This window comes from Herbaspirillum sp. Her3 (assembly GCF_057961275.1).
Genome location: NZ_CM176328.1, coordinates 1651659 through 1875701, shown reverse-complemented (window position 1 = coordinate 1875701; position 224043 = coordinate 1651659). Strand labels below are relative to the sequence as shown.

Here is a 224043-nt window from a genome sequence, read left to right as displayed (position 1 = left end):
GTCAGGCTGCCGGCCACTTGCGGCAGGCGGTCCTCGCGCAGGCGCCGGCTGGCGAAGCGCAACAGGTCGCGGAACTGCTCACGGGTGAGACCACGCATACGGGACAAGGAAATACGCAAAGAAGACATCCGTTCGACTTCAATCGGGACCGCGCACCACAGCAAGCGCGGCCCCACCGGGGTTGGAGATGGCCAGCACGGCTCCGCCTGCGGCCAGACGCCAGGGATGGCGATGTGTGTCGATTATCGCCGAAGCGGGCGGCAAAATCCCGCAAATGGGCATACCGGGCACAAAGTTTCTGCATCCTCTTGGTGCAGATGAAGAAAAAGCCGGTGCACACCGCCTTTTCCTTCTCTCTGGGCACAAAAAAACGGAAATATAATAAGTCACATGACAACCACCACACCTTCCGTGAACGCTGCTGCCAACGCCACCATTCTGGTGCTCTACTATTCGCGCCATGGCGCCACCCGCAAGCTGGCCGAGCTGATCGCCCAGGGCGTGGAAAGCGTGCCCGGCTGCGACGCCCGCCTGCGCACCGTGCCGGCCGTCTCGACCGTCACCGAGGCGGTGGAGCCGGACGTGCCCAGCTCCGGCGCGCCCTACGTGGAAGCCAGCGATCTCGCGCAGTGTGACGGCCTGGCCCTGGGCTCGCCCACGCGCTTTGGCAACATGGCCGCGGCCATGAAGTATTTCTGGGACGGCACCTCGCCGCAATGGCTCTCCGGCGCCCTGGCGGGCAAACCGGCCTGCGTCTTCACCTCCACCGGCAGCCTGCATGGCGGCCAGGAATCGACGCTCTTGAGCATGATGCTGCCCTTGCTGCATCACGGCATGCTCATCGTCGGCCTGCCCTATTCGCATCCCGAACTGATGAACACCTCCAGCGGCGGCACGCCTTATGGCGCCAGCCACTGGGCGGGCGTCAACGGCAACCAGCCGCTGTCGGACGACTCGCGTTCCCTGGCCATCGCGCTGGGCAAACGGCTGGCAGAAAACGCCATCAAATTACGGAGACCATCATGAACAGCCGTGCGCGCTACTTCCACCTCGGAGCCAGCTCCAGCCTGGTCGCCCTGATCCTGCTCTGCCTGGCGTGGGAACTGGTGCTGGCGCCGCTGCGTCCGGGCGGCTCCTGGATGGTGCTCAAGGTGCTGCCGCTGCTGCTGCCGCTGCGCGGGGTGTTGAAGCGCGATGTATATACACTGCAATGGTCCTCCATGCTGATCCTGGTGTACCTGGCCGAAGGCCTGGTGCGCGCCACCAGCGACAGCGCCCATGCCTCGGTGGTGCTGGCCTGGGTGGAAGTAGCCTTGACGACGCTGTATTTCGTCTGCGCGCTGGCCTACCTGCATCCGTTCAAGAAGGCCGCCAAGGAGATCGCCCGCCAGGCGATCCAGAAGGCCTCCCAGTAAATCCTCTCCCCGACTATGGCGCACCACACCCCGCGCGGTGCGCCCCGTTTCCATGACCGAATTCCTAGCCGCCTGCCGCGCCGCCATCGGCGCCGCCCATGTCCTCACCGATGCCAGCGACACCGCCGGCTACCTGACCGACCAGCGCGGCCGCTATACCGGACGTGCCCTGGCCGTATTACGCCCGGCCGATGCCGCCGAGGTGGCAACACTGGTCCGGCTATGCGCCCGCCACGCCGTACCGCTGGTGCCGCAAGGCGGCAATACCGGCCTGGTGCTGGGCAGCGTACCCGACCAGCAGGGCAATGCCGTGGTGCTGTCGCTGCGCCGCCTGAACCGCATCCGCGCGGTCGATCCGCTGAACAATACGATGACGGCGGAAGCCGGCTGCGTGCTGCAGCACCTGCAGGAGCAGGCGGCAGCGGTGGAGCGCCTGTTCCCGCTGTCGCTGGCGGCCGAGGGCAGTTGCACCATCGGCGGCAATCTCTCCACCAATGCGGGCGGCACCGGCGTGCTGCGCTATGGCAATACCCGCGAACTGTGCCTGGGGCTGGAAGTGGTGACCGCGCAAGGCGAGGTCATGAGCAGCCTCAAGGGCTTGCGCAAGGACAACACCGGCTACGACCTGCGCGACCTCTTCATCGGCGCCGAAGGCACGCTGGGCATCATCACCGCCGCCGTGGTCAAGCTGTTCCCGCAGCCGCGCGCGCAACTGACCGCCCTGGTGGCGCTGCACACGCCAGCCCAGGCGCTGCAACTGCTGCAGAGGGCACAGGCACGCTGCGGTTCGGCGCTCACCGGTTTCGAGCTGATGTCGCACTTCTGCCTGCAACTGGTCTGCAAGCACTTCCCCGACCAGCGCCTGCCCTTTGCCCGGGCGCATGCGCAATACGTGCTGCTGGAAGTGTCGGACAGCGAATCGGAAGACCACGCCCGCGCCCTCTTCGAAACCCTGATCGGCGATGCCCTGGAGCAAGGCCTGGCGGAGGATGCGGTGATCGCCGCCTCGCTGGCCCAATCCAAGGCCCTGTGGCGCCTGCGCGAGAGCATCTCGATGGCGCAGGCGCACGAAGGCAAGAACATCAAGCACGACATCTCGGTGCCGATCTCGCGCATCGCCGAGTTCATGGACGTGACCGATGCCCTGGTGCAACAGGCCGCGCCGGGCTGCCGCATGGTCAGCTTCGGCCACCTGGGCGATGGCAACCTGCACTACAACGTCTCGCCGCCCGTGGGCGTGGCCGATGCCGACTTCCTGGCGCGCCAGGCCGACATCAACGGCGTGGTGCATGACAGCGTGGACCGCTTTGGCGGCTCGATCTCGGCCGAGCACGGGCTGGGGGCATTGAAGCGGGAGGAAATCCTGCGCTACAAGTCGCCGGTGGAACTGCGCCTGATGCGCGCCATCAAGCAGGCGCTGGATCCGCAGCAACTGATGAATCCGGGCAAGGTGCTGTAAGACCGGGCGGGCGCGCAAACAAAAAGGGACGGACGCCAATACGAGCCGTCCGCCCCAACCTCCCCCTCAGGAGCCTGCCTGAAACGCTGTCCTGCCTTTGCGTTTCCCTATGTAGTGATCTTTGCATCAAGCGAGCCCGGGCAATCCGAGGAATAGCAGGCGATGCCACGGCCAATTTGTGGATTCAGTCCATCTCCTTGTGCCACGCGACGTCACATGGATACTTCCAGGTGAACAAGCGCAGGCCAAAGCCGCTCAATAGGGAGAAGATGCCAATGAAATGGCAACTTTATGGGACGCCGGCTATCTGTTCACACAACAGCGCTTCCCGCCCGCGCACCACAGAACAAGCTGGAAAACGACAACAAGGAAACCATGCCGAGCCTACGCCCCACCCGTCTCTCACGCCGTCTCACCCTGGCCCTGTGCGCCCTGGCCATCCCACTGTGGATGGTCACCCCGGCCCACGCCGGTATTTCGATGGTGCAACCGCCCAAGCGCATCGATGCCAGCAAACCGCTGGAACTGACCCTGCTGGTGGCCGAGGATGAACAGGCCGAGCGCACCTATCAATTGCCCGCCACCCTGCTGGTGGCGGCGTCGGCCGACATGATCCCGCCGCAACAGATCGCCCTGCAGCGCGTCGATGGCGACGACAGCCTGACGCTGAAGCAAGGCCAATTCCGCAAGGTGCGCTACCGGGGCGAGTTGCCCGAGCGCCTGCGCGGCATGGTGCGCATCGAACCCATCGGCATCGATGCCTCGCCGGTGCTGGTGGCGGTGGTGCGTCCGGATGCCTCGCTGGGGCCCTTGCCGGAGTCGCCCGACCTGATCAATACGCCCCTGGCCGACTCGCGCAGCAAGGTGGCTCCGGTGGCGCCGTCGGCCACCGTGTTCACGCCCGGCGCCAATGCATCGCCCGTCGACAGTGCACCGGCGGCCGAAGACATCCTCTCCAACAATCGCCGGCTGTCCTTCAATGAGCCGATGTATTTCACGGTGGGGCACAACAATGGCGATACCAATGCGCGCTTCCAGCTCAGCTTCAAGTTCCGCCTGTTCGTGCCGGATGACCCGCGCTCGCGCGGCCTGCTGGACAATCTTTACCTGGGCTACACGCAGTTTTCGCTGTGGGACTTGTCGGCACCCTCGGCGCCCTTCCGCGATACCAGCTATCGCCCCAGCCTGTATTACTACCTGCCCGACGTGGGCATCCAGAACAGCGTCTTGAGCCGGGTCGGCATCGCCACGGGCCTGGAGCACGAATCCAATGGCCGCGACGGCACGGCCTCGCGCAGCATCAATACGGTTTTCATCGAGCCGAGCTTCAACTTCGGCAATCTCAACGACTATCACTTCAAGGTCGCGCCCAAGGTCTATGCCTATCTCGGCCCCACGCGCGACAATCCGGACATCGCCGACTACCGCGGCCACCTGGACCTGAAGCTGGCCTATGGCAAACCCGATGGCATGGAAGTGGCGACCCTGCTGCGCAAGGGCAAGCTGGGTGGCAAGTACAGCGCCGAGACCCAGCTCACCTACCCGCTCTCGCGCCTGCTGCCGGGCACGGCGGGTTACCTGATGGCCAGCTACTTCTATGGCTATGGCGAAAGCCTGCTGACCTACAACCAGAAGGATCACCCGCAACTGCGCATCGGCTACGCGCTGTGGCGATGAGTCCGCTGGCCGGCGCATGAAACGGAACGGGGATGCCATGCATCCCCGTTTCTTGTTGCGCCGCTGATGGACGATGGGCTCAGGCCACCGGTGTGCGCATGGTCACGAATTCCTCGGCGGAGGTCGGATGGATGCCGATGGTGGTATCGAACTGCGCCTTGGTAGCACCGCATTGCAGCGCCACCGCAAAGCCCTGGATCACCTCGCCGGCATCGCCGCCGACCATGTGCACGCCGAGCACCCGGTCGGTCTTCGAATCGACCACAAGCTTCATGAAGGTGCGTTCGGTATTGCGCGAGAGGGTGTTCTTGAGCGGCTTGAAGTCCGTTCTGAATATTTTTACTTCACCATGCTCGCGGCGCGCCTGATCTTCGGACAGCCCCACGGTGCCGACATTGGGATGACTGAACACTGCTGTCGGAATATTGCGATAGGACATGCTGCGCTCGCCCTGGCCGAACAGGCGCGACACCACCACCATCGCCTCGGCCAGCGCCACGGGCGTGAGCGCCACGCGGTCGATCACGTCGCCCACGGCCAGGATCGAGGGCACGCTGCTCTCGAAGTTTTCATTGACCACCACGGCACCGTTTTCCTTCAGGGCCACACCGGCCTTCTCCAGCCCCAGCCCGCGCGTATTGGGCGTGCGTCCGGTGGCGAAGAGCACGCATTCGGCGGCCAGCGTTTCGCCATTGGTCAGGCGCACCTGCTTGACACTTTCTTCCCCGGCATGGGGCGCCTCGATGGCATCGATGCTGGCATTGAAGACCAGGCGGATGCCCTTCTTGGCCATTTCATCGGCCAGGTGCATGCCCAGGTCGGCATCCATGTTGCGCAGCAGGCGCTCGCGGCGATAGACCAGCGTCACCTCGCTGCCCAGGCCGTTGAGGATGGACGCCAGTTCCACCGCAATGTAGCCGCCACCCAGCACCACCGCGCGTTTCGGCAGGCCCTTGAGGTGGAAGAAATCGTCCGAAGTGATGCCCAGCTCGCTGCCCGGAATCCGCGGCTTGTCGGGATGGCCGCCCGTGGCCACCAGGATGTGGCGGGCGGTGAAACGCTGGCCGTCGACGTTGACGGTATGGGCATCCTCCACCGTCGCAAAGCCGCGATGCAGGCTGACGTTGGCGCCATCAAGCAAGCGCTGGTAGATGTCGTTGAGGTGGGCGATCTCGCGGTCCTTGTTGGCGATCAGGGCCGACCAGTCGAAGCTCGGCTGGCCGGGCAAGGTCCAGCCATACCCTGCGGCATCGGCGAAATCCTCATGGAAATGGGCGCTGTAGGACATCAGCTTCTTGGGAATGCAGCCGACGTTGACACAGGTGCCGCCGAGATCGCCCTTCTCCGCCAGCCCGACGCGGGCACCGGCCTGGCCGGCGAAGCGCGCCGCGCGCACGCCACCGGAACCGCCGCCGATGGTGAAGAGGTCGTAATCGTATTGGCTCATGGTTTCTCCAGAGAGTGGCCGCAGCCCCCTGGCTACGCCCTTTGTTGGTCTTTGCGTTATGCGGGCGGAAGGCCGCTTTGCAAGTCCGCATTGCGCTTGCCATCCAGCGCCCGCATCACCAGCAGCACCGGCGCCAGCCCCACCAGCACGATGGACAAGGCCGGCAGCGCCGCCTCGCCCAGGCGCTCGTCGCGCGCCAGGTTGTGCGCGATCACGGCCAGGGTATCGGTATCGAAGGGACGCAGCAGCAAGGTGGCCGGCAATTCCTTGACCACATCGACGAAGACCATCAGCGCGGCCACCGCCAGCGAACGCCACAACAGCGGCATGTGCAGGCGCCAGGCGATCACCGCACGCGAACTGCCCAGGGTACGTGCCGCTTCATCGAGGCTGGCCGGAATGCGCGTGTAGCCGGACTCCACCGACTGCACCGCAACCGCCGTGAAGCGTACCAGATACGCATAGATCACGCCCAGCGAGCTGGCCGTCAGCAGCACGCCCAGACCTGCGGCCGGCCACATGGCCTGCAGCCAGGCCACCGGCAGCAGGATGCCCACCGCGATGACCGACCCGGGAATGGCATAGCCCATGCCGGCCAGCCGCGCGGTCAGGCGCAGCATCGCACCCTGCAGGCGCGGCAGGTGGGTGGCGCGCAGCGCGAAGCACAGGCCCAGCGCCAGCACGATGGCCGCTCCCGCCGCCATGCCGCCGAAGCGGAAACTGTTCCACACCCATCCGGCATAGCGAACCAGATCGAAGGCCGGCATCGTCCCGTCCGCGCTGCCCCACTGCCCCGCCCACAGCTGCAACAGGATCGCCACCGGCAGCACGAATCCCAGCACCACCGGCAAACCGCACACCACCCACGCTGCCAGCGTCTGCATGCGCGACAGCTGCGGCAGGCGCGCCTCGGCCCCCTCGCTGCCGCGCGCTCCACGGCCGGCGGCGAAGCGCATGCGGCCCTGCTCGCGCCGCTCCAGCCACAGCAGCACTGCCACGAAGAGCAGCAGCAGCGAGGCATACTGGGCGGCCGCGAGGCGGTCATCCAGCACCACCCAGGCCTTGTAGATGCCGGTAGTGAAGGTAGTCAGCCCGAAGTAGGCCGAGACACCGTAATCGGCCAGCGTCTCCATCAGCGCCAGTGCCGCTCCGGCCGCCAGCGCCGGGCGCGCCAGCGGCAAGGCTACGCGCCGGATGCGTTCGGACAGGGGCGTGCCCAGCATGCGCGCCGCTTCCATCAGGTGCATGCCGCGCTCGCTGAGTGCATTGCGCGCCAGCAGATAAGCGTAGGGATAGAGCGTGAAGACGAACATGCACACCGCCCCCGGCAAGCCGCGCACGTCCATGCGCCAGCCCGGGAACCAGCCGCGCAGCGTGCTCTGCACCGCGCCCGCGTATTGCAGGAAATCGGTATAGGCATAGGCCGACACGTAGGCCGGCATGGCCATCGGCAACAGCAAGGCCCAGGACAGCCAGCGCCGCCCGCGAAACTCGAACAGGCTCACCGTCACCGCCGCCGCGCCGCCGACGATGACCACGCCCAGCGGCACCATCAGCGCCAGCCAGCCCGAGGTGGCCAGGTAGCCGGGCAGCACGGTCTGCATCTGCTGGCGCAGAATGTCGAGGCCGGCCGCATCCAGCCCGAACCAGGCAGCGAGGATACCGAAGAGCGGCAAGGCGATCAGGACAGCGAGCAAACCGATGATGTGCATAAGGAGAAGCGGCCAGAAAAAGAATTGCCAGGGGAAGTCGGCGGTCCATGCGCTACACTGCGCACTCCGAGACAAACGCGAATTGTAACCATTTCACCGAGCCTGCCCATGTTTCTGGAAGTCGATCACGTCAGCATCCGTTATCCCCGCACTGCCCACCCTGCCGTCGAGGCTGTCTCGCTGCGCCTGCAGCCGGGCGAGCTGGGCGCGCTGATCGGCCCGTCCGGCAGCGGCAAGACCAGCCTGTTGCGCGCCGTGGCCGGGCTGGAGCCGGCGCAGTCGGGCCGCATCCGGTTGGATGGGCAATTGCTGGAAGGCGATGGCGTGCGCGTACCGGCCGAGGAGCGGCGCATCGGGATGGTGTTCCAGGATTTCGCGCTGTTTCCGCATCTGGATGTGGCGGCCAATATCGGCTTTGGTTTGCGCGGCATGGCGCGTGCGCAGCGTGACGAGATCGTGGCGCAGATGCTGGCCCTGGTCGGTTTGCCCGAAGCCGCATCCAAGTTTCCGCACCAGATGTCCGGGGGCCAGCAGCAGCGCATTGCGCTGGCGCGCGCACTGGCACCGCAACCGCGCCTGCTGTTGCTGGATGAACCGTTTTCCAGTCTCGACGTGGAATTGCGCGAACGCCTGGCGCACGACGTGCGTGACATCCTCAAGCGCACCGACACCACGGCCTTGATGGTGACGCACGACCAGATGGAAGCCTTTGCCGTGGCCGATGTCGTGGGCGTGATGCGGCAAGGCCGGCTGGAGCAATGGGATACGCCTTACGCGCTTTATCACCGCCCGGCCACGCGCTTCGCGGCCGATTTCATCGGGCATGGGGTGTTGCTGCGGGGTGAGGTGCAGGTCGCTGCGAGCGCCGGGCCGCAAGGGGAAATCGAAGTCCGCACTGCAGCCGGCCTGTTGCGCGGGTTGCCGCTGGAGGGCGCAGTCAATGCGGGGGTGACGCAGGTCGATGTGCTGCTACGCGCTGACGACGTGATGCACGACGACGCCTCGCCATTGCAGGCACGCGTGCTACGCAAGTCGTTCCGGGGCGCGGAATTCCTCTACACCCTGGCGCTGGAGAACGGCCAGCAACTGCTTTCGCTGGTGCCCTCGCATCACGATCATGCAGTGGGGGAATGGATAGGGATCAGGCTGGAGGTGACGCATCTGGTGACGTTTCCGAGCATGGAATCGTCATTGGCGGCAGCGCCCTCCGCGACAGTGGCAACCACCCCGGCGGTGGCAGGCAGCACCGCCTGATCCACCCCGGCCGCCCTCCCCAGCGCATCCACCACCAGCCAGTCCAAGGCGCGACGCGTCAGCCGCGCGCCTTCGACAGGACCATCAGCCAACGGCGGAACAACAGGATTTCCACGTGGCCGGGCTCGATACCGGCGCTGCACTCGATCACCGGATTGACCCGGTAACGGCGCACGTAAGTATCACGGCAAATGAAGATTTCGCGGCGCCCAAGACGGATGGCCAGCGAAGACGGGGTGGACGATGCAACAGCGAAGCGAGCGTCGGAAGCAAGATCAAAGTGGGTCATGGCAGCGATTCCTCTTCTTGTCGATAGGAGGCTTCACTTTAGCACAGTACTGTATGAATACACAGTATTTTTTGTACAGTACTGTGCACACCATGGCGAGCATACAACAACCCGGTCGCCCTGCCCGCCGCCGCGTGGCGTTCAGGCCACACCGGCCGCCAGGCGGGCGCGGACGAAGCCGATATGTTCCCGCAGCACGTAGAACTGGTCGGCAAAGGCCAGCGGCATCTTCATGCGGTTCACCGCGATCTCGATCTCGTCCAGGCGCCTGAGCATCTCGGCCTGCTCTTCCGGCGAGTCGCGCGAGAGTCCGCGTTCCAGCGCGATCAGCTCGCCATACCAGCGATAGATGCGCGACCGCACGCGCCAGCCATACAGCATCGGCACCAGCCTGATCCCCGGAATCAACAACAGGATCACCGGCAGCACGATCACCACTGCACGATCCAGCAGGCTCGCCATCCAGAACGGCAAGGTGCGGTAGAAGAAGGTCTTGCCGGACTTGTAGTAGCGCGCCGCATCGTCGCTGATCGGATATTCGTGCTCCAGGGGCGCCGGGAATTCACCGGCCTTCTGCATCACGTTGGCCTTGCCGTGCACCTCGCGAGCCGCAGCGATCAAGAGGTCGGAGAGTGCCGGATGCAGGTCGTCCCGGGCCACCAGTTCCGCCGTGGGTGCGATCAGTTGCGTATCGCGCGCCGGCAGGTTGCGCGCCAGGTCGAACACGCCCATGGGCATCTTCAGGGTATTGAGATAGCGGAAGCGCCGCACGTAGGCTTCAGCCTGCGAAAAATCCAGCAGCCGGATGCCGGGCGCGCGCAGCAGCTTGCCCATGGTCGCCACCGACACCGAATCCCCCATCAGGAAGGCCGCATCGATCTTGCCGCTGGTCAGTTCCTGCGCGGCTTCGTCGCCGCCGATGTTCAACAGCTGGGTACTGCCGCCCGGCTCCACGCCATTGGCTTTCAAGAGGGTCGCGGCCAATACGCTGGAACCGCTGCCCTGCCCGCCGATGGCAATGCGCTTGCCGGCCAGTTCCGACAATTGCCGCAGCGGCGGCGCCGGGCGGCCATCCTCGCGCGGCGGCTCGACCCGGTAATACACCGAGACCGGCACGTAGGAAATGCTGCCCAGCGACACCAGCGGTTCCAGCGCCTCGGCCGGCACGGCACTGGCCAGACCACCCTGCACGAAACCGACGTCGACGTCCTGGTCAGGATCGGCCAGGCGCTTGAGGTTGTCCAGCGAGCCACCGGTCTCGACGATATCGAGGCGGATGCCATCGCGCGCCAGCAGCGTCTTGTAGCGCTCGGCCACGCGCCAGAAATTGCTGTCCTTCGGGCCGGCGGCAATGGTGATGGAGGATGGCGGCGCAGGCCGAATCAGCCAGATCACCAGCCACGCGCCGATCAGGATCAGCAGGATGATGGGACCGAAGCTGATGGCCAGATCGCGCCAGGAGATGGCCACGAAACGCGCCCGGATGCGGGTGGCCGAGGGCGCGTAGGCGGAAAGTTTCTTGTCTTTGAGCATGCGCGCTATTCTAGCCGCGCACGCCGCCTTTGCCGCAATCCGCGTGTAACGCGATGTGACTCAGTAGGTCTTGTAGGGCAGGAACTTGCCCGACAGCATCACATTGACGCGATCACCATTCGGGTCGGCCTGGCGCTGGATATCCATCTTGAAATCGATGGCGCTCATGATGCCGTCGCCGAATTCCTCGTGGATCAGTTCCTTGATGGTGCTGCCATAGACATTGACGATCTCGTACCAGCGATAGATCAGCGGATCGGTCGGCACCGAGGTCGGCAGCGAACCCTTGTAGGGCACGATCTGCAGCCACAGGGTCTCTTCATCGGTGAGTTCAAACATCTCCTGGGCCACGGCCGCCTGCTTGGCGGTCAGGGTCATCTGGCCCAGCATGGCAGCGGTGGTCCACTCCTTGCTCTGGCCGATGCGCTCGGCGATCTGGGCCCAGGTCATCTTCTTGCTGACCTTGTTGATAAGGATTTTCTGGGTAACTTGGTTGCGGTCCATGCGCGCTCTCCTTGGGTGGACGAAAAAGAATATCGACGACACTTTGCAGTCCCTGCCATCGATCCTGACGAAACTCTGCTGCACAATGACGATACAAACTGACGAAATGACCAATCCACACGCCCACCATCAGGCCGCCGCCTGCTCCAGCCCCGGCATGACGATACGGGTTGGCAGGCGCGCCGCGCCAGTGGCGTGCGCGGCCTGGATCTGGCGCGAGCGGTGCACCAGGAAATCGACCAGGTGGTTGCGGATGCGATAGAACTGCGGATCGTGGTGCATGCCTTCGCGGGTGCGGTTCTTGGGCAACGTATTGATGACCACCTCGGCGATGCAGGCCTGCGGCCCGTTGGACATGAGGAAGATCTTGTCGGCCAGCAGGATCGCTTCATCCACGTCGTGGGTGATCATGAAGACGGTCTGGTGCGTGGCCGCGCATATCTTCAGCAGCTCGTCCTGCACCACGCCGCGCGTCAAGGCATCGAGCGCGCCGAAGGGTTCATCCATCAGCAGCATCTTGGGCTCGATGGAAAAGGCGCGCGCAATCCCCACGCGCTGCTTCATGCCGCCCGAGAGCTCGGAGGGCTTCTTGTGCTCGACACCCTTCAGTCCCACCATGTCGATGAAGCGCCGCGCATGCTCCTCGGCCTTGGCGCGCGGCCAGTCGGGCCAGCGCGAACGCACCGCGAACACCACATTGCCCAGCACGCTGAACCACGGCATGAGCGCATGGCTCTGGAACACCACGCCGCGGTCCAGGCTCGGTCCCTTGACCTCGCGCCGGTCCATGATGACCACGCCCTCACTGGCCGCTTCCAGCCCGGCCAGCACGTTGAGGATGGTGGTCTTGCCGCAGCCCGAGTGGCCGATCACGCAGACGAATTCGCCGCGGTCGATGCCGAAGGACACCTGCTCGAACACCGGCGGGCCATCCGCCGCATATCGCTTGGCCAGGCCCTGCACGCTCAGGAAATTGTGGTCCATGCTCCTGCTCCCTTCATTCGACATAGGTGACCAGCTTCTGCAGCCGCGCAAAGATCAGGTCGAGCACCATGCCAGTCACGCCGATGACCAGGATGGCAAAGATCACGCTGGTCAGCGACAGGTTGTTCCACTCGTTCCAGACGTAGTAGCCGATGCCGGTACCACCGACCAGCATCTCGGCCGCCACGATCACCAGCCAGGCGATGCCCATGGAAATACGCATGCCGGTGAGGATGGTCGGCGCCGCTGCCGGCAGGATCACCAGGAAAGCGCGCCGCAGCGGCGCCACCTCCAGCGTCTTGGCCACGTTCAACCAGTCTCGCCGCACCGAGGCCACGCCGAAAGCGGTGTTCATCAGCATCGGCCAGACCGAACAGATGAAGATCACGAACACGCCCGACACCGAGGAATCCTTGATGGTGTAGAGCGCCAGCGGCATCCACGCCAGCGGCGAGATGGGCTTGAGGATCTGGATGAAGGGATTGAGCGCGCGCTGCATCAGCGGCGACATCCCCAGCAAGAATCCCAGCGGCACCGCCACCACGGCCGCAATCGCAAACCCCAGTCCGACCCGTCCCAGCGAATAGGCCAGCTGGATGCCGATGCCCTTGTCGTTGGGACCGTTGTCGTAGAAGGGATTGGCCAATTCCTTGCGCATCGTCTCTCCCATCTGCGCCAGGCCCGGGAAGCCATCGCGCTTGGCGGCACCGCTGCCCTTGCCCATCAGTTTGGCGTACTCATCCTGGGCCGCGCTGGCTGCACTCTCCCTGGGCAGCGTGGCCAGGTGCCACACCATCAGCAGTGCCGCCAGCAGCAGCAGAGAAATCAGCGCGGCGCGCCAGCCGAGATGCGGCGAGGGCATCATGCGCTCCTCTTGATGGCAAAGCTGTTCACGTAGGCATCGGCCTTGCTGGCATCGAACTCCTTGCCCATGATGGAATACTTGCGATAGGCACCTTCCGGCACCGGCTGGCCCAGTTCCTTCATGTGCTTCTTGGCCTCGGTCAGCAGCAGCACCTTTTCGGTGATGGCCTTGTAGTCGACGTCGCCCTTGATGTAGCCCCAGCGCTTCATCTGCGTGAGGATCCACACCCCCATCGAATCCCAGGGTACCGGATCGAAATCGGCGCGGCCCGGCACGTTCTTGACGTTGCCCAGGCCATCGGCGAAGCGGCCGGTGAGCACTTGCTCCACCACCGTCTCCGGCTGGTTCAGGTAGGCCGGTGGCGAGATCACCTTGGCCACCAGCGAGCGGTTGGCCGGATCGCGTGCCATCGCCGCCGCCGTCAGTACGGCGCGGAAGAGCGCGGCAAACGTGTTCGGATTCTGCTGGATGAATTCTTCCGAGGCGCCAAAGGCGCAGCAGGGATGACCGTCCCAGATTTCCTTGGAGAGGATATGGATGAAGCCCACCTCGTCATACACCGCGCGCTGGTTGAACGGGTCCGGACCGAGGAAGCCATCGATGTTGCCCGCCCGCAGATTGGCCACCATCTCCGGTGGCGGCGTGACGCGGATCTGCACGTCGCGGTCCGGGTCCAGGCCGTGCTCGGCCAGGTAGTAGCGCAGCAGGAAATTGTGCATCGAATACTCGAAGGGGACGGCGAACTTGAAGCCCTTCCATTGTTTGGGATCGCGCTTGTCCTTGTGCCTGGTATGCAGCGTGATGGCCTGGCCGTTGATGTTCTGGATGGTGGCCACGCGCATCTGCGTGGCGTTGCTGCCCACGCCCATGGACATGGCCATCGGCATGGGCGAGAGGAAGTGCGAGGCGTCGTGTTCCTTGTTGATCATCTTGTCGCGGATCAGGGCCCAGCCGGCCGTCTTGTTCAGCGACACGTTCAGGCCCTGCTTGCGATAGAAGCCCAGCGGATCGGCCATGATCAGCGGCGCCGCACAGGTGATGGCGATGAAGCCAATTTTGAGATCCTTCTTTTCCGGCGCGCCATTCTTCTCCTGCGCCATGGCCTGCAGCGAGCCCAGCGGCAGCACGCTGGCGATGGCCGCGCGCGCCGCATTCTTGCCCACCGCGCGCAGGAAATCACGGCGCTCGGCCACGCGCGGAAAGAGCGAACGCATCAGGGCTTCTTCCACCACGTCATTGGTCAGCGCTTCCACGTCCTGGCCGCGTTGCAGGCGCTGCTGCTCTGCCAGGCGATCGGCCTCATGTTGCTGCTGGCTGCCGTGGCGGCCGCAGGAGCAGCCCTGCCCGGCGCGCTCGGCGTCATAGGTGTGGAACAGATTGGTCTCTGGTGCGTCCGGCATGATTCCCCCGTCTGGTGAGTGTGAGGTGAGTTGCTGCGTTCACCTCCCGCACCTGCAAGGGATTGGCCAGCCCGCTACAGAACGTCATGGGCTCACGACATCTTGTAGTGCTGGCACTACAAATATGGCCTATTGTCCCGCCAGAATGACGAAAACACGCATCAGAATGACGTCAGGCAATCAGACCGGCAGCAACTGGTGCCGCACGGCATACATGGCAATGCCCACGTCATTGGACGCGCCGGTCTTCTCCAGGATGCGGCTGCGGTAGGTGCTCACCGTATTGGGGCTCAGCTCCAGCTGGTCGGCGATTTCCTTGACGCTGCGCCCGGCAGCGATGAGCTGGAACACCTGATACTCGCGGTGCGACAGGCTCTCATGCGCGGCCCGCTGCGGCGCCGTGGCACGCCGGGCCAGGCCCGAGGCCAGCGTCTCGGCCATCTGCGCGCTCACGTACAGGCCACCGCTGGCGGCCTTGCGGATGGCCTCCACCAGTTGCTCGGGATCGGCGCTCTTGTTGAGATAGCCGGCTGCGCCCAGCTTGTAGCAGCGCGCCGCATAGTGTTTCTCGGGATAGGTGGACAGCATCAGCACCGGCAGGCGCGGCATCTCCTGCTTGATCTGGCGCAGCACGTCCAGCCCGTCCTGCTGCGGGATGGCGATGTCCAGCAGCACCAGGTCGATGGCCTCGACGCGGGCACGATGCAGCACGTCGGGCCCGTTGGCGCATTCGGCGGCGACCTCGATATCGGGCGTGTCGGCCAGGATCTGCTTCAAGCCCTCGCGCACGATGCGATGGTCATCGCACAGCAGGATGCGGATGTTGTCGCCGGCCGCGCTCATGTCAGCGTCCGTCCGGTGTGATGGGGCAAGCGCAGGCAGACCAGCGTCCCCGGCCTGCCATCGGCTGGTGCAAGGCGCGCACCAGCAATGCTCAATGCGCCACCGAAGTGCAAGGCACGTTCGCGCATGCCCATCACGCCATAGGAAGTGGCCGCTTCCAGCGCGGCGCGGGATGTGCCCACGCCATCGTCTTCCACTTCCATGCGCAGCTCGGCCGGGGTCAGGTGGACGGCAATACGCACCTGCGTGGCCTGGGCGTGGCGCGCCACGTTGGAAAGCATTTCCTGGAAGATGCGAAACGCCGCCGTGGCCTTGGCGCCGTCCGGTACGAAAGCTTCCGGTGCGATATCGAACTCGACCTCGCAGGGTAGTTCGGTGGCTTCCGAGAATTCCTGCACCTGCCATTCGAGCGCGGCGATGAGGCCCTGGTGATCGAGAATGCTGGGACGCAGGTCGGTGATGATGCGCCCCACGTTGTCCACCGCCGTCTCGATCAGGCGGCTCATGGCCTCGCATTTGCGCGCCACCGGATCGAGGTGGGCCACGCGCTTGGCCATCCAGTTCACGTCCAGCTTGAGCGCCACCAGGAGGCTGCCCAGTTCATCGTGGATCTCGCGGGCGATACGGGTACGTTCATCCTCGCGCACCGAATGTGCATGCGCCGACAATTGCCGCACCTGGCGCAGCGCCGCCGACAGCTCGCGGGTGCGCTCGGCCACTCGCACTTCCAGTTCGGCCTTGGCGCGCTGCAACTGTTCCTCGGCCTGGCGCCGCTTGGAGATATCGCTGAAGGCAATCACCGCCCCGCGCACCTGGCCCGCATCGACGATCTGGTAAGAGGAATACTCGGTGGCAAAACAGCTGCCATCGGCGCGCCAGAACACTTCCTGGTCGACCCGGCAGGACTCGCCCTTGCGGAAGGCTTTCAGGATGGGGCAGTCGGCCTCGGCGTAATGGCCGCCATCCTCATGGCTGTGATGCACCAGCTCGTGCATGTTGCGGCCCAGAACTTCGGCGGGTGCATAGCCCAGCATCGCAGCACCGGCGCGGTTGATGAAGGTGCAACGCCCCGCCAGATCGATGCCGTAGATGCCTTCGCCGGTGGAGTCCAGCAGCAGCGCCAGCTTGTCGCGCAGCAAGCCGCCCGGCGGAGCCAGGGCAGCAGAAGCCAGGACGGGGAGGAAGGAATCGGTCTGCATGACCTTGCTGCCGCAAGAGCCATGCCAGAAAAGTCAATCGTGGACGGATTCGTCCTGGCTGCGCCCGGCACTGCGATAGGCATCGCGCACGCGCAGCAGGTGGTGGCGCATGGCTTCGGACGCCTTCTGCGGATCGCGCGCCTTGAGTGCGGCGAGGATATCGCGGTGATCCTGCAGGCTGCGTTCCAGCGTGGAGGGAATGCGCGAGGTGATGGAGCGGCTCTTCTTGCCCAGCATGTAGAGGCTGCCGGCGATGCTTTGCAGGAAGGGATTGTCGCAGGCCTCGATGATGGCCTCGTGGAATTCCACGTCGGCCGCCGAAAACGCCGCCGGATCCGACAGCAGCCGCGCCTCGTCCTCGACGTTGCGGGCCAGGCGCGCCAGTTCGGCGTCTTCCATGTGGGTCGCGGCCAGCGCGGCCACGCCGGTCTCGATGATGAGGCGGGCATCGAACAGGGCTTCCAGCGTGCCGGGATTGAGATCGATGATCATCTCCAGCGGCTCCAGCAGTTCGCGCGTTTCCAGCGAACTGACGAAGGTGCCCTCACCCTGGCGGATACGCAGCAGGCCCAGGAGCGCCAGTCCGCGAATGGCCTCGCGCACCGCAGGACGGCCCACCCCCAGCATGGCCGCGAGCTCGCGCTCGGGCGGCAGTTGCTGGTCAGGTTTCAACAAGCCGCTGCGGATCATGGTCAGCAGCCGCTGGGCAACCTGTTCGGAAATGGATTTCTGGACGATGGGGTCGAAGGACATGCTCTCTGGATACCTGCCTGTAGGGGTGAATCGCTGCCGTATCGGCATCGCCGCTCTGGCCCGCCAGCCCGGCATCTGCGGGCAGTGAAGGGTCAGACCAATGGGGGGTGAGGATAGGTATCGGGGAGGATTGTGTCAAGCGGCGGGAATTTTGGTGCGGTGCGCAAGAAATAGCTTGCAGCCTGTACTCTGATCCACATGAACAGGCCCTGGCATCTGGTAGGCTACGACACGCATCCCGCCAAGCCGCCAACCTCTTCGCCAAGCACTCATGAACCTGCGATTCGTCGAAGCCTTCCACTGGGCCGCCTCGCTCAAGAGCATCACCCGCGCCGCCGAAAAGCTCCACATCACGCAATCCACCATGTCCAGCCGCATCGCCTCGCTGGAGGAAGAGCTGGGCGTGGTGCTGCTGGACCGCCGCGAAAAACAGTTCCGCCTCACCGTGGCCGGCCAGCGCTTCCAGCGCCTGGCCGTCAAACTGCTCGACATGCAGCGCCAGATCCGCCAGGAACTGGGCGGCAACCCTGCAGGCCCGCTGGCGCTGCGCATCGGCAGCATCGAATCGGTGGTGCACAGCTGGCTGCCCGCCTGGCTGCAGGAAATCCGCAGCCGCTATCCCGACTTCGCTCTGGAACTCACCGTCGAAACTTCGCCGGTGCTGACCGAACAGATCCGGCGCGGTGCCCAGGACCTGGTCTTCACCTCCACGGTCGGCAGCGACACCGCCGTGCGCTCGCGCCTGATGACGCCGATGGAGATGGTCTTCGTCGGCCACCGCGAACGCTTCGGCACGCGTTCCCACACGCTGGAAGAACTGGCCGCCCACGATCTCATCACCTTCCAGCGCGGCTCGCAGCCGCACCAGGGATTGCTGCAACTGTGCCAGGAATGGGGCGTGGTCAATCCACGCGTGCACGCCATCTCTTCCATCTCCGCCATGGTGCAGCTGGTGGAAGGCGGCTTCGGTGTCGCCACCCTGCCGCGCGCCTCGGTGCGCCAACTCACGCGCCGCCTGCCGCTGCGCATCCTGCGCTGCGAGGCCACCCTCCCCGCCTTGCAGATCCATGCCAGCTACCGCGAAGACCCCAGTTCCAGCCTGGCCGAGCTGGTGCTCGATTCGGCGCTGGACCATGCACGGCGCACACAAGCAAAAAGCCATGCCGCACAAAAATGAACCCTTGGCACGAAAATCGCTATAGTGATTTTTCCACTGTCCTCATCGAATAAATCGATAACAAAAGATATAAATTTTTTGTTGGACGCCCTCCCGGCACGCTCCTAACATCGGCTCCATTCCATCAGGAGACCGCCATGCCAGAGACAGCCGCTGCCTTGTCCGATACGCCCTGCCATCCCGCCGCCGCGCCTGCGCTGTCAGCTGCCTCGACTGCGCTGGAAGTGCGCCTGGCCGCCCGCAGCGGCGCCTTCACGGGCCACACCAGCGGCGTAGCCAGCGCCCACGTGCAGGTCAACCTGGCGATTCTGCCAGCGGCACTGGCGCAAGATTTTCTCGCCTTCTGCGAACGCAATCCCGTGCCCTGTCCCTTGCTGGCCGTTTCCGAACCCGGTTCCCCGGCCCTGCCCGCGCTGGGTCTCGATCTGGACGTGCGCAGCGACGTACCGCGCTACCACCTCTGGCGACATGGCCAGCGCGTGGCCGAGGTGAATGACCTGCGCGCCGTGTGGCGCGATGATCTGGTTACCTTTGCGCTGGGCTGTTCCTTCTCCTTCGAGCATGCCCTGCTGGCGGCCGGCATTGCGCTGCGCCACGTCAGCGAAGGCCGCAACGTGGCCATGTACCGTACCAACATTGCGACTCAGCCCGTGGGCGTGTTCCAGGGGCCGACGGTGGTCTCGATGCGCCCGCTCAAGGCCGCCGACGCCATCCGCGCCATCCAGATCACCGCCCGCACGCCGCAGGTGCATGGTGCACCGATCCACATCGGCGACCCGGCCCTGATCGGTATCAGCGATATCGGCCAGCCCGACTATGGCGAAGCCGTGGACATCCGCGCCGATGAACTGCCGGTGTTCTGGGCCTGCGGTGTCACGCCCCAGGCCGCCATCGTCGCCGCCCGGCCCGAATTCTGCATCACCCATGCGCCCGGCTACATGCTGGTGACCGACAAGCTCAACAGCGAATTGCTGCTCGACGCGCAGACGTAGAGCAGTACGACCTACCGTTTTCCGTCACCGGCCGCGCTCTACGCTGGCCGTGTGATGCCGCACGTCAGTGATTTACATACATTACGGGGATCATCATGTGGCTGCAAGAAACAACGTCATCCGAGCGACGTACGCTCACGGCGACCTTCACCGGCTATGCGGTGGATGGTTTTGATTACATGATCTATACCTTCCTCATCCCCACGCTGCTGGCCGCGTGGAGCATGAGCAAGGCCGAAGCCGGCTACATCGCCACCGGCGCCCTGCTGACCTCGGCCATCGGCGGCTGGGCGGCCGGCGTGCTGGCCGACCGCTATGGCCGGGTGCGGGTACTGCAATGGACGGTGCTGTGGTTTGCGCTGTTCACTTTCCTCTCGGGCTTCACCACTTCCTTCGGCGAGCTGTTCTTTACCCGCGCCATGCAGGGCTTCGGCATGGGCGGCGAATGGGCGGTCGGCTCGGTGCTGATCGCCGAGACCATCTCGGCACGCCATCGCGGCAAGGCATCAGGCCTGGTGCAGAGCAGCTGGGCGGTGGGCTGGGCGGCTTCCGCGCTGGCCTTCTGGGGCGTCTATGCCGTGCTGCCACCGGAGACGGCGTGGAAAATCCTGTTCTGGATCGGCGTACTGCCGGCCCTGCTGACGCTCTACATCCGCCGCGCCATCAGCGAGCCCGAGGTGTATCTGGCGACCCGGGCACGGTTGCGCGAAAGCGGCCAGCGCGGCAATTTCCTGCGCATCTTCCATCCCGACCTGTTGCGCACCACGCTGCTGGCGAGCCTGCTGGCCACTGGCATGCAAGGCGCGTATTACTCGGTGACCACCTGGCTGCCGACCTTCCTGAAGACCGAGCGCCATCTGTCGGTGCTGGGCACCAGTACTTACCTGCTGGTGCTGATCGGCGGTTCCTTCTGTGGCTATCTGACTTCGGCCTGGCTCTCCGATACCATCGGCCGACGCCGCTGCTTCATGCTGTTTGCGGCGATGGGCATCGTGCTGGTACTGAGCTATACGCAGCTCATCGTCACCGATGCCTGGATGCTGGCGCTGGGCTTTGTGCTGGGGTTCTTCCTCTCCGGGATCTTCTCGGGGATGGGGGCTTACCTGTCGGAACTCTTCCCCAGCGACGTCCGCGGCTCGGGCCAGGGCTTCTGCTACAACTTCGGCCGCGCCGTCGGGGCGATCTGCCCGGCGCTGGTGGGCTATCTCAGCAACAGCTTGCCGCTGGGGCAGACCATCGGCTGGATTGCGGCGGGGTGTTATGGGCTGGTGATCGTGGCTTGCCTGATCTTGCCGGAGACGCGCGGCAAGGAGCTGGAGGCAGCAGCGGTAGCGGCAGCTTCGTGATTGAGCGGTAGCGATCCACGTCCCATTTCAGTCGGGGTGCGGACGTGGATCGCGTCAATGGCTTACTCCAGTTCTCTCATCTTCTGATGCAGCACCTCGACACGCTGCAAGTGACCATTGCCTCTTTCGCGCAATCGTTCCGCCACCAGCGAGCAGATCAGGTTGACCATCGCAGAAACGGCCACCACGCTGTCAAACAGCATCATGCCATCGGTGTGGCAGCGGATCACCCAGTCAGCGCGCCGGGCTGGCTTTCCGGCGATCACGTCGGACACGTACAGCGTCTTCACGCCTGCCTCCGATAGCGCTTCCATCGCCAGCGAGACGGCCGGCACCCGGCGCCGCAAGCCGATCACGATCGCCATGTCCCGTTCCCCCAGGTCGCCCAGGTATTCGGCCAGGGTATCGCCAGGCGCCGGCAGCACCAGTACGTTGCTGCGTACCTGGATCAACTCGCGCCGGATCATCTGGGCAATCGTATGGCTGTGGCGATAGCCGATGATCGCCACCCGATGCGCATGGGCAATGCTGTTGACCGCTTCGCTGAGCACCTGCTGATCCAGCGAACGATAGGTACTGGCAAGATTGGTTACCTCATGGTTCAAGTGGGCCTCGATGGACGCGCCCAACCCGCTCCCCGCATCCTTTCCCTCCCTTTTCTGCAGATACAGAGGCGAGCCGCCCACCAGCGCGGCGCGCGCACTTTCCCGTGCATCATCGTAGGACGCATAGCCGAGTTTCTGGAAAAAACGCGTCGCCGTCGCCTTGGACACCTGCGCGCTTTCCGCAAGTTCGGTCGCCGTCTGCATGGCCAACTGGCCCGGTGCGCTGAGGATGATGTCAGCCAGGCGCAAGTCGATTTCCGATAGCTGGTCGTAGAGTTCGGCGATGCGGCTTTCGATGGAGGCGGAAGCCTTGCTTTTCTTGGTCGGATGGATGGCCATGTTCGTGCTGCGGACCTGTTCTTGGATGAAACGCAATGGTGCAAGAATCATTCCCGCGCGGTGCAGTTCCCCGGTTTTGTGCAGCGGCGCGCTGGAATGGAACGAAGGGCATTGTACGCCGCAGCAGCACTGCTGAAACAAATATTTCATGAAACACCTATGTGAATTCATTGTTTCAGCCCCTCCCCATCAAGAAACAATAGTTTCTCAAATACGTGGCATGAAACATGCATTACACGATCTGTCTTGCCCCTTTCATCGTTCACCAACCTTCCGGAGTCCGCCATGCTCGCTCAACGATTCTCCCGTTTCCTGCTTTGCACCCTGTTGTTCTGCAGCGCCGCCGCACATGCCGATACCCTCGATGACATCAAGAGCCGCGGCAAGATGATCGTCGCGATCGATCCGACCTTCGCGCCCTACGAGTACACCGATGCTTCCAACGCCATCGTCGGCTACGATCCGGCCATCCTGGCAGCGGTGGCCAAGAGCCTGGGCGTGAAGATCGAGTACCAGCGCATGGCCTTCAGCGGCATCATCCCGGGCCTGCTGTCGGGCTCCTTCGACATGGAAGGCTCGGCGCTGAACGTGACCGCCGAACGCGCCAAGCGCATCGCCTATGTGGTACCAACCGGCAAGACCGTCAACGGTGCACTGGTGCGCGGCGACTACACCAAAATCCCGTCAAAGCCGACGCCCGAATCGCTGGCCGGCCTGACCGGTGCGGTCAAGACGGGCAGCGCCCCGGAGGGCATCCTCAAGCAGTTCAACGAGACCCTCAAATCAAAGGGCCTGGCGCCGATCACCCTGCTCAGCGTCGACAGCGTGGACCAGACCGTCGCCGCGCTGATGACCCGCCGCGCCGACTTCGTTTTTGACGACCTGACCGTACTGGCCGATGTCATCAAGCAGAACCCCGGCAAGATGAAGATGACCGGCGAACTGGGCCCCGTGCAGTGGATTGCGTTGGCCACCCGTCCGGAAGACGTCCGCCTGAACAAGGCCGTCAGCGACCAGATCATCGCCATGAAGAAGAGCGGCGAACTGGCCAAGCTGCAGCAGCAATACCTGGGCGTGACCTTCGCCACACCGGATGCCGACTTCATCCCTGCCAAATGAGATAGATGCGTATGTGCAAGCCCACCCATCAACTGACCGTGCAAGCCGGTCATGGCCGGACCTTCGAGGTGAAGGCCGGCCAGTTCCTGACGATCATCGACGTCGAAGGCCAGCAGGCGGCTGACTTCGTGGCCGTCATGGCCGGCGACAAGAGCGAGAAGCTGTCGCCGACCCATACCCGCCGCAAGCTCGGGTCAATCTTCTTCGACGTCGGCGACCACTTGTATTCCTCGCTGGATCGCCCACTGCTGCGCGTGGTGGCCGACACGGTCGGCGTACATGATGCCAACGTCCCGGCCTGCGACGACACTCGCTTTACCGTCGACTTCAACGTCGCCGGCCATCGCAATTGCCTGGACAACATGCATGAGGGGCTGGCCTTGCACGGCCTGTCGAAATTCGACGTGCCCGAGCCGTTCAACCTGTTCCAGAACGGGCCGGTCACGGCCGACCGCCGCATGCAGGTCACCGACCCCACCAGCAAGCCGGGCGATTACATCACCTTCGAGGTATTGGAGGATCTGGTGTGCGCAGTTTCCTCCTGTCCGCAGGACATCATTCCCGGCAACGGCCTGCGCGTGACCGACATCGCCATTTCCATTCACGATACCGAGCCGCACCAGCGTGCGGCGGCATCCACCGACTGACCGTCATGTTGCTGCTCAAAGAGACTCCCGCCCGTTCCTCCCTGCCACCGCAACGCCTCGGCGTGGCGCCCGGCGAAAGCCGCGCCATCGACGTCAAGGCCGGCCAGATCCTGCGTATCGAAGCCAAGGATGCCGGTGCTACCGCCATGCTGTTCGCTTTTGACCGCGCCCGTCCTGATATCTTCATGTCGGTGCATCACACGCGCGTGTTCAGCAATTCCTATGTGTTGCAGGCCGGCATGCGTATCGTGAGCAACCAGCGCCGCGCGCTCATGGTACTGGGCAAGGACAGCATCGGCACGCACGACCTGCTGATGCCAGCCTCGACCACCGCCTGGCTGGCCGCCAACGGCTATCCCGGCCAGACCGGCTGTGTCGAGTCGGTCACGGCAGTGCTGCGCGAGCAAGGCCTGGCGCCGCCCAAGCTACCCGACCCGATCAACCTGTTCATGCACGTCGATCTGGATCAGAGCGGGCGCATCACCGCCTTGCCGAACCGCACCCGCGCGGGCGACTTCATCGCCTGCCGCGTAGTGGCCGACATGGTATTCGTGATCTCTGCCTGCTGTACCGGCATTCCCGGCAACGACACGCCGGGCGCACTGGAAGTGGCAGTGGCCGAAGAGCTTGACGACCTGTGACCGAGGGAGACCCCGTATGTGGCTGAGCCCCCAGGTGATCCAGAGCCTTCCCGCACTGACCGAGGGCTGGATGATGACCGTCGCGCTCACCGTACTGGGCGCCATTGGCAGCCTGGTGTGGGGCCACCTCGCCCTGGCAATGCAAATGGCACCGCTGGCCCCCCTACGCTGGCTGGCACGCCTGTACATCAGCTTCATGCGCGGCACGCCTGCGCTGGTGCAGCTGTTCCTGGTGTTCTTCTCGCTGCCGCTGCTGGGATTGGGCGGGCGCCCCCTGCTGGCGGCGGCTCTGACGCTGGGCCTCAACAGCGGCGCCTACACCGCCGAAATCCTGCGCGGCAACCTGCGCGTCGTCACACCTGGGCAGATCGAGGCGGCCACCGCTCTGGGCATGGCGCCGTGGCGCATCGCCACCCGCATCGTGATGCCGCAGGTGCTCAAGTCCAGCACGGCGGCGCTCGTCAACGAATTCACGATTCTTCTCAAGACCACGCCGCTGGCCTCGGTTGTTGCGGTAACAGAACTGACCTATGCAGGGCAGATGGTCATTGCGCGTACCTATACCTCTTCCCAGGTCATGCTGATGGTCAGCATAGGCTATCTGGCCGTGGTACTGCCGGTGCTGGCCCTGGGCAAGCGTCTGGCCAGGGCGCCGGGCACCGTCAGGGGAGAACGCTGACATGGCCTTCCAACCCGGCATCCTGGCCGAACATGCGCCGGCCTTGCTCGACGGACTGCTCGGCACGCTCTGGCTGTGCGTATGCAGTGCCATGCTGGCAGGATTTCTTGGCGTGGCGCTGGTAGCCGGGCGCCGCGTCGCCTCGCGTACGCTGGCCATGCTGATCGACGCCTATATCGCCGTTACGCTGGCGCTGCCCTTGCTGGTGCTGCTCTATGTGAGCTTCTACGTCCTGCCGGATGCCGGCCTGCTGCTACCGGCACCGGTGGTGGGAGTGCTGACGCTGGCGATCTACTACGCGCCCTATATCGCGCAGGTTATCCGTGCGGCTATCGACGCCGTGCCCAAAGGCAGTGTGGAAGCTGCCGTGGCCATCGGCATGTCACCGCTTGCCATCGCACGCAGGATCGTCGCGCCCCAGGCGCTGCCCTTGCTGCTGCCGACCATGACCGGACTGATGATCGGCCTGTTCAAGGATTGCGCATTGCTGTCGGTGATCTCGGTGCATGAGTTCATGTTTGCGGCCAAGAGCGTGGTCTCCGAGACCTACGCCCCACTGGAAGTCTACGGCATGGTGGCGCTGGTCTACTGGGCTGCCACTGCCTTGCTGCACGCCCTCACACGCCGCTGGGAACAGCGTATCGCCGTGGTCCACGGCCACTCCTCAACTCGTTAATCCGCCATGAACCCAGCAGAATCCGATCCGGGCCCGCCCCCTGTCCATGCACTGCGCGCACGCGGCATCGTCAAGTCCTTCGGCGCCCAGCGCATCCTCGATGATGTCGACCTTGATGTCGAACGTGGCAAGGTCGTCTGCATCCTCGGCCCTTCGGGCTCAGGGAAGTCGACGCTGTTGCGCTGCCTGAACTGGCTGGCGCCGCCTGATGCCGGCGAGGTCTGGATGGGCGATGAACGCATCGGCCTCAGGGAAGGATCGCAAGGCCAGCCGATACCGCGTCGCGGAGGTGACATCCGTGCGCAGCGCAGCCGTATCGGTATGGTGTTCCAGAGCTTCAACCTGTGGCCGCACCTGAGCGTCATCGACAACGTGATGGAAGGCCTGATTTCGGTCAAGGGCATGCCGCGCCTGCAAGCCAGCGAGCTGGCCGCCGAGGCGCTGCGCATGGTCGGACTGGCCGGCAAGCACATGGCCTTTCCCGCCGCGCTGTCCGGCGGCCAGCAGCAGCGCGTGGGCATTGCACGGGTTCTGGCCATGGCACCGGAGGTGATCCTGTTCGATGAGCCGACCTCGGCGCTCGATCCCGAGCTGGTCGGCGAAGTGCTGGCCGTGATGCGCGGCCTGGCGGCGGCGCAGACCACCATGATCGTCGTCACGCACGAAATCGCGTTCGCGCGCGAGGTGGCTGACCTGGTGGTGTTCATGGACGGCGGCAAGATCATTGAAATGGGACCGCCGTCCCAGGTGATCGACCACCCTTCGTCGGCGCGTTTGCGCCAGTTCCTTCAACGCTTCAATCTACCTTCTACTACCTCATGACGCTCTCTCTCATCGTCCCCGCCGGCCATGGCAAAGCCGTTCGCCTCAAGGCCGGACAAGCCGTGCGCGTAATCAATACCCACGGTACCCAGGTGGTCGACTGCTGGGCATGGAATGCCTATGATCTGGCCGAGTACATGTGCATGGAAACCACGCGCGTATGGAACCAGCGCCTGAACCCCATCGTCGGCGACAGCTTCGTGACCAACCAGCGCCACCCCATCCTCACCGTGGTGGAAGACGCCACGCCTGGCGTGCACGACACCTTCATGGCCGCCTGCGACCGCCGGCGCTATGAGTTGCTGGGGGTAAAGCATTACCACCGCAATTGCTGCGACAACATGTTTGAAGGCATGTTCGAGCTGGGCGTGACACCGCCCCGGCCCAACTTGGCCTCGTTCAACATCTTCATGAACATCCGTGTCCAGCCGGACGGCATCACGCTCAAGACGCTGCCCACGGTCACCAAACCTGGCGACTACATCACGCTGCGTGCCGAGATGGATTGCTTTGTCGCGTTCTCGGCCTGTCCCCAGGACATCGTGAAGATCCAGGGGCAAGACGACAATACGCCTAAGCCGGTCGAGATCCTGGTCCTGGAGCAATTCCATTCCGACCTGCCGGGAACCCACACCTGGGTGCCGCAGCCTTGACCATCCCAAGCTCAGGCGCCCCCGCAAGAACCGGTTCAGGCAGGGTCCCCACGAACCACACGCTCAAGACTGCGCGCCCCCCGGCGCAACAGGCTTGAGCATGGCCCGCATCGCCCGCGTTGCCAGCAACTTCTTGTAGGCCGCGGCAGGCATCGCATCGATCATCAGGCGACCGCTGACATCGGCCTTGATGTACTCCACGGCCAGCAGCGCGATGACGGGATTGGTGGTCAGTGTCGCCTGATCGGCCGTCACATCACCGAACTCCGCAACTACGGCAGTGGCATCGTCGGCCACCACCACGGCCAGGCGGCGGCCGGAAAGGCGCAGCCTGGCGCTGGCTCCGCATTCGGCCAGGTCATAGGTGTGGGGACCGCGCAGCGTCTTGTTTCCATAGATGGCAACGTGCGTGTCCACTCCGCGTGCGCTGGCCGCTTCCAGCAGCGGCCCCAGTTCGTCAAGCTCCTCGTCCCAGATCCCCGCAAACACACTGCGTTGCGCACTGGAAATCGAACGCGCAAAAGCCTGCACAATCGCTTTCCTGCCGCTGAGCGACCAGACCAGTCCGGCTTCCTCTTCCACCGGAAGCTGGTCCAGGGCCGACGCCGCCGCCTCAAGGTCGGCGTCGAAACGGGAGCGCAGTTCGGCCAGCAGGGCCGCATGCGGCACGGCGCTGTAACGCACGGGCTCGGACCGGTTGACCAGTACCGCGCCACGCGTCTCCAACCGGGCCAGGGTTTCGTACACCTTTGACGGCGGCATCGATGCCCTGCGGCTCACTTCGGCCCCCGTCAATGCGGCCTGGCCCACCAGGGCGGTGTAGGCCTGCGCCTCGTACTGGGTAAAACCCAGTCGCGTCATGGAAGCGATCAATTCATTTTCTGCGGTCATGCGGGGCTCAATTTTCTGTACGGAGGGATTGACTAACTACTTCAGTAGTATACGATTCAACTAACTACTACTCAAGTAGTTATAACCTCAATGAAAGGATAAAGCACATGCGCCAACTTATCAGCACCGGCTCACCCTGGGAGTCCAAGGTCGGTTACTCGCGGGCGGTGGTCGTGAACGATACGATCTTCATTTCCGGCACGGCCGGACAGGGCCCGGATGCCTACACACAGACTCGGGACGCGCTCGCCACCCTGGAGAAAGTGCTCACCGACAATGGTTTCCAGTTATCCGATGTGGCGCAGAGCCGGCTGGTGGTTGCGGACTTTGCGCACTGGCAGGACGCAGCCCGTGCGCACGGCGAGGTCTATGGCGATATCCGGCCGGCGTTTTCGCTGGTGCATGCATTGCCGTTCGTCGATGAAGCGATTCTGGTAGAGGTGGAAGCCATCGCCGTCCGAGCCGGGAAATGAAAGCGAGGAGCGCACAGCACGGCCGGCTGACCGGCCGTGCGCTCGCCATGCTCTCGGTCGCAGCGGGAAGTGCCATTGCCAACAATTACGCGATGCAACCGGCGCTCTCGGCCATCGCCGCTGATTTTGGGGTGACAGTAGCGCCCATGACCGCAGTGATATCCGGTGCCATCATCGGATATCTGATCGGCCTGGTGCTGCTGGTCCCCCTGGTGGACAGGCTGAGTCCCCGCGCCTTGATCCCGGGACAAATCTTTGTCCTTGCCTGTTCGCTGGCACTGGCTGCCTGGGCAGCAAGCCCGCAAGTACTCATCGGATGTTTCGTTCTGATCGGCGCGGCCACCACGGTTGCCGCGCAAACCAGCGCCATCGTCGGCAAACTTGCCGATGCGCGACGCCGCGCCCTGAGCATGGCGACGATCTCCGCCGGCATCTCTGCAGGGATACTGCTGAGCCGGTTCGTGGGCGGGCTGCTGACGCAATGGTGTGGATGGCGGGGAGCGCTGCTGGTATTGGCCGCCTTGACCGCCGTCTGCGGGCTCTGCGTTCTGCCGCTGCTGCCAACGCAGCGTCCGTCAGCGCAGACAGGATACTTTTCGACCTTGTGCGCCCTGCCCTCCCTGGTACGGCAATCGAAGGAGCTGCGCCTTCGCATTTGCGCCGGGATGCTGTGGTTCTTTTCCTTCAACCTGGTCTGGGTCGGTCTTGCCGTGCGTCTGGCGGCCCCGCCCTACCAACTGGATGCCGCCAGCATCGGGCTGTACAGCCTGGCCGGACTGATGGGCCTTGCCATGACGCGTATTGCCGGAGGACTGGCTGACCGCTTCGGCAATCGCCGCGTGATCGTCTGGGGTCTGGTTTGCGCCACTCTGGCGGCGGCTGCCCTTTCGCTCGCGCTGGATCATGCACCCGCCACCCTGGTTGCGCTGGCGCTGTTCGATGCGGGCTGTTTCACCGCGCAAGTGGCCAATCAGGCTGGCGTCGTCGCTATCGATCCGGCGCGGGCCGGTGTGCTGAACTCGGCATACCTGTTCTTCTATTACGGGGCTGGCGCCATGGGGACGGCGTTGGCCGGAACCATCGCGATGGGCAGCGGTTGGGGGATGATCTGCTTGTTGGCGGCGACTGCGGCTGCGGCGGCGGCAATCGTCAGTGCGTTTGCGATGACTTCTTCTGCTCGGTAAATTGCGGCGCATCTTGCGTACTGCCTGAAGATGACCCGAGTGCCGACAGACATCGCGCGGCGGGGAGCGCCGCGCGGAACATCATCAACTGCTCAGCTGGCAGATGCGCCGATACTGTCCAGTGCTGCTATCGCTTCGTCCGACAACTTCAAGGCGGCGGCCGCGATGTTCTGCTGCAGATGACCAAGCGAAGAGGTACCTGGAATCAGCAGAATATTGGGAGAACGTTGTAACAGCCAAGCCAGCGCCGTTTGCAATGGAGTGGCCCCGCAGTCGGCAGCCACCTGCTCAAGCGTCTTCGATTGCAGGGGAGAAAAACCGCCGAGCGGAAAGAACGGCACGTAGGCAATCCCTTCTTTCGACAGCTGCTCCACCAGCGCATCGTCGCCCCGGTGAGCAAGGTTGTACTGGTTTTGTACGCAGACGATATCGGTCATCGTCCGTGCCTGGGCGATCTGTCTGGCCGTCGCGTTGCTCAGGCCGATATGCCGCACGAGACCCTTTTGCTGCAACTCCGCCAGTACGCTCAGAGGTTCTTCCAGATCCCCCTCCGCCGGTCCGGCCACATCAAACATCAGGCGCAGGTTCACCACATCCAGTACCTCCAGGCCCAGATTGCGCAAATTGTCGTGCACGGCCGATTCCAGTTCGGTGGCAGACATGGCCTTCTGCCATGAGGCATCGTCCCCACGACGGGCGCCAATCTTGGTCACGATCACCAGCTCGTCGCGATAAGGATGCAGCGCCTCGCGAATGATCTGGTTGGTGATGTGCGGACCGTAGAAATCGCTGGTGTCGATGTGGTTGACGCCCATCTCCACTGCCGAGCGCAGCACCGCGATGGCCTGTTGCCGATCCTTGGGAGGACCAAATACATGGGGACCCGCCAGTTGCATGGCGCCATACCCCATGCGCGTGACGTCGAGATCGCCGAGCAGGTAGCGGCCGGCTTGTTGAGCTTGGTTCATTCTTTTCTCCCTGGTTGCGGACATGCGTAACTTGAGTGCAGTGTAGGAGCTCGAACCTTGTGCGACAATCCCGCACAATAAGACAGCATGTGCCAAATTCCGGACAATCCAATTGCAATGGCTGATTTACAAGACATTGGCGCCTTCATGGCCGTCGCCACGCACGGCGGCTTTCGCGGTGCCGCACGTATCACCGGTACCAGCGCCTCTCAACTGAGCGAGGCTGTACGCCGGCTGGAGTCGCGTCTCGGCGTGCGACTGCTCAATCGCACCACACGCAGTGTGGCGACAACCGATGCTGGACAACGCTTGCTGGAACACCTGACACCGGCCCTGAGCGCCGTTGAATCGGCGCTGGATGTGGTCAACGGCTTTCGTGACCGTCCCGCTGGACGCCTGCGACTGAATGTTCCATTGGCGGCCTCCAAATTGGTATTGCCGCGCATCGTTCCGCAATTCCTCGCCGAGTATCCCGAAATCTGCCTGGAGGTCATCGTGGAAGATCGATTCGTGGACTTGCTGCAGTCAGGCTGTGACGCCGGCATCCGCTATGAAGAGAGCATGGACCAGGACATGGTGGCGATCCCTATCGGTCCGCGGCGTCAGCGCATGGCGCTGGCGGCGTCACCCGGCTATCTCGCACAACACGGCAGGCCAAGGCACCCGAACGATCTGCGCGGGCATATTTGCCTGCGTGGACGCTTTTCCAGTGGCGCCATGCCGCCCTGGTACTTCACGCACAGAGGAAAATCATTGACGGTGGAAACCAACGGGCCGCTGATCGTCAATCTTGGCGCCGCTGCTGACCTGGCAGTTGATTCGGCGGTCGCGGGCGCGGGAGTCATTTACCTGTTCGAGGAGTGGCTGCAGCCTTATATCGACCGCGGTGAACTGGAGCCATTGTTGAAGCCCTGGTGGCCCAGCTTCACCGGCCCGTTGCTGTACTATCCTGGTCGCCGTTACCTGCCGGCGCCATTGCGCGCCTTCGTGGACTTCGCCAAGTCCATGCGCTGGTAGCCAATCAAAGTTGTGTGCAAACCTGGCTGCTTGCATGCAGCAAGGTCAACTCCTTTTATGTTGAAGGTTCATATGTTGCGCGAACATGACCATGATCCGGAAGATTGCCGGGCACTCAGCGAGGTGCTTTCTCGAATCGGTGACAGATGGACGATCCTGGTCATAGGCATCCTGGCGGGAGGTCCCCAGCGTTTCAATGAGATGCGACGGTCCATAGAAGGCATCACGCAGAGAATGCTGACATTGACATTGCGAGGGCTGGAGCGGGACGGACTGGTTGTTCGCAGACAAACAAAAACTTTGCCGCCAACCGCCGAGTATGTATTGAGCGATCGCGGAACGACCTTGCTGGAGCCTCTGATCCTGCTCGCCCGGTGGGGACGCGAGCACCGTGAGGGAATTGTTCAATCGCGCATTGCCTTCGATCTTGCAAAGAACGCGGAAAGCGAGGCTCAGGAGAAAACCAGAATTCATCGTCTCTCAGGTCGCGTCCGCTGATCAGGATGATGGGCATCTGAGCGGTATCATCGCTGTGCCTTCTTGTGCATTTTCCAGCGATCTCTAGAATCGGCCTTGCTCAATGTGGCTTTGCGATCACCTCAACGCATCGGCCGTGTTTTCTTTCGCAAGTGGTACAAACCAGGGACGTCAATTTTATGGAAGTGCGAACCGTTGCAGTTCAGGCTCAAGCCCGCAAACGCAATCTTGTTTGGGGGCTCTGGACAGCCCAGGCCTTTATCGCGATCGCTTTTTGTCTCGGTGGAATAATGAAGCTCGCCATGCCCATACCTCAATTGGCTGGCATGTGGCCCTGGACCGGAGACCTGGCGCCTTCCATGGTCAGGTTATTGGGTGTGATCGACTTGCTCGGCGGTCTGGGCATCCTGTTGCCGTCATTGACCAGAATCAAGCCAGGCTTGACGGTACTGGCTGCAGTGGGCTGCATCGCCTTGCAACTATGCGCCATCCTTTTCCACTCATCCCGTGCGGAATTTTCCGTACTGCCCGTCAATGTTGTGCTGATAGCGGGCACCCTGTTTATCTTATGGGGCCGTTGGAAGAAGATTCCGATAAGTGAACGCGCTGCGTAATCAGAATCTTCCAGGTCGCCTGAGACGCCCTTCGGTTCATCACGATCAGAGCGCGAGCGTAGTCTCTTCGATTTGGGTGAACCGTCCATCTTCACTGCGATGCGCAAACACATACACCTCCTGACGCATCTGTCCGCCATCTCGTTTTAACAGGTCAATGATATGCCGCTCTGCATAACGGCTGCCGTCCGAGAGTTCGTCGAGCACCGTGACCCTGAGCTGATCCACCAATGCTTTAAGGGACGCGACAGCGGCAAGAAAACCCGCATGATCAATCCAGGTTCCGTTGACGCGTTGACGGAACGATGGGGTGAAATGCAGCGCCATTGCCTGCTCGGTGGTGAGCGCGGTGTTATTGAACAAATCCTCGATGGCTTCTTTGAGTGAGCTCATTGACCTCATCCCTGCTCGATGACGGACAGAACGATCTTCCCTCGGATGTGGCCCTGCGCTGCCCGCTCATGCGCCTTGTTCGCGTCTTGCAAAGCAAACGCGCTGTCAATGGCCACGCGGATTACACCACTGTCGAGCAGGCTCGCCAGCTGTTCGAGTTGTGCACCGCTTGAGCGAACTTGTGTGGTCGAGACGATGACACCCAGTCTTTCGGCTTCTTCCGCGCCGGAAAAACCCAGCGGGAATATCGGGAACAGCGCACCGCCGCGCTTGAGGGTCGGCAAGAACCGCCCCGAGGCGGGCCCGCCTACGGCGTCGATGACGAGATCGACGTCACGCAGCACTTGCTCAGCGGCCGTCTTCGTGTAATCGATGAACTCATCTGCGCCCAGGCTGCGCAGGAATGCCTCGTGCCCGCCCGATCCGATCGCAATGACGCGGGCGCCCTTCCATTTCGCCAGCTGCAGCGCGAAATGCCCCACGCCGCCAGCCGCGCCATTGACAACCACGGTCTTGTTCTCCAGCGGCACCGGTTCATGCCTGTGCGGCTGGAGCGGGTTCTGCACATTGTGCCCCTGTTCAATCATGAACTGCCATGCGGTAAGCAGCGACATCGGGGCGGCAGCAGCCTGTGCATGGGTGATGCTCTTGGGCTTGCGCGCGAGTTCAGTCGCGGGAACGCTGACGTATTGCGCATACGCCCGGCTGCCCCCGGCCAGACCGGTTGGGAATCTGACCATTGAGTAAACTTCGTCGCCGACAGCGAAGTTCTTGACGTCATCGGCCACCGCCTCGACTACGCCCGAGATATCGGTGCCAAGGATCACCGGGAAGCTGACCTCGGGCTGCCATTCTGGCGGCAGCATCTTGTAGCCGTCCCGCAAATACCAGTCCGGTGGATTGAGCCCAACCGCGTGCACGCGGACCAACACCTCCCCGGCTTGCAATTCGGGGACAGGGGCATCTTCATAACGCAGGACGTCGGGGCCGCCGAACACGTACTGCTGAACGGCTTTCATCGTTGCTGGCAACATGGCTTTCTCCTTTGGGGAAAATCGGTTATCTTGAACGGAACGGTGTTCCGATTATATGGAGCACCGCTCCGAATATACGGAGCACCGATCCGATTGTCAAGGAGCCGTATGCGCGCGGACGCAAAAAAGAACTATGACCACCTGCTCAATGTTGCCAGGACCGTATTTGCCGAAGAGGGAAATGAAGCTTCATTAAGGGATATCGCGCGTAGGGCCGAGGTGGGGCTGGGCACCCTCTATCGCCATTTCCCGACTCGTGAAGCTTTGCTGGAAGCACTGCTGCGCTCAAGTTTTGAGTCCCTGGCAGCCAGGGCGGATGAGCTGCAGGCAGCCGACGATTCCGCCGCCGCGCTGATGGAATGGCTACAGGAAATCATTGCATTTACGCACGAGCATCGCGGTGTCATCGCACCGATGGTGAGCGCCATTGAAGATCATGAGTCGGCGTTGCACGCATCGTGCGTCACCTTGCGCGCCGCAGGCGCGGCGCTCCTGCGGCGCGCACAGGCAGATGGCAAAGCGCGCGCTGACCTTGACGGGGCGGAGTTGTTCGATCTGATCGCTGCGCTGGCATGGCTTCGGGAGCAGCCTTCGCATGCGTCACGGGCAGATCGGATCTTTGGCATTATTTCGGAGGCAGTGCTTGGTCACGCGAAAAAAGTTACGCGTAGTTAAGCTGGTGTGGCCAGGGATGACCGTTTGGCAGTCAGGCATTGGCCTGACTGAAGGTGGCCAAGGACCAGAATCATTATTCGGACTTTGAATCAAAGTGTGTGCGTGCCTCTGATATGGCGAGCCTATTGGTTTCGGCCCACTCGACCAGCGACATTACTGGCCCCAACAGCGTCATTCCTAGTGCTGTGAGTTCGGGGCGTGTCCGATTTTTTGTGTAAACGGGATTTCGTTTAATTCATAGAGATACGTTCACCGAACTGGATAGTAAACCGAGTCAGTGCAGCTTTCCAATCTCGGATGGGCAGCGTCCACTTTTTACTGATGTTGCGCAGGGCCAGGAAGAAGAGTTTAATCAGCGCCTCATCGCTGGGGAACGAGCCCCGGTTCTTAGTCAGCTTGCGCAAACTCATGTTGACCGACTCGATGGCATTGGTCGTATAGATGACCTTTCGAATCTCTGGTGGGAAGTCGAAGAACGGAATCAGACGGGGCCAGTTGCGCCGCCAGGATTGGCCGATAGGCAGATACTCTGCATCCCATTTCTCTTCGAATTCACCGAGTCGGAGTTCGGCTTCTTCGGCGGTTGCCGACTGGTAAATCAATCGTAGGTCAGCCGCCACCTCCGGACGTCGTTTCCATGAGACGTAATTCAAGCTGTGCCGGACCATGTGGACGATACACAGCTGCACCGTGGTCTTCGGGAACACAGCTTCGATGGCATCCGGGAAGCCCTTCAAGCCGTCAACGCAAGCGATGAAGATATCTTGCACGCCGCGATTACGCAGCTCAGTGACAACCTGCAGCCAGAACTTGGCGCCTTCCGTTTGCGCTAGCCACAGTCCCAACACCTCCTTCTCACCGTCCATGGTGATGCCGATGGCTAGGTAGACGGCTTTTACTCGCACCGTTCCTTCACGCACTTTGACATGGATACAGTCGAGATAAACGATGGGATAAATTGGATTCAATGGCCTAGCTTGCCAGGCTTTGACTTCATCGACAACGGCGTCAGTGACCGATGAAATCAGGCTGGGTGACACCTCGGTTCCATACATCTCTTCCAGGTGCGCCTGAATCTCTCTTACTGTCATGCCACGGGCATACAGCGAAATAATCTTGTCGTCGAAGCCGGCCCAGCGCGTCTGATGCTTGGTTACCAGCTTCGGTTCGAAGCTGCCATGACGGTCTCGAGGAACTTCAATTGGCAACTCGCCGAATTCGCCCTTTAGCGTCTTGCGACTCTTGCCGTTTCGGGTGTTGCCCGACTCATTGGCTACGCTCCCGTGCTTCTCATGGCCCAGGTGCTCGCTCAGCTCGGCTTCCAGGGCTCGTTCCACCACCAGCTTGGTGAGATGCTTCAACAGGCCTTCTTCACCTATTAAATCTTCGGGATTCTTGTAATTGGCTAGCAATCCAGCCAGTAATTCTTCGGGTACGTCGTGTTTCTTTTTACTCATTGTGGCTCCGGACAAGGCGACAGTTTCCTGCCAATAGTCCGTTTACACAAAATTATGTACAGGCCCCCCTGATGTGGTAATGACAAGCGGAAAAACACACCACCCTATCGTTAAATTATCTAATAATTCTGAAGACCGAGTTCCTGGTACAGCCTTTGAGGTTACTGATGAGGAGCTTGCCAATGCAGACAAATATGAAGTTGCTGACTACAAACGTATAGCTGCTCCCTTGGCTTCAGGTAGAACCGCGTGGGTTTATATTGATGCACGGTGATCTGTGTTCAAGCAAAGTGGTTGCGCGACCTTCTGCACCTGGAGTGATCTTCAGATAATAAGACGCTCAGTCTTTTCAGCTAATTCTGAAGGGTAGATAACGGACAAATCCCGCCCCCACGCCCATCAACTCCGCCGGATGATTCGCCGTATGCATAACCCGATTCCACATCGGCTACCCCTTATTTCTTTGAGTTGAGATTTCCGGTATCGGCCAGCAGCTGAAACAACTGAGAACCTGCACTACATGGAGCACTGCAGAAAAGAACTGGAAAGCCGGCCATATTCAGGATATTTCCCGGAGATCCAGGCAACTCCGTGGGGAAGCCGAGACATGTCGCTTCTCGCCCCATTTGGGAATCGGATCGTCTTCACTACTGACGCACAGAGCAATTGACGACCGCTACCGGCCCGTCTTTCCAAGGCCGGCGGAATTTGTACGGCCCCTGAAGGGGCGACTGACTGCGCCGCTATCCACCGTTCCATAGAACGCCAGATCGTGGCATTTTCTGGACGGAATCAACAAGCTCCGCAATCGGTCACCAGCGCCGCCGCATGCTCCCAACGGCAACCACCCTGCCCTGTCTGCCACGAGGGCGCGGCCAGTCTGGCGCTGCTGCTTGTGTACCCGGCCCCGTCAGGGCTCCTTGTACGCCACCAGATCGATTTCGACAAGCGCGCCGCCGGCAAGACCGGTCACGCCCACGGTCGTGCGGCTAGGCAATCCCGCCTTGACGTATTCCACATAGGTGGCGTTGAACTTGTCGTAATCATCCATGTTCGTGAGGAATGCCCTGGCCGAGACGACATCCGCAAAGGACATCCCTGCGTGCGCCAGCACCATCGCCAGGTTGTCCATGACGCGACGGCTTTGCGTGACGATCTCGGCGTCGACATACTGTCCCGTTTCAGGGTCGATCGGCATCTGGCCGGTCACGAAAAGGAAATTGCCGGCGCGGCAGGCATGCGAGAAAGGGGCATCCCAGAACGAGCCGGGTGCCATGATGCGTTCGATCATTGTTGCTCCAGGTGAGTGATGAATGGCAAAGCGCACACGCAGTGACAACACGCTGTCGCCGGCCACCGGACGACACCGTGACCAGCTTGTGCGCATGTTCAAATGCATGCAAACATTAGCAATGGACGTGCCATACAAAACACCAGCCGGAAAGCCGCCAATGACTGCCATCCGTTAAACATCAATATCATCTCCCACTGCGGAGCGGTCTATTTCGGGCCGCACTTTGCACAACGCAGAAGAATTGTCTGCGCTTGTATCCATACAATCTGCACTTTAAGAATGCGGTCATGACACTGAAACTGGAATGGGCAAAAAGCATCGCATCTGCTGTCGGGCCTCGCTATCTCGCCATCGCCGATGCCATTGAACGGGCGATCGACTCGGGCACACTGGCCGCCGGGGATCAATTGCCGCCGCAGCGTACCCTGTGCACGGCACTGGAGGTCGACCTCAGTACCGTGACGCGCGCCTACGCCGAGGTAAAGCGCCGAGGGCTGACGCTTGCAGAGGTAGGCCGTGGCACCTTCGTCCGGCGACGCAGGCACGATGCTCCAATATCGCTCTGGCAGCAGTGGCCGGAAGACGGCTTCATCGATTTGTCCCACAACTTTCCTCGGTCGGCGCCCGACAATCCGATGGCCACTCTCTTGGCCGGGCATCTGGCCGAGGCCGCCAGCAACATTGAGCTGCAGGGGCTGCAGGCGGATTGCGGGCATATCACGCATCGCACTGCCATGGCGGATTGGCTGCAGCAGTCTGGAATTGAGGCCAGCGCGCCAGAGATCATCATCACCGCCGGCGCGCAGCACGGCGTATTGCTCGCAATCCAGTCGGTGCTAAATGGCGACGACGTTCTCCTGTGCGAGAACACCACCTTCTACGGCGCCTTATCTGCCGCCAAGTTTCTTGGCAAACGGGTCCATGGCGTCGACATGGATGAAGAAGGCTTGCTGCCAGCGGCACTGGAGCGTGCACTTCAGGCTACGGGTGCGCGCACCCTGTATTGCAACCCTACCCTGCACAATCCGACCACGGCCATCATGTCCGACGAGCGCAGGCGGCATATCGTGAGTATTTGCCGCCGCCACGATGCAACGATCATCGAGGATGACGTCTACGGATTCCTGCTCACGCCGCGCGTAACGACCCTCTGCGAACTGGCTCCCGAGCGAACGGTATACGTTTCCGGTTTCTCCAAGATCCTCGGTCCCGGCGCACGTGTCGGCGTGATCCGCGCACCCGGCCAGCTTGTCTTCAGAATCGGTACGGGACTGCGTGCTACCAGCTTGATGGCGCCGGGCCCGATGGTCGAAGCCGTCTGTCGGCTGATCGTGAATGGCGACATCGCATTGATGGCGTCAGCCCGCCGGGAGCAAATTGCCGAGCGCCAGGCGTGGGCGGCTGAAGTGCTACGGCCAGGCACCTATATGACCAAGCCTGTCGCCTTTCATGTCTGGCTTGGGATCGGCTCGTGGGGAAGTGAGGCATTCGCAGCAGTGGCGCGAAAGCGTAACGTCGCAGTTGCGCCTGGGGCCTTGTTCTCGGCAAACGGACCGGGCAATGCCGGAGCAGCCATACGTCTGTGTATCTCCGCGTCACACGACAAGGAGCAACTCCAGCAGGCAATCAAGGTAGTGATGGCGCTCATCAAAGAGGGGCCCTACGCAGCTCGCTCAATTGTCTGAAGATAATGGAGGCGCATGACGAGCCATTACTGAGCTTCCCACACGAACTTTTTTCACCTGTTCCCGTCACAGCTCTTTTTCCCATCAGAACATGCTCCCTTGAAAAATGATCTAAATTATTTATTTTTATCAGGGAGATTCGCATGTTTATCCGCGACCCTGTACCGAAGAGGAGCGTGACATGATTTCCGCGACCGAGGTCATCCTCAGACTGATCGTCTCAGCAGTGCTCGGCAGCTTGATTGGTATCGAGCGCGAGCGTCTTTCCTGGGCAGCAGGATTACGTACCCACATGCTGGTCAGTGTAGGCTCTACATTGATCATGCTGGTCTCTGCTTATGGTTTTTCACAAATTCTGCAGTCGGATAAGGTAGTGCTGGATCCGTCCCGCATGGCAGCCCAAGTGGTGTCCGGCATTGGCTTCCTCGGCGCGGGCTCCATTCTTCTGCGCGGCGAGATTATTCGGGGTCTCACTACCGCTGCCAGCCTCTGGACGGTCGCTGCGATCGGACTGGCCGTAGGCGGCGGCATGTACGCTGCCGCCGTTGCCGGAACGATGATCGTGCTCATCATCCTGGCAGGGATGAAGCCGTTGGAGCGGCGCTTTTTCGCCGACAAGCAAAAGAGAGGGGTCAAATTCCTGGTGCAGGCCGATACCTTCAATATGAATCATCTTCCTGTGTTGCTCGGGAAATCTGCCGCTTGCGTCAGCAAATTTGTGGTCACGCGTGACCAAGATAAAAGATACGATGAAGTCTTCATTGTCTTCAGCCGCTTGTCCGAAAGAGAATTTCAGAAAGTCATGCAGACCTTCATGCAACTCGAAGGCGTGAAGTCATTCGATCACACGGAAGTGTAGAACCCATTTCATCAATAGGCGTGAGTGCGAGCTAGTCCCGTTTGGGATGAAGTGCAAGGCGCGAATTTGGGTCAAGACTGGACGTCTTGACCCAAATTCGTAACGCAGCAATTCGCCCAAACGGGCCGCGCCCTTTCTGGGCAGAACGCATCTCACGCCTATTGATGAAATGGGTTCTAGTGACCACAGGCCTGGATCGTCAATGCCTGACGTCCCCATCCCGAACCAGCCTGATCCCTACCAGGGTATAGCGCGTAGTGGTGGTATTCCAGTTACGGAACGCGCAACGTGCATACAATGACCAGGTATGCCACGATCCGCCGCGCCGCACCTTGACGTCACCGGCGGCAGGCCCGTGCGGATCGGCCAGCGGCGAACGTGCGTAAGTGTCTTGGCCGTACCAGTCTGCGGTCCATTCCCAGGCATTTCCTACCATGTCATACAGTCCGAATCCATTCGGAGGAAAACTGCCGACGGGGGAGGTAAAGGCAAATCCATCATGGCTCTTGAGCGCATGACCGGCAAAACGCGGCCAGTAGGGTGCAGCGTCGGCATCGAATGTGTTGGCGATGAGGCTCAAGCCCTCCGGATCATCGCCATTGGGATAGCGGGTCGTGCTGCCTGCACGGCAAGCGTATTCCCACTCTGCTTCAGTGGGCAGACGGTAGTGCGCCTTCTCCTTCTCGCTGAGCCATGCTGCCAGGGCTTGCGCATCATTCCAGGTGACGTTGAGCACCGGATGATTCCCGGTCTGGGGAAAGCCGGGATTTTTCCAGCTGTATTGCGGATTGCGGCCTTCGAATGCGTCTTTACGCTCAGTTTTCTCAGGATCATAGTTCGGGTTGTAGCCATAGCCGCCGGTCTGATCCCGAATGGATTCAGGGATATAGCCGGACTCGGCCAGGAATTCGGAAAACTGGTCAACGGTGACCAGATACTTCCCCAGATAGAACGGATGGGTAATCAGCACCTTGTGCTGCGGCCGCTCATCATCGAGATCGCGCAAGCGCCGCTCTTCATAATCTGGATAGGCCTTTTGCAGCGACGCGAGCGATTCATCCGTTCCCATCAGGAATTCTCCCGCAGGGATCAGCACCATCTGCATTCCAATTGAATTTTCAATCGTCCTGGGCAGTGGCGTTTTTTCCTCGGCATGCGAAGAGATGAATGTCATGCAAAGCATTATCGCCAGCAAAGCAATGGATCGGTGTTTCAAATCATCCCCCTTATATCGGCTGCGGTCGTGCTTCTGAAATTCCGGCACGCTGTTGAAATCGTCGCGGCTTGTGCCAGCTCCCCGTGGATGGCGCACTTACGAAGGCCTCTTATGGAGCCACAACGTGCAAAAGCGACGCGAACGCGTACAGTCCAAAACCGATCAGAATCACGCCGGATAGTCGCGACACCCATGTCGCGAAGCTTTCCGGCAAGCGCTGCCGCATCATCGCCACGCCACCGCTCAGGACAAACCACCAAAGAATCGATCCCGAAAAGACCCCGACCACCACAAACGTTGCATTGACCGGGCCGGCGGCTTCAGCCAATCCGAGACCTGCAAACATCGCCGCGAAGGAAAGAATGGTCGCCGGGTTGCTGATCGTCAGAAGAAAAGTTGCCGCAACTGTTCCGAGCAAATCCCGTGTACCGAGCTGCGCCGCCGCGCGCCGCGGCCCTGGCGTCAGGTTTTTCCAGCCGAGCCACAGCATGAACAGTCCACCAATCAGCTTGAGAGGTACGTCGATCATAGCCAATGCTGCGGCAAAAGCCGAAAAGCCCATCGCTGCCAGTCCCGCATAGAAAGCATCCGCAGCCGCCGTTCCCAGCCCGCCAGCGACGCCCGCCCAAAAACCACGTTCGAGCGTACGGGTAATGCACAAGGCGCCGATCGGACCCAGCGGCGCCGCTACTGCCAGACCGAGAAGCAGGCCTTTTCCCAATAACGGAATCTCCATCAGACCATTCCTTCCTTCAAGATAAAGGGACCGTCCACGACAGATGACAAGGCGATGATCGTCTCGGAGCGGGAGAGGAAACCATGCTTTTTCATGTCGGCCAGAAAGTCCTCAATCCCGGCCAGTGACCGTGTATGGATTTTGATGAGATAAGACCATGGGCCGGTGACGTGGTGACACTCCGCGATAGAAACCTGTGCCGCCGCGTAACTGCGGAACACAGCCTCATCGGCTTGAGGCGCAAGGGCAATCCAGACAAACGCAAGAATCGGCAAATCCAGCAAATGCGGATCTGCGTCGACAGTGGTGCGGCGGATCGCACCGCTGGCGGTTAGGCGGCGAATGCGTTCGTTGACGGCCGATACCGACAGTCCTACTGCGCTACCAATATCTGACAAGGAGCGCCGAGCGTCCTGCGCCAGAAAACAAATTATTTTGCGGTCTATATCATCCATAACCGCATTATTTATCTATTTTCAAATTTTTTTCAATAAAAATTAATGATCCCGCAAATATTTCGTGAAAAAAGCCAGCACGCGATTGTTGAAATCACGATGAAATGCCTCACGGTCGAACCCGGGCTGGTCGCCGCAGATAACCGGTTTCGATTCCCGTAACGCAGCAGAGCATGGAAGCACGAAACCAAAGTGCGTGGCGTTTTCCACCAGATGCCAATCCGGTGCAATACGCAAGTTGCGCCGCACTGCCGCTACGCTTGCCGGAGTGACGCCATCACCACCGTACGCGGAGCTCCACAGCTGAATCGGAATGCTCACGTTCTTCAGAGCCTCAGCATCAAAAACCACGCTGAGCGGGTCTGCGATGACTGCCGCCTGGATGCGACCGTCATGAGTGATCGGAGCATCAAGGAGCTCCTGCAATCTCTGCCTGGCCTGCCTGCATGCAGGGCCCTCCGCCCCCGACACGCATGACGAGAACGACGACAGTGGCAGCCGGCGGAAATCGGGCTTGGCGCCTGCCAGCACCAGGCCCGTGTAACCGCCCCTTGAAAATCCGTAGAAGCCGACCTTCGCAGGTGCCAGCGACTGGTGCCCGTCCCATTTGCCAAGCATGTAGTCGATCAAGCGCTTGATATCGAAAGTCCGTGTCGCCAGCGCCACGATCTTGTCATTCGCGCTGCCACGGATCTGGTAGTTGTCATCGGAATGGTTGATGGAGGCGACGACAAAGCCCGCGTCAGCCAATGTTTCTGCGGTATCGCGTTGATCAAATAGAGAACCGGCATAGCCATGGGATATGACGACTAACGGCAATTGAGATCCGGAGACTGCGCAATTTTTGACGCCACTGATGAAGATCGGTCCAATCGAGATCTTTTCTGCGGAAACATCGCACGGTGTCCACACGGCGCCACGCAGTGCAGGCCCATCATTGTCCGCAGGCACTTCGATGAATTGGAAACCTGCTGCATATCCTGCCGTGGTGTAAAGACAAAATGCAGTCAGCGAGAAAATTCGCCGCAAGGCCATTTGATATCCAGGCAATGAACGGAGCCGTTTCATTTTGAAGCTCTGCTTACCGAGAGATACGACGAAAAAAATATCTATTCGGCGACATGGCAAACAGCTTCCACACGATTTCCCGATGGATCAATCAAAAATGCCGCGTAGTAGTGTGGATGGTAGTTTTTTCGCAAACCGGGTTCCCCATCCGACATACCGCCAGCAGCCAGGCCGGCAGCAAAAAACGCATCCACCTGTCGGCGGGATCGCGCTTTAAAACACCAGTGCCGCCTGTTCTCGCCGACTTTTTCAGCGCCCAGATAGACGGCAAGACAGGTGGAGGCTGTATCTGCAGCAGAGCAGCGCGATCCATAACCCAAGGCTGTCGGTCGGTCATAAACCTTTACCGCACCTAAAGCATCCATGATGGCGTCGTAAAACGGTCGGGCAGTTTGAAAGTCATGTACGTCGATTGACACATGGTCCAGGAGTTGCATCGCGAGTCTCCACTTAATTCAGGTTTAAAAACGAACGTTTCTGGCCGGTTTCAGACGCCGCTTGGCTCCAATCCCCAGCCAAGTCCCCAACCGATATCCTGTTCAGTTTCGGCGGGCATGTCTTCCAGGTGCTCGGCTGCGCCCTTTGTTGCCCTGATCGCGGGGATTAACCATTGCTCGCTTGTAGCTTCCTTCAGTCCATCGCCACGCAGGACCGCTGCCAGAAAATGGCCATACACAGTTTGGTCGTTGACAGGCTCACCTGTCTCATTGTCCCTGACGCCGACTGCAGTCATCGTCAACCCACCGTCGCGGATCGAGGCCATCGATGCGCCAGGTACAGCGGCGGGTGAGATTAAAGAATGTAGTGGGGCTGTCGCGTCATTTTCTTTCATTCGGACTAGTTTATGGCGGACTTGGGCGCTGTTTCTGACTTTCATCGTCGCCAGAACATCCATTTGGATTTTTTTACCGGAGCAACGAGTGGCACCTCCTTCGCCACCTCCCTCGACGACAAACGCAAAGGCCATTTCACTGCGCTATTGGCACCGCCCACGAGTTCGTAGGATTCGCACTCACTCACGAGGCGATCTTCCGACAAGCCCACAAGATTGTTCATGTCACTGCTCATCACGAACGTCCTGGTCTGCGTGGCAAGCTCCAGATCCTCAATAGCTCTGCGCAAGAGATCTTCCAATTCTCCGTCATCGCCCATTCCATCAAGCTCTTCAGTCCTGACGAGGATGTACTGGAAAGGTTCGGCCTCCAGCCGCGCAATCCATTCCAGATACAAGGCGTGACGCTCAGCTCCCAGGGCGGAGCGCATCATCTCGGAGCGACGCTTCAATTGATCGATACCCACCGTTCTCAAGCACGAGAGATAGGCATAGGGCCTGTAGCTCTCATCGTCATACAGGAAATGTCGGTTCCCTTCGTCAAAATCTTCGTCGATCGCATCGTCATCGCCGGAGTCGGAAACGTAGTTCTCGCTGCCGGGGACAATCTTGATGTCGCTACTGATGAAAAGGCAGAGCCAAAAAAGAGGAATGCGGGTATTCGCCTCGTATTCGATACCTGACACACTGAAGAACCGGTCCCACTCCTGCTCGGACGGCATCGCTGCGAAATCTGTGCAGCAGAGATAAACGCGGCAAGACATTGATTTCCTTTATTTAGTCAGGCTGGTCAGAAATACCACGTTGGCCCGAGCCGTGCACTCCGCGGGAGTTGTCGGCCAATCATTGCACTACGTCGCCATGACGTGGGGGTTGCGTTCTCATGGTACAGGTCTGCAAGATAGCCACAAATCTCATCCCCGGCAACATGCTGGCAGGGAAAATCCGCCGGTCGGCGCTTTCCGCCGTTCTCAAGGTAACAAGCTTGTCAGGCATCGCACCCGTACAGACGATGGATGAATGAATTGCTTGAATATGGAAACGAATTGATCCAAAATATAAGAATGACGCAATCAACAGAAAAAAACAGCCGGGGCCGTCCCCGGGAATTCGACTATGAAGAGGTCGTGGACCGGGCTATCACCCTGTTTCGCCAGCGCGGCTTCGGCGCCACGTCGGTGGCCGATCTGGTCGATGCTACCGCCTTGACTCGGGGCAGTCTGTACAAGGCATTCAAGGACAAGAAATCCATCTATATTGCTGCTTTCGAGCGCTACACCGCGCGCGGGCACGAGCGGATTCAAGCCATCGTGCGTGGCGAAGGGACCGGGCGCGAACGCGTAGAGCGTTTGTTGGCCTATTACCTCGAACAGTCGTCGGGCGAGCCCGGGAGGCTAGGTTGCCTGGTCGTCGCCACGGGTCTGGAGGCAAGCGTGCTGGAGCCCGATATTGCGCTGTTGTTTCGGCAGGCACTCAAACGGCTGGAGCGCACCCTGTCCGAGTTGATCGAAGCCGGGATCAAGGACCGGTCGATCCCGGAGCATTTGCATGCCAAGGCTGCTGCAAAATCTCTTCTCTGTTTCATGCAGGGCATGCGTGTTCTCGGCAAGAGCGATGATCAGCGTGCGCAGCTCAATAAAGCGATCGTCGAGATGGGCATGAAGATGCTGAAATAACCACACCCTCTTTTCCTGGACGACAGATGTCGTCTTTTTTTCCCTATATTGGAACCGATATGACCATAAATTATTCAACTGAAAACAAGCGTGCCAGCACAGGCCTGCGCGATGATGAGCTTGTATTGCGCCACCAATTGATCGATGTCGACGGCGTTCGCCTCCATTACGTGGAAGCGGGCTCCGGCGCGCCTGTCCTGCTGATCCCTGGATGGCCGCAAAGCTGGTATGCGTGGCGGGATGTCATTCCTGGTCTTGTCCGGGCCGGGCGGCGGGTGATTGCCATTGATCCGCGCGGCATGGGCGACTCTGCGCATCCCGCCCATGGATTTGATCCGGGAGTGGTCGCGGCGGAGATTCACCGTTTCGCGCAACTGCTGGGTCTGGATAAGGGCGCTGGACTGGATGTGGCAGGTCACGACATCGGCGCCTGGATCGCTTATGCCTACGCGGCGGACTGGCCTGGCGACATCAGGAGCCTCTCGCTGCTTGACGCCGCATTGCCTGGCATTTCAGCGTTACCGACGGGGGATATTCCATCTGACGACGTTAACAAGCGCACCTGGCATTTCAGCTTCAACCGCATTCCGGATCTACCCGAGATACTGGTGCGAGGGCATGAGCGGGAATATCTCACCTGGCTGTTCACTCAAAAAGCCGCCCGCCCTTGGGTATTCACGCCGGAGGTGATTGATGAATACGTGCGGACCTATACCCAGCCCGGTGGGACGCGCACGGCTTTTGCCTATTATCGGGAATCGTTCTCTCGCGCAGCACTGGATGCCAACAAGCTGCGGGCAACCCGCATGCTGGAGATGCCTGTCATGACCATCGGTGGCAAATCCGGGGTGGCATCTGGCCTGTTCAACACGTTGAAAGATATCGCCGGCAATGTGCGCGGGCACGTCCTGGAAGACTGCGGACATTTCCTCATGGAGGAATGTCCGGAGGAAGTGGCCGGGCATCTGGCCGATTTCATTGCGAGCGTAGAGGCCTAAGGAGAAGCGCGTGCCTGATTTCCCCCCCATCTCGACCCGGCACTGCGGGCCGAGATATCGGACAATTGGAATCGGCGCTGGGATCAATGGCTTCGTGCGCTCCTTCGCTGTCTTTTCCTGCGAATACAATCCTGGAAATTTGGGCCCACGCGGCCGGGATCCGTGCGAAAACAGTTCAATGGAACTGGCCGTACCACTCGTCGCCCAATGTCGGGATATATGGCCAGTCGGTCTTCCGTGGCAGCTCACGCTGGGCAGCTGCCGCCTGTTCTTCAGTAAGGAAGAAAGCACCCAGATCGTTGCCATTATTGATCGCGTATAGTTTTACGCCACTGTCTACGAGCTGCCGGTTGACGATCAGGAAAAAGAAGTAAGTAGCCCTGCCCCAACTCTCGCTCTCTGTGTCAGGTTCTTCTGCAGAATAAATGAGATATTCCTGCCCGCCGCATTCCACTTTGTAGCTCGGAACTTCGTTATCCACGATCTGGGTCAGCGGTGCAGGATCAGCAATGTACTTGAGCAGCTCGGGCATCAGTTTCTGATAAGCGTAGGCCATCCCCTGTTCTGCGAGGTCTTCCGCGTCAAGAGGGATCCACTCATCATAGTCGAGCGATTGAACAGGACTTCCCGCAATCTCCGCATTCGACTTCAAGCGTGCGAACAGTTTTGAAAAAAATAAACGCATGGAGTTCTCCTGTTGAGGCCGGCGTTATCCAGGAACCCGAGTATGGAAAAGAAATTCGAATTTCTCGGAACGGACCAAGCATGCTGTATGAAATACGCTCCTGTTTTTTCAGCAGTGGAGCAGCCCGCAATTCATTTTCCTGCCAGGTGAACGCTACTCAGGAATTACATATCCGCGTTTCAAGAGGGTCTTCAACAGCCATCTGTTCCCATAAAACCCACAAGCAAATGGATAGGACAACGACATCGCGATGGATAAAAGAGCAGAGGGAAGATTATCTTGCGAGAGTGCGTGATCCATAAAAAAATTGAGTGCTTGGGCCACCACGATCAAGATAAGAAAATGCAACCAAAGACGCTTGACGATCGCCCAAAGCGGGCCAAGGAAAAACGCTGGCCAGCTAAAACCAACCTTGACTTGGGCGACTTTGCCAGAGGGGTGTATAAGCGTAAGCGTTTTTTTCATCTTTTAATTTTAGAACCCATTTCATCAATAGGCGTGAGTGCGAGCGGGTCCCGTTTGGGATGAAGTGCAAGGCGCGCCACCCGATCAGTATTGAATATCAAGGCAACCCAATTGAATCCGTGACGCACCTTCCGACCGGGAAGCGCTGGATGAATAAAGAGTGAGCTCGTCTTTATCAGTGTGATCGTTTATCGTTCGGCGAGTGACCATCCCCATTCGATGAATCAAGTTCTTGGGGAACGAGCTCCCTTATATGACAAAAATCACGACGTTGAAATGACCGAAGTGGCAACTTCCTTATATTTCCGAAACAGGTGGCCCCGTGCCGGAGTTCGCGCAAATGGCCGATGATTGCCATCATGTTTCGGACGCAACACGCCAATTCACATGCTCTGGTAATGCTTGCTGCAACAGAAACGCCTGGAAAACGTCGGCCCCCAGCGTGCTAAAACATGACGTGGGCACATCTCAACCAATGTGACCAGGCCCTAAGGCTTTTTTGCCCCCTGGTTATCCAGCTGCAGGCGCAGTTTGACCAAGGCATTGGCCGTGGGAATGAAGAAATTCATCCCGGCGATGCCCTTGGCACCCAGTCCAGCTACGGTGATGCCGACCACCTGGCCCGACTTGTCCAGCAGCGGACCACCGCTGTTACCGGGCAGGACTGCCACGTCGCTCTGGAGGAACTCCTGCTCACCGAGCACGCGCACGCCGCTCAGGATGCCGCGCGTGAGCGTGGTATTGAAGGCATCGCCCAGCGGCGAACCCAGTGCGTAGACGTCTTCGCCCACCGCCGGCTCGTCCAGACGCAAAGGCATCGGTCGCACGCCGGGCGGCTCAGTCTTGAGCAGGGCCACGTCGCGGCCGGCATTGACCCGTTGTACATCGGCGATCAGTTCACGCCCGGTGGGCATGCGCACCTTGACCACCTTGGCATCGCCCACTACATGCTGATTGGTCAGCAGCCAGCCCGAGGTGCCGATATAGAAACCGGTACCCGAGCGGCCATCGGCGAGCACCGTCACCACCGCAGAACGGAGGTCCGTGATGGACTTGGAGATCTCGCCGCCCTGCTGCTGGGCTACCACGTTATCGATATGGACGGTCGCGCCCGACGGCATGCTGGCCGATGGCGAAGGCGAGATCACCTGGTTGGCGGCGGCAGCCGCAGCGTCGTAGGGCGTCTGGATGGCCAGTGCGAAATTGGGATCAGCCAGCAGATTGCGTATCGCCACCGAGAACGCCTCCAGCGGAATCTGCGAAAACGCGCCTTCGACGGGCTTGTCATGCATGCGGGCGACGCCCTCGGTGCTGCCCTTGTAAATGACCTTTTTCTGGTCCGGGGCAAACACCTGCCACTCCAGCTTGACGTAGGCATCACCGGTCCACGATGTATTGCTCTTGCCGCACAGGTTGGTCAGGACCTGGTTGACTACCAGGCCGACCTGCAGATTGGTATCCACCGGTTTGGGCGCGTCCGCAGCCGTGTCGTCCGGCTTTTCCTGGAACAGCGGCTTGCTCTTGGGCTGAGGTGTGGGATAGCCATGCTTCTGCAACTCCGAACGGAAGCGCGCGAACATGGCCTGACCCGGCAACAGGAATTCGGAAGTTTTGTTGTTCCACTGGATATCGCTCTTGCGGGAACAGAACAGGCCCGACTGCAACTCGCCAATGACCGTCCCCCCCGCCTCGAAATTGCGTTGTTGCTTGGCCAGGTAGGCCGCGCGGCCATTGCCTCCCTCCGGGAACGTCAGCGCGGTCTTGACTTCGACCTGGGGTATTACCGATTCCGCCGCGACCACGGCCGACGGCATGGTGACCGATAGCGCAGCGACCATCATCACCGGCAGACAAAGCAGATTCAGAACCTGGCGAACGCCCCTGACGCGTTCCGGGCAGCAATATTTATAGAATTTCTTATTCATGGTTTAACGGATGGATGGATGACAGGCCAGCCGCGCTGAACCAACAGCGCCGTGGCCGACTCGGACGGTGCGGCCTGCCCGCACGAACCGTGCCTCTGCCTGCATCGGACCGGGGCCATGAGCGATGTGCCGCTCGCCGCTGCAGCAGATGGGAAAAGATTCTCTCATGTCTGCGCGGCAATCGCTGTCAGAATTGCGTCAGGTTCGGCGCTGCGCAGTGCAGGATGTTGGAGCATGCCTGCCCGTCTCACTCTTGTTCGCAAGGATATGTTGCCGCCCCTCTTTTATGCTTGGTCCGCTACTGGCCGAGAACCGCCATCCAAAATTGAGTCGTTTAGTTCTTAAAGGCGATTGATCAGAACCTTGGACACCTCCGCCCTGCGTTACGGAATATTGGCCCGAAGCGGTCATGCGCCACTGTCATCGCGAACATGCTGTGCGGGAGCACTTGATCCTCTGCCCGCCAGTTCTGCAGTTCGGTAAGTTCTCGGCGATGCTCCCGTGATGCGCTTGAACGCATTACTGAAAGCGCTCTCTGAGGTATAACCCAACGACAGCGCCACTGTCGCAACCGACGAATTTCCTTCGCGCAATGCGCGTTGCGCCAGATGCATGCGCCACTCGCTCAAGTAAGCAAGCGGTGCCACACCGGCAGCTATCTTGAAGCGCGAGGCGAATGTCGTGCGCGACATGGCGCAAGCTTGAGCAAGCTCTTCCAAATGCCAGGGGCGGCTCGGGTCGCCGTGCATCAGACGCAATGCCGGTGCAAGACGAGGTTCAGCCAGGGCGCGCAGCCAGCCGGTCGGCATCGGACCGGCATCATTCAAGTGTGCGCGCAGGATATGGATGAACAGCAGTTGCGCCAACTGCGCCGAGGCCAGCTGGCGGCCCGGCAAGCTGGCCCCTCGTTCTTCCATTAACTGGCCCAGCAACCAACGAAAACTGGCTGCTTGCGGCGTTGTCGCAGGCACGTGTATCCACGGCGGCAAGACGTCGCGCAGCAGCCTGCCGCTCACCGGATCAAGCAAGACGTGTCCGCCAATATGCTCAAAGTCTTGTCCATTCCCGATGACTGCCGTCCCTGTGCCTGATCCAGAGAACAACGCCATCGCGTCGACCGCCTGCACGCCCGCTGCGCTGGACAATGTGAAGGCCCGCGGCGCTGCAAGCAGCCCGACGTCGCCGGTGTCGAAGCGTACAAGTTCGGGCTCGCCGTCGATTTGGACCCAGCAACTGCCCTTCACCACAGCAAAGAATTTGATTTTTTCTGGTGCAGGAAAGCGGATGGCCCATGCTCCGCCAGCGGTGAAGCCGCCTGTTGCGATTGATTCGGCGCGCGTGAATTTGAGAATGTCGGAGAAGGGGTCGATCTGCATTTCCGAACTATCGCGCAAGTAATCGGTATTTTCAAGTATTCATAATACGACCATCCAGCCTTATCTTCTCCTTACTTTGCCGCTGGCCACTGGGGCCGGCAAGTAATTCGGGAAATGACATGAGCGATACATTGGTACTGGTGACGGGCGGAACGGGATTTATTGCGCAGCACTGCATGATTGCGCTGCTGCAGGCGGGCTATCGGGTACGAACAACAGTGCGTGACCTCGCTCGGGAGGAGCAAGTACGCAGCTACCTGAAGACCGGCGGCGTCGATGCACAGGATCGTTTGTCCTTCGTAGCCGCCGATCTCACTGCAGACCGAGGATGGAGCGAGGCCGTCGCAGGCTGCAATTACGTGATGCATGGCGCTTCGCCTACGCCATCCGGAGACCAAGTGACGGAGGAAGACTGGATCAGACCGGCGGTCGATGGCAATTTGCGCGTACTGCGCGCCGCGCGCGATGCGGGCGTCAAACGTGTGGTGCTGACTTCGGCCTTCGGTGCCATCGGGGTCGGACATCCACCGATGATGCGGCCCTTCAATGAAACCGACTGGAGCGATCTCAACAATGAATCGGTCGCGCCTTATCAGAAGTCGAAAACGCTCTCCGAACGCGCGGCTTGGGATTTCATTGCTGCGGAGGGACGCGGCATGGAGCTGACGGCAATTAATCCGGTAGCTGTCCTCGGCCCGGTACTCGGGGAAGATTTCTCCCACTCCATTCACCTCGTCAAATTCATGCTGGAGGGCCAGCCAGCCTGCTTGAAAATCAATTCCGGTTTCGTCGACGTACGCGATGTGGCGGACCTGCATATGCGGGCAATGACGAGTCCTGTCGCGGCCGGTGAACGTTTTCTGGCAATCGCCGGGGAGAGCATGTGGATGAGCGAACTAGCGAACGTCTTGCGACGGCATCTCGGCGACGCGGCCAGTAAGGTACCCACCAGGGTGATGCCCAATTGGGTGGCACGTCTGATCAGCAATCAACATCCTGCGGTGCGAGCCGCGCTGCCGTTGTTGGGGCTCAAGATGAATGCGACGGGTGAGAAGGCGCAGCGCCTGCTAGGATGGTCTCCCCGCTCGCGGGAGGACGCCATCATCGCGACCGCGGAGAGTCTCATTCGATTGGGATTGCTGCAACGCTAAAAGCGTTGGCGGCAGGCCCTGGACGGTGGATTGCCCAGAAGCAATCGATGCCATGAGCGCACGGGCATGCAACCAAGCGCTCCGGGCTACCTGAGCGGATGCAGCATACGGTTGCTGAGCGTGTGCAAACTGGCCGCCCAAGCCTTGCTCAATGAGATGTGCGGCGAACTGGAGACCTGTAACGAAGCGTCGCGCATCTCATCTAAATCTGGAGCGGTAACGACCAGGGCTTTCGCCCACCATGCGTTTGAAAGCGATGCCAAAGGAGGTCTCGGATTCGTAGCCAACGGCGCGTCCGATGCGCGCCAGCGTTTCGTCGTTTGACTTCAAGGCATGTCGCGCCACCGTCATACGCCAGCGCGCCAAGTAGGCAAGCGGCGGAAGGCCGACCTGGTTGCGGAAACGTTCAGCGAAGCTGGTACGCGACATCGCGGCCGCCGCCGCCAGCTCGGCGATGGTCCAAGGGCGCGCAATGTCGCTGTGCATCAAGGCTAGTGCCCGTCCCATCCTGGCGTCCGCGAGCGTCCCCAGCCAACCCGGGCACGCTCCACTGGCCAAGTGAGCGCGCAAGATCTGAATCAACACCATCGCAGCAAGTTGCGCGGCAAGCGCCGTCCCGCCGGGCTGCGCCTCCCGGGTCTCCAGTTGGATCAGTGTCAGTAGGGGGCGCAAAGCTTGCGCCTGCGGTGCTGCGGCGCGTACCACGATCAACGGCGGCAACAATTGCAGTAGCCAACCGCCCAGTTCCTCGTCCAGTGTGAAGCGCCCGCCGGCACCGACGGTGTTGAAGTCACCCTCGCCGTAGCGGACGACTCCATCGGCGCCCAGGCCTTCAGTCATGACGCGTGCGCCATCGGCAAGCTGCGCATTAGGATCGCTTGCGACGCGGTAAGGACGTCCATCGCTCAGCAAATAGAAATCGCCGGCGGCCAGCTCGATCCAGGCCCCGCCCTGTTCCGTCCATAGCCAGCGAGCGCCCTCGATCACGCCGCCGAACTTAATGTGACGGTAGGCCGGAAACGCCAGCGCCCAAGTACCTGTGCCTTTCAAGCATGCCGACAACATGCCCTCGACATTGAGAATGCGCAATATATCGGAGAGAGGGTCCATCAGAACCGTACGATCGAATAGGAAAAATGAACGAACAATTATGGATCGTCAGCAGTGACTCGGCAACAATGAATCCATCCACACACGCGGGGCGAAGCCATGATCCATACACATCCGCATATTCGATTGAGAACACGATGAATACACCGCAACAACCGCTTCATACTGGATTTGGCCAGCACAGTACTGTCTCGGACATCATAGGCGATACCGACCTGTCCAATAAAGTCGCGATCGTCACCGGTGGTGCATCGGGCATCGGCCTGGTGACCGCGCGCACGCTCGCTCACGCAGGCGCGACGGTGATTGTCGGCGCGCGCGATCCGGAAGCCGCGCGCAATGCGCTTGAGGGGAGCAGCCGCATCGAGACCGGGCATATCGAGCTGCTGAATCCGACCTCAATCGACGCCTTTGCCAGCGCGTTCTTATCGAGTGGCCGCCCGCTGCATTTCTTGATAAACAACGCCGGCATCATGGCCGCGCCACTGATGCGCGATGCACGAGGCTACGAATCGCATCTTTCAGCCAACCATCTAGGCCACTTCCAGTTGACCTCCCGCCTGTGGCCAGCCTTGCGCCGTGCGGACGGGGCACGCGTAGTGACGCTCTCGTCGGGTGCTCACCGTCAAGCGGCCTTCGACTTCGACGATCCCAATTTCGAGCAACACGCCTACGACAAATGGCAAGCCTACGCTCAGTCGAAAACTGCAAATGTCCTGTTCACCGTTGCGCTCGACCGCAGGGGCGAGGCAGAACACATCCGGGCCTTCGCAGTGCATCCGGGGCGCATCGAGAGCCGTTTGCAGCGCTTTATCGCCCTTGAGGAACTACAAGCCCGCGGCTTACGCGACGAGAAAGGCGAGATTCCAGACGCGCAGCGCAGCCTCTACAAGACACCGGAACAGGGTGCCTCTACCACCGTCTGGTGTGCGACAAGCCCAATCCTTTCCGGCCTTGGCGGTGTGTACTGTGAAAACTGCGACATCGCATACGCAGTGCCGGCGGATCACAAGACGCTCGATGGAGTGCTGCCGTGGGCGATCGACGCGCAGGCCGCCGAGCGCCTCTGGGAACTCAGTGTGCAATTGACAGGCATCGGCGCTTAGCTCGTCGTTAGAAGACGAGGTGCGAGGGTCTTCCCCTCTCATTACGATGGGAGGATGGCGGAGTCGGCGTTTGATAGGTGTTCCGTTCTTGGTCGATTGCGGACCTTATAGATTCTGCTCAAGAAATACCTCAATCTGAGGTTCTATCAAACGATGGATAGCGGCACGGTCGGTCCTCTCCGGGTCCGTGCAGATTTCGCCGTCTGCGGAGAGACGGGCCGGCGTGCACACATCAGTAAAGACGAAGTGTCCACCCGGTATGGAAACCAACGCGGGAGACCGGGGCAATTCTTTCATGAGGCCGGCGGCATTGGCCTCGGCAGGTAGCTGACTCTGGATGGGCCGGAATAACAAAGTGGGCTGATTCACACTGGCGAGCCCGCTACGGGTGAATAGCGCGGCAAACGGATCCAGCAGCACCAGCGCCTTGATCTGCGCGAGCCGAGGCAAGGAGTGGCCGGGACCATTGGACGCTTGCCTGTGCGGGGCCTCGCTTCCACCTGGCGCGTGATGGCAAGACATCGCATCGCTCGGATTGGCAGCACAATATGTCTCATAGTGGAGGATGTCCGGCATCGCTCCGGCCAGTTCCAGAGCGACTGCGCCGCCCAGCGAAAAACCTATCATGCCCAATCGTTCGGCATCCAGATGAGGCTGAAAGCGCGCATCTTCCCGCACCGTTTGCCACGCAGACACGACCTGTTGGGCTCTCATCGCCAAGGGTGCTTTCCCGTGAAACGGCGCAATCACAATGAAGCCATGCCTGGCCAATGACGCAGATAATTCGAGAAGGATAAGCGGTGTCCCTCCGGTGGGTCCGCCTCCATGGGAAAGCAAAACCACGGGAAATCTCCCCCCGGCCACTTCGGCGTTACGGCTTGCCGGGATCATGAACGGACCCGCCTGCCAGGGAACTTCCGCGGTTTCAGTCGGATACCAGACCAACATGTCGGAAGAGTTAGATTCTGAAGTGACGGAAATGCGCGCCACGCCGGCATTCATCGCCGCTGAACCAGCCAATGCCGATGTAGTGAAAATGAGTGCCACGATGAACAAGTAGAGTTTCATTGCCTTGGCTTTCGAAGCAGCCTGCGCTGCGTTGAGAGAATGGAGACATCCGTAATTGCTGCACAGGGTCTTGATCGCCTATGGTTCGCATTGGCCAACAGCCGCTGTCAGTTGCTCTGATCGTCAGTAGTGAAGACGATGCGATTACCAAATGGATCCAGAATCGACATATCTCGGCTTCCCCACGGAGTTGCCTGCACCTGCGGGGAATATCCGGCATAGGGACGGCCTTTCAGCTCACGGTACAGCTCGTCTACATTCTCTACCGGAATACGCAAAGCGGATCCCGGGCAGGCGTCGCCATGATGTTCCGAGAGATGCAGGATGCAGCTCTCCCGGGAAATCTGCAGATACAGTGGCAAATGCCTCTCAAAACGATGTTGCCAGTCGATGGTGAAGTTTAGCCACTCGACGTAAAAAGCCACCGCCTTGGCTTCATCGAAAATCCTGAGTATTGGTATCGGAGAATGAATTCTGTTGGTCATGTCTTCAATGGATTGAGAGCCTGGGCCTGTTCATATTTAATCTGCGAGTGCAGATTAAATGTGAACAGGGTCTAAAGTTTGCGTACACAGGCAATGCAGGAAATTCTCATCCTGCCCCCAATTGGTCAGCACGCCAACTCCGGCAAGATTTTACGCAAGCACTGCGCATCCAGCCCATGCATGGCCGATGCCCGCATCCCGCCATGCCCCTCGGAAAACCTGGCCACCATCTGATAGCCCAGAGAATAGCCCAGCCAGCGCGGCAAGCTCCCCGTCCCGAAAAACCACAGGCCGTGATCATAGTCACTGCGGCCCCACGACTGCCCGGCCAGCGCGAGGTGCTCCGCCATGCCGGTGATATCGAGGGTCTCCCACGGCTCCGGATCCCCGCCCAGCAACTCCTGCGCAAAATGACCCGCCATGCCTTCCGACACCAGCGCCTCGCCCAGCGTGGCCCCATATCCGGGACCATCCCAGCGAGCCGCATGATGCAGCTCGTGCGCGAACATGCGCTGCAGGGAATCGTTCTGGTTGAGCAATAGCAGCGGATGGTCGGGATCGACGATCAGCTCAATGAGCCCCGGCCTGGATGCATGGCCCAGCAGGCCCTTTTCCGGCACCACCTCCTTGCCGGCCTGGATGACCACATCCAGAGGAAGCAGTGGCAGCAGCGCCGAGGCCCTTGCATGCGTCTGCAGAAGGGCATCGCTGATCCATGCGCGCAGAGGCGTGAGCCTGGCGCGGGCATCGAGAAAATGAAGAGTGATCGTCATGGAGATGTCAGGAAGTGGGACCGCTACGATAGAAAGCTAACCGGCTTGCACCTCATCATCCCACAAGGATGCCCGTGCAACCACCGTCCCGGCCGCAAGAAGCGCGCCCGGCGCAATCACGGAATTGGCGCCCAGGCGGCAACCATCGCCCACCAGCGCCCCGAACTTGTCGACACCGGTACTGACCAACGTCCCGTCAATGTGCACCAGCACGGCCTTGTCGCTGCGTTCATTGCGGTGATTGCAGAGGATGCTGCCGGCTTCCAGATTGACGTCCGCGCCAATCATGGAATCCCCGACAAAATTGAAATGCGCCAGGCGCGATGACGCAAAGACAAACGAAGATTTCAGCTCGCAGCCCGGCCCGATACTGCATCGCGTATCGACCCAGCAGCCGCCGCGCAAGTAGGCATGGGCGCCGATGAAGACCCCGGCGCCGATGATCAGCGGGCCCTTGAGCGTGACGCCCTGCTCGATCACGGCCGTGTGATGAATGGCGACATCGGCCTCGATCCTGAACTGTGCAGGATCAAGCTCGGTCAGCATCTGCCTGACGATGGACTCGCTCTGGCCGGTCAGCTGCCAGGGGGCGAGACCGGCCCACCTGGCCAGTGGGCTGTCCTGAATGGATGAGATGAAACGGGAAAGGCGCGGAGTCGGCATGGTGGATCAGGCAGCACAGGGATCCCCGAAAAATAAAGCCAATGCGTCCTTTCCACAAGGGGAGCCATCACCATCATGGCAGTCCCCCGTTCTCGCGGTCACCAAGCCCGCGCAGTGGGCCGCCGCTGTCAGGCCCGCTGTTGCTGCTCCGCCACCGTCGCACGCCGCGTATTGCGCGCCAGCAGCAAGGTCACCACGGCCGATACCGCCAGCGTGGCCGCCACCACATACAGCCCGGCCGCATAGCCGCCGGTGCGGTTCTTCAGCCAGCCGATGGCGAACGGGCCGACGAAGCCGCCCAGGTTGCCCAGCGAATTGATCATCGCAATGCCGGCCGCCGCGCCCGCGCCGGAAAGGAAGGTGCTGGGCATGGCCCACAGCGGTGCCTTGGCCGAGCTGATGCCGACGTTGACCACCACCAGCGAAAGCACCACGAAGAGCGCCGTGACCGCATTGCCGGCCAGCACGAAGCCGATGCAGGCCACCACACAGGGAATGACCACGTGCCAGGTGCGCTCGCCGCTGCGGTCCGAATGGCGCGCCCACCAGACCATGGCCACGACCGCCACCACGCTGGGCACGCCGGTCAGCAAGCCGGTCTGGAAAGGCGTGAAACCGAATTCGCGGATCATCAGCGGCGCCCACAGCCCCAGCGTGTAGAGCCCGGCCGAAGTACCGAAGTAGATCAGCGCCAGGGCCAGCACGCGCATGTCCTTGAGGGCTGACCAGGCGCTGGCGGTGTGGCCGTGGCCACCCTTCTTGGCATCGGCCTCGGCCTTCAGGCGTGCCACCAGCCAGGTACGCTCGTCATCGGCCAGCCAGTGCGCCTGTTCCGGCTTGTCGGTCATGTATTTCAGCACCACCACGCCCAGGATCACGGCCGGCGCCGCTTCGATGATGTAGAGCATCTGCCAGTCCGACAGGCCGAACATCGACGGCAATTGCATGATTGCGCCCGACAGCGGCGAACCCAGCGCCACCGAGATGGGGGCGGCCGCCATGAACCAGGCCGCCGCCACCGCACGCTGGCGGGTCGGGAACCACAGCGAGAGGTAGAGGATGATGCCAGGGAAGAACCCGGCCTCGGCCACGCCCAGCAGGAAGCGCAGGAGGTAGAAGCTGTGGGGGCCGGTGACAAAGGCCGAGGCCGCCGAGATCAGGCCCCAGGTCACCATCACCCGCGCAATCCAGAGGCGCGCGCCGACCCGGTGCAGGATCAGGTTGGATGGGACTTCAAAGAGAAAATAGCCGATGAAGAACAAGCCCCCGCCCAGCCCGAAGGCGGTGGGCGAGAGGCCCAGTTCCTTGTTCATCGTGATGGCCGCAAAGCCGACGTTGACGCGATCCAGAAAACTGATGAAATACAGCAGCATCACGAAAGGAATGATGCGCCACATGAGCTTGCGCGAGACACGCGCTTCGATGTCCTGGTCCTGTTTCATGGTCTCCTCCTGCCGGACGATTGCCGGTCATGGAATGGGCGCACGCAATGCAGCCCTGATGAATGACGGCCGCTCCCCTTGTTCTATAAATTTTTGGGGATGAAGCCGGACACCGGAGCGAGTCCACTCACCCCGGACACTGAAAACGATTTATATCGTTTATATCGGTTGATGCAGCATCAAGCCGCCTGCTGCACCCGCGCCGCCCGGGCAACGAAACCGCACACGGCCTCGGTCACCTGTACGGTGGTAGCCTTGCCGCCAAGGTCGCCGGTATGCAGCGCCGGATCGGCAGTGACGGCTTCGATGGCCTGCATCACCTGGGCCGCCGCAGCGTGTTCGCCCAGGTGTTCCAGCAGCATCACCACCGACCAGAAGGTGCCGACCGGATTGGCCAGGCCCTTGCCCATGATGTCGAAGGCCGAACCGTGGATGGGTTCGAACATGGACGGATAGCGGCGCTCGGGATCGATGTTGCCGGTCGGTGCAATACCGAGGCTGCCGGCCAGCGCGGCGGCGAGGTCGGAGAGGATGTCGGCATGCAGGTTGGTGGCCACGATGGTGTCCAGCGTGGCGGGACGGTTGACCATGCGCGCGGTGGCGGCATCGACCAGTTCCTTGTCCCACTTCACGTCGGGGAATTCTTTCGAAATCTGTACCGCAATCTCGTCCCACATCACCATCGCATGGCGCTGGGCATTGCTCTTGGTGACCACGGTGAGCAGCTTGCGCGGGCGCGACTGGGCCAGCTTGAAGGCAAAGCGCATGATGCGCTCGACCCCGGCGCGGGTCATCATCGAGACATCGGTGGCGGCTTCAATCGGATGCCCTTGATGCACGCGGCCACCGACACCGGCGTATTCGCCTTCGGAGTTCTCGCGCACGATGACCCAGTTCAGGTCTTCGGCACGGCAGCGCTTGAGCGGGGCATCGATGCCCGGCAGGATGCGCGTGGGGCGCACGTTGGCATACTGGTCGAAGCCCTGGCAGATCTTCAGGCGCAAGCCCCACAGGGTGACGTGATCGGGGATGTGCGGGTCGCCGGCCGAGCCGAACAGGATGGCATCCTTGTCGCGCAGGGCGTCGAGGCCATCGGCGGGCATCATCACGCCGTGCTGGCGGTAGTAGTCGCCGCCCCAGTCGAAGTCCTCGAATTCGAAGGCCAGGTCGGCGCGGGCAGCAGCCAGGGCTTGCAGCAGCTGGCGGCCGGCAGGAATGACTTCCTTGCCGATGCCGTCGCCGGGGATGGTTGCGATGCGATAGGTGTTCATGTCTCCAGCCTTTCTTGATGAGATGCGGTGTTGGGTCTGGCAAAAGGACGGCAGGGCCGCCTTTTTGCATGCAGACTACTTTACCCATACTGCAAGGACAGGAACCGGTGCTAGACTTAAAGCATTCTTAACCTGGACTCAACAATCTGCAGTCCTTCTTCAATGAGGTCTTCATGCAGGACACCGTTCTCCCCGCCGACCTGCGTTTCTTTTCCGTGCTGGCCACGGCGGGCAGCCTGTCGGCGGCGGCGCGCGAGCTGGGACTGACCACGGCGGCGGTCAGCAAGCACCTCACGCAGATGGAAGCGCGTGCCGGCGTGCCGCTGGTCAACCGCACCACGCGCCGCATGATGTTGACGCCCGAGGGCGAGCTCTATCTGGAACACGCCCGCCGCATCCTCGACCAGATCGACGAATTGTCCGAACTGCTGGGCAGTTCCAAGCGCCGCCCGGAAGGGCTGCTGCGGGTCAATGCCACGCTGGGTTTCGGGCGCAGCCACGTGGCGCCGGTGATCTCCAAGTTCGTCACGCGCCATCCGCAGGTGTCGGTGCAGTTGCAGTTGTCCGTGATGCCGCCGCCCCTGACCGAGGAGAGCTTCGATGTCTGCATCCGCTTCGGCGAGCCGCCCGATACCAGGGTGGTAGCGCGCCGACTGGCCTCCAACGCGCGCCTGCTGTGCGCCTCCCCGGCCTACCTGAAGCGGCGCGGCATCCCGCAGACACCACATGACCTGGGCAAGCACAATTGCGTGGGCATCCGCCAGGGGGACGAGGCTTATGGGGTGTGGAAACTGTCCTCGGGCAGCGGCGCCTCGCGCAAGACGGAGACTGTCAAGATACGCGGCAACCTCACCACCAATGACGGCGAGATCGCGGTGAAGTGGGCCCTGGACGGGCATGGCATCCTCATGCGCGCCGAATGGGATATCCGCAGCTATCTTGAAGACGGCCGGCTGGTGCAGGTGCTGCCGGGCTGGCAGACGCCCAATGCGGATATCTTTGCGGTGTACTCGCAGCGCCATCAACTGTCCACACGGGTGCGCAGCTTCGTGGATTTCATCGCGCGTGAACTGGCGGGGACGTCGCCCAAATCTCGTATTACGGTGTTGGGTACGCGGGGCACGGGGGCGTCACAGAAGAAAACGGAAAAATCCTAAGCTAAGCCAACGGTGAGATAGGAACCCGGCGTTAAAGCATAGGAATGGACACAGAGGTTCCGAGTCACGTCCTTGAATGACTGCCGCTCATTCTGCTTCTGCATCCTGGCGCACGGCGGGCAGTTGCTTGAGCAACTCCGGCAGTGCCGTCTGCACGGTATCCCATACCACATCGAGATTAATGTCAAAGTAACCGTGGGCAATGCGATTGCGCATGCCACGCATACTGCGCCACGGCACTTGAGCATGTATTCGAACGAACTCGGCATAACCATCCATCACCTTCGTGGAGGCTTCGCCGATGATGATGAGGCTCATGATGACGGCTTGCCGGGTTCGCTTGTCGGCAACGAAATCCGCTTTGGACAAGCCTTCCACGAAGCCACAGGCATCGGTAGCGGCCTGCTGCATATGGTCAAGGTAGTCGGTCAAGCGGTTATCGCTCATATCGGTCGCGCCTCTGCAAGCACCTGGTCCCGGAACTTCGGCGGCAGATCGCCAGGGGTAAGCAGATCGACGTGCAGACCAAGCAAGGATTCCAACTCGTCTTGCAGGCCGCCAAGGTCGAATAGCGTCGCGCCAGGCAGCGCATCGACCAGCAGATCGATGTCGCTTCCCTCTTGGTCGGTGCCGTGTAGTACCGACCCGAAGACGCGTGGGTTCGCCGTGCGGAAGCGGCTTACCGCTTCGCGCACTGCGCTTCGCTTCATGTCAAGCACAACAGACGGTCGCATGGGGCATCCTTTCTTATCGGAATTCGTTGAGATGATATGCAATCAAGAATAGTGCCTCAAGAACTATTTCCACTATTTCCGAGAATCGAAATGTCCTGATTTTCAGTGCCGGACCTGTTGCGTTGACGGACGTTCCCCATCTTCCATCCGCCCCCGCGCCCGCGTTAAGATAGCCGCCAGCTCCCCACCACCCGCCCAGCCGCCTTTTCCATGACGTCCAGCCAAGCGCCCGCCGATCTCGCTCCCCGCCCTACCGGCAAGCTGACCGATACGGTCTACGCCAGCCTGCGCGAGGACATCTACGCCTTCCGCCTGCTGCCCGGCGACCGCTTCGCCGAGAACGACGTGGCCGAGCGCCTGCAAGTCTCGCGCACGCCGGTGCGCGAGGCGCTGATGCGCTTGCAGAGCGAGGGCCTGGTGCGCGGCCACTTCCGCAATGGCTGGGAAGTGGTGCCGATCGACCTGGCGCGCTTCGCCTCCCTCTATGAATTGCGCGAGATGCTGGAGCTGCACGCGGTACGCAAGCTCTGCTCGCCACGCATCGCCGCCCCCGTGCGCCAGCAACTGGTGGCCGAGCAAGGCGCGATCTGGCAATGCGCCCCCAGCGACCGCCTGCCCGACGGGCTGGCCGTGGCGGCCCTGGACGAAGCCTTCCACTGCGCGCTGGTGCAGGCGGCCGGCAATCCCGAGGCCGATACCGTCTACCGCCAGTTGGCCAACCAGCTGCGCATCATGCGGCGGCTGGATTTTGCCTATGGCGACTGCATCGACGACACCTATGCCGAGCACCGCGCCATCCTGGACGCCATCGCCCGCAGCGACGGCGAACTGGCCGGCGAGCTCATCGCCCGCCACATCGAAGGCAGCCATGCCGTGGTCGAACGGATGACCATCGCCCGCCTGGAACAGGTGCGCGCCGGGTCGGTGCAGGCTGCACCGGCACAAGGCAGCAGCTCGCCGTCGGCACCGGCCCGGCGCAAGCGATTTGGCTGAAAAAGTGAAGGTTTGCGCGTCATTTGCGGGTCGCAGGCCGTTTTTTTCCCTCCCGAAGAAGAATTGAACCGATTTTCCGGGTGCCGGATTTGCCGCAAGGCAAATGGCACGAAAGCTGCTTTTGTGGGCGCAGGATTTATGCATACATAAATTCAGGCAAGCGGCACCTTGCCCGATCCGGCAGGGCTGGCCTTCCACCATGGCTTTCTGTACAGGAGAAACGCATGACCACCCTCACCCAAACCGCCCCCGCGAGCGCGCAGGGCTTGCTGCACAACCGCTGGTTCCAGCTGTGCATCGGCCTGATCTGCATGATGGCCATCTCCAGCCCGCAATACGTCTGGACGCTCTTCACCAAGCCGCTCACGGCCAAGCTGGGCGTGCCGCTGTCGCAACTGCAGATCACCTTCTCGATGCTGATCGTGCTGCAGACCTTCTTCTCGCCCTTCCAGGGCAGTCTGATCGAGCGCTTCGGCGCGCGCCGCCTGATCGCCATCGGCACCTTCATGTCGGGCCTGTCGTGGATCCTGGCCGCACAGGTCTCCAGCATCGGCCTGTTCTATCTGGCCTATGGGCTGGTGGGCGGGCTGGGTACCGGCATCGTCTACGTCGGCGTGGTCGGCCAGATGGTGCGCTGGTTCCCGGACCGCCGTGGCTTTGCGGTGGGGATGGTGGCCGCCGGCTATGGCATGGGCGCGATCCTGACCACCTTCCCGATCTCGGCGTCGCTGGCCAGCGCCGGGCTGGAAACCACGCTCTGGCAATTCGGGCTGGTGTTTGCGGTGATCGGCGTGCTGGCGTCCCAGGCGCTGCGCTCGCCCGGCGCCGGGCATGCGGCCGCCATGCCGGCCCCGGCCATTGCCGCCAGCAAGCTCGACCTGGCACCGCGCCAGATGCTGCGCACGCCGCTGTTCTGGCTGATGTTCGTGATGATGACCATGATGTCCACCTCTGGCCTGATGGTAACTTCGCAGATGGCCACCTTCGCGCGTGACTTCGGCGTGGCCAACGTGATGGTGTTCGGCCTGGCGGCGCTGCCGCTGGCGCTGACCATCGACCGCCTCACCAATGGACTCACACGGCCCTTCTTCGGCTGGGTCTCGGACCGCTATGGCCGCGAGAACACCATGTTCTTCGCCTTCGCGCTGGAAGGCGTGGCCATGGCGCTGTGGCTGGCCACGCGCGACAATGCGGTGCTGTTCGTGCTGCTGTCGGGGGTCGTCTTCTTCGGTTGGGGCGAGATCTTCTCGCTCTTCCCCTCGACGCTCACGGACACCTTCGGCACCCGCAACGCCACCGCCAACTATGGCTGGCTCTACATCTCGCAAGGCATCGGCTCGATCTTCGGCGGCCCGCTGGCGGCGATGATGCACGAGAAGACCGGCAGCTGGCATCCGGTCTTCGGCACCGCCATCACGCTGGACATCCTCACCGCCTGTCTGGCGCTGATGGTGTTGAAGCCGTGGCGGGCAAGCTATCTGGCCAAGGCCGGCAACTAAGTCTGCTGCTACCTTCCCTCTCCGATGCCGGCCTCGCGCCGGCATCGCCGTTTTGACGCCCCGCCTTCGCAGCACCTGCAGGCTTGTACAGTGCTTGCAGGGTGCTTGTGCCGTATACTTGCAAGCTTGTTGCAACCCTTTGCAAGCCACCTGCAACTCGCCGCAGTCCTGCGGGTCTGACCCACCCGCGCCCCGTCACAAGAACATCAACTGCTGCCTCATGGAAATCGTCTTCACCGTTTTGATCCTGCTGCTCGCCGTGGCCGTCTCCGGCGTGGTGGCGCGGCTGGCGCCCTTCAAGCTGCCGCTGCCCCTGTTCCAGATCGCCCTGGGCGCGGTACTGGCCATGCCCATGTTCGGCCTGCGCATCAGTTTCGATCCGGAACTGTTCCTGCTGCTGTTCATCCCGCCGCTGCTCTTTACCGATGGCTGGCGCATGCCCAAGCGCGAGTTCTTCCGCCTGGCGCGGCCCATCCTGGCGCTGGCGCTGGGCCTGGTGTTGTTCACGGTGGTGGGGATGGGTTACTTCATCCACTGGATGATCCCGGTGATCTCGCTGCCGTCGGCCTTCGCGCTGGCGGCCGTGCTCTCGCCTACCGATGCGGTGGCGGTCTCGTCCATCGTCGGCAAGGGCCGCCTGCCCGCCTCGATGCAGCACGTGCTGGAAGGCGAGGCGCTGATGAACGATGCCTCCGGCCTGGTGGCCTTCAAGTTCGCCCTGGCGGCGATCATCACCGGCACCTTCTCGCTGCTGGACGCCAGCATTTCCTTCGTGCTGATCGCCGCCGGCGGCATTGCCGTGGGGCTGATCGTGGCCTGGGGCTTCGGGCTGATCCGGCGCAAGATCATCGAATGGTCCGGCGACGAGCCGGGCATCCAGGTGGTGCTGCTGATGCTGATCCCGTTCACGGCCTACATCTTCGCGGAACACTTTGGGCTGTCCGGCATCCTGGCGGCGGTGGCGGCGGGCATGCTGATGCCCTATCTGGAAACGGCCGGCGGCGAATCGGCGGCGACCCGGCTGCAGGGGCGCGGCATCATGATCATGCTGGAATTCATCTTCAACGGCATGTCCTTCCTGCTGCTGGGCCTGCAACTGCCAGGCATCATCGGCCTGGCCCACCTGGATGCGCAGATGGCCGGCAACGTGCCGGTGTGGCATCTGTTCGTCTACATCCTGGCCATCACGGTGGCGCTGATCGTGCTGCGCTTCGTATGGGTGTGGATCAACCTGCGCATGCGCCGTTTCGCTTCGGCGGTGCGCGGCCAGAGCGGGCGCAACCGCAAGTTCGACCTGCGCCTCATCACCATCACCGCGCTCTCCGGGGTGCGTGGCGCCATCACGCTGGCCGGAGTGATGTCGATCCCGCTCATGCTGCGCGAACATACGCCCTTCCCGGCGCGCGACCTGCTGATCTTCCTGGCCACCGGGGTGATTCTCTGCTCGCTGCTGTTCGGCAGCTTCCTGCTGCCGTGGCTGTTGAAGGACCTGCAGCTCGATGCCGAGGTCAAGCGCCGCCGCGCGGAAGAAATGATGGCGCGCCTGCGCCTGTCGGAAGCGGCCGTGCGTACCATCGAGGAAGCCCAGGAACGCATCGGCGTGAACCTGGATGAAAACGACCTGGCACTCTTGATGGAAGTCAGCGGCAGCCTGCTGGCCACCTATCGCATGCGCATGAATGCCGAGAGCGATTCCGAGGAAACCCAGCGCGCCGCCAACCGCTTCAAGCAGTTCGAGCGTGAACTGCGGCTGGAGGCGATCCGCGCCGAGCGCCTGGAAGTGCACTACCTGCGCGCCGAGCAGCGCATCAATGACGAGACCTTCCTGATGCTGATCACCCAGATCGACATGGCCGAGACCTGGCTGCTCGGTTCATTGAATGCGTCAGGGCATCACCACTGACATACCGCCGGGGCAGCAACGACAAAGCCCGCAAGGCCTGACCAGCAGGCGTTGCGGGCTTTGTTGAATGCAGGTTAAGAATCCGGTATCGGCCAGATCAGGCGGCCGACAGGCACGTGATCAGGCCACCGAATTGACCGTGGTGCCGATGATCTCGCCGGTGGAATTGCGCGAGGCCTGCTCACGGCGATTACGTTCCTCACGCGAAGCCTCGGCGCGGGTTTCGTCGGCCTGGATTTCTTCCAGGCGGCGCTGTTCGGCCTTCAGGGCCGCCGCCGCTTCTTCGGCGCGGCGCACGGCCACCGGATCGTTGGCCTTGCCGGTGGTCGGTGCATTGCCGTTGGGGTCGGAGACGACGCCGTTGACGGCGGAGGCGATGTCCATGGCCATGATGGGCTCCCTTTGAAACGAAGGCTGAGAAATGAATGCTGGAGGCAACAGGATGTGCCTTCCAGTGGTGCGAATGCCGACTATGTTACGCCCATTGCCGCGCTCTGCCACAGGGAAATCCCATAAAACGGCGCTTTTTTTGCGCCGCCGATACAGAGCGGCTTGCCCGGCTGGCAAGAAATCCCGAGGTGCCGATATTGTCCTGGCAACTTCCCTTGTCGTACCGTCAAAAACCTCAGTGGCAATCCGGTACGTTCTGGTCGAGGTAGACCTCGAAGGCGACGTTGTTGCCCCACTTTTTGACGGCATTGGCCCAGAACGCATCGTTCCATCTCGCTGCTGCCTGACGCGCGGCGGCCAGGTCGGCGGGGTCGTTGCCGCGCACTTGCAGCACCAGCGCCTGGCGGCTGACCGGGGCCAGTTGCGCGGAGAACTTCTTCCACTCGGGCAGCTTCAGCAGCGCCTTCATGAGCGTGTCGTCATGCACGGCAGCGTCGCACTGGCCGGTACGTACCGCCAGCAGCGAATCGGCCGGGGCCGGCATCACTTTTTCGATGGCGCCGTAGCGGGCGCTGAGGGTACCGACATAGGGCGAACCGGTGGAGACGCAGACGGTGCGGCCCTTCAGATCATCCCAGCTGCGAATGGTGGTGTCGGTACGCATGATGGCCATGCCGCCGGCGCTGTAGCCGGTGCCGATAACCGTAGCGTCGACTTGGCCCGGGTCCACCCGCGTGAGCACCAGGTCCGGCCGCACGCCCTTGAGCGCGGCACGGTCAGGCGTGTTGGGCTGGAGCTCGGCCTTGCGCTTCCATTGCGCGGCGAGATCCTCGGCCAGTACGGTGGCGATGTTTTCGGGGGTGCGGAATTTCATGCCGCCCTTGTAGGGTGGCGGCACGTGGTCCAGCCCGATGCGCAAGGCCTCGCTGCGGCGCGCGTCGTCGAGCACGCCGGCCTGCGCTGTCGCCATCGGCAGGCAGACCGCGAGGAGCAGGATGAACCGGTGCAGGGCGCGCATGGGATCGCTCCGCTCAGACGTACTGATATTTCAGCAGGCGATGCTTGAGGTTTTCCAGGATCACCTGGTCGATCAGCGCAGCCAGGATGGCGATGGTCAGGATGTTGGCCATCACGCCGATCATGTCGGCGGTCTCGCCCGAATAGGCCAGCGTGCGTCCCAGACCCTTGCCGAAACCGACCAGCATCTCGGCCGAGATCAGCGCACGCCAGGCATTGCCGAAGGCCAGCTGGGCACCGGTGATGAGCTCCGGCATCACGGCCGGCAGATAGACCCGGCGCAGCATGGACAGGCGCGAAGCCCCCATCACGCGGGCCGCAGAGACGTGGACCTGTTGCACGCTCTCGGTGGCATTCATCACCGACAGCGCAGCCGGGAAGAAGGCGGCGATGGCCACCACCACCACGATGGGCAGGTTGCCGAAGCCCATCAGGATCAGGAACAGCGGCACCCAGGCAATCGAGGGAATCGATTGCAGGATCACGATGGCCGACTTCAGCACTTCACGGAAGAAGAACAGCACCGCACCGACCAGCCCGAAGCCGATGCCCAGCACCAGCGCCGAGCCATAGCCCAGGCCAAGGCGATAGAGACTGCCAAAGAGCGCGGCGCGGAAATTGCCGGACTGCACCTCTTCCAGCAGGCGCGCAGCCACTGCGGGTACGCCCGGCATCAGGAAGGAGGGCAGCGACCAGGCCGCGATCTGCCACATCAGGAGAATGAAGAGGATGGCCAGCACCATGGCCAGCTTCTTGCGGAGTCCGGTAACGCGACGCTGAGAGCTCATAAGGACAGGAGGACAGGAAAGACAATGGCCGGACAGGATCCGGCCAGATTAAAAAAAATGAGAACTACTTCGACATCACATCCCAAACCGTTCGGGCTGAGTAGGCCCGAGAGGGCCGTATCGAAGACGCTCCGGCGGTTACAGCTTGCGCGCGTTCTGCCACGACAGGTCGGTGATGGAGTTCACGTCGAAGGGCTTGCCGTCGCGGGTCTTGAGCGAACCCTGCGATTGCAGAATATCGGCGATCTCCTGCATGCGGTCCTGGTCCTTCTTGCTGATCTTGGGCGTGAAGGTCTGGCTCTTGATGGCGTCGCGGATCACGTCTTCGCGCAGCATCTCGCCATGCTTCAGGGTCTTCAGGGTCGGTTCGGCGATGAAGTAGCCGGCGATCAGTTTGGAAGCCTCGGCCGGCTTCTTCTGCAGCAGGGTGATGGCGTCACGCTGGGCGTCGAGCGACTTCCAGACGGCATCGCGCTTTTTCTTCAGGGTCTCGCCGGAGGTGATGACCACCATGCAGGGGAAGGGCCAGACTTCGCCGATTTCATAGATCTGCTTGACCGGTGCGATCAGTTGCGCGATACGCGCCTGCGGCTCGAACAGGAAGGCCGCATCGACCCGCTTGCCCACCAGCGACTGCACCGCCACCTGCGGCGAGACGCCCATCACGTTGACGTCATCGGGCTTGATGCCGGCATCGCGCAGCACCACCCCCTTGAGCACGGTGTCGGCGGTGCTGCCTTCGGCTTGCGAGGCCAGGGTCTTGCCCTTGAGATCGGCCACCTTGTTGATGCCGGAGTCCTCGCGCGCCACCAGGGCGTGATAGCCCAGCTGCGCGCCGCCCACCACTTTCAGGTCGGCGCCCTTGGAGGCCCAGGCCACGGCATTGGAGAAGCCGAACACGCCGCTGTCGAGCTGGCCGCCGACGATGGCCTTGACCAGATCGGTGCCGGACTTGAATTCGATCAGTTCCACATCCAGGCCATATTTCTTGTAGAGGCCGGCTTCATAGGCGGCCATGGCTTGCGCATCGTCCATGACGCGCAGGTAGCCGATCTTGAATTTTTCCAGAGCCAGCGCGTTGCCGGACAAAGCCAGGGCGGCGGCGGCGATGGCCGGTGCCAGAATGCGTGCGAGTTTCATACTGCAACCCCTTCCAGGTTTTTGGCAAATTCGTCCTGCTCGGCGTGGATGCCCAGCAGGCAGAGGATCTCGCGGCGGATGGCCGCAAATTCGGACAGGTCGTGCGTCTTTTCGTGATGCACGAGATTGAATTCCTTCAGGACCTTGGCCGGGCGCGGGCTGAACACGAAGATGCGGTCGGCCAGGAACAGCGCCTCATCCACGTCGTGCGTCACCAGCACCACGGTCGGGCCCTGCTGGCGGATCAGCTCGCGCAGGGCATCCTGCAAGGTCATGCGGGTGAGCGCGTCGAGCGCACCGAAAGGCTCGTCCAGCAGCAGCGCCTTGGGCTGCGAGATGAAGGCGCGCGCCAGGGCGGCGCGCTGGCGCATGCCGCCCGAGACCTGGTGCGGATAATAATTTTCGAAACCCTTGAGTTTGACGTTCTCCAGCCAGACGCGGGCCTGGTCGGCAGCCTTCTTCTTGTCGATGTTCTGGAATTCCAGTGCCAGCGCCACGTTCTGCTGCAGGGTGAGCCAGGGATAGAGGGCATTTTCCTGGAACATCAGGGTGCGCTCGGGATGCGGGCCGCGGATGGCCTGTCCATCGCCCGCGACCGTGCCGCTGCTGGGCTTTTCCAGGCCGGCGGCCATATGCAGCAGGGTGGACTTGCCGCAGCCGGAGGGACCGACCAGCGCGACCAGCTCACCGGAGGCGATCTCGCGGGTGAATTCCTCGATCACGTGCAGGTCGCCGAAACGCTTGGCGACGTTGTTGAAAGATAGCTTCATGTGGTCCGCGGAGGGCCGCGCGCAAGGGATGGTGGAGCGGGGAAGGCGTGACATGGCCCTCCCCTTTTGGTCAGGCATGCACTGTACTGATGCCGGCTATGCAAAACAACTACTTAAAAATCGTATGCTTATTCGTATTTCGAATAAGAAACGTGCATAAAACGCATAAAGGCGTCAGTCCCGCGTCAGCCTCCACTCGGCCAGCAGGCTCTGCACGTCGGGATAGCGCAGCCGCACGCCCAGCTCGTGCTTGATACGGCCATTGTGCAGGCGGCGCGATTCCGACATGAAGGACAACATCATCGGCGAGACGTTGCGTTCCAGCTCGGCGCGCGGCAGGCGGGGCGGGCGCGCCAGGCCGGCAGCATCGGCCACGGCGTCGAAGTAGTCGCCCATCTTGAGTTGGGTATCGTCCACGGCGTGGTAGACGCGATTGGGCGCACCCAGGCGCATCGCGGCCAGGCAGATGCGGGCCAGGTCATCGGCATGGATGTGGTTGGTATGCACGTCCTCCCCGGCCACCAGGGCCGGCAGGCCCTTGTGCAGGCGCTCCAGCGGCAGGCGGTCGGCCGCATAGATGCCGGGCACGCGCAGGATGGAGAGCTTGCCGTGACGGCGCCGCGCCCAGGCCCGCAGCATCGTTTCGGCATCGCCCCGGCGCACTGCGCGGGCGTTCTGCGGGTTCACGCGGCGGGTTTCATCGAAGCTTGCGCCAGCGCAATCGCCGTAGACGCCGGTCGTGCTGATATAAACCAGGCGCGCGCCCTCGGGTAAAATGGCGGCCAAATTGCGGGACCGGCGGTCGATGCGGCCCTCGGACTGCGGCGGCGCCAGATGCACGATGGTCGGCGCCAGGCGCGCCAGACGGCCCAGCGTCAGGGGAGCGTCGAGGTCGGCGACGATGGGAATGGCGCCGGCAGCGCGCAGTTCGGCGCGGCGCTCGGGGTTGCTGGTCACGGCCAGCACGCGGTAGTGCGGCAGCAGCAGCGGCACCAGCCGCAGGCCGACGTCGCCGCAGCCCAGAATCAGTACGCGAGGCAGGCCCAGTTTTTTCACGGTATTCAATCCAAATTTATCCAGAAGCAGAATTGTATGAGTTTCCAAGTCACAGTCCAGCCTAGCGGTCGCCAGTTCACCTGCGACGCCGACGAATCCATCCTCACCGCCGCCATCCGCGCCGGTGTCGGCCTGCCCTACGGCTGCAAGAACGGCGCCTGCAGCTCCTGCAAGGGCAAGCTGGTGTCCGGCCAGGTCGAGCACGGCCCGCACCAGGAACGCGCCCTCTCGGCGCACGAGCAGCAGCTGGGCTATGCCCTGTTCTGCGTGGCCAAGCCGCAGAGCGACGTCACCATCGAGGCGCGCGAAGTGGCCGGCGTGGGCGAGATCCCGGTGCGCAAGCTGCCGGTGCGCGTGGCCAAGCTGGAGAAGGTGGCCGATGACGTCATCATCCTGTCGCTGCAGTTGCCGGCCAATGACCGCCTGCAGTACAAGGCCGGCCAGTACGTGGAATTCCTCCTGCGCGACGGCAAGCGCCGCAGCTACAGCATGGCCAACGCCCCGCACAAGGATGAGCACATGAGCCTGCACATCCGCCATCTGCCGGGCGGCCTGTTCACCGACCAGGTGTTCACCACCCTGAAGGAACGCGACATCCTGCGCATCGAAGGCCCGCTGGGTACCTTCTTCCTGCGCGAGGACTCCGACAAGCCCATCATCCTGCTGGCTTCCGGCACCGGCTTTGCGCCCATCAAGGCCATCGTCGAACAGCTGGAACACGCGGGCTCCACGCGTCCGGTCACCCTGTACTGGGGCGGCCGCCGCCCGCAGGATCTTTACATGAACGCGCTGTGCCAGCAGTGGGAACAGGACCTGCCCAACTTCAAGTACGTGCCGGTGGTCTCCAACGCCCAGGCCGAGGACAACTGGAGCGGCCGCACCGGCTTCGTCCACCGCGCCGTGATGGAAGACTTCCCCGACCTGTCGGGCCACCAGGTCTACGCCTGTGGCGCGCCCATCGTGGTGGAATCGGCACAACGCGATTTCAGCGCCCAGTGCGGCCTGCCGGAAGACGAGTTCTATGCCGATTCCTTCACTTCCGAAGCCGACCTGGCCAAGCCGGTCTCGGACAGCCCGGCCGCCTGAACGTGCGGTTGCGCGCAGCGCCGGTGTCATGCCGGCGTCACGCGCATTTGCGAAGATGCCGCGCAAGCCTGATGCCGCGCGGCCCGGCGAGATGCGATGAAATTGCAACGGTGGCCCGCCGGAAGCGCCCGCTGGCGGGTCCGGCGGGAAATTTCTTTTTGACGCTCTGCGCAAAAGGTCATAAACTGCACCGCATGATCGCTAACGCCACATTTTTACGACGCCGCAGCCAACCTGAGAAAGGTTTGCTGCTGCTGCGCGCGTGAAGTGAAACGAATCGCGAAGCCACAGGCAAACCCTGTGGCTTTTTTTTATTCGCCATCCGGGTCTGTCGTGTGCCTGCTGCCTAGCGCCTAGTGTTCGTGTGGGCAACGGTCTGCACCACCCTCCCAACCACCCTATTCTTGCAGGAGCCTATCGATGCAATACAGCCCGTCCGACGCCAACAAGCTGATGTACGTCACCAACCGCCCCGAGCTGGTCTTCACCGAAGGCCATGGCATGTGGCTGACCGACCATCATGGCAAGCGCTATCTCGACTACCTGCAAGGCTGGGCAGTCAACACCCTGGGCCATGCCCCGCAATGCATCGCCGACGCCCTGGCTGCACAGAGCAAGAAGCTGATCAACCCCTCGCCGGCCTTCTACAACGCCCCCTCCATCGAACTGGCCAACCTGCTGACGGCCAACTCGGTGTTCGACCGCGTGTTCTTCGCCAACAGCGGTGCCGAAGCCAACGAAGGCGCCATCAAGCTGGCCCGCAAGTGGGGCAAGAAGAACCCGGCCGCCGACGGTTCGGCGCGCTTCGAGATCATCACCTTCAAGCACAGCTTCCACGGCCGTACCCTGGCCACCATGTCGGCCAGCGGCAAGGATGGTTGGGACACCATGTTCGCGCCGCAGGTACCGGGCTTCCCCAAGGCCATCCTGAACGACCTGGCCAGCGTCGAGGCACTGATCGGCAACCACACCGTGGCCGTGATGCTGGAGCCGGTGCAGGGCGAAGGCGGCGTCATTCCGGCGTCCAAGGAATTCATGCAAGGCCTGCGCCGCCTGACCAAGGAAAAGAACCTGCTGCTGATCGTCGATGAAGTGCAAAGCGGCATGGGCCGTACCGGCCAGCTGTTCGGCTACCAGCACTCCGGCATCGAACCCGACATCATGACCCTGGCCAAGGGCATCGGCGGCGGCGTGCCGCTGGCGGCCCTGCTGGCGCGCGAAGAGATCGCCTGTTTCGAAGCCGGCGAGCAAGGCGGCACCTACAACGGCAACCCGCTGATGACCGCCGTGGGCGTGGCCGTGATCAAGGAACTGTTGAAGCCCGGCTTCATGGAATCGGTGCGCGAGCGCGGCCAGTACCTGCGCCAGCGTTCGCTGGAAATCTCCGAGAAGTACGGCTTCGAAGGCGAGCGTGGCGAAGGCTTGCTGCGCGCCCTGCAACTGGGCCGCGACATCGGTCCGCAGATCGTCGAAGCCGCGCGCAACCTGGAACCGGTGGGCCTGCTGCTGAACTCGCCGCGTCCCAACCTGCTGCGCTTCATGCCGGCCCTGAGCGTGACCAAGGAAGAGATCGACCAGATGTTCTCCATGCTGGAAGACGTCCTGGCCAAGATCGGGAAGTAAGCGATGGCGGGGCGCGCAAGGATGGCATTGATGCGGAGGGCCGCTGCGCCCTCTACCCTGTCGGCGCTGGCCGCGCTGTCGGCGACCCTGATCCTGGCGGCGTGCGGTACGGCGCCGACCGCGCCCCCCGTGTCCCGGCTGCCCGGCGCCCCGCAATCGCAGGCACCGGCGCTGCCGGCCACCGACAATGGCAATGAAGTGGCGCTCTATGCGCTCTCGCTGATCGATACGGGCTACCGCTTCGGCGGCAAGAATCCCTCGGCCGGGCTCGATTGCAGCGGCATGGTCACCTACATCTTTGGCCAGGCTGCCAATTACCGTATCAGCGGCAGCGCTGCCGACATCGCCCGCCAGGGCCGCCAGATCGATCCTTCGCAATTGCGTGCGGGGGACCTGGTGTTCTTCAATACCCAGAACCGTCCCTTCTCGCACGTGGGCATCTACCTGGGCGATGGCCGCTTCGTGCATGCGCCCTCGACCAATGGCAAGGTGCATATCTCGCGCATGGACAATCCCTATTTTTCGCGCCGCTTCGAAATGGCGCGCACCTACTTCAACTGAAGGACCGTCTTGCGGGCCGACCGTTTGCGCGGCCCGCCTTCCTGCTGCTGGCGGTTGCCGTATTCCCGGATCAGATTGGCGCTGTAGCGCGTGAAGGCGATATCCATGTGACGCCGCATGGCGGCGCGTGCCTGCTCGGGATTGCGTTCGCGCAGGGCTTGCAGGATCAGGCCATGTTCCTCGATGGCTTCCTGCCAGACGCGGGTGCCGTCGAAGTGGCTGTGCAGGCGCTCGAACAGCGGTCCCAGGCGGGCATCGAAGAGTTGCGTCACCAGCCCGACCAGCACACTGTTGCCGGTGGCCTCGGCCAGGCGGATGTGGAACAGGCGGTCCGCCTCCAGCGGATCGGTGCCGGCCTCGGCATGCGCGATCATCATGGCATAAGCCTCCTCCACCGCCGCGATCTGCTGCTTGCTGCCCAGTTGAGCGGCGGCATAAGCCACCTCCCCTTCGATCATCTCGCGCGCACGGATCAGCTCCAGCGGCCCTTCCTCGCCGGACAGGTCGTGCCGCAACTCGCGCTGCGCAGGCGGCGCACAGACGTAGATGCCTGACCCCATGCGCACTTCGATATGCCCTTCCACCTCCAGCGCAATGAGGGCCTCGCGCAGCGACGGACGGCTCACGCCCAGTTGCACGGCCAGGTCACGCTCGGAGGGCAGGCGCGAACCGACGGCGAATTCCCCATCCACGATCAGCTTGCGCAACTGGTCGCTGATCTGCCGGTACAAGCGCTGCGGTTCGATCGCTTCGATGGGCATGATGGCCTTCAGTCCAGGGTGGCGGGAAACTCCAGATCGTAAGCGGCGCCAGCCTCGCGCAGCATGGGCGCGATGGTCGGATGCAGGGTCACGCCTTGCGCCAGTTGTTCGGCGCGGCGCTGCATGCCACGGTCACCGGGCATGCGCACCTGGCCCACGCCCGGGCGCGGCGGGTTGCTGCGGCAGGCCTGGGCGATATGGTCCATCTGGCGCTTGAAGTCCTCTTCACCGCCAAAGGCCGAAGGGTCATAAAGCGACATGAACACCGTGGCACCCCAGCCCGCCGCCGGATCGGCCCGCCCAAAACCGGACAGGCCACCGGTGAGCGCCTCGATCAGCACCGCCAGCCCGAAGCCCTTGTGCCCGGCCGACAACCCGCCCAGCGGCAGGATGGTGCCGGGCGGCGTGGCCGAGAGCACGGCCGGATCGCGGCTGGGATGGCCGGCGCCATCGATGAGCCATTCTTCCTCGAACTGCTTGCCGGCCTTGTGCAGCCGGTTGCTCATGCCGTTGGTGGTGATGGAAGCCGAGATATCGACCAGGAAAGGCGTGCCGGAGGTCGGAATGCCGGCCGCAATCGGATTGGGCGTGAACACCGCCCGGGTGCCGCCAAAGGGTGCCACGCTCTGCACGGCCGGGTCGGAGCTGGCCAGGATCATCATGAAGCCCTCCTGCGTGGCGCGCAGCAGGTAGGCGGCCAGGCAGGCGATGTGGTGGCTGTGGTGGATGGTCAGCGAGGCCGTGCCATAGTCGCGTGCCTTGGGAATGAGCGCATCGATGCCCTGGTGCACCAGCCAGGGGCCGGGCAGGCGGCGGCCATCCCAGGCCAGCGCGGCGGCCCGTTCGGAGAGCACGTCGGGCTGGCCGGAAGTGGTCATGCTGCCTTTTTCCAGTTCCTTCACATAGGGTGCCAAGAGCGCCAGGCCGTGCGTGTCGTGGCCCAACAGGTCGCCATCGACCAGGGTGGCGGCGACGCTATCGGCCTTGTCGGCCTCCAGGCCGGCACGCTGCAACAGGGTGGTAGCGAACTGACGCAGGGCGTCAGCGGAAAAGCGTTCGGGTGCAGCCATGGGACAAGCATCCTTTCAGGAACGGAACGAGACGGACCGCGATGCGGTAGCGAGCTGGGGTCTCCGGGATCATTGTTGTTCTGGCGCCGCCCTGCGCAAGGACGGCGGAGTGCGGTCATGTGGTCAGACCAGCTGAGCCAGAATTTCACATCGGATCGCCGGTGTCAAGGATGAAAAGACCGTGAAAAAGTTTTCACCTTTTACGCGCCGCAGCATTTCCAGCCAGCTCAGCCATCGGGCGCAAAGCCGCTTCCCGCCTGGGCTCTACATCTTCCGTCGACCGCCTTGGATGCTGCAGCGGCAGCATGCGCGCCAGCTTCTTCACTTCCTGACAAAATGCTTTCCCGCCTTCTGGTATTACCACTTGACCAAACAAATCCGGCTGCAATAGACTCGCAGCCAACCATACAAGTCACGTCGCATAGCGTGCCTTGCCGCCGTCGGGGAGACGGGGCATGGCCCGCCTGCAGAACGGACGGCACAGACCCAGCCGCGACAGTCGATGCCAGCGGCTCCAGGCAACGGAGACATCCCATTGGCTTACCAAGGCACTGCACCGCATGTGAACCGCAGGACACCGGCTGGCTGGGCGCACACCGCCTACGCCACAGCGGCCTCCGGCGTACGGGCGCGCCGTGCCTTGCATCGCGGCTCCGCGTTCGGGTCCTTGCTGGCCTTCCTGCTGATTGATTTTTCCCGCTATTTCTTTGACCAGGGCGACAGTCATCCTGTCCCCTCGCGCAACATCGCCTGAGCCTCCTTCACGACCAGGCAGGCGCAGGCAGCAAGCATTGAACGGCACTGCGGGCCCATCCGGCCGGCAGTTCATGGATCGCATCAGAAAGGCAGTGCTCGCTGTGCCTCTGCGCACGCGCCGCTGCCAGGGAACGACAATGACCGACGACACCAAGAAATCCACCCGCCGCAGCCAGGCCTGGTTCGGCCGCCAGGACCGCGATGGCTTCATCTACCGCTCCTGGGTCAAGAACCGCGGCATCCCGCACGACCAGTTCGATGGCCGTCCGGTGATCGGCATCTGCAATACCTATTCCGAACTTACGCCCTGCAATTCGCACTTCCGCGCCCTGGCTGAGCAGGTCAAGATCGGCATCTGGGAAGCCGGTGGCTTCCCGCTGGAATTCCCCGTGATGTCGCTGGGCGAGACCCTGCTGCGCCCTACCGCCATGCTCTACCGCAATCTCGCCAGCATGGACGTGGAAGAATCGATTCGCGCCAATCCGCTCGATGGTGTGGTGCTGCTGATGGGCTGCGACAAGACCACCCCTGCCCTCCTGATGGGTGCGGCTTCGGTGGACGTGCCGACCATTGGTGTATCGGGCGGCCCGATGCTGTCGGGCAAATACCGTGGCCGTGAACTCGGCTCCGGCACTGGCGTTTGGCAGATGTCGGAAGACGTGCGCGCCGGCAAGATGACGCAGGAAGAATTTTTCGAGGCCGAGAGCTGCATGCACCGCTCGCACGGCCACTGCATGACCATGGGCACCGCCTCCACCATGGCCAGCATGGTCGAGGCGCTGGGTGTGGGCCTGCCGCACAATGCCGCCATTCCCGCCGTGGATGCGCGCCGCAACGTGCTGGCCCGCCACGCCGGCCGGCGCATCGTGCAGATGGTGGAAGAAGACCTGGTGCTGTCCAAAATTCTCACGCGCCAGGCCTTCGAGAATGCGATTCGCGTCAACGCTGCCATCGGCGGCTCCACCAATGCGGTGATCCACCTGCTGGCCATCGCCGGACGCATCGGCATCCAGCTCGACCTGAAGGATTGGGACGAGATCGGCCACCAACTGCCCTGCCTGCTGGACCTGCAGCCTTCCGGCAAATTCCTGATGGAAGATTTCTACTACGCAGGCGGCCTGCCGGCCGTGATCCGCCAGCTGGAAAGCGTGATCGACAAGACCGCGCTGACCGCCAACGGCAAGACCCTGTGGGAGAACTGCCAGGACGCGCCGAACTGGAATCCGGAAGTCATCCGCAGCTTCGACCAGCCCTTCAAGGAAGCGGCCGGCATCGCCATCCTCAAGGGCAACCTGGCCCCGGACGGTGCCGTCATCAAGCCTTCAGCCGCCACGCCGGAACTGCTCAGGCATCGCGGCCGCGCGGTGGTCTTCGAGAACAGCGACGACCTGCACAAGCGCATCGACGACGAGGACCTGGACGTCGATGAAACCTGCGTGCTGGTGCTGAAGAACTGCGGCCCCAAGGGTTACCCCGGCATGGCCGAAGCGGGCAACATGCCGCTGCCGCCGAAGATTTTGCGCCGTGGCATCACGGACATGGTGCGCGTGTCGGATGCGCGCATGAGCGGTACCGCCTATGGCACCGTGGTCTTGCACGTCTCACCGGAAGCGGCGGCAGGCGGGCCGCTGGCGCTGGTGCAGAACGGCGACTTCATCGAACTCGACGTGGAGGCGCGCAGGCTGCATCTGGACGTCTCCGACGAAGAACTGGCGCGCCGCCGTGCACAATGGCAGAAGCCGGCATTGCCGCCGCAGATGCAGCGCGGCTGGGTCAAGCTCTACGTCGATCACGTGCAACAGGCCAACCAGGGCGCTGACCTCGATTTCCTGGTCGGCAAGAGCGGGCCTTACGTGCCCAAGGACAATCACTGAACAGGCCTGCCGCTGCTACCTCACGGGTGGCTGCGGCAGCACGAATTTTTCAAGCAACCCCGTTGAAGCGGACACCACCTGAAGCAACCACAAGCAACACCAGGCAGCATTAAGCAAAAATAAAGGCTCATCAAAACAGCATTAAATTCAAGTTAATACCAGCATCCGTCGTACCCCGGGAGCACGGTACAGCCACACAAGCGGCGGCCGTGTTCCAGGAAGTAGTTGCATCAAGGTGGCCCCAGACAACCATCATGGAGACGAGCAATGAAAGTACTGATTACGGACTACGATTTCCCCGACGTCGACCTGGAGCTCGCGCTCTACAGGGAGGCCGGCGTGGAGGTCGTGACCGCGCAATGCCGCACCGAAGACGAGGTGATCGCCGCCTCTGAAGGTTGCCAGGGCCTGCTGGTGCAATATGCACCGGTGAACGCCAAGGTCTTTGCGGCCCGCCCTGAGATCCGCATCGCCAGCCGCTACGGCGCCGGCTTCGACACCATCAACACCGCCGACGCCGCCGCCCATGGCGTGTGGGTCGCCAACTCGCCCGACTATGGCGTGGGCGAAGTGGCCACCCATGCGCTGGCCATGGCGCTGGACCTGATCCGCAACATCACCGTGTATGACCGCGCCGTGAAAGCAGGCGAATGGCATTACACCACCGCCGGCATCATCCCGCGCGCATCCGACCTGACCATCGGCATCATCGGGCTGGGCCGCATCGGCAAGCGCATGGCGCATATCTCGCGCAATCTCTTCAAGCGCGTGATTGCCTATGATCCCTACATCATCGATGGCGACTTCCCGGCCTATGTGGAGCGCGTGAGCCGCGAGGAGCTGTTCGGCCAGGCGCACGTGGTCTCGCTGCACACGCCCTTGAACGACGAGACGCGCAACATGGTCGACGCCTCGCTGCTGAACCTGTTGCAGCCGCAGAGCTACCTGGTCAACTCCGCACGCGGTGGCCTGATCAGGATCGACGATCTGCTGGCCGCCCTGGAAAACGGCAAGCTCAAGGGCGCCGCCCTGGATGTGTTGCCGGTCGAACCACCGGAGACCGCCTCGGCTATCGTGCAGCATCCACGTGTGCTATTGTCGCCGCACGCGGCGTTCTTCTCGGACGTCGCAGCGCGCGAACTGCGGCGCAAGGCGGCCCAGAACCTGATCGACTGGGACCGTAACGGACGGCCCTCCTACGTGGTCGTCCAGGGCAAGAACAAATAAGTCAAAACACTCCCCGGCAACGGGGCGCCAACGCAGCACCGCGCCGGCCGCCAGCCGGCGCTGCATCAAAGCAGACAACAGAAGAAGGGAGACCACCAGGATCTCCCGTGCGTCCCTCCACAGGGCGTGCCTGAACCAAGCGCGTTGTGAACGGCTCCGTCTGGAACCGGTTCCGCAGCGTCGATTCGAGGATAGAGACGAGGAGCATTTGATGGCATCAGTACAGATTCGCGCAGTCAAGAAACAGTTCGGCAGCACCCAGATCATCCGGGGCGTTGACATCGATATCGCCGATGGCGAATTCACGGTGCTGGTCGGCCCTTCCGGCTGCGGCAAATCGACGCTCTTGCGCATGCTGGCCGGGCTGGAGGAAATCACCGGCGGCGAGATCCTCATCGGAGGCACCGTGGTCAACAACGTCCAGCCCAAGGACCGCGACATCGCCATGGTGTTCCAGAACTACGCGCTCTATCCGCACATGACCGTGCGCGACAACATGGCCTTCTCGCTGACGCTGGCCAAGAAGGACAAGTCCTTCGTGGACGAACGCGTCAAGAAGGCCGCCGACATCCTGGGCCTGAACCAGCTGCTGGACCGCTATCCACGCCAGCTCTCGGGCGGGCAGCGCCAGCGCGTGGCGATGGGCCGTGCCATCGTGCGCGATCCGCAGGTATTCCTCTTCGACGAACCGCTCTCCAACCTCGACGCCAAGCTGCGCGTGCAGATGCGCACCGAGATCAAGGAATTGCACCAGCGCCTGAAGACCACCTCCATCTACGTCACCCACGACCAGATCGAAGCCATGACCATGGCCGACCAGATCGTGGTGATGCGCGACGGCCTGGTGGAGCAGCGCGGCCGTCCGCTGGATCTGTACGACTACCCGGCCAACCTGTTCGTGGCCGGCTTCATCGGCTCGCCGGCGATGAACTTCATTCCCGCCACCCTGCGCCGTGGCGCCGCTGCGGCCGAGGTCGAGTTCGCCGATGGCACCCGCGTACCGGCCCCCTATGGCGGCGCCTTGCAGGGCAGCGATGGGCAGAAGGTGACCTATGGCGTGCGTCCCGAACACCTCTCCATCGGTGCGGCCGGGCAAGGCATTGCGACCAAGGTGATCGTGGTGGAACCGACCGGCGCCGATACGGAAGTGTTCTCGCGCTTCGGCGAGACCAGCCTCACCTCGATCTTCCGCGAGCGCCATGATTTCGGTGCGGGCGACGTGATCCACCTGGTGCCCGACCACAGCCGCACGCACCTCTTCGATGCAGAATCCGGCAAGTCGCTGGCGGCCCGCTGATCCGACGCACCATCACTGCAGTACCCAGGCAACACCAGTAGCGCAGCAACACAAGAAAAAGAGTCCATCCGCAAGAACATCCGTTCGAGAGCGGTCCAATTCGACTTTCAACCGAAGGAGTAGGAGACATGAGCAAGCTGACACGACGCGAATTCCTGGTCACCAGTGCTGCCGCCGCAGCCGCTTCCAGCATGGGTGTGAACGCCTTTGCGGCGGGCCCCGGCGCGGCCGGCGCCGACAGCATCAAGTACCCCATCGAACAGGGCGCGACCCTGCGCATCCTGCGCTGGAAGCGTTTCGTCCAGGGCGACGAAGACCTGTGGAACGCCAACGTCAAGAAATTCACCGAACTGACCGGCGTGCCGGTGCGCACCGACAGCGAAGGCTGGGAAGACGTACGCCCGAAAGCGGCCGTGGCGGCCAACGTGGGCAGCGGTCCGGACATCGTGCTGGGCTGGTTCGACGACCCGCAGCAGTATCCCACCAAGCTGATCGACATGACCGATCTTGCCGATTCGCTGGGCAAGCGCTATGGCGGCTGGTACGACGTCTGCCGCAAGTACGGCACCAAGGATGGCAAGTGGATCGCCCTGCCGCTGGGCGTGATCGGCAATGCCCTGGTCTACCGCGAAAGCCAGCTCAAGGCGGCCGGCTTCGATGCCATTCCCAAGGATACGGCCGGCTTCCTCAAGCTGTGCCAGGCACTCAAGGCCAAGGACACCCCGGTCGGCTTCGCCCTGGGCAAGGCCGTCGGTGACGCCAACAACTGGGCGCACTGGCTGCTGTGGTCACACGGCGGCAAGCTGGTCGACAAGAGCGGCAAGGTCGCGATCAATTCGCCCGAGACACGCGCCGCGCTGGAATACGCCAAGCAGCTCTATGCCACCTTCGTGCCCGGCACCCTGTCCTGGCAGGATCCGTCCAACAACAAGGCTTACCTGGACGGCCAGATCAGCATGACGGCCAACGGCATCTCCGTGTATTACGCCGCCAAGAATTCGCCGGACCCCAAGCTGCAGGACATCGCCAAGGATACCCAGCACGCGCACTTCCCCATCGGCCCGGCCGGCAAGCCCACCGAGCTGATGCAGATCACGCAGATGATGGTGTTCAAGCACACCAAGTATCCCAACGCGGCCAAGGCCTTCGTGCAGTTCATGTTCGAGCCGGACCAGTACAACCCGTGGGTAAAGGCGTCCATCGGCTACGTCAGCCAGCCGCTGAAGGCCTACGAAAAGAACCCGATCTGGACCGAAGATCCCAAGGCCACGGTCTACCGCGACGCCGCTTCGCTGATGCTGGACCATGGCCACGAAGGCCCGCTGGGACAAGCCTCGGCCGCCTGCATGGCGGACTACGTGGTGGTGGACATGGTGGCCGAGGCAGCGTCCGGCGCCAAGACCGTGCAACAGGCCATCGACCGCGCGGCCGAACGCGCCAAGCGCTACTACAAGGCTTGACGTCATCGGTCTGAACGTCAGCAACGCGGACCGGGTTCCCTCGGGACAGCGGGCAAGGGGCAGGTTGTCAGGGCCTGCCAGCCCGGTGCCGCAGCGCTGGCGCATTGCAACGCGTTACACCAGTACCGGCTGCAGGCCTGGCCTGCAGCCCTTTCATCGAGGCACATCATGCTATCCCGATTCCTGAACAACCGTAACGTCCTGGGCATGCTGTTCATGGCCCCGGCCGTGATCCTGCTGGTGGTGTTCCTGACCTATCCGCTGGGCCTGGGCATCTGGCTGGGCTTCACCGATACCAAGATCGGCGGCGAAGGCAGCTTCATCGGCCTGGACAACTTCACTTACCTGGCCGGCGATTCGCTGGCGCAGCTGTCGCTGTTCAATACCGTGTTCTACACGGTCAGCGCCAGCATCCTCAAGTTCATGCTGGGCCTGTGGCTGGCCATCCTGCTCAACAAGAACGTGCCGCTGAAGACCTTCTTCCGCGCCATCGTGCTGTTGCCCTGGATCGTGCCCACCGCCCTGTCGGCGCTGGCCTTCTGGTGGCTGTATGACGCGCAGTTCTCCGTCATCAGCTGGGCCCTGCACAAGATGGGCCTGATCGACCGCTACATCGACTTCCTGGGCGATCCGTGGAATGCACGCTGGTCGACGGTCTTTGCCAACGTCTGGCGCGGCATTCCGTTCGTGGCGATTTCGCTGCTGGCCGGCCTGCAGACGATCTCGCCGTCGCTCTATGAAGCGGCCGCCATCGACGGCGCCACGCCCTGGCAGCAGTTCCGCCACGTGACGCTGCCGCTGCTGACACCGATCATCGCCGTGGTGATGACCTTCTCGGTGCTGTTCACCTTCACCGACTTCCAGCTGATCTATGTGCTCACCCGTGGCGGCCCGCTCAACGCCACCCACCTGATGGCCACGCTCTCGTTCCAGCGCGCCATTCCGGGCGGTGCGCTGGGGGAAGGGGCGGCGCTGGCAACCTACATGATTCCCTTCCTGCTGGCGGCGATCATGTTCTCGTATTTCGGCCTGCAACGTCGCGGCTGGCAACAAGGAGGTGACAAATAATGGCCAAGAAAAAAGACGACCAGCAGGAAACCCAGGGCATGGATTTCCTGCAATCGACTCCGCGCAAGTGGGTGACGATCTACATTCCGCTGCTGATCTTCCTGTTCGTGTTGCTGTTCCCGTTCTACTGGATGGTGATCACGGCCTTCAAGCCCGACAATGAACTGCTCTCGCAGACCGGCAATCCGTTCTGGGTGGTCGCGCCGACGCTGGCGCACTTCAAGAAGCTGCTGTTCGATACCCAGTATCCGGCCTGGCTGTTGAACACGGTGATCGTCTCGGTGGTATCGACCTTCGCCTCGCTGGCGGCCAGCGTCTTTGCCGCCTATGCGATCGAACGGCTGCGCTTCCAGGGTTCCAGGCAGGTCGGGCTGGGCATCTTCCTGGCCTACCTGATCCCGCCTTCGATCCTCTTCATTCCGCTGGCGGCGATCGTGTTCAAGCTGGGGCTGTTCGATACGCGCTGGGCGCTGATCCTGACCTATCCGACCTTCCTGATCCCGTTCTGCACCTGGCTGCTGATGGGTTACTTCCGCTCGATTCCGTATGAGCTGGAAGAGTGTGCGCTCATCGACGGCGCCACCCGCTGGGAGATCCTGGTCAAGATCATCCTGCCGCTGGCGGTGCCCGGACTGATCTCGGCGGGCATCTTTGCCTTCACGCTGTCGTGGAATGAATTCATCTATGCGCTGACCTTCATTTCCTCTTCCGAGGTCAAGACGGTGCCGGTGGGCATCGTTACCGAACTGGTGGAAGGGGACGTCTACCACTGGGGTGCGCTGATGGCCGGTGCGCTGCTGGGTTCGCTGCCGGTGGCGGTGGTGTATTCGTTCTTTGTGGAGTATTACGTGTCGGGGATGACGGGGGCGGTGAAGGAGTAAGTCTCACCACGTTGCACTTGATGGTCATCAGAAGAGGCCGGCCGCCAGTAGCGGGCGGCCTCTTCGTTTTGGGGTAGCTGACTGCATCAACTGGAAGCACTTGTCACACCGCGCACAGAGGGATTCACGAAGGAGGTACGAGGTGTCGGCTTTTGCTCTCGGGCTTGGGGGTGATTACCGGAATAGATCATCCGCCAGCGCAGATAGCCCCACATCCAATGATATTCATGGCCGCCGTCGGCGATGACATAGGTCTTGTTCTGTTGCAGGGCGGTCAGGCGATCCTGCTCGCGCTGTCTTTCTTTTTTCAGCTCGTCCAGCCTGCCGGCTTGTGCGGGGAGCAGCCCCTGGCTGGCCTGTCTCCCTTCCAATGCACGGATGTCCAGGGAGATGTCATCCAGATGGGCCTGGACCTCGCGCATGGTCTCGGCCTGATATTTGCGCAGATTGCTCAATTCATCATCGGAGCCTCGTGGTTTGAACCAGGCGCGCGAGTCGTGTACCAGGGTCTCGAACAACAGTTTCTCGGCCGGCTTGACGGGCGTATTGGCGTACCACGCCTGTGATACGCCGTCCTCCCAGTCCTTGCGCTTGCCCGGATGGGGCAAGACCTGATCCCTGCCGCTTACACGCATCGTCTGCATCAATCCCAGCTCTTTGAGCAAATCGCCGTCGGCGATCTTCTGGTCGTTGATGTCCTGGGCTTTCTTGTGGGGTGGATCAAAGGATTGCGTCAGCCCCGGCAACTGGTGCATCTGTCCCAGCATGCTCTTGCGCCAGCGCAGGTAGATGCCGTAGTGGCGACGGATGATGATCTTGAGCGATTCCTGCGGTTGGGTCTCCACCAGCCACAATGGGCCTTCGGGCTTGCCGCTCCCCTGGCGGGTCGCTTCCACGTAAGCGTTGAAGGCCGATAGCGTGGCGGGATCGACGTGGAACATGCGCTTGCGCAGATCGATCATCTCGGCCTCATCCAGCAAGGGCACGCCGCCGATCAGTGCTTCGCGGTACATCTGCGCCAGCGCAATCTGCGACAGCTTGCGCGCATCGCCTACCCGGCCCTCGCCGATGGCGCGTCCCTGGTCATTGGGCGGATAGCCGCCGCCGACGTCGGAGTGCACACCGGGATAGACCACTTGCTTGACGTTTTCGCCAGAGGCCGCATCCAGCGGAAAGGAGCCGCGCACCTCGTGTGCCGATACCAGATGGACGCAGCGCCCGATGGCCGGATGGATGGCCAGGTCGTCAGGGGTGGCCCAGGCGAAATGTCCATCCATCCGGGGAAGGGAATGGGCCAGGCCGACCGAGGCCACGGTATCGAAGATACCGAGGAAATCGATCACCAGCGGCAATCCGGCATAGTGGCTGCCGAGATAGCGCAACACCCAGTTGCAGAAGACGCGCGCCGCGGCGGCGCCACGCGAGAAACCGAACACGGACAGACGGATCTTGCGTACCGTGGGCTTGTTCTTCAGGCGCACCTTGATGAGCTGACGCAGGCGCTCTTCGCGCAGCTGATGGATGCCATGCCTGAGCGCAGAGGCTGGCTCCTCGAGGAAGTTGCCAGCGCCGGAGAGTGCGCGAATCCTAAGATCATCTTCCTGGAAGGGGCCACTCATCGGATGGCCTAGCAAGGCGCTGGCTACGTGGTTGCCAACCTGCAGCAAGGCCCAGTCGATGCGGGCCTGCCCATAGGCAGCCGCGGCCAGGCCCAGCATTGCGTCGGCTCCCGTTCCGCTATCGCTCAGTTCAATGAAGGGTGTGCCGACCCCAGGGACATAAGTCTTGCGATAGTAAGGCCGGGCCTCTGCCGAAACACGGGTGGGCCAGGCCGGTGGAAGGTCGGGCGTGGGGGTGCCGACCTTGCCGAGTTGCAATTGGGGAACGGTGGGATGACCGGGGAAGACCTCGTAGAGCCGGGCGACATTGCTGCTGGCGAAGGCGGGGATGTCGCGGTATTTATTGTTGTTGGTGCCGTCGAAGAAGAAGCCTAGGAAGATGTCTTCTTCGCAGACCGTCGATTTAGGAAAATTAAGATGAACGTCTTTTTCGATGCTTTCGATACCCGACAATTCGAGCCAGGATTTGCGACAAAATTCGGCGAAGCGCGCTTTCATGTTATTCCTTGTCAAAGTCCAGTTCACACATTTTTTCTTCCACAATCTTTCTTTGTTTGCACACAAGCACCCATTTCTGACAGGCTTCGGCCGTACCGACCGGATCAATCTCTTGCGCTAGCCTTTCAGGCTGACATGCACGCCTAACTAGGCGCGCAGATTGTTCTGCAGACCCTGGGGGATATTTCGGCATATTTTTTTCACATTCGTTTTGAGCGAACTTCGTTAGACACGATTCATAAGGCAGTGCTCTCTCCTTTCCCCGCCATTCGGGGTGGCCAGGCTCAGCCCACGAAACCACGATTTCAACCTCGTCGCCCGGATAGAAAGTGACATAAAGATCACCTGGTTTGTCGTACTCAGGAATCTCAAAAACCTGGATCCGCATGGCCTCCTCCGTCATCTTCTTGTCCGACTTCTGCCACTCCACCCTGACCTGCATCCCTGGCTTCCATTTCTTTGGAAGTTTCAAGCAGCAACCCTTTCCGCCCGGCCCTTCCAGAAAGCCAAGGATGCCGCCACCGACAGGCTGGTTATCCGCTTGATTGAACAAGGTATAACCCAGCCCCCAGTCGTGCATGTAGTTCACCGCATCAGTAGATACGGTCACGCTGTCATGCTCTTGCGCACTCTCAGCAGGTCCGTGAGCATCGCAAGCCATGAGCCAGAGCCCAACGATCACCAACAAGAACCTGCCGAACAAAAACTGCATTGCCCCCTTCTCGCTCCATCGACACCGCGTGACATCGCTCATGCCATCCCTCCCGGCTCGTCCGCTATCGGCCCGGTCATCCACAACGGCTCACCCGTGAGGAACACCTCACCCGGAAGTTGCCGAATCGCGTCGATGAAGTCGGGAACCGCTTCGGGCGGCGCTTGCATCAGCCTCACCACGGCCGAATGCTGCATGGCCTTGCCCGACGTGAAGACGGCCAGCAGGACGTAATACAGCTGACGCTCAGGATCTTTCACGCCAGCACATAGCGCGGCATCCCGATGGCAAGCCACAAAATCCAGCTTGCGCACCTGTGCTATGCGATGCCAACGGCCCGGCGCACGCAAGCCGATCTCATGAATCAGCGTATCCAGCGCCCGGGCTTCGAGCAGCAGCCCAAACTGCCGGTCATCCAGCATCAGCATCGGAATGTCCGGCAACCCTGCGGTGTCGCACGCCTGCGCTGTCGGGCTGACGTAGAGATCGCGCACCACACCATCGGCATCGACACAGGCAACCAACTGCATGCACCGGGTGAACAGCGCGCGCTGCGGCCCGGCCAGCACCTCCAGCCAGACCGGCAGGATGCGCGTGTCATACCAGCGCATCAGCATGGTCTGGTCGTCACTCAATCCGACACAGTGAAAATGACGAAGGTGGCGGGCGAAATCATTGATGGCGCAGGGACTCTCATACCAGCTGAGACACGGCAGCTTGCGTGCGAGGGCACTGGCCCATTTGATCAGCCTCTGGCGCTGCGGGAGAGCAAGCCCTGTCAACTCGATCAACCAGGGCGCCACGTCCTGCAAGTGTTCTTCGGCAGTACCATCGAACAAGGACGTGAAGCGGATACCCATGGCTTGCAGCTTGCGATGCTGGCCGTCGTTGAGAGCACCATCGATGAGCAGATAGGCGTAATGCCTACGTTGAATGCAGCGATCGCTCCAATGCAGGAGGCCAAAGATGTCCTCGCTCATTTCAACACTCCCGGTGCGCCCTGACGGGCGGCTTTCAGGAGGCATTCCCTGCACAACTCACCGGGCATCTGCGGGAAGATGACATTGCCCCGGATCGGTCCATCAAACAGCTTTTGCGCAGCATGGATGGTGATCTTCCCCGGACACAACACCGTAATGTTCCCGCCCTCGATGACGATACTGGCCCCACCCGCCGTGGCCAGCGTGATCTTGCGCGCCGCTGCCCACGTCACACCGGCATTGGCACTGACGATCTGCAAGAGATCACGCGCCTGCACGGCCAGTCCCCCTGCCTGTGCCTGCACATCGATGTCACGTTGCGCAGCAATCATCTGCAAGCCGATGCCCTTGTCGCCAGCAGCCGCAGCCCCGCCCAGCAGTCCGATGGCCTGCTGCGTGCGCAGCCGGAATTGCTGACCACTGACGTGCTGGGCGTCCTGTCCGTTGATCAGGCTGACGCCGCCACCATTGGCTATCTGCAGATGCTGTCCCGCCACCACGCCCAACCCTTCCTTCGCGGCGATCTGGATCAGCGGAGTGCTGGTGGCGGGCAGGTCCTGCTGCGCGATCTCGGCCTGCCCGGCAATGGCCTGCTTCATCGCATCGAGTCCCTCGCCCATGCCCACCGTGCGATGTGTGCGCACAGCCTCGTCGAAGGTCTTGCGGATGTGTGCGGCCTGTCGCGCCATGGCCCGCTGGCCCATGTTGTCTCCAGCCGGGTCACGATGCTGGGCGCGACGTTCCACCCGATAACTGGAGAACAGAATGCCGCGTCCCGCACGAATGACCCCATAGGCATCGGTACGCAATTCCACGCCCGTGCCACGGAAGCTGCCGCGATAATTGTCAGCGCTGTGGATCAGGTGCCCCAGGTTCAGTTCGGTACCGGCCTGGGTGGTCTTGAGCTGGATACGGCCACGGTGGTTGCTGTCGTCGAAGAGCAGCTGGTTGTATCCCCAGCCGCCAAACTCCTTGGAACGGATGCCCCATTGCGCGGCGGGATTGCGATGCCCATCGAGATCGGCACTGGCACCATGCCACGTTGGCGCATTACCGCCGGCCAGGTTGCCCTGGCCGCTGATGGCGGTATCGCCGGCTTGTTGAAAAACCTGGATTTCGGCAGAAACCTTCACTTCGCCACCGGGCGTCGGGGCGACACCTCCCTCCCCACGGCCGTTGTAGAGGGCACCGAGCACAACCGGTCGCTCCAGGTCGTTTTCGATGAATTGCACGAGGACTTCCTGCCCGATGCGCGGCAGGAACTGCATCCCCATGCCCGGTCCGGCGCAGCGCTGGCCTACCCGCACCCAGCAGGTCGCCGCTGCATCGTCGTGCCGTCCCTGCCAGTGGAAACGGATGCGCACGCGGCCCAACCGGTCGCAGCAAATTTCATCGGGGCCGTTGGGCTGGGTCTCGCCCCGGTAGCCGACCACGATGGCGCTCTGGCTGCCATGCGCTAGCGCATGAGGACGACGCTCCAGGCCCGTGCCATCGGCCAGGACCGGCCGCCAGGGAATATCGGCGCGGATCGCTTCGAACACATTGGCATGTCCCATACGGCGTGCCTGCTCGATCAGGCTGTGATCGGCAGCCAGCGCCTGGAACGTCCCGGTGGCCTTGAGGCAGGCAGCGATGGCCTCCTCCAGCAAGACCGGCAAGGGCCCGAACAACTCAGCCAGTGCCGCTTCGGTATCCGCAGGCAGATTGTTGACGCCCACACCGAGCACCGAGAGCACGGCATAGTCGCGTTCCTTTCCGGCCAACGGTCCCTGCGTCAAGGTGAAGCGCGACCCGGCCCGCAAGCTGCGTACCGTGCCGCGTCCGCGCCAGCGCTTGTTGCGGGCCTCGGCGGCTTCCATCATCAGGCGCGCGTGACGGTCTGCGGCGTCGCTGTCGTCGCGGGCGGCCAGGCCTGCACTGTCGTGGCTTTCCAGCCATGGCGCAGCGCGGCCGCCGAAAGCATGATGGGTGGGGATGCTGGCGGCGACGGCTCGTTTGTTTTCATAATCGTAGGACAGCAGTGCATAGCTGGCCGCTTGCAGACTGCGGCAGGCTGCCAGAGCCTGGATGCCATCCTGTTGCTCCTGTTCCCGGGCGCCATGAAAGCGGATGCCGCCATGGGCCGCGCTGGTCGCATCTTCGGGAAAGGAACCGCGCGCAGTACTGTCGGCAAAGATCACCATGCGATGTCCCTGCGGGCTGGTCGCATGTTCTTCCATGCGCCATGAGAGCCCTTCGCCGGCCAGCAGGCGGCTGATGAAATCGAAATGGGTCTGCCGGTATTGCACGGTATAGCTGCGCAGCGGCAAGCGATCCAGGCAGGCCAGCGCGTCGGCAGACCAATGCCAGTCGGCGTGTTGCAGGAATTCGTGGAAGACGTCTTCGACCACTTCCAGCAGGCTTTTGTCTTGCCAGACGCGGCTGGTGCTGGCCTGTGTGAGCAACCACGGCCAGGGTGCCAGGCGCAGGCGATAACGGCAGAAACCGCCATCGCCGCCCAACCGGGCGACCTCATGGATCAGCCCGGTACAACGCCGGACACCGCCATCGGCCAGGCGCATCTCCAGCGTGGCGCGGCAACCCAGCAGGGACTTCGCTGGCGCGTCTGCATCCAGGCTCAGGACGATCAGTTCGGTGGCACCCACCGCATGCAAGGCGTCGACAGCGGCATAGGCTTCGACCAGGAAGCGGTCCTCGGCTTGACCGGCAATGTCCAGGCGGTACAAGCGCGTTGCGGCAGAAAAGCGGATCAGACGGGAGAGCAGACGGCTGGTGGTATCCATGAATGGGGGCGGTGTGCAATGACGGGCCGCCATTCTTGTTCGGCCCGCGCGCAATCATGGAAAAGATCAGGAAAAAACTGCCAGCAATCGAAAATCAGCGATCCGTGTTTCAAATTATTTGGATGATTTCTCCAACTTCTGGCAGTCATCAAAAAAGCCCACGTCCGTGAAGACGTGGGCTCGCAGGGATAAAGCTTGCACAGGCCACCAGCCGCTGCCTTGGAGCAGCGGCTGACAGGCCCTTCCCTCAAGACTTATTGCTTGGCCAGCGGCGCACTGCCCGCCTCTGTCGTTTTCTTCTCCGGCAATTGCTTGCGCACCTTGGCCACATCGGACGCACTCACCGATGCAGCCTGGTTGCCCCAGCTGCTGCGGATGAAGGTCACCACATCGGCCACTTCCTGGTCGGACAGGCGGCTGCCGAAGGCCGGCATGGCGAATTGCGTCGGGGCCTTGTGGGTCCAGGGCATTTCGGCACCTTCCAGCACGATGCGGATCAGCGACGCCGGGTTCTCGGCATTGACCGTCGGTGACAAGGCCAGGGTCGGGAAGGTTTCGTCATAGCCCTTGCCACTGCTGCGGTGGCAGGCCGCGCAGTTGTTCAGGAAGGCCATCGCTCCCGGACTCTGGTCACTGCCCTTTCGCAAGGCCTGGTGCGTCTTGTCGTCATAGGCCAGCGCGGCCGTGCCTTCCTTCACCGGCTTGAGCGACTTCAGGTACTTGGCCATGGCCGAGAGGTCTTGCTCGGTCATGTACTGGGTACTCTGGGCCACCACATCGGCCATGCCGCCAAAGGCTGCGGAATGGCTGTTGCGGCCGGTCTTGAGGAAGGCCACGATGTCGGCCTCGCTCCAGTTGCCCAGGCCGTCGCGGGCATCGCCGCGCAGGTTGTTGGCCAGGAAGCCATCGATGACGCCACCGGAGAGGTACAGACTGCTGTCGTTGGACAGCGCCTTTTCCTGCATGCCGACACCGCGCGGAGTGTGGCAGGCGCCGCAGTGACCCAGGCCTTCGACCAGGTACTGGCCACGGACCAGGGGACTGTTGTCCTCAGGTCCATCGACCGCAACCGCCGGTGCGAAGACCTTGCGCCAGATCGACAGCGGCCAGCGCATCGACAGGGGCCAGGTGATGTCCACACCGCGATTGGGTGCGGGATCCGCCTGCACGCCATTCATGAAGTAGGCATACAGCGCCTTCACGTCAGCCGGCTTGACCTTGGCATAGGAGGGATACGGCATGGCCGGATAAAGCGACGCGCCATCCTTGCGGATGCCATGACGCAAAGCCTTGTCGAAATCTTCTTCGCTGTAGCTGCCGATGCCGTTTTCCTTGTCCGGCGTGATGTTGGAGGAATACACCGTGCCGATGGGCGTGGCAATGGGCAAGCCGCCCGCAAAAGGCTTGCCGCCCTTGGCGGTGTGGCAGGCCACGCAGTCCCCGGCCTTGGCCAGGTACTCGCCACGCTGCACCAGTTGCTGGTCAACCGGGGGCGCTGCCGGATTGCTCTGCGCTGCTGCGGTGAACGCGGACAGCGACATGACTGCCGCGCAGGCGGCGATGAAATAATGCTTGATCATGGTCGTCATCCTTATGCCTGCACCAGCGGGCCGGGGTTTTTCAGATACTGCTCACGGATGGCCTTGGCGGAGTGATACGCCAGCGCCGTGACCAGCCCGGTCGGGTTGTAACCCATGTTCTGCGGGAAGGCACAGGCCCCGTAGACGAACACGTTGGGCACGTCCCAGCTTTGCAGGTATTTGTTGACCACGCTGTTCTTGGGCGTGGTGCCCATGATGGCGCCACCGGTCAGGTGGGTCGATTGATAGACCCGGGTATCCCAGGACGAACCGGTCTTGCGCACGGCCTTGACGACCTTCTCCGGATTCATGGCCTGGCCGACCTTTTCCATCTGGCCGGCGATGTAGGTCAGCATCTTGCCTTCGTTCTCCTTCCAGTTCAGGGTCATGCGCAGCAGCGGCTGGCCGTTGGCATCCTTGTAGGTCGGGTCCAGCGACAGGTAGCAGTCGCGATAAGCCATCACCGAACCGGACATGCCGATAGTGAGCGTGCGCTGGTAGGCGTCCTGCACGCTGGCCTTCCATTCGGAACCCCAGCTGGGAACCTTCTCGCCGGGCATGGTGCCGGCCTGCTTGATGGGACGGCCACCGTAACGCACGTGACGAATCGAGGCGCCGCCGATGAAACCCAGCGGACCGTGGTCGAACTGGTCGGCGTTGAGGTCATCCATGCCCACGCCACCGGCACCGGTGCCGATGAAGGGATTGAATTGCGTGCCCTTGGGCATGATCACGTTGATGCCGCCGTTGTACTGGTAGGCGAAGTTCTTGCCGACCACGCCTTCACCGGTCACCGGATCATAGGGCTTGCCGATGCCCGAGAGCAGCAGCAGGCGCACGTTGTGGGTCTGGAAGGCGGTCAGCAGCACCAGGTCGGCGGGTTGCTCGACTTCGCGGCCCTGGGCGTCGATGTAGGTGACGCCGGTGGCGCGCTTGCCAGAGGCATCCAGGTTGACCTTGATGACCTGGGCCTTGGTGCGCACCTCGAAGTTCTTGCGCTTCAACAGCACCGGCAGGATGGTGGTCTGGGGCGAGGCCTTGGAATACATGTAGCAGCCGTAGTTTTCGCAGAAGCCGCAGTAGTTGCAGGGACCGATGCGCACGCCATACGGATTGGTAAAGGGCTGCGAGGCATTGGCCGCCGGTGCCGGATAAGGGTGATAGCCGACCTCGCGCATGGCCTTTTCCACCAGCGAAGCACTGTACTGGTATTGCAGCGGCGGGTTCGGGAATTCATCGCTGCGCTCGCCTTCCAGCGGATTGCCGCCGGGGACGATCTGGCCCTTGAGATTGCCGGCCTTGCCGGAGACGGCCATGACCTTTTCCGAAAAATCGTAGAACGGCTCCAGCTCCTTGTAGGTCACGCCATGGTCCTGGATGGTCATGTCCTCGGGGATGAATTTCTTGCCGTATTTCTGCTCGTGGTGGGTGCGCATTTCCAGCTCTTCGGGCAGGTTGCGGTACATCATGCCGTTCCAGTGGAAACCGGCACCGCCCACGCCATCGCCCAGCAGGAAGGATCCATGCTGGCGGTACGGCACGGCCACGTCCGAGAGTGTATGGCGAATCGTGACGGTCTCGCGCGAGAGGTCCTGGAACAGCGCGCCGCGCACGGAATATTTCAGTTCATCGACCGCCTTGGGATAAGGCGTGTCGGTATTGGTGTCGCGCATGTCGCCGCGTTCCAGCGCCAGCACGTTCAGGCCGGCTTCGGTGAGCTCCATGCCCATGATCGAGCCGGTCCAGCCCAGGCCCACCATCACTACATCCACTTTGTCTTTTTTGATAGCCATGATCAGCCCTTCTCTCCCAGAATCGACACAGGGCCGTATGGATACTTGACGTTGTATTGGTCCACCCAGTCGGCGTAATCGGCACGCGCACCGGGGAAGCCGACCATCTTCCAGCCGCCCATCTTCTGGTTGCCACCGTACATCGGGTCGGCGAAATAACCTTCCTTGGTATTGCCCAGCATGAAGCTGAAGAAGGTCTTGGCCGGCACGGTATCGAAAGTGATCTTGCCGCCTTCCATCATCTTGAGCACTTCCACCTGCTTGGCCTTGTCGAGTTCGGCGAAGACCTTGCCGTGGTTCTTGCTGCACCAGTCGTTGCAGGCGGCGATGCCCTGGCGATAGATGTCGCGCGGCACCAGCGAGAGCTGGTAGCCCAGTTCAGGCACGCTGTCCGGATGGAAGGGGCCTTGCATGTACCACAGCTTGCCGGCGCCATAGGGGGTTTCCATCTGGCGGTCGATGAACTCGGGCACGCCGGTTTCCAGCGCACCGGCGCCATACTGGTCCGAGGGGATGAGGTGATCGACGGCGGCGTTGAGGAAGGCCCATTCGGACGCAGTGAAGTAGGTGGGTGTGTAGGCGCGGGGCTTGCCCGGTTCGCTGCTGTCGGCCATTGCCGGTTGGCTGACTGCTACGGTAGTGGCGCCGCCTAGCGTGGTCGCGGCTGGGACGATGGCCAACACCTGGCGCAGGAAGCGCCGCCTGGGCTCTTTATCTTGTGACATGAGTATCCTTTGGACGTGGGATTTGACGAGGGAATACCTGGACGCTGACGCGACTGGTCACAGATGAAGATGAATCCTTCTCCTGCGCACCGGACCGGCGCCGTCTCTTGTTGTTGTGGTGATGCCCGCTGTGCGGCCTTCGGGCGCGGCCGCACAGCGGTGAAGATCAGGTCGGCAGGGCCAACGTCCAGGCCCTGCCTGAAAACGTCAGGCCAGCACTTCGCCGAAGAAGGCCTGCAGCGCCACGGCCGCACGCTCGGCAGTCTGGCGGTGGTAGAAGAAGCCCGGGTGATTGGCATCCGGATCGGTGAAGGAGTGGCCGGCCTGGCCATAGTTGACCAGTTGCCAGTCGATCTTGAGCGCGCTCATCTCATCGATGAAGCCATTGACCTGATCGCGCGGCACGGAGGGGTCCTGCACGCCATGCAGCACCAGCACCGCGCCCTTGACCTTGCTCTCGGCCGGGGCCGGCGTATCGAGCGCGCCGTGCAGCGAAACGGTGCCGCGCACGTCAGCGCCATCACGCGCCAGTTCCAGCGCCGCCGTACCGCCGAAGCAGAAGCCGCAGGCACCGAGCTTGCCGCTGTCGAGCCTGGCGAAGGACTGCTCGCGCAAGACCTTCAGCGCGCCATGCATGCGCTTGCGCAGTTCGGCACGGTCCTTCTTGAGCGGGATGATGGCTGCCAGGGCTTCATCCGGATTGGCCGGACGCAAGGTCTTGCCGAACACATCGGCCACCAGGATGGCGTGGCCGGCACCGATGGTGGTGGCGGCGATCTCCAGCGCCTGCTGGCGCAGGCCGAAGTAGTTGGGCACGGTCAGCACGCCCGAGACCGGCGGCTGGGCCTTGTTGTAGAGCAGGACGCTTTCGTAGTCGATGCCGTCGGCGCTGTGGGCGATGGTCTCGATACCGAGATCGGAAGCGGGAATGCCGAGCTTCTCGGCAATGGCGGCGGTGTTCCAGGATGTGGACATGGAGGCTCCTTTGGTTGGCAAACGCCGCCCGGCGTGGAGGCGGACGGCGTTCAGGAAACTTGTGTTTGGCGCGAATGCGGTCGGTCAGGGCAACGGGGCCATACCGTTTTCCAGCTCAGCCATGCCCTCGACTTGACCGCATGTGGGCAGCAATGTTCGCACAAACAGTGCGTTTCTGCAGGAGGTCATACCAATGGGCCTCGAACAAATGCGAGGCCCGCCCATACAAAATCCATACAAGACGCATGGTGATGCCCGGCAACTTGACTTTTACTTGCGAGCAATGGATTCTTGCCCGACCCCATCGGCAGACCTCTTCTCTACAACAATCAACACAAGAGCTTCCATGAACGATCAACCTGACTTGCCTGACTCCGCCGTTCCGGCTTCCTCTGCTTCCAATACGCCGGCCACCTTCGCCACCACCCTGCGCGACTCGGCCGACCACAGCGCACCGCAAGCGTTCTCCTTTTCCGGACGCGGTTCGGAATATTTCCGCATCTGGATCGTCAACCTGCTGCTGTCGGTCGTGACGCTGGGCATCTACTCGGCCTGGGCCAAGGTGCGCCGGCTGCGCTACTTCTACGACAACACCTCGGTGGCCGGAGCCAGCTTCGACTATCACGGCAATCCCGTCGCCATCCTCAAGGGCCGCATTCTGGCGGTCGTCCTGCTGGTGGCCTACCAGGTGGCTGGTTACATCAACATTCTGCTGGGCCTGATCGCGGCGCTGGCACTCATGCTGGGCAGCCCCTGGCTGATCTGGCGCAGCCTGCAGTTCAAGCTCTACAGCACCAGCTATCGCGGTATCCGTTTCGGTTTTCGCGGCAGCTTGGGTGGGGCCTTCAAGAACTTCCTGCTATGGCCCATGATCGCGGGCTTCAGCGGCGGATTGCTGATGCCGCTGGCGTCGCAACGCTTCAAGCGGTTCCAGCACAATGAAGCGCGCTTCGGTGCGACCCACTTCTCCTTCCACGGTTCTGTCGGGGCGTTCTACCTGGCCTTCCTGGCCGGTATCGGCAGCTGGATCGCCGGCATGGTGATCATCTTCCTCGGCTTTGGCGGTGCGGCGCTGTTCCATATGGCGCACCTTGACTGGCGTGCCCTGCTCGCCTTCTCGGCGATGTTGCTGGCCCTCTATGTCTGGTCTTTCCTGATCATTCCGTTGTGGGTGACGCTGCTGCAAAACCTCATCTGGAACAATACCCGATTAGGCGAGCATCGCTTCCAAAGCCGCATGCGCTGGGGCCGCACGGCAGCCATCATGCTGACCAACGTCCTGGGCATCGTTTTCACGCTGGGCTTGTTTACGCCCTTCGCACAGATCCGCATGATGCGCTATCGCATCGAGTCGATTGCCTTGCTGCCGGCCAGCAGCCTGGATGAATTCATCGCCTCCAGCGAATCGCCCGGCTCGGCCACCGGCGAAGGCCTGGGCGACCTGCTCGACTTCGATCTGTCGATGTAAGCCATGACGGTCCGCGCTTCCTATTACGACGGCAAGACTTCCAGACGCCACCAGGTGACGCTGACCGTCAGCGACGGCGTGGCTCAAGTACGCGGCGAAGTGGAGCGGGATTGTCCGATTGCCCGGTTGCGCGTCTCCGAGCGCCTGACCCGGGCGGCGCGCAAGGTCAGCTTTCCCGACGGCGCCTATCTGGAGATCATCGATGGTGCCGCCTTCAGCGCCCTGCTGCATGACACCGGCCACCGCGATTCATGGGTGGTCCGGCTGCAGCAGAGCTGGCGCCATGCACTGGCGGCCTGCGCGGCGCTGGTCGCGGTGGTGGTGCTGAGCTACCTGTACCTGCTACCGCTGGCCGCGCAAGGCATCACGGCGCTGCTGCCAGTGGCAGTGGATCGCCAGGTCGGACAGGGAACGCTGGAATTCCTCGACCAGCACGTGCTGGCCCCCAGCCAGCTCGATGCACGGCGTGCCCAGGCCATCACGGCACGCTTTCGCGCCTTGACGGCACCGCTGGCCGATGCGCCCGATTACCAGATCGTGTTCCGCAAGAGCCGCATCGGTCCCAATGCCTTTGCCTTGCCCTCGGGCCAGATCGTGGTGACCGACGAGATCGTGCAGCTGCTGGACGATGATGAAGCCCTCATGGGTGTGCTGGCGCATGAACTGGGCCACGTGCACCGGCGCCACCTGATGCGGCGATTGATCCAGAGTTCAGCCATGGCGGCTACGGCCACGGTGCTGTTCGGCGATGTCTCGGCGGTGCTGGCCAACATCCCGACGGTCTTGCTGGATCTGAAGTATTCGCGCGACATCGAGCGTGAAGCCGATGATTACGCCATTGCCATGTTCAAGGCCAATGGCCTGCCGCGTCAGAAACTGGCGCTGGTGTTCGAGAAGCTGGAGGGCGAAGGCACGAACGGCCCGGCCTCGCGTTATCTCTCCAGCCACCCGGCCAATGACGAACGCATTGCTCACATCCTTGGCACCCGCTGAACGCAGCCCCTGGCAAAGTACGAAGGCCGCCTCAATGGCGGCCGTCAGTCTTCTTGCAGGACGCGGCAGAACGTGTCCTGCCGCATCCGCTTTCGGGGGGAAATGTCGGCTATTGCCCGGGATCGGGCGTACTCTCGACACCTTCCAGCAATGCCTTCAGGGAATCCAGAACCAGTCCGTTGCTGCGAATCCAGTCCTGCCCGCTGCGCTCGATGATGACGTCATTCTGGTCCGGTGCGGACAGATCGATGATCTCGCTTTCCAGTGCCTCGATCGACACGGCCGTAGTAAACGCCTTGACCACTGGCTTGGTCAGGTCCTTGTGGTTCTGGCGGATGACCAGGGCAGTGCGGCCCGAGCGCAGCTTGACGATGGAGCCGATGGGATAGATGCCCAGCGTCTTGACGAAGGTCAGGAAGATGGGACGGTCAAAGTGGCCCGTCCAGGTCGCCATCCGCGCCAGCGATTCGGCAGGGTCCCAGGCGGCCTTGTAGCTGCGGTCCGAGGTGATGGCGTCATACACGTCGCACACTGCCGCCATGCGTGAATAGAGGTCGATCTGGTTGCCCTGCTGGCGCCCGGGGTAACCGCTGCCGTCGATCTTTTCATGGTGATGCAGGCACACGTCGAGAACGTAGTCCGGCACGCCCGCGAAGCCGCTGAGGTATTCATAGCCCAGCGTGGTGTGGCGCTGGATGATGCGGAATTCCTGGTCGGTCAGCTTGCCGGGCTTGTTGAGCACGTCCAGCGGGATGAAGGCCTTGCCTACATCGTGCAGGTAGCCGGCCAGGCCGGCTTCCTTGCAGGCCGTGGTATCCATGCCCATGGTCCGCGCCAGCGCCACCATCATGGTACACACGGCAATGGAGTGCAGATAGGTATATTCATCGGCGCGCTTGAGGCGGATGATGCTGAGCAGCGCATTCGAATTGCGCGTCACCGAGGCGGCGATTTCCTCCACCAGATCCTGGCATCGCTCCACATCCAGGGTCTTGCCCAGACGTGCCTGCTTGAACATTTGCTGGGTCGATTCCTTGGCGCTCTCGTAGATCCGCAAGGCCTCGCTCAATTCTTCGCGGTATTCATCTTCCGGCATGGGCGGCGCAGGTGGCGCGATGGGCACTTCATCGGCCTCGGCCACGGTCTCCGGGGCTGGGCTGACATCCCGCCCCAATGACGTGTCGATCCAGCAGAATTCGAAACCAGCGCTGCGTGCGCGGGTCACGTCCGCCGCGTGTTCGATGAGAAACTTGGTGCGCCAGAACGGATTGTCGATCCAGGGGGCATCGAATCCGGAAAAATACATGCCCACCGCCAAGTCGCTGACGCTGATTTTTTTGATTTGGGTCATCTGAGCCTGAGTGAAGTTGCTTCGCTGGTCCGTCTGCAGGGCGTCGCGCTCCGGTGCCGCTGCAGCGCGTACCTCATGCGAATGTATTACATCTTGCGCGGCTTGATTAGCAGGGAATTCCTGATGACACTCTTAAAAAAAACCGCGCAATGACTAGAGCCACGAAGACACCCGACCCGCCTGTGCAGGCAATGCGTTGGTCCCGGACAAAGAAAAACCCGGGGCGCTGGCGCGGCCCGGGTTGTCAGGTGAGTCAGGCGTGACCAGCGCTGGCTCAGTGACGCTGCTCATCCTGCGGCATGCTCGACAAGCCTGAATACAGGCTGCAGCAATGCGGCGCACCGCGGTGCGATCCGGTATCGAGTTCGCTGGAGTCGTTGAGGAAATCGACCAGCTTGCGATAGAGTTGTGCGAAGTAGTGCATGACTTACCCCCTTTCACTGTTGACGAATGGCAGGCCTCCCGAAGGTGTTCTGCCAGTGCCGGGCTGTCCATGGTTTTGATTCATACGGCCGGCACAAACCGTATAAATTGTTTATATCATTTATTGTATGTGCATGCCGGCCCGGCGTCTATCAGGATTTCTCTGACATGGCCGTAAGTGTTGCGCGCAATCATCACCTCAACCGCACCTACATGCAGCTCGCGTGCAACTGCAGCCATCCCCGGAAAGCCGCCATGGCAGCGGTTTGCGGGCGTGACTTGAGACGCGTGAGCCAGTAGGCACCCAGCACGATGCGTTGTACGAAGGGGCAGACCAGGCGTCCCTGGCGCAGCTCGCGCTCGAACATCAGCACCGGCAGCAGCGCCACGCCCGCCTCCTGTGCGGCAGCCTCGGCCAGGGCCAGCGAGGAGTCAAACACGAAGCCGCGCAAGGGCGGACAAGGCGCGCCAGCCTGCGCAAACCAGCGACGCCATTCGTCGCTGCGATAGGAACGCAGCAGCGTCTCGGCGCCCAGGTCAGCCGGCGTGCGCAGCCGCGCAGCGATCTCCGGCGCACACATCGGCGCCAGCGGCGCTTCGAACAAACGTTCAGCCTCCGTACCGTGCCATGCACCATCGCCAAAACGGATCGCGTAATCGAGTCCTTCGCCGGCCAGGTCGACGCGATTGTTGTTGGTCAGCAGACGCAGATCGACGAAGGGATGCTGCTGCTGGAACTCACGCAGGCGCGGCATCAGCCAGCCCACCGCAAAGGTCCCTACTACGCCCACGGTCAGCACCTCGCGCCGGCGGCCATCCTCGAACTGGGCCAGCACGTCGGCAATGCGCCCGAAGGATTGCGCCACCACCGGCAGCAGCGCCAGCCCTTCATCGGTCAGGGCCAGTCCGCGCGGCAGCCGTCGGAACAGGGCCACGCCCAGGCGCTGCTCCAGGTTCTTGACCTGCATGCTGACGGCGGTCTGGGTCACGCTCAATTCCTCGGCGGCGCGGGTGAAGGAGAGATGGCGGGCCGAAACTTCGAAGGCGCGCAGGGCATTGAGAGGCAGGTACATGGCAACTCCAGGCATCAGTTTTTCTTGGGCTTGCTCCCAATTATGGTGAATTGTGAGAGCGACGGCTACTGCCTATGATGCAGCCCTGTTGCCATCATTTATCGAGGAGAAACCATGTCCGGAAGACGCCATTTCCTGACCCTGGCGGCGCTGGCTGCAGGCGGCCTGCTCAGCCGCAGCTGGGCGGCCCAGCCACAAGGCGCAAGTAAAACTGTGGACTCATCCGTACTCACCACCACCCTGTCCCGGCTGGAAGCCGATGTCGGCGGGCGCCTGGGCGTCTCGCTGGTCGATGCCGACGGGGGCCGCCAATGGGGCTATCGCGCCGATGAGCGCTTTCCCATGTGCAGCACCTTCAAGTTCCTGGCAGCCGCTGCCGTGCTGCGCCGCGTGGATCAGGGCCAGGAACAGCTGGGGCGCCGCATCGTCTATGGCCGGCAGGATCTGGTGCCCTACTCCCCGGCCACGGGCAAGCACACTGGTGGCGAAGGAATGTCACTGGCGCAGTTGTGTGAAGCGGCCGTGACCCTCTCGGACAACACCGCCGCCAATCTGATGCTGGCCAGCATGGACGGCCCGGCCGGGCTGACCCGCTTCGTGCGCACGCTGGGCGATGCGCTGACCCGCCTGGATCGCAACGAGCCCACGCTCAATGAAGCCGTCCCGGGCGATCCGCGCGATACCACCACGCCGGCCGCCATGACCGCCGACCTGCGCCGGCTGGTACTGGGTGATGCGCTCACGCCCGCATCACGCCAGCAGCTCACGCAGTGGCTGCTCGCCAACCAGACCGGCGACAAGCGCGTGCGTGCCGGCCTGCCACCCGGCTGGAAGGTGGGTGACAAAACCGGCACCGGTCGCCTGGGTACTGCCAATGATGTCGGCGTGGTCTGGACGGACAAGGGCGCGCCGCTGCTGTTTGCGGTCTATCTCACGGAGAATGCCGCCACCGATGCCCGGCGCGATGCCGTACATGCCGAGGTCGGGCGCCTGATCGGCCAGTTGATGGCCTAAAAAGAAAAGCGTCGCCTGTTCAGCCAGCAAAGCCGAACGACACCGCACCAATGCCCTCCAGCGCCGCCTCGACCTGCAGCCCGGCGCGCGCCAGTTGCAGGCCGGTGCAGGAACCGGTAGTGATGATCTGACCTTGGCGCCACGGCTGGCCACGGCGTGCGCAATGCAGTGCCAGCCAGCCCAGCATGGTCCAGAGATCGGCCGGATTGCCGCCGAGGGTACGGGTGATTTCCTGGCCATCGATGCAAAGACTGGCCGCCACCTGGCACAGCGACAGCGTGGCCGGCAGCGGCCGCGGCGTACCCGTCACCAGGGCACCATGGCTTTGCAGGTCGGCCATGCCGGCCCAGGGATTGGTACAGGGCGGATGGCCCAGGCGGGTCTCCACCACTTCGATGGCCGGCAGGATGGCATCGAAGACCGTGCGCAGCTCGGCCTCGTCCGGCACCTGTTCGCCCGGATCGTAATCACGCCCCACCCGCAGGGCCAGCTCCACTTCCAGTCCGCGCATGCGCCACTGCGGACCGGCCAGCGTCGTACCGGAAGGCAATACGCCCGAGGCCGGCAGCGGCGCACAGCCGGGCTCACTGCCATCCCCCTTGCTACCGACCTTCCAGCCACCGGCCGGCCCCAGGCGCCGCAATTGCGCATCCTGCACGGCATAGGCAGTCTCGGCATCGCCCACGGCCAGCCGGCGCCAGTCCAGGGCCAGGCCGCTGTGGCGGGCGTCGAGCAGAAGTTGGGTGGCGGCGTCAATGTGCATGCGCGAAGTCTCCGGAGCTGAAATGAATGCAGCGCGCATTGTACTGGCTGCCAGCGCGGCAATGAACTCCCCGGTGCCAGCAGGCTCCGACCGAGATGCCGATAATGGCAGGAGTGCTTGACTTAGAGCGCACTCCAACTTCTAGACTGGCTGCCATGACGACTTCCCTGACCATTGCCCAAGCGGCCGAAGCGACCGGCCTGTCGGTGCATACCCTGCGCTACTACGAACGCATCGGTCTGCTCGATCCGGTGGAGCGGCGTGAGAACCGCCATCGCCGCTATACCCAGGAAGACCTGAACTGGATCGCCTTCCTCAAGAAGCTCAAGGCCACCGGCCTGCCGGTGCGCGCCATGCTGCGCTATGCCGAGCTGCGCCGGGCGGGCAATACGGTGGAAAGCGTGCGCGAGCGCCGTGCCATGCTGCAGGCGCATACGCTGTGCGTGCAACACACGCTGGCAGAGCTGCAGGACAACCTGGCGGTATTGCAGCACAAGCTGGTCCTCTATGACGAACTGGAACGGCAAGCCTGCGCTGCCGACGCTCCCACGCGCCGCAGCGCTGACAGCGCCCTCAACGAAGAAAGGATGACACCATGACCGAACCCCTCACCGCCCACCTGCAACCGCATTCCGAGGTCGGCACCCGCCGCCTGGGCAGCAATGGCCCGCTGGTCTCGGCCATGGGCCTGGGCTGCATGGGCATGAGCGATTTCTATGCACAGCGCGACGACACCGAATCGCTGGCCACCATCGACCGCGCCCTGGAGCTGGGCATCAACCTGCTCGACACGGCCGACATGTATGGCCCCTACACCAATGAAGAACTGGTCGGCCGCGCCATCCGGGGACGCCGCGACAAGTTCTTCATCGCCACCAAGTTCGGTATCCGGCGCGACCCGTCCAACCCGGATGCGCGCGGCGTGGATGGCAGCCCGGCCTACATCCGCCAGGCGGTGGAAGGCAGCCTCAAGCGCCTGGGGATCGAGACCATCGATCTGTACTACCAGCACCGCATCGACCCGGCCACGCCCATCGAGGCCACCATGGGCGTGCTGGCCGACCTGGTGCAGGCCGGCAAGATCCGCTACATCGGACTGTCGGAAGCCTCGGCCGCCACACTGGAGCGGGCGCACCGGGTCCATCCGGTGACGGCGCTGCAGAGCGAATATTCCTTGTGGACGCGCGATCCGGAGTCCGGGGTGCTGGCGACCTGCCGTGCGCTGGGTATCGGCTTCGTCGCCTACAGCCCCTTGGGCCGGGGCTTTTTGACCGGCGCCATCCAGCGCTTTGAAGACCTGGCCGAGGATGATTTCCGCCGCACCAATCCGCGCTTCCAGGGCGAGAATTTCGCCCGCAATCTGCGGCTGGTAGAGCAAGTGAAGGAAATGGCAGCACAGCATGGCTGCACGCCGAGCCAGCTGGCGCTGGCCTGGGTGATGGCCCAGGACCCGCACATCGTGCCCATCCCCGGTACCAAGCGCCGCCGCTATCTGGAAGAAAATGCGGGGGCCGCCGCAGTGAAGCTTTCTTCCGAAAACCTGCTGGCGCTGGAGGCGGTCTTCCCACGCGGGGCTGCGGCAGGCGAACGCTATACCGAAGCCAGCATGAAAATGCTCAACCGCTGAAGGCGCGAGCCGGTCTGGCGCGCCTCACTCGTCGCTGCTGGCCGCAGGGTGCTGCGCCAGCGGCACGAAGGTATTGGTGGCGGTATCGTGCGCCAGGATGGAGCCGCTCTCGATGTCATAGACCCAGCCATGCAGCCCCAGCCGTCCCTGCGCCAGCGCCACGGCCACCGAGGGATGGGTGCGAATGTTGTTGAGCTGGGCAATCACGTTCTCGCGCACCATGCCGTCGATGCGGTCCTTGTCGGTCTCGTGATGCCGCGATTCGTTGATCATGCGGGCGGCATCGGTGTAATGCAGCCAGTTGCGCACGGCCGGCATGTGATCCAGGCAGGCGCAGGTAGCCACCGCCGTCATGGCGCCGCAGTCGGAGTGGCCGCAGATGACGATATCGGACACCTTCAGCTGCGCCACCGCATATTCCACCGTGGCACTGACACCACCCGGCTCCGGACCGAAGGACGGCACGATGTTGCCGGCATTGCGGATGACGAACAGGTCGCCCGGTTCGCGCTGGGTCACCAGTTCGGGCACCATGCGGCTGTCGGAACAGGAGATGAACAGGGTCGTGGGTGTCTGTCCGTTGGCCAGGCTCTTGAACAGTTCTTTACGGGAAGGGAAGACGTCCTGCTGGAAACGCAGGAAGCCGTTGATGATGTCGCGCATGAGGGGAAATGCCTTGATTCTTGATGAGCGTGGACGAGGAACGACAATGTGCGCCGATGATATCACCGGCCGCTGCACTGGCTGATGGGCCAGCTGTTATCCACACGCTAACTGCTTGCTGAATTTGGTTAAATTCACTCAATCTTTGTGAATTTTTTGCAGACTTTTCCTCTTGCAGGCTGATAAAATTGCCCGTCTGAAAGTTCCCGGAGCGCAATGCCCAGGACTTTCGGACGCATTGAAGAGCAGCTAGCCCTGCTCTCGTCGACATCAACAATTCGGGGAAAAACTATGTTCAGCAGGTATGTCACGGCCGTGGCAGCGGTAGCCATGGTGACGGCGCTAGGCGGTTGCGCCACGGAGAATTCACGCAGTCTGCCGGTGGCCCAGGTGGCCAGCGCCAAGCAGGCGTATCAGGGGGCGCGCAGTCCGATCGCCGTCGGCAAGTTCGACAACCGTTCCAGCTATCTGCGCGGTATCTTCTCGGACGGGGTGGACCGTCTGGGCGGGCAGGCCAAGACCATCCTGATCACGCACCTGCAGCAAAGCAATCGCTTCTCCGTGATGGATCGCGACAACATGGGTGAGCTGGCCCAGGAAGCCAAGCTGAACAAGCAGACCCAGGCCCTCAAGGGTGCCAACTACGTGGTGACCGGCGACGTGACCGAGTTCGGCCGCAAGGAAACCGGTGACCGCCAGCTGTTCGGCATTCTCGGCCGCGGCAAATCGCAGGTTGCCTATGCCAAGGTCAACCTGAACATCGTGGACGTGAACACCTCGCAGGTGGTCTATTCGTCCCAGGGTGCAGGCGAATACAGCCTGGACAACCGCGAGATCATCGGCTTCGGCGGCACCGCCAGCTATGACTCCACGCTCAATGGCAAGGTGCTCGACCTGGCCATCCGTGAAGCGGTGCAAAACCTGGTCACCGGCATCGATTCCGGTGCATGGAAGCCCTGACTCCCCTGGACCAACACAAGAGACCGACCATGATGAACAAGAAGCTCGCCGCCGGGTTCGCCCTCGGCCTGGCACTGACCCTTGCCGGCTGCGCCAACCATCAGCAGAAATCCCTCTACGGCTGGGGCAATTACCAGGACCAGCTGTACGCGCACTTCAAGACCGAAGGCAATGACAACGCTGCCGAGATCGCCGCTCTGGAAGAAAACCTGCAGAAGATGCGCGCCAACAACGAGGCCGTGCCGCCTGGCTACCACGCGCACCTGGGCATGCTGTACGCCTCCATCGGCAAGGAAGACCAGGTGGTCCAGGAACTGCAGACCGAAAAGGCCCTGTTCCCGGAATCGGCGCCGTATATGGACTTCCTGATGCAAAACTACAAGAAGGGACTGAGCAAATGATGATCAACAAATTCAAGGCGCTGGGCGCCCTGCTGCTGGTCTTGCTGGCCTCGGGCTGCGCCACCCACAAAACGCAACCGTATGACTATGCCGAATTCAAGGCAGCGCGTCCGGCCTCGATCCTGGTGCTGCCGCCGATGAACAGCTCTTCCGAAGTCATCGCCCCCTACGGCATGCTGGCGCAAGCCACGCTGCCCCTGGCGGAATCGGGTTACTACGTGATCCCGGTCTCCCTGGCGGCCGAGACCTTCAAGCAGAACGGCCTGGCCAATGCCGCCGACATCCATGAGGTGCCGGTCAAGAAGCTGCATGACATCTTCGGAGCCGACGCGGCGCTGTACATCAACGTCACCGACTATGGCACCTCCTACAAGGTGGTGCAGAGCGATACGGTGGTGTCGGCCGATGCCAAGCTGGTCGACCTGCGTTCCGGCAAGACCCTGTGGCAGGGCAGCGCGACCGCCTCCAGTGCAGAACAGCGGCAGAACCAGAACAATGGCCTGCTGGGCGTGCTGATCTCGGCCGTGGTCAACCAGATCATCAGCACCTCCACGGACGCCAGCTACAAGATGGCCAGCGTCACCAGCAACCGCCTGCTGCGCGCCGGCGGCAACAATGGGCTGCTGTATGGTCCGCGCTCGCCGCAATACCAGAAAGACTGAGCCTGACCGACCCGCAGTGCTTGCGCCAGGCAAGTGCTGCTGATACACCAGACGCCGCTGCGCAGCATGACCGCAGCGGCGTTTTCTTTTCAGCTAGTTCAGGCGCTGGCCAGCTGATACTTGCGGATCTTGTCGTAGAGCGTCTTCTTGGGGATGCCCAGGCGCTCGGCCGCCTGGGCCACGCTGCCCACGCTGTCCTTGAGCGCGGCTGCAATCAGACCCGCCTCGAACTGTTCCACCTGCTCCGGCAAGGATGCCGACATCGCTGCGGCCGGAACGGCATCGATCTGCTCCACCCCCAGCACCCAGCGGTCGGCGAAGTTGCGCAGTTCGCGCACGTTGCCCGGCCAGTCCCGCTGCTGCCATTGCTGCATCTGCGCTGCCGTCCACGGTGGTACGTCGCGCCGGTACCGCACGGCAGCGGCCTGGCAGAAATGCGCCAGCAGCAAGGGAATATCGCTGCTGCGCTGATTCAGTGCCGGCAGGTCGATGGAGACCACCCCGATGCGGTAATACAGGTCTTCGCGGAACTGCCCCTCGGCCGAGAGCTTGAGCAGATCGGCCTTGCTGGCGGCCACCACGCGGCAGTCGATGACCACCGATTCATTGCCGCCCAGGCGCTCCAGACGCCGCTCCTGCAGCACGCGCAAGAGCTTCACCTGCAGGGCCAGCGGCATGCTCTCGATTTCATCGAGGAAGAGCGTGCCGCCATGTGCATATTCGAGCTTGCCGATGCGGCGCTTTTGGGCGCCCGTGAAGGCGCCAGCCTCATGACCGAAGATCTCGCTCTCGAACACGGTTTCCGGCAAGGCCCCGCAGTTCAAGGCCACGAACGGTCCCTTGCGGCCGCTGGCGGCGTGCAGCTGGCGTGCCACCACCTCCTTGCCGCTGCCGGTCTGGCCGTTGATGAGCACGTCCACATCGGCCGGACCGAGACTGCGGATCAAGGTACGCACCCGCTCGATGGCCGGCGACTGGCCCACCAGCGGCGGCAGTTCCGGGTCCTGCGCCCAGGCTTCGCGCAGGCGGCGGTTTTCCAGCACCAGGCTGCGCTTTTCCTGGGCGCGCAGGGCAATGTCGAGCAGGCTGTCCGAGCCAAAGGGCTTTTCCACGAAATCGTAAGCACCCGCGCGCATGGCTTCCACCGCCATGCCGACGTCGCCATGGCCGGTGACCACGATCACCGGCAGATCCGCATCGATCCGCACCACATGGGCCAGCACCTGCAAGCCGGACCAGCCGGGCAGGCGCACGTCAGTCACCAGCACGCCCGGGAAATCGCGCGTGAGCAGCGGCAAGGCTTCTTCCGCGCTGGCGCAGGCGGTCACCGTAAAGCCTTCCAGTTCCAGCGCCTGGGCGGTGGCGCGGCGCACCGCCTGTTCGTCCTCGATCAGGATGGCGCTGAGGGTCGCGGCTGGTTTGTCCATCACATCAGTTCTCCGTCTTTTGCAGCGGCAGGCGCACCACGAATTCCGCGCCGCCTTGTTCATGATTATGTGCGCTCAGGTGACCATTCATGGCCTGGACGATGGACGAGGAAATCGCCAGCCCCAGTCCCAGCCCCTTGCTCGAGGCCTTGGTGGTGAAGAAGGGTTCGAACAGGTGCGGCGCCACCTCGTCGGCAATGCCGGCGCCGGAATCCCGGATGCGCAGTACCGCCTGCTGGCGCGGTGCATCGACCTCCAGTCTCACGCAGACACGCTGCTGCGGCGCCTCTTCCACCGCATCCAGGGCATTGCGCAAGAGATTGACGACGACCTGCTCGGTGCGCACCGCGTCGCCCGTCACCTGCACGGCCAGCGGCATATCGATGCTGACCTCCACGCCCTGCTTCTGGAAGTCGCTGGCGAGCAGCCGCACCGACGCTTCCACCGCCTGGCGCAGATCGACCGTGGCCACGGCCTGGCCGCTCTTGCGTGCAAATCCCTTCAGCTGGCCGATGATCTTGCCCATGCTGGCGCTGGCGTGGCTGATGTGTTCCAGGTTCTCGGCGACCTGCTCGGTCTGGCCGCGCGCCAGGAACTTCACCGAATTGTCGGCAAAGGCGCGAATGGCGGCCAGCGGCTGGTTCAGCTCATGGGTCATGCCGGCGGCCATCTGGCCCAGCATGGCCAGCTTGCCTGCTTGCACCAGTTCGTCCTGGGTGGTGCGCAAGAGGCTTTCGGTCTGCTGCAGCTTGGCGTATTTCGCGGCGATGGCCTGGTTGGCGGCCGTCAGTTCCTCGGTGCGCTGGGCGATTTTCTGGTCCAGTTCCTCGGCGGCACGGCGCAAGGCCGTGCGCGAGGCCAGCCGCTCCTGCAGGCGGCGGCGATGCTGGTACCAGGCCAAGAGCGAAATGGCCAGCGCCAGCATGAACAGCGCCGCCGCCATCGCCCACAGCATGGCCGTGCGCTGCATGCGCGCCTGCGAGGGAAACAGCATCAACTGCCATCCCAGCCGCCCCACCGGCCGCGACACGTGGGTGCCGAAGCCGCGCTGCAAGGCGGGCGGCAAGGTGGACACCGGCGTGATGGGCAGGTCCGCATACTGATGGGTACCTGCCAGTTCGCGCTGCACCGGCGCGCTCAGGGCTTGCAGGCTGTGGTACTTCCATTCGGGCCGGTTGCTGAGGAAGACCACCCCGCCCGCATCGGTGAGCGTGATGGGATCGCTGCTGCTGCGCCAGGTATGTTCGAACTCGGCCAGGTCCACCTTGACCACCATCACGCCAATGGGCAGGTCGCCCTCGGCCTGGTCCTGACGGCGATAGATGGGCTGGGCGATGAAGTAGCCGGGTTCGCTGGAAATGTTGCCGATGCCATAAAAGCGCCCTGCCCGCCCCTGGATGGCCTCGCGGAAATACGGCCGGAAACCGAAATCGCGGCCGACATAGCTGAATTCCTCATCCCAGTTGCTGGAGGCCAGCGTCACCCCGCGGCGGTTGAGCATGAAGATATTGACCGCACGCGACTGCTGCTGGATGGTCTTGAACGCCCGATTGAGCCGGTCCACCGAAAAGGCATCCTCGGGATGCTGCAAGACCTGGCGCACATCGGACTGGAAGCCCAGGGCAAAGGGCAAGGCTTCATATTTCTGCAGGATCGACTCCAGGTCCAGCGCGGCGATCTGCAGTTGTGCGGCGGCCTGGTTCTGCTGGTCGCTCCCGGCCCGGCCCAGCGCCACGCGATAGGTGATCCCGCACACCAGCAGGGTGGCGGCCAGGAACAGGGACAGAATCAGCAGGTTTCGTCGTGCGCGCATGAAGAGAAAGGTCGAAAACAGCGCGGCGCCCCGCAGGGCGCCGCGTTGAAGGCCTCATGATAACGCGCCGCGCGCCCGGGCAGGCAGGCGCGGCCGTGCCCGGCGATCAGGCCGGCTTGTGCAGCTTGCCGGCGCTGGCGTCGGCATCGTCGTGATGCTCGTCCGGGTTCATGGCGACATCGCCCTTCAGATGGCCGTGGCGCTGCGGGTCGGGCATGCGCAGGCTGATGATCAGCGCCACCAGGCACAGTGCGCTCACGTACCAGTAGAAGGCCGATTCCACGCCGGCCGACTTCAGCGACAGCGCCACGAATTCGGCCGAACCGCCGAAGAGGGCATTACCCACCGCGTATGACAGGCCTACGCCCAGCGCGCGCACTTCGGGGGGGAACATCTCGGCCTTGATCAAGCCACTGATCGAGGTATAGAAGCTGACGATGGTCAGGGCCAGGATGGCCAGCGCCATGGCCATGCCGGGGCTGCTCACGTCCTTGAGGAAATGCAGGATGGGGAAGGTGCAGACCATGCCCAGGAAGGAGAAGCACAGCATGGAATTGCGGCGGCCGATCTTGTCCGAGATGGCGCCGAAGATCGGTTGCAGGATCATGTAGACGAACAGCGCGCCGGTCATGACGCCGTTGGCCACCTTCGGGTCCATGCCGGCGGTGTTGACCAGGTACTTCTGCATGTAGGTGGTGAAGGTGTAGAACATCAGCGAGCCACCGGCCGTAAAGCCGACCACGTTCAGGAAGGCGCGCTTGTGCTGCAGCAGACCTTTGATGGTACCGGCGTCCTTCTTCTTGCGGGCACCCGCCGAAGAGGTTTCGGCCAGTGAGCTGCGCAGATACATTGCCACCAGCGCGCCGACCGCGCCCAGCACGAAGGGAATACGCCAGCCCCAGGCCATCAGCTCGGCCTTGGTCAGCCACTGCTGCATGGCGAACAGCACCAGCACGGCCAGCAACTGGCCGCCGATCAGGGTCACGTACTGGAAGGAAGCGAAGAAACCGCGGCGACCATTGGGCGCCACTTCACTCATGTAGGTGGCCGATGTGCCATATTCACCGCCCACCGACAGGCCCTGGAACAGGCGCGCCAGCAACAGCAGCGCCGGCGCCCAGGCGCCGATGGTGGCGTAGGTCGGCATCACGGCCACGGCCAGCGAACCGCCGCACATCATCAGCACGGAGATCAGCATGGAGGTCTTGCGGCCATGCTTGTCGGCGATACGGCCGAACAGCCAGCCGCCGATGGGGCGCATCAGGAAACCGGCCGCAAACACGCCCGCCGTATTCAACAACTGGCTGGTGGCGTCGCCCTTGGGGAAGAAGGCCGGTGCGAAGTAGATCGCACAGAAGGAATAGACGTAGAAGTCGAACCATTCGACCAGGTTGCCGGAGGAGGCGCCCAGGATGGCGAAGATGCGCTTGCGGTATTCAGCGGCGCTCAGGGGTGTGCTTTGCGCGCTGCTCGTTTGAGGGGTGACACTCATGAAGATCTCCTGTTGGGGCCACCGCTTCGTCCTTGGGACGGCGCGTGCGGCGAGTCATCGTTCTTGGATGGAACCGGAACAAGGCATAACGCAGAGGCCAGCGCGACCAGGCGCGTGAAGACGATGCAAAAGAGCGCATCAGGTGTCTGTCTCCGTGTTTGCTTTTTTTGTTTTGGTGTTCATATTGCAGGCTTCGTGCCAGCACGAAAAGCACGGCAATAAAATTGCAAACCGTTGATTAAAAAGGATTTTTCGAAAATCCATCAAAACCGCCTGCCAAACCCGGTGCGGATTCCCGGAATGCTGCTGCGCGACATGTCCGAAAAACCATCCGGCGCAGCTGGTCCCGCAACAAAAACGGCGCATGTCTTTCGACATGCGCCGTCTTCACGGTCTTGCTTTACCAGGCCTGCGATCAACGCTCCGACAGCGCATCCATGACGCACAGGGCGGTCATGTTGATGATGCGGCGCACGGTGGCCGAAGGCGTCAGGATGTGGACCGGCTTGGCGCAACCCAGCAGGATGGGGCCAATGGCCACACCGTTGCCCGAGGCGGTCTTGAGCAGGTTGTAGGCGATGTTGGCGGCATCGATGTTGGGCATGACCAGCAGGTTGGCATCACCCTTCAACGGCGAATCCGGCATCACCGCATTCAACAGCTTGGAGTCCAGCGCGGTATCGCCGTGCATTTCGCCATCCACCTCCAGCTCCGGCGCGATTTCGCGCAGGATCGCCAGGGCATCGCGCATCTTGCGGGCCGATTCATTGTTGCTGGAACCGAAGTTGGAATGCGACAGCAGTGCGGCGCGCGGATGCAGGCCGAAACGACGCATTTCCTCGGCGGCCAGCATGGTGATCTCGGCCAGTTCGCGGGCGTTGGGGTTTTCGTTGACGTGGGTGTCCACCATCACCAGCTGGCGATTGGGCAGGATCACCGCGTTCATGGCCGCGTAGACGTTGACGCCTTCGCGCTTGCCCAGCACCTGGTCGATGTAGTGCAGGTGCAGCTGGGTGGTGCCGTAGGTGCCGCAGATCAGGCCGTCAGCATCGCCCTTGTGGATCGCCATGGAACCGATCAGGGTATGGCGGCGGCGCATTTCCAGCTTGGCGTATTGCTCGGTGACGCCCTTGCGACGGGACATTTCCAGGAAGGTCTGCCAGTAGTCACGATAGCGGTTGTCGAAGTTGGGATTGATGACCTCGAAGTCGACACCGGCGCGCAGGCGCAGGCCGAACTTCTGGATGCGCTGTTCCAGCACTTCCGGGCGACCCACCAGGATGGGCTTGGCCAGGTTTTCATCGACCACCACCTGCACGGCGCGCAGCACGCGCTCTTCTTCGCCTTCGGCGTAGACGATGCGCTTCTTGGCTTCGGCGGCCTTCTTGGCGACCTGGAAGATCGGGCGCATGAAGGTACCGCTGTGGTAGACGAACTGCTCCAGCTTCTCGATGTAGGCGTCCATGTCCTTGATCGGACGGGCGGCCACGCCCGAGCTTTCGGCAGCACGCGCCACGGCCGGCGCGATCTTGATCATCAGGCGCGGGTCGAAGGGCTTGGGAATGATGTATTCCGGGCCGAAGGACAGGTTGGAGATGCCATAGGTCGAGGCCACGATATCGGATTGCTCGGCCTGGGCCAGCTCGGCGATGGCGTGCACCGTGGCGATTTCCATCTCGCGGGTGATGGTGGTGGCGCCCGAGTCGAGCGCACCACGGAAGATGTACGGGAAGCACAGGACGTTGTTGACCTGGTTCGGATAGTCCGAACGGCCGGTGGCGATGATGGCGTCGTCACGCACGGCCATCACTTCTTCCGGCAGGATTTCCGGGGTCGGGTTGGCCAGGGCCAGCACCAGCGGACGCGCCGCCATCTGCTTGACCATCTCGGGCTTCAACACGCCGGCAGCGGACAGGCCCAGGAAGATGTCGGCATCCGGGATCACTTCGGCCAGGGTGCGGGCTTCGGTGTCGCGGGCGAAACGTTCCTTGTCCGGATCCATCAGTTCCTTGCGGCCCTTGTAGACCACGCCGGCCAGGTCGGTGACGAAGATGTTTTCGATGGGGAAGCCGAGGTCGACGATCAGGTCCAGGCAGGCCAGCGCCGCCGCGCCCGCGCCGGAGACTACCAGCTTGACGTTCTTGATGTCCTTGCCAACGACCTTCAGGCCGTTGAGGATGGCGGCGCCAACGATGATGGCAGTACCGTGCTGGTCATCGTGGAAGACCGGGATCTTCATCTTCTCGCGCAGCTTGCGCTCGATGTAGAAGCATTCCGGTGCCTTGATGTCTTCCAGGTTGATGCCGCCGAAGGTCGGCTCCAGGGCCGCGATGACGTCGATCAGCTTGTCGGGGTCGGTCTCGTTGACTTCGATGTCGAAGACGTCGATGCCGGCGAACTTCTTGAACAGCACGCCCTTGCCTTCCATGACCGGCTTGGAGGCCAGCGCACCGATGTTGCCCAGGCCCAGCACGGCGGTACCGTTGCTGATGACGGCCACCAGGTTGCCACGGGCGGTGTAGCGGAAGGCGTTGAGCGGATCGGCGACGATTTCTTCGCAGGCCGCAGCCACGCCCGGAGAATACGCGAGGGAGAGATCACGCTGGTTGGTCAGCAGCTTGGTGGGCGTGACCGCGATCTTGCCGGGGGTCGGAAACTCGTGGTAGTCCAGCGCTGCCTGACGAAGTTGCTGACGCACTTCTTCTTTCTTACTGATCATCGAATCCATACTCTGTATTCTCTAGTTGACTTGCGAAGGGGGTCGATTCTAGCAGAGGTCGGCCCTCAATCATAGGCCGGCAAATCCATGCTGCTCCGCGCAAAGCCTTCTGCTGACTGGCTTTGCGGGGCGCCGACCACCAACAATGATGACCGCGAACATGGCTTTTCCGAGGTCAGATGACGGCCGTTTGTCGCCTGATGTGCACATTTGCACGCAGCTTGATTTGACGCACCAGAGGCTGCCACCGCCCTCCTCCCCGCGGTATTGGGGAAAACCCCTATCCCCTCCCGATGCGCTCGTCCGCCCCTTGCGTCGCCGCGTCACCCGTGTTTGCGCTGCACCGCAACATGCGCTGCAGAGGGGATATTGTGCGCCTGAAGCCATGACGGATTGGTTACAATCGCGCCATGCTTTCCGAATTCGAACTCATCGCGCGCTATTTCAGCCGCCCGCCCGCACCCGACAGCCGCACGGCCCTGGGTGTAGGGGACGACTGCGCGCTGATGACACCGGCACCGGGGATGCAGCTGGCCATTTCCAGTGACATGCTGGTGGAGGGCCGCCACTTCTTCCCCGATGCCGATCCCTACCTGCTGGGCCACAAGTGCCTGGCCGTCAATCTCTCCGACCTGGCCGCCATGGGTGCGCAGCCCATCGCCTTCACGCTGGCCCTGGCCTTGCCGCAAGCGCGTGCCGAATGGCTGGCCCCCTTCTCGCAAGGGATGCTGGCACTGGCCGATGAACATGGCTGCGAGCTGATCGGCGGCGATACCACCAAGGGACCGCTGACCATCAGCATCACCGTCTTCGGCGAAGTGCCGCCGCAACAGGCGCTGCGCCGCGATGCCGCGCGGGCGGGCGATGACATCTGGGTCTCCGGCACGCTGGGCGATGCACGGCTGGCCCTGGCCGGCTACCGCCAGGAATTCGACATGCATGCCGAGCAACTGCAGCAGGCCGCCCCGCGCATGCATGCGCCCACGCCGCGCGTGGCGCTGGGGCTGGCGCTGCGCGGCATTGCGCATGCCGCCATCGATATCTCCGATGGGCTGGCGGGCGACCTCGGCCACATCCTCGACCGTTCGCACGTCGGTGCCACGCTGGACGTGGACGCACTGCCGCCCGGGCCGGCCCTGCAACAGCGCGACCTGCACCTGCGGCGGCGCTTCTGCCTGTCGGGTGGCGACGACTATGAACTTTGCTTCACCGCCCCGGCGCGCCAGCGCGAGGCCGTCCTGAAAGCCGCCAAATCCACCGGCACGATGGTCACCCGCATCGGGCACATCGACGCCCAGGCCGGCTTGCGCCTGCTGGACGCTGCCGGTGAGCCGCTGCAGGACACGCCGGATTCCTTCGATCACTTCCGTTCATGAACCAAGCTTCTTCGCCCTTCCCGCCACCGCCACCGCCCTCGGCCTCCCCGCGCAAGCGCAAACCGACCCCGCACTTCATGCTGGCCCATCCGGCCCACTGGATCGCCCAGGGCTTCGGCAGCGGCCTCTCGCCCATCATGCCGGGCACGGCCGGGACGCTCTTCGCCTGGCTGTCCTATGCCGTGCTCTCGACCCGCTGGCCGCAGGTCTTCACGGCCGGCAACTGGCTGGCCATCATCGCGGCCGGCTTCATCATCGGCATCTGGGCCTGCCATCGCACCGGGCAGGCACTGAACTCGCCCGATGACGGCAGCATGGTCTGGGATGAGATCATCGCCTTCTGGCTGGTACTGGTGCTGGTCATGCCGGCCAGCCTGAAGACGCAGTTGGCGGCCTTTGTGGTCTTCCGCTTCTTCGACATGGTGAAGCCGCCGCCCATCGCCTGGTTCGACCGGCGCTTCAAGGGTGGTTTCGGGGTCATGTGGGATGACATCGTGGCGGCCTTCTATACGCTGCTGGTGTTTGCGTTCTGGCACACTTATTGGTGAGCCGAACTGAACAATCAGCACATGTCTGACACAACAACCGGGGCCATCGGAGTATGCTAGTGCGCACACGACGTTGATCAACCGACCGCAGTGCGCAGCTCACCTGGCGCCAGACTGCGGCACAGCTGAGGATGACACTCATGGACAGCACCCTGGACCTGGCCACCCGCGTAGGCCACACCCTCAAAGCCCGTGGCCTGCTGCTGGCCACCGCCGAATCTTGTACCGGTGGCGGCATCGCCCATGCCATTACCGAAATCGCCGGATCGTCGGAATGGTTCGATTGCGGTTTCGTCACCTATTCGAACGCCTCCAAGAATGAATTGCTGGACATCTCCGAAGCCCTGATCGCCCAGCATGGCGCGGTCAGCGAAGAGATTGCCGGCGCCATGGCCGAAGGGGCGGTGGCCAACAGCAATTCGGACGTGGCCGTCTCCACCACCGGCATCGCCGGGCCCGGCGGCGCGGTGCCGGGCAAGCCGGTCGGCACCGTCTGCTTCGGCTGGCGCGTGGGCGACAAGACCTATACCGAGCGCCTGGTCTTCCAGGGCGACCGCCAGCAGGTGCGGGCCCAGACTGTCGAGCATTCGCTCAAGGGTCTTCTGAAACTTCTGGCAGACTGAAGCGGCGAATATGAAGAAAAAGGCGGCGCTCCCATGGAGTCGCCGCCTTTTTCTTCATTTCTGCTTGCGCAGGTCAGCGGAAGCGGTTGATCGCGTCACGCGTCTCGATGGCCACCCGGCGCGCCGCAGCGGCGAAATCTTCGCCAGCTTCGGGCTTGGCGTAGAGGATGGCACGTGAAGAATTGATCATCATGCCCGTACCCGAGGCCGTTTTGCCGGCCTTGACGGTAGCTTCCACGTCGCCCCCCTGGGCACCCACGCCCGGCACCAGCAGCGGCATGTCGCCGATGATGGCGCGCACCTGGGCCAGTTCGTGCGGGAAGGTGGCACCGACCACCAGGCCGCACTGGCCATTGGTATTCCACTTCTCGGCCACCAGGCGTGCCACGTGTTGATACAGCGGCTTGCCGTCGACTTCCAGGAACTGCAGGTCCGAACCACCGGCGTTGGAGGTGCGGCACAGCACGATGACGCCGCGATCCTTCCATTCCAGATAGGGCGAGACCGAATCCCAGCCCATGTAGGGGCTCACCGTGACCACATCGGCGTCATAGCGCTCGAAGGCTTCGCGCGCATATTGTTCGGCCGTGGCGCCGATGTCGCCGCGCTTGGCGTCCAGCACCAGGGGAATCTCGGGGTAATTCGTGCGCAGGTAGGCGCAGATGCGCTCCAGCTGCTCTTCCGCGCCCAGTGCGGCGAAATAGGCGATCTGCGGCTTGAAGGCGCAGGCGGCTTCAGCGGTGGCATCGATGATGGCGCGGCAGAATTCGAAGATGGCGTCCGGCTTGCCTTGCAGCTCGGCGGGGAATTTCTTGAGGTCGGGGTCCAGGCCGACGCACAGGAGGGAATTGCGCGAAGTCCACGCGGCGTTGAGTTTCTCGATGAATGTCACGGTGATGCCTTTAACTGAAAGATGCGCTATTGTAGCGCGCCGGCCTGTCCCGACCTCGGTTTTTGACTGATGTTCAGCCTTTTTCACGGAACATCGGGCACTTGATGCGGGTTTTCTGGTCTCATGCGCTCCCTTTGCTTCACTTTTGCTACGAGGAAAGACAACATGAAAAAACTCTTCGCCTGGCTCGCCATTGCCATCACCGCCCTCACCCTCTCCGGCTGCGGCTACAACGAATTCCAGGCCAAGGATGAAGCCACCAAGGCCGCCTGGGGCGAAGTGGTCAACCAGTACCAGCGCCGCGCCGACCTGATCCCCAACCTGGTCAACACCGTCAAGGGCTATGCCTCCCACGAGAAGGACACCCTGGAAGCCGTGACCCGCGCCCGCGCCGCCGCCACCAGCTTCCAGATCACCCCCGAGGTGCTCAACGATCCCAAGGCCTTTGCCAAATTCCAGGAAGTGCAGGGCCAGTTGTCCTCGGCGCTGTCGCGCCTGATGGCAGTATCCGAGAACTATCCGCAATTGAAGGCCGACACCAGCTTCCGCGACCTGCAGTCGCAGCTCGAAGGCACCGAGAACCGCATCACCGTGGCGCGCCAGCGCTATATTGCCGCTGTGAAGGATTACAACATCCTGGCGCGCAGCTTCCCCACCAACATCACGGCAAAGCTGTTCAGCTATGAAGTAAAACCCTCGTTTACGGTGGAAAACGAAAAAGCCATCTCGACCGCCCCCACGGTCAACTTCGGCAAGTAAGCCGGGGAGCCCCGATTGGCCATGCGCAAGCTGCTCCTGACCTGCTGGCTGCTGACGTGGCTGGCGCTGGCCGGCCCGGCCCGCGCCGATGACGGCCTGGTGCCGGTGCCGCCCTTGTCGGCCCGGGTGATCGATCAGGTCCATCTGCTGCAGCCGCAGCAGCGCCAGGCGCTCGAAGGCGTGCTGGCCGAGATCGAACAGCGCACCGGCAGCCAGATCGGCGTGCTGCTGATGTCCTCCACTGCGCCCGAAGCCATCGAGCAATACAGCATCCGCGTGGCCGACGCCTGGAAACTGGGCCGCAAGGGCATCGATGATGGCGTGATCCTGATCGTCGCCAGGGACAATCCCAAGTCCTTGCGCCGCCTGCGCATCGAGGCCGGACGCGGCGTGCAGGGCAGCCTGACGGATGCGCAATCCAAGCGCATCCTGCAAGACGTGATCGCCCCGCACTTCCGCCAGAACGATTTCTATGGCGGCCTGGCGGCGGGCGTAACCGCCATCACCACGCTGCTGGAACAAGAGAAGCTGCCCCCGGCCAAACACCGGACCAACACGGTACAGATCGACAATGGCGCAGGCTGGATCGCGCTGCTGGTGATCGGACTGTTCCTGGTGGTGTTCTTCACGGTGCTGCTCAAGTCACGGCGCGGCAACCGCAACCATCTCAACAACAATGACTGGGGACGCAGCGGCGACACCACGGCCGGCGTCATCATCGGCAGCCTGGTCGACGAAGCCTTGCGCCAGGCCAGCTCCGGACGCAGCTGGCCGCGCTCCGGTGGCGGCGGCGGCTTCGGCGGCTCGTCCGGTGGCGGATTCTCTGGCGGTGGTGGCAGCTTTGACGGCGGCGGCGCCTCGGGAGACTGGTGACATGCCTCACAACAACGCATCCCCCACCCTGCTGGCGCGCCTGCTGCGCCACTTGCGCATGACGCGTGCGGCGGCACGGCGACTCTTCCCTTCCAGCACGCTCAAGGCCATCCAGGCCAGCATCACCGAGGGTGAACGCCGGCATCGCGCGCAAGTGCGCGTGATCGTCGAAGCCGCACTGTCGCTGGGCGCCATCCGACGCGGCGAAAGTGCCCGGCAGCGTGCGCACGAACTGTTTTCGCATTACCGCATCTGGGATACCGAGGAAAACTGCGGTGTGCTGGTCTACGTCAACCTGGCCGATCGCAAGGTGGAGATCGTGGCCGATCGCGGGATCAATGCGCGTGTCACGCGCGAGCAATGGCAGCAGGTCTGCCGGCAGATGACCGCCGGGTATGCCCAAGGGGAATACGAGGCCAGTACCTTGAAGGCGCTGGACGACCTGCATGCATTGCTGCAATCAGTCCTGCCACGTAGGAACGATGGCGAGGGGAAAGCGACTAACGAGCTTTCCGACAAACCGCTGCTGCTCTAGCCGCCCTCAATACCGGCCGCTGGCAGCCATCACTTATGGCATTCCTGGGCAAATTGGTCCTGGTCGTGTTTTACGGCTGGCTCGTCTGGATCGTCGTCGGCACGATCCTCGAATACATCTTCGTCGAGCGAAAGCGCAAGGCGTTGCGAAGCAGTGCCGGCGGTGAAGGTGGCGGCTCCGGCGGCGGGATGATCGATAGCGGGAGCAGCGGACATGGCGCCGGGGATGGCGGCAGTGACTGCGGTGGTGGAGGAGATGGTGGCGGCGGTGGAGATGGCGGCGGCGGAGGCTGCGACTGAGCGCCCAACTGTCACGGGCTCAATGACACCTCCGCCTCATCTCAGGCGATCAACCGTTCTCGTACACCCACTGCAACAAGGCATCCTGCGCCTGCTGCCCATTGGGCGCGGCCGCGTGATTGATCAGGAACACCACCACATAGGTCTTGCCCGAGGCCGCCTGCACGTAGCCTGCAATCGATCTCACCTCATTGAGCGTTCCGGTCTTGATGTGCGCCTGGCCGGCCACGCCTTGCTCCTTCAGGCGGCGGCGCATGGTGCCGTCATAGCCCACCAGCGGCAGCGAAGAAACGAACTCCGGCATCAGCGGCGAGCGATACGCCTGCACCAGCACACTGGCCAGCAGCGCCGGCGTCACGCGGTCCACGCGCGAGAGGCCGGCACCATTCTCGATCACCAGGCCACTGGTATCGATGCCCTTGTCGCCGAGCCAGCCGCGCACCGCTCGCGCGCCATTGACGGTATCACCGGGCTGGCCGCTCATCTCCGCGCCCAGCGTCAACAGCACCTGGCGCGCCATCACGTTGTTGCTGTACTTGTTGATGTCGCGGATGACTTCCGGCAACGGCGGCGACTGCACTTCCACCATCAGCCGCGCCGATGGCGTCACCTGCCCGCTGAGCACCCGTCCGGCAAAACTGCCGCCCAGGTCCGCCCACATTTGCACGAAACTCGCACCCACGTACTGCACGTTGTTCATGCGATAGGGATGGACGTACCACACGCGCGGACCGCAATCGGCAGCATAGCTGCCGGCGAAATTGACGGCGCTGGCATCGTTGTTCATCTTCAGCTTGCCCTGCCAGTCGCCGCACGGCTCCTGCGACAGGCGCGGCGGCGTGATGGTGAGGCCGGCCATGGGCGGGTCCATGCTGACGTTGACGACGCCATTGGCCGCATCCGGCTCGAAGCGGAAAGCCTGGGTCCGGTAATTCAACAGCAGGGCATCGGGGCCGGCGTTGTAGGGCTTCTGCGGGTCGCCATCGAACTGCGAAGGGTCATAACCGGAGTCGGCAAAATAGCTGCGGTCCAGCACCAGGTTGCCGCGAATGTCCTTGATGCCGCGCGCACGCAACTGACGCAGGAACAGCCAGAAGTTTTCCAGCACCAGCTTGGGATCGCCGCCGCCCTTCAAGATCAGGTCGCCATTGAGCACGCCACCGGAGAGCGTGCCATCGATGTAGGCCTGGGTCTTCCAGGTATAGGTCGGGCCGAGGATCTCGAGTGCGGCATCGGTGGTCACCAGCTTCATCACCGAAGCCGGATTGAAGGCCTGCCCCGTATTGTTGGAGGCCAGCACCCGCTTGCCGCTCTCGGCATCGACCACTACCACGCCGGTACTTTGCTGCGGGATGCGGGCCACGCGCAGCGCCCCCGCTACCGGCGGCGGCAGACCCTGCGCGCAGACGGCGGTGCTGGTCAGCAAGGCCAGGACAACGGTGGAAAAACCAAGACGGGGAGACTGCACGATGCGGGGGAAGCGGAACATGATTCGGTCAAAAGTGAGGAGCAGGCATTATAGGGGATGCGGTGCAGGTCGCCGCCGGGCCTGGCGGACCGGGCTGGTATGACGACATCGGCGCGTCACGTTGCCGTGCGACACTACGCCCTGTTTACCTCCGCAAATGAAAGGTGGACAAGGCCCCGCCCCACTGACACGTGCCCGCCGGAAACGGTTCCCTCGATGCAGGAAAATCAGGGCAACAGCCGCTGCAGAACAGGCTTGCGGAACGCCGCCAGATGGCGTTACGCTGCGTTACTGAAAGTCGTGCCGGCCATGTAATCGGTGCGTACCTGCGGCCCCGCGGCCACTGTCAGGCTGACAGTATTCGCGGACCAGACGAAAGAAAAACATGAACATGTCTTCCCCCTCCAACCCCGATTGCAAATCCGCCCGGCCTGCCTCGCCGAACCTGCTGCGCCTGCTGCTGGACGTACTGAACCCCCTTGCCCTGTATCGCCCGCGCCAGGCCCGCAGCGGCGATGCCGCCACCGCATTGCTGGCCGGAAAAGGCGTGCGCTTCGTGCAGCGCATCTACCGCTTGCGGGTGATCGGCCTGGGAGTGGGATTTTTCTGCGTCGCCGCCGGTTTCGTCCAGCATCCTGTGCCGTGGCCGCTGTGGCTGCTGGTGATCGCGCATGGTTACGTCTGGCCGCACGTGGCGCGCCTTTGGGCCCTCAAGAGTCGCATTCCCTATCGCGCCGAACGTCGCAACCTGGTCATCGACGCCGCCTTCGGCGGCTTCTGGATCGCCGCGCTCCACGGCAACCTGGTGCCCAGCGCGGTAATCATCTCGATGTTATCCATGGACAATATTGCCGCAGGCGGGCTGCGGCTGTTCATGCGAGGACTGTATGCCAGCCTGCTCGCGGGCGGGCTGGGGTGGTGGCTGCTGGACGTGCAATTCCAGCCGCAGTCGGATCTGAACACCATCCTTGCCTGCCTGCCCATGATGGCGCTCTATCCACTGGCACTGGGACAATCGACCTATCTGATGTCCAAGAAGCTGGCCGAGCGTTCGCGCCAGTTCGAGATCGTCAGCCAGCTTGATGGCCTCACCCTGCTGTTCAATCGCCGCTACTGGGAAAGCCTGCTGCTGGGCGAATTCGAACGCCGTCGCCGCCAGAAACCGGCGGACGCCCACACCTTCCTGCTGTTGCTGGACCTGGACCATTTCAAGAGCATCAACGACACCTACGGCCATCTGACCGGCGACGAAGTGCTGCGCAACTTCGCGCGCCTGCTGCGCACCAGGCTGCGCGAGGAAGACTGGATCGGCCGCTATGGTGGCGAGGAGTTTGGAGTGATCCTGCGTGACGTCCTGCCCGGCGAGGCGCTGGCACTGTCACAGCGCGTGATTGACGCGGTACGCAGCCGCAATGATGAAAACAATTTATATGGTTGTACCGTCAGCGCCGGACTGGTGCCGTTCTCATCGGACATGGAGGCCCATTTCGTCTGGCTGCAACGGGCAGACCATGCCATGTACTGCGCCAAGGAAAGCGGCCGGGATCGTCTGGTGGTCTGGCATCCCGGGCTGGAACGCACGCCGGGCACGCCCAATCAGGCGCCACCGCCCTGCTGCGCGACGCCTGCCGGCGACGACGCCACCAAAACGACGGACGCAAAAAAGGCCGATGTTTTCGGGGCCGCCACGAGACCACTGTGAAAACATCGACCTAGGGAAATCAAGGCGGGGCGATCGGCATGACGGAATGATAGGCGTACTTCCCTCGGAAAATGCCTGCGCCAATGCCCCGGCCACTGCCGCAACGAGCGGCAAAGCGGGCCGCAGAAAGCCCGCTAAATTAGCACTGGCAGTGCTTCCAGTACTAAAAGCGCGAGCAGCGCGCCGAATACCGCACCCACTGCTCTCAAACTGGTTCGGACCATCCTTGAAGCCACCGGCACCTCCCCGCAGAGCAACAATCCGGCCAGAGCCATGGGGAGTAAGAACATCAGATTGTTCATGATGAGGTTGGGCATGATGCGTCTCCTGGGCGAGTTTATTGGTCTTGCGCGGGCTGCTGCGCAGTCTCTCGTTGATGGCTTGCCACGTTTCGAGTATAGGCCGACCACCATAGAAGACAAGGCTCACCGGGCGAGAATCGGTGTTGCATAGCAGCGTACAAGACGCCGGAATGCAACTTCTTCCATCACATCGTGAAGCAAAAAGCTTCCTCTCAAGTCTGTTGCAGATGCACAAATTTTCGGCAAGAAGAGGGATTTGCCTTGACCCTGTTTTCCGTGACGGCGTAGAATTCGCCCGTTTTCATTTTCTGGAGTCCCTCTCATGGGCACTTGTTCGGGTGACAGTTGTTGCCGGTTAATTCCGGGTTAAGCCTAGGCAAGGATTTCAGCAGGACGCTCTCCTGTCGTCATCTTGCACCAGGCAGATGACGGCATTTCATGTCGGCAGCGCACGGCCTTTTCGGGCCCGATATCAGCAGCGCTGCTGGCAACGATTCCCTCACAACGACAGATCGACGATCGACCGCCGCAGACACGGCGTCAGAACGCATGCCGCATCACGGCCGTCCGGCGCGCTCTCCTGAGCCCGCCGCAAGATGGCCCTATGCCGGCGCGCGCTTTGGCGCAGCACATTCCGCATGGCCAGCCGCCATGCGGCTGCACGTCTGTTTGCGCCACCAGGCGCCGATGACAGGGGCTCCGCTCAACCAGGCGGAGGCTGCAATGCGACAGACATATCCATCATGAACACGCGAAGACCCAGCGCGCCGCCGCCGGCCGCCCGTTCATGCGGGGGCCGGCCACGGCGCTGCCCCCGATCCCGGCCCGCCCCTGCTGCAAGCCGATGCGATGCAAACCGCTTCGTCCACGGGACGAAGCCCAACAAGAGAAGAAGCACGCCATGAATCTGAACCTGCTGAAAGAAACCTTTGTCAGCTTCATCCGCGCACGCGGTATGGATCGCCACTTCCGCCGCCTGGGCATGGACATGTTCCGTAGCGCCCCGGTGACCCGCGAAGTCCCGCAAACCCTGGCCGAGCAATTGAGCGAAGCCTCCCGCAGCCCAGCCCAGGCCCTGCTGCAGCGCCTGCACACGCGCATGGACGGCCTGACCGAATCGGAAGCCGATGCCATCCGCGAACACAGCGGCCCCAACGAAGTCGAGCATCAAAAGCCGCTGACCTGGTACGTCCACCTGTGGCACTGCTACAAGAACCCCTTCAACCTGCTGCTGACCCTGCTGGCGGCGGTGTCCTTCTACACTGACGACATGAAGGCCGCCACCGTCATCGGCACCATGGTGGTGGTCTCCACGCTGCTGCGCTTCATCCAGGAGGCGCGCTCCAACACCGCTGCCGACAAGCTCAAGGCCATGGTCAGCAACACCGCCACGGTGATGCGTCACGACCAGGTGGAAGAGATCGCCGCCGAAGCCCAGCGCTACTTCGACGTGACGCTGCATCCCAAGGGTGCGCGCCGGGTGGAAGTGCCGATCCGCAAGCTGGTACCGGGCGACGTCGTGCTGCTCTCGGCGGGCGACATGATCCCGGCCGACCTGCGCCTCTTGGCCGCCAAGGATCTGTTCGTGAGCCAGGCCGCCATGACCGGTGAATCGCTGCCGGTAGAAAAATTCGTCACCCCAAGCAACCTCAACACCAGTAGCCCCCTGGAGCTGGACAACCTGTGCTTCATGGGCACCAACGTGGTCAGCGGCTCGGCCACGGGCGTGGTGCTGACCACCGGCAAGCGTACCTACTTCGGCGCACTGGCCGAGCGCGTGACCGCCACCGACCGCACTCCGACCGCCTTCCAGGCGGGCGTGAACAAGGTCAGCTGGCTGCTGATCCGCTTCATGCTGGTGATGACGCCGGTGGTGTTCTTCATCAACGGCTTCACCAAGGGCGACTGGGTGGAGGCCTTCCTGTTCGGCCTGTCGGTTGCCGTGGGCCTCACGCCCGAGATGCTGCCCATGATCGTGACCTCGACCCTGGCCAAAGGCGCGGTGGCGCTGTCGCGCAAGAAGGTGATCGTCAAGCGGCTGGACGCCATCCAGAATTTCGGCGCCATGGACGTGCTGTGCACCGACAAGACCGGCACCCTGACGCAGGACAAGATTTTCCTGGAACGTCATACCGACATCCACGGCGAGCCCGATGACGAAGTGCTGCAATACGCCTATCTGAACAGTTATTACCAGACCGGTCTGAAGAACCTGCTGGACGTGGCCGTGCTGGAGCACGCCGAGCTGCAGCGTGAAATGTCCATCGCCTCGGCCTATCGCAAAGTCGACGAAATTCCCTTCGACTTCCAGCGCCGCCGCATGTCGGTGGTGGTGTCCGAGCGTGAAGATCACCATGAGCTGATCTGCAAGGGCGCAGTCGAGGAAATCGTCTCGGTCTGCTCGCGCGCCCGCGTCAATGGCGAAGTGGTGCCGCTGACACCGGGCCTGCTGGAACAGATCCGCGCCACCACCGGCAGCCTGAACGCCGAAGGCCTGCGCGTGGTGGGCGTCGCAGCCAAGGACTTGCCACCGAACAAAGAAGTTTATGGTCTGGCCGATGAATCGGACCTGGTGCTGATCGGCTACATCGCCTTCCTCGACCCGCCCAAGGAATCGACCGCCCCGGCCCTGGCCGCCCTGCGTGCGCACGGCGTGAAGGTCAAGATCCTGACCGGCGACAACGAACTGGTCACCGCCAAGATCTGCCGCGAAGTCGGGCTGGAGGTCAAGGGCATGCTGCTGGGTTCCTACGTGGAAAAGATGAGCGATGCCGAATTGTCGGAAGCGGTGGAAACCGTGACCGTCTTCGCCAAGCTCTCGCCAGCCCACAAGGAGCGCATCGTGCGCGTGCTGCATGACCGTGGCCACGTGGTCGGTTTCATGGGCGACGGCATCAACGATGCCCCGGCCCTGCGTGCGGCCGACATCGGTATCTCGGTGGATACGGCGGTGGATATCGCCAAGGAAGCGGCTGACCTGATCCTGCTGGAAAAGAGCCTGATGGTGCTGGAAGAAGGCGTGCTGGAAGGCCGCAAGACCTTCGCCAACATGCTGAAATACATCAAGATGACGGCCAGCTCCAACTTCGGCAATGTCTTCTCGGTCCTGATCGCCAGCGCCTTCCTGCCTTTCCTGCCGATGCTGCCCTTGCATCTGCTGGTGCAGAACCTGCTGTATGACGTCTCGCAGATCTCGATCCCGTTCGACAACGTGGACAAGGAATTCCTGGAAAAACCGCAACGCTGGGATGCCGGTGACATCGGCCGCTTCATGGTCTTCTTCGGTCCGATCAGCTCGATCTTCGACATCACGACCTTTGCGCTGATGTGGTTCATCTTCGGCGCCAGCTCGCCGGAACATCAAACCCTGTTCCAGTCCGGCTGGTTCATCGAAGGTCTGCTGTCGCAGACGCTGATCGTGCACATGATCCGCACGCGCCGCATCCCCTTCTTCCAGAGCCGCGCGTCGTGGCCGCTGATGGGGATGACGCTGGCCATCATGACCATCGGCATGGCGATCCCGATGACGCCGCTGGCGCATTACTTCAAGCTGGAGGCACTGCCGCTGTCCTACTTCCCGTGGCTGGTGGCGATCCTGCTGGGGTATGCGGTGCTGACCCAAGGGATGAAGGGGTGGTATGCCCGGCGTTACGGGTGGCAGTAAGCCTGGGCGTCATCACTCGACAGCCTGCTCTGCGGAGCAGGCTTTTTTACGTCCGGCGACTTACCGGCCGGCCATGAAAAAAGAGGCGATCCCTCCAGGAGAAATCGCCTCAGGTACTGCCCTGGTCAAAACTGCGCCGTCCTTCTCGCGGAAGGCTTCAACAGGCAACGCTACTTATTTGGCCGGTGCCGAATTGGCCTGGCCCGCGATCACCGCCTGGGGGTCGGTCCGTTTGGAGAGGGAGACACACAGCGCGGCCAGCACCAGTGCCGCCGCCAGGCCGGCAAACGTCACCGAGGGATCCGGGCTGATCGTGTGCAAGAGGCCGATGAGGAACGGCCCCATGATCCCGCCGATACGGTTGATACCGACGGCAATGCCCATCCCCGTTCCCCTCACTTCGGTCGGGTAGGACATTACCTGGAAGTTGTTCAGCACCGCCTGTGCACCGAAGACGAAGAAGCCAGCCGCCGCCACGAACACGATCATCATGTAGCGTTCGGAGAACAGCGCCAGCGCTACCATGGCCACAGCCGCTGCAACATACCAGACCACCATCGCCTTGACGCGGCTGCGCACCCGGTCAGCGAACCAACCGCTGGACATGCCGCCGAACAGCGAGGCCAGCATGATCAGCGAACCGTAGCCGAACGCGGAGGAAATTGCCTCGCCCCGCTGGATCACCATGGAAGGCAGCCAGCCGGTCAGGCCGTGGATACAGAACAGGCTGAGAAAACCCGCTACCCAGTTGATCAAGGTGGCGCGGCGATAAGCCGGTACCAGCAAGGTCTTGATCGAACCGCGCTTTTCTTCCGAGCGGATGCGGGTGAAACTGGCATTGCGATAGAGCTCGGTGCGTTCGGGGCGCAGCGATATCAGCAGGTTGCGGATCTTTTCATGGTCTTCGCGCACCGCCAGGTACTGGATGGATTCGGGCAGCCGGTAGTAGGCATAGATGGCCACCAGCAAGGATGCACTGCCTACCACGTAGATCGATTGCCATCCCAGTTGCTGTCCCATGGTGATGCCGATCACGCCAGCCAGGATGCCGCCGATGGAGAAGCCCACCTGGAAAGTCCAGATCGTAAAGGTATTGGATTTCTTCTTCGGCGCCCATTCGTTGATATAGGTGATGACCAGAGGCGTGATCATGCCCAGCGCGGTCCCCAGCACCATGCGACTGGCGGCGAAGCTCAATGGCGAGTTCACCAGCGCGGCAAGACAGAGATTGCAGGCTGTCAGCAGAAACAGCGCCCACAGCAGCACCTTGCGCCGGCCGAAGCGGTCGGCCAGCGGGCCTTGCAGCACCGAGCCCAGCGACAGGCCCACGATACCGCTGGAGAGCATGATGCCGATGGTGGTGGGATCGGGTTTCCAGGTCTTGGCGACCAGGGGAATGACATAGGCGGCGTTGAAGAGATCATAGCCGTCGAACAGCATGACGAAACCGATCAGGATGCCGAAGGTCCAGTGGAACTTGCCGATGGGCGCACTTCCCACCTCTTCAAGTGGATTGATGCTAGTACTCATTTGTTGTCTCCATGATTGGGAAAATCCAGGTGCAGCGCGTCATATCCATGACTGATTTTCCTCCCCGGGGGCTTGCTACCCTCTTCTGGGGGTTGAGGTTCTTGCGACGGGATTCAGGCTTCGGCCAATACTCCTGTCAACCGTTGGCGCACCCCGTCGACCAGCGCCAGAGTACCGGCGATGTCGTTGGCGACGCCGTAGACGTAATTGTCGGGACGCACCAGCGCTGCCTGGACGCCATACCGGGCAAACCAGTTCGCCATCACGCCGTCGCGTTCGCGATACGCCTGACCGTGCGCCGCGATCGGCACCAGTTGGGCGCCCAGCGCACGCGCCTGCTCCAGCAGTTCGGTGCCGATCTGGATCTGCGCAGCATCCAGAACGATGCGCCAGCCATTGCCACACACGGCATCCATCAATACCTCTTCGCCATTGACCACCAGCGTCGGCTGCGGGAACAAGCTACCGTTGGCTGCCTGCGGCCGCGGCGACAGCAATCCGGTTTCCAGAGGCGGGATGATGTTCTGGCGCGGTACCGTCTTGATGCTCCCGCCATCGGCGGCGATCAGGCGTGCGTCGCGCGCCCTGGCGGCGTCCACATCGCGTTCGCAGATCAGTTTTCCGATCTCCTTGATCCGCCCTGTCAGCGCACGCACATGCGCCCCGCGCTCCTGGCCATAGGACTCCAGCAAGCCGGCATCGGCAGCGCCGGCCATGACCAGCTTCAGCTTCCAGACCAGATTGGTGACATCGCGAATACCCTGGCACATGCCCTGTCCCAAGAACGGTGGCTGCTGATGGGCCGCATCGCCGGCGATGAAGACGCGGCCGTTGTTCCAGCGCTTGGCCACCAGTGCGTGGAAGCGATAGCTGGCCTGACGCCAGAGCGTGGCATCTTCCGGCGTGATCCAGCGCTTGAGCACGCTCCATGCGCCCTCTTCCGTGGCCATGTATTTCGGATCCTCGCCCTCCAGCAACGAGATCTCCCAACGGCGATGATTACCGGGGCCGATCACATAGCTGCTGGGGCGCTGCGGCTCGCAGAACTGAACACTGGTCTTGGGCAGCTTGGCCAGGCCGCGTTCATTGACCAGCACATCCACCACCAGCCAGGGTTCGTCGAAGTCCAGGTCTTCCAGTTCAATCCCGGCGGCCGCCCGCACATTGCTGGAGGCACCGTCGCAGCCGATCAGGTATTGGGCGCTGACGGTGTGGGCAGTGCCCAGTTCGTCGCGCACCTCGATAGTCACGCCGGCATCATTCTGCGACAGGCTGGTGAATTCCACACCGGTGGCCACGTCGATCTGATCGATGGCGGCCACGCGCTCGCGCAGGATGCGCTCCACCGGAGGCTGGGTGAACACCATGGATGGCGCGTAGCCCAGCGGGAAAGGCGGCTCGACCACGGCCAGCCGCTTGATCAGCTCACCATCGACACCGTAATACTCCGATGGCGTGAACGGCTCGGCATGTTCGGCTACCGCCTCGGCCACGCCAAGCTGCTGGAATACGCGCATGATCTCGTGATCCAGCGCAATGGCACGCGGCTTCTCATAGACGTGGTGCACCTTGTCGATGACCAGTACATTGAGCCTGGCCTGGCCCAGCAATGCCGCCGCGACCGCACCGGACGGTCCGAAGCCGACCACGATGACGTCATAGTGCGGCTTCATGCCACTTCACCTTCAGCGCCGATGGTGTTGACCAGCAGACCGATGTTCTCGATCTCGATCTCCACCTTGTCACCCTGCTTCATCCACACCGGCGGCGTACGCGACTGGCCCACGCCGGCCGGCGTGCCCATGATGATGACGTCGCCTGGTTCCAGGGTCACGCATTCGGTCAGCAGCGCGATGGTCTCGGCCACGTTCCAGATCATGTCGCGGGTATTGGCGTCCTGCATTACTTCGCCATTCAGGCGGCACTGGATGGACAGTCCTTCGGCACCGGGGGGCAGTTCATCGGCCGAGACCAGGAAGGGACCAAAGGCACCAGTCTTGTCGAAGTTCTTGCCGATGGTCCACTGTGGGGTCTTCTTCTGGTAGTCGCGCACCGACATGTCGTTGAAGGCGGCGTAACCGAAGACGTAGGACAGCGCATCTTCCTGGCGCACGTGACGGCCGGTGGTCTTGCCGATCACCACCGCCACTTCGGCTTCATAGTCGAACCGTTCGGAAACCTGGGGGGCCCAGGCCTTTTCCTGATGCGCCAGCAGCGAGCTGGTGGCACGCAGGAAGAACCAGGGATAGACCGGCTTCTCGCGTCCGCTCTCGGCGGCGTGATCGTAATAGTTCAAGCCCAGGCAGATGGTCTTGCCGGGTTCCGGCACCACCGGGGCGTAACGGATGTCGGCCAGCGGCAGGCGGTGGCCGGCTTCCTGATCGATCAGGGCTTGCGCCACGGCCACCAGGTCAACGCCCGCACGCAGCGCCGCACGGATATCGGAGGGCACGGCCGGATTGCTGGCATGGATGTCGATGACCTGGCTGCCGTGGACGACGCCCAGACGGGGACCTTGTGCAGTATGGAAGGTGACGAATTTCACTGGATGCTCCTGTTGAAGAAGGGACTACCTGTCAGTTGGCCGATAGGTCGGCAAAGCGGATCTGTTTCTGTGCGAACTTGATCTTGTCGGAGGGCGGCGGCGACACGCCCCACTGGTCCACGCGTCCGGGTGGCCAGGTCCAGTCGTCCGGTCCGCCGACCTTGTAGCTGTCGTCCACCTGCAGGATCTCGGCGGTGTATTCGATCACGAAGTCGGAGGGACCGATGAAATACGCGAAAGCATTGTTGCCCGGCCCATGGCGTCCTACGCCCCATTCGATGGGATAGCCGGCGTCGCGCATGCGCCCGGCACCGCGCATGACCGCATCGAGGTCGGGCATCACGAAGGCGATGTGATTGAGGGTGTTTTCGGCGGCGTCGGCCAGGGCGACGCTGTGGTGATCGCTACTGCAGCGCATGAAGGCCATGGCGCGGGTCCGGTCGGACAGCTTGAAACCCAGCGCACGCTCATAGAATGCCTGCGCCACGGCGACGTCCTTGCTGTTGAAGACGGTATGGGTGATGCGGATGGGCGAGTCGGCGCGCTCAGCGGTATCGGCGTGCAAGACATCCCCATGAACCAGGCGCAGCACACGCCCCTGCGGGTCCTGGATCAGGATGCCGATGCCGCCCCCCGGTTCCTCGACCGGGCCCAGGGGTTGCAGCACCTTGCCACCCTCGCGCGGAACCGCCTCGGCGATGCGCGAGAGGTCCCCGGCGGCAGCAACGCGGAAGGTGACGCTGCGCACATCGGGGACGGCGCTGCGATGCAGGGCCAGGATATGGTGCGCCGCGCCCGTGCCGCGCAGGTAGACCGCATCGCGCGTGCGTGCGGCGACCTGCAGATGCCAAATATCGGTGTAGAACTTTTCCGCTGCGTCCAGCTGGGTCACGCCGATGGCGATGCTGCGCAATGCGGACAGGGGGGATGAGGACATGAAAGCTCCTTGCTCAGGTTCTGAGGATTCAGTGGCGCTGGATGCCGAGGAAACGAGTGGCATTCAGGTGCAATATTTTTTCCCGCACATCCGGATCAGCGAAGGCTTGCTGCACGCTGGACACGGGTGATTTGTCGCGGAAGGCGAAGGGATAGTCGGTGCCGATCATCATGCCCTCCACGCCAAAGATATCGGCCAGGTGGCGCAAGGTCGGTGCGTCGAAAACCAGGGTGTCGTAATACAGCCGGCGCGCCACTTCACGCGGCGCGGCCATGCTCTCGGCCAGTGCCGGGAAGACCTGATGCGCCTGGGTCAGCCGGGGCAACAGACTGGCCAGGGTGCCACCGCCATGGCTGAAAGCCAGCTTCAGGCCGGGATAACGTGCCAGCAAACCCGAGGTGATCACGGAAGCCGCCGCCAGCCCGACATCGCCGGGATACGCCAGGGCCTGCTGCAATTGGGCGGGGCCGACCAGGCGATCCATGCCCACCGGCTTGACCGCGTGCACGAAGATGGCCGCATCCAACGCATGGGCCGCTTCGAAGAAAGGCGTCAGTACCGGATCGCCAATGGGCCTGCCATTGATGTTGCTGCCCAGCTCGACACCGGCAAATCCAAGCTCTTCGACCAGGTAGCGCAATTCGGCAATGGCCAGGTCCACGTCCTGCAAGGGCACTGCCCCCAGGGCGACCATGCGGCCGCCGGACTGGTCCACCATCTGCGCCATCTCTTCATTGATGTAGCGCAGCAGCTGCTGTGCCGGCGCCGCCTCCATCCAGTAGGACAGCAATTCGGGCATGGGCGAAATGGCCTGCACCCTGAGTCCACATTCGTCCAGGTCGACCAGCCGCTTGGGCACATCCCAGCAGCGATCCGAGACGGTGCGGTAGATTTTTCCGGCGATCATCACGTGCTGGTGGCAGGCATGGGCGGGCGCCATGGCGGGCCACTGAGCCGGTGCGGCACTACCGAGATAGCGCGGAAAGGCGTGCGGCACCACGTGGGCGTGGATATCCACGCCACAGGCACATCGGGCCGCCGGCCGTAGCATATTGTGCTCGGTCATGATGCGCTCAGGCAGCGATCTTCAGGCCCGCGGCCTTGACGCCTTCGATGCAGATCGCCTCGTCCTGATCGCCAGTGTCGCCGCTGGCGCCGACCGCACCGATCACGGCACCGGCCTCATCGACGATGAGCACCGCGCCAACCTGGGGAATGAACTTGCCCTGGCCGGTGGTGGACAGCGCCGCGAAGAAAGAGGGATTGTCAGCCGCACGTTTGACCAGGTTGCGGCTGTTCACACCCATCGCCACAGCAGCCCAGGCCTTACCCTGGGCGATGTCGATGCGGAACATGGTGGCACCATCTTCGCGCTCGGCCGCCTTCAGGTGGCCGCCGGCGTCGAGCACCACCACCCCCATGGGCTTGGCATTGCGTTGGCGGGCATCGGCCAGGGCGCCCGCAATGATCTGCTTGGCCTGGGCCAGGGTCAGTTGTGACATGTCTCTTCTCTTTTGCGTTGTTGGTAGGAGGTGATTATATATACAAAAAAATCAAACACAAGAAAATATATATATTTTTAGAGAAGCGGTCACTTTTGATAGATAAGCCTGGTTTTTGATATGAATGCGCTATACTCGCGGGAACTCTCCTGCCGTCCCTCGCGACCATGCCAAAAATCAGAAACGCCCTATCTATCGAGGAAAAAAGCCCGCCCGCCGCGAGTGCGTCGGTCACGCCGCTGGCCTCGCCCACCTTGTCCACCCTGGCCACCAACCTGTACGACCGCATGCGCAGCGACCTGCTGGCCGGTAAGCTGGAGCCGGGCCGCAAGCTGCAGATCGAGTTTCTGTCCGAGACCTATCAGGCCGGCCCGACGCCGGTACGCGAAGCCCTCAACCGCCTCACCTCAGATGGCCTGGTGGAAAGACGTGACCAGCGCGGCTTCGTGGTCAAGAGCATCAGCGCGGCCGACCTGGCCGAAATCACCAAGACCCGTTGCTGGCTGGAAGAGATCGCGGTCCGCGAATCGATCGCGGCCGCTTCGGTGGCATGGGAAGAGGAGCTGGTGCTGTCGTTCCACCGCCTGAGCAAGACTCCGCGTTCGCTGGCCGAGGATCACTATGAAGAAAACCCCGAATGGGAAAAGCTGCACCGCGCTTTCCACCGCGCCCTCATCAGCGGCTGTGGTTCGCGCTGGCTGATTGCGTTCTGCGAACAGTTGGCGGACCAGCTCTATCGCTATCGCCAGCTGTCGGTACGCAAAGTCTTCCCCAAGCGCCATGAGCATTCGGAACACAAGGACATCGTGGAGGCCGCACTGGCCGGCGATGCCGACACCGTGGTCCGCCTGCTGACCCACCACTACAACGCCACCGCCAACATCATCCTCGAAGACAAGGCGCTCTTCACGAAGGAACAGGCGTAAAAAAGGCGGCCTGCAGCAGGCCGCCCAATTCCTCAAGACCGTTGGCCTCAGAAGGTCGACACCATCCCGACGACGAACGAAGACACGTTCGAACCAGCAGTTGTAGCTACGCCCGCCCCCGCCGCATTGCTGACCGTGAAGGCGGCATTGCTGTTATTGCGGATTTCCGAGACGCCGATATACAAGCCCGTGCGCTTGGACAAGCGATAGTCATACCGAACCCCGTAGGAAGACGCATTGCCGCTGCTGCTGGACTGGCGCCGGTACTGGCCGAAGCTCAGCAACAAGGTGCCGCCTGCCATCCGCGGAATGGTGGCGTTGATTTCATAGAAGTTGTTGTCCGGATTGGCAAAGGTGCTCGATACCGCACTGGCCGGATCGGGACTGCCCCGGTGAATCTGGTACAGCACGGCCGGCTTGATGAAACCAAAGTCATAGGACACCGCCGCCAGGTAGTACTTGCCCAGGTACACCGGTGAGGTCGTGGCGGTGGTGGTTGCATACTTCTGCTGCAAGTAATCCAGGTCAGCCGAGAAGGCGCCGTTCTTGTAGTTGCTGCCCAGTGACATGGTATCGCCCATGGTGCGCGGGGCCGCGCCTTCGGTGCCGAATGCCATGACCGCACGCACGGTCACACCAGCCATGCTGGGGCTGACATAGCGCACCGAATTGGACAAGCGCGCGCTCGGCACATACACGAAGTTGTTGGTGGCATTGCCCCAGCCCAGTGTATTGAGCTCCCCCAGGGAATAATTCACGTAGGTCGTGAACAAGGCACTGTAGTTCACACCAGCCTGTATCTGCCCCAGGCTGCCACGTAATCCGACCCAGGACTCGCGATTGAACAGCGCCCCGTTGCCTGCGATGCCCCCGGTATCCAGGTTGAAGCCGTTTTCCAGGCGGAATATCGCCGCCAGCCCTCCTCCCAGATCTTCCGTTCCTTGAAAGCCGATGCGCGACGGTGCCACCGCGCTTGAATCCAGGCGGATCGTGGTGCCTGTGCCGGTATGAGCGGTCTGGATGGATGCGTCCAGCACTCCATAGATGGTCACTGATGATTGCGCCTGGACCGCGGATGCGCAGGCGAGCGAAGCGATGGCCGGTGCCATCAGGACGTACTTGCATTTCATTTCAAGAGTCTCCTTGAACAGCCTCCCAGGCAAGGCAGTCCGTGATCGATTAGGTTTTAGCGTTTTTATTTAATCGATTATATTTTTAATTAGATAATTTTGTATATATTTTTGATTTAAGATAGTTTTTGTATTTATTCAAAAACCACAACGGAGACCCTATGCCCGCCCTTCCCACCCTGACGATCAAGGCCAAGATGCGCCTGTGCTTCACCACACTGGGGCTGCTGTTTGCAATGATCCTGGCCTTGTTGCTGGTGCCGGGCAGCCCGCTCGCGCTGGCCGCCAGCATGGCGGCGGCAGGCCTGCTGTGCGCCGCCGTACTTGGATGGGCGCTATACCGTGCAGTGTTGATCCCACTGGATCGCGCGATCCGTCAGCTTGCGGCCCTGTCACGGGGTGACCTGGCCGATGCCAGAGCGGTGGCCGGTCCGCGCCTGGCCCGACTGGAGCGCGAGCTGGACGCGCTGCGCGAGAGCACCCGCACGCTGGTGGCCGCAATGGGGCAAGCCGCCTCTACCACTGGCGAGGTGGCGCGAGACATGGCCACGGAAAGCGATGCCCTGGCGACCCGCACGGCAACCCAACTGGAATTTCTGCGCCAGACCACCGAGTCCTTCGACCAGCTCACGCACACGGTATCGCGCAGCGCCAGCCAGGCACGCGATGCCGAGGCACTGGTGAACACCGCCTCACGCGCCGCTGGCGAGGGCCTGCATTCGATCCAGAGCGTGGCCGACATGATGGGTGCCATCGCGGCCAGTTCGCGCGAGATCGTGGCCATCGTCAGCCTGATCGATTCGATTGCCTTTCAGACCAACATCCTTGCCCTGAACGCGGCGGTGGAGTCGGCGCGAGCTGGCGAGCAAGGCAAAGGATTTGCCGTGGTGGCCGCCGAAGTACGGATGCTTGCGCAGCGCTCGGCAAGCGCGGCAAGGGATGTGAAAATCCTGATCGACAAATCGACGGGCAACGTCAGTGCCGGCAATGAACTCATCACCCAGGCCGGCGAGCGCATGCGGCATGTCGTGCACACCATCGGCGAGGGGGCTCACATCATGACCGGCATCGCCAGTGCCGGGGCCAGCCAGGCCGACGAGGTGCAACAAGCCAAAACGGCATTGCAGCGCATTGATGAAATGACGCGACAAAACGCCCAGCGTGTGGAGCAGACCAACCGCACTTCACAAGTGATGCAGGTGCAGGTCGACAAACTGATGATGATCATGTCGCCGTTTCACCGGCACCAATGAAATGGCCCGCTCCTTGGGGAGCAGGCCATTTTTTCCTCACCGCCCGGGCCGGACACGGCACCTCTCACCTGCGCGGCAACCTCACCGTCACCATCGTCTGCACCTGATCGTCAGAAGTCATGGTGATGTTCCCCCCATGCGCCTTGACGATCTGCTGGGCAATGAACAGTCCCAGGCCCAGCCCTTCCTTGCGGCCGATCTCGCGTTCGCCGCCACGGAAAGGATCGAAGATCACCGGCAGCAGCGCCGCCGGAATCACGCCACGATTGGCGATGGTCATCACCACTTCCTGGTCACTGCGGCCATCGATGCCGATGCAGATCGGGCTACCCGCCACGCCATGCTGCAAAGCATTGCCCAGCAGGTTGGCGGCCACCTGCCCCAGGCGGTCGCCATCCCAATAGCCGTTGTCATCCCCTTCGATGCGGCGCTCGATGATGCTGCCCGGATAGGTGGTCTGGTATTCCTGCACCACCCGTTCGGTAATCTCGCCCAGGCAGGCACTGGCGCGCGCCAGCGGGATACCGCCTGCCAGGCGGGCGCGGGCCAGGTCGAGCATGTTCTCGATCAGCTTGGCCATGCGCTTGCCGCCATTGAGGATCTGTTGCGAAGCCTTCTGCGCCACCTCTTCCTTGTAGATCCGCTGCAAGAGCGTTGCGGCCATCACTACCGCGCTCAAGGGATTGCGCAGGTCGTGGCCGAGAATGGCCACGAACATCTCGTTCATGCGCAGGGTTTCCGTGCGTTCCTGCAACTCCAGCGCCAGCAACTGCTTCTGGCGATACAGCTGGAAGAACACCTCGGCCTTGTTGCGCAGGATGTGCGGCTCGATGGGCTTGTAGAGGAAATCCACCGCGCCGCTCTCGTAGCCCTTGAACAAGCGGCGCTCGTCGCGCACGCCGGCCGTCACGAAGATCAGCGGCACGTTGCGGGTGCGCTCGCTGCCGCGGATCAGCTCGGCCAGCTCGAACCCATCCATGTCCGGCATCTGCACGTCCAGGAAGGCCAGCGCCACCTCATGCTGCAACAGCAGTTCCAGCGCCTCCAGGCCCGAGCGCGCCAGCAGCAGTTCGACGTCATCCCGCTGCAGCAGGGCCGAGAGGGCCAACAAGTTTTCGTCGAGATCGTCGACCAGCAGGAATTTCACCCGCGGCAGGTCTCTCTCTTTGTGCTTTTCTGTCACCTGCGTTCCTTTTCCTGGTCATTCCCTGTTACGCCCAGGGTGCCCAGCAGATCGGCGATCTGCGAGAGCGTGAGCACATAATCGATTTGTCCCAGTGCCAATGCCTGTGCCGGCATGTAAGGCACCTGTGCCTGTTGCGGACTTTGTACCACGGTTACGCCACCAGCGCGGGCAATGGCCTGCAAGCCGGCCGCGCCATCGTGGTTGCCACCGGTGAGCACGATGCCCAGCAGGCGCTCACGGTAGACATCGGCGGCCGACTCGAAGAGCACGTCGATGGCCGGGCGAGAATAATTCACCAGCTCATCGTTGGACATGGCCAGCAAGGGCCCGTCTTCGCTGCGGTCCACCAGCAGATGGTAATCCGGCGGCGCAAAATAGATGACGCCCGGCAGGGCCGGCTCCTTGTCCTGCGCCTCCACCACCGGCTGCACGCAGCGGTCGGCAAAGATCCTGGCCAGGAGGCTGGGCCGCTCGCGCGGGATGTGCAACACCACCATGGTCGCCACGCGCGCGCCCCGGCGCAGCGCCGGCAGGATCTCCGACAAGGCTTCCACCCCGCCGGCGGAAGCGCCGATGACGATCGCGTCGATGGCCCGCCCACCCAGGGCAGGCAAGGGCAAGGGACTCACAGGTCTCCCTTCTTCTGGAAGATGCGGTCTTCCCGCGCCACTTCATCGAAGGCCACGCCATGCGAGGAAAAGCGCATCGACTCCTTGGACCCCAGGCCCAGGAAGCCCTTGCGCACCAGCGATTCGCGGAACAGACCCAGCGCGCGCTCCTGCAGATGGCGGTTGAAATAGATCAGCACATTGCGGCAGGACACCAGGTGCATCTCCGCAAACACACTGTCGGTGGCCAGGCTGTGGTCGGAAAAGACCACGTTCTTGCGCAGCGATTTGTCGAACATCACGGCACCATAGGCGGCCGTATAGTAATCCGAAAGCGAGCTCCGTGCGCCGGATTTCTGGTGGTTGCTGGTAAAGCCGGCGATACGGTCCAGCTCGTAGACGCCGGCTTCCGCCTTCTTCAGGGCGGCCTGGTTGATGTCGGTGGCGTAGATGATGCTGCGCTCGAGCAGCCCTTCCTCGCGCAGCAGGATCGCCAGCGAATAGACTTCCTCGCCGCTGCTGCAGCCGGCCACCCAGATCTTCAGCGAGGGATAGGTGCGCAACAGCGGCACCACCTTCTCCCTCAGTGCGAGGAAGTAGCCTGGATCGCGGAACATCTCGCTGACCTGCACCGTGAGGTAATCCATGAGCGCCGGAAATACCGCCGCGTCATGCAGCACCTTGTCCTGCAATTGCGAAAGCGTCTCGCAGTGGAAGCGGATCATGGCCGTAGCCAGGCGGCGCTTCAGCGAGGCCCCCGCATAGCCACGAAAATCGCAGTGGTACTTGAGGTAGATGGCATCGAGCAGCAACTGCATCTCGATATCGAAATGCCGGTTGGCCAGTGCCTGGTTTATTTCGGCATCCATACGCGTACCAGGGACAGCAGTTTCTCCACATCCAGGGGCTTGGCGATGTAATCGTTGGCGCCTGCGGCCAGGCACTTCTCCTGGTCATCCTTCATTGCCTTGGCGGTCAAGGCGATGATGGGCAGGCGCCGCCAGATGGCTTGCTTGCGGATCTCGCGCATGGCGGTCAGGCCATCCATCTCGGGCATCATGATGTCCATCAGCACCAGGTCGATCGGCGCACCCGGCTGCTCCTGGCTGCGCTGCAGGGCTTGCAGCGCTTCGCGGCCGTTGCGGGCGATGTCGACCTTCATGCCCTTGGGTTCCAGCACCGAGGATAGCGCAAAGATGTTGCGCACGTCGTCTTCCACCACCAGGATGCGGCGGCCTTCGAAAACCGTCTCGCGGTCGCGCGCCACCTTGAGCATGCGCTGGCTCTCGGGCGGCAGTGTGGTTTCCACCTGGTGCAGGAACAGCGTCACTTCGTCGAGCAGGCGTTCCGGCGAGCGCGCATCCTTGATGATGATGGAGCGCGAGAAGCGGCGCAGGTTCTGTTCTTCCTCGGCCGAGAGCGAACGCCCGGTATAGACGATCACCGGCGGGAAAGCCACGTGCTCCTGCTCGGCCATCTTCTCCAGCAGCTGGTAGCCGGACAGATCGGGCAGGTTCAGGTCCATCACCATGCAATCGAAGGTGGTCTCACGCAGGCGCGCCAGCGCGTCGCCCGCGGTGCGCACGCCGACCAGGTTGATGTTCTCGCCGGCCAGCAACTGGCGGATGCTGTCGAGTTGGCGGGCATCATCCTCGACCACCAGCACGTGCCGCAGCCCCTGCAGGAACTTGGCTTCCAGCTTGCGGATGGCGCCTACCAGTTCCTCGCACTGCACCGGTTTCAAGGCATAACCGATGGCACCGCGTTCCAGCGCCTCGTGCGAATAATCGGCCACCGAGACCACGTGCACCGGGATATGGCGGGTCTTGGGATTGCGCTTGATCTGGTCCAGCACCCCCAGGCCCGAGAAGTCAGGCAGGTTCATGTCCATCAGGATGGCGCTGGGACGATACATCTCGGCCGCTGCAACGCCCTCATTGGCCGAGTGCGTGACCACGCACTGGAAGCCCATCTCATGGGCCAGGTCACGCAGGATCATGGCGAAGGCAGCATCATCCTCGATCACCAGGATCAGGCGTGAAGACGATTCGATGCGATGGCGGTCATCATCGATGGCGATGTCCTGCAGTTTCGCGGGCGCTGCCGGCACTATCTGCGGACCGGGAATACGGACATCCGGTGCGGTAGCGACCTGGGCTGCCTGCAAGGTGGCGGCGGCCGTGCTGGGCGCAGGCGGCGCGGTGCGCACCACGGCCGCCTCGCCGCTGTAGACCTGCGGCAGCGAGAGCGTGAAGATGCTGCCCTCGCCGACCCGGCTCTGCACCTGGATGTCACCGCCCAGCAAGTGCGCCAGGTCGCGCGAGATCGACAGGCCCAGGCCAGTGCCGCCGTACTTGCGGTGGGTACTGCCATCGGCCTGGCGGAAGGCTTCGAAGATGAACTGGTGCTGGTCGGCGCCAATGCCGATGCCCGTATCGCGCACCGCGAAGGCGATACGTCCGCCCGCATCGGGATAGATGCGCAGGCTGACCTCGCCCTTCTCGGTGAACTTGATGGCATTGGAGAGCAGGTTCTTGAGGATCTGGCCCAGGCGATGCATGTCGGTTTCCATGCGCTGTGGCACACCCGGATCGACCTCGACCTTGAAGCCCAGGCCCTTCTGCTGCGCCGTCATGGCGAAACTGGCCTTGAGTTCCTCGGCCATCTTGCCGACCACGAAGGATTCGGCAACGATGTCCAGCTTGCCCGCCTCCATCTTCGACAGATCGAGGATATCGTTGATCAGCGCCAGCAGGTCGTTGCCCGCCGAGGAAATGGTTTGCGCAAAACGCACCTGCTCTTCGGAGAGATTACCCTGCTTGTTGTCGGCCAGCAGCTTGGCCAGGATCAGGGTGGAGTTCAGCGGTGTGCGCAGTTCGTGGCTCATGTTGGCCAGGAACTCGCTCTTGTACTGGTTGGCGCGTTCCAGCTCGGTGGCCTTTTCCACCAGCACCACCTGGGTCTTGGCGAGGTCATCCTTCTGCAGTTCCAGCAGCTGGGTCTGCTCTTCCAGCTGCGCATTGGTCTCTTCCAGTTCGGCCTGCTGGGTTTCGAGGCGCAGTTGCGAGGCCTTCAGGGCCTGCCCCTGCTCTTCCAGCTCTTCATTGTTGACCCGCAGTTCTTCCTGCTGGGCCTGCAATTCCTCGGACTGGCGCTGGGTTTCTTCCAGCAGCTCTTCCAGGCGGGTGCGATCCTTGGAGGAGCGCACCGCAATGGCGATCTGGTCCGACAGGCGCGCCAGCAGCTCTTCTTCCTCGGGGCGCACGCGGCGCAGGAAGCCCAGTTCGAACACCGCCTGCACCTGGCCGTCGGCCGCCGCCGGTACGATCAGCAGTTCGCAGGGGGCGTGGCGGCCCACGGAGGAAGACACGGTGAGGTATTGCTCCGGCACATCCTTGACGTGCATCGGACGGTTGAGCTTGGCGGCCTGGCCCAGCAAGCCCTGGCCCTCGCGCAGATAAGGCGGCTGGTCAGCGTCGTCCTCTTCCAGCGCATAGGCCGCGAAGCGCTGGAACTGGCCACGTTCGGTACGCAGGTAGATGGCACCGACTTGCGCATTCAGATAGGCCGTGAGGAAAGCCAGCGTGTTCTCGCCCAGCGCGCCCAGGCGCTGTTCGCCCTGCAGGCGTTCGGCCAGGCCCATCTGGCCGGCGCGGATCCAGGCCTGCTTTTCGCGGGCGCGATAGTCGCGCGACGTGGTGACGGCGGCCGCAATGATGAGCACCAGCAGCAAGGCCGATCCGCCCCAGGCCACGGCGGTGGAGAACACCACGGCATCGCGCCAGTCCGACTGGCGGCTGGCCAGCAGGTCACGTTCCTGCTCTTCCATGTCGCGCGTGAGCACGCGTACCCGGTCCATGAACATCTTGCCGCGATCGGACTGCACCACCGCCAATGCGCCGGCGGTGTCGCCGTTGCGGCGGCGGGTGATGGTCTCGGCCAGCTCTTCGAGCTTGTCAGCGGCCACGCGCTCCACCTGCGACAGGCGCTGCAGTTGGTCGGGGTTGTCGGAGAGCAGCTCGCGCAGCTTGGCGATTTCGCCCGGCAGCGCGGCGCGCGCCTGATTGTAGGGACTGAGGTAGGACTCGGTACCGGTCAACAGGAAGCCGCGCTGGCTGGTCTCGGCATCCTTCAAAGTCGACACCAGCACCTGCAGTTGCTCGCGCACCTTCATGGTGTGCGATACCGCATTGGCGGCTTCGCCCCGGCTGACCGAGGCCTCGTAGGTGAACAGGGCGATCAGCAACACGGCCAGGATGGCAACGGCAAAACCGATCAGCGGCCCGAGGGGCAGCGGTGGTCCGGAAAAGGCGCCCTTGCCCTGGCGCTTCAACATGGCAATACGTTCTTCAGCTTGGCTGGAATAAACCCGCACGGTGCGCTCCGTTGTTGGAATCATTGGTCGAGCTGCGGGGGCTGTCTGTGGTCTTGCCCCCTCCCCTTGGTATTGCCGCCGGGAAAGCCGGGGATTATACGGCCGGCTTCCGGTTTGCGCAGAGCACCGGCAGAGGCGGTTTCATCGCGCTCTTGCCAGGCCTGAACCCGGCTAGGACAAAGCGCCGCCGCGTCGGTTCCGTAACACTGTCATCCGGGTGCTGACAGGCCGTGTCAATTGCCGGCCAGGCCGGCGGCAATATTGATGGACAAGCCGATGATGGCGGCGTTGAAGACGAAGCAGATCAGGGAGTGGGCCAGCACCGCCTTGCGCATTGCGCGCGTGGCCACGGCCACATCCGAGGTCTGCACAGCCACGCTGATGGTGAAGGCGAAATACAGGAAATCCCAGTAGCCCGGATTGCGGATGCCGTCTGGAAAGCGCAGCGGCAGGGCTTCCGGGTTATCGTCATCGGCATAGAACAGGCGCGCGTAATGCAGCGTGAAGATGGTGCCAATCAAGGCCCACGAGCCAAAGACGGTGGAGGCCGTAAAGGCATAGCGCAACAGACGTCCACTCTCGTTATGGTGGCTGCTGCCGCCCAGCTCTACCAGGATGGCCAGGAGACTGGCAATGGCGGCTACGCAGATCATCACCAGCACCACGTGGGCGCTTTCATCTTCGGTCTCGGCCAGGCGCTTGACGGCCTTGGCATCGGCCCGCAGCATCATCAGCCACAGGCTCAGCAGATAGAACCAGACCCCGGCATTCCAGCCGATGAGGCTGCGGCCGATCCAGGTGCTGGCAGGGATGAGGAGGGAGGCGGCGATCCCGACGCCAATGCCGATGAGCAAGCGCGGATGGACCTGGACGATGTGGCGGGCGACGGACATTGTTCTTGTTGATGTTGTGAATCTTCTGTGAAGGCGCCCTCAGACTGTGGCGCCCCGGCTGGGCTGGATAACAGGATGTTGTGGCCAATCAAACCTGCTCATCTGGATGTTTCTGCGCAATCGTATCCGAGTTGCCTTAAGGATAGGGGGATTTCTTCGTAGTCTGAAAGCGCTGCCCGACCAGCAAGTACCGTAGAGAATTTACGTTCTTGCTGGCTTATCGCAAATCACCAAGGCTGGATACTCAAGCCGCTTTAGTCTTCTGATATTTTTCGGTGCCGATGTGCTCCACGGAAATCTTTACCCAGCCATGCGCAAATAGCTGAGCTATGGTTCTTTCATCAAAAACCGCTTGGTTTTTCCCTGGGTCCGGAAATAACCGGGCTCGATCTCCTCCCCCTCGCCAGCACCAAAGTTCTTATCGGCTGTCGAGTTCAATCGGGATACAAACAGGCCACCGCATTGCCCTCGTCCATAGATTGCTATCATGAGCTCTCATTCATCAGTTGCTTCCGATCCAGCAAGCTGCGAGCCACCCCATGAGAGACCTGCCCCCCAGCGCCACGTTACGCGCCTTTGAAGCCGCCGCCAGGCATGCCACCTTCACCTCCGCCTCGGAAGAGCTGCACGTCACCCAGAGCGCCGTCAGCCATCAATTGCGACATCTTGAGGATCTGTGGGGCGTGCAGCTGTTCCAGCGCGGCAGGTCGCTGGCACTGACACCTGCCGGAGCGGCGCTGGCACCGGTAGTGCGCGAGTTCTTCATGAAGCTGGAGACGACGCTGGCCGATCTGCGCGAGCAACGAGGGAGGGTACGGCTCAAGGTCAGCACGACCTATTCGTTCTCGCTGAAGTGGCTGCTGCCCCGCCTGCCGGCTTTATCCCGAAAGCATCCGGAGATCCTGGTCACGCTGGAAACCACGGATACCACCATCAATTTCGCGCCAACGGACCCCGACGTGGCGATCCGCCTTGGCAACGGCAATTATCCCCACCTGTTTTCCGAGTACCTGTTCCGCGAACAGATTTTTCCGGTGGCCAGTCTGCCCCTGCTCAAGAGCCTCGGCATGCTACGCAAGCCGGCCGACCTGCTGCGCTATCCCTTGCTCACGCGCGCTGGTGCGGACATGGTGCCCAAATGGGACCTGTGGTTCCAGCAGGCCGGGGTCGCCGTTTCCGCTCTCAGGGAAAGCGTGCGTTTTGCCGACACCAACATGACCATCCAGGCAGCGCTGCTGGGACAAGGCGTGGCATTGGCGCGCAGTGGTCACGTGGAGAACGAGCTGGCCGATGGCAGCCTGGTCAGATTGTTCAACATTGCGCTGCCATCGCCACTGGCCTACTACTTCGTCTGTCCAAAGGGAATAGAAGATCAGCCCCACGTTGCCAGATTCCGTGAATGGATCATGGAAGAGTCCGTCAACGCCGCAAAGCGCTACTGATGCGCCAGGTATCATGGCATGAGCATCTATTCATGCTCCGATGAAGAGACTTCGCTTTAGTCCCGGCGCGGGCATGCTTACCATGGCATATGCCTGTTCACATCGTCCTGCTCATTCTCTTCGCCGCACTCTTGCATGCCGGCTGGAACGCACTGCTACGCGCCGGTACTGATCGTCTCTGGTCGATGACCGTCATGTGCCTGGCGGTCGGCATCGCCAGCGCCATCGCCGCCTTGTTCATGGCGCCACCAGCCAGCGTCAGCTGGGGCTATGCCGTGTTGTCGGCCATGCTGCACGTGGGCTACAACCTGTTTCTCGTGCGCAGTTACCGCACCGGCGATTTCGGACAGATCTATCCGATTGCGCGGGGCAGCTCTCCTGTCCTGGTGAACGCGGGGGCTTTCCTGTTCGCCGGCGAGAAGCCAGACCCGGCTGCACTGCTGGGGATTGCGCTGGTCTCGGCCGGGATCATCTTTCTCGCGTTCAGGGGATCCAGGCTTCGGATGCCCAGCCTGCCCTACGCCTTGGGCACGGGTTGCTTCATCGCCGCCTACAGCGTGGCCGATGGTATCGGTGCACGCCTGTCCGGAGCACCGATGGCATATACCGCGTGGATGTGCGCCCTGTGGGGACTGCTGATGCCCGCGCTCTACGTTGGCCTGCGCGGCAGGCGCAGCCTGTGCTTGCCCCGCCCCGGGTTCGGCCAGGGCTTTGCCGGCGGTTTGGTATCGCTGCTGGCCTACGGCATCGTCATGTACGCCATGTCTGTCGCCCCCATGGGAGCGGTCTCCGCATTGCGCGAAACCAGCGTGCTGTTTGCGGCACTGATCGGCTACCTGTTCCTGGGCGAGTCCCTGACTATCCTGCGACTGCTGGCTTGTGTGGCGATTGCGGCTGGCACGGTCATGATCGGCTAGTGGCATGTCAGCCTGGGCCGAACAGCAAATACGGTTTTATTTCACAACAAGGAGTTTCCAATGGCTACCGAGAATCAAGCGCCGGTCATTCTGATCACCGGCGCAAGTCGCGGCATGGGCGCAGCGACCGCACGACTGGCCGCGGCCCGCGGCTACGACGTGGCGCTGAGCTATGTCGCCAGCGAGTCTGCGGCCCAGGCGGTTGCGGAGGATGTACGCAAGTTCGGGCGGCGCGCCCTGGCGATGCGGGCCGACAGCGCCGACCCGATACAAGTCGCGGCCCTCTTCGACGCAATCGACCGGGAGTTCGGGCGCATCGACGTACTGGTCAACAACGCCGCCATCCTCCAGCAGCAGTCACGCCTGGAAGAGCTGGACTTTGCGCGGATACAGCGGATCTTCGCCGTGAATGCAATCGGTCCCATGCTGTGCGCGCAGCATGCGGTCAGGCGGATGGCCTACCGTCATCAAGGGCGCGGCGGCGTGGTGATCAACATCTCATCGGCGGCAGCCCGGCTTGGCAGCCCCAATGAATACGTGGACTACGCTGCCTCCAAGGGCGCACTGGAAACCTTCACGACCGGCCTGGCCAAGGAGGTCGCGCGCGAGGGTATACGCGTGAACTGCATCCGCCCGGGGCACATCTATACCGAGATGCATGCCAGCGGCGGCGAGCCGGGCAGAGTGGACCGCGTCAAGGACTCCATCCCGATGGGGCGCGGTGGCCAGCCGGAAGAAGTGGCCCGCGCCATACTGTGGCTAGCGAGCGAAGAGGCATCCTTCACCACTGGCACGTTCCTCGATGTGACCGGTGGCAAGTGAGTGACTGCCGGCGCTGTTGATTTGAGATGCTCAACTGGAAAAGATCCATTCGGAGAGCAAATCAACAGCCTGGGTCATTTCTTCTTTTTTTGATTAGATCCTAGTCGCAATTAACGGATTCCGCCTGAAAGTGGTGAGACCCAGTATTCGTTCCAAGCAACGCATTCAACATGAAGAGCTGCCAAAGCGAAGTCATTGCCAGCGATTGCATTGCGATCCAGCTTATTCATCTCTATCGGAAGGAACGAATCATGAAACTCAACAACAAGGTGGCATTCATTACTGGCGGCACGTCGGGTATCGGCCTGGAAACCGCAAAGCTGTTCCAGGCGGAAGGGGCCAACATCGTGTTGGTCGGTTCGAATGCTGAACGTCTGGCCGAAGCAGGCAAGGTGCTCAATGGCAAGGCAGTATTGATCCAAGCCGATGTCCGCAAGGTCGCCGACATCGAACGTGCCGTTGAGGAGGCGCGTGCCAAGTTCGGCCATATCGACGTTGTGTTTGCCAACGCCGGCGCCAGCACTGTCGCCCCTCTGGATGCTGTCACGGAGGAGTACATCAACGACAACATCGCGTTGAACTTTACCGGTACATTCTTCACGATCCAAAAAACCACCCCGCTGATGAAAAACGGCGGTAGCGTGATCGTCACGACCTCGTTCCTGAATACCATAGGTTACCCGGGGCTATCGATCCTTGCCGCCACCAAGGCTGCGACACGCTCCCTGGTGCGTACCTTGGGTGCAGAACTGGCATCGCGTGGCATTCGCGTGAATGCCGTTAGCCCAGGTGCGATCGCAACGCCGTTCTACAGCAAGATCGGTCTTCCTGAAAACGTGCTGGCCCAGGTCGCTGCAAGCATTACCGATAAGGTTGCACTCAAACGTTTTGGCAACGCGGAGGAACTGGCCAAAACGGCTTTGTTCCTGGCGAGCGACGATTCGTCGTACACCACCGGTACCGAGCTGGTTGTTGATGGTGGCCTGACTCAGTTCTGACGATACAAGTCAGCAAGCAGTCGGTACATTACGAGCGGTGACGGTAGCCAGTCCCGCGTTTCTGGATCAGTATGGTTGTCCCGAAACGCCTGATGACCTGCACAATCTGCCCTGTGTCGTGTTCGACAGTCCAAGCCTGTCGCCTTGGCGCTATGTTTGCCGCCATACGGGGCAAACCTTTACCGTTGCCGACACACCAAGACTACTTGTTTCGTCACCGGATGCAGCAGTCGATGCTGCGATCGCCGGAATTGGTGCGACCTTCGTGCTCGAACACGATGTTCGCGACGCGATAATCGCAGGAAAGCTGAAATACATCCTGCAATCGTTTGAGGTTGAACCGATCCCGATACACGTCGTTTATCTGTCTAAAGACGCGATACCTGCGAAGCTGCGGCGATTCATTGATTATGCCGTGCCGCAACTTCGCAAATTACTTGCTGAATTCGGGCGCATTCCTTCTGAGTAAGTTGTTCGGAATAATATTCCGACGCGACAGACGAGGATATCGCTAGCGCTGATGAGGGCCCGTACACATTCAATCTGCGAGTACGAGAGCTCGCAGATCAAATGTGAAATAGCCCTAGAACTCATGCTCCTTCAACGCCCGCTCAGCGCGTTCGCGGGCACTGGCCAGGGCTTCTTCCTCGGTCGGGAAGATGCCCACGGGAATATAGGTTTCAGCGATCTCCGGCTCACGCGAGAGGCGCACGAAGACTTGTGCCTCGTAGCCATCATCGGGTTTCTCCACCGCGTCATAGCGGGCGATGTGAGTACCGCTCTGCAATACCTTGTCGGTCATGCTGCCTCCTGTATCGTTGACGATGAAGTCCGTTGGACACAGCGGCAGGCATGAGGTTCGGCGCGGGAAAGATGCCGTACGGAAAGCGCGGCCATCAGGAGCGCGGTTCAGGCAGCCAGCGGAAAGCGTACCGTGAAGATGGTGCCCTGCCCCTGCTCCTTGCAGTCCACCGTGATGACGCCGCCGTGGTCATGCGCAATCTCGCGCACGATGGCCAGGCCCAGGCCACTGCCGGCGATCTTGTCGTTGGCGCGGTAGTAGCGGTCAAAGATCAGCTCGCGGTGCTCGGGCGCAATGCCGGGGCCGGAGTCTTCCACCGAGAGCACGGTAGCGCCCTGCTCTTCCAGGCAACGCACCGTCACCGTACCGTGCTCGGGGGAATAGCGCACGGCATTGTCGATGAGGTTGTCGATCAGGTCGCTCAGCAGGAAGCGGTCACCGCGCAGGCGCGCCGGTTGCAGGTCGAAGCCGAGGTCGATCTGCTTCTTGTCGGCCTCTTCGATGAAGTGCTGGACCGATTCTTCCACCAGCTTGTCAAGCGACAGGTCTTCCAGCTTGCGGCTTTCGAACAGGCCCGGCTCGGAACGCGCCAGCGCCAGCAGTTGCCGGCTCTGGCGGATCATGCGCTCCACCGAGGAATTCATCATCGCCAGCGAGCGGGCGGTATCGGGCTGGTCCTGATGCTTGTCGTGCAGCAGTTCCAGTTGCAGCTTCAGGCCGGTCAGCGGCGTGCGCAACTGATGGGCCACGTCGGCCATGAAATTCTGCTGCGCCTGTTCGCCCTTGCTGATGCGGTCCATCAGCTCGTTCATGGCCACGATCAGCGGCTGCAGTTCCACCGGTGCACCGATGCCGTCGATGGCGCCCAGCTTGCCGTGGCCGCGCTGCTCCAGGTTGCGCTGCAGGCTCTTCAGGGGACGCAGGCCACGGCGCACGGCGATCAGCACCACCGACAGCGAACCGAAGGTCAGCGCACCGTCCAGCAGCAGGAAGGACAGCAGGATGGTGTAGTGGGCCCGATCACGCTTGCGCAGGGTCTCGGCCACGGCCACCGAGATCACGCCATTCTTGACCCGCACCTGCATGGCCGAAATACGGACCGGCTCGCCGCGCATCTCGCCGTCATAGTTGAAGGGACGGTCGAATATCTCGCTTTCCGGCAATTGCGGGAACCCGCTGTCGCCCACCAGGATCTCGCCCTGGGTATTGCGCACGGCAAAGAAGGTGGTGTCGGAGTGATTGCTGCGCAGGATCTGCTCGGCCTGCTGGGTCAGCTCGGCGGTGGTGCGCTCCTGGCGATGGCGCACCTGGGCATACAGGCCCCAGGTGGAATCCATCAGGTTCTGGTCGAAGGCATGCTGGGCCGGCAGCCAGGCCAGCCAGTAGGTCAGGCCTGCGCCCACCAGGTTCAGCAGCAGCAACGGCGCAATCAGCCACTTGAGCAGGTCGCGCCGGATGCTGGCGTGGGTGGGCGATACCGCAGCAGGCGCCGCCTCGGCGCGGCTGGCGGCGCTGGCAGCCGGCTTCTGGTCGATGACCGTCATGGCGCGCCGGACCGGCTCAGCCCTCGCTCTTTTCGAGCATGTAGCCGAAGCCGCGAATGGTACGGATCACCACCCCCGAATCGGCGATCTTCAGACGGATGCGCGAGACGTAGACCTCCACCGCATTGATGGTGAAGTCCTCCCCCCAGGGCAGGACGGCATCGATGATCTGCTGCTTGGAGACCACGCGCGAGGTGTGCTGCATGAGATATTCCAGCACCGTCCATTCGCGCAGCGACAGTTCGATCTTGCGGCCATCGATGTCGGCGCGCTTGGTGGCGTTGTCCAGCGACAGGCCGCCCACGCTCAGTTGCGTCGGCTGCGGCGCGCTGCGGCGGATCAGCGCCTTGATGCGCGCCACCAGCTCCGGCGTGGCGAAGGGCTTGACCAGATAGTCGTCGGCGCCCAGCTCGAGGCCGTGCACGCGGTCGGGGATGGTGTCGCGCGCGGTCAGCAGCAGCACCGGCGTATTGTTGCCGGCCGCGCGCATGCGGCGCAGGACTTCGAAACCATCGATGCCGGGCAAGCCGATATCGAGCACCAGCACGGCCGCGTTGAAGCGCTGCGACAGCACGTCGTTGCCGTTGTTGACGGTATGAACCGTAAAACCGTGCGAATTGAGCACGCGCGACAGGCCGTCGGTGAGCACCGGGTCGTCTTCGACCAGCAGAACATTCATAGGGGGACTTCGGAAGAATAAAACAGCGCAAAACTACTGCGTGACCGCAGCATCGTATTGCAGCCCAGGCGATGCTGCAAATCGGGCGATCCCCCAGGCCGGGCGCGGCGCTCGCAGAGTGTTACATTTTTGTCACACTCAGTCCTCCGTCAGCATTTTGACAGCATTTTGTCAGACTGCACCCTTACGCTTGGCAGCCATGCAAATGAGAATCTAAATCATTAGCATGAAAAAGAACAACACTGGTTTTAGCCAGCCAAACGGTCTTCCCTGTCGAAGAGCGGAGTAGCCAGCCATTCGAGCCGGTCCTGCAGGAGCGGGATCGGCTCATCGTTTCCTACTCCACTAGCGACAAGAACAACATGAACCGTCTTACGCCGATCGCCGCCGCTTTGGTCGCCACCTTTGCCGCGCCCCTGAGCCTGCATGCACAGCAGGTCACTTCCACTTCTTCCAGCAGCACGCCAGCCGCTGACAGCCAGCTGGCTCCCGTGACCGTCGAGGGCCGCCGCGATGACTTCGCCAGCTCCGGCACGGCCATCACCAAGCTGCCGGCCGACCTGCACGACGTGCCGCAATCGGTGACCGTGGTCAACAAGGCGCAGATGCAGTCGCAGGGCGTGACGTCGCTGGCCGATGCGCTGCGCAACGTCTCGGGCATCACGCTGGGCGGTGCCGAAGGCGGCCAGATCGGCAACAACATCAACCTCAACGGCTTCTCGGCGCGCACCGACATTTATCTCGATGGCTTCCGCGACCGTGGCCAGTACTACCGCGACACCTTCGCCATCGAAGAAGTGGAAGTCCTGATGGGTCCCTCCTCGATGCTCTTCGGCCGTGGCTCGACCGGCGGCATCATCAACCAGGTCAGCAAGAAAGCCAACCTGAAGGCCGCCACCGAAGTCTCGGCCTCAGTGACCACCAATGGCCTGGTCCGCAGCACGGTGGACGTCAACCGTCCGCTGACCGATACCTCGGCCATGCGTATCGAAGCCATGGCCCAGAAGGGCGCGGCCAGCACCCGCAACCAGACCGACGTGCAGGACTTCGGCTTGGCCGGCTCCTACGTCTGGGGCATCGGCACCTCCACCGAAATCACCCTGTCGGCCCTGCTGCAGCATAACAATGACCAGCCCGACTACGGCCTGCCGCCCTTGAACGGCCATCCGGTCAACGTCGACCGCAACACCGCCTATGGCCTGGACAGCGACCGCACCATCCAGGACGTGGCGGCCTTCAGTGCCGGCGTCAAGCACAAGATCGCCCCCGACGTCACGCTGCGCAACCAGACCCAGTTCAACTACGTGCACACCGATGCCGTGGAAACCGCGCCCAATACCATCGGCACGATCTCTTCCAGCGGCTTTACGGCGCTCACCAATGCGGCCAGCAGCTTGCCGCTGTCCAGTCTGTACGTACGTGGCCAGAGCCATGACCGCGTCATCACCGACTATTCCATCTTCAACCAGACCGAACTGGCGGCCAAGTTCACCACCGGCAGCGTCAAGCACGATGCCATCGTCGGTGTGGAAGTCGGCCACGATGGTTACGACAACCAGGCCTCTTACCGCAACGGCAGCTGCAACGGCCGCTCGCTCAACAGCTCGGGCTCGACCAGCGGCTACCTGGATTGCGTGAGCGTGGTCAATCCGGCGACCAGCAGCAGTGTGGGCGACACTCCCGGCAATCACGCCGGTGGCAGCGCCAACACCATCGCCGCTTATGTGGGCGACACCATCGAACTGGTGCCGCAATTCAAGCTGGTCGGCGGCCTGCGTTATGACCGCTATATCGCCAGCATCAACAACTCCCTCAATTCGACCAACAGCAGCAGCACCAACCTGGCCTATGCCCACCAGGGCGTGAACTTCCTGAGCGTGCGTTCGGGCGCGATCTGGGAACCCACTGCGGCACAGTCCTACTATGTCTCCTACGGTACCTCCTTCAACCCCTCGCTGGAACAACTGACCGGCACCACTGGCCAGCAGAACCTGGACCCGGAAAAGAACCGTTCCTATGAACTGGGCGGCAAGTGGGATGTGGCTGAAGGCTTGGCACTGACCGCTGCCGCCTTCCAGATCACCAAGGAGAACGCCCGCAGCCAGGTCGCCACAGGCGTCTACGTACTGGACGGCACCGTGCGCGTGAACGGTGCGCGCGCAGGCGCTACTGGCCGCATTACACACGACTGGCAAGTCGCCGCCAACTACACCTACCTGGATGCCAAGGTGATCGGTGGCGCGGTGACTGACACCAGCGTCGGCAAGGTCCCGGTCAACACCCCCAAGCACACCCTGACCACCTGGACCACCTACGACCTGGCCCCGCACTGGCAGATCGGCGGCGGTGCGACCTACATGTCGCAGCGCTATGCCAACGCGACCAACACGGTGCAGGTCGGCGGCTACACCCGTTACGATGCGATGCTGGCCTACACCACCAAGGCCTACGACATCCGCCTGAACCTCTACAACCTGACCGACAAGATGTATTACGATGCGCTGATCCAATCCGACGGCGGCCGCTCGGTCCCGGGTTCGGGCCGTACCGCCATGCTGTCGCTGACCTATCGCATGTAAGAAAGAAAGCGCGCCCATGCTCATCACCATCCCTCATCTGCTGGACCCGCAAGCCCTGCAGCACGTACGCAACTTGCTGGACCAGGCCGGGGATGCCTGGGTGGATGGGCGCGTCACGGCGGGCTACCAGGGCGCGCCGGTCAAGTTCAACCAGCAGATCGACGAGCATTCCGAGGTCGCCCTGCAATGCCAGCGCATCATCGTCTCGGCGCTGGAGCGGCACCCGCGCTTCATCAGCGCGGCGCTGCCCAACCTCATCTATCCGCCCATGTTCAACCGCTATGGCGAGGGCATGACCTTTGGCGCCCACGTCGATGGCAGCGTGCGCATCCATCCGCACAATGGCCGCAAGCTGCGCACCGATGTATCGGCCACGCTGTTCCTGGCCGATCCGGCCGACTACGACGGCGGTGAATTGCAGATCGACGACAGCTACGGCATGCACAGCGTCAAGCTGGCCGCCGGCGACATGGTGCTCTATCCGGCCACCAGCCTGCATACGGTGACGCCCGTCACGCGCGGCGTGCGCATGGGCTGCTTCTTCTGGGTGCAAAGCCTGGTGCGCGACGATGGCCAGCGCCAGATGCTGTTCGACATGGACAACGCCATCCAGCGCCTGAACCAGACCGACGCCGATGCACTCGCGCGGCGTACCCTGGTGGGCTGCTATCACAACCTGCTGCGGCAGTGGAGCGAGACCTGAGCGCTCTCCCCAGGCTCAAATTATTTATATCGTTTATTTGAAGTAGCGCGGATCCATCTTGCGGAACACCCAGGCCGAGACCAGGGTGATGACGCCCACGATCACGAAGGTGATCTGGAAGCTGGCATTGGTGGCCGTCCCGGCGTCGCTCTTGAAGACATTGACCATGGTCCCGCCGATGGTCACGCCCAGGCCGATGGCCAGCATCTGCACCATCGAGAAGAGACTGTTGCCGCTGCCCGCATCTTCCCTGCGCAAACCCTTCAAGGTCACGCTGTTCATGGCTGCGAACTGCATCGAATTGGAGGCGCCGAAGACCGCCAGTTGCACGATGGACGCCGCCAGCGGCCAGCCTGGCGTAATCAGCGCAAACGACACGATGGACAAGCCGACGATGGCCGTATTGACCAGCAGGAAGCGGTCATAGCCATAGCGCTTGACCAGCGGTGCGATCCACGGCTTGGCAATGGTGCCGGCAATGGCTGCCGGCAGCAGCAGCATGCCCGCGTGCAGGGGCGAATAGCCCAACCTCACCTGCAGCAGCAAGGGCAGCAGGAATGGCACCGCCGATGAACCGATACGACACACCAGGTTACCCGCCAGTCCGATGCTGAAATTGGGTTCGCCAAACAAACCGAGCCGGAACAGTGGGCGCGGATGAACGGACGCATGGCGCCAGTAGACCAGTACAGTGACTGCCGCCACACCGAACAGTCCGAGACTCCAGCCAGTACGGTTGTGATCGAAAGGCACGTCCAGCGCCAGCGAGAAGGCCACCATGCAGGCGGACAGCAAGGCGCAGCCGAACAAATCGAAGCGAGGTGTACCGGTAAGGCTGTCGTCCGGCAGGTAGTACAGTACGGCCGCCATCCCCAGTACACCGATAGGCAGGTTGATCAGGAAGATCCAGTGCCAGGACAGGCTCTCCACCAGCCATCCGCCCAATACGGGACCAACCACCGGCCCCAACTGCCCGGCAATCGAGATCGAGGCCAGCGCGGCGATGTATTGCGCCCCCGGCACGGCACGCAGGATTGCCAGCCGCCCTACCGGCAGCAGCATGGAACCGCCCAGCCCCTGCACCACGCGCGCGGCCAGCAGCAGCGGCAGGCTCGGCGCCATGGCGCACAACACCGAACCCAGCGCGAACAACAGGATCGCCGCGAAATACATGCGGCGCGTGCCAAAGCGGTCGGCCAGCCAGCCCGAGGCCGGCGTGAGCGAGGCCATGGTCAGGGTATAGGCCACCACTACCGGGTGCATGTTCAGCACCGGCTCGCCGAGGCTGCGCGCCATGGCCGGCAAGGCGGTATTGACGATGGTGGTGTCCAGCGTCTGCATGAAGAAGCCGGAGGCGACGATCCACAGCAGCGCGCGCTGGGTCACGGGATCATTGATGGTGGAAGAGGCAGGGGTATCGCTCAGGTGAGGCGGCTGGTTGGCAGACATGGCGAAAATGGAATGGAAAACGTGCCGGTCAAAACACGGCGGGGACACGCTGCCCACAAGCATTCGTATCCCCGCGCACTACCGGCACATTCTACTCGCTCGGAGGTTTCTCTTCAGAAAGCCTGCGGACGCCACTTCAGGAGGCGCCGTTCCAGCGCATGCAGCAGCCAGTCCGCGGCCAGCGCCACCACGGCCAGCACGATCATGGCGGCGAACACGCCACTGGCATTGAAGGCACCCTGGGCGGTGGAGATCAGCAGGCCGATGCCCTGCTTGGACCCGAGGAATTCACCCACCACCGCGCCCACCAGGGCAAAGCCGAAACTCACGTGCAGGCTGGCCAGGATCCACGACAACGCCGACGGAATCACCACGGCCATGGTCACCTGGCGGCGCGAGGCCCCCAGGATCTGGGCATTGGCGATCATGTAGCGATCGGCCTCGCGCACCCCCTGGAAGGCATTGGCGAACACCACGAAGAACACCATCACCACCGCCAGCGCCACCTTGGAAGCCATGCCCAGGCCGAAGGCGATGACGAAGATCGAGCCCAGCACCACGCGCGGAATCGAATTGGCGATCTGGATGTAGAGGCTGAACACGTCCGAGAGCAGCTTGTTGCGGCCCAGGACGATGCCGGCGATGACCCCGGCTACCGAGCCGATCAAAAAGCCCAGCACGGTTTCTTCCAGCGTCACCAAGACCTGGGTCCACAGCGGGCCCTGCGAGGTGCCCTCCACCATCCAGTCAACGATCTGCGCCACGATCAGCGTCGGCTGCGAGAAGAAGAAGGGATCAATCCAGCCGATCCGGGCGCAGCCTTCCCAGCCGCCCAGGACGATCACGAGGATGGCGATACGCAGGCCGATGACCAGTTGTTTTCGCGCGCGGATCTTGCGCTGGGCCTCGGCTTCGACGGCAGCGATGTCCATTGTCGCGGCGCTGTGGCTTGCTTGTGCTTGTGTCATGTTGCTCACCTGTTTTTCAAAAAATTGTTTCCGTGCTGTGCGCGCTCTTCGATACGCCGCTGTGCGGCTACTCAGAGCGAATGGGGCATTCTTGATGCACCAAGTGAACCGTTCGGCCTGAGTAGCCGCGCAGCGGCGTATCGAAGGACGCTCCGACTGATGCGAGGGCTTATGCGATGTGGACTTCTTCGCGCAGATCGCCCCAGATGCGCCGCGAGATGTCGATGAAGCGCTGCTCGTAACGCACCTCCTCCATTACACGCGGACGCGGCAGGTCGATGGGATAGACGCTCTTGAGCGTAGCCGGCCGCGCGGTCAGCACATACACCTTGTCGGCCAGGGCGATAGCCTCTTCCAGGTCATGGGTAACGAAGACCACCGAGCCCGAATGCGCCGACCACAGGCGCAACAGTTCATCTTGCATCAGGGTGCGGGTCTGCATGTCCAGCGCCGAGAAGGGTTCATCCATCAGCAGGATCTCGGGGCTGTTGATGAAGGTCTGGGCCAGCGCCACGCGCTTGCGCATGCCGCCCGAAAGCTGGTGTGGATAGTGGTCGCCGAACTTGTCCAGGCCCACGCGGCGGATCCACTCATCGGCCAGCGCATGCGCCTGCTCCCTGGACTGGCCACGGAACATCGGACCGGCCGCAACGTTGTCGCGCACGCTGCGCCAGGGGAAGACGGCATCGTTCTGGAACACGAAACCGATGCGCGGATCGATGCCGTTGACCGGCTGTCCCATCACCCGCACCTCGCCCAGGGTCGGCTTGAGCAGGCCGGTGATGAGCGAGAGCGTGGTGGACTTGCCGCAACCGGTCGGGCCGACCACGGCGACGAATTCACCGCGGGCCACGCTCATGGAAAAGTCGCGCAGGGCCACGGTGGCCTTGCCATCGGCAGTAATGAAGCGGCAGCTCACGTTGCGCAGTTCGATGGCCGGGGTGGCCTGCGCGGCCTGGCCGGCGGGGGTGAAGGCCTGCTGGTTGATCGCATTCATCGTGGAGCTCTTTCGTAGCGGAAGGTTGAGTGCATCCCTGACGCGCTGGTGCGCATCATGGTGTAAATCATTTATATAATTTCTGAAAATCCGGGAGAAGACCGGCCACCGGCCAGTCCCTGCCTCACTTCACGTTGTTGACGAACTCATCCGTATAAGTCTTGGACAAGTCCACATGCTTGCCCTTGACGTTGGGATTGAAGCCCGACAGCACGGCCAGCACGGTGTCCGGTCCACCCTTGGGCATCTTGCCGTCCTGCGAATACATGGGCAGCGAATTGGCCAGCGCCTGTATATACAGCGGCTTGTTGTTGCCGTAGTAGTCCTTGGGCATCTTGTCGGCGATCTGTTCGGCCGTATGCGTATGGATGAAGCGCAGCGTCTTGACGAAGGCGCGCGCCAGCTTCTGGGCCTCGTCCTTGTGGCCGTTGAGCCAGCTGCGCTGTACATACACGCTGGAGGCCGGATAGAGCCCGCCCAGCGCCTTGACGGTGCCCTCCACGGTACGCATGTCGATCAGCACCTGGGCATCGCCCGTCTTGAGCAGTTGCGAGGCGGTCGGTTCGGTGGTCATGCCGGCATCGATGCGGCCCTGCTTCATGGCGGCGATGAAGGTATTGTCCGCCCCCACCGGCAGCACCGAGAACTGCTTGGAACTGATGCCCTGGCGCGAGGCCAGGTATTGCGTCAGGAAGTTGGTGGAGGAACCCAGCCCGGTCACGCCCAGGGTCTTGCCCTTGGCATCGGCCATGCTCTGGAAGTGCGGCGCGGCCTTGGTCGAGACCAGTTCCACCTCGCCCGGCACCTGGCCCAAGATGGTGATGGCGGTGATTTCCTTGCCCTTGGTCTGCAGGTCGATGGAATGGTCATAGAACCCGACCACGGCCTGCACGGCACCGGCCAGCAATTCGTTCTCGGCATCCACGCCGGCCGGCTGCGACTGCAGCTCCACGTCCAGGCCCTCTTCCTTGAAGTAACCCAGTTGTTCGGCCAGCTTGGCCGGCAGGTAGACCATCTTGTTGATGCCGCCCACCATGATGGTGACCTTGGCGGCGGCCGTCGCCTGGATCGGCAGTGCGGCCAGCACGGTGCCGGCAACGGCCAGCGAAAAAAGGCCACGGCGGAGATTTTTGTTCACGTCAGCTCCTGGAAATCGATGCGAAAGCCCGTGGATTCTACGGTGCCTTCATATAAACCGCAGAATTCACTTTACCGCGTCAACGAACTCGTTGGTAAAGGTCTTGGAGAGGTCGATGTTCTTGCCCTTGATGTTGGGGTTGAAACCGGCCATCACCTTCAATACCTGTTCCGGCCCGCCGGCGGGCATCTTGCCATCGGGCGAATACATGGGCAGCGACGCCTTGAGCGCCTGCACGTAGATGGCCTTGTTGCCGCCGTAATAGTCCTTGGGCATCTTGTCGGCGATGTCTTCGGCCGGATGGGTCTGGATGTACCTGAGGGTCTTGACGAAGGCGCGCGCCAGCTTCTGCGATTCGGCCTTGTGGCTGTTCATCCAGGAGCGATGCACGTACAGGCTGGAGGCCGGATAGAGCCCGCCCAATGCCGCCTTGGTGCCTTCCACGCTGCTCATGTCGACCAGCACCTTGGCCGCCCCCGACGCCAGCAGGATGGAGGTGGTCGGCTCGGTGGTCCAGGCCACGTCCACGCGTTTCTGCTTCATGGCGGCGATCAGCGTGTTGCCGGCACCAACCGGCAGGATGGAGTAATCGCCCGATTTCAACCCGGCGCGACTGGCCAGGTACTGGGCAATGAAGCTGGAGGAGGAACCCAGCCCGGTCACGCCCAGGGTCTTGCCCTTGAGATCGGCCATGCTGCGCACGCTGTCGGCCAGGTCGGCGCGCACCATCTCCATGCCGCCCGGCACCAGCAGCAGCTGGGTGATGGAGGTGACTTCCTTGCCCTTGCTCTGCAGGTCGATGGAGTGATCGTAGTAGCCGACCACGGCCTGCACGGCCCCGGCCAGCAATTCATTCTCGGCATCCACCCCGGCCGGCTGCGACTGCAGCTCCACGTCCAGGCCTTCTTCCTTGAAGTAGCCCAGGCTTTCGGCCAGCTTGGGCGGCAGGTAGATGAGCTTGTTGATGCCGCCGACCATGATGATGATCTTGTCGGCCGCCCGGGCTTGCGGGGCGCTCAGGCCCAGGGCACAGGCGGTGATGGCGGTGGCGCCCAGGGCCATGAGCGTACGGCGCAACAGGCGGTTGGGGGCGGGCAAGACGCTAAAATCGTCACGCATTATGATTGTCTCCTGAATTTTTTAAGCGGGATGGTCTGTCGCCATCTTCACTTCTTGTAGACTTGCGAGCCTATTCTAAGAAGCCGAAACCTTCATCCAGCTTTCCAAATTCCGGCTTTTTGCTTTGCAACGCAGCATAAAAGAACCTCAAGAAACACGAGACTACCGCATGAAATTGCTCCTGATCGAAGACAATCCCCAGCTTGCCCACTGGCTGGAGCAGATCCTCAAGGAACACAAGTTCAAGGTCGATATCGCCGCCGATGGCGAGATCGCCGATCAGGTCCTGCGCGACGAGAACTACGACGTCGTGCTGCTGGACCTGATGCTGCCCAAGCTGCACGGCAAGAACGTGCTGCGCCGCCTGCGCGAGCGCCACAATGGCGTGCCGGTGATGATCCTTACCGCCAGCGGCTCCATCGATGAAAAGGTCGAGTGCCTGGGTGCGGGCGCCGACGACTACCTGGTCAAACCCTTCGAGATCCGCGAACTGGTAGCCCGCATCAAGGTGCTGGTACGCCGCCAGACCCCCGACAAGGCCGCCGAGATCCATTGCGGCGATCTGGTCTATGACAGCAACACGCGCCAGTTCGCCGTGGCCGGCGTCACCCTGGCGCTACCGGCGCGGGAGCACGACGTGCTGGAAGTGCTGATGTTGAAGCAAGGCAAGACCGTCTCCAAGACGGCGCTCATGAAAGGCGTCTTCAGCCTGTCCGAAGAACCGAGTGCCGACGCCATCGAAATCTACATCTCGCGCCTGCGCAAGAAACTGGAGACTTCCAGCGCCGCCATCATGACCCTGCGCGGCCTGGGCTACCTGCTCAAGCAAAAAGATGATTGACAGCCTGCGCCTGCGGCTGTTGTGGTGGCTGCTCATTCCCATGGCCGTCTACGTGGGCCTGTCCACCAGCGATGCGTATGACAATGCCGTCTCCAGCGCCACCCTGGTCCAGGACCGGGCGCTGCTGGCGTCGGCGCGCATGATGGCCGGCCAGGTCGGCTGGAATGATGGCGCGCCGGTCGTCTCGATTCCGCCGGCGGCGCTGGAGCTGTTCGCCTCTCCCGCCCAGGATGCGGTGTATTACCAGGTGCTGATGGACGACGACACGCTGCTGGCCGGCCGGCCTGACTTCCCCGCAGCGCCTGACTTTGCGGCGCTCTATCCGGTCTATACCACGACCACCTTCGACGGCAAGCCGCTGCGCGTGGTCAGCTACATCCGCGCGCTGTTCGACGAAGGCACGCTGCGCATGGTGGCCGTGTCGGTGGGCCAGACCATGCAGGGCCGCCAGGAAATGATCGACGACCAGTGGCACGCCTCGCTGCGACGCCAGATCGTCCTGCTGCTGCTGGCCATCAGCCTGGTGGTGCTGGGCCTGACGATGGAGCTGCGCCCGCTGCTGGCACTCAAGGATGAGCTGACCACGCGCCAGCCGGATTCGCTCACGCCGCTGCGGGCCGGGGGCTTGCAGCAGGAGCTGCGGCCCATCGTGGAAGCCATCAACCAGTACATCTTCCGCCTCAATGCCCAGGTGACGGTGCAGAAGCGCTTCGTGGCCGATGCCGCACACCAGTTGCGCACGCCGCTGGCGGTGATCGATTCGCAGATCCAGTTCGCCCGCCAGCTGGACGATCCGGCACGCGTGGCGCAAGTGCTGGCCGCGCTGCAGGAGGGCAGCCGCAGCATGACCGACCTGACCAACAAGCTCTTGCTGCTCTCGCAGGCCGAGGCCTCCAACAGCAGCGCCTTCCCGCGCGCACCGGTGGACCTGGTGGCGGTGGCCGCGATGGTGCTGGAAGAACTGGCCGGGCTGGCCTTGAAGAAAGGCATCGACCTGGGTCTGGAAACCCCGCTCGAAACCGCCATGGTCAACGGCAATGAAGCGCAACTGATGGGCTTGCTGATGAACCTGATCGACAATGCCCTGCGCTATACACCTGAAGGCGGCAAGGTCACCGTGGGGCTGGAGAAGAAGCGCAGCCAGGTCATCATCACCGTCACCGACAACGGCCCCGGCATCCCCGCCGAGGTGCGCGAGCGCGTGTTCGAACGCTTCTATCGCAATGCCGCGCCGGACCAGCCGGGCTCCGGCCTGGGCCTGGCCATCGTGCGCGAGATCGTGCAGGCTTCGCAGGGGTCGATACGGCTTGATGCGCCGGCACGGGGGAACGGGCTGGTGGCTACGGTGAGCCTGCCGGCGCTGGCGGGATAACATCTCTCTTCCCATGTGCCGGTAATACAAAACCGCGCAGCCCCCACAACAAACGATCAAAAAGTATCAGCCCGCCGCCCGCTTTGGCGTGGAGCGGCGCGCCCTGCCCTCGTACTCTTGCTCCTGCCGCTAGACCGGCGAACGGGTGCCCCCGCTGTTCCCCCGGCAGGCACCCGGCCTGAACGATAAAAAATACCAGGAGACAAACCGTGAACAAGATCTGCTTGGGCGCCGCGTGCGCCGTCCTTGGCGCTGCCCTGCCCTTGGTGGCATCGGCGCAGTCCTGCAATGTCCCCGTGCTGAAGGTGCTGGCGCAGAAGAGCCTGGGACTGACCGTGATGGAAAAATCGCTGGCCGATTACCAGAAGCGTACCGGCACCCGTATCGAGATCAGCTACTTCGGCGAGAACGACCGCCGTGCCAAGTCGCGCCTGGATGCCTCCACCAAGGCTGGCTCCTATCAGGTGTATTACGTCGACGAAGCCAACGTGGCCGAGTTCGCCTCGGCCGGATGGATCGTGCCGCTGCTGAAGTATTTCCCCAAGGAAGCCGACTATGAAGACTTCCTGCCCGGACGCCGCGCCGTGGCCAGCTACAAGGACGTGGCGTATTTCGCGCCGCTGATCGGTGGTTCCGACTTTCTCTTCTATCGCCGCGACCTGCTGGAAAAGGCTGGCCTGCCGGTACCACGCACGCTGGACGAACTGGTGGCTGACATCAAGAAACTGCATTCGCCACCGAACGTCTATGGCTGGGTGGCGCGCGGCCAGCGCGGTTCGGGCATGAACGTGTGGCGCTGGGCGCCCTTCATGCTGGCGCAAGGTGGCCAGTGGACCGACAAGAACAACCAGCCGGCCTTCAATTCGCCTGCTGCCGTCAAGGCCACGCAACTGTATGCCGAGCTCTTCAAGTACGCCCCGCCCGGCGCGGCCACCTATGACTGGAGCAATGCGCTGGAAGCCTTCCGCTCCGGCAAGGTGGCCTTCATGATCGAATCCACGCCCTTTGCCGACTGGATGGAAGACAGCAGCAAGTCCAGCGTGGCCGACAAGGTGGGCTATGCGCGCCCGCCCGCACCGCTGCCCTCGGCGGCCTACGGCCACGGGCTGGCGATTTCGGCCGTCGGCGCCAAGGATGAGTGCACCCGCCAGGCCGCCGGCAAGTTCATCGCCTTTGCCACCGGCAAGGAACAGGAACAGGCCCGCCTGCGCGAGAAAGTCTTCAGCGACTACAACCGCAGCAGCACCATCCAGAGCGACTACTTCCAGAAGAACGTCAAGCCGCAGATCCTGGCCGGCCTGAAGGACACCACGCCGGTCTCCAAGCTGACCATCTGGCCGAGTCCGCAGTGGCCCGACATCGGCGACAACCTGGGCGTGGCGCTGGAAGAAGTCTTCACCGGCACGCAAAAGGACATCCCGCGCGCCCTGGACGAGGCCGCCCGGTATGCGCAGGACGCCATGGAACACGCGCGTAAATAATTTCCTTCATTCAACCGCTCTACACGATGTAGCCCCCTGGTCCGTGCTGTTGGGCCAGGGCGCTTCCGGAGTCCTGCATGTTCAATCGTGGAAAGACCTCCCTGCCCTATCTCTTCCTGGGGCCATCGCTGCTGGTGATGCTGGTGCTGGGCCTGGTGCCGACGGTAGCGGCGATCAACCTGGCGCTGAAGAACCGTGTATTACGCTATCCCGACAGCGATTACGTCTGGCTGCGCAATCTCGAACGGCTGATGTCGGATCGCCGCTTCCTCAATGCCATCGAAGTCTCGGCGATGTGGGAAGTGGTAACCGTCGTGGGTGCGGTGGCGGTAGGCATCCTCATCGCCATCTATCTGTTCGAGAACGTCCACGGCAAATGGCGCCAGGCCATGTGCGTGCTGCTGATTACGCCGGTACTGCTGCCGCGCGTGTCGGCCGCCTTCATCTGGAAGTTCATGTATTCGCCGCTGACCGGCATCCTGGGCTGGCTGCTGGGGCTGGCGGGCATCCGTGATACGGCCTTCCTGTCCGACCCGGCGCTCGCGCTCCATGCGGTAGCGGCGGTCGATATCTGGCAGTGGGGATTGTTCTTCGCCGTGATCGTGCTGAAGCTGCTGGAAACGCTGCCGCCCGAACCGCTGGAGGCCGCCCGGCTGGACCATGCGCGCACCTGGCAGGTCTATGCCTACATCGCCCTGCCGATGCTCAAGGCCCCCATCATCAGTCTGGTCTTCATCAAGATGGTGGAGTCGCTGCGTTCCTTCGACCTGATCTACGTGATGACCAAGGGCGGACCGGGTGTGGCCACCGAGACGCTGGACATGTATGCCTATGCCCAGGGCATCGGGCTCTCGGGCAAGGTCTCCTATGCCTCGACCATGGCGGTGCTGATGATGGTGGCCACTACACTGATCTTTACCCTGATCTGGAAACGGGTGAGCAAATGGGAAGACTGATCACACGCTGCGCCATCTGGGGCGTGGGCATCCTGCTGGTGCTGGTGGCAGTGTTTCCGCTGCTGTGGGCGCTGCTCAATTCGCTCAAGACCCTGCTCGATATCGTGACACCGACGCCGCGCTTTGTCTTCACGCCGACGCTGGAGAATTACCGCCAGGTCATCGGCAGTCCGGAAGTACTGACAGGGCTGACCAACAGCGCCGTCATCGTCGGCAGCGCCGTGCTGCTGGGCACGCTCATGGGCGTGCCGGCGGCCTACGTGATCGCGCGCTATCACGTGCCGGGCAAGCACGACATCCAGTTCTTCCTGCTCTCGCTGCGCTTTCTGCCGCCGGTGGCGGTGGCCATTCCCTTGATTGCGATCTGGGTCGACCTGGGCCTGTATGACACGCGTTTCTCGATGATCGTGACCTACCTGCTGACGACGCTCTCGACCATCACCTGGCTCTCGATACCGGTATTCCAGCGCATGCCGCGCGAGATCGAGGAAGCCGCCACCCTGGATGGGTACGGCCCCTATGCGGTGTTCTGGAAGATCGCCCTGCCCAACTGCGCCGGTACTTTGCTGGGCGGAATCATCTTCAGCTTCGTGCTGGTCTGGAACGAACTGATGATCGCCCTGGCGCTGACCTCTTCCAACAGCGCCACCCTGCCGGTGGTGGCCTCGGCCTTTACTTCGCTGGGGCAGGAAGTGCCTTGGGGCGTCATCAATGCCTCCACTGTATTACTGGCGCTGCCCCCTCTGATCTTTGTCGGCGTACTGAGCCGGCTGTTGAATTCCATGCTCAAAGCACACTAGGAGAATCGCATGCAAGCCCTCTTCCTCGAAGCCACCCGCGTACTGTCACTGCGCGACATCGACCTGCCGCAAGCGCTCGGCCCGCAGGATGTCCGCATCCGCATCCACACGGTCGGCATCTGCGGCAGCGACCTGCACTACTACACCCACGGCAGCATCGGACCGTTCAAGGTGGAAGCGCCGATGGTGCTGGGGCACGAAGCCTCGGGCACCATCATCGAAGTCGGCAGCGAAGTCAGCCAGCTCAAGGTGGGGGACCGCGTGTGCATGGAGCCGGGCATCCCGCGCCTGGATTCGCCGGCCACGCTGCGCGGCCTCTACAACCTCGACCCCTCGGTGCGCTTCTGGGCTACGCCACCCATCCATGGCTGCCTTACCGGCAGCGTGGTACATCCGGCGGCCTTTACCTATCGCCTGCCGGATAACGTCAGCTTTGCCGAAGGGGCGATTGTCGAGCCCTTGTCCATCGGCCTGCAGGCCGCCACCAAGGCGCGCATGAAGCCGGGCGATACGGCCGTGGTGATCGGCGCCGGCACCATCGGCGCCATGACCGCGCTGGCCGCCCTGGCCGGGGGCGCGGCGCGCGTGATCCTGGCTGATGTAGTGGCAGAAAAGCTGGCGCATTTCGCCCACAATCCCGCCGTCATCACCGTGGATGTGACGCAGCAGGCACTCAATGACGTGGTGCAGCAGGTCACCGCGGGCTGGGGTGCCGATGTGGTCTTCGAGGCGTCCGGCCATGCCGGGGTCTACCCGACCCTGCTGCAGATGGTCTGCCCCGGCGGCTGCGCGGTGCTGGTGGGCATGCCGCCAGAGCCGGTGGCGCTGGACGTGGTGACCATGCAGACCAAGGAAGTGCGGCTGGAATCGGTCTTCCGTTATGCCAACATCTTCCCCCGCGCGCTCGCGCTGCTGAGCTCCGGAATGATCGATGTGAAGCCTTTCATTTCACGCAGCTTCCCCTTCTCGCAGGGGATTGAGGCCTTCGAGGAGGCCGCACGCGGCCGTCCGCAGGATGTGAAGATCCAGATCGAGATGGAAGGCTGACCATGGCCGACATCCACTGCCAGGGCTTGTCCAAGCATTACGCCGGTGGCCCGCCGGTCTTGCATCCGCTGGACCTGAGGATAGGCGACGGCGAATTCGTCGTGTTGCTCGGTCCCTCGGGCTGCGGCAAATCGACCATGCTGCGCATGATCGCCGGACTGGAAGAGATCAGCGGCGGCACCCTCTCCATCGGTGGCAAGGTGGTCAATGCGCTACCGGCACGGGAGCGCAACGTGGCCATGGTGTTCCAGAACTATGCGCTGTATCCGCACATGAACGTGTATGACAATATCGCCTTCGGACTGCGGCGCCTGAAGCGCCCGGCCGACGAGATCGACCGCCGCGTGCGCGAGGTGGCGGCCATGCTGAACCTGGATACCCTGCTGGAGCGCAAGCCGCGCGCCATGTCCGGTGGCCAGCAGCAGCGCGCCGCGATTGCGCGCGCCATCATCAAGACGCCTGCGGTATTCCTCTTCGACGAACCGCTCTCCAACCTCGACGCCAAGCTGCGCGCGCAATTGCGCGGCGACATCAAGCGCCTGCACCAGCGCCTGCGCACCACCACCGTCTACGTCACCCACGACCAGCTGGAAGCCATGACCCTGGCCGACCGCGTGATCCTCATGCATGGCGGCCAGATCGTGCAGGCCGGTACGCCAGCCGAGCTCTACCGTTATCCGCGTACGCTCTTTGCGGCGGGTTTCATCGGTACGCCGGCCATGAACTTCCTCTCCGGCGTGATCGAACGTGAGGGTAATACGGTGGCCGTGCGCTGCGAACAACAGCACTGGATCCTGCAGGGTGAAAGGTTTTCACGCCTTGCACAGGGAATGGCGGTAAAGTTGGCGGTGCGTCCTGATTACGTCCGCATCGCTGGTGAAGAGCAAGCGCCAAGCCTGAGCTTGCCGGTCAACGTGGAACTGGTCGAGATCCTGGGTGCCGATGCGCTGTTGACCACCCGCTGCGGCGAGCAGACGCTGACCGCCCTGGTGAGCGCGCAGCAACTTCCGCAAGTAGGTCAGCGCCTGCACCTGGCCTTCGACCAGCAAGAGCTGCACGTGTTCGATGTACAAAGCGGAGAGAACCTGTCGCTGCCCGAGGCCGCCTTCACGGCCAGCGGACATGACGACGGCCCGCACGGCAAGGAGACAAAGCATGAGCCCGGATCTGGAGCTGGTCCATACCCGCCAGGACGAATCGTTCAGGGCGTGGGTGCATGACTACCCGCACACGGTGGCCAAGTGGCATTTCCATCCTGAATACGAAGTCCACGTCATCACCGCCTCCGGCGGCAAGTTCTTCGTGGGCGACTTCATCGGCGACTTCGGTCCCGGCAACCTGGTGCTGACCGGACCCAACCTGCCGCACAACTGGGTCAGCAATCTCGGTGCCGGGGATCATGTGACTGCACGCGATCTGGTGCTGCAATTCTCGCGCTCCTTCGCCGACCGCATGCTGGGCGCCATTGCCGAACTCTCGCCCCTGCAGGATCTGCTGGAGGGCGCCGCGCGTGGGCTGCAGTTTCCCGATGCGCTGGGCCTGTCCATCATCCCGCTGATGCAGGACCTGGCCCAGGCCAGCGGTGCCCGCCGCGTGGTGCTGATGATGACCGTGCTGGAACAGCTGGCCTCCTGCCGCGAACGCAAGCCGCTGGCCGGACCGGGCTACGATCTGGATGCGCAGCGCCACATGTCGTCCACCATCAACCAGGTGCTCTCCTGCATCCGCCAGAACCTGAGCGGCAACCTGCGCGAGAGCGACGTGGCCGAACTGGCCGGCATGAGCGTGAGCAGCTTTACGCGGTTCTTCAAGCGGCACACTGGCTGCACCTTCATCCAGTACCAGAACGGATTGCGGCTCAATGAAGCCTGCGAATTACTGATGTGTACCGACCTGAGTGTGACGGAAGTGTGCTACCGCGTCGGCTTCAACAATCTCTCCAATTTCAACCGCCAGTTCCTGGCTTACAAGGGCATGCCGCCCTCGCGCTTTCGTGCGCTGCACCGGCTCAATGACGAAGTTCGGGCGGTTGCGTAAAGGCCATCCAATTGCATGCAAAGGAAAACGATTTGAGCTATCTCGGCATCGACCTCGGCACTTCCGAAGTCAAGCTCGTCCTCACCGACGACGACTCCCGCGTCATCGCCAGCAGCAGCGCCCGGCTGCGCGTGGACAATCCGCATCCGCTGTGGTCCGAGCAGGCACCGCAGGCCTGGTGGAACGCCACGCTGGACGCCATCGCCGCCCTGCGCGCCGAAGCCCCGCAAGCCTTCCAGGCACTGCGCGGCATCGGCATCTCCGGCCAGATGCATGGTGCTACCCTGCTGGACCGCAACGGCAACGTATTACGCCCGGCCATCCTGTGGAACGACATGCGTGCTCACGCAGAATGTGTGGAGTTGGAAGCGTTGGTACCGGACGCGGCCCTCATCACGGGCAATCGCGCCATGCCCGGCTTTACGGCGCCCAAGCTGCTGTGGCTGTCGAAGTATGAGCCGGCCGTCTATCGCGCCATCGACAAGGTGTTGCTGCCCAAGGATTTCCTGGGCTGGAAGCTGACTGGCGAATTCGTCTCCGAGATGTCGGATGCGGCCGGCACGCTGTGGCTGGACGTAGCGCGGCGCGACTGGTCTGATCGCATGCTGGCGGCCACCGGGCTGGATCGCAGCCATATGCCGCGCCTGGTGGAAGGCAGCGCGGTGGCCGGTCATTTGCGCAACGAACTGCGCCGCGAGTGGGGCATCAGCGGACCGGTGGTGGTGGCCGGTGGTGCCGGCGACAATGCGGCCAGTGCGGTGGGTATCGGCGTGATCCAGGCTGGCGATGCTTTCCTATCGCTGGGCAGTTCAGGCGTCTTGTTTGCGGCTACGGCGCGGCATGCGCCCAATCCGCAGCAGGGCGTGCATGCGTTCTGCCACTGCCTGCCGGGGCAATGGCATCAGATGAGCGTGATCCTGTCGGCGGCGGCCAGCCTGCACTGGCTCGCTGGCGTGACCGGACGGCCGGTGGCCGAACTGGCGGCGAGCGCGGAGCAGCTGACGGCCACGCAGCAGGCGCAGGCGCCCTTGTTCCTGCCTTATCTGAATGGCGAGCGCACGCCGCACAACGATGCGGCCGCCAAGGGCGTGCTGTTTGGCATGACGCCTGCGCATGAGCGTGCGCACCTGGCTTATGCGGTGATGGAAGGCGTGGCCTTTGCGATGGCCGACGGCTATGCGGCTTTGCAGGCGGCGGGTACGGTGCTGGAGAGTGCGGCCTTTGTCGGGGGTGGGTCGCGCAGTGCGTTCTGGGGGGAACTGTGTGCGACGGCCTTGGGCATTCCGTTGCGGCGGCATGCGGGGGCAGAGGTGGGGGCGGCAATGGGGGCGGCCAGGTTGGGGAGGTTGGCGCAGACGGGGGAAGATGCGGGGGGCGTGTGCGTGGCGCCCGTTATCGAAGAGACCTACCGACCGAACGCCGTGCAGCGCGATCACATCGCGCACAGGCTCGAACGTTATCGCAACCTGTATGCCGCGCTGCGCGCCGAGTTTGCCGCCTTCGCCACCCCGTGAAGATGGTCGGCTTCACTGCCCGTCGTCGGACTGCTCTTTCTTGATCTCCGCAAACTTCGCCGCCATGGTCGGATTGCCGCGCGTCAAGCGCTTGATGGTCACATCCTGCGCCTTGTCATTGGCCAGGCGCAGGTTGCGGTCGGTACCGAGCAAGGCTTCCTTGGTTTTCTGCAAGTGGTCGATGGACTTGTCGATCTCGTCGATGGCCGTCTGGAAACGGCGCGAGGCCAGGTCGTAGTTCTTGGCGAAGGCCGCCTTGAAGGTGTCGAGCTCGGATTCGAAGTTGGTGATGTCGATGTTCTGCGCCTTCACCAGCGCCAGTTCGGTCTTGTATTTCAGCGAGTTGAGGGCGGCGTTCCTCAGCAGCGTAATGATGGGGATGAAGAACTGCGGACGCACCACATACATCTTCGGATAGCGATGGAAGACATCCACGATCCCGGTGTTGTACAGCTCGCTCTCCGGCTCCAGCATCGAGACCAGCACGGCGTATTCGCAGCCCTTCTCCTGGCGGTCCTTGTCCAGTTCCTTGAGAAAGTCTTCATTGCGGTTCTTGGTGGCGGTGTGATCGTTCTCGTTCTTCATCTCGAACATGATGGAGACGATCTCGGTGCCGGCCTCATCCGTATCACGGAAGATGTAATCGCCCTTGCTGCCGCTGCGGGCGTCGTTATCCTTCTCGAAATACGCGCGCGGGAAGGCGGTGGCGCGGATGCGGTTGAACTCGGTTTCGCAGTGCTGTTCCAGGGTCTCGCCGACCATCTTGGTGGAGAGCCGCGCCTTCATGTCGCGCAGGCGCTCGATCATGTCTTCGCGGTCCTTGAGCTGGGTCTCGTATTTGTCTTTCAGTGATTTCTCGGCCAGCTGTTTTTCCAGCTCGGCGCGCATCAGGTTGTTCTTGAGTTCATCGCGCTCCTTCTCCACCACGCCGACGGCTTCATTCACGGCCAGCTTCTGGGTCAGCGCAATGGAATCCATCTTCGCTTTCAATGCCTGGATCTCGGCATCCTTCTCACTGACGGTCTGCTGCAATTGCTGGGCGAGGCGAGCCTCGGCCAGTTGCTGGTCGGCGAGCTTTTCTTTTCTGGCCTGTTCGAGTTCATTGGCCAGCTTGTCCCGCTCGCGCTCGACGTTGGCCATGGCTTCGGCCACGGCCATCTTCTGCGCCATTTCACCGGCTTCCAGCCTTGCCTTCAATTCCTGGATCTCGGCATCACGCGCGGCTGCGGCCTTCTGCAATTGCGCCTCGGCTTGGGCGCTCGCCAGCGCGATGGCGTTGCGCTTGTCCTGCTCGGCCAGCTCCAGGCGCTCGTGCAATTGCTGCTCGAAAGCGCTGTCGCGCACTTGCGAAAGGATGTCGGCGTAACCGGCTTCGTCGATCTTGAAGGCTTTGCCGCAGTGGGGGCAGATGATGTCGTGCATGGCTGTTCGGAGTCCTAGTTCTGAAGAGTGGGCGCTAACTTGAAGAATCACGCTCAGTGCGCCTCAAAGAAAAGCGCGCGTCGAGCAAAAAACGATAAGGTGATGCAAGGAAATTCCCGGAAGGTTATATCGTATGGATCGCCAAATGCGAAGGCATGACAGTTCAAATGACATCGAACGTTACACCAGCGAAACAATAAAAATTCTGCTCGGAAATCAACCAAGAAAGATAAAAAAAAGTCAAACGAATCGAGTAATTCTGAGCTATATTGCGCGGCAGCAGATGATCGAAAACAGCACATGTTTCGGGGGTGTCGATTTCTGTTTCCTGCCAGATTCAGTAGTTCTTCTCGTCCAAAAATACTAGAACAGTGAGGGGCTTATGGAGTTATGGTTGTCAATGCGCCGCTTGCCGCCGCGCCGTCGGTTTACATGCTTGGTACGCGATGTGCCAACGCCTTCCATGCTCAAACCCGCATTCGCTCCTCCCCCTTGTGTTGACCCGTTGATGGCGCTCAGTCTCGCCTCGTCAAGCACAAGAAACAGGCTCACCAGTGTGAATCCCGGCCAGCTCCACGCTCCTTAAGAGCAGGAGTGGTTCCATCCGTTGTTCTAGCCAAGCAAGGAGAAACTCATGTCGCTGACTATCCTTGGTCCTGAATCCGCTCTTCACCCTAACGACAGCGACCCCTTGCTGTCTGATTTCCGGTTCAAAATACTTGCGCAAGGGGATTCCTGGTTCTCCATCGGAGCCAATCCACCTTGGTCCACCTCCAACATCCTGCAGCAGTTCCATTTTACTCAGCGCGTAGCGATCATCAATTGCGCCTACCCGGGCATCACGCTGGCCAATGAGGTCAGGCGCAGCATGTATTTCAACGCACTGCTCACGGGAAATTTCTCCACGAAATGGGATGCCATTCTGATCTCGGGCGGCGGCAATGATTTGATCGACGCCTTGCTTGGAGACAAACCCTTGCTTCGTCCTGATGTGATAGCGAATGGCCCGGATGTCTCCCAATATGTTGACCAGCAGAGACTGGCTCGATTCAAGGAGGACATCGCACAATCGATGGCTGAACTGGAAGCGCAGAAAGCATCGGGGCAAAACAAGGACGTTCCCGTCTTCTTCAATACCTATGATTATCCCACTGCGCGAAATGCCCCGGCAGGCCCGAACATCGGACCTTGGCTATGGAAGGCGCTGGGCAAGGCCAAAGTTCCCGATGCCGCCTGGCCGGGGCTGACCAGTTATCTTTTCGACGTGTTGAACACCTGTCTCGAGAACGGAGCGGCACGGATGAGGAATGCCCACCTGGTTAAAACACACGATGTCCTCACGCGAGCCAAGGATGCAGCGCCAGGAGAAAGCGGCGACTGGGAAAATGAAATTCATCCTACTGCCGCGGGCTATCGCAAGCTTGCTCAAAAATGGGCAGATTCCCTGAGCGCTATCGGAATCGACTGATCAAGACGTGAAAATGAATCTCCATGGAGAAGGCGGATAAAGTGATCTTCAATTGAGGTGACGATGGTGACCATGCGTTTTCTGGCGTGCATGAATCTGATATTCATCAGCGCCCTGGCGCTTCTGGTGAGCATGCGGCTGCTGTCAGGACAAATAAACACCGCTGGCCTGCTCCATCAAACCAACCTCCGGACGCATCAGCTCGACTTCAGTCCAGCGCGTGTGCAACTGCTCCTGGTCACTCTCTATCTGGCGTTGGATTACCTGTTGAAGGTGATTGCGCATCCCGATCACTTTCCCGACTTCTCGCATCAACTGTTGATCTTGCAGGGAGGCAGCAGCAGCGGCTATTTGCTTGCCAAGTTCCGGGCGCTTCTGCGGCACCATTTCATTTAAATTATTTCGGGGAACCAAGACCATGCAACCAATTACGATCTTGACTTGGCTTGTCGTCGTTTTCATCGGGTTCGTTGAGCTGCTTATCTTGTGGCAAATTGCCTCGGGAAAAATCAATCTCAGATTGCTCATCAGCGAGTCCGATGGCGTTGCCAGCATGTCCCGCTTCCAAATGCTGCTCTTCACATTCGTGGTGGCCGCCAGCCTTTTCATCATTACGATGACCGATCCTGGCAAAGGCTTCCCGAATATTCCAGATGGCATTCTGACGCTGCTCGGGATCAGTCTCGGAACCTATGCTGTCTCCAAGGGAATCCAGACTCAAGGGGAGATCAGCAAGCGTTCAGCTGACGAGGCGGCGACAAAGCCGCAATAGAAGCTTCGGCGGGGAAGTCCGTCTTCGTGAACTCGACGGCTGGCGTTCAGGTCAGTCCGATCCAGATTGCCATCGCAGGTATCGGGCCAGTGGGATGGCCAACCAGCTCAGTGGCGCTTTTGATCGGAGAAATGCGAAAAGCCCGCACTAGGCGGGCTTTTCTGAATTTGGTGGAAAGTGCAAGGTTTGAACTTGCGACCCCTGCAGTGTGAATGCAGTGCTCTACCACTGAGCTAACCTTCCGTACCTGACTGGCTTTTTGCTGCAGCGCCAATCGAGAAGCGAGATTATGCCAACGTTTTTCGACCTGCGCAAGTGCTTCGTAAATAATTCTTCATTTTTTATCGAAAGCGCTGCCGGATGACGACAAAGGCCTGACCAACATCAGCCTCACGCCGCTTCAGCAGCCGCCTCCGGCGGCGGCGGTTCAAAGCGCCACACGCAGCTGCCCCGGGCTTCCTTGTCGAGCTGGTTGAGCACGTCTTCGTGCAGGCCCAGTTCTTCCTCGCTGGCGGCCACCACGATCACCTCGGCCAGCGGAGCCAGTTCCAGCTTGCCTTCGCCTTCGCTGACATCTTCCTCCGCGCCCAGGTCCATGGTCAGCGTGTTCTGGCCACGCGTCATCGACAGGTAGACCTCGGCCAGCAACTCCGCATCCAGCAGCGCGCCGTGCAGCACGCGGTGGGCGTTGGAAATGCCATAGCGGTCGCACAGCGCATCGAGCGAATTGCGGCGGCCCGGGTGCAGTTCCTTGGCCATCTGCAGCGAGTCCACCACGTCGATCACATGCTCCTTGAACGGCGGCAGGCCCAGCAAGGCCAGTTCGGCATCAAGGAAACCGACGTCAAAGGGCGCATTGTGGATGATGATCTGGGCGCCACGCACGTAGTCCAGGAACTCGGCGGCGATCTGCTTGAAGGTCGGCTTGTCGGCCAGGAATTCGGTGGTCAGGCCGTGCACGGCCAGCGCACCTTCTTCGGAGTCGCGCTCGGGGTTGATGTAGAAGTGAAGGTTCTTGCCCGAAAGCTGGCGGTTGAGCACCTCCACACAGCCGATTTCCAGGATGCGGTTGCCGTTGCGCGGCGAAAGGCCCGTGGTTTCGGTATCGAGGATGATCTGACGCATGCTTGCTCCCTGCTGATTCTGATGCTGAAAAATGCCGATATGAAGAAAAAAGCTGGACGGATCAGCCTATGCTGTCCACGCCGCGATTGGCCAGCTGGTCGGCGCGCTCGTTGCCGGCGTGGCCGTTGTGGCCACGCACCCAGCGCCACTCAACCTGATGCTGCTGCTGGGCGGCGTCCAGCGCCTGCCACAGGTCAGCGTTCTTGACCGGCTCCTTGCTGGCCGTCTTCCAGCCGCGCGCCTTCCAGCCGTGGATCCATTCGCTGATGCCCTTCTGCACGTACTGGCTGTCGGTGTGGACCACCACTTCGCACGGGCGCTTCAAGGCATTCAAAGCCTGGATCACCGCCATCAGCTCCATGCGGTTGTTGGTGGTGTTGGCCTCGCCGCCGAAGATTTCCTTCTCCTTGCCGCCCGCCACCAGCAATGCGCCCCAGCCGCCACGGCCAGGATTGCCCTTGCAGGCGCCATCGGAATAGATCTCTACTTTATCCATACTCTTCACTTCAATCTGTTTGCTTGTGCACTTGTGCGCACCGTAGGCGGGCCGCGATGATACCTGATCGCGCTACAAGGCCGGTAAATTCAGTCGGTTTTCAGTCCGTTTTGTGGATGCGGTTGGTCACCGGCACGCCACGCGGGGCCGTCAGTTTCTGGCGTTGCAGGGCCGGGCCGATGAGGCGCATGCCGGGCACCCGCTTGATCGCCTGGACGATGTAGACCGCGCCGAAATACGGCCACCAGCGGTCGCCGGCCTTTTCCATGAAACCGAAACGGTCCAGCCATTGCGTCGTCTCGCAGGGCGGCGCGTAGCAGCCGAAGTGGCCGCGATTGACTTCCATGTTGAGCAGCTTCAACCAGTCCTTCAGGCGCGGCAGGCGGATGAATTCGCCATCCTGCGGCAGGAAATGCGCCCCGGTCAGGCGTCCGGCGACCTGGCGCATGCCCCAGAGGCTACTGGGATTGAAACCGCAGATGATGACCTGTCCTTCCGGAATCAAGACCCGCTCCACCTCGCGCAGCACCTGGTGCGGCTCGGCGGCGAATTCCAGTACGTGCGGCAGGACCACCAGGTCCAGGCTCTGGGTGGCAAAGGGCAATTCGCCGAAATTCTGCGTGACCACCTGGGGAATTTCCAGCTCGGACTGCCCTTCCACCGGCATGCGGTTGTCGGCCAGCCAGCGATAGGGCATGCGGTTGGCCTGCAGGGCGTGGATCTGGGGGGAACCGATCTGCACGGCGTTGAAGCCGAAGATGTCGGCCGTCAATGTGTTGAGATGACGCTGCTCCCACTGGCGCAGGTAGTCGCCGATGGGCGTCTGCAACCAGGCGGCCAGGTCTATAATTTCGACGTTGTTCGCAGTCACAGCAGTTTCAGCCTTGTCAGCCATCTCTTCTTTCGCGCCTCATGACCCAGCCAGCCAAGCCAGCTCAAGCAGATCAGAAAACTTCATTGGACGTCCTGGCCGTTCCGGCGTTCGACGACAACTACCTGTGGATCCTCCATGACGGGCGCCATGCCGCCGTGGTCGACCCCGGCGACGCGGTCCCCGTCCTGGCCGCATTGCAGGCCGAGGGCCTGACGTTGGCCGCTATTCTACTGACTCATCATCATGCTGACCATGTTGGCGGTGTGGTCGAGCTGGCACGGGCTGCCGCGAGCGACGAGTTCCCGGTGATCCCGGTCTACGGGCCGGCACGCGAGCAATCCCGCATCAAGGGGATGACGGTCCCGCTGCACGAGAATGAAGAGGTGAATATCGCTTCCCTGGGCTTGTCCCTGCAGGTCATCGAAGTGCCGGGGCATACCCTGGGCCACATCGCGTATTACGCGCCTGCGCAAGCCCTGCTGTTCTGCGGTGATACGCTCTTTGCCGGTGGCTGCGGACGCGTCTTCGAAGGCACGCCGGCGCAGATGGTGGAATCCCTGGGCAAGCTGGCCAGCCTGCCCGGCGATACCCAGGTCTACTGCGCGCATGAATACACGCTCTCCAACCTGAAGTTTGCAGCCGAGGTCGAGCCGGGCAATGCCGCGCTGGCTGAGCGCATCGTTCGAGAGCGCGCCCGGCGCGAACGCGGCGAGCCTACCGTGCCGACCAGTATCGCCCTGGAGCGCCAGACCAATCCCTTCCTGCGCGCCCAGGAAAAGGAAATCCTCGAATCACTGCAAAAGAGCGGCCGTTTGGTGCAGTTGGACGAAGTTAGCAGCTTTGCAGCACTGCGTGAATGGAAGAATACCTACAGATAGCGCCAAATTGAGGGACAGTTAGCCGCAAAAAGCTGCCAAATCAAGGACTTGGCTTTGTAACAGAGGCCAATTTTTGCTTGACTGGCTAAAAGGGTCTTCCGTACACTCCTCCAATTCCCCAATTTGGGCGCCAGCGCTTTTACGCTTTTTTACGAAACGCTGTCTGCCCAGCACCACGCCGGGGAAACTCGCAGCTTCCGACCTTGCATTACCGTCAACCTGCACGCGCCCGTGATCGGACTGATCCGGATTCCGCCGGCAGGAGGTGTCGAGCTTCATCACAGCTCTGCAACGGAAGCGCCGCACGCAAACTTTTGCCTCTGGCACAGGATATCGCCCACATGCAGCGTACTTTGAAACAATTCGCCATTGCCGCCCTGTTATGCGCTGGCACCCCGCTGCTCTCCTACGCCAACGATATCTCGATCTACCCCGCCCCCTTCAATGCGATCAATCCCGAACTGGCCGGCAATGCCCTGCCGGGGATGAACGATATCGACATCTGGACGCGCATTCGCAAGGGCTTCGGGATTCCCGATCTGGATAACGCCCTGGTGGAGAGCCAGACCCAGTGGTACAGCTCCCGTCCCGACTACATCCAGCGCACCACGGAACGCGCCTCGCGCTATCTGTTCCACGTCGTGCAGGAACTGGAAAAGCGCGGCATGCCCACCGAGCTGGCGCTGCTGCCCTTCATCGAATCGGCCTTCAATCCGGAAGCGCTGTCGACGGCCAAGGCGGCCGGCATGTGGCAGTTCATTCCCTCCACCGGGCGTGACTACAACCTCAAGCAGAACATGTTCACCGACGAGCGCCGCGACGTGCTGGCCTCCACCGACGCCGCGCTGACCTACCTGCAGAAGCTCTACGGCATGTTCGGCGACTGGCAGCTGGCGCTGGCGGCCTACAACTGGGGCGAAGGTTCGGTGCAGCGCGCGGTCAACCGCAACCTGGCGGCCGGCCTGCCGATCGACTTCAATACGCTGTCGGCGCAGATGCCCGCCGAGACCCGCAACTACGTGCCCAAGCTGCAGGCGGTCAAGAACATCATCGCCAACCCGGGCGCCTTCAACATCGCCCTGCCCAAGGTGGACAACCAGCCCTACTTCGTCACCATCGGCAAGACCCGCAACATCGACGTGAAGGTCGCCGCGCAACTGGCCGAGCTGTCGGTCGATGAGTTCAAGGCGCTCAACCCGCAGTTCAACCGCCCCGTCATCATCGGCGGCGAAGACACCAAGATCCTGCTGCCGGAAAGCAATGCCGAGAAGTTCAAGGCCAACATGTCCAAGTGGACGCAGGCCTTCTCGACCTGGACCGCACATACCGTCTCGAGCGCGCGTGAACGCATCGAGACCATCGCCAGCAAGTTCGGCACCACCCCCGAAGTGATCCGCAGCGTCAACCAGATTCCGCCGCGCATGGTCTTGAAGGCCGGCTCCACCATCCTGGTGCCCAAGACCGAAGAAACCGCCGCGCTCGACACCGACCTGACCCCGGAAATCGCCGACAACGCCCGCCTGGCCATTGCCCCGGACGTGCCGGAGACCCGCCGTATCTATGTGAAGGCCGGCAAGCGCGACACCCTGGCCGGCATCGCCAGCCGCTATCGCGTCAGCGTAGCGCAGATCAAGGAATGGAACGGTTTGAAGCGTGACACCCTGGCTGCTGGCCAGAGCCTGCAGCTGCACGTGCCCAATGCCGCACCGACCCGCGTAGCGGTGCATCACGCCGCACCGGCGCGCCGCCAGGTCGCATCGCGGGGCCCGGTGCGCAAGGCAGCGCCAGCGCAGGCCCGCAAGGTCGCAGGCAAGCCGCTGACGCTGGCCTCGGGCAACGGCGCACGCAAGCAATAATCCGGAGGAAGCCGGAGGAGACCCGGGCGGCCCGGCCGCCCACCACAAGAAGACGCGCACGAAGCACGGAAAAGGAAAAAGAGAGCAGTCTGCATGGACCCGAAGCCCCGGAGCTGATCCGGACTTCGGGTTTTCTTTTTTGCCGCCTGCGTTTCAGTGCGCCGCTTCGGCGTAGGTGGCCGCGGCCACCAGCCGGCGTGTGTAGTCCTGCTGGGGATGCTGCAGCACCTGCTCGGCAGGGCCGCTTTCGACCACCTTGCCATCCTTCATCACGATGACCTGATGCGCCATGGCCTGCACCACGGCGAGGTCATGGGTGATGAAAAGATAGGCCAGCCCGTGCCGGCGCTGCAGATCCGCCAGCAGTTGCAGCACCTGCTGCTGCACGGTCACGTCCAGCGCCGAGGTCGGCTCGTCCAGCAGCAACAGTTCGGGTTGCAGCACCAGTGCGCGGGCGATGGCAATGCGCTGGCGCTGGCCACCGGAAAATTCATGCGGATAGCGATCCAGCAGCGCCGCCGTCAGGCCGACTTCTTCGAGCGCGGCGATGATGGCCTGGCGCTGCTGCTCAGGGCTCTTGTCGGGATGATGCAGGGCCAGGCCCTCGCCGACGATCTGCTCCACCGTGCGGCGCGGCGAGAGCGAGGCGAAGGGATCCTGGAACACCACCTGCATGCGGGCGCGCAGGGGCCGCAGTTCACGGCTGCTGCGCTCGGAAATCGGCACGTCCTCGAAACGGATGCTGCCGGCCACGCTGGCCGCCGACAGCCGCAACAAGGCCATGCCCAGCGTGGACTTGCCGGAACCGGACTCACCAACGATGCCGACGGTTTCACCCCGCCGCAATTGCAGGTCGATGCCATCGACGGCATGGAAGGCGCGCTTGGCGAACCAGCCCTGCTTGATGTGATAGGTGCAGCGCAGCTTTTCTGCCTGCAGGATCACCGGGGCGTCGGCCGCGACATCGGCCGCATTGCGCTGCGGACGGCTTTGCAACAGCTTGCGCGTATAGGCTTGCTGCGGGTTGGCAAACAGCTCGGTGACGCTGGCGCTTTCCACCAGCCTGCCCTTTTCCATCACGCCCACGCGGTCGGCGAAGTGGCTCACCAGGTTCAGGTCGTGCGAGATGATGAGCACGGCCATGTTTTCTTCGCGCTGCAACTGGTTCAGCAGCGCCAGGATCTGCACCTGGATAGTCACATCCAGGGCCGTGGTCGGTTCATCGGCGATCAGCAGCTTGGGCTTGCAGGCCAGCGCCATGGCGATCATGGCGCGCTGGCGCTGGCCGCCCGACAGCTCATGCGGATACGACAGTGCCCGCCGCGCCGGTTCGGGGATGCCGGTCTTATCCAGCAGCGCTACGGCGCGCCGGGCCGCATCGCGGGCATTGAGGCCTTCGTGATGCATCAGCACTTCGGCGATCTGGTTGCCGATGGTGAAGAGCGGATTCAAAGCCGTCATCGGCTCCTGGAAAATCATGGCCACGTCATTGCCGCGCACCTGCTGCATCTGGCGCTCGTTTTTCTTCAGCACATCCTGGCCGTCAAGCAGGATGCTGCCTTCGTAACGGGCATCCTGGTTGAGCTGCATTACGGCCAGCGAAGAAACCGTCTTGCCTGAGCCGGATTCGCCTACCAGGGCGAATTTCTCGCCACGCGCAATCGAAAAGCTCACACGATCGACCACTACGGCGTCGCCGAAGCGCACCGTCAGGTCCTTTACTTCCAGCAGCGGCGTGCTCATGCCTTCCTCCGTACATCCAGGGCGTTGCGCAGGGCATCGCCGATATTGGTCAGCAACAGCAGCATGACGGTCAGCACCAGGAAGGTCGACAATGCGATCCACCAGGCATCGAGGTTGTTCTTCCCCTGCGACAGCAACTCACCCAGGCTGGGTGTGGAAGGCGGCACACCCAGGCCGAGGAAGTCCAGGCTGGTCAGCGCGAGGATGGAGGCACTCATGCGGAAGGGCAGGAAGGTCACCACCGTGGTCATGCTGTTGGGCAGCACGTGGCGCCAGATGATCTGGCGATTGGACAAGCCCATGGCACGCGCGGCCTGGACATATTCAAGGTTGCGGTTGCGCAGGAAATCGGCGCGCACGTAATCGGCCAGGCCCATCCAGCCAAAGGCGGCCAGCAAGCCCAGCAGCACCAGCAGGCTGGGCTGGAAGATGGAAAAGAAGATGATCAGCAGATACAGCTCCGGCATGGAACCCCAGATTTCCAGCAGGCGCTGGATCAAGAGGTCGGTACGGCCGGCGAAGTAGCCCTGTATCGCCCCGGCCAGCACGCCCAGCACCACGCCGATGGCCGTCAAGGCCAGGCCGAACAGGACCGAAAGCCGGAAACCGTAGAGCAAACGGGCAAACACGTCGCGTCCGCGATCATCGGTACCGAGCCAGTTGTCGGCCGAAGGCGGGGCCGGATTGGGCGATTTGGCGAAATAGTTCAGGGTCTCGTGGTTGTAGCGGTTCAGGGGATACAAGGCCCAGTTGCCGTCCTTCTTGAACTGATCCTGGATGAAGGGATCGAGGTAGTCGGCTGGCGTATCGAAGTCGCCACCGAAGCTCTTGTCCGAATAATCCTTGAACATCGGGAAGATCAGTTGGCCCTGGTAGCTGGCCACCAGCGGCTTGTCATTGGAAAAGAGTTCAGCCCCGAGGCTCAGCACGAACAGTACCGAGAAGATCAGCAAGCTCCAGTAACCGGTGCGGTTGGCACGAAAACGCAGCCAGATGCGGCGGCCGGGCGAGACGGAAGGTGTAGTGGGGAGAGAGACCGGATTCATTTCGCCAGGCTTTCAAATTGCACGCGAGGATCGACCCAGACATAGCAGAGGTCACCGATGAGTTTGACCGCCAGACCGATCAGCGTGAACAGGTAGAGCGTCCCCATGACCACCGGATAATCGCGGCGGATCACAGCTTCATACGACAGCAAACCCAGTCCATCGAGCGAGAACAGCGTTTCGATCAACAGGCTGCCGGCGAAGAAGGCACCGATGAAGGCGGCCGGGAAACCGGTCACCAGCGGAATGAGCGCGTTGCGAAAGACGTGCTTGTAGAGCACCCGCTTTTCCGACAGGCCCTTGGCGCGTGCGGTGAGTACATATTGTTTACGGATTTCTTCAAGGAAGGTGTTTTTGGTGAGCATGGTCATGGTGGCAAACGAGCCCGCCACCGAAGCAATGATGGGCAGCGTGATATGCCACAGGTAATCGGTGATCTTGCCAAACCAGGAGAGCTGCGCCCAGTTGTCCGAGGTCAGCCCGCGCAGCGGGAACCACTGCAGGAAGCTGCCGCCGCCGAACATCACCAGCAGGAACACGCCCAGCACGAAACCGGGAATCGAGTAACCCACCAGCACCGCCGCGCTGGTGACCGAATCGAAGCGGCTGCCCTCGCGCACGGCCTTGGCGATTCCCAGCGGCACCGAGATCAGGTAGGTAATGAAGAAGGTCCACAAGCCGATGCTGATGGAGACCGGCATCTTCGACTTCACCAGTTCCCAGACGTCGGCATGGCGATAAAAACTGCGGCCCAGGTCGAAGGTGGCGAAGCCCTTGAGCATGAGCCAGAAGCGCTCCAACGGCGGCTTGTCGAAACCGTACAGGGCCTTGATTTCCTTGACGCGCTCGGCATCCACGCCCTGGCGCCCGCGATAGGCGCCACCACCACCGGCCGATTCGTGCACGCCGGAGCGCCCGCGCAACTCCTGCACCATCTGCTCCACCGGGCCGCCCGGAACGAACTGGATCACGGCGAAGGTAATGGCGATCACGCCCAACAGCGTGGGCACCATCAGGAGGATGCGCTTGAGAATGTAAGCCCAGATATTCATGGCAAGTGCTTTCTTGTTTCCGGAGGCAGGATCGATGTCATGGGAAGGCGGCGCTTTTTCAGCGTGGCTTTTCTTCCCACCACATGCTGACCACGTAGGGATTGGCTTCGTAATACCTGGGCAGTACCGCAGGAATGCCGAAGCGGTTGCGGTAGGCCATGCGGTGCGTGGACGAATACCAGTGCGGCACGGTGATGTAGAGATTGAGCAGCACCCGGTCCAGCGCGTGGGTGGCTGTCAGCAGTTCGGCGCGCGAATGGGCCGCCACGACCTTGCCGATCAACTGGTCCACCGCTGCATTCTTCAGGCCCCAGACATTGTTGGAACCGGACTCGTCGGCCGCGCGCGAGCCGTAGATGTCGAACATCTCGCTGCCCGGACTGTTGGTGGCGGGAATGGCCAGGCTGGTCATGTCGAACTCGAAGTTCTCCAGCAGCTTTTGCGCCAGCGCGTAGTCCACCGTGCGCTGGTTCACGCGCACCCCGAGCTTCTCAAGATTGCGTGCATAGATGCTGATGACGCGCGACATCGCCGGCTGATCGTCGAGGATTTCCATCTGGAACACCTCGCCCTTGTCATTGCGCAAGGCGCCGTCGCGATAAGTCCACCCGGCTTCCTGGAACAGCCGCCGCGCTTCCCTCAGGTTGGCCCGCAAGGAGCCGGGCGGATTGGTATTGGGCGGTGCCGGTACCGGGCCGAAGACGGCGGCCGGCAACTGGGCACGCAAGGGTTCCAGCAACTTGAGTTCGTCCGCCGAAGGGCTGCCGGTGGCAGCCAGTTCGGAATTGGCGAAGTAGGAATCGACGCGGGTGTACTGGTTGTAGAACAGCTGCCGGTTCATCCACTGGAAGTCCAGCGCCAGGCCCAGCGCACGGCGCACCCGCGCATCCTGGAATTGCGGGCGGCGCAGGTTCATCACGAAACCCTGCATGTTGGCGCCGTTGTGATGCGGGAAGGCGCGCTTGACGATCTGGCCATCGGAAAACTTCGGACCCGTGTAGCCGCGCGCCCAGTTCTTGGCGCTGTACTCGACCACCACGTCGAACTCGCCGGCCTTGAAGGCTTCCAGGCGGGCCAGGTCATCCTTGTAGAAGCGATAGGCGATGCGCGCGAAGTTGTACATGCCGCGCCGCGTGGGCAGGTCATTGCCCCAGTAATCGGCACGGCGCTGATAGATGATGCTGCGGCCCGGATCGTAGCTTTCGATGGCATAAGGACCGCTGGCAATGGGCGGGGTGAGCTGGATGCGGTCGAAGGGGGTGCCGGCGCCCCACTTGGGCGAAAACACCGGCAGGCCGCCCACGATCAGCGGCAGTTCATGGTTGTCGCTCTTGAAGTCGAAGCGCACCGTCATCGCATCGACCACCACGCACCGTTCGACGTCACCGAAGAGCGACTTGAACTGCGGCGAGCCCTTGCTCACGAGGGTATCGAAGGAATACTTGACGTCGGCAGCTGTGACCGGATCGCCATTGTTGAAGCGTGCCTTGGGGTTGAGATGAAAGCGCATCGAACGCCGGTCCGGCGCCACCACCATATCGTCAGCCAGCAGGCCGTACATGGAGGCCACTTCATCGGCCGAGCCCACGGCCAGGGTCTCGAACATGAACTGGTCCAGGCCGGCGGCGGCCACGCCCTTGAGCGAGAAGGGATTGAATTTGTCGAAGCTGGTGCGGGCGTCAGGATTGGCCAGGTACAGGGTGCCGCGCTTGGGGGCATCCGGATTGACGTAATCGAAATGGCTGAAGCCGGGCCGGTACTTGGGCGTGTCATACAGCGAAAAGGCATGCTCGGCGGCGGCCGGGGTGCCATGGGCCAGGGCGGCGGCCAGCAGGCAGGAGAGGAAAATCTTGGCTGTCTTCAGGGGCTGGACCATGCGGTTGTCTGTGTGCACTCTCGTGGGCAATGATGTCTCGGGCAAGCAAGTCCCGCGCCTGATGGCTTGATGCCTGCTGCCTGAAGGTGGTGGCCGGGACCTGGAAACGATTTCCGTGTCGGGGCATTGTAAAGAGAGCAGCGATTACAGGGAAGCAATTAAAGCAACTTAACAAATGCCGTCATTGCCTGCCCGTACGATGCCCCGGCGGTGCCGCAAAGGTTGCCGCGCCTGCCGCAAGCCCCTACAATCCGGGTCTGTCCCACCCCGGCCGCCGCCACTGCGCGGCGCCGCTATCACTTACCGGCCGCGCCGCGCCTGCTTCTGCCCGGCAGAAGCGCGCAGCACGCGGCGGACCCTACGGAGTCAACATGGCATTTCTGCAAGGCAAAAAAATCCTGATCACCGGCTTGCTGTCCAACCGTTCCATCGCCTACGGCATCGCCCAGGCGTGCAAGCGCGAAGGCGCCGAACTGGCCTTCACCTACGTGGGTGAGCGCTTCAAGGACCGCATCACCAAGTTCGCCGAAGAATTCGACAGCAAGCTGGTCTTCGACTGCGACGTCGGCAGCGATGAGCAGATCAATGCCCTGTTCGCCGACCTGGGCAAGTCCTGGAGCCAGCTGGACGGCCTGGTGCACGCCATCGGCTTCGCCCCGTCCGAAGCGATTGCCGGCGATTTCCTGGAAGGCTTCTCGCGCGAAGGCTTCAAGATCGCCCACGACATCTCCGCCTACAGCTTCCCGGCCATGGCCAAGGCCGCCATGCCGCTGCTGTCGTCCAACGCTGCCCTGCTGACCCTGACCTACCTGGGTTCGGAACGCGTGGTGCCCAACTACAACACCATGGGCCTGGCCAAGGCCTCGCTGGAAGCCTCGGTGCGCTACCTGGCCGAATCCCTCGGCCCCAAGGGCGTGCGTGTCAATGGCGTCTCGGCCGGTCCGATCAAGACCCTGGCCGCCAGCGGCATCAAGGGCTTCGGCAAGATCCTGGGTGCCGTGGCGGCGACCGCCCCGCTGCGCCGCAACGTCACCATCGAAGACGTCGGCAATGCCTCGGCCTTCCTGCTCTCCGACCTGGCCTCGGGCATCACCGGCGAGATCACCTATGTGGATGGTGGCTTCTCCCGCGTCGTGGGCGGCATGGCGGAATAAGCAAGCATCCCCCACAAATAAGAGACAGTTTCTCAAAATAGCTTCGTGCTAATTTCGAGGTTTTAGGGTATGATTCGCCTTGTGCATCGCAATAACCGATGTACAGGCGAATCGGATGTGAAATCTGCCCTGTAGAGTTTCCCGCCGTATTTGCCCAAGCAGCTTCGCAAGCCTTACCTGTCATTACGACAAGTTCCCAGTAAAAGCCCCCCGCCCCTGGCATCCCTTGATGATGCCGTCCCGGCGCAAAGCTTTTGTGCCGAAATTTCTTTGTATTTTTCATAGTCATTTCGTCGGTTGGCGTTGCTTTTTTTCGTTCAGGCACTCGATGCCCGGCGCGCTTGCGTGCGCCCTTCTCGTGCCTGTCGTTCACATTCACGAAAGAGATTATGACTTTTGAAGCACTTGGCCTGAACCCTTCGATCATCAAAGCCCTGACCGAAGCAGGCTACACCTCCCCCACTCCGGTCCAGGAAAAGGCCATCCCCGCCGCCATCAGCGGCCAGGATCTGCTGGTGTCCTCGCAGACCGGTTCGGGCAAGACCGCCGCCTTCATGCTGCCTTCGCTGCACCAGCTGGCAGACCTGCCGCAGGCGCCGCAAGCCGCCCGTACTCCCAACCAGGAACGCCAGGCCAGCCGTGCCCGTGGCGAGCGTCCGCGTTACCAGCCGGCACAGCCGAAGATGCTGGTGCTGACCCCGACCCGTGAACTGGCCCTGCAAGTGACCACCGCCACTGACAAGTACGGCGCCTACATGCGCCGCGTGCGCGTGGTGTCGATCCTGGGCGGCATGCCTTATCCGAAGCAGATGCAACTGCTGTCGCGCAACCCGGAAATCCTGGTAGCGACCCCGGGCCGCCTGATCGACCACATGGAGTCGGGCAAGATCGACTTTTCTCAGCTGCAGATCCTGGTACTGGACGAAGCCGACCGCATGCTGGACATGGGCTTCATCGACGACATCGAAAAGATCGTCGCTGCCACCCCGGCCACCCGCCAGACCATGCTGTTCTCGGCCACGCTGGACGGCGTGGTGGGCAACATGGCCAAGCGCATCACCAACAACCCGCTGACCATCCAGATCGCCAGCTCGTCGACCCGCCATGAAAACATCATGCAGCGCGTGCACTTCGTGGATGACCTGTCGCACAAGAACCGCCTGCTGGACCACCTGCTGCGCGACACCAGCATCGACCAGGCCGTGATCTTCACCGCCACCAAGCGTGACGCCGACACCATCGCCGACCGCCTGAACATCGCCGGTTTCGCTGCTGCCGCACTGCATGGCGACATGCACCAGGGCGCCCGCAACCGTACCCTGAACAGCCTGCGCCGCGGCCAGGTGCGCATGCTGGTGGCCACCGACGTGGCTGCCCGCGGCATCGACGTGCCGGGCATCACCCACGTGTTCAATTACGACCTGCCCAAGTTCGCTGAAGACTACGTGCACCGCATCGGCCGTACTGGCCGCGCTGGCCGCAATGGCGTGGCGATCTCGCTGGTCAATCACGCTGAAGGCATGCAGGTCAAGCGCATCGAGCGCTTCACCAAGCAGACCATTCCGGTCGACGTGGTTGAAGGTTTCGAGCCGAAGAAGTCGGCTGCACCGCGCAGCCCGCGCAAGCCGGGCGGCTGGCGTCCGGGTGATGGCCGCAGCAACAACGGCCCGCGCTTTGGCGCCGGCAACCGTGAAGGCGGTGGTCATCGCGAAGGTGGTTTCGGTGGCGCCAAGCCGGGCAACGGCCCGCGTCGTGAAGGTGGCGGTGGCTACAAGGGCAACAACGGTGGCGGCTTCCGCGCCGACGGCCCGCGCCGCTCCTACGGCGATCGTTGATTGCTTCAGGCAGTGCTGATGTTGAAAAGCCGCTTCCGAGGAAGCGGCTTTTTCTTGGGCAACTACTTGGTCACACGATCATGCAAGCAACCATTGGCCATTGCGCTTGATTTCATCATGCATGGCATCGGGCGCCAGATCCAACTCACCAGGCCAGGTCACTACACCATCAACCAGACGGACCTGGTTGAACTGCGCCTGGTCCTGCAAGGAAGCAAAGACTCCGCGAAAGAAACTGGGAAGAAACCTGACAGGCCCTTTCACACCGTCCCTGAAGCGAACTTGCAAGGCATATTCGCCGGAAAGTTTGATTTCAACTACATCCCATTCCATGACATCACTCCAATGGCGCAATCGGTTTGGGAGCCTGCATTTCTTGGCACAGCGTCCAGTCCTCCATCAACTCTGCCTGATGCAGCTCAGCCCGATCCAGCGCCAGTTGTAGGGCTCGTCGAGGTAGCCGTCCATCCAACAAGACGAGTTTGCTCACATCAATTACAGCTTTGTGTTCACCATATCGCACATGAAAATGCGGTGGTGCGTGATCGCGGTAAAACATCTGAATCACGATTCCATAAAACATGCTGATCGTCGGCACGGGCTCACCCTCAGGTAAATCGGTTGAATCCGATTTGGGTCATTCCCTCCCGCAGCCGATTTTACAAGCACCAAAGCATGACAGCGAGTTCTCTCTACATAGGCAACTCAGGAGGAACACTGCCCTCCCTGCCCCGCCTGCAAAGCCCGAACGTTATCGGCAATCGCCTGCACCGCCTGCCCTACCGCCTTCTGGGTGGCCGCGACCACATCAGCATTGCTGCCACCGGCCACACGTTCCACTATCGTCAAGCGGCAAGCGGCGCTGCGGCGGTCATCTGAACGGGTGATGGTCCAGCCGAAACTGGCCTGGACCTGGCCGTTGCGGGCGGCGTCGAAATCACGCAATTCCACATTGATGCGATAGCTGGGCTGGTCCGCAGGGCGTCCGCCGCGCGAGACGTCGATGGCGCCCAGTCTTGCCGCCAGGCCGGCAGACAACGCATCGCGCAATTCATTGTTGAAGGGCGAGGACCAGCGGTCCTGCTCCAGCACTTCCAGGCGGGTGGCATCGCTGCGTACCACCAGCTGTGGCCGTGCCAGCCGCTCCGGCACGGCCACCGGCATGACCTCGATGAAGGTCTGCGGCCCCTGGCTGGCGGTGCGTGTAGAAGCAGCGCCCTCGGCGGGCGCGGCCAGCGTGTAGAACTGCGTCGGCGGCGTACTGCCGCAGGCGGCCAGCAGGCTTGCGGCCAGGGTGGCGGCGCTCAGGGTCTTGAGGGAAAAACGCTTCATGGCTTGCATCATGGCTCCTGTTTGCCCCGGATCAGCGATTCCGGATGCTGTTGCAGGTAATCGGTGAGGATACGGATCGAGGCAGCAGCCTTGGTCAGTTCCTGCATGGTCTGGCGGATATCCTGCTGCAGCGGGGCGTCGTCCGACAGCGTACGCTCGGCTGCATTCAAGGTCTTGCGGGCATCCTTCATCGCAGCCTGCATCTCTGGGGCGATGTCGTTGTTGATGCGCGCGGCGGTCTGCTCGGCCGTACTCAAGGTCTTGTTCAAGGTCTTCAGCGTGGTCTGCAGATCGCGGCCGATCTCGTCGAAGGGCACCTTGGCGAGCTTGCCTGCAATGTCCGAGAGCTGCTGCTGCAATTCATCGAGGCTACCCGGAATGGTCGGCAATTCCAACGGAGTCTTGTCCGGATCGAACTGCACGGGCTGCGCCTTGGGGAAGAAATCAATCGCCACGTACAGCTGGCCGGTCAGCAGGTTGCCATTGCGCAGCTGGGCGCGCATGCCGCGCTTGATCAGCATGCGCAGCACTTGTGCATTGGAGCGGCGCTCGGCACCGGTGTCGTCACGGAAGTGATGATCCAGACGGTCCGGATAGATCTGCACCATTACCGGCATACGGAACTCGCCGCGCGCCTTGTCGTATTCGATCCCGATGCTCTTGACCTCGCCCAGCACCACGCCGCGGAAGTCCACCGCGGCCCCCGGCTGCAGGCCGCGCAGCGACTGGTCGAAATACAGCAGCGCGGTTTGCGGTGCGCCGTCGGGCTCCTTCATGGCGGCGCTTTCGTCTTCCACCAGCGCATACTCGGTGCCTTCCTTGGCCGGCGTACCCAACGGCCCTTCATCGCGGTCGCGGAAGGCGATGCCGCCCAGTACCACGGTAGAGAGCGCTTGCGTATGCAGCTTGAAGCCGCTGGCATTGAGTTCCATGTCGAAGCCGCTGGCGTGCCAGAAGCGCGAGGTCGGGGTGACGAACTTGTCGTAGGGCGCGTTGACGAAGATGCGCAAGGTCACGCCGCGGCCATCACTGTCGAGGTCATAGGCCACTACCTGGCCGACCTTGATGCGGCGATAGAAGATGGGAGAACCGATGTCCAGCGAACCCAGGTCATCGGTATGCAGGACGAACTGGCGTCCCGAGGCATCGCGGGTCACGATGGGGGGCTGTTCCAGGCCGACGAAGTTCTTCTTGGTTTCGTCCGAGGCGCCGGCGTCGGCGCCGATGTAGGCACCCGAGAGCAACGTGCCCAGCCCCGAGATGCCGGAGGCGGCGATGCGCGGACGCACCACCCAGAAGCGGGTGTCCTCGGCATTGAAACCGGCGGCATCCTTGTTGAGCTGGATGCCCACCAGCACGTGCGAGCGGTCGGTCGCCAGCTTCAGGCTCTGCACCAGGCCGATATCGACGTCCTTGTATTTCACCTTGGTCTTGCCGGCTTCCAGCCCTTCTGCAGAACGGAAACTGACGGTGACCATGGGGCCGCGATCCAGCAGGATCTTGGTCACCAGCGTCAGGCCCACGAGGGCGGCAACGATGGGAATGAGCCACACCAGCGAGGGCAGCCAGTTGCGCTGGCGTGCGCGGCGGGGTTGCAGCAGCGCCGGCTTGTCATCGGAATGGTCGGGTGGAGTCATGCGGTTTCCTGTGGCTTGTGGGCAGTGTCTTGGGGAGAGGGGATGTCGGGGATGGCATGGCCGGGATCATGCAAGTCCTGGTCCTGCGGTTGCTCGTCCCAGATCAGGCGCGGATCGAAGGACAGCGAGGCCAGCATGGTCAGCACCACCACCGCACCGAAGGCGGCGATACCGATACCGGCGTGGATATTGGCAAAGCCATGGATCTTGACCAGCCCGGTCAGGACCGAGACCACGAACACGTCCAGCATGGACCAGCGCCCGATGGACTCGATCACGCGATACAGCCGGGCGCGCTGCAGGCGGCGCCAGCGGCTGTGGCGGCGCGCCGAAAACACCAGGATGCCCAGCGCCACCAGCTTGAACAGCGGCACCAGGAAGCTGGCGACGAAGACCACCAGCGCCAGGCCCCATTCACCGGCGGTCCAGAAATAGATGACGCCGGACAGAATCGTGTCGCGCTGTTCATCAAACAAGGTGCTGGTCACCATCACCGGCATCATGTTGGCCGGGATGTACATGATGCAGGCGGCGATCAGCAGCGCCCAGGTGCGGGTCAGGCTGTCGGCCTTGCGCACGTGCAGCGGTGCATGGCACACGCCGCAGCGCTGATGCGGCTGCGCGCCTTCCCAGACGGTACCGCAGTGGTGGCAGCCGATCACGCCCAGCGAGGCCGCATCCTGCACCGGCAAGTCTTCGTTCGGCTCCCGGGCAAGGTCGGATACGGGTTGCGCGGTCTGGCTCGCGCTGGAGGGGAAATGCGAATGGCTCATGCGCCGCGCTCCCGGTCGCCGTATTGCCCGGCTTGCTGTTGTTCCCACAAGTGCCAGAGATAACGCGGATTGAAGGACACCACGACGGTGAGCAGCACCGTCAGTCCGCCGAAGGACCACAGCGCCGGACCGGGGATGACCTCGGCCAGGTTGGACAGCTTGATCAGCGCCACCAGCACGCCCAGCATGAACACTTCGATCATGCCCCACGGCCGGGCTGCCTGCATCAGGCGCAGCAGCAGGACGAATCCGGGCGGACGGCGATCGCGCGCACCCGGCAGCAACAGGTAGAGCAGTACCACCAGCTGGATCAGAGGGAACAGCAAGGTGGTCGCCATCACCAGCAGTGCCACCTCCGACATGCCGTCACGGGTCAGGGCCACCACGGCACCAATCAGGGTGGTCTGGCTGGACAGCCCCTGCAGCTCGATGGTGACGATGGGGAAGGCATTGGCGATCACGAACAGGATCAGGGCACCGATGGTCAGCGGCAGCAGGTGCTGCAGGCGGCCGCTGGTGTCGCGTTCCAGCTCGGCGCCACAGCGCAGGCAGCGGGCGATCTCGCGCTGGCCCAGCGCCATGCGCTGGTACACGGCGTCGCATTCTTCGCAGACGATGAGGTCGGTGCGTTTTTGCATGGATGATGACGGTTCCTGGCGATCCTCTCCCGGGATGGCGGAGACGTCGGCATTCTGTGGAGTTTCTTCGTGGCGGGCAGCCGTCCGGTCTAGGTAGAGGGCTACTGCAGCGCTCGGTTTGGAGCATTTTCCCTCAGCGGCGTTCCGTCCGCACAAGGAATCGGGTCTGCAGCAATAAAAATAAATGACCAACTGGTTAGTAACAAGACGATTCTAACAACGAATTTATTGGAGCGTGCCCTTCTTTTACCTATGTAAAAAAGATAGCGCTTGACAAGCGCTCACCCGATCTTCTACATTGCACGGATGACTTCCGCAGCAACCATCTCCTACCGCCACAACAGCGCCAGCGCCCTGCTAGCGTTGCTACCGGTGTCGCTACTACTAGCCTCGCGCTAAAATCCGTATTTCCTGCCGTTTCCGCTGATTGCACGCGATCCGGCAAACCCACCAAATCCAGCAGCACTCGTACTACAACCAGGCAGTGACGCGCTATTCGTGATGAAAGCCGGCATCACCGCCCAAAGGCGAAGCGATATGCATTCGAACACCAGCACCATCCGCCAGCAGCGCTCACAGCCCCGTCAGGCAGGCTGCGCCTTGCAGGAGATGCCGCCTCTGGCTCTATGAAGGGTTGCCTGGCCACGCGCCCGTGGCAGCCAGGCAACCCGATCCGCCACATCTGACGCACTGAAGCATTCAAGCACTGAAGCATTCCACGCCATCCGGAAACCAAGAGGTCCATCATGATGTTAAGCAACCCCGCCGCCAAATACCGTCCCTTCCCTGCCATCGACCTGCCCGACCGCACCTGGCCCAGCAAGGTCATCGACACCCCGCCGATCTGGATGAGCACCGACCTGCGCGATGGCAACCAGGCCCTGATCGAGCCGATGAACGCCGAGCGCAAGCTGCGCTTCTTCGAACTGCTGTTGAAGACTGGCCTCAAGGAAATCGAAGTCGGTTTCCCCTCCGCCTCGCAGACCGATTTCGATTTCGTGCGCAAGCTCATCGTCGAAAACCGCATTCCCGATGACGTCACCATCATCGTGCTGACCCAATCGCGCGAAGAACTGATCCGCCGCACCGTCGAATCGCTGGAAGGCGCCAAGAAGGCCATCGTCCACCTGTACAACTCGGTGGCCCCGGCGTTCCGCAAGATCGTCTTCAACATGTCCCGCGATGAGATCAAGAACATCGCCGTCACCGGCACCCGCCTGGTCAAGGAACTGACCGATGCGCGCCCGGGTACCGAATGGCGCTTCGAATATTCGCCGGAATCCTTCAGCACCACCGAACTGGATTTCTCCAAGGAAATCTGCGATGCCGTCTGCGAAACCTGGGGTGCCACCCCGCAACGCAAGATCATCCTGAACCTGCCCTCCACCGTCGAATGCGCCACCCCCAATGTCTACGCCGACCAGATCGAATGGATGTGCCGCAACCTGAAGCACCGCGACAGCGCCATCATCTCGGTACACCCGCACAATGACCGTGGCACGGCCGTGGCCTCGGCCGAGCTGGCCGTCATGGCCGGTGCCGATCGCGTCGAGGGCTGCCTGTTCGGCAATGGCGAGCGCACCGGCAACGTCGACCTGGTGACCCTGGCATTGAACCTGTACACCCAGGGTGTCAACCCGGGCCTGGACTTCTCCGACATCGACGTGGTGCGCCAGGTGGTGGAAGAATGCAACCAGATCCCGGTGCACCCGCGCCATCCGTACGTGGGCGACCTGGTCTTCACCGCCTTCTCCGGCTCGCACCAGGATGCAATCAAGAAGGGCTTCGCCAAGCAGCAGCCCGATGCCATCTGGGAAGTGCCCTACCTGCCGATCGACCCGGCCGACCTGGGCCGCAGCTACGATGCCGTCATCCGCGTCAACAGCCAGTCCGGCAAGGGCGGCATGGCCTACCTGCTGGAACAGGAATACGGCCTGGCCCTGCCGCGCCGCCTGCAGATCGAGTTCTCGCGCGCCATCCAGCGCGAGGCCGATGCCACCGGCAAGGAAATCGCCGCGGCCGACATCTACGCCATCTTCCAGCGTGAATACCTGCAACGCGAAGAGCCCTACGTCTATCGTGCCCACCGCATGGCCGAAGACAGCTCCAAGGCCGAGTCCATCAACATCGAAGTCGACATCGTGCGCAATGGCCAGGCGGTCACCGTGCGCGGCAGCGGCAACGGCCCCATCGATGCCTTCGTGCATGCCTTGGGCCTCGACATCAAGCTGATGGATTTCCATGAACACGCCATCGGCGCCGGTGCCGATGCCAAGGCCGCCAGCTACATCGAGCTGCGCCTGAACGAAGCACCGACCGGTTTTGGCGTTGGCATCGATGCCAACATCGTGACCGCCTCCTTCAAGGCCGTGCTGTCTGCCGTGAACCGCCAGATCGCCATCAGCGAGAGCGCCAACCAGACTGGCTCCGCACAGGCCAAGGCTGCCTGATACGGAATCCGGCCGGCGATCCTGGCCGCTTTCTCAACACAACGCCGCCCTACCGGGCGGCGTTGTTGCATGTGCGCAGAAATTACTTGCGCAAAACGTTCCCATTTAGCGTAACTGGCTTATTATAGGTTTCCTTTGCACTACATCAGTTGGGGAAAATACGCAACAGCAACATTTCATATCAGCAAGCTGCATTTACATTTTTCGGGGGGAAAATCATGCGCTTCAACAATCTCAACATTTCCGTCAGACTCGCTATTGCTTTCTCGGTGCTGATCCTCATGATCGCCGCCATCGTCACGCTCGGCCTGGCTCGCCTGGCTGACATCAACAAGTCGCTGGAGCTGGTGGTCAATGATCGCTACAAGAAGATTTCCATCATTAATTCGATTTGCGGCAAGGTTGACGATGTTGCCATTTCCCTGCGCAACCAGTTGCTCATGACCGATCCGGTGCAGATTGCCAATGAGCAAAAGATCATTGAAACCCTGTCGGCCGAAAACACCAAGCTCTACGATGAACTGGGCAGCCTGATCGCCAACGCCGAGGCGCGCGCCAAGTTCGACAAGGTGACCGAGACCCGCAAGAGCTACTCCGCCCTGCGCAAGGAGATCGACAGGCTCGCCACCTCTGGCCAGAAGGACGTTGCCATCAAGCTGATGCTGGAAAAGATGGTGCCGCTGCAAAAGACCTACTTCGCCCAGCTCGACGATCTCTCCGACACCCAGCAGAAACTGATGGACAAGTCCGTCGACGATGCCGAAGCCACCTACGACACCACGCGTACCATCATGCTGGTCTCGGGCGTGCTCTCGGCGCTGTTTGCCGCCTTCGTCGCCTGGACCATCGCGCGCAGCATCACGCGTCCGCTCAGCCGTGCCGTGGAAGTAGCGGAAACGGTGGCGGCGGGCGACCTCACTGCCGTCATCCATGTGCAATCCACCGACGAAACCGGCCGTCTGCTGCAAGCGCTGGCGGCGATGAACGAGAAGCTCAAGGCCATCGTGCTGGAAGTGCGGCGCGGCACCGACTCCATGGTCACCGCTTCGACCCAGATCGCCACCGGCAACCTGGACCTGTCCTCCCGCACCGAGGAGCAGGCCAGCGCACTCGAAGAAACCGCTTCCTCGCTGGAACAGCTGACCTCCAGCGTCAAGCAGAATGCCGACCACACCCGCAAGTCCAGCGAACTGGCCGGCAATGCCACGCAGGTGGCCAACCAGGGCGGCCAGGCGGTCAAGCAGGTGGTGCAGACCATGGGCGCCATCAATGAGTCCTCGCGCAAGATCGTGGACATCATTTCAGTGATCGACGGCATCGCCTTCCAGACCAACATCCTGGCCCTGAATGCCGCCGTGGAAGCCGCGCGTGCAGGCGAACAGGGACGCGGCTTCGCGGTCGTGGCCTCCGAAGTGCGCGGCCTGGCCCAGCGCTCGGCCACCGCCGCCAAGGAAATCAAGGAGCTCATCAACGATTCGGTGGAGCAGGTCACGGCGGGGACCGAACTGGTCGCGCAGGCTGGAAACACCATGGAAGAGGTGGTCAACAGCATCGGAGAGGTCAGCCACATCGTCGGCGAAATCTCGTCGGCCACGCGCGAGCAAAGCGATGGCATCGAGCAGGTCAACCAGGCCATCATGCAGATGGACAACACCACCCAGCAGAACGCCGCCCTGGTCGAAGAGGCCGCTGCAGCAGCCCAGGCCTTGCAGGATCAGGCGCAGCGTCTGCTGGAACTGGTGAGCGTATTCCGTCTGGATGAGACGGGTACGGCAGTCGCGCCTGTCTTGCGTACCGTACAGGCGCCGCCTCCGCCGCCCACCTTGCCCGCCAAGCCGGCCGCAGCCAAGCCAACGACCTTGCGCGTAGCGGCGCCGCCCGCACCGCGCGCCCTGCCGGCCGCCAGCAAGGAAGGCAAACCGGAAGAGTGGGAAACCTTCTAAGCGGCAGCTACGCAGTCCAGGGCCCCAGCGGCCCTGGCGCGTGTGTCCTTGAAAAGATCAGCCTTGGCGCGCCAGGCGGATGCCGCTGACCTGCCAGCGCGCGGTTGCCGGGAAGAAGTTGCGATAGGTCAGCCGTGCGTGGTTCAGTGGCGTGGCCGACGATGATCCGCGCAACACATACTGGTTGACCATGAATTTGCCATTGTATTCACCTACCGCACCGGGTGCGGCAGCGAAGCCGGGGTAAGGCGCATAGCTGCTGCTGGTCCACTGCCAGGCCACGCCAAAAAATTCACGTCCGCCTCCTTGCAGGCGTGCAGCGGCATGTTCCCACTCGGCCTCGGTCAACAGGCGTGCTCCGGCCCAGCGGGCATACGCATCGGCCTCGTAATACGAAAGATGCACCGCCGCGCGATGCGGCTGCAGCGGCTGTACGCCGTATTCAGTGAATTCGCGCCACTGGCCATCGGCGCCACGGCGCCAATACAGGGGATGTGCCAGTCCCTGCTGCTTCTTCCATTCCCATCCCTCGGAGAGCCACAAGGCGGCATCTTCGTAACCACCGGCCTCGACGAAGGCCAGGTATTCCGCGTTGTTCACCAGGCGCGATGCGCACTGGTAGGCTTCGAGGAACTGGCGATGGCGCGGCGTCTCATTGTCGAAGCAGAAGCCGCTGCCGGCATGGCCGATCTCCACCACTCCCGCGGCAATGCGATACCACTGCAACTCCAGCTCGGCCGGTCCCTCCAGCGGCAGGTGCATGGGCAAAGGCTGGTAGACGGGCTGCAGCGGGTTCATCGACAGCAGGATCTTGATGTCGGTCAGCATCAGCTCCTGGTGCTGCTGCTCATGCTGCATGCCCAGCTCCAGCAAGCTCAGAAATCCGGCCAGTTGAGGATGTTCGCTGACGGCCTCCCCGGCCGGCGCCTCTGACTCCGACTCCAGCGCATCGATCAGCAGCAGCATGCGTCCATCGACCTGCTCGCGGTAGGCCAGCACCTCCTCCAGCGAGGGACGCGTGAGCAAGCCGCGCTGCGCACGCGGAAACTTCTCGCCCACGCCTTCGTAGTAGGAATTGAAGAGCATGCGAAACTGCGGATGGAAAGGCGTGAAGCCGCTCTGGAAACGCTCCAGCAAAAAGGTCTCGAAGAACCAGGTGGTATGCGCCAGATGCCACTTGATCGGACTGGCGTCGGGCATGGCCTGTACGCAGCAATCCTCGGCCGAGAGCGGTTCGGCGATCAGCAGCGATTGCCGGCGCAGGCGCCGGTAGCGGTCGCCCAGGCGCTCGCGCGGACGATGGTTGAGCTGCTGGACGGCGGCGTCGATGACGGCATCGATGGTGGCCGCCGTCGCGGCGGTGACGGCCGTGTCCATGGTGGCATGGAGCGATGCGGCAGCGGTGCCGGTCTCGGCGGGGTCCTGCTGGGCCGCAGGGTCTTGGGTGATGACGACGGGAGGCATCCGGTCTCCTGCAAGAATCAATGAATCATGGAATCGGTATCGGCCAGCGCTTGCGGCAAGCAGCGCAATCAGCGCGCCTGCGCATGGCAGACCGCGAACCAGCGCCGCTCGTCGAACCACATGCGGCAGCGCCCGAAACCGGCCTGCTCCAGCAAGCCCAGGATGTCCTGCTCGCTGAACTTGTGGCTGTATTCGGTATGGATGCGCTCGCCCTGACGGAAGGTACGGCGCGCGCCCGGCCAGCGCACGATCAGGTCGCGGCGCGCTTCCAGATGCATCTCGATGCGCTGCTGGCGGGCATTGTAGAAGGCCACGTGGCGCCAGTCGCGGGCGTTGAAATCGGCCCCGATCAAGGCGTTGACGTGGTTGAGCACGTTCAGGTTGAAGGCCGCCGTCACGCCGATGGCGTCGTCATAGGCCGCCTCCAGCACCCGCGCATCCTTGACCAGATCCAGACCGATCAGGATGCCGCCGTCACCACCCTCCGGCGGCAGGGCCGCCCGTATGCGGCGCAGGAAAACCAGCGCCTGCTGCGGATCGAAGTTGCCCAGCGAGGAGCCCGGATAGAAGAACAGACGGCGCTGCGCATCCACGCTATCGGGCAGTTCCAGCGTGGCCGAGAAATCCATCGCCAGCGGCACCATGGGCAGCTGCGGGAAGCGCTTCTGCAAGCCCGCCACCGACTGGCGCAGGAAATCGGTGGAGATATCTACCGGCACATACTGGCGCGGCCGCAAGGCGTCGAACAACGCGGCCGCCTTGGCACAGTTGCCCGCACCCAGGTCGATCAGCGTACAGCCCTGGCCGACCGCGGCGGCGATGGACTGCTGATGCGCCGCAAAGATGGCGGCCTCGGTGCGGGTGGGATAGTACTCGGGCAAGGCGCAGATGGCCTCGAAGAGCTTGCTGCCCAGCGAATCGTAGAAATACTTGGGAGAAATGACGGCCTCGGAAGCGGCCAGTCCGGCCAGCAGCTCGGCATGGGGCGCGGGATCTTCTTGCGAGGTCTCCCATGGGGAGGGGATCAGTGCGGGTTGGGCCAAGCGACTCTCCTTGCCAGTGATGGGGTTGGGATGATGCTGATGCCTGCTGCGCTGCTGCGGTCGCGTCGACCGTGCTTGAATCCGCATACTCTAGCAGCGTGAACCAGGCAAGCAATGGCTGACGGACAACATCGCGTCACTGCGCAAGCTGCGCGATGTTTGCACAGACTGTCTATACTAGGGCCTGTTCCCATTTAATCTGCGAGATGCGTTGCCCCCAGAAGGCGGGGTGGCAAGGCGCGCGTCAGGGCTGGTGGTGGTGCCACCAGCCCTGACGTGCAACGCGGCCAGCGCGCCTTCTGGGGGCAACCCTCCGGGAGAGGCCGCCAAGCGTCGCCTGCCGTTGTTGCAGCTCCTTGCCGTGGCACCACCACGGCGCGTCGCCGCGCCTAGGCAGTCAACGCTTGGCGACCTCTCGCACTCGCAGATTAAATGGGAACAGGCCCTAATGCCTCTTCCGACTAAGGCAGCCCCCTGTGGTTCAACGCGGCAACAAGATTTTCCCGGCGGCAGCCAGCGCCTCTGGCCGTGCGGCAACATGCACGGCCCGGTTCGCACGGCCGCCTCAACAGCACATCCATGTCCATGTCCTCCACGACTTCTCCTCGCACCGATTCCCTTCCTGCTGACGCGACACCCGCGCCGGATTCACCCACCGCCCGCAAATCCGCGCTGGCAGCGCTGCGCGGCCTGGCGCCCTTCCTCGTGCCCTACAAGAAGCAATTCCTGCTGGCAGGCCTGGCCCTGCTGGTGGCGGCAGGCGCCACGCTGGCCGTGCCCTATGCCTTCAAACAGATGATCGACCTCGGCTTTGGCGCGGCCGGCAGCAAGAGCGCCAGCCACATCAACCTGTATTTCCTGGCCCTGTTCGGCGTGGCCTGCGTGCTGGGGGTGGCCACGGCCGCACGCTTCTACATGGTGTCCTGGCTGGGCGAACGGGTCACGGCCGACCTGCGCAGCGCGGTCTATGCCCACGTGGTGACGCAAAGCCCTGAATTCTTCGAAACCACCAAGACCGGCGAAGTGCTCTCGCGCCTGACCACCGACACCACGCTCATCCAGACCCTGGTAGGCACCAGCATCTCCATGGCGCTGCGCAATGCGCTGCTGTTCCTGGGCGGCATGAGCATGCTCTTCATTACGAGCGCCAAGCTGACGTCCATCATCATCGTCATGCTGGCGGCGGTGGTGCTGCCCATCGTGTTTTACGGGCGCCGCGTGCGCAAGCTCTCGCGCGCCTCGCAGGACCGCGTGGCCGATGCCGCCGCCATGGCCGGTGAAATCCTCAATGCCATGCCCACCGTGCAAGCCTTCACCCATGAAGAGATCGAGGCCCGCCGCTTCGGCGAGTCGGTCGAGCGCGCTTTCCAGACCGCCATGGACCGCATCCGCGCACGTTCGCTGCTGACCGTGGTGGCGATCCTGCTGGTATTCGGCGCCATCGTCTTCGTGCTGTGGCTGGGTGCGCATGCGGTCATGCAGGGCAGCATGAGTGGTGGTGAACTGGGCCAGTTCATCCTCTATGCCTCGCTGGTGGCAGGCTCCCTGGGCGCTTTGTCGGAGGTGATGGGCGATACGCAGCGTGCCGCCGGCGCCACCGAACGGCTGCTCGACCTGCTGGCGGCGCAGTCGCCGGTGCAATCCGTGCTGCTGCCGGAAAAACTGCCGCCGCGTACCGCCAACGGCGCCGCGCTGCAGATCGAGGGGCTCGACTTCCACTACCCTTCGCGCCCCGGCAGTGCTTCGCTGTCGGGCTTCTCGCTGGACGTGCGGGCCGGCGAGACGGTGGCCGTGGTCGGTCCCTCGGGCGCGGGCAAGACCACGCTGTTCCAGTTGCTGCTGCGCTTCTACGATCCGCAGCAGGGCAGCATCCGGCTCGACGGCGTGGACATCCGCTACCTGACCCTGCAGGACCTGCGCAATGCGATTGGCATCGTGCCGCAGGACACCGTGATCTTCTCCGCCAATGCCATGGAAAACATCCGCTTCGGCCGCCCCGGCGCCAGCGACGCGGAAGTGATCGCGGCTGCCCAGATGGCCGCTGCGCATGAATTCATCGAACGCCTGCCGGAGGGCTATCAATGCTTCCTGGGCGAACGCGGCGTGCGACTGTCCGGTGGCCAGCGCCAGCGCATCGCCATTGCGCGCGCACTGCTGAAGAACCCGCCGCTGCTGTTGCTGGACGAAGCCACCAGCGCCCTCGATGCCGAATCCGAACGGCTGGTGCAAAGCGCGCTGGAAGCCGCCATGGTGGGCCGCACCACGCTGGTCATCGCGCACCGCCTGGCCACCGTGCAGCGTGCCGACCGCATCATCGTGCTGGAACACGGCCGCATCGTCGAGACCGGCACCCATGCCGAACTGGTGGCGCGCGACGGGCTCTATGCCAGCCTGGCGGCATTGCAGTTCGAGACGCAATAGAAGACACCCGCCGACGCGCTTTGCGGAAATCCCCTAGACTGCGCATCTCGGCATCGTCCTGATGCCATGACACGACAGGAGTTCTTGCATGAGCAGTCACTTGTTTTCGCCGCTGACCCTGCGCGGCGTGACCTTGCCCAACCGCATCGCCGTCTCGCCGATGTGCCAGTATTCGGCCGAGGATGGATTTGCCAACGACTGGCATCTGGTCCACCTCGGCAGCCGCGCCGTAGGCGGGGCCGGCCTGGTGATCGCCGAAGCCACGGCCGTGGTGCCGGAAGGCCGCATCAGCAGCGCCGACCTGGGCATCTGGAAGGATGAGCACGTCGCGCCCCTGCGCCGCATCACCCGCTTCATCGAACAGCAAGGCGCCGTGCCCGGCATCCAGCTGGCCCATGCCGGCCGCAAGGCCAGCGTGCTGCGCCCCTGGGACGGCCCGGCCGCCAGCGTGCCGGTGGCCGAGGGCGGCTGGGTGCCGCAGGCCCCTTCCGCCCTGGCCTTCGATACCACCTTTACCGAACCGCACGCCCTGACGGCAGCCGAGATCGCGGCGCTGGTGCAGGCGTTTGCAGACGCGGCGCAACGTGCCCTGGCGGCCGGCTTCAAGGTGATCGAATTGCACGGCGCGCACGGCTACCTGGGTCACCAGTTCCTCTCGCCGCTGAGCAATCGCCGCACCGACCAGTACGGCGGCAGTTTCGAGAACCGCATCCGCTTCCTGCTGGAAACGGTGCAAGCGACCCGCGCCGTGTGGCCGGCCGAACTGCCGCTACTGGTGCGCCTGTCGGCCACCGACTGGAGCGAGGGTGGCTGGAGCCCCGATGACACGGTGGCCCTCTCGTCCCGCCTGCGCGAGCTGGGCGTGGATCTGGTGGATGTGTCGACCGGCGGCAACCTGCCCTCGGCGGCCATTCCGGTCGGTCCCGGTTACCAGACCGGCTTCGCCGCGCGCGTGAAAGCCGAGGCCCGCATTGCCACCGGTACGGTCGGCATGATTACCGAGGCCGTCCAGGCCGAGCATGTGCTGCGTACCGGCCAGGCCGATCTGGTGCTGTTGGCGCGCGAACTGCTGCGCGATCCCTATTGGCCTCTGCACGCCGCGCAGCAATTGCGCGAAGACGTGGCCTGGCCGCCGCAATACGTGCGCGCTGCATCCAGCAAGACGCCGCTGCGCCCGGAAGTGCGCTATGGCCTGAAAGAGCAATGAAGCTGCGCTCGGCTTACCGTTCCGACTGAGTAGCCGCCCCAGGCGGCGTATCGAAGACGCACCTGCGCCACCGCCATCACGCCTTCGATACGATCCTGACGGATCTACTCAGGACGAACGGCATGCAATGCACCGCCCAAGAAAAATGCCGATCAGCGTAAAAGCTGATCGGCATTTTTCTTGCCTTCACGTTGGGCCGGTCAATCAGCCCGGACGACGCCGTTGGCGCAAGTACTCGATGATCCCCGGCAGGATCGACAAGACCACGATGGCCAGGATCAGCAGGCTCAGGTTCTGCTTGACGATGGGCAGGTTGCCGAAGAAGTAGCCGGCATAGCCGAAGCTGGCCACCCAGGCGATGCCGCCGATGACGTTGTAGAGGAAGAAGCGCGGATAGGTCATCGCGCCCACGCCCGCCACGAAAGGTGCGAAGGTGCGCACAATGGGCGCGAAGCGGGCAATGATGATGGCCTTGCCGCCGTGTTTCTCGAAGAAGGCATGGGTCTTCTCCAGATACTCCTTCTTGAAGATGCGCGAATTGGGCTTGTCGAAGACCTTGATGCCCAGCATCTTGCCAATCTGGTAGTTGGTGCTGTCACCCAGGATGGCCGCCACGGTCAGGGTCAGCAGCATGAGGTGGATGTCATAGGCGCCGGTAGCGGCCAGTGCGCCGGTGACGAACAGCAGCGAGTCGCCCGGCAGGATGGGCGTGACCACCAGGCCGGTTTCGCAAAAGATGATCAGGAACAGGATCAGGAACAGCCAGGGACCATAGGACACGGCCAGCTCGGCCAGGTGACGGTCGATGTGGACTATGAAATCCACCAGGAACAGAAGAATATCCATGAGGCCTGCGGGAGAGGAAAAGTGGGCATTGTACCAATATCCCGCAGCGTCTCCCGCAAAAACCGCGCACCGGCCTTCAGCCTGCCGCCAGCATTGCAAATATCTTCCTCACACCGTCTTACCTTTCTTTACCGGCCACCACCCGCAAGTTGTGGAACGGCAATCCGATACCTGAAACAAGCGGTCGCGCTGCGGCCGTGACGACAGGATTGTTCCCCTTGTGCATTTCCCGGACCCATGGAGCCGATCATGAAAACCAAACTGCTGACCTTGCTGGACAAGACCCTGGATGCGCTACCGATGACGGGTGCGGCCATCGGCCTGACGCTGCTGGCGTGCATCTTCTCGGGCGTGCTGCGCGACATCCTGCTGCGCGCCGACCTCGACATGCTGGCCGCCGCCGTGGCGATCCTGCCGCTGACGACCGTCTTGCTCGCCTTCGGCTGGGCCATGCGCGACAAGCCACGCAAGCCGCGTCAATCGCGCTGGCAGCGCGAGCAAGAGCTGACTCGCCGCAAGGCCCTGCTGCGAGCGACCTATGACCTCGATGACCGTCGCTGAGCGGACCGCACCCGCTGGTGCGATCCACCGGAAAAAAGGCGCGGCACCGTAAGGTGTCACGCCCTCTCCTCTCCACTCTCCACTCGCCCCACCCCTCTATTGCTCGCGTGAGCCCTTGCGCGGGATGCCCCCCAGGTTTTCTTTCATATTGCTGCGATGGCAAACACTTCTGCCATCGGATGTTCAGGCCGTCGATAGGCTACAATCCCCCATCTTCCGGCCGCCCGGCCAGCCTTCGAACATTGCAATGAAACAATACCAAGACCTCATCCAGGACGTCCTCGAGAACGGCTCCTGGCAAGACAACCGCACCGGCATCCGTACGCTCAGCATTCCCGGCGCGATGATGCGCTTCGACCTGCAGAAGGGTTTCCCGGCGGTGACCACCAAGCGCCTGGCCTTCAAGTCGGTGGTGGGCGAATTGTGCGGCTTCCTGCGCGCCACGCGCAGCGCTGCGGACTTCCGCGCCCTGGGCTGCAAGGTCTGGGACCAGAACGCCAACGAAAATGCCGACTGGCTGGCCAACCCCTTCCGCACCGGCACCGATGACCTGGGTCCGGTGTATGGCGTGCAATGGCGCCAGTGGCCGGCCTACAAGCTGATCGAGGCCACGCGCACCGCACAGATCGACGCTGCCCGTGCCAAGGGCTTTGCCGTCGTCTCCTCGCTGCAAGATAACGGCGTGGAAAAGGTCTTGCTCTACAAGGCCGTGGACCAGCTGCGTGAATGCCTGGACACCATCGTCAAGAATCCCGGCAGCCGCCGCATTCTCTTCCACGGTTGGAACTGCGCGGTGCTCGATGAAATCGCCCTGCCTGCCTGTCACTTGCTGTACCAGTTCCTGCCCAACCAGAGCACCGGCGAAATCTCGCTCTGCCTGTACGTGCGCAGCAACGACATCGGCCTGGGCACGCCCTTCAACCTGGCCGAAGGCGCAGCGCTGCTGCACCTGGTGGCGCGCCTGACCGGCTACAAGCCGCGCTGGTTCAGCTACTTCGTGGGCGATGCGCACATCTACGAAAACCATATCGAGATGGTCAAGGAACAACTGACCCGCGCGCCCTACCCGCTGCCGCAACTGGCCATTGCCGAGCGCGTGCCGGAGTTTGCCAGGACCGGCGAGTACGCGCCGCAATGGCTGGAACTGATCGAGCCGTCCGACTTCTCGCTGGTGAACTACCAGCACCACGCACCGCTGACCGCCCCCATGGCGGTCTGATCCATCTCGGCACGCCGGTGCCCGCTACCGGCCCGTACTCAGGAAGTCCGCATGTCCACTGCGCTGCTGCAACGACTGGGCCTGGCCCATCCCATCATCCAGGCGCCCATGGCGGGCAGCTCCACCGTGGCCATGGCGGCAGCCGCCTCCAATGCCGGCGCGCTGGGCTCGCTGGCGCTGGGAGCTTCCTCGGTGGCGCAGGCGCGCGAAGCGCTGGCGCAATTGCATGCGCTGACGGACAAACCCTTCAACGTCAACTTCTTCTGCCATCAGCCAACAGTGCTCGATGCCGACCGCGATGCGGCCTGGATCAGGCATCTGCAAGGCCATCTGGACGAATTCGGCGGCAGCATCAGCCTGCCCCTGAAGGAGATCTACCAGAGCTTCATCGTCGATACCGGCATGCAGCAACTGATGCTGGAGCAGCCACCGGCGGTGGTGAGCTTCCATTTCGGCCTGCCCGGCGCGACGGTGATCCAGGCACTGAAAAACGCTGGCGTATTCCTGATGGCCACCGCCACCAACCTCGACGAGGCAAGCCAGATCGAGGCCGCAGGATTGGATGCCATCGTGGCGCAAGGCATCGAAGCCGGCGGCCATCGCGGCATCTTCGATGAACATCATGATGAGGAAATCGGCACCTTCGCCCTGGTGCGCCTGCTGTCCACGCATTGCCGGCTGCCCGTGATCGCCGCTGGCGGCATCATGGATGGCGCCGGGATCGCGGCAGCCCTGCAGTTGGGTGCGCAGGCAGTGCAGTTGGGCACGGCCTTCCTGCTCACGCGCGAATCGGGAGCCAGCGCCGCCTATAGAAATTTGCTCAAAAGTTCACGTGCCCGGCACACCCGCGTGACGGCCGCCATCTCGGGCCGCCGTGCGCGGGGCATCGTGAACCGCTTCATGGAAGAAATCGACATATCGCCTGTAACCCGCATTCCTGCGTATCCCGCCGCCTACGACGCCGGCAAGCAATTGCATGCCATGGCCGCCGCCAGGGAGGTACACGAGTTCGGGGCACACTGGGCGGGCCAGGGCGCGGCGCTCATCCGGGATGGCTATACGGTAGCCGAACTGGTGCAGTTGCTGGTGAAGGAGTGGCAGGCGCAGGCCTGAGCCGGCGCCCTCTTCAGGACACGGTGGCCGTGGCCGTGCCGGTATCGCCCGGCACCTGCTTGTCCTGCCAGCCGCCGCCCAGCGCCTTGTAGAGCGACACCGTGGCCTGCAGGCGCTGCAGCTTGATCTGGCCCAGCTGGTTCTGCGCTTCCGACAGGGTGCGCTGGGTATCGAGCACCACCTGCAGATCCTCGGCCCCGGCGCGATAACGGATCTCGGCCAGTTCAAAGGCGAAACGCGCCTGGTCCACTTCGCCGGCCTTCAGGCGATAGCGTTCTTCCAGACTGCGAATGGCGCCCAGCGCCTTTTCCACTTCCGACAGCGCGGTAATGACGCGCTGGCGGTACACCTGTACCAGCTCTTCCTTCTGCGCCTCGGCCAGAGCCTGCTTGTTGCGCAGGGTGCCGCCATCGAAGATCGGTGCGATCAGGCTGGCGCCGAGACTGGCAAACAGGTTGGGCCCATCAAAGAGCGACAGCAAGGCGCTGCTCTGCGCCCCGGTCGCGCCGGTCAGCGAAATGCTGGGGAAGAGTGAAGCCCGCGCCACCGCCACATTGGCATTGGCCGCAGCCAGATTGGCTTCGGCGCGGCGGATGTCGGGACGGCGGGTCAGCAGTTCCGAGGGCAGGCCGGCCGAGATGCGCGGCATCAGGATCCTGGCCAGGCCCTTTTCCTCGACCTTGAAATTCTGCGGAGGACGGCCCAGCAGGATCGCCAGCGCCGTCTGCGCATCCTGCTCCTGCTGCTGCAGGTCGGGAATCAACTGGCGCTGGTTGGCCAGGGCCGAACGCTGGCGCGCCAGGTCCAGCGGCGAAGCGGAACCGGCGCGGCTTTGCGCCTCCACCAGGCGCAGCACGCGCTCGACATTGTTGACGTTCTGGCGCGCGATCTCCAGCCGGTCGCGCAAGGACAGCACCTGCAGATAGGTGGAAACGATGCCGCTGGTGACCGTCAGGGCCACCGTTTCACGGTCATAGCGATTGGCACGCAAGGTGGCTTCAGCCGCATCGACACCCGCGCGGTTCTTGCCCCAGAAATCGATCTCATAGCTGACCTGCAGGCTCAGGTTGGCACTGTTGGTCAGTGAGCCGCCAGAAATGGGCATCTCGCGGCTGGCCCCCGCGTTCAGGGCCACGTTGGGCAGCAGCGGTGCGCCAGCGATACGGGCCTGCGCCTCAGCCTGCTTGACGCGCGAATAGGCGGCGGCGATCTCGTAATTGTTGCGCTGGCCTTCCTGCACCAGCTCGGACAATTCGCTGCTGCCAAACTGCTTCCACCAGTCGGTATCCGGCCACAGCTGCTCGCCGCGTGCGGCATCGGCCGAGACGCCAGCGCCCCATTTGTCGGGCACCTGCATTTCGAGGATGGGGTCGGTCTGCACTGGTTTGGTGACGCAGCCACCGATGGCCAGGACCAGGGCGACGGCCATTGCCACGCGCGTGAGGCGAGGCAAAGGGGAAGAAGTCTTCAACGGTGAACGACGCTGTGTCATGGCCTTGAACATCGAAATACGCAAACAGGAAAACCGGGCAGCCCGGTGCAGCCGCTACTCTACCTCAAGCCAGCTGCGCGCTACTTGCCACCAGCAGCCGGCGCATCGCCAGGGGCGGGCACCGGCGGATTGGCCGGCAGCAGCACCTGCTCGCCTTCCTTCAGGCCCGACAGCACCTGGGCGCGTTCGCCATCGCGGATGCCGATCTTGATCTTGCGGCTCTCCAGCGTGCCATCGGCCAGCACCACCTTGACGGTCTGGGTGCCATCCATGCCGGGCTTGGTCACCAGCGCACGCGGAATGGTCGGCACCTGTTCGGCCCGGGCCAGCACGAAATACACGTCGGCACTCATGCCGCTCATCAGTTCGCGGCTGGGATTGGCCACGTCGAAGAGCACCGTGTAATACGCCTTCTTGCCCTGGCGCCCGGAGTCGTCGGTAGGCAGCAGCATGATCTGGCGCAGCTTGCCGCTCCAGCGCTTGCCGGGATAGCCGGGCGTGGTGAAATACGCGGTCATGCCCTTCTGCAGGCGTGTGACGTCTTCTTCCGACACCGGCACCTGCACCGTCATGCGCGAAAGATCGGCGATGCGCATGAGCACTTCCTGATTGGCGCTGACCATCTGGCCAGGGCGTGCATTGAGGGTGACGATGGTGCCGCCGGCCGGGGCCTCGATGCGGGTCTGCTTCTGCAGGGCGTCGTCTTCGCGGATGGCCGCTTCGGTCTGCTGGATCTGGGCGTTGGTGGCGTCCACGCGGGAGGCGGCGGCCGCCATGTTCATGCGGCTGGATTCGTAGGATTCTTCGCGGGTGGCGTTCTCGGCCTTCAACTGGGTCTGGCGCTGGAACTGCAGCTGGGCAAAGTCGAGCTGGGCATTCTGTCCGGCCAGCTCGGCCTTCAGACGGGCCAGGGTGGCGCGGTTGCTCTCGACGCGACTGCTCTGCACGGCCGGCGCCACGGTAGCCAGCAGGCGCCCGGCCTTGACCGTTTCACCGATCACCACGTCCACGTCGGCAATCTGGCCGGCCACCTTGGAGCCCACATCCACGTAATCCTGCGCCACCACGTTGCCAGTGGCATTGACTACCTGCTCCAGGTCGGCGCGCTCCACTGCGACCGTCTCCAGCTTGACCGGAATCGGCTTGGGCGGCGCCGGTGGCGGCGACTGGCGTGCATACAGCGCATAGCCCCCGCCCAGCAGGAGGACCAGCGCGGCACCGCTCCACCAAGCTTTCTGCCGGGCCGGCGCGTGGGTGGTGGGAACGATGTGCGGAAGTGGATCGTGCGGCTCGGTCATGATGGCTTGCGGCAAACGGAAAGGATGATCCCAGAAAATGATGACGGCCGGATGTCCCCGGCCGTCCCGGTCCCGCTCCGCCCCCTCAGGCGGCCAGTGCCGGTGTTACCTGGCGCTCCAGGGCTGCGCGCCAGTCCGCATGGACCTCGGGCGCGCCACTCCAGACCGCCTGGTGCAGCTGCGACAGCAGGGCCGGTTCTTCGAGGATGGCGTTCTTCTGCTTGTCGTTCAGGGCGTCCGGTCCCTCCTTCAAGGCGGTGCGCACCAGCTTCTCGCGCAGGTGCTGCGTCAGCTGCGGCACCTGCGGATGCGCATGCGCGGTGGCGCACACCAGGGCATTGAAGGACGGATCGACCACGGCCTCGACGAAGCCCGGCAACGGCGGCGTCTCGGCGTGATGGCGTACGGTCTCGCGCAACTCGAACGGTGGTGAGGTTTCTTCGGGGATCTTGAACAGACCCGCACGGCGGAAACCGCGGCCATACGTCACCCGCGAGGACAGCACCGACACCGGCACCGACACGGCCAGCGAACCGGCAATGGGAATGAGCCAATAGATGAAGGATGGATTGAGCCAGTACACCAGCGCGCCCCAGGCCACACCCAGCACCGAATGCCAGCCATGGCGGCGCACCGCCTCGCCCCAACCGGTTTCATTGTCGGCGCGCGGCGGCGACTTCCAGCCGGCATTCCAGCCGAGGAAGGCACCCAGCACGAAGCGCGTATGGAAGAGCATGCGCACCGGTGCCAGCGCCATCGAGAACAGCAGTTCGATCAGCATGCTCACCAGCAGCGCCAACGCGCCACCGAAGCCGCGCGCGCCCTTCACCGCAAACAGCAGCACCGCCAGGATCTTGGGCAGGAACAGGATGGTGGCAGTGGCCGAGACCAGCGCCAGCGCCTTCTCCGGATGCCACTCGGGCCAGATCGGGAACAGTTGGCGCGGCGCCGTGAAGTACTGCGGATCGATCAGCGTATGGGCCGCCAGCAAGACGGTAGAGAGGATCAGGAACAGCCCCCACAGCGGCGCCGAGACATATGCCATCACACCGGTCACGAACACCGCACGATGCACCACGTGCATGCCGCGCGCCAGGAACAGGCGGAAGTTCATCAGGTTGCCCTGGCACCAGCGGCGATCGCGGCTGAGCTCATCGAGCAGGTTGGGCGGCATTTCTTCGTAGCTGCCGTCCAGGTCATAGGCGATCCATACCGACCATCCGGCGCGCCGCATCAGCGACGCTTCCACGAAGTCGTGCGACATGATCGGGCCGGACAGGTTGCCCTTGCCCGGCAGCGGCGCCAGCGCGCAATACTTCATGAAGGGCTGCAGGCGGATGATGGCGTTGTGGCCCCAGAAGTGCGACTCGCCGAGTTGCCAGTAGTGCAGGCCGGCTGTAAACAGCGGTCCGTACACCCGCGTGGAAAATTGCTGGATACGCGCATACAGCGTATCGCGCCCGGCCGCACGGGGCGCGGTCTGGATGATGCCCGCGCCCGGATGGGCTTCCATCAGGCGCGTGAGCTTGGTCAGGCATTCGCCGGTCATGACGCTATCGGCATCCAGCACCACCATGTAGCGGTAGTCGGCGCCCCAGCGGCGGCAGAAGTCGTCCAGGTTGCCGCTCTTGCGCTTGACGCGGCGGCGGCGATGGCGATAGAAGATGCGCCCGAAGCCGCCAGTTTCCCGGCACAGGCGATCCCATGCGGCGGTTTCTGCCGCGCAGATATCGGCTTCGCCGCTGTCGCTCAAGATGAAGAAATCGAAATGCCGGATCTGCCCGGTGCGTTCCAGCGACTCGTAGGTCGCACGCAGGCCGGCGAAGACGCGTGCCACATCTTCGTTGCAGATGGGCATGACGATGGCCGTGCGCGCCTCGGGCGCAATCTCGGTATTGCCGGCCTTCTCATGCGAGATCAGGTACTTGTCATCACCACGCATCAAGACCAGGAAGCCCGTCATGGCCGTCCAGAACCCGGCCGAGACCCACAGGAACAGCAGCCCGAACAGGAACAGCACCAGCATCTCCAGCGGCTTGGTGCCGTGATACGGCAGCACGTCGCTCATGAAATACGTCGCCATCGAGGTCTGCAGCACCATCAGCACCAGCAGCGTAATACGGCGGATGTTGCCGGTGTGCTGCCAGTGGCCCTTGGGATCGGGGGCCTCGGACTGGTCCAGGTGATCTTCGATGTAGCGCGGTTCGTCGTCCACCGGCGGTGCGGCTTCGGCCACCTTGGCGCGGCCCTTGCGGGCGCGCCGCCAGCGGCTGGGACGGCGTTCCAGGCGGCGGTTTTCTTCTTCCACCCAGCGCGAGAAAGGATTCAGTTCACCCCAGGGACGCGGCACCATGGACTTGCGATGCAGAGGCGGACCGACCGGAATGCGCGGCTGGCCGCGCTCTTGACCGATAGGCGGCACGGGCGCCCCGTGCACCGCCCGCGCGGCTTGCGCCGCAGGAACCGGTGCCGGCTGGGCCGCCGGATACATCAGGCGCAGGCGCGCATCGACCGAAGCTTGCGCTGCGGCCGGCACGAGGCTGGCATCGCGGCCGGACGCTTCGGCCAGCACGCGGTGCAGGTCAGCCACCGGATCGCCGGAGCCGATCGCACCCGCCCGCGCGGCCAGGTCCTGGCGTTGCAGAGGCGACAGCGGCAGGCGCGCGAGGTAATCCTCGAGCGCCTGCGAGGCTGCCGAAGTCTGCCTTAGTTGGGGGGTAATATGTAGCTCCACGTTTCAGACAAGGTTGTGCCGCCATTGGCATTGCGCAGGAAACCGCGCAGCTCGACGGGCTTGTTTTCTTCCAGACGGCGCAGCTTGACTTCCACACGCCAGCCGCCGGTCACGTCATTCTTGCGGGTGGTCACGCTGGCCAGCTTGCCATTGGCATCGGCCTCGACCACACCTTCCACCCGCGCATTGGCGGGCAGCTTCTTGAGATTGCCGCCATCGAAATCGATCGCCAGCTGCTGTACCTCGTCCGGCTTGCCGTCCTGCTTGGGACGATAGCCATGGCCGAACAGGGTCTGCGTGACGAAGGCCAGCGGTGGACGCTTCTCGTTGTCCTTCTGCCAGGACAAGCGGTACTCCACATTCAGCGGCTGGCCCGGCTTGGGCAGCGTATTGGGAATCCAGTAGGCGACGATGTTGTCGTTGGTCTCATCGGGCGTGGGAATCTGCACCAGCTCCACGCGCCCCGAACCCCACTTGCCCTTGGGCTCGACCCAGGCACTCGGACGGGACTGGTAGTTGTAGTCCAGGTCTTCGTAGTGCGAGAAATTGCGGTCGCGCTGCATCAGGCCAAAGCCCTGCGGATTGTCGAAGGAGAACGAAGTCACCAGCAGGCGCTTGGGGTTCACCAGCGGACGCCACAGCCATTCGCCGGTACCCGACTGCATCGACAGGCCGTCCGAATCATGCACTTCCGGACGGAAATCGTCGGCCGGACCGGGCTGGTTCTCGCCGAAGAGGAACATGCTGGTCAGCGGCGCAATGCCCAGCTTGGTAACGTTGCTGCGCAGGTAGAGCTGGGCCTTGACGTCCATGACGGTATCGACGCCCGGCTTCAACACGAAGCGATAGGCACCGGTGGCGCGCGGCGAATCCAGCAGCGCGTAGATCACCAGTTCCTTGGCCTCGCCTGAAGGACGCTCCAGCCAGAACTCGGTAAAGCGCGGGAATTCCTCGCCCGAATAGAGCGCGGTATCGATGGCCAGGCCGCGTGCCGACAAGCCGTAGCTCTGACCTTTACCCATGGCGCGGAAGTAGCTGGCACCATGGAAGGTCAGCACGTCATCCTTGACCTTGGGCGAATTGAGCGGGAAGCGGATGCGGAAACCCGCAAAGCCGATATTGCGCAAGGTGCGCGGATCGACGCTGCGGTTGGCGCTGTAATCGAACAGGGCCGGGCTGAAATGGATTTCGCGCACGGCGTCGCCGACCACTTCATTGACCTTGACCGGCTCGGTATAGCTGGCGCCGAGGTGGATGAAGGACAGCTCGAAGGGCAGCTTCTGCGCACGCCAGTACGACTTGTCATCGCGGAAGTAGATCTGGCTGGCCTGCTCGTAGCTCAGGTCCTTGAGCGACTTGGGCAGGTCATCGGCGGGCTTCTTGTACGATTTGCCGGCCAGCGCCTTGGCGCGGGCGGCCACCGTGTTGAAATCGAAGGCCAGCGCAGCCTGCGGCAAGGCCAGCGCCAACAGACCCGCCAGGGCCGCCGGAGCGGCCAGACGGCGCCACCAGGTCAATCGAGCGGCGCTGCGGACGAAATCAGGTCCGTCGCCAGGCCGGGAGGTGGTGTGAAGCAGCATTATTGTTTTGTCTGACATGCAATTTTCTGGTTGATTGCCCCGGCAGGCACTGAGCTCAGCGCCGCACCGAAAAGCAGGCGCTAGTTTACCCAAATGTGGCGGGGATTGTTCGCTAGTTCATATCGACTTGGCATGCTTGCAGAAGGAATGGCCCTTTGGGGCAATGTTTCATGAAAGAAACTTCATTCGACCGCAAACCCGGCATTGGGGCGCGCAAGCGGCCAGCCGGTTCACGTATAAGGGCAGATGGCGGAGTATAAAGTTCCGTGCCGCAGCATGGCTGCTGTAACATTATGTTTTTGCCCACCTTGCACTCGGCCCCGTGCCGGCCTGCTTTATTCCCGTCCGCACACATTCCCGCATGACCACTGCTTCCGGCTCGCTCACCATCGTCGTCGCCACCGACCTCAACAACGGCATCGGCATCCGCAACACCCTGCCCTGGCATCTGCCGGAAGACCTGGCGCACTTCAAGCGCACCACCTCGGGGCATGCCATCCTGATGGGGCGCAAGACCTTCGAATCGATAGGCCGGCCGCTGCCCAACCGGCGCAACATCGTCATCACCCGCAATGCCGACTGGCAGCACGCGGGGGTGGAGACGGCCGCCTCGCTGCAGGAAGCCGCCGCACTGGCGCAGGGCGCGCCGGCCTTCATCATCGGCGGCGCCCAGATCTATGCCGAGGCGCTGCCGCTGGTGGACCGCCTCATCATTACCCGCATCGACCGTGCCTTCGATTGCGACGCCTTCTTCCCGGCCCTGGACGAGGCGCTGTGGCAGGAGACGGCCCGCGAGAACCACCGGTCCGAAACTTCCGGATTGGACTACGCTTTTGTGACATACGAAAGACGTTGAACGGGACGCGGCGGCAGGGTGTTGTTTTTTCCCTTTTTTGCTTACACTGCGCACCTCTTTAGCGCAGTTGCCGCACACGCGGCGCGCATATCTGCGACAATCCCGCTTTCATTTTTCCGGCGCGCAAGCACTGCCAGCCCAGGCGCTTTTCTTTTGACCCCCTGCGCGCGTGTGCCGACCCGGCTTCCCGCGCGCAAAGCCTGGAGAAATCCATGAAATTCCGATTCCCCATCGTCATCATCGACGAAGACTTCCGCTCCGAAAACACCTCGGGCCTGGGCATCCGCGCCCTGGCCGACGCCATCGAAGCCGAAGGCATGGAAGTGCTGGGCGTGACCAGCTATGGCGACCTGGCCCAGTTCGCCCAGCAGCAGTCGCGCGCCTCGGCCTTCATCCTGTCCATCGACGATGAAGAAATGGGCGCCGGTTCGGACGAAGAAACCGACTTCGCCCTGAAGGCCCTGCGTGCGTTCGTGAGCGAAATCCGTCACAAGAACGCCGACATCCCCATCTACCTCTACGGCGAAACCCGCACCTCGCGCCACATTCCCAACGATGTGCTGCGCGAACTGCACGGCTTCATTCACATGTTCGAAGACACGCCGGAGTTCGTGGCCCGCCACATCATCCGCGAAGCCAAGTCCTACCTGGATGGCCTGGCGCCGCCGTTCTTCCGCGCCCTGGTCGATTACGCCCAGGACGGCTCCTACTCCTGGCACTGCCCCGGCCACTCCGGCGGCGTGGCCTTCCTGAAGTCACCCGTGGGCCAGATGTTCCACCAGTTCTTCGGCGAACGCATGCTGCGCGCCGACGTCTGCAATGCCGTGGAAGAACTGGGCCAGCTGCTGGACCATACCGGCCCGGTGGCCAACTCGGAACGCAATGCGGCGCGCATCTTCAATGCCGACCACTGCTACTTCGTCACCAACGGTACCTCGACCTCCAACAAGATGGTCTGGCACTCCACCGTGGCGCCGGGCGACATCGTGGTGGTGGACCGCAACTGCCACAAGTCCATCCTGCACTCCATCATCATGACCGGCGCGATTCCCGTGTTCCTGATGCCGACCCGCAACCACCTCGGCATCATCGGCCCGATCCCGCTGGAAGAGTTCACCCTGGAAAGCATCCAGAAAAAGATCGAAGCCAACCCCTTCGCCCGCGAAGCAAAGAACAAGAAGCCGCGCATCCTGACCATCACGCAATCGACCTACGATGGCGTGGTCTACAACGTCGAAACGCTCAAGGACATGCTCGACGGCGAGATCGAGACCCTGCACTTCGACGAAGCCTGGTTGCCGCACGCCACCTTCCACGACTTCTACAAGGACATGCACGCCATCGGCAAGGACCGTCCGCGCGCCAAGAAGTCGCTGATCTTCTCGACGCAATCGACCCACAAGCTGCTGGCCGGCCTGTCGCAAGCCTCGCAGATCCTGGTGCGCGAATCGGAAACCGTGAAGCTCGATGAAGACGCCTTCAACGAAGCCTTCCTGATGCACACCTCGACCTCGCCGCAATACTCCATCATCGCCTCCTGCGACGTCGCAGCGGCCATGATGGAAGCCCCGGGCGGCACCGCCCTGGTGGAAGAAAGCATCCTGGAGGCGCTGGACTTCCGCCGCGCCATGAAGAAGATCGACCAGGAATTCGGCGATGAATGGTGGTTCCAGGTCTGGGGCCCGAACACCTTCGCCGCCGACGGCATCGGCGAACGCGAGGATTGGGTCATCAAGGCCGAGGACGACTGGCACGGTTTCGGCAATCTGGCACCGGGCTTCAACATGCTGGACCCGATCAAGGCCACCATCGTCACCCCCGGCCTGGCCCTGAACGGCCAGTTCGGCCAGACCGGCATCCCGGCCTCCATCGTGACCAAGTACCTGGCCGAGCACGGCGTGATCGTGGAGAAGTGCGGACTGTATTCCTTCTTCATCATGTTTACCATCGGCATCACCAAGGGCCGCTGGAACACCCTGGTGACGGCGCTGCAGCAGTTCAAGGACGACTACGACAAGAACCAGCCGATCTGGCGCATCCTGCCCGAGTTCGCCCAGCGCAACCATCGCTACGAGCGCCTCGGCCTGCGCGACCTGTGCCAGCAGATCCACGAGACCTATCGCGCCTACGACGTGGCCCGCCTGACCACCGAGATGTATCTCTCGGACATGCAGCCGGCCATGAAGCCCTCGGACGCGTTTGCCAAGATGGCCCACCGCGAAATCGATCGCGTCCCGCTGGACGAACTGGAAGGCCGCGTGACCTCGATCCTGCTCACCCCGTATCCGCCGGGCATTCCCCTGCTGATCCCGGGCGAGATCTTCAACAAGACCATCGTCGATTACCTGAAGTTTGCGCGTGATTTCAACGAGAAATTCCCCGGCTTCGAAACCGACGTGCACGGACTGGTCAAGCGTGAAGTCAACGGCCGCCGCGATTACTTCGTGGATTGCGTCAAGCAGTAAGACTCAGCGCTACAAATCAAAAAGCCGATGCCTGCGAGGGCATCGGCTTTTTTTGTCTTCGGCCCAGCATCTCTACTCCCGTTCAGACTGAGTAGCGGCCCTGCCGCGTATCGAAGACGCACCGTCAGAAAGTCCCGAGATACAAGTAACCCGCCAATGCCCCGCCAAACAACAACCACAGCGGATGAATCTTGGTCTTGAGTGCAATGATGGCGGTAGTTGCCGTGATGGCCGCGAGGAAGCCATGCGTGATCGAGGCCTGCGTGATGAGCAGCGCCGAAGCCGCCACCAGCCCGCCCGTCACCGGCAGCAGGCCGGCCTGCACGTGGCGCCGCCAGGGCTTGTCCTTGCACCTCTCCCAGACGTGCAACATGATGACGGTGATGATCGACGAGGGGCCGAACTTGGCCAGGCTGGTCACCAGCATCCCCCAGAAGCCTGCCACATGCCAGCCCACCAGGGTCACCACCATCAGGTTGGGACCGGGCGCGGCCTGGCCCAGCGCGAAGAGCGCGCTGAAATCCTCGGCGCTCATCCAGTGATGCACTTCCACGACCTGGCGCTGCATCTCCGGCAGGATGGTGTTACCGCCACCGAACGCCAGCACCGACAACTGCGTGAAGATGATGGCCAATGCGATCAGAGTCTGGCTCATTGTGCGCCCTCCTTGGTGGCGGCAGCCTGCGGCTTGGCTGCGAAGCGTTCGCCATAGCGGGCGGTGAGCACCACGCTGATGGGCGTCATCACCAGCATCACCCACAGCAGCGGAATGCGCAGCAAGGCGATGGCGATGAAACAAACCACCGCCACGCCCGCCAGCACCAGGTTCTTGCGCAGCGGCAGCGCGATCTTCACGGCCATCTGGATCAGCAGCCCGGCGGCGGCGGCGGCCAGTCCGGCGAACAGGTGCTTGACGTTGGGATCATGCTGGTAATGCTGGTAGATCATGCCCAGCAGGATAACCACCATGGAGGGCACCGCGATGAGCCCAGTAATGCCCGCCAGGGCGCCCCTCCAGCCACGGAACTTCATGCCCAGCGCCACCGACAGGTTGATGATGTTGCCGCCCGGGAGGAACTGGCACAGGCCCAGCAGCTCGACGAATTCCGCATCGGTGAGCCAGCGGCGGCGCTCCACGATCATGCGATGCGCCAGGGGCAGCGCACCGCCGAAGGCGGTCATGCCCAGGCCGAGGAAGCCCAGGAATATTTCTTTGGTAGTGGGAACAGGCCGCTCAGGGGCCAGCAGGTCAGGAGTACTCATCATCATCTCGTGCGAACGCGGCGTGATTGCCGGATGAATGAAAGGCTACGCTTGGGGAGCGTTTTTGTCTAATATATGTCAGATACTCCATCCATATTATTAAAATATGTCACCTTCCATCGACCTGCGCCTGCTGCGCTACTTCATCGCCGTGGCTGAAGAGGGCCACCTGACCAAGGCGGCCGAGCGCATCGGCATCCAGCAGCCGCCGCTGTCGCAGCAGATCCGCCTGCTGGAGCGCGAGCTGGGCGTCACCCTCTTCAACCGCCTGCCGCGTGGCATGGAGCTCACCGACAGCGGTGCGGCCCTGCTCGCCGACGCGCGCGCCCTGCTGGCGCAACTGGATACGACAGTAGCCAGCGTGCGCCGCATCGCCCAGGGCAAGATGGGACGCATCGCCGTGGGCTTTACCGAATCAGCTTCGCTGCATCCTTTCGTGCATTCGGTGATCCGCGCCTTTCGCGCCGATGCGCCGGACGTGGTGATGACGGTGGAAGAGAGCAACACCAATGAACTGATCGAAGCGCTGCGCGGCAAGCGGCTGGACCTGGCCTTCGTGCGTTCCCCCGTGGGCGATTCGGGCGGATTGACCATCGAAACCATGCTGGTCGAAGACATGGTGGCCGCCTTGCCCATCGACCATCCCCTGGCCGAGCAGGGCAAGCGCAAGAGCATCGCCCTGCACGCGCTGGCCGAGGAATCCTTCATCATGACGCGCCGGCCCAACGGCCCCGGCCTGTACGACACCATCATCGCCGCCTGCCATGCAGCCGGGTTCTCGCCGCAAGTGATCCAGGAGGCGCGCAAGAATCTCTCCACCCTCTCGCTGGTGGCTGCTGGCGTCGGGGTAGCGATCATCCCGGCATCGATGACGCGGGTCAATGCGGAGGGCGTGGTGTATCTGAAGCTGACCGGCGCACCCGAGCTGAAAGCCCCGCTGCACCTGGCTTACCGGACTGGCAGCATCAGCGGTGCAGCGCGCCTGATGCGGGAAGAGGCCTTGAAATTGAGCGCGGGGCGCAAGCGGCACTGATATCGCTTGCATATGGCACGACGTTGATCCATACAAAAAAGGCTTCCTGCGGGAAGCCTTTTTTATATTATTTATATCGTTTTGACGATACCGCCTGTCAGGTCTTGGGCAAGGTCACGCCATGCTGGCCCTGGTATTTTCCGCCGCGATCCTTGTAGGAGGTTTCGCAGATTTCATCGCTCTCGAAGAACAGCACCTGGGCGCAGCCTTCGCCGGCGTAGATCTTGGCCGGCAGCGGGGTGGTGTTGGAGAACTCCAGGGTGACGTAGCCTTCCCATTCCGGCTCGAAGGGGGTGACGTTGACGATGATGCCGCAGCGCGCGTAGGTCGACTTGCCCAGGCAGATGGTCAGCACGCTACGCGGGATGCGGAAGTATTCGACGGTACGGGCCAGGGCGAAGGAGTTGGGCGGGATGATGCAGACATCGCCCTTGAAGTCCACGAAGGATTTTTCATCGAAGTTCTTGGGATCGACGATGGTGGAATTGATGTTGGTAAAGATCTTGAATTCGTTGGCACAGCGAATATCGTAGCCATAGGACGAGGTGCCGTAGGAAACGATCTTGCTGCCATCGGCCGCCAGGCGCACCTGACCGGGCTCGTAGGGTTCGATCATTCCTTCCTGCTCCGCCATGCGGCGGATCCACTTGTCTGACTTGATGGCCATGGTTGTGCGATGTGTGTGACGAATTTGGAGAATGCGGCATTTTACGCGAAAAATGGGTCAAGTTGGGCCATTTCGGGGCCATCCCGTTACGTAACGAGGGTGGGTGCGGTTCAATGCCGATCCACTGGCGAGTAGATGCGGGGGCAGCTGGTCACCTGGAGAGAATTGCCATCTGGATACAGCACTGAACAACAACTAACGATGAATGCTGAACCTGCGCATTGGTATCACCGCGCACCAGTTGCAACACACACCCGGCCGCGCACCCTTCCGCATCGACGTCATTCTCCTTGCGAGAGCAAAAGGAATTCCATATGAAATCGATCTGATTTCTGCCCACATGGAATCAACCTGAGCTTGATCTGATGGCAGCGAATTTGAAGACGAAATCGCATTCTTTACACCAAGTTCATGAGCAGGTCCGTCTCGCAAATCTCTCGAAAACTATCCACGCTTTTGCTCGGTTAACTAAATCTTTTCCTTGGTTAGAAAGAATGAAAAAACGCGGTCAAGAGTTCGAACAGTTTCGATAGCGATCAGCGATCAGCGATCGCAGAGAGTCTAATGCCAGCGAGCAGGCAATCAAGACCCCCTTACCGAGCCAGAGAACATCGCTAAATGAGCAGGCAAAGGGCGTGTCCGATTTTTTGTGTAAACGGGATTTCGTTTAATTCATAGAGATACGTTCACCGAACTGGATAGTAAACCGAGTCAGTGCAGCTTTCCAATCTCGGATGGGCAGCGTCCACTTTTTACTGATGTTGCGCAGGGCCAGGAAGAAGAGTTTAATCAGCGCCTCATCGCTGGGGAACGAGCCCCGGTTCTTAGTCAGCTTGCGCAAACTCATGTTGACCGACTCGATGGCATTGGTCGTATAGATGACCTTTCGAATCTCTGGTGGGAAGTCGAAGAACGGAATCAGACGGGGCCAGTTGCGCCGCCAGGATTGGCCGATAGGCAGATACTCTGCATCCCATTTCTCTTCGAATTCACCGAGTCGGAGTTCGGCTTCTTCGGCGGTTGCCGACTGGTAAATCAATCGTAGGTCAGCCGCCACCTCCGGACGTCGTTTCCATGAGACGTAATTCAAGCTGTGCCGGACCATGTGGACGATACACAGCTGCACCGTGGTCTTCGGGAACACAGCTTCGATGGCATCCGGGAAGCCCTTCAAGCCGTCAACGCAAGCGATGAAGATATCTTGCACGCCGCGATTACGCAGCTCAGTGACAACCTGCAGCCAGAACTTGGCGCCTTCCGTTTGCGCTAGCCACAGTCCCAACACCTCCTTCTCACCGTCCATGGTGATGCCGATGGCTAGGTAGACGGCTTTTACTCGCACCGTTCCTTCACGCACTTTGACATGGATACAGTCGAGATAAACGATGGGATAAATTGGATTCAATGGCCTAGCTTGCCAGGCTTTGACTTCATCGACAACGGCGTCAGTGACCGATGAAATCAGGCTGGGTGACACCTCGGTTCCATACATCTCTTCCAGGTGCGCCTGAATCTCTCTTACTGTCATGCCACGGGCATACAGCGAAATAATCTTGTCGTCGAAGCCGGCCCAGCGCGTCTGATGCTTGGTTACCAGCTTCGGTTCGAAGCTGCCATGACGGTCTCGAGGAACTTCAATTGGCAACTCGCCGAATTCGCCCTTTAGCGTCTTGCGACTCTTGCCGTTTCGGGTGTTGCCCGACTCATTGGCTACGCTCCCGTGCTTCTCATGGCCCAGGTGCTCGCTCAGCTCGGCTTCCAGGGCTCGTTCCACCACCAGCTTGGTGAGATGCTTCAACAGGCCTTCTTCACCTATTAAATCTTCGGGATTCTTGTAATTGGCTAGCAATCCAGCCAGTAATTCTTCGGGTACGTCGTGTTTCTTTTTACTCATTGTGGCTCCGGACAAGGCGACAGTTTCCTGCCAATAGTCCGTTTACACAAAATTATGTACAGGCCCCAGGCAAAAAATCAGGATCACCACGAGATCAAGAATTGATATGGCCAACAAAATGCGCGGCCTGTTCATGGCGGTGCTATTGACGTACAGCCACTCCGCATCGGCAGATTTGCCGCTGACAATTGAAGACTTAACCACAGAAA

At 62.5% G+C, this 224043-nt stretch carries 212 protein-coding genes, 1 tRNA gene and 1 pseudogene (2 of these 214 running past the window's edge); 99 read left to right on the top strand and 115 right to left on the bottom strand.

Annotated elements, in window-relative coordinates:
• Positions 1 to 98, bottom strand: the 5' end (the start) of a protein-coding gene (locus ACVC5H_RS08600) for a YihY family inner membrane protein (RefSeq protein WP_489621919.1). Its footprint begins 1252 nt before the window's first position; only the first 98 of its 1350 coding nucleotides appear in the window; it begins with the start codon at positions 96 to 98; its stop codon lies off the left edge, out of view.
• Between the two features lie 137 nt (positions 99 to 235).
• On the opposite strand from ACVC5H_RS08600, the gene ACVC5H_RS08595 reads away from it, so the two are divergent.
• The 5 genes from ACVC5H_RS08595 to ACVC5H_RS08575 all read left to right on the top strand — a co-directional run bounded on the left by ACVC5H_RS08595 (position 236) and on the right by ACVC5H_RS08575 (position 4551).
• Positions 236 to 382 (top strand): hypothetical protein, encoded by a 147-nt coding sequence (locus tag ACVC5H_RS08595; protein WP_489621918.1) that lies wholly within the window; start codon positions 236 to 238, stop codon positions 380 to 382.
• 8 nt (positions 383 to 390) lie between these two features.
• Positions 391 to 1026: an NAD(P)H:quinone oxidoreductase gene (gene wrbA / locus ACVC5H_RS08590; protein WP_489621917.1), complete on the top strand. Its 636-nt coding sequence runs from the start codon at positions 391 to 393 to the stop codon at positions 1024 to 1026.
• The gene (locus tag ACVC5H_RS08585; RefSeq protein WP_489621916.1) at positions 1023 to 1415 is read left to right on the top strand and encodes a DUF2069 domain-containing protein; all 393 of its coding nucleotides are present in this window, start codon (positions 1023 to 1025) and stop codon (positions 1413 to 1415) included. Before wrbA ends, ACVC5H_RS08585 begins: the two co-directional genes overlap by 4 nt.
• A 52-nt stretch (positions 1416 to 1467) precedes the next feature.
• The gene (locus tag ACVC5H_RS08580; RefSeq protein WP_489621915.1) at positions 1468 to 2874 is read left to right on the top strand and encodes an FAD-binding oxidoreductase; all 1407 of its coding nucleotides are present in this window, start codon (positions 1468 to 1470) and stop codon (positions 2872 to 2874) included.
• Between the two features lie 375 nt (positions 2875 to 3249).
• Positions 3250 to 4551, top strand: a complete 1302-nt coding sequence (locus tag ACVC5H_RS08575) for a phospholipase A (RefSeq protein WP_489621914.1) — start codon at positions 3250 to 3252, stop codon at positions 4549 to 4551.
• A gap of 79 nt (positions 4552 to 4630) precedes the next feature.
• Here the strand turns inward: ACVC5H_RS08575 and gorA are convergent, their stop codons facing one another.
• Both gorA and ACVC5H_RS08565 read right to left on the bottom strand, forming a co-directional pair.
• Complete coding sequence (gene gorA, locus ACVC5H_RS08570) at positions 4631 to 5998, bottom strand: glutathione-disulfide reductase (protein WP_489621913.1); 1368 nt, start codon at positions 5996 to 5998, stop codon at positions 4631 to 4633.
• Between the two features lie 56 nt (positions 5999 to 6054).
• Positions 6055 to 7710 carry an ABC transporter permease gene (locus tag ACVC5H_RS08565; protein ID WP_489621912.1) on the bottom strand — a complete coding sequence of 552 codons (1656 nt, stop codon included), beginning with the start codon at positions 7708 to 7710 and terminating at the stop codon, positions 6055 to 6057.
• A 108-nt stretch (positions 7711 to 7818) separates the two neighbouring features.
• On the opposite strand from ACVC5H_RS08565, the gene ACVC5H_RS08560 reads away from it, so the two are divergent.
• A complete protein-coding gene (locus ACVC5H_RS08560; RefSeq protein ID WP_489621911.1) occupies positions 7819 to 8964 on the top strand; it encodes an ABC transporter ATP-binding protein in 1146 nt (381 codons plus the stop codon).
• Positions 8965 to 9022: 58 nt separating this feature from the next.
• Here ACVC5H_RS08560 and ACVC5H_RS08555 read toward each other — a convergent pair whose 3' ends face one another.
• The 9 genes from ACVC5H_RS08555 to ACVC5H_RS08515 all read right to left on the bottom strand — a co-directional run bounded on the left by ACVC5H_RS08555 (position 9023) and on the right by ACVC5H_RS08515 (position 17334).
• Positions 9023 to 9253, bottom strand: a complete 231-nt coding sequence (locus ACVC5H_RS08555; protein ID WP_489621910.1) for a hypothetical protein — start codon at positions 9251 to 9253, stop codon at positions 9023 to 9025.
• A gap of 141 nt (positions 9254 to 9394) precedes the next feature.
• Positions 9395 to 10786 (bottom strand): TAXI family TRAP transporter solute-binding subunit, encoded by a 1392-nt coding sequence (locus ACVC5H_RS08550; protein ID WP_489621909.1) that lies wholly within the window; start codon positions 10784 to 10786, stop codon positions 9395 to 9397.
• 60 nt (positions 10787 to 10846) lie between these two features.
• The gene (cynS, locus tag ACVC5H_RS08545) at positions 10847 to 11290 is read right to left on the bottom strand and encodes a cyanase (protein WP_489621908.1); all 444 of its coding nucleotides are present in this window, start codon (positions 11288 to 11290) and stop codon (positions 10847 to 10849) included.
• Between the two features lie 129 nt (positions 11291 to 11419).
• A complete protein-coding gene (locus ACVC5H_RS08540; RefSeq protein WP_489621907.1) occupies positions 11420 to 12274 on the bottom strand; it encodes an ABC transporter ATP-binding protein in 855 nt (284 codons plus the stop codon).
• A gap of 13 nt (positions 12275 to 12287) precedes the next feature.
• Positions 12288 to 13139: a nitrate ABC transporter permease gene (gene ntrB, locus ACVC5H_RS08535; RefSeq protein WP_489621906.1), complete on the bottom strand. Its 852-nt coding sequence runs from the start codon at positions 13137 to 13139 to the stop codon at positions 12288 to 12290.
• Positions 13136 to 14539 carry a CmpA/NrtA family ABC transporter substrate-binding protein gene (locus ACVC5H_RS08530; protein ID WP_489621905.1) on the bottom strand — a complete coding sequence of 468 codons (1404 nt, stop codon included), beginning with the start codon at positions 14537 to 14539 and terminating at the stop codon, positions 13136 to 13138. Before ACVC5H_RS08530 ends, ntrB begins: the two co-directional genes overlap by 4 nt.
• Before the next feature lie 180 nt (positions 14540 to 14719).
• A complete protein-coding gene (locus ACVC5H_RS08525; RefSeq protein WP_489621904.1) occupies positions 14720 to 15382 on the bottom strand; it encodes a response regulator in 663 nt (220 codons plus the stop codon).
• Positions 15379 to 16581: a sensor histidine kinase gene (locus tag ACVC5H_RS08520; protein ID WP_489621903.1), complete on the bottom strand. Its 1203-nt coding sequence runs from the start codon at positions 16579 to 16581 to the stop codon at positions 15379 to 15381. Before ACVC5H_RS08520 ends, ACVC5H_RS08525 begins: the two co-directional genes overlap by 4 nt.
• 33 nt (positions 16582 to 16614) lie before the next feature.
• Positions 16615 to 17334 carry a FadR/GntR family transcriptional regulator gene (locus ACVC5H_RS08515; protein WP_489621902.1) on the bottom strand — a complete coding sequence of 240 codons (720 nt, stop codon included), beginning with the start codon at positions 17332 to 17334 and terminating at the stop codon, positions 16615 to 16617.
• A 271-nt stretch (positions 17335 to 17605) separates the two neighbouring features.
• Between ACVC5H_RS08515 and ACVC5H_RS08510 the strand changes: the two genes are divergently transcribed.
• The 3 genes from ACVC5H_RS08510 to ACVC5H_RS08500 all read left to right on the top strand — a co-directional run bounded on the left by ACVC5H_RS08510 (position 17606) and on the right by ACVC5H_RS08500 (position 20849).
• On the top strand, positions 17606 to 18511 hold the full coding sequence (locus tag ACVC5H_RS08510; RefSeq protein WP_489621901.1) for a LysR family transcriptional regulator: 906 nt from the start codon (positions 17606 to 17608) through the stop codon (positions 18509 to 18511).
• Between the two features lie 137 nt (positions 18512 to 18648).
• Positions 18649 to 19503: a putative hydro-lyase gene (locus ACVC5H_RS08505; RefSeq protein WP_489621900.1), complete on the top strand. Its 855-nt coding sequence runs from the start codon at positions 18649 to 18651 to the stop codon at positions 19501 to 19503.
• A gap of 95 nt (positions 19504 to 19598) precedes the next feature.
• Entirely contained in the window at positions 19599 to 20849 is a 1251-nt protein-coding gene (locus ACVC5H_RS08500; RefSeq protein WP_489621899.1) for an MFS transporter, read from the top strand.
• A gap of 62 nt (positions 20850 to 20911) precedes the next feature.
• Here the strand turns inward: ACVC5H_RS08500 and ACVC5H_RS08495 are convergent, their stop codons facing one another.
• Positions 20912 to 21943 carry a MurR/RpiR family transcriptional regulator gene (locus tag ACVC5H_RS08495; RefSeq protein ID WP_489621898.1) on the bottom strand — a complete coding sequence of 344 codons (1032 nt, stop codon included), beginning with the start codon at positions 21941 to 21943 and terminating at the stop codon, positions 20912 to 20914.
• Between the two features lie 135 nt (positions 21944 to 22078).
• Between ACVC5H_RS08495 and ACVC5H_RS08490 the strand changes: the two genes are divergently transcribed.
• The 7 genes from ACVC5H_RS08490 to ACVC5H_RS08460 are packed head-to-tail and all read left to right on the top strand — an operon-like array spanning position 22079 to position 27030.
• Positions 22079 to 22912 carry a transporter substrate-binding domain-containing protein gene (locus ACVC5H_RS08490; protein WP_489621897.1) on the top strand — a complete coding sequence of 278 codons (834 nt, stop codon included), beginning with the start codon at positions 22079 to 22081 and terminating at the stop codon, positions 22910 to 22912.
• An 11-nt stretch (positions 22913 to 22923) separates the two neighbouring features.
• Complete coding sequence (locus ACVC5H_RS08485) at positions 22924 to 23559, top strand: DUF1989 domain-containing protein (RefSeq protein ID WP_489621896.1); 636 nt, start codon at positions 22924 to 22926, stop codon at positions 23557 to 23559.
• A gap of 5 nt (positions 23560 to 23564) precedes the next feature.
• A complete protein-coding gene (locus ACVC5H_RS08480; RefSeq protein ID WP_489621895.1) occupies positions 23565 to 24200 on the top strand; it encodes an urea carboxylase-associated family protein in 636 nt (211 codons plus the stop codon).
• 16 nt (positions 24201 to 24216) lie between these two features.
• Positions 24217 to 24879 carry an amino acid ABC transporter permease gene (locus ACVC5H_RS08475; protein ID WP_489621894.1) on the top strand — a complete coding sequence of 221 codons (663 nt, stop codon included), beginning with the start codon at positions 24217 to 24219 and terminating at the stop codon, positions 24877 to 24879.
• A gap of 1 nt (position 24880) precedes the next feature.
• On the top strand, positions 24881 to 25555 hold the full coding sequence (locus tag ACVC5H_RS08470; protein WP_489621893.1) for an amino acid ABC transporter permease: 675 nt from the start codon (positions 24881 to 24883) through the stop codon (positions 25553 to 25555).
• Between the two features lie 6 nt (positions 25556 to 25561).
• On the top strand, positions 25562 to 26377 hold the full coding sequence (locus tag ACVC5H_RS08465) for an amino acid ABC transporter ATP-binding protein (protein ID WP_489621892.1): 816 nt from the start codon (positions 25562 to 25564) through the stop codon (positions 26375 to 26377).
• On the top strand, positions 26374 to 27030 hold the full coding sequence (locus ACVC5H_RS08460; protein WP_489621891.1) for a DUF1989 domain-containing protein: 657 nt from the start codon (positions 26374 to 26376) through the stop codon (positions 27028 to 27030). Before ACVC5H_RS08465 ends, ACVC5H_RS08460 begins: the two co-directional genes overlap by 4 nt.
• A gap of 63 nt (positions 27031 to 27093) precedes the next feature.
• Here the strand turns inward: ACVC5H_RS08460 and ACVC5H_RS08455 are convergent, their stop codons facing one another.
• Positions 27094 to 27921, bottom strand: coding sequence for a TrmB family transcriptional regulator (locus tag ACVC5H_RS08455; RefSeq protein WP_489621890.1), 828 nt, complete (start codon positions 27919 to 27921; stop codon positions 27094 to 27096).
• 107 nt (positions 27922 to 28028) lie between these two features.
• On the opposite strand from ACVC5H_RS08455, the gene ACVC5H_RS08450 reads away from it, so the two are divergent.
• Together ACVC5H_RS08450 and ACVC5H_RS08445 are read left to right on the top strand one after the other, a co-directional pair.
• Entirely contained in the window at positions 28029 to 28394 is a 366-nt protein-coding gene (locus ACVC5H_RS08450) for a RidA family protein (RefSeq protein ID WP_489621889.1), read from the top strand.
• Complete coding sequence (locus ACVC5H_RS08445; protein WP_489621888.1) at positions 28391 to 29578, top strand: MFS transporter; 1188 nt, start codon at positions 28391 to 28393, stop codon at positions 29576 to 29578. The genes ACVC5H_RS08450 and ACVC5H_RS08445 overlap by 4 nt, the downstream gene beginning before the upstream one ends.
• Positions 29579 to 29670: 92 nt before the next feature.
• Here ACVC5H_RS08445 and ACVC5H_RS08440 read toward each other — a convergent pair whose 3' ends face one another.
• On the bottom strand, positions 29671 to 30546 hold the full coding sequence (locus tag ACVC5H_RS08440; RefSeq protein ID WP_489621887.1) for an aldo/keto reductase family oxidoreductase: 876 nt from the start codon (positions 30544 to 30546) through the stop codon (positions 29671 to 29673).
• A 117-nt stretch (positions 30547 to 30663) separates the two neighbouring features.
• Here ACVC5H_RS08440 and ACVC5H_RS08435 point away from each other — a divergent pair, with 117 nt between their 5' ends.
• The 3 genes from ACVC5H_RS08435 (at position 30664) to ACVC5H_RS08425 (ending at position 32654) form a co-directional block, all read left to right on the top strand.
• Positions 30664 to 31563, top strand: a complete 900-nt coding sequence (locus tag ACVC5H_RS08435; protein WP_489622670.1) for a LysR substrate-binding domain-containing protein — start codon at positions 30664 to 30666, stop codon at positions 31561 to 31563.
• Between the two features lie 72 nt (positions 31564 to 31635).
• A complete protein-coding gene (locus ACVC5H_RS08430; protein WP_489621886.1) occupies positions 31636 to 32061 on the top strand; it encodes a winged helix-turn-helix transcriptional regulator in 426 nt (141 codons plus the stop codon).
• Positions 32062 to 32219: 158 nt separating this feature from the next.
• A complete protein-coding gene (locus ACVC5H_RS08425) occupies positions 32220 to 32654 on the top strand; it encodes a DoxX family protein (RefSeq protein WP_489621885.1) in 435 nt (144 codons plus the stop codon).
• A 45-nt stretch (positions 32655 to 32699) separates the two neighbouring features.
• On the opposite strand, the gene ACVC5H_RS08420 is transcribed toward ACVC5H_RS08425, so the two are convergent.
• Complete coding sequence (locus tag ACVC5H_RS08420; RefSeq protein WP_489621884.1) at positions 32700 to 33047, bottom strand: nuclear transport factor 2 family protein; 348 nt, start codon at positions 33045 to 33047, stop codon at positions 32700 to 32702.
• Between the two features lie 5 nt (positions 33048 to 33052).
• Positions 33053 to 34081 (bottom strand): NADP-dependent oxidoreductase, encoded by a 1029-nt coding sequence (locus tag ACVC5H_RS08415; protein WP_489621883.1) that lies wholly within the window; start codon positions 34079 to 34081, stop codon positions 33053 to 33055.
• Between the two features lie 108 nt (positions 34082 to 34189).
• On the opposite strand from ACVC5H_RS08415, the gene ACVC5H_RS08410 reads away from it, so the two are divergent.
• Positions 34190 to 34756 (top strand): TetR/AcrR family transcriptional regulator, encoded by a 567-nt coding sequence (locus tag ACVC5H_RS08410; protein WP_489621882.1) that lies wholly within the window; start codon positions 34190 to 34192, stop codon positions 34754 to 34756.
• Positions 34757 to 34986: 230 nt separating this feature from the next.
• On the opposite strand, the gene ACVC5H_RS08405 is transcribed toward ACVC5H_RS08410, so the two are convergent.
• Complete coding sequence (locus tag ACVC5H_RS08405) at positions 34987 to 36213, bottom strand: IS256 family transposase (protein ID WP_209585377.1); 1227 nt, start codon at positions 36211 to 36213, stop codon at positions 34987 to 34989.
• 79 nt (positions 36214 to 36292) lie between these two features.
• Between ACVC5H_RS08405 and ACVC5H_RS08400 the strand changes: the two genes are divergently transcribed.
• Together ACVC5H_RS08400 and ACVC5H_RS08395 are read left to right on the top strand one after the other, a co-directional pair.
• Complete coding sequence (locus tag ACVC5H_RS08400) at positions 36293 to 36487, top strand: gamma-glutamylcyclotransferase family protein (protein ID WP_489621881.1); 195 nt, start codon at positions 36293 to 36295, stop codon at positions 36485 to 36487.
• A 246-nt stretch (positions 36488 to 36733) separates the two neighbouring features.
• On the top strand, positions 36734 to 36883 hold the full coding sequence (locus tag ACVC5H_RS08395; protein ID WP_489621880.1) for a glyoxalase superfamily protein: 150 nt from the start codon (positions 36734 to 36736) through the stop codon (positions 36881 to 36883).
• 240 nt (positions 36884 to 37123) lie between these two features.
• On the opposite strand, the gene ACVC5H_RS08390 is transcribed toward ACVC5H_RS08395, so the two are convergent.
• Positions 37124 to 37504 (bottom strand): RidA family protein, encoded by a 381-nt coding sequence (locus ACVC5H_RS08390; RefSeq protein WP_489621879.1) that lies wholly within the window; start codon positions 37502 to 37504, stop codon positions 37124 to 37126.
• A gap of 290 nt (positions 37505 to 37794) precedes the next feature.
• Here ACVC5H_RS08390 and ACVC5H_RS08385 point away from each other — a divergent pair, with 290 nt between their 5' ends.
• A complete protein-coding gene (locus ACVC5H_RS08385) occupies positions 37795 to 39192 on the top strand; it encodes an aminotransferase-like domain-containing protein (protein ID WP_489621878.1) in 1398 nt (465 codons plus the stop codon).
• 181 nt (positions 39193 to 39373) lie between these two features.
• Positions 39374 to 40051, top strand: coding sequence for an MgtC/SapB family protein (locus ACVC5H_RS08380; protein ID WP_489621877.1), 678 nt, complete (start codon positions 39374 to 39376; stop codon positions 40049 to 40051).
• Positions 40052 to 40250: 199 nt separating this feature from the next.
• On the opposite strand, the gene ACVC5H_RS08375 is transcribed toward ACVC5H_RS08380, so the two are convergent.
• From ACVC5H_RS08375 to ACVC5H_RS08340, 8 genes and pseudogenes are all read right to left on the bottom strand, one after another.
• Positions 40251 to 41234 (bottom strand): formylglycine-generating enzyme family protein, encoded by a 984-nt coding sequence (locus tag ACVC5H_RS08375; RefSeq protein ID WP_489622669.1) that lies wholly within the window; start codon positions 41232 to 41234, stop codon positions 40251 to 40253.
• A 142-nt stretch (positions 41235 to 41376) separates the two neighbouring features.
• The gene (locus ACVC5H_RS08370) at positions 41377 to 42003 is read right to left on the bottom strand and encodes a LysE family translocator (RefSeq protein ID WP_489621876.1); all 627 of its coding nucleotides are present in this window, start codon (positions 42001 to 42003) and stop codon (positions 41377 to 41379) included.
• Positions 42003 to 42458 carry an Lrp/AsnC family transcriptional regulator gene (locus ACVC5H_RS08365; RefSeq protein ID WP_489621875.1) on the bottom strand — a complete coding sequence of 152 codons (456 nt, stop codon included), beginning with the start codon at positions 42456 to 42458 and terminating at the stop codon, positions 42003 to 42005. Before ACVC5H_RS08365 ends, ACVC5H_RS08370 begins: the two co-directional genes overlap by 1 nt.
• A gap of 42 nt (positions 42459 to 42500) precedes the next feature.
• Positions 42501 to 43526, bottom strand: coding sequence for an alpha/beta hydrolase family protein (locus ACVC5H_RS08360; RefSeq protein WP_489621874.1), 1026 nt, complete (start codon positions 43524 to 43526; stop codon positions 42501 to 42503).
• A gap of 41 nt (positions 43527 to 43567) precedes the next feature.
• Entirely contained in the window at positions 43568 to 43963 is a 396-nt protein-coding gene (locus ACVC5H_RS08355) for a VOC family protein (RefSeq protein ID WP_489621873.1), read from the bottom strand.
• Between the two features lie 50 nt (positions 43964 to 44013).
• Entirely contained in the window at positions 44014 to 44358 is a 345-nt protein-coding gene (locus ACVC5H_RS08350) for a hypothetical protein (RefSeq protein WP_489621872.1), read from the bottom strand.
• 41 nt (positions 44359 to 44399) lie between these two features.
• Positions 44400 to 45122, bottom strand: coding sequence for a hypothetical protein (locus tag ACVC5H_RS08345; protein ID WP_489621871.1), 723 nt, complete (start codon positions 45120 to 45122; stop codon positions 44400 to 44402).
• 26 nt (positions 45123 to 45148) lie between these two features.
• A pseudogene (locus tag ACVC5H_RS08340) lies at positions 45149 to 45283 on the bottom strand (DUF7661 family protein); the annotation flags it as partial.
• Positions 45284 to 45374: 91 nt separating this feature from the next.
• Between ACVC5H_RS08340 and ACVC5H_RS08335 the strand changes: the two are divergent.
• Both ACVC5H_RS08335 and ACVC5H_RS08330 read left to right on the top strand, forming a co-directional pair.
• Positions 45375 to 46034, top strand: coding sequence for a TetR/AcrR family transcriptional regulator (locus ACVC5H_RS08335; RefSeq protein ID WP_489621870.1), 660 nt, complete (start codon positions 45375 to 45377; stop codon positions 46032 to 46034).
• Positions 46035 to 46093: 59 nt separating this feature from the next.
• Entirely contained in the window at positions 46094 to 47032 is a 939-nt protein-coding gene (locus ACVC5H_RS08330) for an alpha/beta fold hydrolase (protein WP_489621869.1), read from the top strand.
• 175 nt (positions 47033 to 47207) lie between these two features.
• Here ACVC5H_RS08330 and ACVC5H_RS08325 read toward each other — a convergent pair whose 3' ends face one another.
• From ACVC5H_RS08325 to ACVC5H_RS08310, 4 genes are all read right to left on the bottom strand, one after another.
• Complete coding sequence (locus tag ACVC5H_RS08325; RefSeq protein WP_489621868.1) at positions 47208 to 47717, bottom strand: hypothetical protein; 510 nt, start codon at positions 47715 to 47717, stop codon at positions 47208 to 47210.
• 153 nt (positions 47718 to 47870) lie between these two features.
• Complete coding sequence (locus ACVC5H_RS08320; RefSeq protein ID WP_489621867.1) at positions 47871 to 48182, bottom strand: DUF2628 domain-containing protein; 312 nt, start codon at positions 48180 to 48182, stop codon at positions 47871 to 47873.
• Between the two features lie 488 nt (positions 48183 to 48670).
• Positions 48671 to 50020, bottom strand: coding sequence for a S1C family serine protease (locus tag ACVC5H_RS08315; RefSeq protein ID WP_489621866.1), 1350 nt, complete (start codon positions 50018 to 50020; stop codon positions 48671 to 48673).
• Positions 50021 to 50514: 494 nt separating this feature from the next.
• Positions 50515 to 51483 carry an AraC family transcriptional regulator gene (locus tag ACVC5H_RS08310; RefSeq protein ID WP_489621865.1) on the bottom strand — a complete coding sequence of 323 codons (969 nt, stop codon included), beginning with the start codon at positions 51481 to 51483 and terminating at the stop codon, positions 50515 to 50517.
• Positions 51484 to 51602: 119 nt separating this feature from the next.
• Between ACVC5H_RS08310 and ACVC5H_RS08305 the strand changes: the two genes are divergently transcribed.
• Positions 51603 to 52634 (top strand): SDR family oxidoreductase, encoded by a 1032-nt coding sequence (locus tag ACVC5H_RS08305; RefSeq protein WP_489621864.1) that lies wholly within the window; start codon positions 51603 to 51605, stop codon positions 52632 to 52634.
• A 198-nt stretch (positions 52635 to 52832) separates the two neighbouring features.
• On the opposite strand, the gene ACVC5H_RS08300 is transcribed toward ACVC5H_RS08305, so the two are convergent.
• Positions 52833 to 53744: an AraC family transcriptional regulator gene (locus ACVC5H_RS08300; protein ID WP_489621863.1), complete on the bottom strand. Its 912-nt coding sequence runs from the start codon at positions 53742 to 53744 to the stop codon at positions 52833 to 52835.
• Positions 53745 to 53881: 137 nt separating this feature from the next.
• Between ACVC5H_RS08300 and ACVC5H_RS08295 the strand changes: the two genes are divergently transcribed.
• On the top strand, positions 53882 to 54850 hold the full coding sequence (locus ACVC5H_RS08295; RefSeq protein WP_489622668.1) for an SDR family NAD(P)-dependent oxidoreductase: 969 nt from the start codon (positions 53882 to 53884) through the stop codon (positions 54848 to 54850).
• A 105-nt stretch (positions 54851 to 54955) separates the two neighbouring features.
• On the opposite strand, the gene ACVC5H_RS08290 is transcribed toward ACVC5H_RS08295, so the two are convergent.
• From ACVC5H_RS08290 to ACVC5H_RS08265, 6 genes are all read right to left on the bottom strand, one after another.
• Positions 54956 to 55918, bottom strand: coding sequence for an alpha/beta hydrolase family protein (locus ACVC5H_RS08290; RefSeq protein WP_489621862.1), 963 nt, complete (start codon positions 55916 to 55918; stop codon positions 54956 to 54958).
• A 107-nt stretch (positions 55919 to 56025) separates the two neighbouring features.
• Entirely contained in the window at positions 56026 to 56403 is a 378-nt protein-coding gene (locus ACVC5H_RS08285) for a glyoxalase superfamily protein (RefSeq protein ID WP_489621861.1), read from the bottom strand.
• A gap of 125 nt (positions 56404 to 56528) precedes the next feature.
• Complete coding sequence (locus ACVC5H_RS08280; protein ID WP_489621860.1) at positions 56529 to 57176, bottom strand: DUF2268 domain-containing putative Zn-dependent protease; 648 nt, start codon at positions 57174 to 57176, stop codon at positions 56529 to 56531.
• A 36-nt stretch (positions 57177 to 57212) separates the two neighbouring features.
• The gene (locus ACVC5H_RS08275; protein WP_489621859.1) at positions 57213 to 57839 is read right to left on the bottom strand and encodes an LbetaH domain-containing protein; all 627 of its coding nucleotides are present in this window, start codon (positions 57837 to 57839) and stop codon (positions 57213 to 57215) included.
• Between the two features lie 128 nt (positions 57840 to 57967).
• A complete protein-coding gene (locus ACVC5H_RS08270; protein WP_489621858.1) occupies positions 57968 to 59281 on the bottom strand; it encodes an MFS transporter in 1314 nt (437 codons plus the stop codon).
• Positions 59282 to 59460: 179 nt separating this feature from the next.
• Positions 59461 to 60552, bottom strand: coding sequence for a tartrate dehydrogenase (locus ACVC5H_RS08265; RefSeq protein ID WP_489621857.1), 1092 nt, complete (start codon positions 60550 to 60552; stop codon positions 59461 to 59463).
• Positions 60553 to 60725: 173 nt separating this feature from the next.
• On the opposite strand from ACVC5H_RS08265, the gene ACVC5H_RS08260 reads away from it, so the two are divergent.
• A complete protein-coding gene (locus ACVC5H_RS08260; protein ID WP_489621856.1) occupies positions 60726 to 61709 on the top strand; it encodes a LysR family transcriptional regulator in 984 nt (327 codons plus the stop codon).
• An 87-nt stretch (positions 61710 to 61796) separates the two neighbouring features.
• Here ACVC5H_RS08260 and ACVC5H_RS08255 read toward each other — a convergent pair whose 3' ends face one another.
• Positions 61797 to 62156: a HepT-like ribonuclease domain-containing protein gene (locus tag ACVC5H_RS08255; RefSeq protein WP_489621855.1), complete on the bottom strand. Its 360-nt coding sequence runs from the start codon at positions 62154 to 62156 to the stop codon at positions 61797 to 61799.
• Positions 62153 to 62443: a nucleotidyltransferase family protein gene (locus ACVC5H_RS08250; RefSeq protein ID WP_489621854.1), complete on the bottom strand. Its 291-nt coding sequence runs from the start codon at positions 62441 to 62443 to the stop codon at positions 62153 to 62155. Before ACVC5H_RS08250 ends, ACVC5H_RS08255 begins: the two co-directional genes overlap by 4 nt.
• 210 nt (positions 62444 to 62653) lie before the next feature.
• Between ACVC5H_RS08250 and ACVC5H_RS08245 the strand changes: the two genes are divergently transcribed.
• From ACVC5H_RS08245 to ACVC5H_RS08235, 3 genes are all read left to right on the top strand, one after another.
• The gene (locus ACVC5H_RS08245) at positions 62654 to 63436 is read left to right on the top strand and encodes a GntR family transcriptional regulator (RefSeq protein WP_489621853.1); all 783 of its coding nucleotides are present in this window, start codon (positions 62654 to 62656) and stop codon (positions 63434 to 63436) included.
• A gap of 224 nt (positions 63437 to 63660) precedes the next feature.
• Complete coding sequence (oxlT, locus tag ACVC5H_RS08240; protein ID WP_489621852.1) at positions 63661 to 64935, top strand: oxalate/formate MFS antiporter; 1275 nt, start codon at positions 63661 to 63663, stop codon at positions 64933 to 64935.
• Positions 64936 to 65155: 220 nt separating this feature from the next.
• Positions 65156 to 66838 carry a Na+/H+ antiporter gene (locus ACVC5H_RS08235; protein ID WP_489621851.1) on the top strand — a complete coding sequence of 561 codons (1683 nt, stop codon included), beginning with the start codon at positions 65156 to 65158 and terminating at the stop codon, positions 66836 to 66838.
• Between the two features lie 120 nt (positions 66839 to 66958).
• On the opposite strand, the gene ACVC5H_RS08230 is transcribed toward ACVC5H_RS08235, so the two are convergent.
• The 6 genes from ACVC5H_RS08230 to ACVC5H_RS08205 all read right to left on the bottom strand — a co-directional run bounded on the left by ACVC5H_RS08230 (position 66959) and on the right by ACVC5H_RS08205 (position 71999).
• Entirely contained in the window at positions 66959 to 67228 is a 270-nt protein-coding gene (locus ACVC5H_RS08230; protein WP_489621850.1) for a hypothetical protein, read from the bottom strand.
• Between the two features lie 235 nt (positions 67229 to 67463).
• On the bottom strand, positions 67464 to 68246 hold the full coding sequence (locus ACVC5H_RS08225) for a type 2 periplasmic-binding domain-containing protein (protein WP_489621849.1): 783 nt from the start codon (positions 68244 to 68246) through the stop codon (positions 67464 to 67466).
• Positions 68247 to 68259: 13 nt separating this feature from the next.
• Entirely contained in the window at positions 68260 to 69033 is a 774-nt protein-coding gene (locus ACVC5H_RS08220; RefSeq protein ID WP_489621848.1) for an ABC transporter permease, read from the bottom strand.
• Positions 69034 to 69171: 138 nt separating this feature from the next.
• Complete coding sequence (locus ACVC5H_RS08215; RefSeq protein WP_489621847.1) at positions 69172 to 70173, bottom strand: ABC transporter substrate-binding protein; 1002 nt, start codon at positions 70171 to 70173, stop codon at positions 69172 to 69174.
• The gene (locus ACVC5H_RS08210) at positions 70170 to 70943 is read right to left on the bottom strand and encodes an ABC transporter ATP-binding protein (RefSeq protein WP_489621846.1); all 774 of its coding nucleotides are present in this window, start codon (positions 70941 to 70943) and stop codon (positions 70170 to 70172) included. Before ACVC5H_RS08210 ends, ACVC5H_RS08215 begins: the two co-directional genes overlap by 4 nt.
• A 174-nt stretch (positions 70944 to 71117) precedes the next feature.
• Positions 71118 to 71999, bottom strand: coding sequence for an SDR family oxidoreductase (locus ACVC5H_RS08205; protein ID WP_489622667.1), 882 nt, complete (start codon positions 71997 to 71999; stop codon positions 71118 to 71120).
• A gap of 36 nt (positions 72000 to 72035) precedes the next feature.
• On the opposite strand from ACVC5H_RS08205, the gene ACVC5H_RS08200 reads away from it, so the two are divergent.
• The 3 genes from ACVC5H_RS08200 (at position 72036) to ACVC5H_RS08190 (ending at position 75269) form a co-directional block, all read left to right on the top strand.
• Positions 72036 to 73085 carry a CDP-6-deoxy-delta-3,4-glucoseen reductase gene (locus ACVC5H_RS08200; protein ID WP_489621845.1) on the top strand — a complete coding sequence of 350 codons (1050 nt, stop codon included), beginning with the start codon at positions 72036 to 72038 and terminating at the stop codon, positions 73083 to 73085.
• A 420-nt stretch (positions 73086 to 73505) separates the two neighbouring features.
• The gene (locus ACVC5H_RS08195; RefSeq protein ID WP_489621844.1) at positions 73506 to 74708 is read left to right on the top strand and encodes an acetylornithine transaminase; all 1203 of its coding nucleotides are present in this window, start codon (positions 73506 to 73508) and stop codon (positions 74706 to 74708) included.
• Positions 74709 to 74738: 30 nt separating this feature from the next.
• Positions 74739 to 75269 (top strand): C40 family peptidase, encoded by a 531-nt coding sequence (locus ACVC5H_RS08190; RefSeq protein ID WP_489621843.1) that lies wholly within the window; start codon positions 74739 to 74741, stop codon positions 75267 to 75269.
• Here ACVC5H_RS08190 and ACVC5H_RS08185 read toward each other — a convergent pair.
• Positions 75257 to 76030, bottom strand: a complete 774-nt coding sequence (locus ACVC5H_RS08185) for a FadR/GntR family transcriptional regulator (protein ID WP_489621842.1) — start codon at positions 76028 to 76030, stop codon at positions 75257 to 75259. The genes ACVC5H_RS08190 and ACVC5H_RS08185 overlap by 13 nt on opposite strands.
• A gap of 8 nt (positions 76031 to 76038) precedes the next feature.
• Positions 76039 to 77100 (bottom strand): Ldh family oxidoreductase, encoded by a 1062-nt coding sequence (locus ACVC5H_RS08180; protein WP_489621841.1) that lies wholly within the window; start codon positions 77098 to 77100, stop codon positions 76039 to 76041.
• A 181-nt stretch (positions 77101 to 77281) separates the two neighbouring features.
• Between ACVC5H_RS08180 and ACVC5H_RS08175 the strand changes: the two genes are divergently transcribed.
• The 8 genes from ACVC5H_RS08175 (at position 77282) to ACVC5H_RS08140 (ending at position 85663) form a co-directional block, all read left to right on the top strand.
• On the top strand, positions 77282 to 77491 hold the full coding sequence (locus ACVC5H_RS08175) for a hypothetical protein (protein WP_489621840.1): 210 nt from the start codon (positions 77282 to 77284) through the stop codon (positions 77489 to 77491).
• Positions 77492 to 77635: 144 nt separating this feature from the next.
• On the top strand, positions 77636 to 77854 hold the full coding sequence (locus tag ACVC5H_RS08170; RefSeq protein WP_489621839.1) for a hypothetical protein: 219 nt from the start codon (positions 77636 to 77638) through the stop codon (positions 77852 to 77854).
• A gap of 139 nt (positions 77855 to 77993) precedes the next feature.
• A complete protein-coding gene (locus ACVC5H_RS08165; RefSeq protein WP_489621838.1) occupies positions 77994 to 79730 on the top strand; it encodes an IlvD/Edd family dehydratase in 1737 nt (578 codons plus the stop codon).
• A gap of 267 nt (positions 79731 to 79997) precedes the next feature.
• Positions 79998 to 80957, top strand: coding sequence for a C-terminal binding protein (locus ACVC5H_RS08160; RefSeq protein ID WP_489621837.1), 960 nt, complete (start codon positions 79998 to 80000; stop codon positions 80955 to 80957).
• A gap of 211 nt (positions 80958 to 81168) precedes the next feature.
• Positions 81169 to 82254: an ABC transporter ATP-binding protein gene (locus ACVC5H_RS08155; RefSeq protein WP_489621836.1), complete on the top strand. Its 1086-nt coding sequence runs from the start codon at positions 81169 to 81171 to the stop codon at positions 82252 to 82254.
• Between the two features lie 128 nt (positions 82255 to 82382).
• On the top strand, positions 82383 to 83714 hold the full coding sequence (locus ACVC5H_RS08150) for an ABC transporter substrate-binding protein (protein WP_489621835.1): 1332 nt from the start codon (positions 82383 to 82385) through the stop codon (positions 83712 to 83714).
• A gap of 168 nt (positions 83715 to 83882) precedes the next feature.
• Complete coding sequence (locus ACVC5H_RS08145) at positions 83883 to 84782, top strand: carbohydrate ABC transporter permease (protein WP_013235284.1); 900 nt, start codon at positions 83883 to 83885, stop codon at positions 84780 to 84782.
• Complete coding sequence (locus ACVC5H_RS08140) at positions 84782 to 85663, top strand: carbohydrate ABC transporter permease (protein WP_338715923.1); 882 nt, start codon at positions 84782 to 84784, stop codon at positions 85661 to 85663. Before ACVC5H_RS08145 ends, ACVC5H_RS08140 begins: the two co-directional genes overlap by 1 nt.
• An 86-nt stretch (positions 85664 to 85749) precedes the next feature.
• Here the strand turns inward: ACVC5H_RS08140 and ACVC5H_RS08135 are convergent, their stop codons facing one another.
• The 8 genes from ACVC5H_RS08135 to ACVC5H_RS08100 form a co-directional block, all read right to left on the bottom strand.
• A complete protein-coding gene (locus tag ACVC5H_RS08135; protein ID WP_489621834.1) occupies positions 85750 to 87780 on the bottom strand; it encodes a T6SS phospholipase effector Tle1-like catalytic domain-containing protein in 2031 nt (676 codons plus the stop codon).
• A gap of 1 nt (position 87781) precedes the next feature.
• Positions 87782 to 88534, bottom strand: a complete 753-nt coding sequence (locus ACVC5H_RS08130; RefSeq protein ID WP_489621833.1) for a DUF3304 domain-containing protein — start codon at positions 88532 to 88534, stop codon at positions 87782 to 87784.
• Positions 88531 to 89472, bottom strand: coding sequence for a DUF4123 domain-containing protein (locus ACVC5H_RS08125; RefSeq protein ID WP_489621832.1), 942 nt, complete (start codon positions 89470 to 89472; stop codon positions 88531 to 88533). The genes ACVC5H_RS08130 and ACVC5H_RS08125 overlap by 4 nt, the downstream gene beginning before the upstream one ends.
• Positions 89469 to 92255 carry a type VI secretion system Vgr family protein gene (locus tag ACVC5H_RS08120; RefSeq protein ID WP_489621831.1) on the bottom strand — a complete coding sequence of 929 codons (2787 nt, stop codon included), beginning with the start codon at positions 92253 to 92255 and terminating at the stop codon, positions 89469 to 89471. Before ACVC5H_RS08120 ends, ACVC5H_RS08125 begins: the two co-directional genes overlap by 4 nt.
• A gap of 254 nt (positions 92256 to 92509) precedes the next feature.
• The gene (locus ACVC5H_RS08115; RefSeq protein ID WP_489621830.1) at positions 92510 to 93835 is read right to left on the bottom strand and encodes a cytochrome c; all 1326 of its coding nucleotides are present in this window, start codon (positions 93833 to 93835) and stop codon (positions 92510 to 92512) included.
• Between the two features lie 11 nt (positions 93836 to 93846).
• The gene (locus ACVC5H_RS08110; RefSeq protein ID WP_489621829.1) at positions 93847 to 95628 is read right to left on the bottom strand and encodes a GMC family oxidoreductase; all 1782 of its coding nucleotides are present in this window, start codon (positions 95626 to 95628) and stop codon (positions 93847 to 93849) included.
• A 2-nt stretch (positions 95629 to 95630) separates the two neighbouring features.
• Positions 95631 to 96353, bottom strand: coding sequence for a gluconate 2-dehydrogenase subunit 3 family protein (locus tag ACVC5H_RS08105; protein ID WP_489621828.1), 723 nt, complete (start codon positions 96351 to 96353; stop codon positions 95631 to 95633).
• A 207-nt stretch (positions 96354 to 96560) separates the two neighbouring features.
• On the bottom strand, positions 96561 to 97328 hold the full coding sequence (locus ACVC5H_RS08100; protein ID WP_489621827.1) for a dienelactone hydrolase family protein: 768 nt from the start codon (positions 97326 to 97328) through the stop codon (positions 96561 to 96563).
• Positions 97329 to 97674: 346 nt separating this feature from the next.
• On the opposite strand from ACVC5H_RS08100, the gene ACVC5H_RS08095 reads away from it, so the two are divergent.
• Both ACVC5H_RS08095 and ACVC5H_RS08090 read left to right on the top strand, forming a co-directional pair.
• Positions 97675 to 98796, top strand: a complete 1122-nt coding sequence (locus tag ACVC5H_RS08095) for a YjgN family protein (RefSeq protein ID WP_489621826.1) — start codon at positions 97675 to 97677, stop codon at positions 98794 to 98796.
• Between the two features lie 3 nt (positions 98797 to 98799).
• Positions 98800 to 99789, top strand: a complete 990-nt coding sequence (locus ACVC5H_RS08090; RefSeq protein WP_489621825.1) for a M48 family metallopeptidase — start codon at positions 98800 to 98802, stop codon at positions 99787 to 99789.
• A gap of 109 nt (positions 99790 to 99898) precedes the next feature.
• Here the strand turns inward: ACVC5H_RS08090 and ACVC5H_RS08085 are convergent, their stop codons facing one another.
• The 3 genes from ACVC5H_RS08085 to ACVC5H_RS08075 all read right to left on the bottom strand — a co-directional run bounded on the left by ACVC5H_RS08085 (position 99899) and on the right by ACVC5H_RS08075 (position 102636).
• Positions 99899 to 101140, bottom strand: coding sequence for a cyclic di-GMP phosphodiesterase (locus ACVC5H_RS08085; RefSeq protein WP_489621824.1), 1242 nt, complete (start codon positions 101138 to 101140; stop codon positions 99899 to 99901).
• A 274-nt stretch (positions 101141 to 101414) separates the two neighbouring features.
• A complete protein-coding gene (locus ACVC5H_RS08080) occupies positions 101415 to 101564 on the bottom strand; it encodes a hypothetical protein (RefSeq protein WP_338715937.1) in 150 nt (49 codons plus the stop codon).
• A gap of 208 nt (positions 101565 to 101772) precedes the next feature.
• The gene (locus ACVC5H_RS08075; protein ID WP_489621823.1) at positions 101773 to 102636 is read right to left on the bottom strand and encodes a LysR family transcriptional regulator; all 864 of its coding nucleotides are present in this window, start codon (positions 102634 to 102636) and stop codon (positions 101773 to 101775) included.
• Positions 102637 to 102750: 114 nt separating this feature from the next.
• Between ACVC5H_RS08075 and bla the strand changes: the two genes are divergently transcribed.
• Complete coding sequence (bla, locus tag ACVC5H_RS08070) at positions 102751 to 103650, top strand: class A beta-lactamase (protein WP_489621822.1); 900 nt, start codon at positions 102751 to 102753, stop codon at positions 103648 to 103650.
• Positions 103651 to 103669: 19 nt separating this feature from the next.
• Here bla and ACVC5H_RS08065 read toward each other — a convergent pair whose 3' ends face one another.
• Positions 103670 to 104413, bottom strand: a complete 744-nt coding sequence (locus tag ACVC5H_RS08065) for a 2-keto-4-pentenoate hydratase (RefSeq protein WP_489621821.1) — start codon at positions 104411 to 104413, stop codon at positions 103670 to 103672.
• 155 nt (positions 104414 to 104568) lie between these two features.
• On the opposite strand from ACVC5H_RS08065, the gene ACVC5H_RS08060 reads away from it, so the two are divergent.
• The gene (locus tag ACVC5H_RS08060; RefSeq protein ID WP_489621820.1) at positions 104569 to 105012 is read left to right on the top strand and encodes a MerR family transcriptional regulator; all 444 of its coding nucleotides are present in this window, start codon (positions 104569 to 104571) and stop codon (positions 105010 to 105012) included.
• Positions 105009 to 106040: an aldo/keto reductase gene (locus tag ACVC5H_RS08055; RefSeq protein ID WP_489621819.1), complete on the top strand. Its 1032-nt coding sequence runs from the start codon at positions 105009 to 105011 to the stop codon at positions 106038 to 106040. The genes ACVC5H_RS08060 and ACVC5H_RS08055 overlap by 4 nt, the downstream gene beginning before the upstream one ends.
• 24 nt (positions 106041 to 106064) lie before the next feature.
• Here the strand turns inward: ACVC5H_RS08055 and ACVC5H_RS08050 are convergent, their stop codons facing one another.
• On the bottom strand, positions 106065 to 106703 hold the full coding sequence (locus ACVC5H_RS08050; protein ID WP_489621818.1) for a carbonic anhydrase: 639 nt from the start codon (positions 106701 to 106703) through the stop codon (positions 106065 to 106067).
• A gap of 291 nt (positions 106704 to 106994) precedes the next feature.
• Here ACVC5H_RS08050 and ACVC5H_RS08045 point away from each other — a divergent pair, with 291 nt between their 5' ends.
• The 3 genes from ACVC5H_RS08045 to ACVC5H_RS08035 are packed head-to-tail and all read left to right on the top strand — an operon-like array spanning position 106995 to position 108726.
• Positions 106995 to 107663 (top strand): CsgG/HfaB family protein, encoded by a 669-nt coding sequence (locus ACVC5H_RS08045; RefSeq protein ID WP_489621817.1) that lies wholly within the window; start codon positions 106995 to 106997, stop codon positions 107661 to 107663.
• A 29-nt stretch (positions 107664 to 107692) separates the two neighbouring features.
• On the top strand, positions 107693 to 108064 hold the full coding sequence (locus tag ACVC5H_RS08040; RefSeq protein ID WP_489621816.1) for a DUF4810 domain-containing protein: 372 nt from the start codon (positions 107693 to 107695) through the stop codon (positions 108062 to 108064).
• Positions 108061 to 108726, top strand: coding sequence for a DUF799 domain-containing protein (locus ACVC5H_RS08035; protein ID WP_489621815.1), 666 nt, complete (start codon positions 108061 to 108063; stop codon positions 108724 to 108726). The genes ACVC5H_RS08040 and ACVC5H_RS08035 overlap by 4 nt, the downstream gene beginning before the upstream one ends.
• 98 nt (positions 108727 to 108824) lie before the next feature.
• Here ACVC5H_RS08035 and ACVC5H_RS08030 read toward each other — a convergent pair whose 3' ends face one another.
• The 4 genes from ACVC5H_RS08030 to ACVC5H_RS08015 all read right to left on the bottom strand — a co-directional run bounded on the left by ACVC5H_RS08030 (position 108825) and on the right by ACVC5H_RS08015 (position 116186).
• Positions 108825 to 110153 (bottom strand): sigma-54-dependent transcriptional regulator, encoded by a 1329-nt coding sequence (locus ACVC5H_RS08030; protein WP_489621814.1) that lies wholly within the window; start codon positions 110151 to 110153, stop codon positions 108825 to 108827.
• A gap of 4 nt (positions 110154 to 110157) precedes the next feature.
• Positions 110158 to 111966, bottom strand: coding sequence for a sensor histidine kinase (locus tag ACVC5H_RS08025; protein ID WP_489621813.1), 1809 nt, complete (start codon positions 111964 to 111966; stop codon positions 110158 to 110160).
• 106 nt (positions 111967 to 112072) lie between these two features.
• A complete protein-coding gene (locus ACVC5H_RS08020) occupies positions 112073 to 113458 on the bottom strand; it encodes an MFS family transporter (RefSeq protein WP_489621812.1) in 1386 nt (461 codons plus the stop codon).
• A 415-nt stretch (positions 113459 to 113873) separates the two neighbouring features.
• A complete protein-coding gene (locus ACVC5H_RS08015; RefSeq protein ID WP_489621811.1) occupies positions 113874 to 116186 on the bottom strand; it encodes an NADP-dependent malic enzyme in 2313 nt (770 codons plus the stop codon).
• A 401-nt stretch (positions 116187 to 116587) separates the two neighbouring features.
• On the opposite strand from ACVC5H_RS08015, the gene thiL reads away from it, so the two are divergent.
• From thiL to ACVC5H_RS08000, 3 genes are all read left to right on the top strand, one after another.
• Positions 116588 to 117553 carry a thiamine-phosphate kinase gene (gene thiL / locus ACVC5H_RS08010; RefSeq protein ID WP_489621810.1) on the top strand — a complete coding sequence of 322 codons (966 nt, stop codon included), beginning with the start codon at positions 116588 to 116590 and terminating at the stop codon, positions 117551 to 117553.
• A complete protein-coding gene (locus ACVC5H_RS08005; protein WP_489621809.1) occupies positions 117550 to 118101 on the top strand; it encodes a phosphatidylglycerophosphatase A family protein in 552 nt (183 codons plus the stop codon). The genes thiL and ACVC5H_RS08005 overlap by 4 nt, the downstream gene beginning before the upstream one ends.
• A gap of 140 nt (positions 118102 to 118241) precedes the next feature.
• Positions 118242 to 118724: a CinA family protein gene (locus ACVC5H_RS08000; RefSeq protein ID WP_489621808.1), complete on the top strand. Its 483-nt coding sequence runs from the start codon at positions 118242 to 118244 to the stop codon at positions 118722 to 118724.
• A 73-nt stretch (positions 118725 to 118797) separates the two neighbouring features.
• Here the strand turns inward: ACVC5H_RS08000 and pyrF are convergent, their stop codons facing one another.
• A complete protein-coding gene (pyrF, locus tag ACVC5H_RS07995) occupies positions 118798 to 119616 on the bottom strand; it encodes an orotidine-5'-phosphate decarboxylase (protein ID WP_088754873.1) in 819 nt (272 codons plus the stop codon).
• Positions 119617 to 119781: 165 nt separating this feature from the next.
• On the opposite strand from pyrF, the gene ACVC5H_RS07990 reads away from it, so the two are divergent.
• The 4 genes from ACVC5H_RS07990 to ACVC5H_RS07975 are packed head-to-tail and all read left to right on the top strand — an operon-like array spanning position 119782 to position 122082.
• Positions 119782 to 120375, top strand: coding sequence for a LemA family protein (locus ACVC5H_RS07990; RefSeq protein WP_017453905.1), 594 nt, complete (start codon positions 119782 to 119784; stop codon positions 120373 to 120375).
• A 21-nt stretch (positions 120376 to 120396) separates the two neighbouring features.
• Positions 120397 to 121248: a TPM domain-containing protein gene (locus ACVC5H_RS07985; RefSeq protein WP_489621807.1), complete on the top strand. Its 852-nt coding sequence runs from the start codon at positions 120397 to 120399 to the stop codon at positions 121246 to 121248.
• Between the two features lies 1 nt (position 121249).
• The gene (locus ACVC5H_RS07980) at positions 121250 to 121783 is read left to right on the top strand and encodes a TPM domain-containing protein (RefSeq protein WP_489621806.1); all 534 of its coding nucleotides are present in this window, start codon (positions 121250 to 121252) and stop codon (positions 121781 to 121783) included.
• Between the two features lie 35 nt (positions 121784 to 121818).
• Positions 121819 to 122082 carry a hypothetical protein gene (locus tag ACVC5H_RS07975; RefSeq protein WP_489621805.1) on the top strand — a complete coding sequence of 88 codons (264 nt, stop codon included), beginning with the start codon at positions 121819 to 121821 and terminating at the stop codon, positions 122080 to 122082.
• A gap of 49 nt (positions 122083 to 122131) precedes the next feature.
• Here the strand turns inward: ACVC5H_RS07975 and dacB are convergent, their stop codons facing one another.
• Positions 122132 to 123571, bottom strand: a complete 1440-nt coding sequence (dacB, locus tag ACVC5H_RS07970; RefSeq protein ID WP_489621804.1) for a D-alanyl-D-alanine carboxypeptidase/D-alanyl-D-alanine endopeptidase — start codon at positions 123569 to 123571, stop codon at positions 122132 to 122134.
• A 364-nt stretch (positions 123572 to 123935) separates the two neighbouring features.
• On the opposite strand from dacB, the gene ACVC5H_RS07965 reads away from it, so the two are divergent.
• Positions 123936 to 125252, top strand: a complete 1317-nt coding sequence (locus ACVC5H_RS07965) for a diguanylate cyclase (protein WP_489621803.1) — start codon at positions 123936 to 123938, stop codon at positions 125250 to 125252.
• A gap of 134 nt (positions 125253 to 125386) precedes the next feature.
• On the opposite strand, the gene ACVC5H_RS07960 is transcribed toward ACVC5H_RS07965, so the two are convergent.
• Positions 125387 to 125569: a hypothetical protein gene (locus ACVC5H_RS07960; protein ID WP_489621802.1), complete on the bottom strand. Its 183-nt coding sequence runs from the start codon at positions 125567 to 125569 to the stop codon at positions 125387 to 125389.
• 886 nt (positions 125570 to 126455) lie between these two features.
• On the opposite strand from ACVC5H_RS07960, the gene mgtA reads away from it, so the two are divergent.
• Complete coding sequence (gene mgtA, locus ACVC5H_RS07955; protein WP_489621801.1) at positions 126456 to 129218, top strand: magnesium-translocating P-type ATPase; 2763 nt, start codon at positions 126456 to 126458, stop codon at positions 129216 to 129218.
• Between the two features lie 174 nt (positions 129219 to 129392).
• Here the strand turns inward: mgtA and ACVC5H_RS07950 are convergent, their stop codons facing one another.
• From ACVC5H_RS07950 to ACVC5H_RS07925, 6 genes are all read right to left on the bottom strand, one after another.
• A complete protein-coding gene (locus ACVC5H_RS07950) occupies positions 129393 to 130748 on the bottom strand; it encodes an MFS transporter (RefSeq protein ID WP_489621800.1) in 1356 nt (451 codons plus the stop codon).
• 113 nt (positions 130749 to 130861) lie between these two features.
• On the bottom strand, positions 130862 to 132421 hold the full coding sequence (locus ACVC5H_RS07945) for a bifunctional 3-(3-hydroxy-phenyl)propionate/3-hydroxycinnamic acid hydroxylase (protein WP_489621799.1): 1560 nt from the start codon (positions 132419 to 132421) through the stop codon (positions 130862 to 130864).
• The gene (locus ACVC5H_RS07940) at positions 132418 to 133293 is read right to left on the bottom strand and encodes a fumarylacetoacetate hydrolase family protein (RefSeq protein WP_489621798.1); all 876 of its coding nucleotides are present in this window, start codon (positions 133291 to 133293) and stop codon (positions 132418 to 132420) included. Before ACVC5H_RS07940 ends, ACVC5H_RS07945 begins: the two co-directional genes overlap by 4 nt.
• A gap of 31 nt (positions 133294 to 133324) precedes the next feature.
• Positions 133325 to 134230, bottom strand: a complete 906-nt coding sequence (locus ACVC5H_RS07935) for a VOC family protein (protein WP_489621797.1) — start codon at positions 134228 to 134230, stop codon at positions 133325 to 133327.
• A gap of 28 nt (positions 134231 to 134258) precedes the next feature.
• Positions 134259 to 135296 carry an amidohydrolase family protein gene (locus tag ACVC5H_RS07930; RefSeq protein ID WP_489621796.1) on the bottom strand — a complete coding sequence of 346 codons (1038 nt, stop codon included), beginning with the start codon at positions 135294 to 135296 and terminating at the stop codon, positions 134259 to 134261.
• A 7-nt stretch (positions 135297 to 135303) separates the two neighbouring features.
• Positions 135304 to 135732, bottom strand: a complete 429-nt coding sequence (locus ACVC5H_RS07925) for a GlcG/HbpS family heme-binding protein (protein ID WP_489621795.1) — start codon at positions 135730 to 135732, stop codon at positions 135304 to 135306.
• 167 nt (positions 135733 to 135899) lie between these two features.
• Here ACVC5H_RS07925 and ACVC5H_RS07920 point away from each other — a divergent pair, with 167 nt between their 5' ends.
• The gene (locus ACVC5H_RS07920) at positions 135900 to 136658 is read left to right on the top strand and encodes a GntR family transcriptional regulator (protein ID WP_489621794.1); all 759 of its coding nucleotides are present in this window, start codon (positions 135900 to 135902) and stop codon (positions 136656 to 136658) included.
• A 47-nt stretch (positions 136659 to 136705) separates the two neighbouring features.
• Here ACVC5H_RS07920 and ACVC5H_RS07915 read toward each other — a convergent pair whose 3' ends face one another.
• On the bottom strand, positions 136706 to 137788 hold the full coding sequence (locus tag ACVC5H_RS07915; RefSeq protein ID WP_489621793.1) for a porin: 1083 nt from the start codon (positions 137786 to 137788) through the stop codon (positions 136706 to 136708).
• A 161-nt stretch (positions 137789 to 137949) separates the two neighbouring features.
• Between ACVC5H_RS07915 and ACVC5H_RS07910 the strand changes: the two genes are divergently transcribed.
• A complete protein-coding gene (locus tag ACVC5H_RS07910; protein WP_489621792.1) occupies positions 137950 to 139041 on the top strand; it encodes a methyl-accepting chemotaxis protein in 1092 nt (363 codons plus the stop codon).
• Between the two features lie 64 nt (positions 139042 to 139105).
• Here the strand turns inward: ACVC5H_RS07910 and ACVC5H_RS07905 are convergent, their stop codons facing one another.
• The 5 genes from ACVC5H_RS07905 to ACVC5H_RS07885 form a co-directional block, all read right to left on the bottom strand.
• Positions 139106 to 140224 (bottom strand): hybrid sensor histidine kinase/response regulator, encoded by a 1119-nt coding sequence (locus ACVC5H_RS07905; protein ID WP_489621791.1) that lies wholly within the window; start codon positions 140222 to 140224, stop codon positions 139106 to 139108.
• A complete protein-coding gene (locus tag ACVC5H_RS07900) occupies positions 140221 to 140856 on the bottom strand; it encodes a chemotaxis protein CheB (protein ID WP_489621790.1) in 636 nt (211 codons plus the stop codon). The genes ACVC5H_RS07905 and ACVC5H_RS07900 overlap by 4 nt, the downstream gene beginning before the upstream one ends.
• A complete protein-coding gene (locus ACVC5H_RS07895) occupies positions 140853 to 141704 on the bottom strand; it encodes a CheR family methyltransferase (protein ID WP_489621789.1) in 852 nt (283 codons plus the stop codon). The genes ACVC5H_RS07900 and ACVC5H_RS07895 overlap by 4 nt, the downstream gene beginning before the upstream one ends.
• Complete coding sequence (locus tag ACVC5H_RS07890; protein ID WP_489622666.1) at positions 141689 to 145171, bottom strand: response regulator; 3483 nt, start codon at positions 145169 to 145171, stop codon at positions 141689 to 141691. Before ACVC5H_RS07890 ends, ACVC5H_RS07895 begins: the two co-directional genes overlap by 16 nt.
• A 272-nt stretch (positions 145172 to 145443) precedes the next feature.
• On the bottom strand, positions 145444 to 146103 hold the full coding sequence (locus ACVC5H_RS07885; RefSeq protein ID WP_489621788.1) for a DUF1345 domain-containing protein: 660 nt from the start codon (positions 146101 to 146103) through the stop codon (positions 145444 to 145446).
• A 539-nt stretch (positions 146104 to 146642) separates the two neighbouring features.
• On the opposite strand from ACVC5H_RS07885, the gene gcvA reads away from it, so the two are divergent.
• From gcvA to ACVC5H_RS07860, 5 genes are all read left to right on the top strand, one after another.
• Positions 146643 to 147545, top strand: a complete 903-nt coding sequence (gene gcvA / locus ACVC5H_RS07880) for a transcriptional regulator GcvA (RefSeq protein ID WP_489621787.1) — start codon at positions 146643 to 146645, stop codon at positions 147543 to 147545.
• 89 nt (positions 147546 to 147634) lie between these two features.
• A complete protein-coding gene (locus ACVC5H_RS07875) occupies positions 147635 to 148462 on the top strand; it encodes an EamA family transporter (protein ID WP_489621786.1) in 828 nt (275 codons plus the stop codon).
• Positions 148463 to 148522: 60 nt separating this feature from the next.
• Positions 148523 to 149284 (top strand): SDR family oxidoreductase, encoded by a 762-nt coding sequence (locus ACVC5H_RS07870; RefSeq protein WP_489621785.1) that lies wholly within the window; start codon positions 148523 to 148525, stop codon positions 149282 to 149284.
• A 251-nt stretch (positions 149285 to 149535) separates the two neighbouring features.
• Positions 149536 to 150282 (top strand): SDR family oxidoreductase, encoded by a 747-nt coding sequence (locus tag ACVC5H_RS07865; protein WP_489621784.1) that lies wholly within the window; start codon positions 149536 to 149538, stop codon positions 150280 to 150282.
• Between the two features lie 37 nt (positions 150283 to 150319).
• Positions 150320 to 150751 carry a LysR substrate-binding domain-containing protein gene (locus tag ACVC5H_RS07860; RefSeq protein WP_489621783.1) on the top strand — a complete coding sequence of 144 codons (432 nt, stop codon included), beginning with the start codon at positions 150320 to 150322 and terminating at the stop codon, positions 150749 to 150751.
• Positions 150752 to 150865: 114 nt separating this feature from the next.
• On the opposite strand, the gene ACVC5H_RS07855 is transcribed toward ACVC5H_RS07860, so the two are convergent.
• The 3 genes from ACVC5H_RS07855 to ACVC5H_RS07845 all read right to left on the bottom strand — a co-directional run bounded on the left by ACVC5H_RS07855 (position 150866) and on the right by ACVC5H_RS07845 (position 153307).
• A complete protein-coding gene (locus tag ACVC5H_RS07855) occupies positions 150866 to 151084 on the bottom strand; it encodes a hypothetical protein (RefSeq protein ID WP_489621782.1) in 219 nt (72 codons plus the stop codon).
• Between the two features lie 107 nt (positions 151085 to 151191).
• Positions 151192 to 152628 (bottom strand): sensor histidine kinase N-terminal domain-containing protein, encoded by a 1437-nt coding sequence (locus ACVC5H_RS07850; RefSeq protein ID WP_489621781.1) that lies wholly within the window; start codon positions 152626 to 152628, stop codon positions 151192 to 151194.
• A gap of 16 nt (positions 152629 to 152644) precedes the next feature.
• Positions 152645 to 153307: a response regulator transcription factor gene (locus ACVC5H_RS07845; protein ID WP_489621780.1), complete on the bottom strand. Its 663-nt coding sequence runs from the start codon at positions 153305 to 153307 to the stop codon at positions 152645 to 152647.
• 362 nt (positions 153308 to 153669) lie between these two features.
• On the opposite strand from ACVC5H_RS07845, the gene ACVC5H_RS07840 reads away from it, so the two are divergent.
• Complete coding sequence (locus ACVC5H_RS07840; protein WP_489621779.1) at positions 153670 to 155886, top strand: TonB-dependent receptor; 2217 nt, start codon at positions 153670 to 153672, stop codon at positions 155884 to 155886.
• A gap of 16 nt (positions 155887 to 155902) precedes the next feature.
• Positions 155903 to 156589, top strand: a complete 687-nt coding sequence (locus ACVC5H_RS07835) for a Fe2+-dependent dioxygenase (protein WP_489621778.1) — start codon at positions 155903 to 155905, stop codon at positions 156587 to 156589.
• 33 nt (positions 156590 to 156622) lie between these two features.
• Here the strand turns inward: ACVC5H_RS07835 and ACVC5H_RS07830 are convergent, their stop codons facing one another.
• From ACVC5H_RS07830 to ACVC5H_RS07810, 5 genes are all read right to left on the bottom strand, one after another.
• On the bottom strand, positions 156623 to 158038 hold the full coding sequence (locus tag ACVC5H_RS07830; protein WP_489621777.1) for a DHA2 family efflux MFS transporter permease subunit: 1416 nt from the start codon (positions 158036 to 158038) through the stop codon (positions 156623 to 156625).
• A gap of 113 nt (positions 158039 to 158151) precedes the next feature.
• Positions 158152 to 159006 (bottom strand): ABC transporter permease, encoded by an 855-nt coding sequence (locus ACVC5H_RS07825; RefSeq protein ID WP_489621776.1) that lies wholly within the window; start codon positions 159004 to 159006, stop codon positions 158152 to 158154.
• A 169-nt stretch (positions 159007 to 159175) separates the two neighbouring features.
• Positions 159176 to 160003, bottom strand: coding sequence for an ABC transporter ATP-binding protein (locus tag ACVC5H_RS07820; RefSeq protein ID WP_489621775.1), 828 nt, complete (start codon positions 160001 to 160003; stop codon positions 159176 to 159178).
• Between the two features lie 124 nt (positions 160004 to 160127).
• A complete protein-coding gene (locus tag ACVC5H_RS07815) occupies positions 160128 to 161141 on the bottom strand; it encodes an ABC transporter substrate-binding protein (protein ID WP_489621774.1) in 1014 nt (337 codons plus the stop codon).
• Between the two features lie 66 nt (positions 161142 to 161207).
• Positions 161208 to 162260, bottom strand: a complete 1053-nt coding sequence (locus tag ACVC5H_RS07810) for an ABC transporter substrate-binding protein (protein ID WP_489621773.1) — start codon at positions 162258 to 162260, stop codon at positions 161208 to 161210.
• A 169-nt stretch (positions 162261 to 162429) separates the two neighbouring features.
• Here ACVC5H_RS07810 and ACVC5H_RS07805 point away from each other — a divergent pair, with 169 nt between their 5' ends.
• From ACVC5H_RS07805 to xylB, 9 genes are all read left to right on the top strand, one after another.
• Positions 162430 to 163101, top strand: coding sequence for a response regulator (locus tag ACVC5H_RS07805; RefSeq protein WP_489621772.1), 672 nt, complete (start codon positions 162430 to 162432; stop codon positions 163099 to 163101).
• A complete protein-coding gene (locus ACVC5H_RS07800; RefSeq protein ID WP_489621771.1) occupies positions 163094 to 164473 on the top strand; it encodes a sensor histidine kinase N-terminal domain-containing protein in 1380 nt (459 codons plus the stop codon). Before ACVC5H_RS07805 ends, ACVC5H_RS07800 begins: the two co-directional genes overlap by 8 nt.
• A gap of 209 nt (positions 164474 to 164682) precedes the next feature.
• Complete coding sequence (locus tag ACVC5H_RS07795; protein WP_489621770.1) at positions 164683 to 165954, top strand: ABC transporter substrate-binding protein; 1272 nt, start codon at positions 164683 to 164685, stop codon at positions 165952 to 165954.
• 77 nt (positions 165955 to 166031) lie between these two features.
• The gene (locus ACVC5H_RS07790; RefSeq protein WP_489621769.1) at positions 166032 to 166910 is read left to right on the top strand and encodes a carbohydrate ABC transporter permease; all 879 of its coding nucleotides are present in this window, start codon (positions 166032 to 166034) and stop codon (positions 166908 to 166910) included.
• Positions 166898 to 167710: a carbohydrate ABC transporter permease gene (locus tag ACVC5H_RS07785; RefSeq protein WP_489621768.1), complete on the top strand. Its 813-nt coding sequence runs from the start codon at positions 166898 to 166900 to the stop codon at positions 167708 to 167710. The genes ACVC5H_RS07790 and ACVC5H_RS07785 overlap by 13 nt, the downstream gene beginning before the upstream one ends.
• A 9-nt stretch (positions 167711 to 167719) precedes the next feature.
• Positions 167720 to 168757 carry an NAD(P)-dependent alcohol dehydrogenase gene (locus ACVC5H_RS07780; protein ID WP_489621767.1) on the top strand — a complete coding sequence of 346 codons (1038 nt, stop codon included), beginning with the start codon at positions 167720 to 167722 and terminating at the stop codon, positions 168755 to 168757.
• Between the two features lie 2 nt (positions 168758 to 168759).
• The gene (locus tag ACVC5H_RS07775; protein WP_489621766.1) at positions 168760 to 169977 is read left to right on the top strand and encodes an ABC transporter ATP-binding protein; all 1218 of its coding nucleotides are present in this window, start codon (positions 168760 to 168762) and stop codon (positions 169975 to 169977) included.
• Positions 169913 to 170794 carry an AraC family transcriptional regulator gene (locus tag ACVC5H_RS07770; protein WP_489621765.1) on the top strand — a complete coding sequence of 294 codons (882 nt, stop codon included), beginning with the start codon at positions 169913 to 169915 and terminating at the stop codon, positions 170792 to 170794. The genes ACVC5H_RS07775 and ACVC5H_RS07770 overlap by 65 nt, the downstream gene beginning before the upstream one ends.
• Positions 170795 to 170826: 32 nt before the next feature.
• Positions 170827 to 172308, top strand: coding sequence for a xylulokinase (gene xylB / locus ACVC5H_RS07765; protein ID WP_489621764.1), 1482 nt, complete (start codon positions 170827 to 170829; stop codon positions 172306 to 172308).
• Positions 172309 to 172320: 12 nt separating this feature from the next.
• Here the strand turns inward: xylB and ACVC5H_RS07760 are convergent, their stop codons facing one another.
• Positions 172321 to 173730, bottom strand: coding sequence for a DUF2130 domain-containing protein (locus ACVC5H_RS07760; protein WP_489621763.1), 1410 nt, complete (start codon positions 173728 to 173730; stop codon positions 172321 to 172323).
• Between the two features lie 634 nt (positions 173731 to 174364).
• On the opposite strand from ACVC5H_RS07760, the gene ACVC5H_RS07755 reads away from it, so the two are divergent.
• From ACVC5H_RS07755 to ACVC5H_RS07745, 3 genes are all read left to right on the top strand, one after another.
• Positions 174365 to 175198: an SGNH/GDSL hydrolase family protein gene (locus ACVC5H_RS07755; protein WP_489621762.1), complete on the top strand. Its 834-nt coding sequence runs from the start codon at positions 174365 to 174367 to the stop codon at positions 175196 to 175198.
• A 63-nt stretch (positions 175199 to 175261) separates the two neighbouring features.
• Positions 175262 to 175594, top strand: coding sequence for a hypothetical protein (locus tag ACVC5H_RS07750; protein ID WP_489621761.1), 333 nt, complete (start codon positions 175262 to 175264; stop codon positions 175592 to 175594).
• Positions 175595 to 175616: 22 nt separating this feature from the next.
• A complete protein-coding gene (locus ACVC5H_RS07745; protein ID WP_489621760.1) occupies positions 175617 to 175970 on the top strand; it encodes a hypothetical protein in 354 nt (117 codons plus the stop codon).
• 168 nt (positions 175971 to 176138) lie between these two features.
• On the opposite strand, the gene ACVC5H_RS07740 is transcribed toward ACVC5H_RS07745, so the two are convergent.
• The 4 genes from ACVC5H_RS07740 to ACVC5H_RS07725 all read right to left on the bottom strand — a co-directional run bounded on the left by ACVC5H_RS07740 (position 176139) and on the right by ACVC5H_RS07725 (position 178486).
• Positions 176139 to 176213 (bottom strand) — tRNA-Val (locus tag ACVC5H_RS07740).
• A 147-nt stretch (positions 176214 to 176360) separates the two neighbouring features.
• On the bottom strand, positions 176361 to 177095 hold the full coding sequence (gene dnaQ / locus ACVC5H_RS07735) for a DNA polymerase III subunit epsilon (protein WP_489621759.1): 735 nt from the start codon (positions 177093 to 177095) through the stop codon (positions 176361 to 176363).
• Positions 177096 to 177156: 61 nt separating this feature from the next.
• Positions 177157 to 177591 carry a ribonuclease HI gene (gene rnhA, locus ACVC5H_RS07730; protein ID WP_489621758.1) on the bottom strand — a complete coding sequence of 145 codons (435 nt, stop codon included), beginning with the start codon at positions 177589 to 177591 and terminating at the stop codon, positions 177157 to 177159.
• A 100-nt stretch (positions 177592 to 177691) separates the two neighbouring features.
• The gene (locus ACVC5H_RS07725; RefSeq protein WP_489621757.1) at positions 177692 to 178486 is read right to left on the bottom strand and encodes a class I SAM-dependent methyltransferase; all 795 of its coding nucleotides are present in this window, start codon (positions 178484 to 178486) and stop codon (positions 177692 to 177694) included.
• Positions 178487 to 178548: 62 nt separating this feature from the next.
• On the opposite strand from ACVC5H_RS07725, the gene gloB reads away from it, so the two are divergent.
• On the top strand, positions 178549 to 179343 hold the full coding sequence (gene gloB, locus ACVC5H_RS07720) for a hydroxyacylglutathione hydrolase (RefSeq protein WP_489621756.1): 795 nt from the start codon (positions 178549 to 178551) through the stop codon (positions 179341 to 179343).
• An 18-nt stretch (positions 179344 to 179361) separates the two neighbouring features.
• Here the strand turns inward: gloB and ACVC5H_RS07715 are convergent, their stop codons facing one another.
• Positions 179362 to 179622: a hypothetical protein gene (locus ACVC5H_RS07715; RefSeq protein WP_489621755.1), complete on the bottom strand. Its 261-nt coding sequence runs from the start codon at positions 179620 to 179622 to the stop codon at positions 179362 to 179364.
• Between the two features lie 62 nt (positions 179623 to 179684).
• Between ACVC5H_RS07715 and ACVC5H_RS07710 the strand changes: the two genes are divergently transcribed.
• Positions 179685 to 181199 carry a transglycosylase SLT domain-containing protein gene (locus tag ACVC5H_RS07710; protein WP_489621754.1) on the top strand — a complete coding sequence of 505 codons (1515 nt, stop codon included), beginning with the start codon at positions 179685 to 179687 and terminating at the stop codon, positions 181197 to 181199.
• A gap of 153 nt (positions 181200 to 181352) precedes the next feature.
• Here ACVC5H_RS07710 and ACVC5H_RS07705 read toward each other — a convergent pair whose 3' ends face one another.
• The 4 genes from ACVC5H_RS07705 to ACVC5H_RS07690 are packed head-to-tail and all read right to left on the bottom strand — an operon-like array spanning position 181353 to position 186916.
• Positions 181353 to 182942, bottom strand: a complete 1590-nt coding sequence (locus tag ACVC5H_RS07705; RefSeq protein ID WP_489621753.1) for an ABC transporter ATP-binding protein — start codon at positions 182940 to 182942, stop codon at positions 181353 to 181355.
• Positions 182939 to 183988, bottom strand: a complete 1050-nt coding sequence (locus ACVC5H_RS07700; RefSeq protein WP_489621752.1) for an ABC transporter permease — start codon at positions 183986 to 183988, stop codon at positions 182939 to 182941. The genes ACVC5H_RS07705 and ACVC5H_RS07700 overlap by 4 nt, the downstream gene beginning before the upstream one ends.
• Positions 183985 to 185040: a microcin C ABC transporter permease YejB gene (locus ACVC5H_RS07695; RefSeq protein WP_489621751.1), complete on the bottom strand. Its 1056-nt coding sequence runs from the start codon at positions 185038 to 185040 to the stop codon at positions 183985 to 183987. The genes ACVC5H_RS07700 and ACVC5H_RS07695 overlap by 4 nt, the downstream gene beginning before the upstream one ends.
• Positions 185041 to 185098: 58 nt before the next feature.
• Entirely contained in the window at positions 185099 to 186916 is a 1818-nt protein-coding gene (locus tag ACVC5H_RS07690; RefSeq protein WP_489621750.1) for an extracellular solute-binding protein, read from the bottom strand.
• Between the two features lie 371 nt (positions 186917 to 187287).
• On the opposite strand from ACVC5H_RS07690, the gene fabI reads away from it, so the two are divergent.
• Together fabI and ACVC5H_RS07680 are read left to right on the top strand one after the other, a co-directional pair.
• Entirely contained in the window at positions 187288 to 188070 is a 783-nt protein-coding gene (gene fabI / locus ACVC5H_RS07685; RefSeq protein WP_013235368.1) for an enoyl-ACP reductase FabI, read from the top strand.
• Positions 188071 to 188459: 389 nt separating this feature from the next.
• Positions 188460 to 189905 carry a DEAD/DEAH box helicase gene (locus ACVC5H_RS07680; protein WP_489621749.1) on the top strand — a complete coding sequence of 482 codons (1446 nt, stop codon included), beginning with the start codon at positions 188460 to 188462 and terminating at the stop codon, positions 189903 to 189905.
• Positions 189906 to 189983: 78 nt separating this feature from the next.
• On the opposite strand, the gene ACVC5H_RS07675 is transcribed toward ACVC5H_RS07680, so the two are convergent.
• The 6 genes from ACVC5H_RS07675 to ACVC5H_RS07650 all read right to left on the bottom strand — a co-directional run bounded on the left by ACVC5H_RS07675 (position 189984) and on the right by ACVC5H_RS07650 (position 194285).
• A complete protein-coding gene (locus ACVC5H_RS07675; RefSeq protein WP_489621748.1) occupies positions 189984 to 190238 on the bottom strand; it encodes a DUF2442 domain-containing protein in 255 nt (84 codons plus the stop codon).
• 4 nt (positions 190239 to 190242) lie between these two features.
• Positions 190243 to 190503, bottom strand: a complete 261-nt coding sequence (locus tag ACVC5H_RS07670) for a DUF4160 domain-containing protein (protein ID WP_489621747.1) — start codon at positions 190501 to 190503, stop codon at positions 190243 to 190245.
• 107 nt (positions 190504 to 190610) lie between these two features.
• Positions 190611 to 191246 (bottom strand): PqiC family protein, encoded by a 636-nt coding sequence (locus ACVC5H_RS07665; RefSeq protein ID WP_489621746.1) that lies wholly within the window; start codon positions 191244 to 191246, stop codon positions 190611 to 190613.
• The gene (locus ACVC5H_RS07660) at positions 191246 to 192874 is read right to left on the bottom strand and encodes a PqiB family protein (RefSeq protein WP_489621745.1); all 1629 of its coding nucleotides are present in this window, start codon (positions 192872 to 192874) and stop codon (positions 191246 to 191248) included. The genes ACVC5H_RS07665 and ACVC5H_RS07660 overlap by 1 nt, the downstream gene beginning before the upstream one ends.
• Positions 192871 to 193647: a paraquat-inducible protein A gene (locus tag ACVC5H_RS07655; RefSeq protein WP_489621744.1), complete on the bottom strand. Its 777-nt coding sequence runs from the start codon at positions 193645 to 193647 to the stop codon at positions 192871 to 192873. The genes ACVC5H_RS07660 and ACVC5H_RS07655 overlap by 4 nt, the downstream gene beginning before the upstream one ends.
• On the bottom strand, positions 193644 to 194285 hold the full coding sequence (locus ACVC5H_RS07650; protein ID WP_489621743.1) for a paraquat-inducible protein A: 642 nt from the start codon (positions 194283 to 194285) through the stop codon (positions 193644 to 193646). The genes ACVC5H_RS07655 and ACVC5H_RS07650 overlap by 4 nt, the downstream gene beginning before the upstream one ends.
• 746 nt (positions 194286 to 195031) lie before the next feature.
• Between ACVC5H_RS07650 and leuA the strand changes: the two genes are divergently transcribed.
• A complete protein-coding gene (gene leuA / locus ACVC5H_RS07645; protein WP_489621742.1) occupies positions 195032 to 196735 on the top strand; it encodes a 2-isopropylmalate synthase in 1704 nt (567 codons plus the stop codon).
• Between the two features lie 218 nt (positions 196736 to 196953).
• Complete coding sequence (locus tag ACVC5H_RS07640) at positions 196954 to 198678, top strand: methyl-accepting chemotaxis protein (protein WP_489621741.1); 1725 nt, start codon at positions 196954 to 196956, stop codon at positions 198676 to 198678.
• Positions 198679 to 198735: 57 nt separating this feature from the next.
• On the opposite strand, the gene egtB is transcribed toward ACVC5H_RS07640, so the two are convergent.
• Entirely contained in the window at positions 198736 to 200142 is a 1407-nt protein-coding gene (gene egtB / locus ACVC5H_RS07635) for an ergothioneine biosynthesis protein EgtB (protein WP_489621740.1), read from the bottom strand.
• Between the two features lie 68 nt (positions 200143 to 200210).
• Entirely contained in the window at positions 200211 to 201185 is a 975-nt protein-coding gene (gene egtD / locus ACVC5H_RS07630; RefSeq protein WP_489621739.1) for an L-histidine N(alpha)-methyltransferase, read from the bottom strand.
• Between the two features lie 579 nt (positions 201186 to 201764).
• Between egtD and ACVC5H_RS07625 the strand changes: the two genes are divergently transcribed.
• Positions 201765 to 203606 carry an ABC transporter transmembrane domain-containing protein gene (locus tag ACVC5H_RS07625; protein WP_489621738.1) on the top strand — a complete coding sequence of 614 codons (1842 nt, stop codon included), beginning with the start codon at positions 201765 to 201767 and terminating at the stop codon, positions 203604 to 203606.
• 88 nt (positions 203607 to 203694) lie between these two features.
• The gene (locus ACVC5H_RS07620) at positions 203695 to 204813 is read left to right on the top strand and encodes an NADH:flavin oxidoreductase/NADH oxidase (RefSeq protein WP_489621737.1); all 1119 of its coding nucleotides are present in this window, start codon (positions 203695 to 203697) and stop codon (positions 204811 to 204813) included.
• 204 nt (positions 204814 to 205017) lie between these two features.
• Here the strand turns inward: ACVC5H_RS07620 and ACVC5H_RS07615 are convergent, their stop codons facing one another.
• Positions 205018 to 205659: a DedA family protein gene (locus ACVC5H_RS07615; RefSeq protein WP_489621736.1), complete on the bottom strand. Its 642-nt coding sequence runs from the start codon at positions 205657 to 205659 to the stop codon at positions 205018 to 205020.
• Positions 205660 to 205908: 249 nt separating this feature from the next.
• Between ACVC5H_RS07615 and ACVC5H_RS07610 the strand changes: the two genes are divergently transcribed.
• The 3 genes from ACVC5H_RS07610 (at position 205909) to ACVC5H_RS07600 (ending at position 208552) form a co-directional block, all read left to right on the top strand.
• Entirely contained in the window at positions 205909 to 206220 is a 312-nt protein-coding gene (locus tag ACVC5H_RS07610; RefSeq protein ID WP_489621735.1) for a hypothetical protein, read from the top strand.
• 247 nt (positions 206221 to 206467) lie between these two features.
• Positions 206468 to 207439 (top strand): thymidylate synthase, encoded by a 972-nt coding sequence (locus tag ACVC5H_RS07605; RefSeq protein WP_489621734.1) that lies wholly within the window; start codon positions 206468 to 206470, stop codon positions 207437 to 207439.
• Between the two features lie 51 nt (positions 207440 to 207490).
• Positions 207491 to 208552, top strand: a complete 1062-nt coding sequence (locus tag ACVC5H_RS07600; RefSeq protein ID WP_489621733.1) for an NAD(P)H-dependent flavin oxidoreductase — start codon at positions 207491 to 207493, stop codon at positions 208550 to 208552.
• A gap of 13 nt (positions 208553 to 208565) precedes the next feature.
• Here the strand turns inward: ACVC5H_RS07600 and ACVC5H_RS07595 are convergent, their stop codons facing one another.
• From ACVC5H_RS07595 to ACVC5H_RS07580, 4 genes are all read right to left on the bottom strand, one after another.
• The gene (locus ACVC5H_RS07595; RefSeq protein WP_489621732.1) at positions 208566 to 209981 is read right to left on the bottom strand and encodes an efflux transporter outer membrane subunit; all 1416 of its coding nucleotides are present in this window, start codon (positions 209979 to 209981) and stop codon (positions 208566 to 208568) included.
• Positions 209982 to 210124: 143 nt separating this feature from the next.
• Positions 210125 to 211342 (bottom strand): efflux RND transporter periplasmic adaptor subunit, encoded by a 1218-nt coding sequence (locus ACVC5H_RS07590; protein ID WP_489621731.1) that lies wholly within the window; start codon positions 211340 to 211342, stop codon positions 210125 to 210127.
• An 85-nt stretch (positions 211343 to 211427) separates the two neighbouring features.
• The gene (mdoH, locus tag ACVC5H_RS07585; protein WP_489621730.1) at positions 211428 to 214076 is read right to left on the bottom strand and encodes a glucans biosynthesis glucosyltransferase MdoH; all 2649 of its coding nucleotides are present in this window, start codon (positions 214074 to 214076) and stop codon (positions 211428 to 211430) included.
• Positions 214049 to 215674 (bottom strand): glucan biosynthesis protein G, encoded by a 1626-nt coding sequence (locus tag ACVC5H_RS07580; RefSeq protein WP_489621729.1) that lies wholly within the window; start codon positions 215672 to 215674, stop codon positions 214049 to 214051. Before ACVC5H_RS07580 ends, mdoH begins: the two co-directional genes overlap by 28 nt.
• 343 nt (positions 215675 to 216017) lie before the next feature.
• On the opposite strand from ACVC5H_RS07580, the gene ACVC5H_RS07575 reads away from it, so the two are divergent.
• Together ACVC5H_RS07575 and ACVC5H_RS07570 are read left to right on the top strand one after the other, a co-directional pair.
• Complete coding sequence (locus ACVC5H_RS07575; RefSeq protein WP_489621728.1) at positions 216018 to 216512, top strand: dihydrofolate reductase; 495 nt, start codon at positions 216018 to 216020, stop codon at positions 216510 to 216512.
• Between the two features lie 212 nt (positions 216513 to 216724).
• A complete protein-coding gene (locus ACVC5H_RS07570) occupies positions 216725 to 218977 on the top strand; it encodes an Orn/Lys/Arg family decarboxylase (RefSeq protein ID WP_489621727.1) in 2253 nt (750 codons plus the stop codon).
• A gap of 124 nt (positions 218978 to 219101) precedes the next feature.
• Here the strand turns inward: ACVC5H_RS07570 and ACVC5H_RS07565 are convergent, their stop codons facing one another.
• Together ACVC5H_RS07565 and ACVC5H_RS07560 are read right to left on the bottom strand one after the other, a co-directional pair.
• Positions 219102 to 219632: a chromate transporter gene (locus ACVC5H_RS07565; RefSeq protein ID WP_489621726.1), complete on the bottom strand. Its 531-nt coding sequence runs from the start codon at positions 219630 to 219632 to the stop codon at positions 219102 to 219104.
• Positions 219629 to 220246, bottom strand: a complete 618-nt coding sequence (locus ACVC5H_RS07560; RefSeq protein WP_489621725.1) for a chromate transporter — start codon at positions 220244 to 220246, stop codon at positions 219629 to 219631. The genes ACVC5H_RS07565 and ACVC5H_RS07560 overlap by 4 nt, the downstream gene beginning before the upstream one ends.
• Before the next feature lie 100 nt (positions 220247 to 220346).
• On the opposite strand from ACVC5H_RS07560, the gene ACVC5H_RS07555 reads away from it, so the two are divergent.
• Positions 220347 to 221273: a LysR family transcriptional regulator gene (locus ACVC5H_RS07555; protein ID WP_489621724.1), complete on the top strand. Its 927-nt coding sequence runs from the start codon at positions 220347 to 220349 to the stop codon at positions 221271 to 221273.
• 97 nt (positions 221274 to 221370) lie between these two features.
• Here the strand turns inward: ACVC5H_RS07555 and dcd are convergent, their stop codons facing one another.
• Positions 221371 to 221940: a dCTP deaminase gene (dcd, locus tag ACVC5H_RS07550; RefSeq protein WP_008331199.1), complete on the bottom strand. Its 570-nt coding sequence runs from the start codon at positions 221938 to 221940 to the stop codon at positions 221371 to 221373.
• Between the two features lie 205 nt (positions 221941 to 222145).
• Here dcd and ACVC5H_RS07545 point away from each other — a divergent pair, with 205 nt between their 5' ends.
• Positions 222146 to 222295 carry a hypothetical protein gene (locus ACVC5H_RS07545; protein ID WP_489621723.1) on the top strand — a complete coding sequence of 50 codons (150 nt, stop codon included), beginning with the start codon at positions 222146 to 222148 and terminating at the stop codon, positions 222293 to 222295.
• 312 nt (positions 222296 to 222607) lie between these two features.
• Here the strand turns inward: ACVC5H_RS07545 and ACVC5H_RS07540 are convergent, their stop codons facing one another.
• Positions 222608 to 223834, bottom strand: coding sequence for an IS256 family transposase (locus ACVC5H_RS07540; RefSeq protein WP_209585377.1), 1227 nt, complete (start codon positions 223832 to 223834; stop codon positions 222608 to 222610).
• 106 nt (positions 223835 to 223940) lie between these two features.
• Between ACVC5H_RS07540 and ACVC5H_RS07535 the strand changes: the two genes are divergently transcribed.
• A protein-coding gene (locus tag ACVC5H_RS07535; protein WP_489621722.1) for a hypothetical protein crosses the window boundary here: on the top strand, positions 223941 to 224043 show its start. 779 nt of this gene lie beyond the right edge of the window; only the first 103 of its 882 coding nucleotides appear in the window; the start codon lies at positions 223941 to 223943; its stop codon lies beyond the right edge, outside the window.

What these genes read in the sequence shown, in the direction of transcription:
- wrbA (WP_489621917.1), top strand. Translation starts at nt 391, where the DNA reads ATGACAACCACCACACCTTCCGTGAACGCTGCTGCCAACGCCACCATT.
- ACVC5H_RS08585 (WP_489621916.1), top strand. Translation starts at nt 1,023, where the DNA reads ATGAACAGCCGTGCGCGCTACTTCCACCTCGGAGCCAGCTCCAGCCTG.
- ACVC5H_RS08580 (WP_489621915.1), top strand. Translation starts at nt 1,468, where the DNA reads ATGACCGAATTCCTAGCCGCCTGCCGCGCCGCCATCGGCGCCGCCCAT.
- ACVC5H_RS08575 (WP_489621914.1), top strand. Translation starts at nt 3,250, where the DNA reads ATGCCGAGCCTACGCCCCACCCGTCTCTCACGCCGTCTCACCCTGGCC.
- gorA (WP_489621913.1), bottom strand. Translation starts at nt 5,998, where the DNA reads ATGAGCCAATACGATTACGACCTCTTCACCATCGGCGGCGGTTCCGGT.
- ACVC5H_RS08565 (WP_489621912.1), bottom strand. Translation starts at nt 7,710, where the DNA reads ATGCACATCATCGGTTTGCTCGCTGTCCTGATCGCCTTGCCGCTCTTC.
- ACVC5H_RS08560 (WP_489621911.1), top strand. Translation starts at nt 7,819, where the DNA reads ATGTTTCTGGAAGTCGATCACGTCAGCATCCGTTATCCCCGCACTGCC.
- ACVC5H_RS08555 (WP_489621910.1), bottom strand. Translation starts at nt 9,253, where the DNA reads ATGACCCACTTTGATCTTGCTTCCGACGCTCGCTTCGCTGTTGCATCG.
- ACVC5H_RS08550 (WP_489621909.1), bottom strand. Translation starts at nt 10,786, where the DNA reads ATGCTCAAAGACAAGAAACTTTCCGCCTACGCGCCCTCGGCCACCCGC.
- cynS (WP_489621908.1), bottom strand. Translation starts at nt 11,290, where the DNA reads ATGGACCGCAACCAAGTTACCCAGAAAATCCTTATCAACAAGGTCAGC.
- ACVC5H_RS08540 (WP_489621907.1), bottom strand. Translation starts at nt 12,274, where the DNA reads ATGGACCACAATTTCCTGAGCGTGCAGGGCCTGGCCAAGCGATATGCG.
- ntrB (WP_489621906.1), bottom strand. Translation starts at nt 13,139, where the DNA reads ATGATGCCCTCGCCGCATCTCGGCTGGCGCGCCGCGCTGATTTCTCTG.
- ACVC5H_RS08530 (WP_489621905.1), bottom strand. Translation starts at nt 14,539, where the DNA reads ATGCCGGACGCACCAGAGACCAATCTGTTCCACACCTATGACGCCGAG.
- ACVC5H_RS08525 (WP_489621904.1), bottom strand. Translation starts at nt 15,382, where the DNA reads ATGAGCGCGGCCGGCGACAACATCCGCATCCTGCTGTGCGATGACCAT.
- ACVC5H_RS08520 (WP_489621903.1), bottom strand. Translation starts at nt 16,581, where the DNA reads ATGCAGACCGATTCCTTCCTCCCCGTCCTGGCTTCTGCTGCCCTGGCT.
- ACVC5H_RS08515 (WP_489621902.1), bottom strand. Translation starts at nt 17,334, where the DNA reads ATGTCCTTCGACCCCATCGTCCAGAAATCCATTTCCGAACAGGTTGCC.
- ACVC5H_RS08510 (WP_489621901.1), top strand. Translation starts at nt 17,606, where the DNA reads ATGAACCTGCGATTCGTCGAAGCCTTCCACTGGGCCGCCTCGCTCAAG.
- ACVC5H_RS08505 (WP_489621900.1), top strand. Translation starts at nt 18,649, where the DNA reads ATGCCAGAGACAGCCGCTGCCTTGTCCGATACGCCCTGCCATCCCGCC.
- ACVC5H_RS08500 (WP_489621899.1), top strand. Translation starts at nt 19,599, where the DNA reads ATGTGGCTGCAAGAAACAACGTCATCCGAGCGACGTACGCTCACGGCG.
- ACVC5H_RS08495 (WP_489621898.1), bottom strand. Translation starts at nt 21,943, where the DNA reads ATGAAATATTTGTTTCAGCAGTGCTGCTGCGGCGTACAATGCCCTTCG.
- ACVC5H_RS08490 (WP_489621897.1), top strand. Translation starts at nt 22,079, where the DNA reads ATGCTCGCTCAACGATTCTCCCGTTTCCTGCTTTGCACCCTGTTGTTC.
- ACVC5H_RS08485 (WP_489621896.1), top strand. Translation starts at nt 22,924, where the DNA reads ATGTGCAAGCCCACCCATCAACTGACCGTGCAAGCCGGTCATGGCCGG.
- ACVC5H_RS08480 (WP_489621895.1), top strand. Translation starts at nt 23,565, where the DNA reads ATGTTGCTGCTCAAAGAGACTCCCGCCCGTTCCTCCCTGCCACCGCAA.
- ACVC5H_RS08475 (WP_489621894.1), top strand. Translation starts at nt 24,217, where the DNA reads ATGTGGCTGAGCCCCCAGGTGATCCAGAGCCTTCCCGCACTGACCGAG.
- ACVC5H_RS08470 (WP_489621893.1), top strand. Translation starts at nt 24,881, where the DNA reads ATGGCCTTCCAACCCGGCATCCTGGCCGAACATGCGCCGGCCTTGCTC.
- ACVC5H_RS08465 (WP_489621892.1), top strand. Translation starts at nt 25,562, where the DNA reads ATGAACCCAGCAGAATCCGATCCGGGCCCGCCCCCTGTCCATGCACTG.
- ACVC5H_RS08460 (WP_489621891.1), top strand. Translation starts at nt 26,374, where the DNA reads ATGACGCTCTCTCTCATCGTCCCCGCCGGCCATGGCAAAGCCGTTCGC.
- ACVC5H_RS08455 (WP_489621890.1), bottom strand. Translation starts at nt 27,921, where the DNA reads ATGACCGCAGAAAATGAATTGATCGCTTCCATGACGCGACTGGGTTTT.
- ACVC5H_RS08450 (WP_489621889.1), top strand. Translation starts at nt 28,029, where the DNA reads ATGCGCCAACTTATCAGCACCGGCTCACCCTGGGAGTCCAAGGTCGGT.
- ACVC5H_RS08445 (WP_489621888.1), top strand. Translation starts at nt 28,391, where the DNA reads ATGAAAGCGAGGAGCGCACAGCACGGCCGGCTGACCGGCCGTGCGCTC.
- ACVC5H_RS08440 (WP_489621887.1), bottom strand. Translation starts at nt 30,546, where the DNA reads ATGAACCAAGCTCAACAAGCCGGCCGCTACCTGCTCGGCGATCTCGAC.
- ACVC5H_RS08435 (WP_489622670.1), top strand. Translation starts at nt 30,664, where the DNA reads ATGGCTGATTTACAAGACATTGGCGCCTTCATGGCCGTCGCCACGCAC.
- ACVC5H_RS08430 (WP_489621886.1), top strand. Translation starts at nt 31,636, where the DNA reads ATGTTGCGCGAACATGACCATGATCCGGAAGATTGCCGGGCACTCAGC.
- ACVC5H_RS08425 (WP_489621885.1), top strand. Translation starts at nt 32,220, where the DNA reads ATGGAAGTGCGAACCGTTGCAGTTCAGGCTCAAGCCCGCAAACGCAAT.
- ACVC5H_RS08420 (WP_489621884.1), bottom strand. Translation starts at nt 33,047, where the DNA reads ATGAGCTCACTCAAAGAAGCCATCGAGGATTTGTTCAATAACACCGCG.
- ACVC5H_RS08415 (WP_489621883.1), bottom strand. Translation starts at nt 34,081, where the DNA reads ATGTTGCCAGCAACGATGAAAGCCGTTCAGCAGTACGTGTTCGGCGGC.
- ACVC5H_RS08410 (WP_489621882.1), top strand. Translation starts at nt 34,190, where the DNA reads ATGCGCGCGGACGCAAAAAAGAACTATGACCACCTGCTCAATGTTGCC.
- ACVC5H_RS08405 (WP_209585377.1), bottom strand. Translation starts at nt 36,213, where the DNA reads ATGAGTAAAAAGAAACACGACGTACCCGAAGAATTACTGGCTGGATTG.
- ACVC5H_RS08400 (WP_489621881.1), top strand. Translation starts at nt 36,293, where the DNA reads ATGACAAGCGGAAAAACACACCACCCTATCGTTAAATTATCTAATAAT.
- ACVC5H_RS08395 (WP_489621880.1), top strand. Translation starts at nt 36,734, where the DNA reads ATGGAGCACTGCAGAAAAGAACTGGAAAGCCGGCCATATTCAGGATAT.
- ACVC5H_RS08390 (WP_489621879.1), bottom strand. Translation starts at nt 37,504, where the DNA reads ATGATCGAACGCATCATGGCACCCGGCTCGTTCTGGGATGCCCCTTTC.
- ACVC5H_RS08385 (WP_489621878.1), top strand. Translation starts at nt 37,795, where the DNA reads ATGACACTGAAACTGGAATGGGCAAAAAGCATCGCATCTGCTGTCGGG.
- ACVC5H_RS08380 (WP_489621877.1), top strand. Translation starts at nt 39,374, where the DNA reads ATGATTTCCGCGACCGAGGTCATCCTCAGACTGATCGTCTCAGCAGTG.
- ACVC5H_RS08375 (WP_489622669.1), bottom strand. Translation starts at nt 41,234, where the DNA reads ATGCTTTGCATGACATTCATCTCTTCGCATGCCGAGGAAAAAACGCCA.
- ACVC5H_RS08370 (WP_489621876.1), bottom strand. Translation starts at nt 42,003, where the DNA reads ATGGAGATTCCGTTATTGGGAAAAGGCCTGCTTCTCGGTCTGGCAGTA.
- ACVC5H_RS08365 (WP_489621875.1), bottom strand. Translation starts at nt 42,458, where the DNA reads ATGGATGATATAGACCGCAAAATAATTTGTTTTCTGGCGCAGGACGCT.
- ACVC5H_RS08360 (WP_489621874.1), bottom strand. Translation starts at nt 43,526, where the DNA reads ATGAAACGGCTCCGTTCATTGCCTGGATATCAAATGGCCTTGCGGCGA.
- ACVC5H_RS08355 (WP_489621873.1), bottom strand. Translation starts at nt 43,963, where the DNA reads ATGCAACTCCTGGACCATGTGTCAATCGACGTACATGACTTTCAAACT.
- ACVC5H_RS08350 (WP_489621872.1), bottom strand. Translation starts at nt 44,358, where the DNA reads ATGAAAGAAAATGACGCGACAGCCCCACTACATTCTTTAATCTCACCC.
- ACVC5H_RS08345 (WP_489621871.1), bottom strand. Translation starts at nt 45,122, where the DNA reads ATGTCTTGCCGCGTTTATCTCTGCTGCACAGATTTCGCAGCGATGCCG.
- ACVC5H_RS08335 (WP_489621870.1), top strand. Translation starts at nt 45,375, where the DNA reads ATGAATGAATTGCTTGAATATGGAAACGAATTGATCCAAAATATAAGA.
- ACVC5H_RS08330 (WP_489621869.1), top strand. Translation starts at nt 46,094, where the DNA reads ATGACCATAAATTATTCAACTGAAAACAAGCGTGCCAGCACAGGCCTG.
- ACVC5H_RS08325 (WP_489621868.1), bottom strand. Translation starts at nt 47,717, where the DNA reads ATGCGTTTATTTTTTTCAAAACTGTTCGCACGCTTGAAGTCGAATGCG.
- ACVC5H_RS08320 (WP_489621867.1), bottom strand. Translation starts at nt 48,182, where the DNA reads ATGAAAAAAACGCTTACGCTTATACACCCCTCTGGCAAAGTCGCCCAA.
- ACVC5H_RS08315 (WP_489621866.1), bottom strand. Translation starts at nt 50,020, where the DNA reads ATGGTCGCTGCGCTATCGGTCACCATGCCGTCGGCCGTGGTCGCGGCG.
- ACVC5H_RS08310 (WP_489621865.1), bottom strand. Translation starts at nt 51,483, where the DNA reads ATGCAGATCGACCCCTTCTCCGACATTCTCAAATTCACGCGCGCCGAA.
- ACVC5H_RS08305 (WP_489621864.1), top strand. Translation starts at nt 51,603, where the DNA reads ATGAGCGATACATTGGTACTGGTGACGGGCGGAACGGGATTTATTGCG.
- ACVC5H_RS08300 (WP_489621863.1), bottom strand. Translation starts at nt 53,744, where the DNA reads ATGGACCCTCTCTCCGATATATTGCGCATTCTCAATGTCGAGGGCATG.
- ACVC5H_RS08295 (WP_489622668.1), top strand. Translation starts at nt 53,882, where the DNA reads ATGAATACACCGCAACAACCGCTTCATACTGGATTTGGCCAGCACAGT.
- ACVC5H_RS08290 (WP_489621862.1), bottom strand. Translation starts at nt 55,918, where the DNA reads ATGAAACTCTACTTGTTCATCGTGGCACTCATTTTCACTACATCGGCA.
- ACVC5H_RS08285 (WP_489621861.1), bottom strand. Translation starts at nt 56,403, where the DNA reads ATGACCAACAGAATTCATTCTCCGATACCAATACTCAGGATTTTCGAT.
- ACVC5H_RS08280 (WP_489621860.1), bottom strand. Translation starts at nt 57,176, where the DNA reads ATGACGATCACTCTTCATTTTCTCGATGCCCGCGCCAGGCTCACGCCT.
- ACVC5H_RS08275 (WP_489621859.1), bottom strand. Translation starts at nt 57,839, where the DNA reads ATGCCGACTCCGCGCCTTTCCCGTTTCATCTCATCCATTCAGGACAGC.
- ACVC5H_RS08270 (WP_489621858.1), bottom strand. Translation starts at nt 59,281, where the DNA reads ATGAAACAGGACCAGGACATCGAAGCGCGTGTCTCGCGCAAGCTCATG.
- ACVC5H_RS08265 (WP_489621857.1), bottom strand. Translation starts at nt 60,552, where the DNA reads ATGAACACCTATCGCATCGCAACCATCCCCGGCGACGGCATCGGCAAG.
- ACVC5H_RS08260 (WP_489621856.1), top strand. Translation starts at nt 60,726, where the DNA reads ATGCAGGACACCGTTCTCCCCGCCGACCTGCGTTTCTTTTCCGTGCTG.
- ACVC5H_RS08255 (WP_489621855.1), bottom strand. Translation starts at nt 62,156, where the DNA reads ATGAGCGATAACCGCTTGACCGACTACCTTGACCATATGCAGCAGGCC.
- ACVC5H_RS08250 (WP_489621854.1), bottom strand. Translation starts at nt 62,443, where the DNA reads ATGCGACCGTCTGTTGTGCTTGACATGAAGCGAAGCGCAGTGCGCGAA.
- ACVC5H_RS08245 (WP_489621853.1), top strand. Translation starts at nt 62,654, where the DNA reads ATGACGTCCAGCCAAGCGCCCGCCGATCTCGCTCCCCGCCCTACCGGC.
- oxlT (WP_489621852.1), top strand. Translation starts at nt 63,661, where the DNA reads ATGACCACCCTCACCCAAACCGCCCCCGCGAGCGCGCAGGGCTTGCTG.
- ACVC5H_RS08235 (WP_489621851.1), top strand. Translation starts at nt 65,156, where the DNA reads ATGGAAATCGTCTTCACCGTTTTGATCCTGCTGCTCGCCGTGGCCGTC.
- ACVC5H_RS08230 (WP_489621850.1), bottom strand. Translation starts at nt 67,228, where the DNA reads ATGGCCATGGACATCGCCTCCGCCGTCAACGGCGTCGTCTCCGACCCC.
- ACVC5H_RS08225 (WP_489621849.1), bottom strand. Translation starts at nt 68,246, where the DNA reads ATGCGCGCCCTGCACCGGTTCATCCTGCTCCTCGCGGTCTGCCTGCCG.
- ACVC5H_RS08220 (WP_489621848.1), bottom strand. Translation starts at nt 69,033, where the DNA reads ATGAGCTCTCAGCGTCGCGTTACCGGACTCCGCAAGAAGCTGGCCATG.
- ACVC5H_RS08215 (WP_489621847.1), bottom strand. Translation starts at nt 70,173, where the DNA reads ATGAAACTCGCACGCATTCTGGCACCGGCCATCGCCGCCGCCGCCCTG.
- ACVC5H_RS08210 (WP_489621846.1), bottom strand. Translation starts at nt 70,943, where the DNA reads ATGAAGCTATCTTTCAACAACGTCGCCAAGCGTTTCGGCGACCTGCAC.
- ACVC5H_RS08200 (WP_489621845.1), top strand. Translation starts at nt 72,036, where the DNA reads ATGAGTTTCCAAGTCACAGTCCAGCCTAGCGGTCGCCAGTTCACCTGC.
- ACVC5H_RS08195 (WP_489621844.1), top strand. Translation starts at nt 73,506, where the DNA reads ATGCAATACAGCCCGTCCGACGCCAACAAGCTGATGTACGTCACCAAC.
- ACVC5H_RS08190 (WP_489621843.1), top strand. Translation starts at nt 74,739, where the DNA reads ATGCGGAGGGCCGCTGCGCCCTCTACCCTGTCGGCGCTGGCCGCGCTG.
- ACVC5H_RS08185 (WP_489621842.1), bottom strand. Translation starts at nt 76,030, where the DNA reads ATGCCCATCGAAGCGATCGAACCGCAGCGCTTGTACCGGCAGATCAGC.
- ACVC5H_RS08180 (WP_489621841.1), bottom strand. Translation starts at nt 77,100, where the DNA reads ATGGCTGCACCCGAACGCTTTTCCGCTGACGCCCTGCGTCAGTTCGCT.
- ACVC5H_RS08165 (WP_489621838.1), top strand. Translation starts at nt 77,994, where the DNA reads ATGACCGACGACACCAAGAAATCCACCCGCCGCAGCCAGGCCTGGTTC.
- ACVC5H_RS08160 (WP_489621837.1), top strand. Translation starts at nt 79,998, where the DNA reads ATGAAAGTACTGATTACGGACTACGATTTCCCCGACGTCGACCTGGAG.
- ACVC5H_RS08155 (WP_489621836.1), top strand. Translation starts at nt 81,169, where the DNA reads ATGGCATCAGTACAGATTCGCGCAGTCAAGAAACAGTTCGGCAGCACC.
- ACVC5H_RS08150 (WP_489621835.1), top strand. Translation starts at nt 82,383, where the DNA reads ATGAGCAAGCTGACACGACGCGAATTCCTGGTCACCAGTGCTGCCGCC.
- ACVC5H_RS08145 (WP_013235284.1), top strand. Translation starts at nt 83,883, where the DNA reads ATGCTATCCCGATTCCTGAACAACCGTAACGTCCTGGGCATGCTGTTC.
- ACVC5H_RS08140 (WP_338715923.1), top strand. Translation starts at nt 84,782, where the DNA reads ATGGCCAAGAAAAAAGACGACCAGCAGGAAACCCAGGGCATGGATTTC.
- ACVC5H_RS08135 (WP_489621834.1), bottom strand. Translation starts at nt 87,780, where the DNA reads ATGAAAGCGCGCTTCGCCGAATTTTGTCGCAAATCCTGGCTCGAATTG.
- ACVC5H_RS08130 (WP_489621833.1), bottom strand. Translation starts at nt 88,534, where the DNA reads ATGAGCGATGTCACGCGGTGTCGATGGAGCGAGAAGGGGGCAATGCAG.
- ACVC5H_RS08125 (WP_489621832.1), bottom strand. Translation starts at nt 89,472, where the DNA reads ATGAGCGAGGACATCTTTGGCCTCCTGCATTGGAGCGATCGCTGCATT.
- ACVC5H_RS08120 (WP_489621831.1), bottom strand. Translation starts at nt 92,255, where the DNA reads ATGGATACCACCAGCCGTCTGCTCTCCCGTCTGATCCGCTTTTCTGCC.
- ACVC5H_RS08115 (WP_489621830.1), bottom strand. Translation starts at nt 93,835, where the DNA reads ATGATCAAGCATTATTTCATCGCCGCCTGCGCGGCAGTCATGTCGCTG.
- ACVC5H_RS08110 (WP_489621829.1), bottom strand. Translation starts at nt 95,628, where the DNA reads ATGGCTATCAAAAAAGACAAAGTGGATGTAGTGATGGTGGGCCTGGGC.
- ACVC5H_RS08105 (WP_489621828.1), bottom strand. Translation starts at nt 96,353, where the DNA reads ATGTCACAAGATAAAGAGCCCAGGCGGCGCTTCCTGCGCCAGGTGTTG.
- ACVC5H_RS08100 (WP_489621827.1), bottom strand. Translation starts at nt 97,328, where the DNA reads ATGTCCACATCCTGGAACACCGCCGCCATTGCCGAGAAGCTCGGCATT.
- ACVC5H_RS08095 (WP_489621826.1), top strand. Translation starts at nt 97,675, where the DNA reads ATGAACGATCAACCTGACTTGCCTGACTCCGCCGTTCCGGCTTCCTCT.
- ACVC5H_RS08090 (WP_489621825.1), top strand. Translation starts at nt 98,800, where the DNA reads ATGACGGTCCGCGCTTCCTATTACGACGGCAAGACTTCCAGACGCCAC.
- ACVC5H_RS08085 (WP_489621824.1), bottom strand. Translation starts at nt 101,140, where the DNA reads ATGACCCAAATCAAAAAAATCAGCGTCAGCGACTTGGCGGTGGGCATG.
- ACVC5H_RS08080 (WP_338715937.1), bottom strand. Translation starts at nt 101,564, where the DNA reads ATGCACTACTTCGCACAACTCTATCGCAAGCTGGTCGATTTCCTCAAC.
- ACVC5H_RS08075 (WP_489621823.1), bottom strand. Translation starts at nt 102,636, where the DNA reads ATGTACCTGCCTCTCAATGCCCTGCGCGCCTTCGAAGTTTCGGCCCGC.
- bla (WP_489621822.1), top strand. Translation starts at nt 102,751, where the DNA reads ATGTCCGGAAGACGCCATTTCCTGACCCTGGCGGCGCTGGCTGCAGGC.
- ACVC5H_RS08065 (WP_489621821.1), bottom strand. Translation starts at nt 104,413, where the DNA reads ATGCACATTGACGCCGCCACCCAACTTCTGCTCGACGCCCGCCACAGC.
- ACVC5H_RS08060 (WP_489621820.1), top strand. Translation starts at nt 104,569, where the DNA reads ATGACGACTTCCCTGACCATTGCCCAAGCGGCCGAAGCGACCGGCCTG.
- ACVC5H_RS08055 (WP_489621819.1), top strand. Translation starts at nt 105,009, where the DNA reads ATGACCGAACCCCTCACCGCCCACCTGCAACCGCATTCCGAGGTCGGC.
- ACVC5H_RS08050 (WP_489621818.1), bottom strand. Translation starts at nt 106,703, where the DNA reads ATGCGCGACATCATCAACGGCTTCCTGCGTTTCCAGCAGGACGTCTTC.
- ACVC5H_RS08045 (WP_489621817.1), top strand. Translation starts at nt 106,995, where the DNA reads ATGTTCAGCAGGTATGTCACGGCCGTGGCAGCGGTAGCCATGGTGACG.
- ACVC5H_RS08040 (WP_489621816.1), top strand. Translation starts at nt 107,693, where the DNA reads ATGATGAACAAGAAGCTCGCCGCCGGGTTCGCCCTCGGCCTGGCACTG.
- ACVC5H_RS08035 (WP_489621815.1), top strand. Translation starts at nt 108,061, where the DNA reads ATGATGATCAACAAATTCAAGGCGCTGGGCGCCCTGCTGCTGGTCTTG.
- ACVC5H_RS08030 (WP_489621814.1), bottom strand. Translation starts at nt 110,153, where the DNA reads ATGGACAAACCAGCCGCGACCCTCAGCGCCATCCTGATCGAGGACGAA.
- ACVC5H_RS08025 (WP_489621813.1), bottom strand. Translation starts at nt 111,966, where the DNA reads ATGCGCGCACGACGAAACCTGCTGATTCTGTCCCTGTTCCTGGCCGCC.
- ACVC5H_RS08020 (WP_489621812.1), bottom strand. Translation starts at nt 113,458, where the DNA reads ATGAGTGTCACCCCTCAAACGAGCAGCGCGCAAAGCACACCCCTGAGC.
- ACVC5H_RS08015 (WP_489621811.1), bottom strand. Translation starts at nt 116,186, where the DNA reads ATGGATTCGATGATCAGTAAGAAAGAAGAAGTGCGTCAGCAACTTCGT.
- thiL (WP_489621810.1), top strand. Translation starts at nt 116,588, where the DNA reads ATGCTTTCCGAATTCGAACTCATCGCGCGCTATTTCAGCCGCCCGCCC.
- ACVC5H_RS08005 (WP_489621809.1), top strand. Translation starts at nt 117,550, where the DNA reads ATGAACCAAGCTTCTTCGCCCTTCCCGCCACCGCCACCGCCCTCGGCC.
- ACVC5H_RS08000 (WP_489621808.1), top strand. Translation starts at nt 118,242, where the DNA reads ATGGACAGCACCCTGGACCTGGCCACCCGCGTAGGCCACACCCTCAAA.
- ACVC5H_RS07990 (WP_017453905.1), top strand. Translation starts at nt 119,782, where the DNA reads ATGAAAAAACTCTTCGCCTGGCTCGCCATTGCCATCACCGCCCTCACC.
- ACVC5H_RS07985 (WP_489621807.1), top strand. Translation starts at nt 120,397, where the DNA reads ATGCGCAAGCTGCTCCTGACCTGCTGGCTGCTGACGTGGCTGGCGCTG.
- ACVC5H_RS07980 (WP_489621806.1), top strand. Translation starts at nt 121,250, where the DNA reads ATGCCTCACAACAACGCATCCCCCACCCTGCTGGCGCGCCTGCTGCGC.
- ACVC5H_RS07975 (WP_489621805.1), top strand. Translation starts at nt 121,819, where the DNA reads ATGGCATTCCTGGGCAAATTGGTCCTGGTCGTGTTTTACGGCTGGCTC.
- dacB (WP_489621804.1), bottom strand. Translation starts at nt 123,571, where the DNA reads ATGTTCCGCTTCCCCCGCATCGTGCAGTCTCCCCGTCTTGGTTTTTCC.
- ACVC5H_RS07965 (WP_489621803.1), top strand. Translation starts at nt 123,936, where the DNA reads ATGAACATGTCTTCCCCCTCCAACCCCGATTGCAAATCCGCCCGGCCT.
- ACVC5H_RS07960 (WP_489621802.1), bottom strand. Translation starts at nt 125,569, where the DNA reads ATGCCCAACCTCATCATGAACAATCTGATGTTCTTACTCCCCATGGCT.
- mgtA (WP_489621801.1), top strand. Translation starts at nt 126,456, where the DNA reads ATGAATCTGAACCTGCTGAAAGAAACCTTTGTCAGCTTCATCCGCGCA.
- ACVC5H_RS07950 (WP_489621800.1), bottom strand. Translation starts at nt 130,748, where the DNA reads ATGAGTACTAGCATCAATCCACTTGAAGAGGTGGGAAGTGCGCCCATC.
- ACVC5H_RS07945 (WP_489621799.1), bottom strand. Translation starts at nt 132,421, where the DNA reads ATGAAGCCGCACTATGACGTCATCGTGGTCGGCTTCGGACCGTCCGGT.
- ACVC5H_RS07935 (WP_489621797.1), bottom strand. Translation starts at nt 134,230, where the DNA reads ATGTCCTCATCCCCCCTGTCCGCATTGCGCAGCATCGCCATCGGCGTG.
- ACVC5H_RS07930 (WP_489621796.1), bottom strand. Translation starts at nt 135,296, where the DNA reads ATGACCGAGCACAATATGCTACGGCCGGCGGCCCGATGTGCCTGTGGC.
- ACVC5H_RS07925 (WP_489621795.1), bottom strand. Translation starts at nt 135,732, where the DNA reads ATGTCACAACTGACCCTGGCCCAGGCCAAGCAGATCATTGCGGGCGCC.
- ACVC5H_RS07920 (WP_489621794.1), top strand. Translation starts at nt 135,900, where the DNA reads ATGCCAAAAATCAGAAACGCCCTATCTATCGAGGAAAAAAGCCCGCCC.
- ACVC5H_RS07915 (WP_489621793.1), bottom strand. Translation starts at nt 137,788, where the DNA reads ATGAAATGCAAGTACGTCCTGATGGCACCGGCCATCGCTTCGCTCGCC.
- ACVC5H_RS07910 (WP_489621792.1), top strand. Translation starts at nt 137,950, where the DNA reads ATGCCCGCCCTTCCCACCCTGACGATCAAGGCCAAGATGCGCCTGTGC.
- ACVC5H_RS07895 (WP_489621789.1), bottom strand. Translation starts at nt 141,704, where the DNA reads ATGGATGCCGAAATAAACCAGGCACTGGCCAACCGGCATTTCGATATC.
- ACVC5H_RS07890 (WP_489622666.1), bottom strand. Translation starts at nt 145,171, where the DNA reads ATGTTGAAGCGCCAGGGCAAGGGCGCCTTTTCCGGACCACCGCTGCCC.
- ACVC5H_RS07885 (WP_489621788.1), bottom strand. Translation starts at nt 146,103, where the DNA reads ATGTCCGTCGCCCGCCACATCGTCCAGGTCCATCCGCGCTTGCTCATC.
- gcvA (WP_489621787.1), top strand. Translation starts at nt 146,643, where the DNA reads ATGAGAGACCTGCCCCCCAGCGCCACGTTACGCGCCTTTGAAGCCGCC.
- ACVC5H_RS07875 (WP_489621786.1), top strand. Translation starts at nt 147,635, where the DNA reads ATGCCTGTTCACATCGTCCTGCTCATTCTCTTCGCCGCACTCTTGCAT.
- ACVC5H_RS07870 (WP_489621785.1), top strand. Translation starts at nt 148,523, where the DNA reads ATGGCTACCGAGAATCAAGCGCCGGTCATTCTGATCACCGGCGCAAGT.
- ACVC5H_RS07865 (WP_489621784.1), top strand. Translation starts at nt 149,536, where the DNA reads ATGAAACTCAACAACAAGGTGGCATTCATTACTGGCGGCACGTCGGGT.
- ACVC5H_RS07855 (WP_489621782.1), bottom strand. Translation starts at nt 151,084, where the DNA reads ATGACCGACAAGGTATTGCAGAGCGGTACTCACATCGCCCGCTATGAC.
- ACVC5H_RS07850 (WP_489621781.1), bottom strand. Translation starts at nt 152,628, where the DNA reads ATGACGGTCATCGACCAGAAGCCGGCTGCCAGCGCCGCCAGCCGCGCC.
- ACVC5H_RS07845 (WP_489621780.1), bottom strand. Translation starts at nt 153,307, where the DNA reads ATGAATGTTCTGCTGGTCGAAGACGACCCGGTGCTCACCGACGGCCTG.
- ACVC5H_RS07840 (WP_489621779.1), top strand. Translation starts at nt 153,670, where the DNA reads ATGAACCGTCTTACGCCGATCGCCGCCGCTTTGGTCGCCACCTTTGCC.
- ACVC5H_RS07835 (WP_489621778.1), top strand. Translation starts at nt 155,903, where the DNA reads ATGCTCATCACCATCCCTCATCTGCTGGACCCGCAAGCCCTGCAGCAC.
- ACVC5H_RS07830 (WP_489621777.1), bottom strand. Translation starts at nt 158,038, where the DNA reads ATGTCTGCCAACCAGCCGCCTCACCTGAGCGATACCCCTGCCTCTTCC.
- ACVC5H_RS07825 (WP_489621776.1), bottom strand. Translation starts at nt 159,006, where the DNA reads ATGACACAAGCACAAGCAAGCCACAGCGCCGCGACAATGGACATCGCT.
- ACVC5H_RS07820 (WP_489621775.1), bottom strand. Translation starts at nt 160,003, where the DNA reads ATGAATGCGATCAACCAGCAGGCCTTCACCCCCGCCGGCCAGGCCGCG.
- ACVC5H_RS07810 (WP_489621773.1), bottom strand. Translation starts at nt 162,260, where the DNA reads ATGCGTGACGATTTTAGCGTCTTGCCCGCCCCCAACCGCCTGTTGCGC.
- ACVC5H_RS07805 (WP_489621772.1), top strand. Translation starts at nt 162,430, where the DNA reads ATGAAATTGCTCCTGATCGAAGACAATCCCCAGCTTGCCCACTGGCTG.
- ACVC5H_RS07800 (WP_489621771.1), top strand. Translation starts at nt 163,094, where the DNA reads ATGATTGACAGCCTGCGCCTGCGGCTGTTGTGGTGGCTGCTCATTCCC.
- ACVC5H_RS07790 (WP_489621769.1), top strand. Translation starts at nt 166,032, where the DNA reads ATGTTCAATCGTGGAAAGACCTCCCTGCCCTATCTCTTCCTGGGGCCA.
- ACVC5H_RS07785 (WP_489621768.1), top strand. Translation starts at nt 166,898, where the DNA reads ATGGGAAGACTGATCACACGCTGCGCCATCTGGGGCGTGGGCATCCTG.
- ACVC5H_RS07780 (WP_489621767.1), top strand. Translation starts at nt 167,720, where the DNA reads ATGCAAGCCCTCTTCCTCGAAGCCACCCGCGTACTGTCACTGCGCGAC.
- ACVC5H_RS07775 (WP_489621766.1), top strand. Translation starts at nt 168,760, where the DNA reads ATGGCCGACATCCACTGCCAGGGCTTGTCCAAGCATTACGCCGGTGGC.
- ACVC5H_RS07770 (WP_489621765.1), top strand. Translation starts at nt 169,913, where the DNA reads ATGAGCCCGGATCTGGAGCTGGTCCATACCCGCCAGGACGAATCGTTC.
- ACVC5H_RS07760 (WP_489621763.1), bottom strand. Translation starts at nt 173,730, where the DNA reads ATGCACGACATCATCTGCCCCCACTGCGGCAAAGCCTTCAAGATCGAC.
- ACVC5H_RS07755 (WP_489621762.1), top strand. Translation starts at nt 174,365, where the DNA reads ATGTCGCTGACTATCCTTGGTCCTGAATCCGCTCTTCACCCTAACGAC.
- ACVC5H_RS07750 (WP_489621761.1), top strand. Translation starts at nt 175,262, where the DNA reads ATGGTGACCATGCGTTTTCTGGCGTGCATGAATCTGATATTCATCAGC.
- ACVC5H_RS07745 (WP_489621760.1), top strand. Translation starts at nt 175,617, where the DNA reads ATGCAACCAATTACGATCTTGACTTGGCTTGTCGTCGTTTTCATCGGG.
- dnaQ (WP_489621759.1), bottom strand. Translation starts at nt 177,095, where the DNA reads ATGCGTCAGATCATCCTCGATACCGAAACCACGGGCCTTTCGCCGCGC.
- rnhA (WP_489621758.1), bottom strand. Translation starts at nt 177,591, where the DNA reads ATGGATAAAGTAGAGATCTATTCCGATGGCGCCTGCAAGGGCAATCCT.
- ACVC5H_RS07725 (WP_489621757.1), bottom strand. Translation starts at nt 178,486, where the DNA reads ATGGCTGACAAGGCTGAAACTGCTGTGACTGCGAACAACGTCGAAATT.
- ACVC5H_RS07715 (WP_489621755.1), bottom strand. Translation starts at nt 179,622, where the DNA reads ATGAAGCTCGACACCTCCTGCCGGCGGAATCCGGATCAGTCCGATCAC.
- ACVC5H_RS07710 (WP_489621754.1), top strand. Translation starts at nt 179,685, where the DNA reads ATGCAGCGTACTTTGAAACAATTCGCCATTGCCGCCCTGTTATGCGCT.
- ACVC5H_RS07705 (WP_489621753.1), bottom strand. Translation starts at nt 182,942, where the DNA reads ATGAGCACGCCGCTGCTGGAAGTAAAGGACCTGACGGTGCGCTTCGGC.
- ACVC5H_RS07700 (WP_489621752.1), bottom strand. Translation starts at nt 183,988, where the DNA reads ATGAATCCGGTCTCTCTCCCCACTACACCTTCCGTCTCGCCCGGCCGC.
- ACVC5H_RS07695 (WP_489621751.1), bottom strand. Translation starts at nt 185,040, where the DNA reads ATGAATATCTGGGCTTACATTCTCAAGCGCATCCTCCTGATGGTGCCC.
- ACVC5H_RS07690 (WP_489621750.1), bottom strand. Translation starts at nt 186,916, where the DNA reads ATGGTCCAGCCCCTGAAGACAGCCAAGATTTTCCTCTCCTGCCTGCTG.
- fabI (WP_013235368.1), top strand. Translation starts at nt 187,288, where the DNA reads ATGGCATTTCTGCAAGGCAAAAAAATCCTGATCACCGGCTTGCTGTCC.
- ACVC5H_RS07680 (WP_489621749.1), top strand. Translation starts at nt 188,460, where the DNA reads ATGACTTTTGAAGCACTTGGCCTGAACCCTTCGATCATCAAAGCCCTG.
- ACVC5H_RS07675 (WP_489621748.1), bottom strand. Translation starts at nt 190,238, where the DNA reads ATGGAATGGGATGTAGTTGAAATCAAACTTTCCGGCGAATATGCCTTG.
- ACVC5H_RS07665 (WP_489621746.1), bottom strand. Translation starts at nt 191,246, where the DNA reads ATGCAAGCCATGAAGCGTTTTTCCCTCAAGACCCTGAGCGCCGCCACC.
- ACVC5H_RS07660 (WP_489621745.1), bottom strand. Translation starts at nt 192,874, where the DNA reads ATGACTCCACCCGACCATTCCGATGACAAGCCGGCGCTGCTGCAACCC.
- ACVC5H_RS07655 (WP_489621744.1), bottom strand. Translation starts at nt 193,647, where the DNA reads ATGAGCCATTCGCATTTCCCCTCCAGCGCGAGCCAGACCGCGCAACCC.
- ACVC5H_RS07650 (WP_489621743.1), bottom strand. Translation starts at nt 194,285, where the DNA reads ATGCAAAAACGCACCGACCTCATCGTCTGCGAAGAATGCGACGCCGTG.
- leuA (WP_489621742.1), top strand. Translation starts at nt 195,032, where the DNA reads ATGATGTTAAGCAACCCCGCCGCCAAATACCGTCCCTTCCCTGCCATC.
- ACVC5H_RS07640 (WP_489621741.1), top strand. Translation starts at nt 196,954, where the DNA reads ATGCGCTTCAACAATCTCAACATTTCCGTCAGACTCGCTATTGCTTTC.
- egtB (WP_489621740.1), bottom strand. Translation starts at nt 200,142, where the DNA reads ATGCCTCCCGTCGTCATCACCCAAGACCCTGCGGCCCAGCAGGACCCC.
- ACVC5H_RS07625 (WP_489621738.1), top strand. Translation starts at nt 201,765, where the DNA reads ATGTCCATGTCCTCCACGACTTCTCCTCGCACCGATTCCCTTCCTGCT.
- ACVC5H_RS07620 (WP_489621737.1), top strand. Translation starts at nt 203,695, where the DNA reads ATGAGCAGTCACTTGTTTTCGCCGCTGACCCTGCGCGGCGTGACCTTG.
- ACVC5H_RS07615 (WP_489621736.1), bottom strand. Translation starts at nt 205,659, where the DNA reads ATGGATATTCTTCTGTTCCTGGTGGATTTCATAGTCCACATCGACCGT.
- ACVC5H_RS07610 (WP_489621735.1), top strand. Translation starts at nt 205,909, where the DNA reads ATGAAAACCAAACTGCTGACCTTGCTGGACAAGACCCTGGATGCGCTA.
- ACVC5H_RS07605 (WP_489621734.1), top strand. Translation starts at nt 206,468, where the DNA reads ATGAAACAATACCAAGACCTCATCCAGGACGTCCTCGAGAACGGCTCC.
- ACVC5H_RS07600 (WP_489621733.1), top strand. Translation starts at nt 207,491, where the DNA reads ATGTCCACTGCGCTGCTGCAACGACTGGGCCTGGCCCATCCCATCATC.
- ACVC5H_RS07595 (WP_489621732.1), bottom strand. Translation starts at nt 209,981, where the DNA reads ATGGCCGTCGCCCTGGTCCTGGCCATCGGTGGCTGCGTCACCAAACCA.
- ACVC5H_RS07590 (WP_489621731.1), bottom strand. Translation starts at nt 211,342, where the DNA reads ATGACCGAGCCGCACGATCCACTTCCGCACATCGTTCCCACCACCCAC.
- ACVC5H_RS07580 (WP_489621729.1), bottom strand. Translation starts at nt 215,674, where the DNA reads ATGTCAGACAAAACAATAATGCTGCTTCACACCACCTCCCGGCCTGGC.
- ACVC5H_RS07575 (WP_489621728.1), top strand. Translation starts at nt 216,018, where the DNA reads ATGACCACTGCTTCCGGCTCGCTCACCATCGTCGTCGCCACCGACCTC.
- ACVC5H_RS07570 (WP_489621727.1), top strand. Translation starts at nt 216,725, where the DNA reads ATGAAATTCCGATTCCCCATCGTCATCATCGACGAAGACTTCCGCTCC.
- ACVC5H_RS07565 (WP_489621726.1), bottom strand. Translation starts at nt 219,632, where the DNA reads ATGAGCCAGACTCTGATCGCATTGGCCATCATCTTCACGCAGTTGTCG.
- ACVC5H_RS07560 (WP_489621725.1), bottom strand. Translation starts at nt 220,246, where the DNA reads ATGATGATGAGTACTCCTGACCTGCTGGCCCCTGAGCGGCCTGTTCCC.
- ACVC5H_RS07555 (WP_489621724.1), top strand. Translation starts at nt 220,347, where the DNA reads ATGTCACCTTCCATCGACCTGCGCCTGCTGCGCTACTTCATCGCCGTG.
- dcd (WP_008331199.1), bottom strand. Translation starts at nt 221,940, where the DNA reads ATGGCCATCAAGTCAGACAAGTGGATCCGCCGCATGGCGGAGCAGGAA.
- ACVC5H_RS07545 (WP_489621723.1), top strand. Translation starts at nt 222,146, where the DNA reads ATGCTGAACCTGCGCATTGGTATCACCGCGCACCAGTTGCAACACACA.
- ACVC5H_RS07540 (WP_209585377.1), bottom strand. Translation starts at nt 223,834, where the DNA reads ATGAGTAAAAAGAAACACGACGTACCCGAAGAATTACTGGCTGGATTG.